This is a genomic window from Amorphoplanes friuliensis DSM 7358 (assembly GCF_000494755.1).
Taxonomy (GTDB): domain Bacteria; phylum Actinomycetota; class Actinomycetes; order Mycobacteriales; family Micromonosporaceae; genus Actinoplanes; species Actinoplanes friuliensis.
The window spans coordinates 7046820-7277505 of record NC_022657.1 but is presented as its reverse complement, the minus strand read 5'-3'; the positions used below and the strand labels follow the sequence as shown (position 1 = coordinate 7277505).

Here is a 230686-nt window from a genome sequence, read left to right as displayed (position 1 = left end):
GGCGAGCTCGTCGTTGCTGAGGGTCTCGATGGTCAGCGCCCGGGTCGTCGCGGAGAGACGGGGATCGGCCAGCTCCGCGACCGTGGCCCGGACGACGGCGACCAGATCGGCCCGGAGGTCCCCGCTGTCCGGCAACGGCTCGACGTTGTCGCCCGTCTCCATCAGCGCGTCGAGGATGATCGCGCCCTTGCCCCGCCACCAGCGGTAGATCGTCTGCTTGCCGACCCCGGCCCGGGCCGCGATCGCCTCGATCGTCAGCTCGGCGTAACCGGCCTCGGCCAGCAACTCCCGGGCGGCGGTGAGGATCGCCACCCGCGAACGTTCGCTGCGGCGGGCCTGATCTGGCATGCCCCAGACCCTATCGCGTCTTGACGGACGACGAGACGAGACGTAGCGTCTCGTTCATGAGTCACGTCGCAATGGTGAGCATCCCGGAGCACGGCCATGTCAACCCGAGCCTCGAAGTGATCCGCGAGCTGGTCCGCCGCGGCCACCGCGTGACCTACGCCAACGACCCCTCGTTCGCCGCCGCCGTGCGTGACACCGGTGCGGAGCTCCGTCCGTATGCCTCCACCCTCCCGTCGGTGACCTGGACGGACGACCCGATCGACGGACTCACGATCTTCCTCGACGACGGCATCGCCATGCTGCCGCAGCTCCGGGCCGCCTACGAGCACGACCGGCCGGACCTCTTCCTGTACGACATCGCGGGCGCACCGGCCCGGCTCCTGGGCGAGCAGTGGGGCATCCCCGCGGTGCAGCTCTCCCCGGCGATCGTCGCGTGGGACGGCTACGAGCAGGAGACCGCCCCGATGGTCGAGGCGCTCCGCAGCGACCCGCGCGGCGCCGACTACTACGCGCGCTTCACGGCCTGGCTGACCGAGAACGGCTCGTCCACGACCGACAGCGTCGCGTTCATGGGCCGCCCCGCCCGGTGCCTGGCGCTGATCCCCAGAGCCATGCAACCCCAGGCGGACCGTGTCGACCCGAAGGTATACAGCTTCGTCGGCCCGATCCTCGGCGACCGCGGCACCTGGACCCGCCCCGCCGGGGCCTCGCAGGTGCTCCTCGTCTCGCTGGGCTCGGAGTTCACCGACCACCCGGACTTCTACCGGCGCTGCATCGAGGCCTACGGCGACCTGCCCGGCTGGCACACCGTGCTCCAGATCGGCAAACACGTCGACCCCGCGGTCCTCGGCGCGGTGCCGGCGAGCGTCGAGGTGCACCCGTGGGTCCCGCAGCTGGCGGTGCTCGAGCAGGCGGACGCGTTCCTCACCCACGCCGGCATGGGTGGCAGCTCCGAGGGCCTCTTCACCGGTACGCCCATGCTGGCCGCACCCCAGGCGGCGGACCAGTTCGACAACGCGGACCGCCTCGTCGAGTTGGGCGTGGCCCGGAAGGTCGACACCACGACCAGCACGGCGGCGGAGTTGAGGGCTGCGCTGCTCGCGCTCATGGCCGACGGTGCCGTGCTGCGCCGGTCGGCCTCGTTGCGGGCGGAGCTGCGGGCACAGGCTGGCGCCGCACACGCTGCGGATCTGATCGAGGCAGAGCTGCCCGCGAGCATCGGTTCGTCCTCCGCGGGGTGATGCGGCGCTTTCTCTTTGGCCGGGCGCACAGTTTTCTTCTCGGCTGGGCCGCACACGCTGCGGATCTGATCGAGGCGGAGCTGTCCGCGGGCGTCGGTTCTTCCACGGCAGGGCGGTTCCTTTTCGCCTGGGGCCTTGGTGATTCGGCGGTGTCGTTTCGGCTGGGGCTGCGGTGGCGTGGCGGCTTCTCTTTCGGCTGCGGTCGCCGTGATTGGTGGTGGGTCTTGGGTCTGAGGCCGCGGTGATGGTGGAGGGCTTCAGGGCAGGGGGCGCAGGGTGACTCGGCGGTGGGCCAGGTTGATAGCGGTGATTTCGACCCGGAGCAGGTCGCCGGTCTCGGCGGGGTGGTCCCGCACCAGGCCGGCGATGCCCTCGGCAACGCGCACGAAGACGCCGAACGGCGCGACGCGGATCACCTCGCCGGTCATCGTGGTGCCCAGGGCCGTCCGAGCGAAGGCGGCGAGCGGATCCGGTTCGAGCGCCTTCAGGGAGAACGTTGCGCGTTCACGGTCCAGGTCGACGTCCACGACCATCACGGTCAGCGCGTCCCCGGTGCGCGCGACCTGATCGGGGTGGGTGATGTCGTGCGACCAGGTGAGGTGGGCGGCGTTCACCAGACCGGTGATGCCACCGACATCGACCAGGAGACCGAAGTTGTGCACTGACGACACGACACCGCGGAGGACCTGCCCGGATTCCAGATCTGCGTACCGCACAGAACCATCCTGGTATGGGAACCTGAGACATGCGAACTGGGGTGACCTGGGTGCGGGTCGCAGGCGTGGCGGCGGCGCTGATCACAGGCTGCCTGCTTTCCGCTGCGGCCGTACACGTCAGTGGTTTTCCCGGGCCGCCGGCCGAATCCGACGCGGTGACCGCAGCCACCACGGCGATGGGCCGCCCGCCGATCGACACGCCCGGCCCGGTTGTGGTCTGCGACTACTGGTGCCCGGAATACGCCGGCGACAACGTCGTCGCCTACGACTCGCCGCCAGACCGTACGGACGTGGTCGCCGTGACCTACTCGCTGCCGCAGGGGCGGGCGGCCGAAACCGAGGTCGCGGCGCGGGTGCGGCTGGAGGACGCAGGCTGGCAGTCCCGATCGGACGGGACCCTCACCCGCGACAACCTCGTGCTGGGCCTGCAGATCACCGACACACCGAGCGGTGTGCAGGCAACCGTCGTCGCCTCGAAAGCCGTTTCTCCGCTCGCGGTCACCCTGGCTGTGGCCGGCTTCCTGATCGGGGCTGCCCTCGGCTGGCTGGTCGCCGCCGGTGCGGCCCGCCGCTTCCGACGGCACGGCGACTCGGTGCGTGCGCCGGCCGGGACGCTCACAGTCGTCGTCATCGCAGTGACGTTCGGATATGCGACCACGGCTGTGCTGTTGCTCTACAACGGCGGTGCCTGGCCCGACGCGCAGTTCGCGGAGTTCCTGCTGACGGTCTTCCCCAGCATCTCGATCGCCGTGGTGACCGCCACGGTCGTGGTGCTCGCCCTGATCGCGCTGCCGCCGCGCCGGGAAGGGCTGCTTCGATTGGGTCCAACCGTCGGGCAGACTGGCAACCATGGTGCAGCCAGGTCCTGACCCGGACAACTACCCGCCGATCGACCCCACCGAGCCGATCCCCGACGACCCGGGCGAACTCTCCCCGGACACCCCCGAAACGCTGCCGCCGCCCCCGGTCGAACCCATGCCGGGCCCCGACGACCCCGGCAACGTCCCCGAACCCGCGTAGGCAGATTCGACCGGCGCGTTCGCGCGCAAAACGGCCGACCGGAGAGATCCGGTCGGCCGTAGTTCGTTGTGCAGTATCAGCCGGCGTCGTGGACGGTGGCGACGGCGGCGGGAGTCAGCCGATCAGGGAGCGGATGATCACAATGGCCAGGAACACCACGATGAACGACAGATCAATCGCCATGCCACCCAGCCGCAACGGCGGCAACACCCGGCGAACCGGCGCCAGCACCGGCTCCGTGACTGCGTGCGCACCGGCCAGCAGCCGCGACCGAACAGACCCGTAAGCGGTAGGTCCGGCCAGCGCCACGGTCCAGTCGAGCACCGCGCGGGCGATCAACAGCACCTGCATCAGCAGCAACACCAGGCTCACAATGGCGAGCACCAGACCCATGAAGACCTCCAGAGTCGAACGGGGGCACCCCCCACTATGCGCCCGTTTGATGTGAATCGGCTGAGCGCCGGTTGCAAGCCAGTTGACCACGTTCGAGCCACGGCTTCCCCGGAGTCATCCGAGGCGGTGGAAGCGGGCTGGGAGCCAGGCGGTGGATGCGGGCTGGGAGCCAGGCGGTAGAGCGGGCTGGGACGTCGGCGGCAGCGCCGCCGTGGGTTCAGCCAGCGTTCGAGCGGCTGGGCTTTGGAAGATCTGGCTCTGGCCCGCGGCCACCTTGAGGCACTCGGCGACGATCGCGGGCCGCGAAGCGCTACCAAGACCGTCCGGCTGCCGGTTGGTAAGTGCTTACTAACCCGGGCTGAGACTCCTGTCCGATTCGAGAGACCGGGATGCGTTCCGTTGGCGCGATGGCGTGGCCGCGGCGTTTGATGGGCGGCTGGCTGCGCGGTTGGTAAGTGTTTACTAACCCGGGCTGGGACTCCTGTCTGACGTTCGAGTGACCGAGGGGTGCGTGCCGTTGGCGCGATGGCGGCGCGGCGGCGTTTGATGGGCGGCTGGCTGCGCGGTTGGTAAATGTTTACTAACCCGGGCTGGGACTCGTGTCCGACATTCGAAGGACCGGGCGGCGCGTGCCGCTGGCGATGCGTTTGACGGGCGGCCGGCCGCGCGGTTGGTAAGTGCTTACTCACCTGGGTTCTCTGAGCACTGGTTAGTGAGTGCTTACTGCAGTGGGAGGAAGTGGTCGATTCAGGTCGCTTGGGCGGTGGTGGACGGGAGCGCCTGGGGTGGGTGGGGTCGGTAGGCTCCGGGGATGTTCGCGATCGATCTTGGTGGTGGGGCGGAGTTGCGGCCGCTCGAGCCGTGGCAGGCGACAGAATTCCTTGCTCATATGGATCGGGCGCGGGAAACCGTTGATCCGTGGATTCCTTGGGCGGGTGTGAGCACCGACCTGACCACCGCGACGGCCACCCTGCAGCGGTATGCCGACAAGCAGGCTCACGACACCGGGCGGCTTTTGGGGATCTGGCTCGACGGGACGTTGGTCGGCGGGACGATGTTTGTCGATTTCGACACGCGGTTCGGCACCTGTGAGGTCGGGTGCTGGCTCGAGCCGGCCGGTACCGGGCGGGGGCTGATCACCAAGGCGGTGGCGTTGCTGATCGACTGGGCGATTGTGCAGCGGGGGATTTATCGCGTGCAGTGGCATTGCCGGCCTGACAACACGGCGAGTTCCAACGTTGCTCGACGGTTGGGGATGAGCGTCGACGGGGTGCTGCGGGGCGACTTCATCCACAAGGGTGTTCGTTACGACACCGAGGTCTGGTCGCTCATCGCTCCGGACTGGACCCCGTTGTCCTGACCCGGTCACGGCTTGCGCATGCCGCCGCGGCGACCCGCCGGGCCGGCAGTGACTGGCGAGCCCGCACTGATCGCTGGGCCCGCACTGATCGCTGGGCCCGCACTGATCGCTGGGTTGGTAGTGACCTGCGGGGCCGGTACCCGGTGTTGCGGCCGGCGGCGGATGATCCATTCGGCTACGGCGAGGTTGAGGGTCCAGGCCGTGCCCATGAGTACCGCGCGGGTGACGACGTCGGTGTCGCCGAAGGCTGCGATCCAGGGAGCGATGATCACTGCCTGGGTGCCTGCGCCCTGGGCGATCGCGTAGCCGCGCATCATCCAGGCGCGGTGCCGGACGATGTTGCGTCGGCGGATCGCCAGGAAGCTGATGACGATCGCCGCTGCCATGAGTGTGCCGAAGAGGATCCGCTCGGTGCCGAGTAGTCCGAACCGGGCGCCGTCGTGGTGGGGCAGCGGGTAGAACAGGGTCATCCAGATGCCGGACAGTGCCGCGGCGAAACCACCGGCGGCGGCGAGTCTTCCCGCGATTCGGTGCCGGCCTGGGCGCCGCTGCCGGAAGCCGCGGTGGAACTGGAAGGCTCCGAGAACGCAGAACAGGGTGGCGCCGATGATGTGAACGACTACGGGCGCGGGATCCAGGGCCATGTAGGACTTGTCCGGCGTGACCTCCCCGGCGCCGGACAGGGTGGCGATGCGGAGAGCGCCGGCCAGTACGGGCACCGCGGTGAGCAGGAGCAGGCCGGCCACCACGAGCCGGGCGTTCCGGGTGTTCCGCGCGGAGGTTGTTGTCATGCCCCCGATCGTCCCGGCCACCACCGCCGGCCTCATCGGAAGTTGGGCTGCGGTCGTCTCGTACCCTGGTCGGGCCCGCAAGCCGTACTTTTGGCGGGATCAGCGGCGGACGCGGTAGGTCTCGTAAGCCCACACGGCGATCTCGACGCGGTTCCGTGCGCCGATCTTGGTCATCAGGCTGGTGATGTGGGTCTTCACCGTGCTGAGCGTGATGAACAGCTCCGCGGCGATCTCGCTGTTGGTGCGACCGCTCGCCACCGCGGTCAGGACCTGTTCCTCGCGGTGCGTCAAGGCATCAACAGGCTGCGCCGGTGCCGCCGGACCACTCGCCGCGAAGGTCTTCAGCAACCGTGCGGTGACACTCGGCTCGATCAGCGCGTCGCCGTTCGCCGCGGCGTGCATGGCCTGCGCCAGCATCGCCGTGCCGGCGTCCTTGAGGAGGAAACCGCGGGCGCCGGCGCGCAGTGCGGCGTACACGTGCTCGTCGAGGTCGAAGGTGGTGATGACGACCACCGCGAGAGGATCCGGGACCTCGGGGCCCGCCAAGGCGCGGGTGGCCTCGATGCCGTCGAGGCCGGGCATCCTGATGTCGAAGAGGCACACGTCCGGGCGCAGCTGCCGGGCCAGTTCGACGGCTCGGTGACCGTTTGCGGCCTCGCCGACAACCTGGATGTCCGGCTGAGAGTTGAGGATCATCGTGAGCCCGGTCCGGACGATTTCCTGATCATCGGCGACGACCACGCGGATGCTCACGGGGTGACTCCGGCGCGGGGGAGGACGGCGATCACGGTCCAGCCGCGGCCCGGTGCGGGACCGGCGTCGAAAGTGCCGCCGAGCAGGCCCGCGCGTTCACTCATACCGATCAGGCCGTAGCCGCCGGTCGTTTTGCCGGGCGGGGGTTCGCCGTCGTCGCTGACCTGGAGGCGTACCGAGGTGGGTCCTGCGGAAACGCGGACCTCGATGCGTGTCGCGTGGCGGGCGTGACGCCGGGCGTTGGTGACCGATTCCTGGGCGAGTCGGAAGATCGCGGAGTCGATCGACGGCGCGATGTGACCGAGATCGCCGGCGATTCCGACCTCGATGGCCGGGCCGGAGCGAGGCTTGCCTGCGAGCCTTTCCAGGTCGGTGATGGAGGGGCCCGGCGCGAGATCCGCGGGCTCGTCCAGGCGCAGGATCCGGACCATGCCGCGCATCTCGGCGAGTGCCCGGGACGCCTCGGCTTCGATCACCCGCAGCGCGTCGGTGGCTGCCTCCGGGTTCGACGGTGCGGTCGCGAGGCCGGCCTGGGCGCGGATGGCCATCGCGGAGACGTGGTGAGCGACGGTGTCGTGCAGGTCGCGGGCCAGGCGTTCGCGTTCGAGCAGCTTGACCTGCTGAAGCTCGCGCAGCCGGGCACCGGCCCGGAAACGCAGCGCGACGCCGAGGGCGACCGCCGACGACATCACCGCAAAACCGGCCACCACGTCACCGGCGCTCAGCTGCCCGAAGGCGGCGTTCAGCAGAATCTTCGCCAGCACGACGGCCATGCCGACAACCGCTGCCCGCCCGGAACCCCAGCGGATCAGGGCATAGGGCAGGATCAAGACGAAGGCCACTGTGTACGACCTGAGCACCGCACCGTGCAGCACCAGCGGCGCCACCCCGGTGACAGCAAAGGCCAGCGTGATCATCAGCAGTGGACGGGTGCGCCGCCAGAGCAGGGTCGGCACGGTGGCCACGACGATCACGACGGAAAGCACCCGCCAGGGCAGATCGGGCCGGACCGCACCTTCGAGCACCGCAAGGGGAACGAGCACGGCGACCAGCGCCCAGTCCCGCCAAACGCGGGCGGGGGGATGCGGCGCGGGGGGCTCGTGCCAGACGGAACGCAGAAAAGTGCGCACCTGCTGATCGTAGGAGAGTGCGGGCGTAGCCAGATCGTCCCAAAGTACGAGGCGAAATGTCTGTGCCCGTCGTGGCGGCAGCGTTTACCGACCAGGGGTGGGCGGCCTGATGATGGTGACGCCAGGCGGAACCGGGCCGTCCATCGCAGCCATCGCCGCCGGTGCATCCTCCAGCGTGATCTCGCCCGTGATCAGATCCGAGGGGCGGAGTTTGCCGGCTGCGATCAGCGGCAGCAGGTCGGCGTAGGCGTGCGCCTGCATCCCGTGGCTGCCCAGCAACTCCAGCTCGTGGGCAACCACCAGCTCCATCGGCACAGTCGGACGCCCGGAGACCGCTGGGAGCAGGCCGACCTGTACGTGCCGCCCCCGACGGCGGAGGCTTTCCACCGATGCCGTCAGTGTTGACTGGCTGCCCAGGGCGTCGATCGACAAGTGCGGGCCGCCCGAGGTTGCTGTGCGGATTGCGGCCACTGACGGCGCGAGCAAGGTTGTCGTGGCGCCGGATCGGGCGGCCAGGGCCAGTGCGGAATCTGAGACGTCGATCGCCACCACCTGGGCGCCGGCTGCGGCGGCGATCATGACGGCTGACAGCCCCACGCCGCCGCAACCATGCACGGCGACCCACTCGCCCGCGCGGACGCGGCCTTGGGCCACCACTGCGCGGAATGACGTGGCGAAGCGGCAGCCGAGGATGGCCGCAGTGGCAAAGTCCAGGTCGTCGGGTACGCGGACCAGGTTGGTCATGGCGTGAGGGACCGTCACGTACTCGGCGAACGAGCCCCAGTGCGTAAAACCGGGCTGGAGTTGGCGGTGGCAGACCTGCTGGTCTCCCGCCTGGCAGGCCGGGCAGGTGCCGCAGGCGAGGATGAACGGCGCGGTGACGCGGTCGCCGACCTGCCAGTCCGAGACGCCTGCGCCGACCCCGGCGATCACTCCGGCGAATTCGTGGCCCGGCACGTGGGGCAGCTGGATGTCCGGGTCGTGGCCGCGCCAGCCGTGCCAGTCGCTGCGGCAGAGGCCGGTGGCGTGGACGGCTACGACCACGCCGCCGGGTGGGGGTTCGGGGTCGGGGACTGTGCGGACCTCGGGGAGGTCACCGAACCGGTCGTAGATCACCGCGCGCATCAGGTGATGGTGCCAGGCGGCCGTACGAGGTGAGTGTGCGCACCGCCTCGACCGTGACGTGACCGCGCCATTCGAGGCGGGAGGCGGCGCTGGGCGGGTCCCAGGTGATCGTCCAGCCGCCGTCGGGCTCCTGGGAGCGTTCGAGGTGGTCGAGGTGGCCGTTGATGACGTCGTCGAACAGGGGGCGCCAGCGGGAGTCCGCGGTCGGGGCGATGATCAGGGGTGACAGACCGTAGCCTTCGGCGGCCGGGTCGAGGTGGAACATGTCCATGGCGGTGAGGTGGTCGACGACTGCGGGGGCGTGTTTGTCGGCGCGTTCGCGGTCGTCGACGTGTTCGAGGAAGACCAGGATTTCCGAGACCGCGTGGATCTCGTCGGGCAGCGGGGCGGATTCGAGGATCTGCCAGCAGTATGCGGTTGCGGCGTCACGCCACGGGTGGTCGAAGCCGATGCGGTGCAGCAGGCCGGCCAGTCCCGCGGTCGGGTTGGGGCCGGGCACGTACGTCCAGCCGGACCAGTGCTCGGCGCGGGGGTAGTCCTCGATGACCGGCGCGGCCAGCGACACCGCGCCGTCGTCGTTCGTCACGGTCTGTAAGAAGTCACAGGCCTGGCGTACCAAAGAAGGCTCGTCGGCGCCGGCCGCCGCGTACGTGCGCAGGGCCGTCTCGACGTCGATCGGGAGGCTCGCCGGGCACCGCTTGTCGGGCTCGAGTCCGTGTCCGAAGCCGCCGTCCTCGTTCTGGAATCCGCGCAGCGCGGCGACCACGCCGGAGGCCGGTGCGCCGAGGAACAGCGTGGCGAAGAGGCGCTGCTCCAGCACGCGCGCCTCGGACTGCACGAACCGCGCGGCGGCGGCGAAGGAATCCGTCATGGCATCAGGCTAGGGGCGATCTCCGGCCGCGTCTTGAACGAATCGGACGCGTCGCTCAGTGGTACTTGAGCTCACCGGCGCGCACGGGGACGGCCAGGCGGTTCTCCGGCGGTGCGAGGGGGCAGAGCCACTGGTCGTCGTACGCGCAGCTCGGGTTGTAGAGGTAGTTGAAGTCCAGGCGGACGCGGGTGGGTGACAGCATCTCCACGCCGCGACCATGGGTGCCCTTGACGGTGTCCGTCAGGTAGCGCCCGCCGCCGTAGGACTCCGGGCCGCAGGTCGTGTCGCGGACCGGCAGGAACAGACCTCCCCCGTACGCGGCCAGCCACCACAGCGACAGCTCGCCCCACGGGGTGTCGAGGATGCCGGCGCGGGTGTACCGGACCACGCCGTCGGGACCGTCCGTGTTGATCTCGATCTCGCCGGGCGCGTCGCGGAGGTCGACGTCGGCGATGAACTCGTCGGTGGGCGGGAAGTAGTTGATGCCCTCGAAGGCGGTGCCGCGGGGGATGGGGGACTGCGGGTGGTTCGCGAAGAGCTTGTCGCGCTGGGCGCGGAAGTCGGCGAGGTCGGTCGCGGTCAGGTAGATGCGGGCCACCGCAGCGCGGTAGTCGGCGAGTTCGAGTGCCTGCACACCGACCACCGTAGCCCGGAAGCCTTGAGTGGATCTTGCTGTTCGTCATACGCTCGTAACGTCGGGGCATTGAAACGTTTAAATGCTTTGATTGCTCGAGCCGGCACCTCCCCCCACCGAGGAGAACCGCATGGCCAAGTCCGTACCCCTCCCTGCCCGAAAACACGTCGCCCTGGCGGCCGCGGTTGTCACCGCGCTCGCCACGATCAGCCACCCGGCGAGCGCCGCTCCCGCGCCGCCGGCCCCGAAAGCCCTGGTCACCGCGCCGGTCAGCGTCACCGGAGCACATTGGATCTGGTACCCCGAAGGTGATCCGCTGCAGAGTGCCCCGGCCGCCACCCGCTATCTGCGCCGCACTTTCACCGCACCGGCCGGCCCGTACACCGATGCGCAGCTGGTCGTCACGGGTGACGACACGGTCGACGTCTGGCTCAACGGGACCTATCTGGCCGGTTCGCCCCGTGCCACGGACTCCTGGAAGAGGGCCCGGTACGTCGATCTGGCCTCCGCATTGAAATCGGGAACAAACACCCTGCAAGTGGCAGCGCGCAACACCAGCACCGGACCGGCCGGCGTCCTCGGCCGCCTCCGGGTCGCCACCGCCGCGAGCACCGTCGACCTCGTCACCGACGGATCGTGGCAGGCCGCAAATTCCGTCCCCGAGAGCTGGGTGGCCGCGAAGGACCTCGGCGCGTACGGCGCGGGGCCGTGGCGGCAGGACGTCGCCGGGCCCGACAACGCCGCCGGTTCACCGGTGACGCTCGCGGGTCTGACCACCGAACGCCGGGCCGACCCGGTCGGGATCGACGCGCGCAAGCCGCGCTTCGGCTGGCGGCTCGTCTCCGCCGACAAGGGGCAGATCCAGGGCCGGTACCAGGTCACCGTGGGCACCACCGCCGGCGGTTCGGACGTGTGGGACAGCGGCCAGATCGCCTCCGGGCAGAGCATCGACGTCGCGTACGCCGGACCCGCCCTGGCCAGCAACCGCACCTACCACTGGCGGGTCCGCGTCTGGGACGCCCAGGGACGGCCCAGTCCGTGGAGCCCGTCCGCCCGCTTCGACACCGGATACTTCGACCCGGGCGCCGAGTGGCAGGCCGCGTTCATCGGCGCACCCGGTGGCGCGAACCTCACCGGCGCCGAGTGGATCTGGTACCCCGAGGGTGATCCGGCCGGCGGCGCACCGGCCGCCGACCGCTTCTTCCGGCGTACGTTCGACCTGGCGAGCACCGGTAAGGCGACGCTGGTCGTGACCGGCGACGACACCGCCGACGTGTGGGTCAACGGCGCGAAGGTGAGCTCCTCGCGGCGCGTCGCCGATGCCTGGAAGCGGGCCACCACAGTGGACGTGACCGCGCAGGTGCGTACCGGCTCGAACACCATCGCGATCGCGGCCACGAACACGACCGCGAGCCCGGCGAGCATCGTCGCCAAGCTGACCGTCGGCGGAACCACCGTGTCCACCGGCAACGCGTGGAAGGCGTCGCAGTCCGGGCCGTCCGGGTGGGAACAGCCCGGCTTCAACGACAGCGCCTGGCCGGCCGCGCAGGTGACCGCCGCGTACGGCGCCGGCCCGTGGGGTGCGCAGGTCACGGTGCCCAATCCCACGCCGTACCTGAGCAAGGGTTTTGCGGTCGGGAAGCCTGTCGCCCGCGCCCGGCTCTTCGCGACGGCGCTCGGCCTGCACGACACCTACCTCAACGGCGCGAAGGTCGGCGCCGAACGGCTCGGCCCGGGCTGGACCGACTACAACAAGCGCCTGCAATACCGCGGATACGACGTCACGGCGAGCATCAAGCAGGGCAACAACACGCTCGGCGCGCTGGTCGGCAACGGCTGGTACTCCGGCAACATCGGCTTTGCCGGAAGCCAGCGCTACGGGACTTCTCCGTGGTACTCGGCGCAGCTGGCGATCGAGTACACCGACGGGACGCGGGCTGACATCCGTACCGATGGCTCGTGGTCCGCGGCACCCAGCGTGATCGTCGCTGACGACCTGTATCACGGCGAGGACCAGGACGCGCGGATCTCGTCGGCGGCCGGGACGGCCGTGACGGTCCGCAGCGGCGCCAAGCCGCCGCTGGTCGCCCAGGTCGACCCGGGGGTGACCGTGCAGCAGGAGCTGCGGCCGAAGTCGATCACGCAGCCGAAACCGGGTGTGTGGATCGCCGACCTCGGTCAGAACTTCGCCGGCTGGAACCGCCTGCGGGCGACCGGTCCGGCCGGTACGCGGATCACGATGCGGCACGGCGAGATCCTGAACGCCGACGGCACGCTCTACACGGCCAACCTGCGTGCCGCCCAGGCCACCGACACGTTCACGCTGGCCGGCACGGGTGCCGCGGAGGTTTTCGAGCCGCACTTCACCGTGCACGGCTACCGCTACGTCGAGCTGACCGGATTCCCCGGGACGCCGACCGCGGACAGCCTCACCGGGCTCGCGGCGTGGACCGACGGCGCCGAGACCGGCACCTTCACCACCAGCGACCCGCTCGTCAACCAGTTGCAGCACAACATCCTCTGGGGTGCGCGTTCCAACATGCTGTCGATCCCGACCGACTGCCCGCAGCGTGACGAACGGCTCGGCTGGACCGGTGACATCGCGTCCTTCGGGGCGACGTCGACCTACAACTTCGACACGCACGGGCTGCTCGACAAGTTCGCTGACGACCTGGTCGACGCCCAGCGGGCCGACGGCGCGTTCACGGACGTCGCACCGGCCGTCATCGACGGTGCGGGCAAGGCCGGCTGGGCCGACGCGGGTGTCATCGTGCCCTACACGATCTGGCAGCGCTACGGCGATCTGTCCGTCGCGGACCAGCACTTCGCGGCCATGGCCCGCTACGTCGACTACCTCCGGTCGACCTCAGGCGCGGACCTGATCCGCGACCACGAGACGTTCGGGGACTGGCTCAACGTCGACGACAACACCCCCAACGACGTCACCAGCACGGCGTTCTTCGGCTGGTCGGCCCGCCTGCTCTCCCGGATGGCCGCGGCCACCGGGCGTACGGCGGAGGCGAACTCCTACGGCACCCTCGCCGACCAGATCGGCGCGGCGTTCACCAACCGCTTCGTCGCGGCCGACGGGACCGTGGGCAACAACAGCCAGACCGGGTACGTGCTCGCGCTCGGGTTCGGGCTGGTGCCGTCGGGCCGTACGCAGGCGGTGGCGGACAAGCTCGCCGCCAAGGTGGCCGCACGCAACGGTCACCTGTCGGTCGGCTTCATGGGCGTGGAAAATCTGCTGCCCGTGCTCGCCGAGTACGGGCACGCGGCCACGGCGTACCAGATCCTCCAGCAGCCGGACTATCCCGGCTGGGGTTACATGAACTCGCGCGGCGCGACCACGATCTGGGAGCGCTGGGACGGGATCCGCACCGACGGGAGCCTCCAGGACGTGGGCATGAACTCCTTCAACCACTACGGCCTCGGCTCGGTCGGCGACTGGCTCTACCGCACGGTCGGCGGCGTCGGCCCGGCCGCACCCGGATACAAGCAGGTGCTGATCGCCCCCAAACCCGGCGGCACACTCACCTCCGCGACCGCCTCGCTCCTCACCGGGTACGGGCAGACGCGCTCGGAGTGGACCCGCAGCGGCTCCACGCTGACGCTGAAGGTGGTCGTCCCGCCTAACGCCACAGCAACGGTCAAGGTCCCGGCGTCTTCCGCGGCGGCCGTCACAGCTCCGGCTGAGGCTGTCGCCCAGGGATACGCGGGCGGCACGGCGTCCTACACGCTGCCCTCGGGCAGCTACACCTTCACCGCCAACTGAGGTAGGTGGCCGGCCGGGTGTGATCGACACCCGGCCGGCCGTGTGTGCGAAACTCCGGGCTGTTCGCATTTACTGCGACCGATCACGGGGGAATCGTCTTGCCTTTTAAATCAACCATGTCCACTGTGGTTTCTACCGTCCTGGCCACGGCGGGCGCGGTGTTCCTTGTGCCGCCGACGGCAGCCTTCGCCGACGCGCGCGGCGAGGCCGAGACCGGCCGGATCACACCGGCGGCCAACGGCGCATTCCCGGCCGACGTCACGGCCGGCGGCGGCCACGCCGCCGAGATCTGGGACCGCGCAAGCCTCGAGGTGCCCGTCACGACCACCGCCCCGGCGACGGCGGTCCGGGTCCGCGTCCGGCAGGAACTGTGCGGCGCCGAACCCCCGTGGATCCGTGTCCACGTGGACGGCGTTTTTGTGCAGACCGCCACGGTCGAGCCGACCAACTGGACGACCATCCCGTTCCGCGGCACCTGGGCCGCCGGCCCCCATACCGTGCGCATCGACTTCACCAACCCGTACTACAACGCCGCCACGTGCGGTGCGCGCGAACTGTTCGTCGACCACGTCAGCTTCGCGTCGGCGGTGCCCGGCCGCACGTACTACGTCGACGCTGCAGACGGTGACGACACCAACGCCGGCACGTCGGCCGACGCCGCGTGGCAGACCATCGGCCGGGTCAACGACGCCACGCTGGCACCCGGCGACTCGGTGCTGTTCAAGAGCGGGCAGACCTTCACCGGCGAGACGCTCACCGCGGGACAACCCGGCAACACCACCGCACGGGTGACCTACGGCGCCTACGGCACGGACACCGACCCGATCTTCGACGGCGAAGGTCAGCGCTACCCGGTGGTTGTCAACGCCCCGTTCGTGACCGTGCAGGACATCCAGGTCCGCAACGCCGGCGACGAATACAAGATCGGCATGCGCGTGTTCGGCGCGGATGCCCTGGTCCAGCGGATCACCGCCAGTGGCAACGCGATCGGCGTACAGGCCGAGGACGGCGCCGACCGGCTGCACCTGACCGCCAGCCGCCTGGTCGACAACAAGACCGTCATCAACCCGGACGGCCTGGGCAAGGCGCAAGGATCCACCGACGACTACGGCGCCAGCGGCGTGGTCGTCCTGAAAGCCCACGGCGTCGAGATCGACGAGAACACCATGAGCGGCAACATCGGCCCCTCCGCCGACTTCGACGAGGACGGCTCAGCCGTGGAAATCTACGGCGCGGTGGGCACCGTGGTGCACCACAACCGGTCGATCGACAACCAGACGTTCTCCGAGATCGGCCACGCGGAAACCCGCAACACGACCTTCCACAACAACCTGATCGCCGCGAACGCCGGGATCGACGAAGCAATCGGCTTCAACGCCCAGGGCAACGGCAAGTTCGGCCCGGTGCTGAACACGCGGATGTTCAACAACACCGTTGTACTGCTCGGCGCTGATTCCAAGGGTGTTGTCGTCGGGACCGGTGCTACCGCGTTCCTGCACAACAACATCGTGCAGGCGGACTATGCGGGCTGGAGCGGCGACCAGAAGATCGACGAAGGCCACAACGTCTACCGGCCCGGTGCCTGGGGAAACGACATCTGGTCGGACGCCAACACCGGCCAGGGGATCGCGCCGACGTCGGTGACAGCGGACCCGCTGTTTGTCGGCTCGGGTGATTATCACCTGCGGGCGGGCTCGCCGGCGAAGGACCGCGGGGTGTCGGCTTACGGCAGCACTTGGGACCTGGACCACGTCGCGCGCACTGCTGGGACGGGGACTGACGCTGGGGCTTACGAGCTGCCGGCTGCCTGACGTCACCTGGCCGGTCGCGGGGTGCTCGCTCCGCGGCCGGCCGGCGTGGGCAGCGAGTGAGCTGGACGCCTTCCCCGGTTAGCTGGACGCCTTCCCCGGTTAGTAAGTGTTTACCAACCGGGGTGGGCTGCTGGATTTCGGTGCCGGTGGCGGCGCGTGTTCGCCCGGGTGGGTGGCCACGGACCTGCGTGAGCTGGCGCCTCAGCGGGCTGACGGTGTTCCGGGTTAGTGAGTGTTTACTAGCTGGAGCTGGAGCTGGAGCTGGAGCTGGAGCTGGAGCTGGAGCTGGAGCTGGAGCTGGAGCTGGAGCTGGAGCTGGAGCTGGAGCTGGGTTTCGGTGCCGGTGGGCCGGCGCGCATTTGCCGGGCGGGCGAGTGCGGCCTTGAGTGGGCTGGTGTCTCGGCTGAAGAGAGCTGGACGTTGCTTCCGGTTGGTGAGTGTTTACTAACCGGGATGAGCCCGGCTTCGGCGCTGGTGAGTCGGTGCGCATTCGCCGGGTGAACGGGCGCGGCCCTGAGTGCGTCGGTGCCTCAGTTGAGTGAGTCGACTTTGCTCTCGGTTGGTGAGTGTTTACTAACCGGGGGAGGGCGGGCCGGCTCGGGTTTGCCGAGCGAGCGAGGCCCGGCCCCCGATAAGCCGGCGTGGCGCTGCGTGAACCAGCGTGGAACTAGATGAGCCGGCGCGGCGCTGCCCGCGGCAGCGCCGCCACCGAGTTGGTGAGCGTTTACTAACCACCGGGTGCAGCAGCACGCCTCAGGCCGGATAGCTCGTCGCCTCGGTGGCCTTGAGGCTCGCCCAGACCGTCCGCCCCAGCTCCAGTCCAAGATGGACAGCTGCAGCCGGTGTCACGTCGGCAGCCACCAGAATCGGACCGGTCAGCTCGACCCGCAACGCATCCCCGTGCCGGGACAAATTCAACACCGTCGCCTGCCACGTGTTGCGCGGGCTGCCATCCGGCCGGACGCCGTAAAGTGCCACAGCCGAAGGCGGGAAAGCCACAAAAACGTCCCCTTCATGCGCAGCAGCAGTGGTCAGCATGAAGTCCCCACCGACCCGAACCTGAACGCCCGAAGCGTGACCCCGGTAGAGGTTGAGGCCGACGAGCCGGGCCACGTAATCCGTGCGGGGCCGTGACGTGATGGCCGCGGCGTCACCGGTCTGGACCACCCGCCCGTCCTCAAGAATAACCAGCCGGTCGGCGAGCATCATCGCGTCCAACGGGTCGTGAGTGACGAGCACGGTCGGACCGCGATGCCCGCTCAAGTGCCCCCGCAGCTGAGCACGCGTCTCGAGACGGGTGCGTGCGTCGAGCGCAGCGAGCGGTTCGTCCAGCAGCAGCAACTGCGGCGAAGTGGCCAGCGCCCGGGCCAGAGCCACCCGCTGGGCCTGACCACCCGAGAGCTGGCGGGGCTTCTTTCGAACATGCTCAGCGAGGCCGACCCGGTCGAGCAATTCGTCGGCGAGCGCGCGGGCGTCGGCCCGGGCGACACCACGGCAGCGCGGCCCGAACGCGACGTTCTCCAGCGCTGACAGGTGCGGGAAGAGCAAGTAGTCCTGGAACACCACACCGATGCGGCGGTGCTCGGGCGTGACGAACCTGCGGCCGGCGGGGTCGTCCAGTTGCTCACCGTCGAGGACGATGTGGCCGTCGTCCAGGGCGATGAGCCCGGCCAGGGCGCGCAAGGCAGTGGTCTTGCCGGCGCCGTTCGGGCCGAGAAGTGCCACGACTTCGCCGGCCTCCGCGGCCAGGGCGGCGTCCAGCGTGAAGCCCGGCCGGCGGACGACCAGGTGCGCGTCGAGGCTCATGTCGCGCCCAGCCAGCGGTCGCGGAGTCCGGCCAGGATGAGGACCGAGACCACGAGCAGGACGAGGCTCAGCACGATCGCCGCGTCCAGATCCTGTTCCAGCGCCAGATAGACGGCGAGGGGCATTGTCTGCGTACGCCCGGGGAAGTTGCCCGCGAACGTGATCGTCGCACCGAACTCGCCCAGCGCCCGGGCCCAGCAGAGCACCGCACCGGCGGCGACACCTGGGCCGATCAGTGGCAGCGTGACCCGGCGGAAGGCTGTCCATCGGCTCGCGCCGAGTGTTGCTGCGGCTTCCTCGAAGCGGGCGTCCGCGCCGCGCAGGGCACCCTCGACGCTGATCACCAGGAACGGCATCGCGACGAAGGCCTCGGCCACGATGACGCCGGTTGTGGTGAACGGCAGGCTGAAGCCGAAGGTCGTGTCGAGCCACTCGCCGACCAGTCCGCGCCGGCCGAAGACCAGCAGCAACGCTACGCCGCCGACCACCGGAGGCAGGACCAAGGGGACGGTGACCAGCGCACGGATCAGCTTGCGGCCCGGGAAGGTGACCCGGGCCAGGAGCCAAGCCAAAGGTACGCCCAGCAGCAGGCACACCACGGTGGCCACAGTCGCGGTGAACAACGACAACCGCAGTGCCGCCAGGACGCCGGGCTCGGTGAGGCGTTGCGGCAACGTCGACCACGGCGCTCGGATCAACAGCCCGGCCAGGGGCAGGACGAGGAACGCCAGCCCGGCGATCGCGGGGATCGCCAGGGCCAGCGGTGCTCGTGAGCGGGTCCGGCGGCTCAGGGCTTCTGGAACCCTGCGTCGGTGAGGACCTGCTGTGCCTCGGGGGTCTGCACGAACGCGACAAACGCGGCCGCGCCCGCCGGGTTGGGTGCGTCCTTGAGGGCCACGATCGGGTAGTCGTTGGTGGCCTCGGCGGACTCCGGGAACTCCACACCGTCGACATCGGCCGTGGCCGACCTGGCGTCGGTGCGGTAGACCAGTGCAGCGTCGACCTCGCCGAGTTTCAGCTTGGCCAGCGCCGCCTTGACGTCCTGATCCTGGGTGACCGGCGTGAGCTTCACGCCCGCGGCGTCCAACGCCTTTTTGGCGGCCGCGCCGCACGGCACCTGCTCGGCGCAGAGCGCGACTTTGATGCCGGAGCCGGCCAGCTTTCCGAGTGAGGTCAGCCCCTTCGGGTTGCCCTTGGGGACCGCGATCACCAGTTGGTTCCGAGCGAACGTCGCCGGGGTGCCCGTCGTGTCACCGGCGTCCGTCACCGTTGCCATCGTGGCCGGGCTGGCCGCGGCGAACACGTCGGCGGGCGCACCCGAGGTGATCTGCGTGGCGAGTCCGGAGCTGCCGCCGTACGAGACGGTGATGTCGAGGTTGGGGTTGATCTGCTCGAAGAGGGTCCCGATCCGGTCGAACGACTCGGTCAGTGAGGCAGCCGCGAGCACGGTGATCGGGCCGGCGGCCGAACTGCCGGCGGGGCCCGAGGCGGAGGAGCCGCCACCGGCCGGGGAGTCGTCGTTCAGGGCGCTGCCGCCGCAACCGGTCATGGAGAGGGCCGCAGCGAGAGCGACCGCGGCGAGGAGTCGTGCCTTCATCTGTCGTCCCCTTTTTCCACGACCACCGTCGTGGACTTGATCACGGCGACCGCGGTCGAGCCGACCTCCAGGCCGAGGTCGTCGACGGCCTCGCGGCTCATCAGCGACACCACCCGGAACGGTCCGGCCTGGATGTCGACCTGGGCCATCACCGCGTCGCGGGTGATCGCCGTGACGATGCCGCGCAGCCGGTTGCGGGCCGAGGAGCGGCTGGATCCCGAGCCGGGGTCGTCGGCCAGGGACCGGGCGAACGCGGCCAGGTCGGCGCCGCCGACACTGCGGTGGCCGTGGTCGTCACGATCGGCGGCGAGCCGGCCGGCGTCGATCCAGCGCCGCACGGTGTCGACGCTGACCCCGAGCAGGTCGGCTGCCTCGCCGATCCGGTAGGTCGTCACCTGACCAGACTAGGGCCGCAACTGCCAGGCCGTCGACCCGATCAGCCTTGCATGTGCGTCACAGGTTGCGCAGTTCGTCCTCGAGCAGACCGGTGAGGCGGACGTGTCGCTCGCCGCCGGCCGGTATCCCGCGGCTCGGTCCCTCGGCCAGCATCAACGTGTGCAGGTGCACCCGGTAGAGCGCGAGACGGGTCCGCGCGGCGTCGTCGAGCACCAGCCCGGTCGCGGCGGTGTATCCCCGCAGGAACGGGTGCTCCGGCTCGTCCTCGATCCGGTGGTACAGGGCGGGGGAGACCAGGTCGAGCAGGGGATCGCCCCACAGGTACCGCTCGCCGTCGACCAGACCGGTCAGCCGCCCGTCGACGGCCAGCACGTTGCCGTCCCACAGATCGAAGTGCAGCAGCGCCGGCCGGGTGACCGTGGCCAGGTTCGCCGCGTGCCGCGTCGCCAGCTCACCGATCCCCGGAGGCAGCGGCACGTCCCAGTCGGCCGCGTCAGCCAGCAGAGCCTCGAGGATCCTCCCGTACGCCGTGGGCCAGTCGTCCGCCCGCGGCCGGTCGCCGGTGTAGCCGAAGTGCGGCCCGGTGATCCGGTGCAGCTGGGCGACTGCGGTGCCGAGCTGCTCGCGTACGCCGGTGGTGTCCGTGATCTCGGTCAGCGGTGTGCCGGGCAGCAGGGTCGTGGCGATCCAGTCCGCACCCACGTGCACCACCTCCGGCACGGGTACGCCCGGAGCGCCCGACCGGACCAGCCGGAAGTAGTCGCCCTCGGCCTCGACCAGGCCACGCTCGTAGCGGAGCAGCCGTGCCGACGCCGGCGGACCGACTTTCACGACGACGTCGCGGCCGTCGGTGAGCCTGACCCGCCACACCGCCGCGTACCCGCCACCGGACAACTCTGCTGCTTCGGCGACATTCGCCCCCAGGACAGGTGCGAGAAGGTCGTCGATCGTGCGATTGTCGAGGTCGCGTTGAGTCGGACTGCGCATGCCGCATTGTGCAGCCCGGCCCGCTCGGCACAACCTCGGGGTCCACGAAGGATCGAGCACCGATCGATGGTGGCTCGAGCGGCCGGAAGGGTACACAAGCTTGTATGACCGTCAGTGACGAACGGCCGGGGTTGGCGGACCCCGGCCGGGAACTCACCCCGCGTAACGGCACCGTCCCCCCGGACAGTCGCCCGGTGCCTCTGGCGCCGCCGGCCGGTGCAGACGACCTGCCGCGCTACCTCCATGCCCTCCGCCGGCTGGCGGACGCGGACGACCTGGCGGCGGCCCACTCCGGCTGCACCCTGGCGATCGACGTCGCCGGCCGTTTCGGCTCCGCGGCCGGTCTGGTGATGGCCTACTCGCAGCGCAGTTCCGTGGCGCGGCGGCAGGGCCGGCTGGCGGATGCCGTCCGCGACGCGGAGGCCGCCGCCGAGCTCCTCGCGGTTTCCGGCGCCGATCCTGCGGGTCCGGCCGCCGCGCTGCTGATGTCGCGTCGCATCGCCGTCCTCCTCGATCTCGGTCAGCTGGAGCTCGCGGACGGTCTGCTCGGGCCGGCGGGCTTCGGCGGCGAGCTGCCGGACCACCCCGAGTTCCTCCTTCTCCGGTACGTCCGCGGTCGCCTGCACACCGCGGTGGCGCGGCCCGGCGAGGGTTTGGCCGACCTCTACCGCTGCGGTGAACGTCTCGCGGTGCGGCGCTCGGACCATCCCGGTGTGCTGCCGTGGCGGTCGGCCGCCTCCGTGGTGCTGGCCGGTCTCGGCGCGGGCGAGGCGGCCGAGCGGCTGGCGGCCGAGGAGGTGACCCTGACCCGGCGGCACGGGCTGGCGTCGGCTCTCGGCCGGGCGTTGCGCATCCAGGGACAGATCCGGGGTGGCGCTGCCGGGCTCGCTTCCGCCGAGGAGGCGATCCGGGTGCTGCAGGGGACACCGCGGCGTTTTGAGCTGGCGACAGCGCTGGTCGACCACGGCGCCCTCCTGAACGCCGCGCGCCGCCGTCCTCAGGCGCGCCGGGTGCTGCGCGACGGCCTGGAGCTCGCGGAGGAGTGCGGGTCCCCGATGCTGGCGGACCGGGCGCGGACACTTTTTGCCGGGAGGGCATGGCACTGGAGCGGCGGGAATAGGTAAGGGTAGCCTTAGCTTTGTTGGCTTCCCCTCACCGAACGGACCGGTCATGACGACGACTGCCCCGGCGGCCGCCCGCACCACCCAGCCGTACCAGCCGTTTTCCCTCCGCGTGGCCGGCGTCAGGCGGCTGAGCAGCACCTTCGTCCGGGTGACCCTGTCCGGTGACTCACTGATCGACTTCGACCACCACGGTTACGACCAGCGGATGAGCCTGATCTTCATGCCCGAGGGCGCCGACTGCGACGCGTTCGCCCGCGAGGCGGACTGGATGGCCGCCTGGCGTTCCGGCCCCACGGACTCCTGGGCGCCACTGCGCGTCTACACGGTGCGGGCCTTCCGCCCGGAGTCGCTCGAGGTGGACGTCGACTTCGTCCTGCACGGCGACGCCAGCCCGGCGTCCCGCTGGGCGGGCCGGGCCTCGGTGGGCGATCGCATCGTGATGATCAGCGCCACGCCCGGCCACCCGGTCACCGACGTCGCCTGGCGCCCGCCCGCGGACGCGACCCGGCTGCTGCTGGCGGCGGACGAGACGGCCCTGCCGGCCGCCTCCTCGATCCTGGAGAGGCTGGACCGCCCGGCCCGGGCCTTCCTCGAGGTGCCCTTCCCCGACGACTGCCTGCCCATCGCCGGTCCCGCCGAGATCACCTGGCTCGTCCGCAGCCGGGGCGAGCGGCTCGAGCCCGTGCTCCGCGAGCAGCTGGACCGCGTCGCCCCGCCCGGCGCCCTCGACGACGTCGTCGAGCAGGAGGACGGCGACGTCTGGGACGTGCCCGAGAACCCCGCCGGCGGCTTCTACGCCTGGCTCGCCGGCGAGGCGGGCCCCGTGGTCTCGCTGCGCCGCCACCTGGTCACCGAACGCGGCGTCGACCGCCGCGCCGTCGCCTTCATGGGCTACTGGAAACGAGGCCGAGTCCAGCCCAACTGAGGTCGGCCCGCCCAGCTCCCGCTGCGCGGGCGAAACCTGGACCCTCGCCGCAGGCACGCAGACCCTAAATTGCCAGCGCTTCGCGCGGTGCGAAGGTGTTGTGCTCCGCGAAGGCGCGGTAGCGGTGGAGGGCGAGGAAGAGCCAGCCCAGGCTCAGGACCGCCAGGATGATGAACGGGATCACGCCGCCGAAGGTGTCCCAGGCGGTGTGCATCGCGACCGCGCCGATGAAGGTGCCGATGAACGCCAGCACCTTCTTGCCGGATGGGCTGGCGATCAGCGCCCAGAGCGCGCCGCAGGTCAGACCGGTCCACGCGGTGTGCCCGGCCGGTGCGGTGAGGCCGCGGACGAAGAGTGTCTCCTGGACCGTGGAGATGTTGCCCTGCGAGGACAGCAGTGCGGTGAAGCCGTAGCCCATCGTCTCCAGCGCGGCGAAGCCCATGCCGGACGCGACACCGATGACGAGCCCGTCGGAGGGCAGCCGTCGTCCGTGCCGGGCCAGCAGCAGGAAGAGCAGGATGACCGGCACGATCATCTTCGCGGTTTCCTCGATCAGCGCGACGAAGACCATCGGAAGGGCGCCGAGGCCGCGCAGCGCGTCGTACTCGAGGGTGCCCGCGACGACGACCCCGATGACCCCGCCGAAAAACGCCGCCGTGACCAGTGCGGACGCCGGCACCTGCCAGCGGCCGGTGCGGGCCTGCGCGAAGGTCAGGAAGGCCAGCGGAACCACGGTCGCGCCGAGCAGCAGCAGCGACGGGATGAAGTTCGGGTTCTGGGTCCGGACCAGCGTGCGCAGAACGATGACGTAGAGCACGAGGCCGATGACGAGCACACCGAGCCAGGCCCACCGGCGGGAGAGATCACGCATGGACGGATCCTTGCGTACACGACCGGGGTTCCGCCAGACCTGGCGAAACCCCGGTGCGTTACAGCCTTGTGTCAGTGGGCGACGGCCACGGCGGGCTCGCCGGCCTCGACCGGCAGCCGCCACGGGCGGACCACCACGAGGAGCACGACGTTGGCGGCAAGCATGCCGCCGGCGATGACAAACGCCATCCCGGTTGCGCCCGTGCCGAGGACGCCGACCAGCGGGGCCGCCAGGGCGCCGACGCCGAACTGCACGGCGCCGAGCAGGGCCGCGGCGGTGCCGGCCGCCTCGCCGTGGCGGGACAGGGCGAGGGCCGGGGCGTTCGGCAGGGCCAGGCCGGCCGAGGCGAGGACCACCCAGAGCGGCACGAGGACGCCGATCAGGCCGCCGAAGCCGGTTGCGGCGAAGAGCAGCAGGACCAGGCCGGCGACCGCGCCGCCGGCGAGGGCGGAGATCAGGATCTGCGACGGCGACCAGCGGCGCAGCAGCCGCACGTTGAGCTGCGTGGCCGTGATGAGGCCGACCGCGCCGGCGCCGAAGACGAAGCCGAACTGCTGCTGCGTCAGGCCGTACTGGTCCTGGAAGACGAACGACGAGCCCGACACGTACGCGAAGAGCGCCGCCATCGCGAGCCCCGCCACCAGGATCAGCCCGAGGTAGGTGCGGTCGGTGAAGAGCCGGCCGTAGTCGCGGAGCGTGCCCCCGACACCGCCGTTGCGGCGCCGCTCGACGGGCAGCGTCTCGGGCAGCGCCAGTGCGGTCACCGTGAGGATCGCGACGCCGAAGAGGGCGAGCACCACGAAGACGCCGCGCCAGGACGTCCAGTTGAGGGTGATGCCGCCGAGGGTGGGCGCGAGGATCGGCGCCGCGCCCATGACGAGCATCAGGCGGGAGAGGAGCTTCGCCGCGGCGAACCCGGTGAACAGGTCGCGGACGATGGCCATCGCGACGACCGCGGCCGCGGCGGCACCGAGGCCCTGCAGGACCCGGAGCGTGCCGAGGACGGCGAGGTTCGGGGCGATGACGCAGAGGACCGAGGCCAGGATGTGCACGGCGACACCGGCGAGCAGCGGCGCGCGGCGTCCGACCGCGTCGGAGACCGGGCCGATCAGCAGCTGGCCCAGCGCGAGACCGGCCAGCGTGCCGGTGAGCGTGAGCTGCACCGCCGCGGCCGTGGTCTGCAGGTCGTCCGTGATCGTCGGGAGCGACGGCAGGTACATGTCGATGGTGAGCGGGCCGAGGGCGATGAGGAAGCCGAGCACCAGCACGAGCTGCAGCCTCGCGCGAGAAGACATGAGCTCCCCGGGCGTCGGCGCCGCCGTCGGTGCTTCGAGGCGTTCGGGCGCCTGGGTCATGAAAGTGGGTCCCATCCGTCGTCTGGGTCGGGCGAGTACAGCGTCCGACACAGGTACGACAAGTTTCCGGGCCCAGCGGTGATTCCCCGAATTGGTCTTTGGTGCTCCCCGTCACAATATTCAGAATTGTTATATTGCGAGCAGGTAAAAAGCCCGGCACGTCGCACGGAATTGTGGAAATTCGGTTGACGTGCCGGGCCGGTTACGGACTATCGGTCAGATCAGAACGGCGTCATGATGATGCCGGCCTGGCGCGGGTCGCCGGAGTGCACGAGCGACTCCTGGTTCTGCACGTCGTCGAAGGCGAAGCCGTACGCCTTACCGTCCACCATCTGCTCGTGGATGATCCGCGAGTAGTGGTTGGTCAGGTTGCCCTTGTAGAAGTCGGCGGCCGTGCCGCTGGGCTGGGTGTCCAGCGTGCCGAGCGTGGTGCGGTGCATGGCGGCGCAGAGCGTCCGGGCGATCGGGCCGACGACCAGGTCGTTCGGTGCGCCCAGGGCCCCGTCGCAGCCCCACACGTTGGCGGTGGAGGGCTTGGTGAACGACGCCACCGTCTTGCCGGTGCTGTCGGTGAAGTTCATGACGTTGCCCGAGGTACGCCCGAAGAACTTGGTGTTCGGCTGGTCACCGAACGGCACCACGGTCAGGTTCTTGCCGGTGTACGCGTTCCACGCCGAGGTGATGTACGGGTCCAGGTACGTCGGGCTGAACTGTCCGCCGTCGGCCGCCTTGCCCGGTGCGAGCACCCGCAGCACGGTCCCGTCGGAGCGGGTGTAGACCGTCTTCTCGAAGCCCGCCTGCGCCTTGACCTGGTCGATGACCTTCTGGCGGCCGCCGGCCTTGACCTCACCGGTCTTCGTGGTGACGCCGTTGCCGCCCTGCACCGACACGACGTGCGGAACGGCGAACATGTCGACCTGCGAGCTGTTCAGCCACAGGCCCGAGTCGTTGAGCGTGAACTCGCTCCAGTCGAACAGGATGTCCTTGTTGGGGTCGGCGCCGGCCCACGGTGCGGGCTGCACGAGGCCGTCGGTGCTGAGCCGGAAGTCCAGCTTCTTGCCGAACGACATGTACAGGCGGCCGGACAGGTTCTTCGGCATCTTGATCGTGGTGCTGGAGCCGTTGGCCGGGCCGGGGATCGACACGTCGGGCGCCGGCACCGGTGTGGGCTGTCCGCCGGTCCAGTTGGTGAACGCGCCACCACTGTTCACGTACCCGAGCTTGCCGGTGGTGAGGTTGACGCCCAGCAGGTAGAGGAAGACGGCGTCGTTGCGGCCGGTGTTGTTCGTGATCTTGACCGGCAGCAGGCTCGAGGCCGGCGGGACGCTCGGGTCGGTCGTCGGCGGCGTGGTGGGCGACGTCGTCGGCGGCTTGGTGGTGGGTGCGGTGGTCGGGGGCTTTGTCGGCGCGACCGTGGTGGGCCGGGTCGTCGGCGCCGTCGTGGGCGCCGTCGGGCCGCCACCACCGCAGGGCTGACCGTTGAGCAGGCAGTTCAGCGGGGTTCCACCGGCACCGACCAGGCCGAACGAGACCTTGCCGCCGACCGGCACGTTGCCGTTCCAGGACCGGTTGGTGAAGGTCCGGTGGCTGCCGCTGGCGACCATCTCGGCCTCCCAGAAGCTGCCGATCGTGCCGCCGGCGGGGAGGTCGAACTCGACCTTCCAGGACGTCATGGCGGACGAGCCGCCGTTGGTGATCGTGACGTCGCCCTGCCAGCCGGTGCCCCAGTCGGAGGTTTTCGTGAAGGCGGCGGTGGCCGCGGCCGCGGATGCCGGGAGGGCGATCCAGGCGGTCCCCGCGGCTGCCACGACGGCGGCCACGGAGAGGATGAGTGTTCGCTTGCGGCGCATGGGGGAGTGCCTCCGGGGGGATCTCTAGGGGGTACTCCTAATTATTAGGACTCCTAACTGGGAACCGGTTAATTAAGACCATCATTAAAGTTCCGCTAACCGAAAATGCCCTGCTTGCGTACACTAAGAGTCGCCCGCCGATCGCAGAGAGCGCAATCGGCGGGCGATAACAGTTTTCCGGTGATTAAACGCGTCGCCACTTCTGGTTCAGGGTGCCACCGCAGTCCCACAACTGGATCCGGGCGCCGTCGTTGCCGTTCCAGTCCTTGATGTCGAGGCACTTGTTCGCCTGCGGGTTGACAAGATCACCCGCCGCCGAGAGCACGAACTGCTGAGCCGGGTTGCCGTTGCAGCCGACGATCTGGAGCTCCACTCCGCTCGCGGTCGAGCCCCAGGGGATGTCGAGGCACTTGTTGTTCGACGTCTGGAGCGTGCCGTTGACGGCGGCCCACTTCTGCGCGCCGCTGTTGTTGCAGTTCCACATCTGCACCAGGACGCCGTCGGAGAAGTTCGAGTTCGGCACGTCGAGGCACTTGTTGTTCCAGTTGCTCACGATCGACTGGCCGCTGCTGCCGCCGCCCGTGGTGGTCAGCGAGAGGCCGTAGACACCGAGGATCTCGTTGACGGGCTGGAACCACATGGTGCCGCCGGAGGAGCAGTTGCCCGAGCCGCCCGAGGTGACACCCTGCGCCTGGTTGCCGGAGATCCAGGAGCCGCCGGAGTCGCCCGGCTCGGCGCACGCGTTGCTGCGGGAGAGGCCGGAGACCGCCCCCTGGGAGTAGACGATGGTCTCGTTGCGGCCCAGGATCGTGCCGCAGCGCCAGCCGGAGGTCCGGCCGGAGCGGCAGACCGAGCTGCCGATCGCCGCGTCCTGCGAGCCCGCCACGGTGACGTTGCCACCCGCGTAGTTGTTCACCCACGGCTGCGGCGTCCAGTTGCCGTTGGTCCGCACCCAGGCGTAGTCGTTGCCCGGGAACGAGGAACCGGCGAAGGTGCCCTGCGAGACGTTGTTGTAACCGAGCGTCGGGCTGTTGACACCCCCGCAGTGGCCGGCGGTGACAAAACCGCCCGCGACCGAGAAGCCGACCGAGCAGAGCGTGTTGCCGTTGATCACGTACTGGTCACCGCCGCGGATGTCGTACAGGGGGCGGGGTGCCTCGGCGGCGTCGACGACGGTGACCGTGCCGGCGCCGCTGTCCTTCGCGAACTTGCGGGCCGCTGCCGCGGTGCCGGGCTTTGCCATGACGACGACCCGGTTGGTGGCGACGTCGACGTACCAGCCCCGGATCGCCGTGCCCTTCGCCTCGGCGGCGTTCTTGTCGAGGCGCTGACGGGCGGCCTCGAGGTCGCCGGCGCTCCGATCCACGATCTTGACCTCCGCACCCTCGGCGCGGACGGTGGCTGCCGCCTTCGGATCGGTGACGGCGACGGTGAGCCGCTCCGAACCGGACGGGATCCAGGCGCCGGCGAAGGTCTTGCCGAGCTGGGCGCGGAGCCGCTTCTCCACCACCGGTGCCGCCGCCTCGGTGGCGAGGCGGGAGGCGATCTGGTCGTCCGTGAGCTTCAGGTCGCGGCGCATCGCAGCTGCCATGCCCGGAGCCATGTCGAATGTCGAAGCCGCGGTGGGTGCGGCCGGCTCGGGTGTCTCGGCGGCAAAACTTGTGAACGGTGAGAGGCCGACGGCGGTGACGGCGACGGCGATGACGCCGAGCACCTTGACGGGACGGGACATGGGAATCCTTCCGCTGACCAGGGTGAACTTGCCGGGGAAGGAGAGCGCTCTCTCAATCGAAGTGTGTCGATTGTTGTTACAGCTGTCAAGAAACTTCAATGATCGTTGTCCATCGATGTCAATACGCGCCGTGACCGCGTTCGGGCTCCGAACGTGCTAGCTTTGAGGCGTTGCTGATTCCGATTTTTCATATTTGCCAGAGCCTGGTGGGTATTCGATCCCACCGGGCTTTTGTCGTATGAAGATCACGGACGGCGACGTGGCCCGCGAGGTGCGGGCTTCCTGTGGTTGCGAAAGGGCTTGACATGGCTGTCGGCACAGTGAAGTGGTTCAACGCGGACAAGGGCTTCGGCTTCATCACCCAGGACGGCGGTGCGCCGGACGTGTTCGCTCACTTCTCCGCCATCGCCTCTGACGGGTACCGCACCCTCGAAGAGAACCAGCGGGTCGAGTTCGACATCGAGCAGGGCCAGAAGGGCCTGCAGGCGGCGAACATCCGTCCCATCTGACGTACGTCTCGAGGGCCGTGCCTACCGCGTCGAGCGGGAGGTACGGCCCTCGGTCGTTGTCCCCCCATCTACGGAAACGAGTGGTGTGAAGACGTACTCCGGAGCCCCCTACGCTGTCGCGACACACAGTGCCCTGCAGCGACGTCTGCTGCGTAACGCCTCCTTCCCCGCCCGGGCGCCTCAGCAGGACGCCCTGCACATGACCCCCGTGCCGATGGTTCCGGAGGTGCACCTCTTCCTCGCCGAGGACTCCGTGCTGCTCTGGGCCCGGCTCGAGGCCGAGGCCGGCACACCGCTGCCGGCGCCGTACTGGGCGACCGCCTGGCCGGGCGGGCAGGCTCTCGCCCGCTACGTCCTGGACAACCCGGAGATCGTCGCCGGCCGCCGGGTCCTGGACCTCGCGTCCGGTTCCGGCCTGGTCGCCATCGCCGCCGCGCAGGCCGGTGCCGCCGAGGTGACCGCCGCCGACACCGACGCGTACGCCATCGCCGCCATCCAGGCGAACGCGAACGCCAACGGCGAGCAGATCGCCACCGTCGTCGAGGACCTCACCGGTGGTGACGGCAGCGACTTCGAGGTGATCCTCGCGGGCGACTGCCTCTACAACGCCGACGTCGCGGCCCTGATGCTGCCCTTCATCGGCCGCGCCATGAACCGCGGAGCCACGGTTCTGCTGGGTGACCCCGGTCGTGGTTACGCGCCTCCGGGACTGCTGCGGACCCTCACGACGTACCAGGAAGCGGTCCTGGGCGCCCAGGAGGACGGCCAGCGCAACGAGACCAGCGTGCTCACGCCGGTCGCGGTCGCCCTCACGAGCTGACCCACCCCTCGCCGGATCCCGGTCGGACGTGCAAGGCTGAACGCCGGCACGTGCGACCGGGGGTTGCTGGATGATCGTGGGGTATCCGTCATGGGGATGATCAAGGTGGTCGGGCTGGTCCTGCACCCGAGACGGGATTGCGGATCCGCCATCGATGCGATCGTCCGCTGGGCGACTTCGCGCGATGTGACCGTGCTCGGGCTGCACGACGAGATCAACCGGATCGACTGCGACGCCGTCGCGGTCTCCGCCGAGGAGATGGTCGACCGCGCCGGGCTGCTGGTCAGCCTGGGTGGCGACGGCACCATGCTCCGCACGATGCGCCTCGTCGAGGGGCGCAAGACGCCGGTTCTCGGGGTCAACGTGGGGCGTCTCGGCTTCCTCGCCGAGGTCGACCTGCCCGACCTGTCCGGGGCACTCTCGTCGATCGACGAGCACAAGTTCACCATCGAGTCGCGGACGGCGGTGCGCACCGTGCTGCCCGGCGGCGAGGAGGTGTCGGCCTTCAACGACATCGCTCTGGTCCGGGTTCCCGGCGACGGTCTGGCCCACGTCGGCATCACCGTCGAGGGCAGCAACTTCGTCCGGTACGCCGCGGACGCCGTGATCGTGGCCACACCGACCGGCTCCACGGCGTACAGCTTCTCGGCCGGTGGGCCGATCGTCTCGCCCAACGTCGAGGGTCTGCTCGTCAGCGCGGCGGCGGCGCACTCGTCCTTCAACCGGTCGCTGATGCTCTCCCCGGACGAGCAGCTCGAGCTGGAGGTGGCGGCGACCAGCGGCCGTCTCGCCGTCGAGGTCGACGGCATCATCCAGGGTTACGCGCAGCCCGGCGACAAGCTCAAGATCATCCCGGTGCCGGCCGCGGCCCAGGTCATCCGGTTCGGCCGGACCTCGTTCTACGAGCGGGCCCGCCGCAAGCTGAGGGTCGAGGGCAGCGCGCAGGTCGGCGGCGGTGACCCCGGTGATGCCACGGTCGTCGACAGCTTCGAGCAGTCGCGTTACGAGATCATCCTCGGCGGCGAGCTCGCCGGGGTGCTGCACTACCGCCGCCACGGCGGCCAGGTGGAGCTGGCGCACACCGAGATCGACCAGGCCTTCGAGGGCCAGGGCCTGGCCGGCCGGCTCGCCTCCGCCGCCCTCTCCGACGCCCGGGGCCGGGCCACACCCGTGGTGGTCTCCTGCCCCTTCGTCGCCGGCTACGTGGAGCGGCACCCCGAGTTCAACGACCTGATCGCCCCGGGAGGGACCCCAGCATGACCCAACCAGCCTGTACACACCTCGACCAGGCCAACGACGTCAAGCCGTCCGGCGACGGCTGTGTCGAGTGCCTGGCCACCGGTGGCCGCTGGGTGCACCTGCGGGTCTGCATGACCTGTGGTCACGTCGGCTGCTGCGACTCGTCGCCCGGCAAGCACGCGACCGCCCACTTCCACACCGTCGACCACCCGCTCGTGCAGTCGTACGAGCCGGGGGAGGACTGGTGGTGGTGCTACGCCGACAACGTCGCCTTCGAGGTTCCGGACGCTCCCTCGTTCACGCATCCCTGAGGACACAAGCATGGGTCATCCCGCCATCCTGACCGTCGACGACGACCCCTCCGTCTCCCGGGCCATCGCCCGTGACCTGCGCCGCCGGTACGGCGAGAACTACCGGATCATCCGTGCGGCCTCGGCCTCGGAGGCGCTCGAGGCGCTACGGGAGATCAAGCTGCGCGGCGGCCGGGTCGCGGTGATCCTGGCCGACTACCGGATGCCGCAGATGAACGGCATCGAGTTCCTGGAGCAGGCCATGGACCTGTTCCCGAACGCCCGCCGTGCGCTGCTGACCGCGTACGCCGACACGGACGCGGCCATCCAGGCGATCAACGTCGTCGACGTCGACCACTACCTGCTCAAGCCGTGGGACCCGCCGGAGGAGAAGCTCTACCCGGTCATCGACGCGCTGCTCGACGCGTGGCAGGCGACCGGTGACAAGGAGACCGAGGACATCCGGGTGGTCGGGCACCGGTGGAGCGAGCCGTCGTACCAGATCCGGGACTTCCTGGCGCGCAACCTCGTCCCGTACAAGTGGCTCGCCGCCGACGACCCGGAGGGCCGCCGTCTGCTGGAGGCGGCCGGGGTGGGCCCGGAGTCGATCCCGCTGGTCGTGACCGCGGACGGCCGGGCGATGGCGCAGCCCACCACGTCGGAGGTGGCCGAGGCGGCCGGGCTGTCGACGGCGCCCGAGCGTGACTTCTACGACCTGATCATCGTCGGTGGCGGCCCGGCCGGGCTCGGCGCTGCCGTCTACGGCGCCTCGGAGGGCCTCAAGACGCTGCTCGTGGAGCGGCAGGCCGTCGGCGGGCAGGCGGGCCAGAGCTCCCGCATCGAAAATTACCTGGGTTTCCCGGACGGCATCTCCGGCGCGCAGCTGACCGACCGGGCGCGGCGGCAGGCCGGCAAGTTCGAGGCCGAGGTGCTCAACACCCGCGAGGTGGTCGGCCTGCGGGCCGACGGGTCCGCCCGCACGCTGCACTTCGCCGACGGCGGCGAGGTGTCGGCCCACTCGATCGTCCTGGCCACGGGTGTCGCGTACAGGCCGCTGGTGGCCGACGGTGTCGCCGAGCTGACCGGCGCCGGTGTCTACTACGGCTCGGCCGCGACCGAGGGCCCGTCCTGCGCGGGCAGCGACGTCTACATCATCGGCGGTGCCAACTCCGCCGGTCAGGCCGCGCTCTTCTTCTCCCGGTACGCCCGCAGTGTCACCCTGCTGGTGCGCGGCGACTCGCTCGAGGCGTCGATGTCGTACTACCTCATCCAGCAGCTGAACAAGATCGAGAACATCAGCGTGCGGACGCGGTGCGAGGTGGTCGGCGCCCAGGGCAACGGTCACCTGCAGGCGATCACCATCTGCGACAGCAAGAACAACACCGTGACCAGCGTCGAGTGCGGTTACCTGTTCGTCTTCATCGGCGCCGAGCCCCGCACGGACTGGCTCGGCGACGCCGTCGCCCGGGACGAGAAGGGCTTCGTCTACACGGGCCCCGATCTGCTCTCAAATGGCACCCGTCCGACGGGATGGGATCGGGACCGGGATCCGTTCTACCTGGAGTGCAGTGTTCCCGGCATTTTCGCCGCCGGCGACGTCCGGGCCAACTCCGTCAAACGGGTGGCCTCGGCGGTCGGCGAGGGCGCGATGGCCGTCACGCTGGTCCATCGTTACCTGGAGGCACAGTAATGACCGACATCGACTCGGTGAAGGCGGTCGAGCTCGCACCTTGTGAACCCGGCAGGCTCACCATCGACGAGCTCCGCACGCTCTTCCTCTTCGAGAAGCTGACCGACGAGCAGCTGACCTGGATCGCCGACCACGGCTGCACGCAGCACGTCGACGCCGGCCAGATCGTCATCCAGGAGGGTGAGCCGGCCGAGCAGTTCTTCGTGCTGCTCAGCGGCACTATCGCGCTCAGCCGCCGGGTCGGTCAGGACGACGTGCAGACCACCCGCACCGAGCAGCGCGGCGTGTACATGGGCGCGACCCAGGCGTACATCCGCGACGACGGTGTTCCCCGCAAGTACATGGCGTCGATGCGGGCGCTCGACGACTCCGACTTCTTCGTGCTCAGCGCGGAGGACTTCGGCTGGCTCATGCGCGAGTGGTTCCCGATGGCGCTGCACCTGCTCGAGGGTCTGGCCCTGGGCATGCGCAGCACCCAGGCGGCGATCAGCGAACGGCAGCGGCTGGTCGCGCTGGGCGCTCTCTCCGCCGGTCTGATGCACGAGCTCAACAACCCCGCGGCGGCCGCCTCGCGGGCCACCGGCGCTCTGCGTCAACGGGTCGCCGGCATGCGCCACAAGCTGGGCATGCTCGCCGCGGGCAAGGTCGCCCCGGAACGCCTCGACGCGCTCGTCGAGCTCCAGGAGGACGTCATCGAGCGGGCCGCCAAGGCGCCGACGCTGACGGCCATGCAGGCCTCCGACCGGGAGGACGAGCTCGGCGACTGGATGGACGAGCACAACGTCACGGGTGGCTGGGACCTCGCACCGGTCTTCGCCCAGGGCGGCCTCGACCTCGAGTGCCTCGAGCTGATCAAGACCAAGGTCGTCGAGCCGGAGCTGCTCGACCAGGCCATCCACTGGATCGGGTACGCCCTCGAGACCGAGCAGCTGATGAGCGACATCGAGGACGCCACCGGCCGGGTCTCCTCGCTGGTCACCTCGGCCAAGCAGTATTCGCAGCTGGACCGGGCCGCCCACCAGTGGATCGACGTGCACACCGGGCTGGACAGCACCCTGGTGATGCTCAGCCACAAGATCGGCACCGGCGTCAAGGTGGTCAAGGACTACGACCGCGACCTGCCGCAGATCCCGGCGCACCCGGCCGAGCTCAACCAGGTCTGGACCAACATCATCGACAACGCGGTGCAGGCCATGCACGGCGCGGGCACGCTGACCATCAAGACGTACCGCAAGGAGGACCACCTCATCGTCTCGATCGGTGACAGCGGTCCGGGTGTCCCCGACGAGCTGCGCAAGCGGGTCTTCGAGCCGTTCTTCACCACGAAGGCGGTCGGCGAGGGCACGGGCCTCGGCCTCGACATCTCGTACCGCATCGTGGTCAACGGTCACGGCGGCGACATCGTCCTGGAGTCCAAGCCGGGCGACACGCGGTTCCTGGTGAGCCTCCCGCTCGTGGAGCCCTCCTCGCGCTGACCCTTATTCGGTGGAAGTGACCGCGGCGGCTTCGTATGCTCGTGATCAGCGGTGGGCGGCTCCCCGCGGTGCTTCCTTCTCAATCGACTGTTAATCGGAACACTAGCGTCGCGACTCTCCGCCCACCGCTTTCGCGTGTCTCGGGGGGAGGTCGGACCATGGATCCACTGGCTGTCGTACTGCTGCGCCGTACCGGAAAGGTCACGGTCTCCGCGACGGGCGCCGCGCCGGAGGACGGAGCGGCCTGGGTCGGTGCGCTGGAGGCAGACCTTGCCGCCCGGGGCCGCGTCCTCGACCGTGACCTGCGGGCCGCGGCCGGCCGGCTCCCTTCCCCGGTACGCGTCCAGTGGGCGGACTGGCTGCTCGCGACCGTCGACGAAATGGTCGGCGCGGACCGCACGATGCTGCCGCTGTACCGCTCGTTCCCCGACACGCCGCGCAACGCGGACGCTGTCTTCGTCAGCCGGCTGCTGAGCCACCTCTTCGCCGAGCCCGGCGCACCGTGCGTGCTGTGCGGCCGCGAGCAGGGCGGCGCGCCGCTGGACCCGTGCGGGCACCTCGTGTGCCCGTCATGCTTCCCGCCCGAGCAGTTCAGCGCGTGCCCGATCTGCGGGCGGCGCCTGTCCGCCGGGACGCCGTACCTGCCGGTGGTCGAGCCGTCCCGCAAGCGCCGGGGCAAGATCGAGACGCCGATCCCGGTGCGGGCCCTCGGCCTCGAGACCGATCCGCAGGGTGCTGCCCTCGCCTTGCGCTCCGAGCTGGTGCTGCGCGCGGGTGCGCTGGGTGACGCCGACCGCGCCGATCTGAAGGTGCTGGTGACCTCGACCGCGCCGGACACCCTCGACTGGCTGCCCGAGACCGTGCCTGCGCGCGAGACGCTGGCGCTGCTGATCGCCTGGGCACTGCACGCCTCGGCGCTGACCGACGCGTACCCGGCGGTGCTCGCGGAGGCTCGGCGGCGCTGGACCACGGCGACCGACGTCGCCCGCACGCTGTGGGCCTACTCGGGCGGAGACCCGGGCCTGATCCTTCCCGTACGCCACGACGAGTCCCACGCGCCCGGACAGGCGATGCGCCCCGTGGACGAGCCGGCCGAGACCGTGCCGATGCCGCGCGTCCGCGCGCTGCCCCGGGCCCTGCGCCGTGCCGTGCTCGCCCAGCTCGACGAGGGTGAGTCCGCCGAGGACCTGCTCCGCCACCCGGCGGTCTGGAAGCGTCTCGGCGAGCGGCTGCACCCCTTCGAGCGGGTGGCGGCACACCCGCGCGCGGCCGTGGCCTTCGCCGCGCTCCGCGGCACCCGCACCGCGCGGGAGTCCGCGCTGGGTGCGGCGATCCTGGCCGAGTGCGCCCGTCGCCCTCACCGTCTGGTCCCGGCCGACCACCCCGACGGTACGGTCTCCGTCCGCGTCCGCACCCACGCGTCCCTGGTGGAAGAGGCGTTCGCGACCGGTGACGTGCCGGGTGCCGCCCGCCTGCTGGCGGAGCGCCCCGGCGACCTGTGGCGGCGGCTGGACCACCTGCTGCGCGCCGCGGGCGACGACCCCGGCACGCTCGAGGCGATCACGGCGGCGGCCGGTGACACGGCCGGACGGGTGTCGCCCAATGTGCTCGCCGCGGCAGCCGCGGAACTGACCGGCCGTGACGCCACGGTCCGAGCCACCGAGGCGCAGCTCGCCGCGGTGGAGCAGGCCCGTGCGGCCGGGCTGGTGCGTGCCCGGGGACCCGTCGGCTACTCCACCAGCACGCCCGCGCCCGCAGCGTCGGCCGTCGGCGCCGCGCGCGAGAGCGGCCTGCGCCGAGCGCTGCGCTCCCTCGGCCTCACCGGCCCAACACCCGCACACACCGATCCCGCAAACGCTGATTCCGGGCGTCGTGGGAGTGCCGGCACGGATGCGGTCGTGGACGGCGCTCCGGCGGCGGGCGTCGGTGCAGTCGCTGATCCGGGCGAGGATGCCGCCGCGTCCGCGGGTGCAACCCGTGCTGAGTCGGCTGCGTCCGGCGCAGGGGACGGTGAGGTCGCCGGGATCGTGGGTGGACGGCCCGGGCCCGGTATGCCGCGGCGGGTGTTCTTCCCACGGGGCAGCACGGTCACGACCTGGACCGAGCCGGAGCGCCGCGGTCCCGTCGCCGCCGAGGCGATCGCCGGCGTGCGCATGCTGGTCGACGACGAGCTCGCCGGCCGGGCCGCGCGGCTGGACCGCTTCGATCTGGCCGTCATCGACGGTGCTCTGGCCACCGTGCCCGCGCCGATGCGGGAGCGCGCGGCCTCGGCCCAGCTCGCGGGGTGGCCGCGGGGCAGCATCCGGCCGGTGCCGCCCGTCGACGTGCTGCGGCTGTTCCTGCACTGGGAGGACACCGAGAAGTCGCGGGTGGACCTCGACCTGTCGTGTGCGTTCTTCGGCGCCGACTGGAAGCGGCTCGGGCACTGCGACTACACCGCGCTGCGGTTTGCGGACGAGGCCGCGGTCCACTCCGGCGACCTGACCTCCGCACCGGCGCCGCTGGGAGCGACGGAGTTCCTCGACCTGGACCTGTCCCGCCTGGCCGCCGAGGGGGTGCGGTACGCCGTGCCCGTGGTGCTCAGCTTCACCGCGGTGCCGTTCGAGGTGCTGACCGAGGCGTTCGCCGGGCTGATGCTGCCCGTGGCGGGTGGTGAGCAGTTCGACGCGGCCCGGGTCGAGCAGCGCTTCGACCTGCGCGGTGACGCCCGCATCCTGATGCCGATGGTGCTGGACCTGTGGGACTGCAAGCTGCTCTGGACGGACCTCACGCTGCCGGGCCGCGGGTACGGCCACAGTGTGGGCCGCCACGGCGATCAGCTCGCCCGCGCTGCCTCCGACCAGTGGGAGCACTTCGCGGGCGGCCACCGCGCGACGCTTCTGGACCTGGCGGCCTGGCAGGCGGTGGGGCGCGCGGACCGGATCGTGGTGGCGCACGCCGACGGCACCCGTACCGAGGTGCCGCCCTCAGCCGGGGCGATCCGGAGCGCGGCGCGTACCGAAACCGGTCCTTTGGCGACCGTGACCGTCCCGGAGGGGGCGGTGGTGCTGGTGGCGGCGACGGACGGCGCGGACGTGGAACGGCTCGTGCCGGGGCCGGTCGCGGCCGGATCGGTGGCCCTGACGGTGACCGGTCGGGCAGGCGAGCCGTGGACGGCGGTCAGCGCAGCCGAGGTGCTCGGTCAGCTGGCACCGGCACAGCGAGACTCGGCCGGCTGACACCGCGGCTGGTGAGACGAACGGCGCCCCCGCACCCGATGAGGGTGCGGGGGCGCCGTCGTGCCTGCCTCAGACGAGCAGCCCGCGGGCGTAGGCCGCCTGGCCCACGTGCTGGGTGTCGTCGTTCAGAACGCTGATCAGGCGGACTCCCAGGGTCACCGGGGGGTCCCAGGCGGGGTCGACGACCTTGTCCAGCTCGGCCGGCTCGACGCCGGCGAGGTAGGACGCGGTGCGTTCGTGGACCGCCTGGTAGTAGTCCACCAGGGTCTGTGCGCTTTCCGGGCGGACAGCCTGCACCTGTTCCGCCGTGTAGCCGTAACCGGTGTCGCCGGGATCCGGCTTCAGTCCGAAGCGCGGCGCCCAGTCGCCGGTGAGGTAGACCTGCTCCTCACCGGTCAGCTCCGCGAGGTGACTGTCCTGGACCCGGGTGAGGTGCCAGACCAGCCAGGCGACCGTGTTGGCGCCCTCGGCGGGCGGCCTGCTCAGCTGCTCCTTGCTCAGGTCCTCGACCGCGGCCTGCACCAGATCGGGCAGACGGCCGTGGGCCTCGGCGAGCAGTTCGGTGACGTTCACGGTGTCGCACTCCTTCGCGGTAGCCGGTCTACTGCGTGGTGTCGCTTCCCTGGTCGGGGTTCTGCTGCTGCAGGGGCTCCCCGTCCTGGTTCTGCGTGTCGGTCGGCGGCGTCTGCTGCGGGGCATCCGTCGTCGGCGCGGTGGTCGGCTCCGGCGGGGCTGCCGGGTCCGTGGTGGTCGGGGTCGCGGTCGGCTCGGCCGTGGACGTCGGTGCGCCACTGGCCGGGGCGTCCGGCGAATCCGTGGTGGTCTCCCCGGACGGGCCGGTCGACGGTGTCACCGCCGGTTTCTGCTTGTCTCCGGAATCATCACCGAAGATGCTGCTGACCGAGGTGCGACCCGACGAATCGGTGCCGACCGTGGAGGCCACGGACTTGCCCGAGAACAGCTCGAACAGGGTCAGGGACCCCATGGCGAGCACGAACAACGTCGTCGCGGCGAGAGCCACGTGCCCCCAGCGGATGTTCTTCTTCGGCGCGACCGTGTGCGACGGGCTTTCCTCCTCGGTGGCCGCGGCCACCGCAGGAGTGCCCACCGCGGCCGGCACCTTGACGAACGTGGGGGCGATCGACCCCAGGCGCTTGGCGCCCCTGTTGAGCGATCTCTGGTAGATCTCCGTCCCTACCGAGCCGACGACGCTGGCGACAGCGGCGCCGGCCAGCGTGCCGGCGACTCCGAGGAACGAGCCGATGACCGCTGCGGTGACCGCCGCGAGCGTGCCCGCGATGACCTTGGTGATTTCGATGCCGGACCAGATGCGGTCCGGTGCCTGCTCGCTCATGTCCTCCTCACATGGAACTGCCGTTACCGGGCAAAACCTCAACGTTTACCGATGCGCTCGCCGCTAAACCATCCCTTTTCGGCGAACACTTCCCGTAAGGGCCTGATGACCACACCGTCGTCGGCGGCCATCCGCGCTCTGGCCAGCTTGCGGGTGCGCAGGATACCGACCAGGCCGATGGCTCCGATCAGGTACTGCACCGACATGGCGACCTTGAAGTCCGCGATGCCGTACGTGGCCTGACCACCCGTGCGGGCGTCCAGGATCAGACCGATCAACAGGATCGACACGAGGGACGCCACGAAGCCTCCCACGTTCACGATGCCGGTCGCCGTGCCGAGGCGGTTGGGCGGGTTGAACGTGCGGGCGAACTCAAAGCCGATCATCGAGCCCGGCCCGCCCAGGCCCAGCGCCAGCACGAGGATGATCAGCACGGGGAGCGGTGCCCGTCCCGGCCAGGCGATGATCAGACCCCAGCCGGCGGCGTTCGCGCCGATCACGCCGAGCACCAACCACGAGCGGCGCAGCGGGTGCCGCTGGACCAGCACGCCGACCACCGGCCCGGCCGCCATGCCCGTGAGCACGAAGAGCGTGAGCAGCCCGCTCGCCTGGCCGCGCGACAGGCCCTCTCCCGCGAGCAGGAACGGGTATCCCCAGATCAGCGCGAAGACCGTACCGGGGAACTGGGTGGTGAAGTGGGTCCACAGCCCGAGCCGCGTGCCGGGATGCTGCCAGGCGCTGACCAGGTCGGCGCCGAGCTGGCGCGCGGTGATCGCCTCACCGGAGTTGACCCGGCGTTCCGGGGTGTCGTGCAGCGCCACCAGCGCGACGATCGCCACGAAGACCCCCGCGGCCGCCGCCGAGATGAAGGCGGTGGTCCAGCCGGGACCGGCCAGCAGCGCAGCCAGCGGTACGGCGCTGAGCACCTGCCCCAGCTGACCGACGAGCCCGGTGAGCTGCGTGACGACCGGGACCCGCCGCGACGGGAACCATTGCGGCACCAGCCGCAGCACGCTGATGAACGTCATCGCGTCGCCGGCACCGACCAGGACCCGGGCGAACACTGCCCCGGTGATCCCGTCGGAGAACGCCATGAGCGTCTGCCCCGCGGCCATGATCAGCGCACCGCCGACGATCAGCCGCAGCGAACCGAACCGGTCCAGCAGCAGACCGACGGGCACCTGGAGTCCGGCGTAGACCAGCAGCTGGAGCACCGCGAAGGAGGCGAGCGCCCCGGCTCCGATGTCGAACCTGGTCTGCGCGTCGAGCCCGGCCACGCCGAGCGACGTCCGGTGCAGCACCGCCACGATGTACGCGGAGAGCGCCACGGCCCATACCGCCCAGGCCCGGGCACTGCCTCGCATGAAAACATCTCCGTCCGCTCGCGTACCCCCACCCAACTCCGTGGATGGGGGCAGCGACAACGACGACGGTCACAAAAAGGACGTGTGACCCGTCACGGCGGGTGCGGGAAGCAGGTGACCGGTCAGCCACCCGACCGTCTCGCGGAGGAACTCGACCCGGGACGACCGGTGTTGCAACTCGTGGCCCTCACCGGGGAACAGCAGGTACTTGTGGGGGACACCGCGCTCGGCCAGCGCCGCGACGACCTGCTCGGCCTCGATGACCGGCACGTTGCTGTCGTTCTCGCCGTGGACGATCATCAGCGGCGCCCGGAGCCGGTCGATGCGGGTGATCGGGGACAGGTCGCGGAGCAGCTCGGCGTCGGCCACCGGGTCGCCGTACTTCGAGACCGCCGCGGACGCGATCCACGGCTCGGTGTGCTCGTAGAAGGTCGCGAAGTTCGACATGCCGCAGACGTCGATCCCCACGGCGAACAGCTCCGGGTACGCCGTCAGCGCCGCCAGCGTCAGGTAACCGCCGTACGACCGGCCCATGCACCCGACGCGGGCGGGGTCAGCAACGCCGGTCTCCACCAGGTGCGCGACGCAGGACGCCACGTCGGCGATCGCCGCGTACCGCAGGGCGCCGTTGTCGGCGTTGACGAAGGAGCGGCCGAAGCCGGACGAGCCGCGGACGTTCGCGGCGAAGACCGCGATGCCCCGGTCCACCAGCGACTGGAAGAGCGCGCCGTGCCCGGGCCGCTCCTGGGCCTCCGGCCCGCCGTGCAGCCAGACGACCGTCGGGTGCGGGCCGGAGGTCGACGGCTGGAAGAGCCAGCCACTGATCTCCAGGCCGTCGTGGGACGCGAAGCGCTCCAGCGTGGGACGGACGGCGTTCGGGGCCTTCTCCTCGACCGAGACCGGGTGCAGCTCGCCGTCCCAGGTCCAGACGCCGTGCGGCTGGCCCGGTCCCTCGGCGGTGAACGCCAGCGTGCTGCCGTCGAAGCACCAGGAAATACCCGAGACGACACTGCCGGGGAGCTCGATCGCGGTGGTGCCGGACGGGCTCAGCACCGTCAGCTCGGACTCGCCACCGCGGACGTTCCACAGCACCGCGATCGACCTGCCGTCCGTGGACAGCGCGAACGACTCGACCTCGGCGGTCTCCGACGAGGCCAGGACCTCGACGGTGCCCTCGGACGCGCGGACCAGCACCGGCAGCTCGCCGGCGTCGCTGCGGGCGTAGACGGAGCCGTCGGGGCCGAAGCAGGCCTGCTCGCCACTGGTCACGTACTCGTCGACCCCGGTCTCGAGGTCGCGGACGACGACGTAGCGGCCGCTGCGCGGGCCGTGCCGCAGCAGGGCCCGGCGACCGTCCGGGGAGACGTCGAAGAGCGAGATCAGCTCGCCGGTGGCGATGGGCTCGCGGGTGCCGTGCTCGGCGTTCACGAGCAGGGTGGTGGTGAGGTTTTCCGTCACCGCGAGCAGCGGGCGGCCCGGCAGCCAGCGGACGTTCTCCGCGCTGTCGGTGCCGAAACCGGCGACCTGGTGCAGCGCGGAGCCGTCCGGGCGGACCAGCCACACCTCGGTGCGGGGCGCGCCGCCGGGGGCCAGGACGCAGGCGAGCCACCCGCCGCCGGTGGACCAGTGCACCGAGACGACGGGGTGCTCGCCCGTGTCGACCAGGAAGGTCAGCTCGCTGCCGACCGGTTGCACCCACACCTTGGGGGAGCCGCTGCGGTCGGAGACGTACGCCGCGTGCCGGCCGTCGGGCGAGAGCGCCCCCGACCAGCTGCCGGAGACTTCCGTAGGAAGGGACCCGGACTTCCTGTTCAGCCACCCCACGGGCAGCACGGTGACGTCGACGCGGTTGAGCTGACCGGTCATACGGGTCCTCCTTCTGCTTGCTAGATCCCCTTGTCCTGCAGCCACATCTCGAGCAGTGCCAGTTGCCACAACTGGTTGGCCCCGAGAGTCGTACGGGCAGTGTTCGGGTCTGCCAGTAGCGCGTCAACGTACTCGGTCCGGAACAGCCCTCGCGCGCGGGCCGCCGGTGCGTGCAGCGCCTCCCGGACCATGTCCAGCATCGGCCCTTCGAGGTGCCTGATCCCGGGAACCGGGAAGTAACCCTTGGTACGGTCGATCACCTCGTCGGGCACGACCCCGCGGGCCGCGTCCTTGAGGACTCCCTTGCCACCCTGAGCCAGTTTGAGCTCGGGCGGGCAGGCCGCCGCGAGCTCCACCAGCTCGTGGTCCAGAAACGGTACGCGCGCCTCCAGGCCCCACGCCATGGTCATGTTGTCCACGCGCTTGACCGGATCGTCGACGAGCATCACCTGGGAGTCCAGCCGCAACGCCGCGTCGACGCTGGAGGTCGCCCCGGCCCGCGCGAAGCTCGCCGCCACGAACTCACGGCTGACGTCGGCGTCGAGCAGCCACTCGAGTGACAGCTGACGGGCCAGCTCGCTGTGGGGACGGTCGAAGAACTCCCGGGCGTACGCGTCCACGGCCTGGTCGCGCGGCACGTCCCGCAGCGGCGGGTACCAACTGTAACCGGCCAGGATCTCGTCGGCGCCCTGCCCGGACTGGACGACCTTGACGTGCTGTGACACGTCCTCGCTGAGCAGGTTGAACGCGATGCAGTCGTGGCTGACCATCGGCTCGCTCATCGCGGCGACCGTCCGCGCCACGGCCGGCAGGAAGCGGTCCTTGCCGATGCGGATCTGGTGGTGGGTCGTGTCGAACTGCTTGGCGATGATGTCGGAGTAGGCGAACTCGTCGCCGCTCTCACCGGCCGCGGACTCGAAGCCGATGCTGAACGTGGTCAGCCCGCGCTGCCCCTGCTCGGCGAGCAGCGCCACGATGTAGCTGGAGTCGAGACCACCGGAGAGCAGCACCCCGACCGGCACGTCGGCGACCATCCGGCGCTCGACCGCCGTACGCAGGGACTCGTGGATCGCCTCGGCCCACTCCTCCCGCGACTTGATCAGCGTGCGGGTGTGGTCGGCCTCCCAGTAGACGCGTTCTGTGCTCGTACCGTCGGACTTGATGATCCGGACCGTGGCGGGCGGCAGCTTGCGGACGCCCGCGACCAGCGTGCGCGGCGCCGGGACCACGGAGTGGAAGGTCATGTAGTGCTGCAGCGCGACCTTGTCGATCGAGGTGTCGACGTCGCCGGCCGCGAGCAGCGCAGGCAGGGTCGACGCGAAGCGCAGCCGCCCGGGGGTCTCGGCGAGGTACATCGGCTTGATGCCGAGCCGGTCGCGGGCCAGCATCACCGTGCCGGTGGCGTGCTCGGCGATCGCGAAGGCGAACATCCCCAGGAAGTGCTGGACGCAGTCGGCGCCCCAGCGGTGGTACGCCTTGATGATCACCTCGGTGTCGGAGGTGGAGGCGAAGGTGTATCCGTACCCGCGGAGCTCGTCGCGCAGCTGCTGATAGTTGTAGATGCAGCCGTTGAAGACCAGGGTCAGCCCGAGCTGCTCGTCGGTCATCGGCTGGCCGCCGGCCTCCGACAGGTCGATGATCTTGAGTCGGCGGTGGCCGAAGGCGATCGGTCCGCGCTGCCAGAGGCCCTCGCCGTCGGGCCCACGGGACTCCAGGCACGGCAACATCCGCCGGACGGCGTCACCGTCCGCTGCCTGGGCGTCGTACCGCAGTTCGCCGCCGATTCCACACATGGCCTGAACCTCCTTGGGGCAGTCGGAGGCGCACCCAAGATTCACCAGGGTGGAGGCCTCCTATTTCGGTCTTGTATCGCAGTCGTAACGCTCTTTATCCGAAGAGCCAGGTGTCCTTCGAGCCGCCGCCGCGCGACGAGTTGACGATCATGCTTCCCGCGGGGGCCACCCGGGTCAGGGCGGCGGGCGCCACCACCGACGTGGTGCCGGTGAAGACGAAGGCGCGCAGGTCGACGTGGCGCGGTGCCAGCTGGTGGCCGTCGAAGACCGGGTGCGTGGAGAGGTCGACGACCTCCTGCGCCACCCACCGGTGCGGGGCCGCGTTGATCTGCCGGCGGACCGCGGCCAGGTCGCTGGGCGACGCGTGCGGGCCGATGACGATCCGGTCGCCGCCGTACCCGTCGACCGGCTTGCAGACCAGCTCCTCCAGCCGCCCGAGCACCTCGGCCTTCTGCTCCGGGATGCCGCACAGGTACGTGGGCACGTCCGCGAGCTGCGGCTTCTCGCCGAGGTAGTACTCGATGAGCTTGGGCACGTACGCGTACACGGCCTTGTCGTCGCCGATGCCGTTGCCCAGCGCGTTCGCGAGCACGATCGTGTCGGCGTGCAGGGCGGTGACCAGGCTCGGGCCCAGCGGCATCCCGTCCGCACCGGGGGAGTGGACCAGGCTGTCCTCACCCATCCGCAGGTAGATCACGTCGACGCGGTGCTTCCGGCCGCTGACGATCCGGTGGACGATGCCGTCGTCGACCAGCAGATCGGTGCTGCGGACCAGCGGGACACCCATCTCCTCGGCGAGCATCCGGTGCTCGAACCAGGCCGAGTCGTCCGGTCCCTGGCTGAGCACGACCACGGCCGGGTCGTCGCCGGCGGCCGGGCCACCCGCGTCACGCAGGGCCTTGAACAGCAGCTTCGGGGTGTCCTCGATGCTGAGCAGCTCGTCCGGGCGGGGCAGCTCCGGCAGCACACTCTCGGTGAGCCGGCGGTTCTGCATCGCGTACCCGATGCCGGAGGGCACCCGCAGGTTGTCCTCGAGCACACACCAGTTGCCCTCGCCGTCACGGACCAGGTCGACCCCGGCCACCTGGGCGCGGATGCCCGGGCGGCTGACCAGGGCGCCGCTGGGCCGCAGCTCGGGTGAGCCGTCGATGACCCAGTCGGGCACCACGCCGTCCTTGACCACGGCCCGGTCGCCGTAGACGTCGTTGACAAACGCGTCCAGCGCGCGGACCCGCTGGATCAGGCCGGTCTGCAGCTCACGCCAGTCCGACCCCGGCACGATGCGCGGCACGAGATCGAACGGGAAGAGCCGGGTCGCTGCCTCGCCCGCCACGCTGAAGGTGATGCCGCGGGCGCGCTGCTCGTCGTCCTTCGCATCCTCCCGGCGGCGCAGCCCGGCCGGGCCGAGCGCGCTCAGGACATTGACAATTCCCTGGTAAGCGGGCACGACATCGCCGCCGGGGAACGCCTCGTCGCCGGTGGCCGCGTACGGGGTGAGCCCGGCTGCGACCGTCTGCCCGTCCGGGCCGATGCCGGTCGCCCCACCCCGGGTGTCGGCCACCACGAGGTCGACGACGTCGGAGATGCGGCCACGACGGGCCATCGCCCGGCGCTGGCGGGCGGCGGAGCTGCCCCGGCTGAGCGCCTGCACCGAGAGGTCGAAGACCTGCTCCCAGTCACCCAGCTCCTCGAGCTGCGGGCGCAGGTCGCCGACCAGGCGTTCCACGGCGACCGCGGCGGGTACGGGCACGGGCGAGCGCGGCAGGTCGAGCAGATCACCTTCGAGCCCGGACCGGGCGGCACGCCACATCGCGGCGCGGTGGATCGGCGGCCGGGTCGGGACGATCGGGCGGCCGGCGCGGTAGTCCTGCCGGGCGCGCAGCACGAGGCCGCGGAACAGCCCGGCCAGGAGCACCACGGTGTCGGCGTCGGGGCTGGAGTCGGTGACCCGCAGCTCGACCGTCGGCAGGTGCGCGGACGGCCGCACGTCGAAATAGACCATCTTGGGGTCGCTGATCGTCCCGGAGGCGATCAGGTCGGCCACCAGGGCGTCGTGGTCGGCGGCCGAGGTCACGGGCCCGCTGTCGCCGGCGGTGGGCCAGCGCAGCCAGACCAGCGATCGGACGCTCGCATAACCGCTGTCCTCACCCATCCAGTACGGGGAGCTGGCGGAGATGCCGAGCAGCACCGGGAGCGCGGGCGCGACACGCTGAGCGATCGACACCGCCTCGTCCCGGTCGGGGATGCCGACGTGCACCTGAGCGCCGCAGATGAGCTGCTCACGGGCCAGCATCTGATATTCGTCGACCATCCGCCGGTACCGGGAGGTCGGCGTGACCGGCAGCGAGTCCAGGTCGACCAGCGGCACGGTGCCCGCGGCGACCAGGCCCAGCCCGAGCGACTCGGCGACGCCGATGGCCTTGCGGCGCAGCGACACGATCCCGTCGCGCAGGTCGTCGAGCGTGGCCGCGACCGGGGTGTTCGTCTCCACGACCGAGCGGTGCAGCTCGGCGGAGTAGTTCGCCGCGTCGAGCTGATCGAGCACCTCGGGCGCCCGGGGAACCAGCTCCCGGGTCTTGAGGTCGATGACGTGCAACTCCTCCTCGACACCGAGCGTCAGGTCGGTGCCGATGGTGTCGCTCGCCTCCTTCGCTCCGTCGTCCTCCGAGACCTTGAGTGACTCCGTCATGCCAAAGACCGCCTATGTCGTCGTCCGTTGTCCGGAGCCTTGCCAGCCCATGTACCGAACCTGTGACGTGCCCATTTCCGGCGCCCACCAAGCATGACGATCCTGACACCCCTGCGCTCGTACGCCCAGCAGGTGGTGCTCGTTCGTGCTCGCGGCTGCTCGATGTCACGCTCTTTCGAGCCCATTCACGCCTTTGCTTGTGCAATTACTCACGAGGCCTAGGGTGCCGGGTTGCGCGGCCCCTATTCTCCGCAGAACCCTTGAAAGAGCGTTCAGGCAGGGCGACCGATGACGCATCACCTATGGGGAGGCAGTCGTGGAAAAGGCCGGCGAAAAATACGTCTACGATTTTTCCGAGGGTCACAAGGACCTGAAACAGTTGCTCGGTGGCAAGGGTGCGAACCTCGCCGAGATGACCCGCATGGGTCTCCCCGTGCCGGCCGGGTTCACGGTCACGACCAGTGCGTGCCAGGCCTACCTGGCGACCGGCAGCAACCCGCCCGGCCTCGCCGCGGAGATCGATGAGCATCTTGCCGCGCTGGAGTCGGCGATGGGCCGCCGACTGGGCGACGCGAGTGATCCGCTGCTGGTCTCGGTGCGTTCGGGCGCGGCCTTCTCGATGCCCGGCATGATGGAGACGGTGCTCAACGTCGGGCTCAACGACGAGAGTGTCGTCGGCCTCGCGGCACAGGCCGGTGGCAACGAACGGTTCGCCTGGGACTCCTACCGGCGGCTGATCCAGATGTTCGGCAAAACCGTCTGCGACGTCCCCGGTGACGAATTCTCGAATGCCTTGGACGAGGCGAAAGCCGCCCGCGGCGCGACCGACGATCTGCACCTGGAAGCGGCCGATCTCCAAGCCCTCACCGACCGCTACAAACGCATTTTTGCCAAGCACACCGGTCACGAATTCCCGCAGGATCCGCGCGAGCAGATGCGATTGGCGATGGAGGCCGTCTTCCGCTCCTGGAATGCGGAACGCGCCGTCCTCTACCGCCGTCAGGAACGCATTCCGGCCGACCTCGGCACCGCCGTGAACGTCGTCGCGATGGTCTTCGGCAACCTCGGTCCCGACTCCGGGACCGGCGTGGCGTTCACCCGCGACCCGGCGAGCGGCGCACAGGGCATTTACGGCGACTACCTCCAAAACGCCCAGGGTGAGGACGTGGTCGCCGGCATCCGCAACACCATCCCGCTCGACGACCTCCGCACCCTCGACCGCCGCTCGTACGACGAACTGCTGGAGATCATGGCCACGCTCGAGGGCCACTACCGCGACCTCTGCGACATCGAGTTCACCATCGAGCGCGGCAAGCTCTGGATGCTCCAGACGAGAGTCGGCAAGCGTACGGCCGGAGCGGCGTTCCGCATCGCCGCGCAGCTGGTCAACGAGGGCATGATCGACCTCGACGAGGCGCTGCGCCGCGTGTCCGGTGCCCAGCTCGCCCAGCTGATGTTCCCGCGCTTCGACCTCGCCGAGGAGCCCGTCGCGCTGACCAAGGGCATCGGGGCGTCCCCGGGTGCCGCGGTCGGCCGGGCCGTGTTCAGCGCCGAACGCGCCGTCGAGCTCGCGGCCGCCGGTGAACAGGTCATCCTGGTCCGCCGGGAGACCAACCCCGAGGACCTGGCCGGCATGATCGCGGCCCAGGGCATCCTGACCGCCCGTGGTGGCAAGACCAGCCACGCCGCGGTCGTCGCCCGGGGCATGGGCCGCACCTGCGTCTGCGGCGCCGACCAGGTCGAGATCGCGGCCGACCGCTTCACGACCGGCGGCCGGACCATCAACGAGGGCGACGTCATCTCGGTCGACGGCACCACCGGCTGCGTCTACCTCGGCGCGGTGCCGGTGCGCCCGTCCGAGGTCGTGCAGTACTTCGAGGGAGAGCAGACCGACTCCGTCCTGGTCGACGCGGTCCACAAGCTCATGTCGCACGCCGACACCACGCGGGCGCTGGCCGTACGCACCAACGCCGACACCGCCGCCGACGCGGCCCGGGCCCGGCGGTTCGGCGCCGAGGGCATCGGCCTGTGCCGCACCGAGCACATGTTCCTCGGCGACCGCCGCGAACTCGTCGAACGCCTCATCCTGGCGGCAACACCGACCGAACGCGCGGACGCCCTGGCCGCACTGCTCCCACTGCAGAGGGCGGACTTCGTCGACCTGTTCCGCGCCATGGACGGCCTCCCGGTGACGGTCCGGCTCATCGACCCGCCGCTGCACGAGTTCCTGCCCTCGCTGGAAGAACTGGCCGTCAACGTGGCGGTCGCCCGTGAACGCGGCGAGGACCACGCCGAGGACGCCCAGCTGCTCGACGCCGTTCGCCGGATGCACGAACAGAACCCGATGCTCGGCCTCCGCGGCGTACGCCTGGGCCTGGTCATCCCCGGCCTGTTCGCCATGCAGGTCCGGGCGATCACCGAGGCCGCCGTGCAGCTGGCCCGCGAAGGTCTCGACCCCCACCCGGAAATCATGGTCCCGCTGGTCGGCGCCGTGCAGGAGCTCGAAACGGTCCGCCGCGAATGCGAACAGATCGTCACCGAGGTCGTCGCGGACAGCGGCGTCCACGTCCTGATCGGCACGATGATCGAAGTGCCGCGGGCCGCGCTGACCGCCGGCCAGATCGCCGAGGCGGCCGACTTCTTCTCCTTCGGCACCAACGACCTGACCCAGATGGGCTGGGGCTTCTCCCGCGACGACGTCGAAGGCGCCTTCTTCTGGCGCTACCTGGAACTCGGCATCTTCGGCATCTCACCCTTCGAGTCGATCGACCGCGACGGTGTGGGCCGCCTCATCCGCATCGCCACCGAGGAAGGCCGCGCCGTCCGCCCCGGCCTCAAGCTCGGCGTCTGCGGCGAACACGGCGGCGACCCGGAGTCGGTGCACTTCTTCCACGAGGTCGGCCTGGACTACGTGTCCTGCTCACCGTTCCGGGTGCCGGTCGCCCGCCTGGAAGCCGGCCGCGCCGCGATCACCGCGGGCGAGAGCGACAGCCGCTGACCGCGCCCGGTGTGACGCCTGGCGAAGGCCCAACTTCAGCGAAGTTGGGTCAACGCAGGCTCTAGAATTCCGGGCCGTGCGACATGCGTGCGTCATCGGAAACACCGACGGCATCGGCCTGGCCCTGACCCGGCGACTGCTCGACGAGGGATGGGCGGTCACCGGTCTCTCCCGGCGACCGGCCGCCGTCGAACACGACCGCTACGTGCACGTCGCGGCCGACGTCACCGCGCCCGGGTATGCCGCCGAGCTGACCCGGGCGCTCGACGCCGCCGGTGGTGCCGACCTCTGTGTCTACGCCGCCGGGGTGGGCGAGTTCCTCGACCTCGACAACCTCGCGGCGCAGACCCGGATCATCGAGGTCAACCTGCTCGGCGCAACCCGCACGGCAGACGTGGTCGTGCCACGAATGCTGGCCGCCGGCAGCGGTCACTTCGTCGGACTGTCAAGCCTCGCCGACGCGATGATCACACCCATGGCGCCGGGATATGCCGCATCGAAGGCGGGACTGTCGACGTACCTGATCTCCCTGGGCGCGGCCGTACGGCCGCGCGGGGTGCAGGTGACCGCGGTCCGGTTCGGTTATGTCGACACGAAGCTGGCCCTGGGCCCGGTGAAACCCATGATGATCACCGTGGACCGGGCGGTCGACGTCCTGATGCGCTGCATCCGCACCCGGCCGGCGGTCGTCTCCTACCCGCGCCGGATGGCCGCCCTGATCAGGGCAGTCAGCCCGCTGGCCCGCACCCAAGCCCGCCTGAAACGACGCTGATCGGGTGAGCGGCGGGCACGGTGGGCGGCGGGCTTCCCCCGCCAGCGCAATGTCACTGATGTTGGGCCTTGGCCGGGTCACGAGGGCCCGACTTCGTTGATGTTGGGCCGTCGCCGGCCTTGCGAAGGCCCGACTTGGCTGATGTTGGGTCTTCGCCGGCGTCACGAGGGCCCGACTTGGCTGATGTTGGGTCTTGGCCGGGTCGCGAGGGCCCGACTTCGTTGATGTTGGGTCTTCGCCGGCGTCACGAGGGCCCGACTTGGCTGATGTTGGGCCTTGGCCGGGTCATGAAGGCCCGACTTCGTTGATGTTGGGTCTTCGCCGGCGTCACGAGGGCCCGACTTGGCTGATGTTGGGTCTTCGCCGGCGTCACGAGGGCCCGACTTGGCTGATGTTGGGCCTTGGCCGGGTCATGAAGGCCCGACTTCGTTGATGTTGGCCCCTCGCCGGCCTTGCGAAGGCCCAACTTCGTTGATGTTGGCCTTCGCCGGCGTCATGAAGGCCCAACTTCGTTGATGTTGGCCTTCGCCGGGGTTACGTAGGCCCGACTTCGTTGATGTTGGGCTTGTTGCGGACGACCCTCACCTTGCGCCCCCCCCGAAACGCTGAACACGCCGGCGGGGGCGCGACCCAAGATCCGACCTGGCCGGCCCTGGCGCCTGATTGCACCGAGCCCGCCGACCGGCGGCCATCACAAGCACTGAGCCCACGCAAAGACAAACCTGAACACCCCCACACGCGCTGGCGAAACTTTGGCCTGGGAAACGGCTGAGCGTCGAGCGGGAACGCCTGAGAAGGTGCTGAGAGTAAGGCTGGGATCGCGTTATGTAACAGACCGTTCATCGCGCTTGGTTATGGTGACCGAAATATCCCACTTGCGAGTTACGTCGGGAAGGATCGTCAAGCCGATGCGCACGTTGCTGCGTTACGACTTACCCGCTTCCGTTGTTGTTTTTCTCATTGCCATCCCGCTGTCCCTCGGCATCGCCGCGGCCTCAGGGGCACCACTTCTGGCGGGCCTGGTCGCGGCGGTTGTCGGTGGCGTCGTCGCGGGTGCGCTGAGCGGGGCTCCGCTGCAGGTCAGTGGGCCGGCGGCCGGGCTCACCGTCATCGTCGCCGGGGCGGTCACCGATTTCGGCTGGGCCCAGACCACCGCGCTGGTCGCCATGGCCGGCCTGGTGCAGATCGTGCTCGGTGTCTCGCGGGTCGGCCGGGCCGCGCTCGCTCTCTCGCCGGCCGTCGTCCACGGCATGCTGGCCGGGATCGGCATCGTCATCGCGCTCAGCCAGATCCACGTCGTGCTGGGTGGTGATCCGCAGAGCGAGGCGTGGAACAACATTCGCGACCTGCCCGCGCAGATCGTCGGGAATCACGGCGCGTCCATCCTCATCGGGGTGCTGACCATCACGATCCTGCTGGTCTGGCCCCGGATCGTGAAGATCTCGTTGCTGCCGGGTGCGCTGATCGCGGTGGCTGTCGCGACGGCGACCGCGGCGCTGGCGGGGTTCGACGTCGCGCGGGTCGCCCTGCCTGACAACCCGCTCGGCGAGCTGACCTTCCCGCGCTGGCCGGACGCCGCTGCGAGCGACATCATCATCGCCGTGGTGACCATCGCCCTGGTTGCCAGTGTGGAGTCGCTGCTGTCGGCGGTTGCCGTCGACAAGATGCACGACGGGCCGCGTGCCGACCTCAACCGGGAGTTGCTGGCGCAGGGTGCCGCGAACACCGTGTCGGGTGCGCTCGGCGGTCTGCCGGTCACCGGTGTGATCGTCCGGAGTTCGACGAACGTGGCGGCCGGGGCCAAGACCCGCGCCTCCGCGATCATGCACGGCGTGTGGATCGCCGTGTGCGTGCTGATCTTCGCGGCGCTGCTCGAGCAGATTCCGTTGTCAGCGCTGGCCGCGGTGCTGGTCGTTGTCGGTCTGCGGCTGGTCAGCCTGGCGCAGATCAAGGCTTACGTGCGGCATCGGGAACTGCCGACGTACCTGGTCACGGCCTTGGGGGTGATCTTCACGGATCTGCTGACCGGCGTGGCGCTGGGCATGGCCACCGCGGTGCTCCTGATGCTGGGCCGGCTGGCGCGGTGCGAGATCCACCGCTCGTCGCCCGCGCCCGGGAACTGGCTCGTGGTCATCACGGGCACGCTGGCGTTTGTCGGGTCCGGCCGGGTCGCCCGTGAGCTGGCCAAACTTCCGCCGCGGGAGACCGTCGAGCTGGAACTGCACCTCGACTACCTCGACCACGGCGCGTTCGAGACGATCCAGGACTGGCGGGACGCGTACGAGCGCGGTGGTGGCCAGGTGCACATCGAGGAGGTGCAGGACAGCTGGTTCCACCGGGCCACGTCCGGCCGCCTCGGGGTGAACCGGTCGCAGCCCGGCCGGGTGCCGCGGTTCCTCGGTTCGTGGTCACAGTGGATCTCCCTGAACGAGCAGCGCCGCGGTGCCATGGCCGCCGGCATCGACGAGTTCGAGCGCAGCGTCGCGCCGATCGTCCGCCCGCACCTGGCCGGTCTGGCCCGCGACGGGCAGAAGCCGGAACAGCTGTTCATCACCTGCGCCGACTCCCGCGTCGTCCCCAACATGATCACCACCAGTGGCCCGGGTGATCTCTTCTGTGTCCGCAACGTCGGCAACATCGTCCCGGCCCACGGCGCCGGCGACGACTCGGTCGGGGCCTCCGTCGAGTACGCCGTGGACGTGCTCGGCGTCGGCACGATCACCGTGTGCGGCCACTCCGGCTGCGGCGCGGTCGGGGCGATGATGGCGGGTGCGGCGGGAACACCGTCGGCGCTGGGCAGCTGGCTCGGGTCCGCCGGCATCGACCTCACCGGCCGCGACCACGAGGAGGAGTGCATCGCCGCGAACGTCGAGCAGCAACTCGCGAACCTGCGGACGTACCCGAGTGTGCGCAAGGCCGTGGACGAGGACCGCCTGACCTTGACCGGTCTGTACTTCGACCTGGCCGAAGCGCGCATGTACACGGTGACGGACGGCGTCCGGAGCCCGGTTTCTGCACTTTGAGTGGCGATTTTGTGCCGACATCTGCGCAGGGGATTGAGGTCGGGGCGGGAACGGAACAAGGTAGGGCGGGGCCGGAGAACAAAATCTTCCGTGCCGGCACCCGGCCGACGGCAACATCCACTCCGTACGGCCAGGAGAGGGGCGTCGCCCTACCGGAGGTGACAGACGTGGCGACTGTCGAACAGATGGTCAGTACGGGTGACGTGGTGCTCGTCGGCCGCGCCGCGAGCGTGCAGTTCGCCGGCCGCGCGGGCTTCGCGTTCCGGGTGGTGAGCGTCGACGCCCGGCCGACGTACGCCGGCTGGGTCTGGCTGGACGGCTACCAGCTCGACAGTCGCGGTCACGCGGTGACCCGCCGCCGCATCTTCGTCCGCCAGGCCGGCCTCGGCCGCGCGTAGACCCAGGTCTACGGCACCTCGCGACCTTGGTCGCTCCCGCACGCCCGGGTCACTTCCTAAAATCGGCGCATGGACCAGCGCGCGCACCCGGCACTCCGGTACGCGGCCGCCCTCGTGGTCATGGCGTTCTTCGGCGCCACGCTGATCACGGTGGTGAGCCGCGATCCGGGCCGGCTCGGTGAGGCCCTGCTGGATGCCGGCCTGGGCTTCGCCGGGCTCGGGCTGCTGCACTGGCGACACCGTCGCCCGTTTGCCGTCGCCCTCGTGATCGCCGTGTTCGCCGCGGCGTCCACGACGGCGTTCGGCCCGGCCTTCGTGGCCTTCGTGTCGCTGACCACCCATCGGCGTTTCCGGCAGATCGCGGTCGTCGGGGCGACGCTCTGGGTGGGCAACGCCGTCTCCGCGTTCTGGCGTGACGGTTTCTCCCAGGTGACGTCGGTCGGCATCGCCGCCATGACCCTGTCGCTGGTCACCCTGACGATCACCGGCCTGTACGTCGCCGGCCGCCGCGACCTGGCCGAGGCCGAGGCGCGGCGTGACGAGGAACGCCTCGAACAGGCCCGGCTCGGCGAACGGGTCCGCATCGCCCGCGAGATGCACGATGTCCTGGCGCACCGGCTGTCGCTGCTCTCGCTGCACGCCGGCGCCCTCGCCCACCGCACCGACCTCACCCCCGCCGAGGTCCGCGCGGCCGCCGCCGTGATCCAGGAGAACGCCCACCAGTCCCTGGACGAGCTGCGGGCGACCCTCGGCGTCTTGCGCGCGGAGACGGCACCGCAGCCGTCGTTCGACACGCTGGGCACCCTCTTCACCGAGGTCCGCGCGGCGGGTCAGCAGGTGACGGTCACCGACACCGTGCGGAGCCGCGAGGTGCTGCCCGTGCAGGCGGGGCGGCACGCCTACCGGATCGTCCAGGAGGGACTGACCAATGCCCGCAAGCATGCACCCGGAGCGCCGGTCACCGTGGCGCTCGACGGTGGTCCCGGCGCCGACCTGCGCGTCACGATCAGCAATCCGGCCCCGGCGAGCGCTGACACGGGCGAGGGCGTCGGTCTGGTCGGCCTGTCCGAGCGGATGGCGATGATCGGAGGCTCTCTGTCCCGGCGCCACGACGGCGGCCGGTTCGTGCTCGACGCGACGCTTCCGTGGGAGGTGCGGTCGTGATCCGGCTGCTCATCGTCGACGACGACGCCATGGTGCGTACCGGGCTGCGCCTCATCCTCGGCGGCGAGCACGACATCACGATCGTCGGCGAGGCCGCCGACGGCCGGGAGGCGGAAGCGCAGGTCCGCGAGCTGAGTCCGGACGTGATCCTGCTCGACATCCGCATGCCCGTCCAGGACGGCCTGGTCACCACCGAACGCCTCCGCGCATCCGGCCGGGCGCCCGCGATCATCGTGCTCACCACCTTCGACGCCGACGAGCACGTGCTGCGGGCGCTCGCGGCCGGTGCCGGCGGCTTCCTGCTCAAGGACACGCCGCCGGCCAAACTCATCGCGGCGATCCACGCGGTGGCGGCGGGCGAGCCGATGCTCTCGCCGTCGGTCACCCGCCAGCTCATCGCGGCGGCGACACACGCCCCCGGACCGGACAACGGCGCGGCGAGCGACCTGGCCCAGCTCACCGATCGTGAGCTCGAGGTGGCGGTGGAGATCGGCCGCGGCAGCTCCAACGCGGAGATCGCCACCAGGCTCTTCATGAGCGTCGCCACCGTGAAGGCCAACGTCACCCGCATCTTCCAGAAGTCCGGCTGCACCAACCGCGTCGCCCTGGCCATGAAGGTCCGCGACGCCGGCCTGCTCTGACAGGGTGAGGGGCCCGCACCGGAGGAATCGGTGCGGGCCCCTCGAGGGGTGGAGCGGCTGCGTCAGTTGCGGGTGATGGTGAAGGTGGACGTCGGGTTCTCGATGTCCTTGAAGTTGTTGCTCAGGGTCAGGTTGGTGAAGGTCGCCGAGCCGACCGCCGGGCCCTGGCCCGCCTCCGGCATCGGGTTGGCCCAGATGGCGTAACCCGACTTGGCGTCGAAGGCGTCACCGCTCTTGCGCGCCCCGGTGATCGAGACGTTGGTGAAGACGGTGTCCTTGACGGGGAACTGCGGCTGGCCGCCCACGTAGTTGGTCTGGAACATGATGCCCGAGTAGGTGGGGTCGACGATGTCGACGTTGCTCACCCGGATGCCCTGGAAGACCTTCGACGCGGAGAAGACCCAGATCGCCGGGAAGACCTGGGAGCCCCAGAAGTGGCCACCTGCCCGGACGATCGAGATGTTGTCGAACACGGTCGGCGGGTTGGCGCCGAAGCCGTTCATCGGGTAGCCGAAGTCCAGCGAGCTGATCGTGATGCCCGAGTAGACCAGGGTGTCCGCGATGTAGATGTTCTTGAAGGTGTTGGCGTACCCGCCGTAGACCGCGATGCCCGCGGCACGCCAGGTCAGCGTGGTGGACAGGTTGGAGTAGACGTTGTTGATCTCGTCGGAGCCGCCCGCGTCGATCGCGGAGAACAGCGCGAAGCTGTCGTCACCGGTGGCCCGGGCGTCGTTGTTGTCGACCAGGTTGTCGGTGCTGCCGTTGGTCATGTTGACACCGTCGGCGAACAGGTTGCGGATCCGGGAGTTCTTGATCGTCATGCGGTCGGTGTTGGCGCCCCAGTAGAGGCAGACCGTGTGCTCGGCCCAGATGTTGTCGATGGTCATGTTCGAGACGTTGGCCAGGTCGAAGACCTTGCCGGGGCCGTCGATGCGGTTGGTGTAGTTGCCGAAGAACGCGAAGTTCTTGAACGTGGTGCCGTTGGCGGTGGCGTCGGCCCGGAAGCCGGCGTCCGTCTCGGACTGGTTCTGCGGCGTGTAGAACCTCGTGTACCAGGGACCGGCGCCGACAACCTGCAGGGCCTTGCCGTACACCTGGAACTTCTGGGCGGTGGAGTAGTCACCGGCGGGCAGGTAGACGCCCACCTTGCTGCTGTCCTGCCGGGCCGCGTCGAACGCCGCCTGCACCGACTGCTGGTCGAAGCCGGTCGGCACGACGTAGGTGGCGGGGTTCGGGTTGGCGACCGGTGCGACCTGCTCGGTGTTGATGAAGTCGATCGCGATGTTGCCGCCGTTGCCGGAGTCCTTCTGCAGCTTGATGACGCTGCCCGCGGCCACCGTGCCGTTGAGCAGGATGTTCGCCTCGTCGTAGATGTGGCGCGGGTCGGAACCCGAGTTCTGCGGCGCCGTCTCGTTGCCGTAGAGCCACGCGAACTTCGAGGTCAGCGGCAGCGTCTTGTTCAGGGTGCCGTTGACGTAGACGTTGATCGAGCTGGTGGTGTTGTCCGGGATGGAGAAGCGGGCGACCACCGTGTTCGTGCTGGCCCGGGTCGTCCACTGGACGTAGGAGCCGGTCGAGTTCAGCGTGACGGCCTTACGGCCGGAAGCCTCACCCGCAAGATCGCCCACGGTACGGTTCGGGCCGACGACACTCGCGCCGCCACCGGTCTGGCCGTCCTCGGCCTCGTACATGTCGTACGGCATGTTCGCGCCGCGGCCGACGAAGAACGGCTTCTCGCTGGTGTTGTTGGTCCGCTTCACCGGCAGCTCGTTGGCGTCGTCGGCGAGCACGGTCCGCACCGTGTACTTGCCGTTGGCAGCGACCCAGGTGCCGAGGTTGATCGACGGCGAGGAGGCACCGGCGGCCAGCGTTCCGGAGTACGAGCCGGTCAGGGTCTTGATCGTGGCACCGGAGTCGCTGAGCACCGTGACCGTGACACCGTGCGCACCGCCGGCCGACGCCGCGGTGCCCTGGTTCTTGATGGTGACCGAGAAGGTGACCGTCTGACCCGCGGACGGGTTGCCGGGCGACCAGCTCACCACGGAGGCGACCAGGTCCGAGCTGCTGACCGGGGACACCACGAGGTTCGTCGGGTTGGTGTACGAGTTGTTCGCGTCGTTCTGCTCAACGACCGTGTTCGCCTCGTCGACCTTGGCGCTCAGCACGTACGTGCCGGCGTCGCGGGCGCCGATGCTCGCGGTGACCGTGGCGGAGGCCCCGGCCGCGAGGGCGCCGACGTTCGCGGTGCCGACCTTGGCCGTACCGAGGTAGAAGTTGACGTTGGAGGCCGGGCTGGCCGCGGTGCCGGCGTTGCGCACGGTGGCCGAGAGGGTCACCGTGTCGGTCTCGACCGGGGAGGCCGGGGAGAACGACAGGCCCGTGATCGTCAGGTCCGGGTTCGGCGCGGCGACACCGATGACCTGGAATTCCGCCACCTGGCCGCTGGGCGCGCCGGTGTTCGCGGTGAAGTTCAGCCGGACGTCGGCGGCGGTCGCGCTGACCGGAATGGTCACCGCGTTCCCGTTGGCCGGGTTGAAGGTGTACGTCGCGGACGGCACCAGCGTGGTGAAGCCGGACGCGCTCTGCTCACGGCCGAGGACCGAGAACGTCTGCGTCCGCGTACCCCAGTCGCTCGCCGGGTTGAGCTTGACCACGACGTTGCTGGTGGTGGCATTGGCGCCCAGCGAGACGGTCAGGGCCGCCGGATAGGCGCTGCCCTCCCAGTAGGTCGCGGTGTCGTTGTCGTTGGCGTTCGCGGCGACGAAGGTGAAGATGCTCGACGACGCGGTGATCGGCTTGCCGACGGCGAGGTTGCTGCCGCCGGTGACCGTTCCGGTACGCGTCACGGTGTTGCTCGCCGCCGACTCGTTGCCGGCCGCGTCCCGCGCCTTGACGTAGTACGCCACGGTGGCGCTCGCCGGCTGGCTGTCGGTGTAGGTGAGCGCGGTGACGGTCGTCTTCAGCGTGCCGTTGGCGTACACGTTGTACCCGGTGACGCCGACGTTGTCGGTCGACGCGCCCCAGGCGAGACGGATCTGCCCGGTGGCCGGCTGGGTGTACGACAGCGTCCCGGGTGTGGTCGGCGCGCTGTTGTCGCCGCTCTGACCCGTACGCGTGACGGTGTTGCTGTTGCCGGAGGTGTTGCCCGCGGCGTCCTTGGCCCGCACGTAGTACGCGACCGTGGCGCTGTCGGGCTGGTTGTCCAGGTAGGTCAGGACGTTGCCGGCGACCGTGGTCCGCAGAGTGCCGTTGGCGTAGACCTCGTAGCCCGTGACGCCGACGTTGTCGCTCGACGCGTTCCAGTTCAGCCGGATCTGGCCGCTCGCCGGCTGGGAGTACGCCAGCCCGCCCGGGGCCGACGGCGCCTGGGTGTCACCGGTCGCGGGGCCGTACACCTCGAGCTCGGAGATCTGACCGGCCGGCCAGCCGCTGTTGCCGGTGATGTTCAGCCGCACGTAACGGGTCGTGGTGGCGCCGAAGTCGATGGTGACGGTGTTGCCCGACGCCGGGTTGAACGTGTACCCCGCACTCGCCTTGAGATCGGTGAAGTTCGAGCCGGTGGTGCTGCCCTGCACGGCGAGGGTCTCCGTACGCGTCTGCCAGGCGGTGGCCGGTGGCAGCTTGAGGATGGCCTGGTTGACGCTGACGGCGGTGCCGAGGTCGACCTGCAGCCACTGCGGGAACGCGTTGTTCTGACTCTCCCAGTAGCTGCTCGGGTTGCCGTCGCCCGCGTTGCCGGCGCCGTACACGTCGGAGAAGCTGCTGGCGGAGAACGTCTTGCCGGCGGCCAGGTTGGGGCCGGCCGCGGCCGCGGGCGAGATCGGTGCGGTGACCTGGATCAGGGCGGTGACCAGGCCGGTGGCGACGACGGTGGCCAGTATCTTTTGTCTGAATCTGGACATGAGGGAGCGCGCCTTCTTCCGATGAGGGAGCGGGGAAACCGGGGAGGGCAAGATCGGTGGTTCCCGCCCTCCCCGGGCCAACTACGAGGTGTAGGCCTCGAACTCGGAGATCTGGCCCGCGGGCCAGCCGGTGTTGCCGGTGAACGTCAACCGCAGGTAACGCTGCGAGCTCGCGGTGAACGAGACGGTCGCGGTGTTACCGGAGGACGGGTTGAACGTGTAACCGGCTGACGCCTTGACGGTGCTGTAGGACGAGCCGTCGGCGGAGCCGAGGACCGACAGCGTCTGGGTCCGGGTGGCCCAGGCAGCCGCGGGCGGCAGCTTGAGCACGACCCGGGAGACGGACCGGGTCTGGCCCAGGTCCACCGTCAGCGACTGCGGGAAAGCGTTGCTGGTGCTCTCCCAGTAGGTGTTCGCGTTGCCGTCGGCCACGTTGGCCGGCGTGTAGACCTCGGCCTGGCTGGTCGCGCTGACCGGCCGTCCCGCGGCAAGATTTCCCGAAGGGGGAGGAGGCGTTGTCGTAGGCGGTGTTGTCGTTCCGCCGTCTCCGTAGGCCTCGAGCTCGGACAGCTGACCCGCCGGCCACCCCGTGTTGGCCGTGAAGGTCAGACGCAGATAACGACGGCTGCCGGAAGGCAGAGTGATCGTCGCCTGCGGGTTGAAGGCGTAACTCGTGGCGCCGACCAGGCTGCTGTAGGACGAGCCGTCCGCCGAGCCGCTGACTGCGATGGTCTGCGACCGGCTCTCCCAGCCCGGCGGCAGCTTCAGCACCAGCCGGCCGACGTTCTGGGAAGATCCCAGATCCACCGTGTACGTCTGGGGAAACGCGTTGTTGGTGCTCTCCCAGTACGTTGCCGCGTTGCCGTCGACCGCGTTCGCGCCCACGTACGGTCCCGAGGTGCTGGAGACGGTCACCGGCTTGCCCTGAGCCAGGTTGCCGCTGGCCGGGGGAGGCGTGGTGGGCGGCGTGGTCGGAGGTGTTGTCGGGGGAGTGGTGGTCGGCGGCGGTGTGGTGGTGTTACCCCACTGCGGTGCCGGCCATGGTCCGCAGTCCGGCGGGTCCACGAACCAGCCCGTGTTGGTGCCGGTCCGCGTGATCTGGAACGACGGGCCGACACAGTTGTGGATCGGCTTGGCCTGGGCGATGCCACTGGCACGGACGTTGTTGAAGCTGACCTGGCTCGGGGCCTGCACCTGCAGGGCGTACGTGCCGGCGCCCTGGATGTTGACGTTGCTCAGGTGGATGCCGTTCGTCTGGCCCTCGATCCACATCAGCGCCGAGTACGAGCTGTCCAGGATGTCGGTGTCGGTGATGTTGATCGTCGGGTTCTGGAACGCCTCGTTCAGCGCCGAGAACCAGATCGCGCCGACGCCGAACTGCCAGTTGTAATCGGAGTTGCCGGCCCGGATCAGCGTGTTGCGGGCGAGCGTCCAGGTGCCTTGCACGCCCGTTGCGCCGTTCACTCCGGGGTACCGGTTGGCGACGTGGATGCCGCCACCGTTGGTGACCGTGTCGGAGACGACGTTGTCCGTCATCACGATGTCCCGGCCGCCGTAACTGACCAGGTTGTTCGCCAGGATCGGCGCGACCACGGTGTTGCGGGTGAACGAGTTGCCGACGTTCGGGACACTCTCGGCCCACATGGCCAGGCCGTCGTCACCGGTGTTGCGGACGAACGTGTTGGTGACCGTGGAGTTGGTGACACCGATGTGGAAGTTCACACCGTCCGCGGTCTGGTCCAGGATCCGGCTGTTCTTGATGGTGAACCGGTCCATCGGCCCGTCCATCCACGCCCCGACCTTGGTGTGCTGCATCCACACGTTGTCGATCGTCGAGTTCGACATGGCCCCGCCGAACGCGTTGACCTGGTCGTCGTCGACCCGCTCGCGGATGTCACCGATGATGGCCAGGTCCTTGACGGTGACGTTCTGCGACGGTCCGCCCTGATTGTTGAACTTGCCGTAGAGACCCGCGGCCAGGTTGCGCTGGGTGGGATGCCGCCCGCCGAGCACGGTGTACCAGGGACCGGCGCCGACCAGCGTCACCCGGTCCACGATCACGTGGCTGTAGAGGGTGAAATTGCCCTGCGGGATGTAAACCGTGCGTCCCGCCGCGGAACCGGCGTTCACCGCGGACTGGATCTTCGCGGTGGAGTCCGTCGCACCGGTCGGGTCCGCGCCGTAATCGGCGACGACGTCGATCGCGTTGGCGGGCTTGCCGATCGGGCCGGGCACGTTCTCGAAGTCGGCCAGGTCGATGGTGAAGGTGGGCGACTGCGCGGTCGAGCTGACCTGCAGCCGTACCTTGGTGCCGGCCGCGTACGTGGTGCCGAACAGCGTGCGGGCCTCGTCGTAGAAGTGGTGCGGGTTCGAGTCGCCCGGGTTGTTGTTGAACGGGTACCCGCCGTAGAACCAGCTGTACTTCGACGTCACCGGCACCGACTTCACGACCGCGTTGTTGACGCGGACGTCGAGCGACGCGTCCCGGCCGGCGCCGTTGTTGCCGTCCGGCAGGCTGTACCGGAAGGTCACCGCGTTCGCCGGCTTGGTCAGCGTGAACTCGACGTACTCGCCGACGGCGTCGAGGGTGACGGCCTCACGACCGGACGCCTCCGACGACAACTGCCCGTAGTAGCGGCTGGTCCCGGTCTTCGTACCGTTGGTGGCAGCGGCCTCGGCCTCGGTCTCGACGAACGGGACGGTGGCGCCGCGGCCGACGATGTCGAACGGGGAGAGACCGGCGGCGCTGGCCGGGGACGCGGACCAGGTGATCACCGCCGTGACGGAAGCGGCCGCCACGGCGGCGGTGGATATCAGTGCGAGAGTTCGTCGTGCCATGGGGATCCTCTCTTGTTCTTTGTTACTCCTGGATGCGCAGCCACACGGCGGTGTCCTGGGGGAGGAGTGTGCCGTCGAGCGGACCGCTGGTGAGGAGAACGGAGTGGTGGTCCGGCAGTGCGACCGCGGCTCCGGACATGTTGAGCACGCAGGCAAAATCCCGCCCACGCGTGTACGCGAGCACACCCGGCCCGCTGTCCAGCCAGGTCATGCCGTCCTGGTGCAGACCCGCCTCGGTCTTGCGGGCGCGGATGGCCGACCGGTAGAGCTCCAGCATCGAGTTCGGGTCACCGGTCTGCGCCTCGACGGTCCGGTCCTTCCACTCGGCGGGCTGCGGCAGCCACGGCTCGCCGGTGGTGAAACCGAACGGCGCCTCGTCACCGGTCCACGGCAGCGGCACCCGGCAGCCGTCGCGGGTGTGACCGCGGCGGGCGTACATGGGGTCCTGCATCTGGTCGACCGGGATGTTCTCGTTTTCCCAGAGGCCGAGCTCCTCGCCCTGGTAGACGTAGGTCGAGCCGGGCAGCGAGAGCGAGAGCAGCGCGGCCGCACGGGCCCGGCGGGTGCCGAGCTCGAGGTCGACCGGGGTGCCGTCGAGGTTGTTCTCGAAGCTGAAGGTGGTCTCGGTGCGGCCGTACCGGGTGACGTGCCGGGTGACGTCGTGGTTGGACAGCACCCAGGTCGCCGGGGCTCCGATGGCCGCGTGCGCGTGCAGCGTGCGGTCGATGCACTCGCGCATCAACTGCGGATCCCAGGCACAGCCCAGGAAGTCGAAGTTGAACGCGGCGTGCAGCTCGTCGGGGCGCAGGTAGTTGGCGAACCGGTCCACCTCCGGCATCCACACCTCGCCGATCAGCGCGCGGCTCGGGTAACTGTCGGAGACGCGGCGCCAGGCGCGGTAGACGTCGTGCACCTCGTCGAGGTCGTGGAACGGGTGCCGCTGCCCGTCGACCACGGCCGGCAGGTCGCGGTCCTTGAAGAGCAACGCGGCCGAGTCGATCCGGATGCCGTCGACACCACGGTCGAACCAGAACCGCAGGATGTCCTCGAACTCCTCGCGGACCGCCGGGTGGTCCCAGTTGAGGTCGGGCTGCTCCGGGGTGAACAGGTGCAGGTACCAGTCGCCGGGAGTGCCGTCGGGATTTGTGGTGCGGGTCCAGGTCGTGCCGCCGAACTCGCCGACCCAGTCCGTGGGCATCTGATCGCCGTCCGGCCCCCGCCCCGGGCGGAACCAGAACAGCTCCCGCTCGGGCGCCTCCGGGTCGGCCAGGGCCTTCTTGAACCACAGGTGCTCGCTGGAGATGTGGTTCGGGACGATGTCGACGATCATCCGGATGCCCTGGGCGTGTGCCTCGGTGACCAGCGCCTCGGCGCCGGCCAGGGTGCCGAAGGCCGGGTCGATGTCGCGGAAGTCGGCCACGTCGTACCCCGCGTCGGCCATCGGCGACGGGTACCAGGGGCTCATCCAGATCGCGTCGACGCCGAGGTCCGACAGGTGGTCCAGGTGGGCGCGGATGCCGTCGATGTCCCCGATGCCGTCGCCGTCGCTGTCGGCGAAACTGCGCGGGTACACCTGGTAGATGACGGCGTCTCGCCACCAGGGATCCTGGTCGGAAATAGCCACGATGACCTGCTTTCTGATTGTCTCGACGTGGGGTTTCGGGCGCACGGGTCCCCACGGTCGTCGCTGACCGCTTGTGGGGAGCGGGCCGTGTCAGCCCTTCATCGAGCCCGCGGAGAGTCCGCCGATGATGCTGCGCTGGAAGATCAGGAAGACCACGATCATGGGAACGCTGGCGATGGCCAGCCCGGCCATGAAGTCGGTCGGTGGCACCTGGCTGGTGTTGGCGAGCCGGGCCAGCGCGACGCTGAGCGTCTGCGACTCCGGGTCCGGCAGCACCAGCAGCGGCCAGAGGAAGTCCTTCCAGAGGGCGATGATGATGAAGATCGACACCACTCCGAGGACCGGCCGGGACAGCGGCAGGATGATCGACCAGAGTTGCCGCAGCTTGCCGGCGCCGTCGATCGAGGCGGCGTCCAGCAGGTCGTCGGGGATCTGGTCGAAGAACCGCTTGAGCACGTACACGTTGAAGGCGTTGGCGACCGCCGGCAGCCACAGCGCCCACGGGGTGTTCAGCAGGTTGACGTGCACCAGCGGCACGTCGACCACGGTCAGGTAGGCCGGCACCAGCAGCGCCGAGGCGGGCAGCATCAGGCTGGCCAGGATCGACCCGAGCAGGATCTTGCCGAAGATCGGCTTCAGCTTGCTGAGCGCGTACGCGATGCCGACGTCGAGGACGAGCGAGACGAGCCAGCCGCCGGCCGCGTAGAACACCGTGTTGGTGAAGTACTTGGCGATCCGCATGCCGGACCACGCCGTCGCGTAGTTCTCCGGGTGCCACGAGTGCGGGATGAACGTCGGGGTGCTCAGGGCGTACTCGGCAGGTGACTTCACGGCGCTGGAGAACATCCAGTAGAGCGGCAGCAGGAACACCAGGACGAAGACGGTGATCGTGAGGCCGAGCACGGTGAAGTACAGGCCGCGGTGCCGCTGAAGATCGACGGTCGAGATCAGCGTACGGGTGGCCGGGCTCGTGCCGAGCAGTCCGCGCTTCCTGCGGGGCGGGACCACGGCGGGCTTGCCACCGTCGACGGGTGCCTGGGGCGGGGCGGTCAGGGTCATGGTTGTCTCCTCAGTCCCCGGTCCGGGTGAGCCGCAGGTAGAGCGCGGAGAAGGCGCCCAGCACCACGAAGAGCAGCACGCTCATCGCGGCGGCGAGGCCGAAGTCCTGGTTGACCGTGAAGGCGTACCGGTAGACCAGGATCAGCACCGTGATCGTGTCCGGATTGGACGTGCCGGTCAGCGCGAACGGCTCGATGAACACCTGCATGGTCGCGATGATCTGCAGCAGCAGCAGGACCAGCATGATGAAGCGCATCTGCGGGAGCGTGACGTGCCGCAGCCGCTGCCAGATGCTCGCGCCGTCCAGCTCGGCGGCCTCGTAGAGCTCACCCTGGATGCCCTGCAGCGCCGCCAGGTACATCAGCGTCGCGCCACCGAGGTTGGCCCAGGTCGACACCAGGACCAGCGAGATCATCGCCGTGCTCGACGACTGCGTCCACTGCGACTCGGGGAGACCGACACCGCGCAGCAACGTGTTGAAGAGGCCGTTGCCCGGGTCGTAGAAGTAGCGCCACAGCAGCACCGCCACGATCGGCGGCAGCATCACGGGCAGGTAGACCAGCACCCGGAAGAAGCCGCTGAAGTGGCGGAACTCGTTGAGCAGCACCGCGATGAAAAACGGCAGGACAAACCCGAAGACCAAGGCCAGCCCGGTGAACAGCAGCGTGTTCTTCCAGGCCGTGTAGAACAGCGGGTCGTCGAAGAGCGTCTGATAGTTCTCGAGCCCCACCCAGTACGGCGGGGTCACGAAGTTGTTCTGCTGGAAACTCAGGATCACGCCCCGGACGAGCGGATACCAGGAGAAGAAGGCGAAGCACACCAGGCCCGCCGCCATGAACGCGTACGCCAGAAGATTGTCCTGGATCTTCCGGCGCAGGCGGGCCGCACGCGAGTCGCGTGCCTGGGCCGCCGTGAGTACCGCCATCTTCGTTCCTTGTCGTCCAGGGCCGCCGGCGGGTGACCCCGCCGGCGGCTCAACGGGATTACTTGACGCTGGCCAGGATGCTGTTGGCCTGGGTCTCGGCATCGGCGAGGAGCTTGTCGATGTCGGCGTTCTTGTCGGTCAGGACCTTCTGCATGGCCACGTCGAGGGCCGCGTAGATCTGCTGCGCGTTCGGCGGCTCGAGCTTGACCGGGATGGTGCTCATGCCGGCCACGAACGGGGCGTAGTTCTCCTGCGGCACGTTGGCGTACTTCTTGTCGGCCGTGGCCTGGATCGCCGCCGCCTCACCGGTGAAGATGGCCGGCTCGGGCAGACCCACGGGCTGCTTGGTCTCGCTCGACCACTTGTTCTCGGCCTCGTAACGGTCCGCGGAGGTGAACCAGAAGGTCAGCCACTTGAGACCGGCGTTGATCTTCTCGGGGCTCAGGCCCGCCTTGAACATGTAGCCCTCGCCACCGCCCAGCGTGCCCTTGCCGTCCGGGATCGAGCCGAGGCCGTAGGTCTCGTACTTGCCCTTGTACTGGTTGACGATCGTCGGGATGTTGTCGGCGGTCGCCAGGTACATGCCGAGCTTGCCGGAGCCCATCTGCTGCAGCAGGTCGGCCCACTCGAGGAGCTGCTTCTGGCCCATCGAGTTGTCGGTCCAGCGCATGTCCTTCAGCTGCTGCAGGACCTGCTTGCCCTGCGCGCTGTTGAAGGCGGCCTTCCACGTGCCGCCGTTGTTGACGGCCATCTCGCCGCCGACGGAGTAGAGCTCGGTGGTGAAGTGCCAGCCGCCGGTGTTGCTCTTGCTGTAGTCGCCGTAGCCGACGTTGCCGCCACCCAGGTCGGCGATCTTCTTGGCGGCGGTCCGCACTTCCGCCCACGTCTTCGGCGGGGTGTTCGGGTCCAGGCCGGCCTTCTTGAACAGGTCCCGGTTGTAGAGCAGACCCATCGAGTAGTTCTTGTACGGCAGGCCGTACGTGCCGCCCTTGTCGTCCTGGAAGACGCGCTGCACCTCGGGCTTGATCTGCGAGGTGATCGGGTAGTCCTTGAGGTACTTGCTGATGTCCGACACCTGGCGCTTGGCGATCAGGCTGGCCGGGTCGGTGAAGTAGACGTAGAAGACGTCCTCGAGCTGACCACCGGCGAGCTTCGCGGGGAACGTCTGCGGGTCCATCTTGCCCTCACGGGCGTCGATCTTGATGTTGGGGTTCGCCTTCTCGAACTCGGCGACGTTCGCGAGGAAGCGGTCGTGCGTCGCCTTCTCGGTGGCGGGCGGAAGGCCGTTGATCACCAGCGTGACCTTGCCGTCCTTGGTCGTCGTCGTGTCGTCCCCGCTGTCGCCGCACGCGGCGGCGGACATGGCGACACCGGCGACGAGCAGGAGCCCTAGGGCACTGCGCAGCCTGCTTTTGAACATGGGGGATTACGCCCTTCCTGGGTGTGTGCGCGCCTATGGGTGAGTCAGAAATGTGACGTGGCTCTCGGTGCGATGTTTCGTGGCTGTGACGATACAAAGTCAAACGGTGTCCCGCAAGAAGTGAACCAACAACAGAAAAAACTCGACGGTTGTGCAACAGGGCACACAAAGAAGGGCGGGCCCGCAGGCCCGCCCTGGTGAAGTTGATGAATGTCCTGCTCAGCCGCCTGCGGCCACCCGATGCGGCACCGGGCCGGTCGACCCGCGCACCACCAGTTCCGGCTCGAAGAGCAACTCGTCCGTTGTCGCCGCAGCACCCTCGATCTGGTTCACGAGGACGTCCACAGCAGCCTGACCCATCAGCTCGATGGGCTGCCGCACGGTCGTCAACGGCGGGTCGGTGCACGTCATCAGCACGCTGTCGTCAAAACCGACCACGGACACGTCACGGGGCACGTCCAGCCCCAGCCGGCGGGCGGCACGGATCGAGCCCAGCGCAAGCACGTCACTGGCACAGATCAGCGCGGTGTTGCCGCGCTGGATCAGCCGCGTGGCCGCCAGCCGGGCACTCTCCATCGAGAAGTTGGTCCGCTCGACAGGCCAGTCCACCTCCGGACCGGACCAGGCCGCAACCTCCTTGACAGCAGCCAGCTTCCGGCGCGACGGCACATGGTCCTCCGGACCCATGACCATGCCGATCTTCTCGTGCCCGAGCGACCGCAAATGCCCGAAAGCCTGCTCCACAGCCACGGCGTCATCGGTCGAGATGTGCGGGAACCCCAGGTCGTCAACGCCACCGTTGACCATGACAACCGGCATCCGGCGGTCCAGCAACTGGCGGTAATGCCCGTGCTCGGCCTCGGCCAGCGCATAGGACCCACCAGCAAAGACCACACCGGACACCTGGTGGTCCAGCAGCATCTCGATGTAGTCACGCTCGGGCACACCACCGATCGTGCGCGCGCACAGCGCGGGGGTGAAACCGCGCTGCGCCAGCGACGCCGTCACCACCTCGGCCAAGGCCGGGAAGATCGGGTTCTGCAACTCCGGCAGCACCAGGCCGACCAGGCGCCCGCGCTCACCACGCAGCTTCGTCGGTCTCTCGTAGCCCAGCACGTCGAGAGCCGTCAGCACGGACGCCCGGGTCGCCTCGGAGACACCACTACGGCCGTTGAGCACCCGGCTGACGGTGGCCTCACTGACGCCGGCCTTCTTCGCCACTTCGGCGAGACGTTTGGTCACGAACGGAATCCTACGTCAGGCGCCTGCAAAACCTGTACAGCTGTTTGCAGCCCCTGACGAAACGATGACCACTCTTGCGAATACCGTCAGTTCAGCCCGGCAACAGCCCCATCGGTAGCGTCGGTGCGTCCGCGTCGGCGTGGTTGCGGGGAGATCCACCCGCTGGCGGTCAGGACCGCTACGTCGCCGGCTTCGTGCTGTCGACCCCTCGGCTCTTCGCGACCTGCTGGTGGCGAGAGCTGGCGTCAGCTTGTCGACGGCCTGCGAACCTGGTCGAGATAGAACTGCTCGTACTTGGCCAGCAAAGGCTCGATGTCGGTGACTGCGCACTCCAGAAACTCATCGAACACCCGTCGGTAAGCCCTCAAGTCAGCGCGGTTCTGGGAGGCGAGACCGGTGGTAAAGATGTCTACTACGATCAGCTCGTCATCGAACAGGACAAACCCGTGAAGTGGTGCGATCTCCACAGCCTTGCCATCGGGGACGATCCTGAGGGCAGCGTTGTGGTGACGATCGGCGACATTCCGTAGGTGACCCAGCTGAGACAGCATCTCCACCGGCGGGCAGATCTGATTCCTCAGTACGGATTCCGTGATGACAAAGCAGAAGGATCTTGTAGGGTCGGCGAGGATCTCCTGCCGCCGGATTCGCGCCGACACTGCAGACAGGACCGCAGCCTCGGCCAGCTCGTCGGTACCCAGCTCGGCTAGGCGTTGAAAGGACGTAAAGACGGATCGCGCGTAACCGCTGGTCTGGAGAAGGCCGGTAAGGATTGCGGGCTGAAAGTCGCGAACTGTCGTGATTGCGGATTCCCAGTCCGTCATGCGTTCTTGGCGACCGGCAAGGTTTTCGGCAGTCGGTCTCCAGTCGTTCACCTTGCCGGGCAGTCGCTCCACGCGCTCCATCAGAGCCGTTACTTGACGCTCGTCGGCGCCGAGTGCGCGGGCGATGGTGGCGACATCCTCGGGATCGGGTAGACCCCTGCCGCGCTCGATGCGCGAAATCTTGGGCTGACTCATGCCGATCATTCCGGCCAGTTGGGCTCCCGTGAGCCGGCGGGCGCGGCGCATGCGCGCCAGAGAGGCACCCACCGATTCGTCCGAGTCGGAGGGAGCTCCCTGATGATCTGCCATCGATTGCTCCCTCGCGTCACCGGGTCATCGTCAGGAAAGGTGGCTCGCGGCCTCGATCAGGAGCTCGCACGGAATTGCCACCAGGAACTCGCCCTCGGGGAGGTTGATGCCTGCTTGCTCCGCCGTCACTGGGAAGCCCTGGATGACAACCATGCCGGAGTCGCTCTTGTACACCGTCGGGCATGATCCCGCCGCACACCGGTTGGCGACCGCCTGAAGTAGGTAGATCTTTACTTGATCTGCATTGTCCGCTTGCTGGAAGGCGTTAGTCACCAGGGCACCTTATTCATTCACCCTGCATCGTCAAGCCGAATCGCCCGGTGGACTTCTTGAGAAGCATCCAAGGGATGAATCCATGTGCATGCTACCAATCAGCCACCTGTCTGATCCACTGCGTATTCAAGATCCTTTACCGCACTATGAATTTCTGTGGATTATTCACCCAGATTGCATAGATGCTCAACGGGTCCGTTGCCGTCGCCCGTGGAGGCAGTCATGATCAATAAAACAGAGGGATCTTGGTCGGGGGTGTCCGGTTCCTCGACTTCGCCGACACCTGCAAAAACATCCCGCAAGCGATGGGTGATCGTGATGGTGGTGACCGCCTGCGTTGTCGGTGTGGTGGCCGGGCTGCTGTCGCATGCGGCGGGCAACAACGTCCCGGCGGCGATCCTCACCGGAGGGGGAGCCTTTGCGGGGACCTTCGGGCTGCTGCTGACCACCGCTCACTACGCCAGCGCCGACTGAGAGATCGGGGGAATCTCCGCGGGCGACCGGCGCCGGGTGGGAATCTTGGGTATCCGAGGGAGGGCGAAGCGGGATGACCGACTGGGACGGGAACTACGAGGCGGGTCCGCACAGTTCGGTGCATCGGCTGGCGGATGTCAGTAGTGACATGGCGACGGCCACGCGGTCGGCGGTTCAGGCGGCGCAGACCGCTGTGGCCGTGATTCAGCGGCTCGAGGCCAGCAGCACCGAGATCGGCAAGGTTGTCGAGCTCATCGCCACGATCGCCAAGCAGACCAACCTGCTCGCGCTCAACGCCACCATCGAGGCCGCGCGGGCCGGGGAGGCTGGGCGGGGGTTCGCGGTCGTGGCCAGTGAGGTCAAGGATCTGGCGAACGAGACCGCCACCGCGACCAACGAGATCGGTGGGCAGGTCGGCGGCATTCGGAGTGACACGCAGAATGCCGTCTCCGCGATCGAGGAGATGCAGGGGCTGATCGAGGAACTCGACCGCTGCCAGCAGGTGATCAGCGGGATCGTGGTCGAGCAGCAGGCCGGCTGAGGGTCACGCCGCTTCGTCCAGGCGGGTGCGCTGGTCAGGGTCCAGGCCGAGGTCGAGGGCGTCCATGGCCTCGTCGAGGCGTTCGACCGTGGTGGCGCCGACGATCGGGTGGATCGGTGGGGTGCCGCCGAGGAGCCAGGCCAGGACGGTCTGGTGGCGGCCGGTGCCCAGTTCGGCAGCGACGGCGTCCAGCGCGGCGAGCCGGCGGGTGGTGCCCCGGTGCTCGTACGCCTCATCCAGCCGTGACGGCAGCACGTAGGCGCCGTTCATCAGCGCGGTGTACGCCCACAGTGCCACCCCGGTCGTCCGGCAGAAGTCCAGCACCTCGTCCGTGACCACCCGGTGCGCCGACGCCGGCAGCGGGGCCCCCGGTCGCGGCCGCAGGTACGAGTGCCGTAGTTGCAGCGCCGTCCAGCCCTCGACGCCGGTCGTGGCGGCGATCCCGCGGCCCTGTTCGACCCGCCACGCCGGATGGTTGGAGGCGCCGAGACGGGCGACGGCACCCTCGGTGACCAGGGCGCCGAACGCGCCGACGGTCTCTTCCAGGGGCACCGTGCGGTCCTCGACGTGCGCCCAGTAGAGATCGATCCGGTCGACGCCGAGCCGCTTACGGCTCAGCTCCGACGCCCGGCGGATCACCCCGGCGGACAGACCCTCGGCGGAGTCCAGGCCGCGGGCCGCGTCGGTGGGCTGGCCGCCCAGCTTCGTGCTGATCCGGACCCGCTCGCGGGCGCCGGGCCGCGCGGCGAGCCAGCGGCCGATCACTTCTTCGCTCTGCCCGCCGAAGCCGCTCGGATGGCCCCAGAACATGTAGTTGTTCGCGGTGTCGATCCATCGACCTCCGCGCTCGACGAAGCGGTCCAGCAGGGCGAACGACGCGCTCTCGTCGATCCGCGTCCCGAACAGCATGGCTCCCAGCACGATCTCGCTCATGGCGAGCACGGTGCCACCTGGAGTGCGCTCCAGATCAAGGGCAAAATCAACGGGATGCAGACCTATTCGCCGGGTGAGATCGCCGACCGGACCGGCTTCAGCCTCGACACGCTGCGGTACTACGAGCGCATCGGGCTGCTCGACGACATCGCTCGCACGCCGGGCGGGCAGCGAATCTTCAACGACGGCGACGTCGCCTGGCTGGAGATTCTGCGCTGCCTGCGCGACACCGGGATGCCCATCGCGCAGATGCGCCGGTACGCCGATCTGACGCGCGACGAGTGCACCATGCGGGAGCGTGTGGACCTGCTGGAGGAGCACGACCGGGAGATCGGCCGGCGGCTGGAGGAGCTCGCGGCGCAGCGTGAGCACATCCGCGGGAAGATCCGCTACTACCGGTCGCTCGACGTGCCGGCTGAGGGAGAATGACACCATGGCCCGACGTTCACCCCGCCTCACCACGTGTCCGTGCGGGCTCGGCCAGCCGTACGCCGAATGTTGCGGCCCGGCGCACGAGGGTAAGCCGGCGGCCACCGCCGAGGCCCTGATGCGTTCGCGTTATGCCGCTTTTGCGCTGGACGACGCCGCGTACGTGCTGAGGTCCTGGCACCCGGACACCCGGCCGGCCGATGTCGAGCCGGACCCGCAGATGCGCTGGACCGGTCTCGACGTGCTGGAGTCGACGGGTGGCGGGCTGTTCGACGCGGAGGGTGTCGTCGAGTTCACGGCGCACTACCGCGACGGCGGCCGGCCCGGTGAGATGCGTGAACGCAGCCGCTTCGTGCGGCACGACGGTCAGTGGGTGTACTGGGGTCCGGTCCTTACCAACACCTGACGGATGTGATCTCCTTCAGGTGAATCATCTGAGGAGGACAACGATGTCGTCGAACCAACGGCCACTGGAGGCCGGGATCGTCCGTGACTTCAAGGTCAACCTGTCGTACGGGCGATATCTGCAGCTCGATCAGGTCCTGTCGGCGCAGCATCCCGTCAGCGTGCCCGAGCACCACGACGAGCTGCTCTTCATCCTGCAGCACCAGACCTCGGAGCTCTGGCTCAAGCTGGTCCTGCACGAGCTGCGCGCCGTGCAGCGGCAGCTGGCCGCCGACGACCTGCGGCCGGCGCTCAAGGGGCTGGCCCGGGTCAAGCACATCCAGCGCTGCCTGACCGAGCAGTGGTCGGTGCTGGCCACCCTCACCCCGTCGGAGTACGCCGAGTTCCGCAGCTTCCTCGGCACGTCGTCGGGCTTCCAGTCGTACCAGTACCGTGCGGTCGAGTTCCTGCTCGGCAACAAGGACCGCCGCATGCTGTCGATCTTCGACGACGACCCGGCGGCGAAGGAGCTGCTGACCGCCGCGCTGGAGGCCCCGAGCGTCTACGACGAGTTCCTGCGCTACCTGGCGCGGGCCGGTCACGACGTGCCGGTCGAGCTGCTGAAGCGTGACGTGACCCAGCCGTACACGTTCCACGACGACCTGGTGCCGGTGTTCGTCAAGATCTACGAGAACGCCGACACCTACTGGGAGGCGTACGAGGCGTGCGAGGAGCTCGTCGACCTCGAGGAGAATTTCCAGCTGTGGCGGTTCCGGCACCTCAAGACCGTGGAGCGCACCATCGGCGTCAAACGGGGCACCGGTGGCTCCAGCGGTGTCGACTTCCTCCGTAAGGCCCTCGAGCTCACCTTCTTCCCGGAGCTCTACGCCGTCCGTACCGAGATCGGGGTGGCACACGCGTGACCGACGACCTGCTGAAGCGGGCCGAGGCGCTGGACGCCGCCGACCCGCTCGCCCACCTGCGCGAGCGCTTCCTCACCCCGGACGGCTTCGACGTCGTCTCCTACCTGGACGGCAATTCGCTGGGCCGGCCGCTGCAGGCCACCGCGCAGCTCCTCGACAGTTTTGTCCGCGAGCAGTGGGCCGGGCGCCTCATCCGCGGCTGGACCGACGGCTGGATGGAGTGGCCGCTGCAGCTCGGTGACCGCCTCGGCGCCGTCGCCCTCGGTGCCGCCGCCGGTCAGGTGGTGGTCGCGGACTCCACGACGGTGCTGCTCTACAAGCTCTCGCGTGCGGCCGTCGACGCCCGTCCCGGCCGCCGCAAGATCGTCCTGGACACCGACAACTTCCCCACCGACCGGTACGTGCTGGAGGGCATCGCCGCCGAACGGGGGCTGTCGCTGACGTGGATCGAGACGGATCCCGCCACCGGCATCAGGCCCGAGCAGGTCGCCGAGGTGGTCGACGAGGACACCGCGCTGGTGCTGTTCAGCCACGTCGCGTACAGGTCGGGATGGCTGGCGGACACGGCCGAGATCAACCGGATCGCCCACGCGGCCGGCGCCCTGACACTCTGGGACCTGAGCCATTCCGTGGGCTCGGTCGACGTGCACCTCGACGAGTGGGGTGCGGACCTGGCGGTGGGGTGCACGTACAAGTACCTGAACGGCGGCCCGGGTGCTCCCGCCTTCGCCTATCTGCGGCGGGAGCTGCAGGGTGAGCTGCGTCAGCCGATCCAGGGCTGGATGGGTCACCGGGCGTCGTTCGAGATGGGCCCGGGACACGAGCCCGCCGAGGGTGCGCGGGCGCTGCTCAGCGGCACCCCGCCGATCCTCGCGATGGTCCCCCTGCACGCCAACCTCGACCTGCTCGCCGAGGCCGGCATCGAGGCGGTACGCGCCAAGTCGGTCCTGCTCACCGGTTACGTCCTCGACCTGGCGGACGAGTGGCTGGCGCCGCTCGGCGTCGAGGTGGTCAGCCCGCGTGACGCCGCCCGCCGTGGCGGTCACGTGACGTTGCGGCGCCCCGGCTTCGAGCAGTTGCTGGAGAGCCTCTGGGACAACGGTGTCATCCCCGACTACCGCCGGCCGGACGGCATCCGGGTCGGTCCCGCCCCGCTGAGCACCAGCTTCGCGGAGGTGCACCGCGGCCTGTCCGTCCTGCGGGCACTGCTCGAGAAGCAGCCGTGACCTGGGTCGTCGCCGACACGATCTGGTGGGACGGGCGTGTCCACCGGGAGTCGGCGCTGTGCCTCACACCGGGTGCTCGGAAGGTCGTGCCGGTGGCAGAGGTCCCGGCCGGTGAGCCGCGGCGGCGGGTGCCCGGTGCGGTGCTGCCCGGCCTCTGCGACGCGCACGTGCACTCCGCGCTGATCGATCTGCCGACGCTGCGGGCGGGCGGGATCGCGTACGTGTGGGATCTGGGCGGTGTCCCGGCTGCCGTCGCCGCGTGGGCCGGCCGATTCCCCATGCGGTACGCCGGACCATTTTTGATCGCTCCGGGCGGTTATCCCAGCGACCGCTCGTGGGCGCCGGCCGGGAGCTGCCGGGAGGTGCTGTCGGCCGGCGACGCCGCCGCGGCGGTGGCCGAGGTGGTGGCCGTGGGTGCCACCCTGGTCAAGGTCACCGCCCACGCCGGCGGCCCGTTGCTCCCGCCCGCGACGCTGGAAGCGCTGGTGTCGGCCGCCCACACCGCCGGTCTCCCGGTGGTCGTGCACGCCGAGGGGCCGGGAACGGTGGTAGCCGCCTACCGTGCGGGCGCTGACCTGCTCGCCCACACGCCGTGGACGTCGGCGCTCGACGCCGGCCTCGTGCGGGACGCGGCCGCGCGCATGACCTGGATCAGCACCCTGGACATCCACGGCCGGGACACACCGACGCCGGCGTGGGAGACGGCGCTCGGCAATCTCCGGCTTTTCCTCGAGCACGGCGGAAAGGTCCGGTACGGCACCGATCTCGGCAACGGCCCGCTGCCGCCGGGGATCAACGTGCGGGAGCTCCGGGCGCTGCAGAGCGCGGGCCTGGACCCCGCTTCGGTGCTGGCCACGATGACCGAAGCTGATCACGCGGAACCGACCTGGCTCCCCGCCGGGCTCGATCTCGACCCGGAGACGTTCGCCGGCTCCCTGGCCACCGCCCGGGTCCTGACCCCGGAGGTCCGGCCCAGGGTGTAGAAAGACGGCATGATCGTGGTGACCGGGGCGAGCGGACAGCTGGGCGGCCGGGTGGCTGCCCGCCTGGCCGAGGCCGGAGAGCAGCAGCGACTGGTCGTGCGTGATCCGGCCCGGGCGCCGGCACTGGCCGGGGCCGAGGTCGCCGTGGCGGAGTTCGGCGACCCGGATGCCGTGCGCCGGGCCCTCGACGGCGCCGGAACCGTCCTGATGGTGTCGGCCTCCGAAACGCCCGACCGGGTCGACCGGCACAAGGCCTTCGTCGACGCCGCGGTGGCGGCCGGGGCCGGGCACCTCGTCTACACGTCGTTCTTCGGTGCCGCGCCCGACGCCGTGTTCACGCTGGCCCGGGACCACTGGGCGACCGAGGAGCACATCCGGGCGAGCGGCCTGCCGTTCACCTTCCTGCGCGACAACCTCTACGCCGACTTCCTGCCGTTCCTGGTCGGCGACGACGGTGTCATCCGCGGTCCCGGCGGTGACGGCCGGGCAGCGGTGGTGGCGCAGGACGACATCGCCGACGCCGCTGTCGCCGTGCTGCGGGATCCCGCAGCGCACACCGGTCGGACCTACGACCTGACAGGGCCCGAGGCGCTCAGCTTCGCGGACCTGGCGGCGATCCTCACGACCTCCACCGGACGCGCGGTCACCTACCACGACGAGACCCTGGCCGAGGCTTACGCGTCACGGGCGAAGTACGGCGCACCGGACTGGCAGGTCGACGCGTGGGTCAGCACCTACACCGCGGTGGCCGCCGGGCAGCTGGAGGCGGTCAGCACCGCGGTGGCCGACCTGACGGGCAGGCCGGCGACACCCTTCAGAGGCTGACGGACCGACCGGTGGTGGCGCTGGTGCGGGCGGCGTCGAGGACGTCCATGTTGCGGACCGAGTCCCACGGGTCGACCGGCAGCGGACCCTCGCCGCGGACCGCCGCGGCGAAGGCCGGGTAGAAGCTGTCCCACCGGCCGCGTTCGCTGCGGACCGGAGCGCCGGTCGCACCCCGGTAGAGCCGGCCCCAGGCGTGCTCGGGCTCGACACCCCAGCGCTCGCCGAGGTCGGCGGGGGAGCGGCCGGCCTTGAGCGCGGCCTCCTGGCCGTCGATGCCGTCGACGATGTAGGTGCCCGTCGTGCCGCTGACGCGGAAGCGCGGACCGGGTGCCGCCTGACGCCAGCTGCCCCACAGGTGCGACTCGACGCCGCTCTCGTGGTGCAGGGCCACGAAGACGTCGTCGTCACGGTCGCCGTCGCCGCGCATCTCGGCGTACACGCGGGTGGACGGGCCGAAGAGCAGGTGGGCCTGGTCGACCAGGTGGGCGCCGAAGTCGAGGAGGGTGCCGCCGCCCGCCGCGGGCGGCTCGCGGTCCGGGGACCAGCGCTCGAAGCGCGACTCGAAGCGGCGGATCTCACCGAGCGCGCCCTCGCCGATCAGGCGCTGCAGGGTCAGCAGATCGGAGTCCCAGCGCCGGTTCTGGTAGACGGTGAGCAGCACACCCGCCTCGCCGGCGAGGGTGGTCACCTCACGGGCCGCGGCGGCTTCGAGCGCGAACGGCTTGTCGACAACCACGGCCAGGCCGAGCTCGACGGCCTCCCGGGCCAGCGGGACGTGGGTCGCCGCGGGTGTCGAGATCGCGACGGCCTGCACACCGGCCGCGGCGAGATCCGCGAGGGAGTCGTACGCCGCGACACCGGGATGGGCCTTCGCCAGCTCGGCGCGGCGTTCCGGGGAACGGGTCACGACGCCCGCAAATTCGACGCCGTCAGCCGACGCGAGCAGGGGTGCGTGGAAGATGCGCCCACCCGAGCCGTAACCCACCAGACCGATCCGTGTTGCCGTCATGTTACGGATCTTACGGGCGTGGGGCCCGCCACAGCGCGGGGGAGGCCCCGGCGGCCAGCAGGCCGGCCAGCTCCGCGGCGTCCAGCCGGCCGGCGATCAGGTCGCCCTGCGCCGCCGTGGCCGTGCTCCGGCGCAACAGGTCGAGCTGCTCGGGCTGCTCGACACCCTGCACGACGGTCTCGGTGCCGAGCAGGCCGCCCACCGACAGGACCAGATCGAGCGCCGCCGGGTCACCGGTCAGGAACGAGCCGTCGACCTTCAGCTGGTGGATCGGGAACGAGCGCAGCGAGGCGAGCGACACGTACCCGGTGCCGAAATCGTCCAGCGCGATCCGGACACCGTGCCCGGCGAGCCGGTCGAGCTGGGTGCGTGCCCGCGGATCGTCGATGTGCTCCGACTCGACGATCTCCAGCGTCAACCGCCCCGCCGCGAGCCCGCACTCCGCGAGCGTCGCCAGGACCGTGTCGCCGAAGCGCGGATCGAGCAGCTGATGAGCGCTGAGATTGATGCCCAGGCGCAGCGTTCCGCCGCCGGGCAGTGCCGCGATCTCCTCCGCCACGGTACGCAGGAAGTAGCCCGTCACCCCGGCCAGATCCCCGGTGCGCTCCGCCAGGGCCAGCAACTCGCGGCAGGGCACACTGCCCATGCTCGGGTGCCGCCACTCGATCAGCGCCTCGACGCCGGCCCACTCACCCGTACGGAGATCGAGGTAGGGCTGGTACCAGACGGCGATCTCCCCGCGCCCGATCGCGTACGGGAGCTGGTCCTCGAGGGTCCGGTGCCGTGCCACCTCACCGTGCTCGCCGGAGGTGAACACCTCGACACGGCTCTTGCCGCGGGCCTTGGCGGCGTACATGGCGATGTCGGCGCGGCGGGTGAGTTCGGCGGCCGAGACGCCGGCCTCGGTCAGGGCGACACCGATGCTGGCGCCGACGGAGACGGTGACTTCCTTCAGGCGTACGGGCTCGACCAGCCGGGCGCAGAGTTCCGTGGCCACGCGCTCGGCCGTGGCCGGGGTGTCGAGGTCCTTGAGCAGCAGCACGAACTCGTCGCCGCCGAGGCGTCCCGCGACGGACCCGGGCCCGCCGGTGGTGGTGATGCGCCCGGCCACGGCGAGCAGCAACTCGTCGCCGGCCCCGTGCCCGTACACGTCGTTGACCTGCTTGAAGTCGTCCAGGTCGATGGTGAGCAGGGCGACCGCGCCGGGCTCACCCGCGTCGACGGCCGCGGCCAGCTCGCCGAAGAACTTCCCGCGGGTCGGCAGCTGGGTCAGGTTGTCGTGGTTGGCCCGGTGGTCCAGCTCGGCGTGCGAGACGCGGCTCGCCTCACCCAGGCTGATCTGCGTGGTCAGCGTGCGGAACGTGTCGACGACGTCCGGAGCCGGCTTCCGACGGCTGCCCAGCAGGCGGTACCGGCCCGGCGCCGCCTCCTCCACGTCCCAGAAGCGCAACTCCGGGCCGGTCAGGTGGTCCTGCGGTGCGATGAGCACCTCCTCCGGCAGGACGGTGCCGGCGGCGACCGGGTGGCCGAAGGCGATCAGCACGACCAGACCCCGGGGCTCACGCTGCACAGCGAGGTAGACGGTGTCCGGGCTCAGCCCGGTGAGAACCTCGGCGGTCTCGGCGCCGACCCGGTGGACCGTGGCGAGGTCCGGTGCGGCCAGGATCCGCCCGCCGGCACGGGCCAGGGCGGCCTCACGGGCGGAGGCGAGTTCCTGGCGGATCAGCGCGGTGTAGATGGCCCGGGTCATCGCCGTCATCAGCACCACCTGGGGTGTGGCCTGGAGGATCAGCGCCACCGTGACGCCGGTGCCGGTCCCGCCCACGGCAGGCGACAGCAGGATCGCGGCCGGGACAGCGCCCAGCCCGATCAGCGACCGGACCGCCCAGGACCGGAACGAGCCGTGCAGCGACTGGACCACCAGCAGCACGATGATCGGACCGATCGTGGCGATCGGGTCCACGAAGGCCGATCCGGCGAAGGTGATCAGCGCGGGCAGCACCACCGGATCCCAGACGAACGTGCGCCCGCGGACGTAGGTGGTGGCGATCGCGAGGGCCGACAGCAGGAGCGCGGCCCGGGCGCCGTTGTCCCACAGCGCCGATCCCGTGGCGCCACCGATGAGTCCCAGCTGCCCGACGAGGCTCAGACAGGCGACACCGGCCGCGCCGAGCCGGACCCGGCCCAGCATCGTCCCGGGGAGCCGCGCGAGCAAACGTTCCACCTTCGCCTGTTCGGTCGTGACCACGGCGATCTGAGGCATCCGTCAGGCGTGCTGCAGGGGTGCCGGAGTGCCGAAGAGTTCGACCCCGTTCTTGCCCTCGGCCTTGGCGGCGTACATCGCGAGGTCGGCCCGGCGGGTGAGCTCGCCGGTGCCCACGCCGGGCTCGGCGAGGGCGATGCCGATCGAGGCGCCGGCGCTCACGGTGGTCCCGGTCAGGCGGGCCGGGGCGACGATGCGGCCGCACAGCCCGCGGGCCAGGGCCAGCGCGTCGGACGGGCCCGTGATGCCGGTGAGCAGCAGGGCGAACTCGTCACCGCCGAACCGGGCCGCGGTGCTGCCGGGCCCACCGGCGGCCACGATCCGCCCGGCGATCTCGATCAGCAGTTCGTCACCCGTGGCGTGGCCGTGGGTGTCGTTGACCGCTTTGAAGTCGTCCAGGTCGATCAGGAGCAGGGCGACGCTGCCGGGCTCCCCGGCGGCTGTCGCGGCTTCCAGCTCACGGAAGAACTTCGCGCGGGTGGGCAGGCCGGTGAGGTGATCGTGGTGGGCGCGGTGGTCGAGCTCGGCGTAGGACCGGCAGGCGGTCTCACCCAGCACGACCTGGTTGGAGATCGTGCGGAACGCGGCGACCACGTCGTCGGGCACCGGGCCGACCCCGCCGATCAGCTGATGCAGGTCGGCCGAGAAGGTCTCGATCCGCCAGTACCGGTGACCGGGCACAAGAACGCCGAGAGCGTCCGGGTCCTCGACCACTGAGTCGGGTACGGCCCGGTGCCGCAGCGACTCGGGGAGACCGGCGAAGTTCGCCACGAAGAGCCCTTCGGCGCCGCGGCGCAGGATGACCATGACCGTGCCGGGAGTCAGCGCGATGATCTCCTCGGCCGCCACGACACCCAGCCGCCGGACCTCCGCGACCTCGGTGACGCCGATCATCCGGCTGCCCGCCCGGGCCAGCACGGCCTCCCGGGCGCTGTCGCGTTCCTGCCGCCGCAGCGCCAGGTAGATCCCGCGCATCATGACGCTCATGAGCAACAGCTGCGGCACCGCCGCGAGCACCGTGGTGGAGTGCCAGGACACCTCCCGGCCGAGCGAATCCGGTGAGATCGCGACGGCGGCGGGCACGGCCAGAAAACCTCCGACGGTACGCACGACCCACAGCCAGAGCGGGCCGTAGAGCGACAGCACCAGCGCGACGGCCGTGGCGAGCGCGATCGTGGCCAGCGGGTCCTCGAGCCCCGAGCCGCCCACCAGGACGAGGACGGGCAGGGTCAGCGAATCCCACCAGGGCGCCTTGCCCCGCGAGTGGGTCAGCACGACCGCCGCCATGATCAGCAGGATGGACAGGAACGCGGCGAGGTTCCAGCTCGGCGGCCGGCTCTCGTTGCCCACCTGGAACAGGTCGGTCACCAGCGCCAGGCAGCTGATGACCGTCGCCGCCAGGCGGGTACGCCCCAGGTTGCCGGCGGGCAGCAGCTGCCGGACGCGGATCATGCCTCCTCGTTCGGCGGGTACACCCGTTAGTGAAGGGTTCCGTGTCGGAAGGTTGACGGCGCGTCACGGCGTGGCCCGCACCGAGCCACTATCGGTGCCATGGAGCCCGCACAGCTGGACCGCACGCCCTTCGCGGACCTCGACTCGATGCCCCCGGCCATGCTGGCGATGCTGGTCGCCGCGCTCGAGGGGATGTCCCGTCATCCCGAGATCCGCCGTGTCCGCAACACGGCGTGGGAGGCGCTGCGCCCGGCGCCCGGGCAACGGCTGCTCGACGCGGGCTGCGGCGCGGGTGACGTGGCCCGCGCCCTGGCGGTCGCGGTGTCACCCGGTGGGGAGGTCGTGGCGCTCGATCATTCCGCGGCGACGCTGTCCGCGGCCCGCGACCGGCACGACGGCGGCGCGATCCGGTACGTGACCGGCGACGTCTCCTCCCTGGACCTCCCCGACGACAGCTTCGACGGCGTGTGGTGCGAGCGGGTGCTCCAGCACGTCGACGACGCCGACGTGGCGATCGGCGAGCTGATCCGGGTCACGCGCCCCGGCGGCCGGGTCTGCCTGATCGACACCGACTGGGGTTCGCTGGCCTTCGACGGTGTGGACGCCAACCTGGCCCGGACGATCGTCGCCCACATGCACGGCCGGCTCACCCCGCGCCAGGTCGACATGGGCCGCACCCTGCGCCGGCGCCTGGTCGGTTACGGCCTCCACGACCTCCAGGCGACCCCGGTGACCTGCTACTTCCCCGACCCGGCGTCGGCCGCCGTGGTGCTGCCGATGGTCAACCCGGACGTACCGCAGGAGGCCTGGATGACACCGGAGGGTCTGCGGGAGCGCTGGTTCGACCAGGTCGACCAGGCCGGCGACGACGGCGAGTTCCTGGCCGTCCTCACGATCTGGGTCGTCGCCGCCACGGTTTAGGGCCTGTCCTGCCAATCTTGACGGCCCGCGCCGGGCCCAGCTTCCGCCTCGCTGCGCGGGCCGGAAGGCCACATACAACACCGGTATGCGACCTCCCGGCCCACTGGCGACGCGAAACCTGGACCTCGCCGCGACCTCGCCAAGATCGGCAGGACAGACCCTAGCCCGTCGCGCGGAAGTGCTGGCGTTTTTTCTCGTCGCGGACGACAAAGCCGAGGCGGGCCAGCTCGGCGCGCAGGTCCTTGGCGTCGTCGCTGTCGCCGCGGTCCAGTGCCTGCTGCCGGGCGGCGAAGACGGCCTCCGCCTCGGCCGGCAGATCGGGCAGGTTCGGGACCCAGCGGCGGTAGGCATCTGCGTACGGGTCCTGGTCGGACCAGGCCGGGCCGAACACGCCTGCGAGCCGCCGCGGTGACACGTTGAACGGTTCGCGGGCGAGTTCACGGCCGGTACGCCCGAGCAGCACCAGCTGGTCGCGTTCGCGGTAGGCCACGGTCACGTCGGCGCGCGGCAGCGTGCGGGTGGTGCCGGGCCGGGTCAGGGTCACCTCCGTGCCGGACATGCGGACGGTCAGGGACTCCCGGTCGGCGAGGAACGCCAGCACCAGCCCGGCGATCGTGCCCAGGGCGAGGGCGCCGATCGTCGACTCGGGCTCGGGCAGGCGTTCGGCCAGCTTGAACGGGCCGCGCATCGGCAGGAACGGGATGCGCAGGATCCACTCCGGGAGCTGGTGCACCACCCAGCCCACGCCGGCGCCGGCGACGGGCAGCGCCACCCACATCGCCGCCCGCGCCCACATCGGTGTTCCCACCGCTCTCGTTTCGTCGATCACGTCAGCAGAGTCTTCGCGGGGCGGGCGCGCGCCGGATACGGGCAGCTGTCGCGTTCGCGTCGACCAAAGTCGACGGGGTGGTCGCCAACCGGCCACTGCGCGGGGCGGCAGCGGCACAGTACGGTCCTGGCATGAGGCACCGGCTGCTCGAAGGGGTCCTGGCAGTCGTCGCGATGCTGCTGGGGAGCTTCTTCCTGTGGACCTCGATCTCCGAGGGCGACGGCTGGCCGATCCTGGTGGAGGTCGTGGCGGGTGCCGTCGCGGTCACCGCCCTGCTCCTGCTCCGTCGCAGCCGGCCGGTCACTCTCGCGTTTCTCCTCATCCCGATGGGGCTGGTCTTCGGCCTGCCGATGGGTGCGACACCGATCGCTCTCTTCGCGGTCGCCCTGCACCGGCCGGCCCGGATCGCCGCCGGGATGACCGCCCTGCACTCGCTGTCGCTGACCGGCTTCTACCTGGCGGTGCTCGGCCCGACGCGCCTCTTCTACGAGTCGGTGACTTTCCTGGTGCTCCTGCACGTCATCCTGGTCGCCGTGGCGATGCTGGTCCGATCGCAGCGCCAGCTCGTGCACTCGTGGTCGGAGCGGGCCCGGCAGGCCGAGCAGGGCCAGCAGCTGCGGATCGAGCAGGCCCGCCTGGCCGAGCGTGAGCGGATCGCCCGGGAGATGCACGACGTGCTCGCCCACCGCATCTCCTTGCTGGCCGTCCATGCCGGCGCCCTGGAGGTACGCCGGGACGCGCCGGACACCGAACGGGAAGCCGCCGGGGTGATCCGGCAGAGTGCGTTCGAGGCCCTGGAGGAGTTGCGCGGGGTCATCGGCATGTTGCGCGAGCCCGTTGTGGACGATCGCCCGCAGCCGACCCTCGCCGACGTGCCGGCCCTGGTCGACCAGTCCCGCGACGCCGGGGAGCAGGTGGACCTGGACCTGGACGCCACCGGCCCGGTGCCCGCCGGAGTGGGGCGGCACGCCTACCGGATCGTGCAGGAGGCGCTGACCAACGCCCGCAAGCACGCGCCGGGCGCCCGCGTCCGGGTGGCGGTCACCGGCCACGCCGAGCAGGGCCTGGTCGTGGAGGTCGGCAACCCGCTGGTGGCCGGTGGCCCGGTGCTGCCGGGAGCGGGCGCCGGACTGGTCGGGATCGGCGAGCGGGTGCAGCTCGCCGGTGGCCGCCTGGAGCACGGCCCGACCACCACCGGCGAGTTCCACCTGCGCGCCTGGCTCCCGTGGACACCATGAGACCGCCCCAGGATCCGCGCGCCAGGCCCGGATCAGATCAGAGTCTGCGCGGCGCCGGGCCCGGGTCAGATCAGGGTCTGCGCGGCGCCGGGCCGGGGTCGGATCAGGACCTGCGCTGCGCCGGGTCCCGGCCGAATCGGGGTCTGCGCCGCCCCGGGCGGGGGTCAGATCAGGATTTGGGCTGCCCCGGGCGCCGGGAACGAGCCGGCGACCGCACCGGGCACACCGGTGGTGGTGTCGATCGGCAGCCAGGTGACCGTGCCGGAGCGCTGGTTGGCGACGTAGAGGCGTTCGCCCGCCGGGTCGAGGGCCAGGTGCCGCGGCCAGTCCCCGCCGCAGGACGGCGCGGCGACCCGGGTGAGGGTCGCACCCTCGTCGCTGGTCGCGAAGACGCCGACGGTGTTGGTGCCGCGGTTGCTGAGGTAGACGAAGCGCCCGTCGGCCGACACGACGATCTCGCCCGGATAGTTCGTGACACCGGTGTCCGGCGCGGCCTCGATGACCTGGCCGGGCTTGAGGACGCCGTCCTCCCACGCGCAGACGGTGACGGTCGAGTCGAGCTCGCCGGCCACGTAGGCGAAGGCGCCCCCGGGGTGGAAGGCCAGGTGCCGGGGTCCGCTGCCCGGTGCCAGCACGGTCCGCGCGACCTCGTCGAGCGTGCCCGCCGCGCTGTCCAGCGTGTAGGTGAAGACGGTGTCGACGCCCAGGTCGACCGCGAGGACGTACGCACCCGTGGGGTCGATCACGACCTGGTGGGCGTGGGACTGGCGGCCGTTGATGCCCTGCCGGCGGGTGTCGCTGGCCGCGGCCACGGTCCCGTCGGGGTTGATCGGGTGGGTGACGACCGCGCCGCCGCCGTAGAGCGACACGAAGAGGAAGCGGCCCTCGGGGTGGACGGCGAGGTGGGCCGGGCCGTTGCCGGTGGGGGTCGTGCCGAGCAGTTCGAGCCCGGGAGCAAGGGTGTTGACCGTGCCGGCGTTCTGCTCGCTGATGGCGTAGAGGATGTCGCTGACGGGGCCGGTTGCGAGCCAGGACGCCTCAGTGACCGCCGCGGTGCTCGCCTCGGCGACCGGTGTGCCCGTCTCCGCGTCGAGGTGGCCGGCCTGAATGCCCGGGCCGCCGGCGGAGGTGTAGGTCCCCAGGTGGAACGGCACCGCGTCGTCGGCGGAGGCCGGCAGAGCCGCCAGCGCGGTGCCACCGGCAGCCGCGGTGAACGCGGCAGCGCCGCTCAGCTTGAGAAGTCCCCGGCGTGTGGTCCTCGATCCATCCATGCACGTCAATCTAGCGAGAGAAGCCGATCTTGACGACAGCGGGTGCTGATCCCGGCGCGAAGGTCCGTGTGCTGCTCGTCGACGACGACGCACTCGTCCGCGCGGGGCTGACCATGATGCTGGGCGCGTTCGACGGCATCGAGGTGGCCGGTTCGGCCTCCGACGGCACCGAGGTCGCCGCGGCGGTCAACACCCACCGGCCGGACGTGGTGCTGATGGACATCCGGATGCCGGGGATGGACGGGCTGACCGCCACCGAGACGCTGCGGGCCCGCCGGGATCCCCCCGAGGTGATCGTGCTGACCACCTTCGACACCGACGCCCACGTGCTGCGGGCGATGCGGGCCGGTGCCAGCGGCTTCCTGCTCAAACACACGCCGCCCGTCGAGATCGCCCGGGCCGTACGCAGGGTGGCGGCGGGTGAGCCGATGATGTCGCCCGAGGTGCTGCGCCGGATGATGACCTTCGTCGCGGCGGCGGGGGCCGATCCCGGTCGTGAGCGGGCCCGTGCGGCCCTGAGCCGGCTCAGCCCCGGGGAACGTGAGGTCGCGCTGCTCGTGGCGCAGGGCCGCACCAATCAGGAGATCGGTACGGCCCTACGGATGAGCACGGCGACGGTCAAGGCGTACGTGTCCCGGATCCTCACCAAACTGGAGCTGACGAACCGCGTCCAGGTGGCGCTCCTCGTGCACGACGCTCGTTAGGCGACGGGCACCATCGCGTCGAGCAGTTTGTCCAGCGAGATGCTGGCGAAGCCGACCCGGACGTCACTCGCGCCGTACGGCAACCAGAAGCGCCCGGCGTGCACGACACCGCCGCAGGAGTAGACGACGTTGGGGACGTAGCCCTCGCGCTCGATCTCGTCGGGTTCCAGCAGGCCGTGGGGCAGGTCGGCCAGGACACGTTCCGGGTTGTCGAGGTCGAGGAGCATCGCGCCGATGGCGTACCGGCGCATCGGGCCGACGCCGTGGGTCAGGACGAGCCAGCCCGCGGTGGTCTCCACCGGTGAGCCGCAGTTGCCCACCTGGATCAGGTCCCAGCCGCGGTGCGGCATGAGCAGCGGCACCGCGTCCTGCCAGCGGTTCTGCTCGTCGCGAGTGCTCAGGCCGAGCGTCTCGCCGTCGGACCGGCACAGGGCGAGGTGCCGCCCGCCGACCGGTCGCGGGAAGAGCGCCATGCCCTTGTTGCGGGCCGCCGGTCCCCGCAGCGCGGTCACCTCGAAGTGCCGCAGGTCGCGGGTGTGCATCATCCGGCCACCGATGTGCCGTCCGTCGTACGCGGTGTAGGTGGCGTGGTAGGCCACGCGCCCGTCCGCCTCCTCGACCTGCACGAAGCGGGCGTCCTCCATGCCGTTGCTCTCGGCCGGTGTGGCCGGCCAGAGCACCCGCTCGTGCAGCGGCACCGTGGCCGGGAAGGTCACGGCGTAGTCGCTGGCCACGATGCGCCGGATGGCCTCGAGGGTCTCGTTCGCGGTCGGCCGGGCGAGCAGCTCGCCGGGCAGGTGACCGAGCACGTCCTCGAACTCGTCGTCGTCGTAGCGTTCGGGCAGCGAGGACAGCACGGTGGCGGTGATCTCGTTGTCCAGGTCCTCCTCGGCCAGACCGGCGGCGAGCAGGTCACGCTGGTGCTTGGCGCCGACCCGCTGGCCGATCATCAGGGGTCCGTCGCGGTCCTCGAGCCGGATCGTCTCGTCCGGACCGAGGATCGCCGAGCAGAAGCCGACCGAGGAGATGTGACCTTCGCCGATCTGGCGCAGGCTGATCGCGGTCCGCAGTTCCCCGGGGGCCAGCCCGCTCTGATCGGGGTGCGGAACCATCGACGGGTTGCACAGCGCCGCGGCCTCGACGGAGAACTCGTGGCTGAAGTACGCGCCGATCAGTGCCCGGGCGCTCGGCGACAGCTCGATGTCCGGCGGCACCCGGTGGTGCACCAGGTCGTAGTGGTGCTGGAAGGTCGCGCAGATGTCGTGGTGGCGCCCGGAGAAGCGTGCCAGCACGTCGTCGAGCAGCCGGGTGATCTCGTCCTCGTCGAGCTGCAGGATCCGCTCGATGATCGACGAGGCGCGGTTCTGGCCCAGCTGGGCGTCCTCGCCGGGCACGAACAGCTTGATGACGACCCGCCGGCCGTCGGGCTGCATCGTCAGCGCGTGCCGCAGAGCGAGTGAGGTCGTCCGGACGTCGGTGTGGGGGTCCAGCGTTGCGGTCATGGGAGTCCGCCTGACGGTCGGGTCGCGCTCCTGCTCGCCAGCGCGCGTGCGTGCTGCAACGTGGAGACGAGCGCGAGGGTGGATTCGGCGCCTTGATTCAGATTAGGTCCATCCGGGGTCAATCCGTCATATCCACCACCGGTCAGGGGGTCGTACATGACGGCGCCGGAGTCGTTGTCGCCCAGGAACCAGGCGATGGACTGGAACAGCGGGGCGTCCCAGCGGTCGTCCCCGGTGACCAGGGCCGCCGTCGCGCACGCGTCGGCGGTCGCTGCTGCCTCGATCGGCTGCTGGTCGTGGCGGTGCTTGGGGACGTCCGGCCGCCAGCCGCCGACCGGGACGGTGGAGAGGTGGCCGTGGTGCTCCTGCATGCGGCACAGCCAGGTGAGCATCCGCAGCCCGTCGGCCAGCAGCGGCTCGTCGCCGAGCAGGTCACCGGCGTGGATGAGCACCTCGGCCAGCGCCGGGTTCGCGTAGGTCAGCTCGCGTTCCGGCCAGGTCCACTCCGGATCGGTGCCGGGCAGGCCGATGACCGTGGCCGCGTCACCGAGCAGGGACGCCGCGGTGCCGGACCGGGGATCGGCGCGCAGCACCTCGGCCGCGCCCAGCCCGGCGAAGGCCATCGCCCGCGGCCAGGGTGACCGCTGCCGGGCCGCGAGGCCGAACGCCTCCCGGGCCTCGGCCCGGATCCACGCCACCGGGCAGCGGGCCGCCGCGGTGCCCAGACCCCAGACGGCCCGTCCCCACCAGTCGCCGAGGCTGGGCTCGTCGTGCCAGACCCGGTCGTAGCCCATGCGGTTGCGGCAGGTGCCGTCGGGTGCGAGGGCGTGAGTGAGGAAGGCCAGGTAACGCTCGGCCAGCCCGCAGACCAGCGCGGTCGGTTGCGGTTCCCGGGCGACGACGAGCAGGCCGCGGGACACGTCGTCCACGCAGTACCCGTGCTCGCGCCGCGGGATCGCGTTACGGGCGTGCTCGAGGAGCCCGGTGTCGTCGGAGAGCCGGGCGATCTGCGCCCAGTTGGGCTCGGGCGCGTCGACCAGACGGATCGGTGGCGGCACCAGCCGCAACGTGTGGCTCACGCGGGAACGGAGGTGGTGACGGGCGTGCGGTCCCGGACCAGCCGCGCGGCCAGCGACTGGTAGCGCGCGGCCACCGCGGGCCAGCGCAGGGTCGGTCCGCCGGCCAGGCCGGTCAGGTGGTTCGCCACGTCCGGCGCCGCGAGGAGGTGGCGGATGGCAGCGGCCATCGCCTCCGGGTCCTGATGCGGCACCAGCAGCCCTGGGCCGTCGGCCAGCAGCTCCACGGCGTGCGGGAACTCCGTCGCCACCACCGGTACGCCCGCACCGACCGCCTCGATCAGGACGCCGGACGTGACCTGCTCCGTCGAGTCGTACGGGAGGACCACCACGTCGGCCGAGCGGATCAGCCGGCTGAGTGTCGCCTGGTCGTGGTAGACGTCGTCCCACCGGATTTGGGCGGTGACGCCGAGCTCGGCCGCGAGATCCTGCAACGACTCCCGGTAGACGTCGCCGTGGTGCTCGAGCACCTTCGGGTGCGTCCGCCCGGCGACGGTGTAGGTCGGCATGGGCTGCAGGTCGGTCAGCAGGGCGAGGGACCGCAGCGCCCACTCGACACCCTTGCCGGGCCCGAGCAGACCCCACGTGAGCAGGTGCGGGATGTCGTGCGCCTCGCGCGGCGCGCTGGAGTGGCTGCCGGCGCCGTGCGGGATGACGGTGACCTTGCGGGCGTCGACGCGGTAGCCGTCGGTCAGGCGCTGCCGCGCGGTGTCGGTCATGGTCACGACCGCGTCGGCCGCGGCGACGATCTTCTCGAGGACGCGGCGCTGCATCGGCGAGGGTGTGCTCAGCACGGTGTGCAGCACCACGATCTTGGGCACCTTGACCGCCCGCAGCAGCGGCAGCACCTCGTCGCCGTCCGCGCCGGGGTAGATGCCGTACTCGTGCTGCACCACGGCGACGTCGAAGCGGTTGAGCGTGTTGGCCGCGGCCACCCAGCCACCGGAGTTGTCCGTGTGCCAGGTGTGCACGACCCGTGGCGCCGTCGGGTCGACCTCCAGGCCACCCCCGGCCGCGTCGGCGGAGAGCAGCCGGACCACACCGCTGCCGGGCGTACCGCCGGTCAGGTGGCTGGCGAGCGCCGCGTTGAACGTCGCCAGGCCGCATTGCGTGGGGGGATAGGTGCTCAGGAAGCCGTACGTGGCGGGCATGACAGGCCTTTCTGATCAGGCGGCTGCCTCCCCGCAGCACGGACCGGCGCGCGCGGGCATGGAGCGTGAGCGCACGCTTCAGCTATTCAGTGGCACATAAAATGCCGCAATTCGGTAATAGAACATTAACAAGAACGGCCTATTCACCTGACCAATTCGCGGTAAATCTGCAGGTAGTCGTCGACCATCCGGTCCGCGCCGAACCGTGATCGGGCGCGGGCCCGGCAGGCTGCCCGGTCCAGCGCGCCGATGCCCGCCACGGCCGCGACCGCCTGATCCACGTCCTCGGCCAGCCGCCCGGTCACCCCGTCGTCGACGACCTCGGCCATCGAGCCCTTCCGGTACGCGACCACGGGCGTCCCGCAGATCATCGACTCGACCACGGACAACCCGAACGGCTCGGCGAACAGGATCGGGTGCAGCAGGGCCGCGCTCCCGCCGAGGATCCGCGCCCGGTCGGCGGGCCCGACCGAGCCGAGGTAGACCACCCGGTCGCCGTCGATGTGCGGCTCGACCTGCTCGGCGAAGTAGCGCTGGTCCTGCACGATGCCGCACAGCGTCAGCCGGCGCCCGGCCCGGCGGGCGATCTCGATGGCGGTGTGTGTGCCCTTGTCCGGGTGGATGCGCCCGAAGCAGACCAGGTCGTCACCGCCGTCCGGATCGAACGGCAGCCCCTCGACGTCGACACCGTGGTAGACCGTGGCCAGGTAGTCCAGGTCGGGGGAGCGGTCGGCGTCCGAGATCGACACGAAGTGCGACCGCGCCCGCCGGTACGCGGGCAGGATGTTCTGCCCCGAGAAGCCGTGCACGGTCGTCAGCAGCGGCGCCTTGCAGTGCGCGGAGAACGCCAGCGGCAACCAGTCGATGTGGTTGTGCACGAGGTCGAAGTCGCCGGACCGCTCGAGCGCGTACGCGACGTGCAGCGCCTCCCACACCCGGCCGTCGATCTCGGGTGTGTCCTCGTAGCCGCTGGGGCAGACACCGTCGAGGGCCGCCTTGGTGACCGAGTCGAGGGTCGCGAAGAGTGTCACGTCGACACCGCGGGCGGTCAGGCCCTCGGCGAGCAGGCTGGTGATCAGCTCCCAGGGGCCGTAGTGGACCGGCGGTGTGCGCCAGGCGATCGGTCCGAGCAGGGCGACCTTCATGAGGCTCAGTATGAAAGTGGAACGGGGGTTTCGTGCGGGGTTCCCGTGTTAAAGAGTGACTATGGAGAACCCCTGGTGGCACAGCGCAGTCGTTTACCAGATCTACCCCCGCAGTTTCGCCGACGCCGATGGTGACGGCATGGGCGACCTTCGCGGCATCATCGATCACCTCGACCACATCGCGGGTCTCGGCGTCGACGTGATCTGGTTGTCGCCGGTCTATCCGTCCCCGCAGGACGACAACGGCTACGACATCAGCAACTACCAGGACATCGAGCCCGTCTTCGGTACGCTCGCCGATTTCGACGAGTTGCTCACCGGCGTCCACGAGCGGGGCATGAAGCTGGTGATGGACCTGGTGGTCAACCACAGCTCGGACGAGCATCCGTGGTTCGTGGAGAGCCGGACGGGCAAGGACAGCCCCAAGCGGGACTGGTACTGGTGGCGGCCGGCCCGCGAGGGCATGGAACCGGGCACCCCGGGCGCGGAGCCGACCAACTGGGGTTCGGTCTTCGGGGGCTCGGCCTGGGAGTACGACCCGGTCAGCCAGGAGTACTTCCTGCACATCTTCAGCCGCAAGCAGCCGGACCTCAACTGGGAGAATCCCGCGGTCCGCGAAGCGGTCTACGAGATGATGAACTGGTGGCTGGACCGGGGTGTGGACGGCTTCCGGATGGACGTCATCGACCACATCTCCAAGGACGTGTCCCTGCCCGACGGTGTGCTGCGGCCGGGCTCGATCTACGGCGACGGCGGCCCGTTCTGGCTGAACGGCCCGCGTAACCACGAGTTCCTGCACGAGATGTACCAGCGGGTCTTCGAGGGACGCGACGCGCTGCTGACGGTCGGGGAGACACCGGGCGCCACGGTCGAGGAGGCGCTGCTCTACACCGACCCGGCGCGGCAGGAAGTCAACATGATCTTCCAGTTCGACCACGTGTGGGCCGACCGCGGTGCCGACCCGTGGCTGCTCTACCCGTTGCAGCTGACCAAGCTCAAGGGCATCTTCGGGCGCTGGCAGGCCGGTCTGGCCGAGGTCGGCTGGAACAGCCTCTACTGGAACAACCACGACCAGCCGCGGGTCGTCTCGCGCTTCGGCGACGACAGCCCCGAATACCGCGAACGCTCAGCGAAGATGCTCGGCGCCGTCCTGCACCTGCACCGCGGTACGCCGTACGTCTACCAGGGTGAGGAGCTCGGCATGACCAACGCGCCGTTCGCCTCCATCGAGGACTTCCGCGACATCGAGGCACTCGGCCACTACGCGCAGGCCGTCAGCCAGGAAGGCCGCTCTCCCGAGGATGTGCTCACCGTGCTGCGGGCCCGCAGCCGGGACAACGCGCGGACGCCGATGCAGTGGGACACCTCGCCGCAGGCCGGCTTCACGACCGGCACACCGTGGCTGGCGGTCAACCCGAACTACCCGGAGATCAACGCGGCCGCGGCGGTGAAGGACCCGGACTCGGTCTACCACTTCTACCGCAAGCTGATCGCGCTGCGGCACGAGGAGCCGGCCGTCGTGCACGGCGACTTCACCATGCTGCTGCCGCACGACGAGCGGCTCTACGCCTTCACCCGCAGCCTCGGTGGCACGACGCTGCTGGTCATCGGCAACTTCTCCGGCGAGACGGTCCGGGCCGAGATCGACGATGCCGCGGCGTGGGCGGGAGCGGAACTGCTCCTCACCAACACCGCGGCACCGGAAGACCTGACGCTTGCACCGTGGCAGGCCGTCATCTATCGCCGGGTCAGCCCGTGATCGTGTCCCAGGAGAAGGCCAGCAGCGCGAAGGCCGCGCCGAGCAGCGCCAGCGAGATGCCGCGCGTACCGATCGGCAGGGCCGCGAGCACGAGCAGGATGACAGCGATCAGGTAAAGGATGCCCTGGATGCCCATCGGAGTTCCTCAATTCTGTGGGGGGTAGCGGCGACGCAGGTACCCCAAGATCGAGGAGCGTCAAACCACGGGAAGCACCACAGCCGAGGGACGTACCGAATCGTGATGCACCGTCGTGCGGGTGGCGACCATCCGCACGGCGGTGCCGAGCGGCTCACCCGTGCCGTAATTGCGGACGAACCGCGGGTGCGCACCCCCGCTGACCTGCAGGCGAATCCGGTGACCGGCGGCAAACCGGTGTCCTGCGGCGCCGAGCACCACCCGCACCGGATCGGCGTCGGCGTGGTCCGGGGTCAGCCGGACGAACCCGTCGCAGACGTTCACCGACCGGTCGGCCGGGTCCACGTCGCAGACCCGCACGAACAGGTCGAAGTGGCCGGTGCTGCCCGACGCGTAGAGCTCGGCGGTGGGCGTACCCATGATCTCCAGGGCCTCGGGCAACGGCCCGGTGGTGAAGGTCCGGACGTCGGCCCGCGCCTCCAGGGGCTTGTTGTCGCGGGCGCCCTGCGTGCGCGACTGCAGCTGGCCGGCGAACGACGGCGTGGGATTCTTCGGGTCGTAGTCGAAGCTCGTCGTGCCGCCGGCGAGCTCACCCAGCTCGCCGCCCGGACGCAGATGCAGCCGCAGATCGGTGCTCGGTGGCGGCCAGACGGGCAGCTCGCGCCACTCGTCACCGATGTGGACGCGGACGCGCGTGGTCCGCTCGCCCTCGCCGAGCAGGTGGACCCGCAGATGCTCCAGCGCGTCGGGGAAGAGCTCGGACCAGCCCCGGTCGAACGCCGACGTGTGTGTCCACGGGCCGATCATCAGCGTCGGTTCCTGCCCGGCGGCGCGCAGCCGGGCGTACTGGGTGAGGGTCTGTTCGAGGGTGAGGTCGTGCCAGCCGCTGACCAGGCTCACCGGCACGGTCATGCGGTCCGCCGCCGGGCCGGCGTCCGATCCGGACCAGAACAGATCGTCCTGGTACGGGTGACGCACCCAGTCCTCGAACTCCTGCCGCCGCCCCCCGAACGCGCGGCGGTAGGAGTCGAGGAGCGGCACGCCGCGGATCGCACGCCGCAGGTGCACGGCGAGCCGCAGCAGGGCCCGCAGGTAGGTCGCCTGCCCGGCGGCCTGGTTGAAGAACGCGACCCCGCTGACCAGGCTCAGCTCGAGTCGCAGGGCACCCGCTCCGTCGGGATAGAAGCCCTGGTAGAAGTCGTGCGCGGCGACCTGCACGATGGCGGCACGCCACTCCGGCGGCGGGTCGAGCCCGAGCGACCACTGGACGTAGCTGAGATAACTCATGCCGATCGTCCCGAAGGCGCCCGGGAACCAGTCCTGCTTGCGCAGCCAGTCGACCGTGGCCTGCCCGTCGGTCGCCTCGTTACGCCACAGGTGGAAGTCGCCGCCCGAACCGCCGGTGCCGCGGGTGCTCTGCAGGATCACGCGGAAGCCCTGCGCGGCGAAGCTGGAGCCGAAGAGCGAGTTGAAGGGGAACCCGCGGCCGTAGGCACTGCGCACCAGCAGCACCGGCCAGGGCCCGTCACCGACCGGCACGTAGTGGTCGGCGAGCAGGACGGTGCCGTCGTAGGCGGGCACCTCGACATCGTGGTCCCACCGGACGTCATAGGGTGCGGCTGCCGCGCGGCGACGCAGCAGCCGGAGGAAAAATGGCAGTCGTTCCATGAGCCGACCCCTTTCCCGTACGTTGTACTGAAAATAGCACCCCGGAGGTACCCGTGCCCAGAGGCCGTCCACCCGCGCGTACCCGGCCGCAGGTTGTTGCGGCCGCGATCACCGTCGCCGACGCGGAAGGACTCGACGCGCTCACGATGCGGCGACTGGCCGCCGAACTCGGTGCGGGCGTCATGTCGCTCTACACCTACGTGCGCGACAAGGAGGAGCTGCTCGACCTGATGATCGAGCAGGTCAGCGACCCGGGACACGAGCTGGACGACGCCGATCTGCTCGGCCTGACAACCTGGCAGCGCGCCCTGATGCTGCGGCACCCGTGGATCCCCGAGGCCCTGCCCAACCGGCAGCTCAGCGGACCCAACATGCTCGGCTTCCTCGAACGCGGGCTGGCCGCGCTGTCCGGCACCGGACTCCCCGGCCCGGCCAAGATGGAGATCCTCGCGCTGCTGACCGGCTTCGTCGCCAGCTACGTGACCAACGAGCTGGCCCAGGCCCGCATCGGCGTCACCGACTCCGAACGGGTGCGGGAACACGTCGACCGGCTGCGCACGGCCGCGACGAGCGGCGACTACCCCGAGCTGGCCAAGGTCCTGAGCCAGGGTGTCTCGGGACCACCACCGAGCTTCGAGGGCATCGCCGAACGGATGATCGCCGGTCTGGTCACCGGTCAGCCGAGCCCGTCCACATAGAGGTCCAGCCCGTCGAGCAGGCGGGCCAGACCGAAGCGGACCAGAAAATCCAGATCCAGGTCGAAGGTGTCGGCGTCGGCCAGCTCCCGTAGGTGCGGCAGCGTCAGCGTCTCGACCGGGGACTCCTGCGTCTCCAGCCACTCCCCGGCGCTCAGCCCGGTCTCGCGGACCGCTGCCGCCTCCGGCTCCAGGGCGCTCGCCACCCCGCGGACAAAGCTGACCAGCATGATGTGGACGTAGAGCCGCTCGTGCCGGCTCAGCCGGGTGCCGGACAGCGCATCGAGCACCCACTCGACAAACCGGAGACCGTTCGGCGCGGGCTGCGGCCGGGTCAGGATGAGTAGCTCGTCCTTGCCCGGCACGTGCCGGTAGACCGACATCGTCGCCACACCGAGATCGCTCGCCACCCTCCGCATCGACAGGCCGAGCTGGAGATCCTCCGTGGAGACCTGGCCGCGATCCTGCGCGGGAGCTCCGGTGCCGAGGAGCGCTTCGGTGACCGGATCGTCGCACTGGCCCAGGACGACCACGGCGTGGACGTGACCTTCGCGAGCGGCCCCACGGAACGCTTCGACGTGGTGGTCGGGGCCGACGGGGTGCACTCCGGTGTGCGGGCGCTGGCGTTCGGGCCGGAGCGGGACTTCGTCCGGCACCTGGGGGCGTACGGCGGCTACTTCACCGTGCCCGACCCCGGCGACCTGGACCACTGGTTCCTGATGCACAACGCCACCGGCGGGCGGGTGGCAGGGATCCGGCCCGGCCGGGACGGCACCGCGGTCGTGTCGCTGACGGTCACCTCGCCGCCCGCCCGGGTCGGCCGGGAGGAGCTCACCGCGAGGATGGCAGGGGCCGGCTGGCGGGTGCCCGAGCTGCTGACCGGTCTGGCCGGTGCGACCGACTTCTTCGTCGACTCGATCAGCCAGGTCCGCGTCGAGCGGTGGGCGCGCGGCCGGATCGTCCTGCTGGGCGATGCCGGCTGGTGCGGGTCGCCGCTGGCCGGGCAGGGGACCAGTCTTGCTCTTGTCGGTGCGTACGTGCTGGCCGGCGAACTGGCCGCGCGGCCGGACGACCCGGAGGCGGCGTTCGCGGCGTACCAGCGGGAGCTGAACGACCATGTGGCCGCAGGGGTCCGGATGCCGCCGGGCGGGGTGCGGATGTTCGCGCCGCGGTCCGCGGCGATGATCGCGGCCCGGGCCTGGTCGATGCGGATGATGACGCGGGCGCCGTTGCGCTCCGTCCTGGCCCGCCGGTTCGGCCGGGCGGACCGGCTCCGGCTGAAGGGCTACGTTAGGTCCGTTTCCGGTCCGGGTATTCCCCGGTCATGACCAGTCACGTACTGCCTCGGAGCCGCTCGTCCTGGTGGGGTCTGATCCCGTTCGCCGTTGCTGTCGCGGTGGCCGCCCTGATCGGCGGGCTCGGAGTCGCGGGTACGGCATCGGAGTACCAGAGCCTGGAGCAGCCGTCCTGGGCGCCGCCGTCGTGGCTGTTCGGACCCGTCTGGACCACCCTGTACGCGATGATCGCCGTCGCCGGCTGGCTGGTCTGGCGGCGTACCGGCTGGACCACCGCCCTGAACGTCTACGCCGTGCAGCTCGTCCTGAACGCCGTGTGGACGCCGATCTTCTTCGGCTTCGGGCGGTACGGGCTGGCACTCGTCGACATCGTGGTGCTGTGGTTGCTGATCGGCGTGACGATCTACCTCTTCCGCCCGATCTCACGCCCGGCGGCCTGGCTGCTCGTGCCGTACTGGGCGTGGGTCACCTTCGCCACAGCCCTGAACGCTGCCATCTGGCACCTCAACTGACGGCGGTCTTCTTCAGGAAGCGCCCCAGGTGGGGGTCGAAGCGGGCGGGATCGGCGGCCGCGATCTCGGCCCGGGTCCACCAGCGCACGCCGGCGAACTCGCCCTCGTCCACGGTGAGCGGCTCGTCGCGGCTGACGTCGGCGGGGAACCACAGGCTCACGTCGGTGTGCCCGGCGTCGAGGCCGACCGTCACGGTCACGGTGAGGAAGACCGGCGTCGCCGCCGCACCCGTGACGCCGAGCTCCTCCTCGAGCTCGCGCGCGGCGGTCACGGCCGGGTCCTCGCCGGGATCGACGTGACCACCCGGTGGCAGCCACAGCTGGGCGTTGCGGTGATCCACCAGCAGGACGGCGTCTCCGTCCATCGGCACGACGTAGGAGACCAGGTGTTTTGGCGGCGTCGCCGGCTTGACCCGGCGGTAGATGTCGTCGGTGGACTCCAGCCAGGCCAGGGTGTCGGCGACGTGCCGGGCCTCCAGGTCGTCGGACGGGGTCAGCGAGGCGATGAGGTCACGAGGCACTCGCCGATGGTCTCAGGTGCCCGCGGCAGCTTCCGCAGGACCAGCACCCCGGCCGCGGTGTAGGCGACACCCTGCACCACGATCACCGGCAGGATCCCGAGTCGTTCGGCCAGCGCGCCCGCGGCGATCGTGCCGATCAGCATCGCGAGCCCGTCGACGGCCACCGTGGCACCCCAGACCCGGCCTCGGTGATCGTCGCCGGTCGCCAGCTGGAAGGCGGTCATCGCCCCCGCGACCATGAACGCACAGGGCACCCCGACAACCGCGATGATCACCACGGCGGGCCACAGAGCGTCGGTCGCCAGGGGGTAGAGGAACAGCACGAGGTCGAGGAGCCCGAAGGTCGCCGCACCCCAGCCGAACATCAGCCGCGGTGGGAAGCGGTGGCCGACCGTCGTCACGAACAATCCGGCCCCGATGCCTCCGACGGCCTGGGCGGACATGATGATCCCGAACGCCCGGGCGTCGCCTCCGAGCACGTCGCGGACGAAGGGGGCCAGCAGCGTCCCGAGGATCGCCTCGCCGATGCCGGTGATCAGGGTGAAGGCGAGGAACACCCGCAGGGTGGTGCTGCCGGTGGCGATCCGCAGCCCGTCGGCCCACTCGCGCAGTACGTGCGGACGCTCGCCCGATCGCGGCGCCAGGCGGGCGCGGATCCGGAGGATCAGGGCCGCGGCCAGCAGGAACGTGACCCCGTCGACGATGCTCAGCAGGGCGATCCCGCCCGACGCGACGATCACGCCGCCCAGCGCCGCCCCGATCAGGCGGGCGACGTCGCGGATCTGAGCGTTGAGCGAGTTCACGGTGACCAGCTGGTCCTCGGGCACGACCGAGGGCACCAGCGCCGCCTCGGCTGACGCGAAGAACGGTGCCAGACAGCTCTGCACCGCGATCACCAAGTAGACGACCCAGGCCTGGCCGGTGTCCTGCACCACGAGCAGGGGCAGCAGTGCCGCGGCCATCAGCAGGTTGGTCACGGCCATGGTCCGCCGCCGGTCCCACCGGTCGACGTAGACACCCGCGACCGAACCCAGCAGGAGCTGGGGGACCAGTGACGCCAGGACCGCGGCCGCCGACGCGAGGGTGGACCCGGTCAGCACGTAGATCTGGTACGCGATCCCCGTCCGCAGGATCCAGTCCCCGATCAGTGAGATCAGGTTGGCGCCGAGCAGCAGTCGAAGGTCGCTGTTCCCGCTGACCACGGTCCACAGTCGCCGCACGTCAGCCGCCCGAGTCCGTGGGCCGCAGGGGCGCAGCGACCAGGGTGAAGTTGACGGGCTTGACCCCGGGGCCCCGCTTGGACGCGTCGCCGAGCGGACGCCGGGCGGCCAGCTCCGAGGTGAGGGCGTGCCAGGCCCGGGTGAGCTCGGCGAACTCCTCGACCGTCAGGTAGAGCAGGCTCTGCGCCACCCCGGAGTGCTCGGACCACTCCGGATCCTCGTCGGCGCGACGCTGCTGCCAGTCGGCGAGCTGCACCACCGCCTGCTCGGCCACGTACCGGTCGAGCAGTTCGGCGGACTCCTGGCCCTCCTGGGAGTTGTCACCCACGAAGTCGTTCGACGTCGCGGTGATCTGCCACGGCCGTTCGCGGTTGTCGCCGGCGCTGCCGCGCTCGACGTAGCCGTACTTGGCGAGCTGCCGCAGGTGGTGGGAGGCGAGTGCCTGGCTGACGCCGAGCTGGCGGGCGGCGTCAGCCGCGGTGAGCTGCCCCTCCCGCCCGACCAGGCCCCACAGCTTCAACCGGAGCGGATGGGCGAGGGCGCGCAGTGCCAGCGGATCGGTGACGACCCGCCGCGCCGGATTAGACTCCAAAGACATGCTTGGAGTCTGCGCCGCATCGCTCCACGATGTCAAGCAAGTGCTTGGAATGGACGAAGGGTCAGGAACGCAGGCAGATGTCGAACGGGTGGCCGGCCGGGTCGAGCAGCACCCGCCAGCGGTCCGGGGTCGGCTGCTCCGACGGCTTGGTGGCGCCCAGCGCCAGGGCCTGCTCCTCGGCCTTGTCCAGGTCGTCGACGTAGAAGTCCAGGTGGTAGCGCTTCGGGGTGGTTTCGCCGGGCCAGCCGGGTGCGGAGTAACCGGGGACCTGGCCGAAGCCGATGCTGGTCGAGCCGTCGCCGATCATGGCGTACTCGGCCGTGCTGTGCAGAACGTCCCAGCCCAGCACCTGTGAGTAGAACGTGGCCAGGGCGGCCGGGTCCTCGGCGTCGAGGTTGAGCATGGCCAGGGAAGCGAAGCCGGGCATGGTGGAGCCTTTCGGAGGTGGGCGGCGCCCTTCGCCGCCTGCACCCCTGATTCAAGCGCAGAAGACTGACATCTCCTGTCAGGTATCCCGCTGCGTTGCCAGCCAGCCGGCCACCTGAGCGCGAGAGGTGAACCCGAGCTTGCTCAGGATGTTCTCCACGTGGCCCTCCGCGGTGCGCTGGGCCACCACCAGCCGGGCCGCGATCTCGCGGTTGCTCAGGCCCGCCGCGATCAGCGTGACGACCTCCCGTTCGCGGCGGGTCAAGCCCAGGTCGACCAGCCGGGCCTCGGTGACCTCGGGGGCCGCGGCGGGCGGGGCGGCGGGCGGGGAGACACGCTGGCCGGGCACGGCGGCGCGGCCGGATCGTTCCAGGGCGAGCGCCACCGCCTCGGCCGTGGTCAGCTCGGCGCCGCGCCGGAACGCGGCGTCGAAGGCGCGGTCACCCAGGCGGGCGCGGATCTGCGACATCGACTCGTCGTGGAAGTCGTGCAGGCTGCGGAACGACGACAGAGACGCGTGCATCGCCCGCCACATGCGCTCCGACGCGCCGAGCAGCTGGGCCGCCCGCTGGTCGCGGTGCTCACTGCCGGCCACCCAGCCCAGCGACTCCAGCGACAGCCCGACACCGAACTGCTCGTCCTCGACGAGCTTGCCGACCTCCAGGCTCTCCTTGGCCGCCACCGCGGCGCCGGCCGTGTCACCGGCCCGCCAGCGCAGCACGCTCAGCGCCCACATCGCAAACGACCGCCACCAGACCTCACCGGAGGCCGCCGCCAGGTCGCGGCAGGCCATCAGATCCGGATAACCCCTGGTGGGATCGTCGGTGGCCAGACCGCGGGCCAGCCCGAGGACCGCGAGGGTCCACATCTCGCCGCTGAGCGAATGCAGCTCCCGGAAGCCGGTCAGCGCCTGCTCGAAGAGCGGCAGCGCCCGCGCCTGGTCACCGCCGAACATCGCGATGTTGCCCTCGACCACCGGAATGAACGCCCGCTCCGGGGACGGCGGCAGCGTCGCGGCCAGCGCCTTGGCGTCGGCCAGCAGCGCCTCGGCCCGGTCCCGGTCACCCTGCACGCAGGCGATCCACGAGGCCACCCGCAGCGCCTTCACCCGCGTCCAGTGCCGCGGAGGGGGCAGCGCGAGTGCCCGGTCCAGCCAGTGCCGGCCCTCGGAGAGGAACCCCCGGACGAACCAGTGGTTCTGCAGGTCGGCGGCGAACCGCAGCGCCCGCTCCGGCGGGCCCTCGCTCACGGCGTACTCCAGGGCGACCCGGAGATTGGCCTGCTCGTGGCGGAGCTTCAGCATCAGCGCGGCCTGGTCGGGACTCACCCAGTGCGCATCCCCGTACGCGGCCAGATCGGCGAACCAGTCGCAGTGCCTCCGCGCGATCGCGGGGTGTTCACCCGCACCACCGAGCCGTGCCGCGCCGTACTCGCGGACGACCTCGAGCATCTTGTAGCGCGCCCGGGCGCCGTCGCCGGTGCGGGAGATGACGGACTTGTCGACCAGCGACGCGATGAGGTCCAGGATCGCCTCCGCCGGGAGGGTGTCGTCGGCGCAGACCTGCTCCGCGGCGTCGAGCTCGAAGCCGCCCGAGAAGACCGACAGCCGTGACCACAGGACCCGTTCCTGCTCGGAGCAGAGGTCCCAGCTCCAGTCGATCAGCGCACGGAGGGTCTGCTGGCGGGCCGGTGCGTTGCGGGCGCCCGCGGTCAGCAGGCGATAACGGTCGGTCAGGCGTTCGAGGATCTGGTCCAGGGAGAGCACCCGGAGCCGGGCCACGGCCAGCTCGATCGCCAGCGGCATGCCCTCGAGCGCCTGGCACAGCGCGGTGATCGTGGAGCAGTTGGCGTCCGTGACCGTGAAGCCGGGCAGCACCGCGGTCGCGCGTTCGACGAGCAGGCTGGCCGACTCGTACCGGGACAGGTCCGCGGGGGTGCAGTCGACGTCGGGCTCCGGCACCGACAGCGGGTGCACGGTCAGCGTGGCCTCACCCGTGATCCGCAGCGCCTGCCTGCTCGTGACCAGGATCCGCAGGCGGGGACAGGCGCGGAGCAGGGTCTCGGTGAGATCGGCGCAGGCGCCGACGAGGTGCTCGCAGTTGTCGAGGATCAGCAGCGCCTGCTTGCCCGCCAGGAAGCCGGCCAGGCCCGGCGCGTCCGGGCTGACCGACTCCTCGCGGACACCGAGCGCCTCGGCCACGGTCACCGCGACCAGGTCGGGATCACGCAGCTCGGCCAGTTCGACGAGCCACACACCGTCGGGGAAGGCGCGGCGCAGCTCCAGTCCGGCCCGCTGCGCGAGCCGGGTCTTGCCGACACCGCCGGCGCCGGTCAGAGTGACCAGCCGGCTGGTGGAGAGCATGCGCCGGACGCCGGTCATCTCCTGCCGCCGGCCGACGAAGCTGGTCACCTCGGCGGGCAGGTTGCCGAGGGAACCGCGCGCGGTCGTGGCGGTGCTCATAGGAGCACGGTAGTGGTTGTGACCTCGGAAAGCGGGTTACCGGACGCCGGTGGCGGTCCTGGGCCGGCTCTTCAGAGCCACTCCGGCACCCGGCCGAGGGGCGACAGCGCGCCCGTCCGGCAACAGTTCACCGGTGTCGTCGAAGGTCACCACGCCGTTGCAGAGAAGGCTCCACCCCTGCTCAGGATGGGTAGCCACCACCCGGGCAGCGTCGTGGTCGGTCTGGGCCGCCCCGGGACAGGGCGGTACGTGCACGCACAACATCTGTTCCTCCTGCGACCAAGAGTTCGTCGCAGCCCGGACGGGGGACACGGGAGAACTACCCGACTCTTACCCGGGTACCCGATCGTGCGTACTTCTCCCGTGTCCGGGGGCGTCCGGGTGGATCACCATGGAGGCCGGGCAACGGAGAGGAGCACACATGGGCCGCCACGCGGCCGACCGGCCGGGAAACCTGCCGCTGCACGCCGACCTGTTCTCACCGACTCCGGGCAGTGCCGCCGAGCGGGCCGCGCAGTCCCGCGCCGCCGCGGCGTTCGAGACTCTGGTGGGACCACACCGGGAAGCGGTCGCCGACTACGTGCACCGGCTGACCGGCGGCGACGAGGCACTGGCCGGAAGTGTGCTCAAGGAGACCTTCTACCGCGCCGCTCAGGACCCGGCCCGCTACCCCCAGCGTGCGTCCGGGGTCCGTCCGTGGCTCGTGCTCACTGCCCGCACGGTGCTGCGCGACGGTGAGCGGTTCGCCCCGGCCGGGCACGACGATCGGCCCCCCGCCGTCGTGCCCGCCCGGGGCCCGCAGGCCGCGACGACGATCGCCGGCGCCATGGACGATCTCGCCTCGGCCCACCGGGACGTCCTGGTCGAGCTCTTCTACCGCGGTGTCTCGCTCGAGGAGGCCGCCGCCGTCCGCGGTGTGCCCGTCGAGGAACTCAAGTCGCGGCTCTACTTCGCCATGCGGTCCCTGCGGGTCGTGCTCGATCAGCACCTGGCCGACCGGCACGACCCGGGGACCGGTTACCGCAGGTAGACCAGGCCGTCGGCGATGATGCCGGGCCGGCCCGCGGTGCCCTCGACCTCGATCTTCACGGTGTGCCGGTCGCTGTCGTTCCACGAGCGGGTCCAGACCGCGCGCTTGTTCAGCGTCTGCGGCGAGCGCAGATCGATCATCCCGGCCGGCTCGCCGTCCACGAAGATCTGCACCCGGCCCGAGACCGCCGTGCGGCTCACCGCCAGCGACGCCGATCGGCCGGTGAAGGACCAGCTCAGCGACGAGTTCGCGGCCGTGCTCCGCAACGCTTCGCCGCCCAGGTAGGCGTCGCCGCTCAGCGTGCTCCAGGTCCCGCTCCGGTCGGCCAGGGCCTCCGAGGCGACCACCGGGGTACGCGTGACAGCAGTCGATCGCACGTTCCCCGCCCGGTCGGTGGCCTTCAGCGCGTACGTCGTGTCGGTGCTGGGCGGGACCGAACCGGCCCACGCCGTGGTCGCGGCGCCGAAGGTCGCGGTCACCGGGCTGGTCAGCGACACACCGCTGAGCCCGCCGGCGTCGGCCGCGGCCCAGCGCAGCCGCACGGGCACGATGCCGTTCAGGGAGCCGGTCCGCAGCAGCACACTGGGCCCGCTGGTGAACTCCGGCAGCGTCTTGTCCACGACCACCGGCACGCTCAGGTTGGCCATCCGCCCGTTCAGCGCAACCGCGCGCAGGCGCAGGATGTGCCGTCCCTCGGCAAGTCGCAGCAGCTCGTTGCGGTGCGCGCTGGGCGCCGAGGCCGTCAGTTCGCCGTCGACGAGGACGTCGAAGCGGTTGAGCAGCGAACTCGGTGTCGTCGTCCGCCAGAACGGCCGGAGGGTGCCCCGCGTGTAGAGGGTGTCACCGACCTTGGTCGCGCCGTTCACCTTGGCCAGCGTGAAGTCCGCCGGGCCCGCCGACGCGATGCTGCGGATCGAGCCGAGCTGGGCGTACAGGGTGGTGCCGGGGCACTCGGTCTGGCCCGTGTCGCGGTGGCCGGAGATCCGGTTCAACATCGCGCGGCTGCCCTTGGCGTACCGGTCACTGCCGCTCGAGATCAGCCCGACCCGGCCGGCCGGGGTGTTCCCGTACGCACCGAGCTTGTACGCCGCGACCTGCGCGATCACCCGCTTGACGGCCGCCGGGACCGCACGCCCGGAGTAGTTGCCGAGCACCGCGATCGCGCTGCTGCGCGCGTTGAAGCCCAGCGTGTGCGCGCCGAGCACCGGCCGCGTCACGCCGCCCTTGCGCCCCTCGAAGAGCGTGCCGCACTTGTCGACCAGGAAGTTGTACCCGATGTCGTCCCAGTGGTTGCTCTTCACGTGGTACGCCTCGATGCTGCGGATGATCGCGGCCGAGTCGGAGCAGCGGTAACTGTTGGTGCCGGCGGTGTGGTGCACGAAGACGACCTGCACGTCGGTCGTGTACTCCGGGGTGCCCTTGACGATCGCCTCGTTCGCACCCCAGCCCGCCCGGCTGACCAGCTCGGGGGTGGGCCGCGGCGGTGTGGCGACCCGCGGTGCCCGGGCCGGTGCCGCGTACGCCGCCGGGGTGGTCAGCGGTCCGGGCGTACCCGGGTTGATCAGGTCCAGGCGCAGGCCGGGGGGCAGCGGCCGGGTGCGGCCCGCGTCGGCCGCCATCCGGGCCTCGACACCGTCGGACTCGCCCACCCACAGCGGGTCGGTGCTGCCGCGGGCGTCGTCCGCGTCGCGGGAGCCGGGCTCGGCGGGGGAGGCCTCGTCGGACTCCAGCGCCTGCCAGCCGGTCCAGGCGCCGTCGGCGGCCCGCCGGGTCCGGATCTCGACCGTGCCGTCGAGCACCACGCGCGGATCGGCCCAGGTGGCGCCGACGAGGGCGAACCGCCCGGTGGTGCGCTGTGGCACCACCCGGGCGCCCGCGGCCGACTCGGCCCGCAGGCTGCCGGGTGCCGAGAACGACCGGCCGGTCGGCGACGATCCGGCCACCGGGGCCAGGTCGAGTGTCTGCAGGGTCGGCGCGGCCGGCGCGATCGGCTCTCCGGCCGCGGCGTCACCCTCGCTCGCCAGGACGGCGACCGCGCCGCTCAGGGCAACCGCGGTGCCGAGCACCGTGGCCATGACTCGTCTGTGCGTCTTCTCCACGCGTTTCCCCCCGCGAAAGCCACCGGACTGGGCCAGATCAGGATGAAACGTACGCGTCCCTGATGTGCCAGGTTGGGGTTTCCCGTGACGCCGGTCACGTAGCTCCGCTCGCTTCGCTCATGCCTCGGGGCGGGCTGCCGATGGAAAGACGTGACTTCTGTGCTGGCGCCTCCCCGGACGAGCGGGGATCTCGACGCGCCGCCGGTCGCGAGCACCGCCCTGCCCCGGGGCAGCAGAACGCTGGCCTGGTCGTTCATCGGCGCCTCCGCGGTCGCGGTCGGCGCCGCGGCGGCCGGCCCGGTGTGGCTTCAGCTGCCGCTGATGCTGCTCGCGGTCGTCAGCGGACTCTGGGCGATGGCCTACGCCGTCCGGCGGATGGCCCTCCCCGGCCACCGCGGGCCGTGGCGCATGTTGCTGACCGCCGCGTCACTGTTCTTCGTCGGCATGATCGTGCGGGCGGTCGTACCCGGCGCCGGCGCCTCACCGCCGACCTCGATGGCGCTGATCCCGGACGCGTTCGTGTTGCCCGGTTACATCCTGATCGGCTGTTCCTTCGCCCAGATGCTGCGCCGCCGCCGGGCGGCCGACGACGACCCGGCCCGGGTCGACGCGGTCCTGGTCGGCCTGGCCGCGGCCTTCATCAGCTGGACCTACCTGATCGTGCCGTCGATCGACCTGGTCGGCCTGTCACCGCTGCGCGTCGCCAACTCGTTCTTCCCGGTCCTCGACGTGGTGCTGCTCGTGCTGACGGCGCAACTCGCGCTCTCCGGCGGCGCGCGCCAGCCGTCCCTGTGGCTGCTCATCCTGGCGTCCGCCGGCATGTTCGTCGGCGACTTCCTCTTCATGCTGCGCGACGGCGGCGTCGCGCACGTCCCCCAGCACACGATCGACGTGCTCTTCATGGCGATCTTCCTGCTGGTCGGGGCAGCCGGGCTGCACCCGTCGATGCGGACCCTGACCGAGCCGCAGCAGATCATCGTCAAGGACCTCAGCAAGGTCCGGACGACGCTGATCGCGCTGCTGGTGGTCGTGCCGACGATCATCACGGCCCTGCGCCCGGCGGGGTCGACGATGAACAGCGTCGTCAGCGCCACCCTCTGCTCGCTGCTGATCCTGGCCGTCCTCGCCCGCGTGGTGCGCTCGAACAACTCGCGGGCGCGGGCCGAACGGGCCACCCGCCGCCGGGCCACCCACGACGCCCTCACCGACCTGCCCAACCGGGAGCTGCTCACCGAGACCATCACCCACTGGGCGGACCGGGCGGCCGCCGGTGAGCAGGAGATCAGCCTGCTCTTCATCGACCTCGACCGCTTCAAGATGGTCAACGACCACTGGGGTCACCAGGTCGGCGACGAGCTGCTCTGCGCCGTGGCCGGCCGCCTCAGCGCCCAGATCCGCGCCGAGGACCTGGTCTGCCGCATCGGCGGTGACGAGTTTGTCATCGCGCTGGCCAGCCCGTCGCACTCCGCGCTGGCCGAGTCGTTCGCCGACCGGGTGCTCGCGGAGTTCGCCCGCCCCTTCGAGCTCTCCGTCGGCAACGTCGTCATCTCCGCGTCCATCGGCGTGGCCAAGGCCCAGGGCAGTGCCCGCGCCCTCGAACTGATCCGTGACGCCGACACCGCGATGTACAAGGCCAAGGGCAGCGGCCGGAACGCGTACGCGCTGTTCGACACCTCCCTGCGCGACGAGGTCCGCGACCGGATGAACCTCGAGCAGGCGCTGCGCCGGGCCCTGCCCCGCGGCGAACTCTCGGTGCACTTCCAGCCGATCGTCGACCTCGCGACCGACGAGCTCGACGGCTTCGAGGCGCTCATGCGCTGGAACCACCCGACACTCGGCGCGGTCTCGCCCGTCGACTTCATCCCGGTGGCCGAGGAGACCGGCCTGATCGTGGAGAGCGGCGCCTGGCTCCTGCGCGAGTCCGCCACCCAGCTCGCGGTCTGGACCGCCGAACGCGGACCGGGCGCACGCCGCCTGCACGTCTCCGTCAACGTCTCGGTCCGGCAACTCCGCGACCGCACGATCGTGGACATCGTCCGCGGTGTGCTCACCGACACCGGTCTCGGCCCCGACCAGCTCTGGCTGGAGATCACCGAGTCCGGCGTCATGGAGGACATCGAGACCGCCCTGGCCACCCTCACCGAGCTCCGCGGCCTCGGCGTCACCCTGTGCATCGACGACTTCGGTACGGGCTACTCGTCCCTGAGCTACCTGAACCGCCTGCCCGTCGGCATCGTCAAGATCGACCGCTCGTTCGTGAACCGCGTCGGTCAGGACGGCGCCGACGAACCCATCGTCCGCGCCGTCCTGGCCATGACCCGGGCGATGAACCTCCGCGTGGTCGCCGAGGGCGTCGAGACCGAGGCCCAGCGCGACTGGCTCCGCGACCAGGGCTGCGACCTCGCCCAGGGCTGGCTCTACGGCAAGGCCGAGCTCCCGGAGAACCTCACCACCTGGATCCACCGCCCGGTCGCCGCCTGACCGGCCCTCACGGCTCGACGATCAGGACGACCTTGCCGCGGCCGTGGCCGTTCTCCACCGCCGCGTGCGCCTCGGCGGCTTCGGAGAGGGGATAGGCACGGACCGGCATGGTCACCACGCGGCGGGCGGCCAGACCGACGACCTCGGCCAGCCGGGCCGGGGAACGGCCCGCGCGGACGACCCGGGTGCCGAAGTCCGCGGCGGCCTTGTCGTCGACGATCGTGCCGATGCGGTCGCGGGGGACGCCCAGCTCCACCGAAGCGGCGATCGCACCCCGGCCGGCGGCGTCCAGAGCCACCGTCACCGGGCCCGGCGCGGCGGCGCGGACCGCGGCGACCAGACCCTCCCCGTACGCGACCGGAATCGCGCCGAGCTGCCGCAGGTAGTCGTGGTTGGCCGGGCTCGCCGTGCCGATCACCGTGGCGCCGGCGAGACGGGCGAGCTGGACGGCCACCGTGCCGACCGAGCCCGCCGCCGCGTGCACCAGCAGGACGTCACCGGCCGTGAGACCCAGCTCGAGCAGGGCACCCGAGGCGGTCTGGGCGGCCGCCACCAGCGCGGCCGCCGTCGGGAAGTCCACCTCCGCCGGCTTGGGCACGACGGTCCCCGCGTCGACGACCACGTGGGTCGCCTGGCCGTTCATCATCGTGGAACCGAGCACCGGGTCACCGGGGGAGAGGCCGGAGACACCCTCGCCGAGCAGATCGACCACCCCCGAATACTCCTGGCCGATCCCGTGCGGGAAGTGCTCCGGCCCCGGTCTCATCCACCCCCGGCGTACGCCCACGTCGAACGGCTGCACACCGGCCGCGCGGACCCGGACCCGTACCTGCCCGGGGCCGGGCACGGGGTCGGGCAACTCGACGATGTGCACCACCTCGGGCGGGCCGTACCGGTCGAACACCGCTGCTCTCATGGCCGTCACTCTGCAAGTTGAAGCCAGGTTGAGGTCAAGGGCCGCCCGTAACCGGCCGGACGACCGAGACCGCCCGGGGTTGTGCCGGACCTATCGTCAGGACGTGATCGGTTCTGGTGTCGTGGCGGGCGCGCGGGAGCAAACCGTGCCCGGCCGCCGGACGGGCGCGTAGCGGTCGTGGGGAGTGGTGAGGACATCCGGCTGCGGCAGGCCCGGGCTGTGGTGGAGGCGGCCGAGGAGCACGATCGTGCGTTGTGTGGACCGGACGAGGCGCGGGCCGTCGCGGAGCTGGACGCCTTGCTGCCGGACCTGCGGCGGGCTGTCGAAATCGCCCGGGACGATCCCGCGCTGATCGGGCGGCTGGCCGGTGCGGTCCACCGCTACGGCTACCACCGTCAGCTTCCCGAGGTTCTGGCCTGGGGGCTGTACGCCGCCGGGTCGGGCTGCGCCGCCGCGCTCGCCGCCGCGGCCACTTGTGCCTGGTACCGGGGAGACCTGGCCGGGGCCCGTGAGCTGCTGGCCTCGGCGCCGGCCGATCCCGCCGTGCACGAGGTGCTGGGTGCCCTCGCTCTGGTGGCCGGCGACACCGGGACCGCCCTCGCGAACTTCCGGGCCATGGCGGTGCTGGCCACCGACGATGCCGTGCGGGCGTCGGGCCTGGCCGCCCAGGCCCTCGTCCTGGCCCGGTCCGCCCACCCCGACGAGGCGGTCACGACCGGTGGATCAGCCTGGGAGATCGCCGAGGGGACGGGTAATCCGAGCGCCCGCGCCGCCGCCCGCCACGCACTCGGCGAGGCACTCGGCGACCGCGACCCGCTGCGGGCGCTCGCCCTGCTGGACGAGGCGGCCGACCTGGCGCGCAGCGTGAGCAACCGGCTGGTCCTGGACGCGGTGACGTCGGCCGCTGCGGCGATCCGCAGCGGCGCCGCCCGCGAGCAACGCCGCATCGGCCCCTCGGATGCATCCACCTGACCGGAGGTCACGATCCGACCCTCGTCCGGGACCCGTGGGCGGGGCATCGCTACCGTTGGCGGGTGTCTGAGATCCCGTGGTGGGGGCTACCCCTCGTCGCAACCGTGTTTGCCCTGGCCGGGGCCGGTGTGACGCTGCTCGTGTCGGCTCGTGACAACTATGCGCGCAGTCGCGCCAAGCGCACCAAGCGCTGGTACGCCGAGCGCAAGGAGGCGTACGTCGCCCTGATGACCGAGTTCGAGCGGGCGACCTACCGGCTGCGGGCCGCGTACGACGGTGATCAGCCGGCGCCGAGCCCGTTCGCCTATCTCGACGCCGTGGGGCCCGCCCTGATGCAGGTGCGGCTGCTCGCCTCCGGTCAGGTCCGCAGCGCCGCGCTCGCGGTGCACCTGCTGATCGAGAGCCTCTACGCCGAGCGCCCCACCCCGCCGCCGGGCGTGAACCCGGAGAAGTCCGTGCGCGAGATGCTCGGCCATGTGCCGCTGGTGATGCAGCAGTTCGAGGCTGCGGTCCGCGAGGAGCTGGAGATCAAGGCGACCCCGCCGGCGCCGCTCGTCGACGGGCCCCGGCGCGGGTGGCGCAGAAAGACCGAGGAGTCACGCGTCACTGGATGATCTTGGTCCTTTCGGGGGACACTGAAGGCGTTGGCGGGGACATCTGGGGAGGCGTCCATGTCGGATATTTCGGTCACTGAGGCCATTGTTCGCAGCGGTGTTGTCGCCGTCCTGCGCGCACCGACCGCGGATGCCTTCGCGGCCATCGGCGACGTGCTGGTCGAGGCGGGCATCACGGCGCTGGAGGTGACGCTCACCTCGCGCGGGTCTCTGGAGGCCCTCGCCGGCCTGCGCCGCCAGCTGCCCGCCAGTGTAGCGGTCGGGGCGGGCACAGTTCTTTCTCTCGACGACGCGAAGGCCAGTGTGGACGCCGGCGCCACCTACCTGGTGTCACCGGTCTACGTCCCGGCGCTGGACGGCTTCGAGGTGCCCGTCTACCCGGGCGCCTTCACCCCGACCGAGATCTTCAACGCTAGCCGCTCCGGCGCCCAGCTGGTCAAGCTCTTCCCGGCCGGTACGGTCGGCCCGCGGTACCTCAAGGATCTGCACGGCCCGCTGCCCGGCGTCCGCATCATGCCGACCGGGGGCATCGACATCGCCGACATCGCCACCTGGCTCACCGCCGGTGCCGCGGCCGTCGGTCTGGGCAGCCCGCTGATCGGCGACGCCGCCTCGGGCGGCAGCCTGGCGCAGCTCGCGGTGCGGGCGCGCCGCGCGGCCGACGCGGTCGCGTTCGCCCGCTCATGACCGGCCTGGTCACCCTGGGCGAGACCATGGGCCTGGTCGCCGCGGACAGCATCGGCCCCCTCGAGTACGCCCGGAGTTTCTCCCTCGGCATCGGCGGCGCCGAGAGCAACGTGGCGATCGGCGTCGCCCGTCTCGGCGGCACCGCCACCTGGCTCGGCCGCGTCGGCCCCGACTCCACGGGTGACCTCATCGAGCGCCGGTTGCGGGGTGAGGGTGTCCACGCGATGGTCATCCGCGACACCGCGTTCACCGGTCTGATGATGAAGCACCGCCGGACGAGTGGCCTGTTGCACGTCGATTACCACCGCACCGGCAGTGCCGGCTCCCGGCTCCTGCCGACGGATGTCCCCGTCGACCTGGTGCGTGAGGCCGGGATTTTGCACGTCACGGGTATCACCCCGGCGTTGAGCGACTCGGCCCGCGCGACGGTCTTCCACGCGGTCGAGACGGCCGCCGCAGCCGGTGTGACGGTGTCGGTGGACGTCAACTACCGCGGCAAGCTCTGGTCCCGGTACGACGCCGCGCCGGTCCTGCGCGACCTCGTGTCCCGCGCCGACATCGTCTTCGCGGGTCCGGACGAGGCCGAGCTCATCCTGGGCTCCGGCTCCTCGGTGGCCGACGGGCTGGCCGCGCTCGGCCCCTCGGAGGTCGTGATCAAGGACGGCGCCCGCGGCTGCACCGCGCTGATCTCGGGCGAGCGTCACGAGGTCAAAGCCCTCGAGGTGACACTGGTCGACCCGGTCGGTGCCGGGGACGCCTTCGTGGCCGGCTATCTCGCCGACCGGCTCGCGGGTGCAGGCCCGTCCGAACGCTTGAGCACAGCGATCGCCACCGGCGCGTTCGCGGTGACCGTCCCGGGTGACTGCGAAGGCCTGCCGACCCGCGCCGACCTCTCGTCCCTCCTGTCGGCGACGGACAACGTGGCCCGCTGAGTTTGGACACCGCCCGGTACGGTCGCCCCCGTGCTTGTCGGCTCACGCGTTCGGGCGTCCCTTTCGGTGTTGGTGTGTGTGCTGGTGACGGCCGCTGTCGGGCTGTGGTTGCTGACCGGTCACCGGAGCACCCGGCAGACCGTGGCCGACGGTGTTCCCCTGGTCGAGGTGCACCCGCGCCTCGCGCCCGGTGAGCGCCGGCCCGGTGTGGTGGTCGCCCACGGGTTTGCGGGTTCGGCGCGGCTGATGGCGCCGTTCGGTGATTCGCTGGCCGAGCGGGGTTACGTCGTGGTGCTGCTCGACTTCTCCGGGCACGGCGCCAATACCCGCCCGTTGCCGGACAGCGCCGCGAGCACTGCCGCCTCCACCGCCGCGCTGCAACACGACCTCGACGTGGCGACCCGGCATCTGCGCGGGCTGCCGGATGTTGATCCGTCCGCGATTGCGCTGGTCGGGCATTCGATGGGCGCCGGCGCGGTGACCCGGTACGCGGTGGCGCATCCGGAGATCACCGCGACGGTCGCTCTTTCGCTACCGGACGCCGCGCCCGTGCTGCCGGACCCGCCGGCCCGGCTGCTGGTACTCGTCGGTGCCCTGGAGTTCCCCGGCTTCCGGTCGGAGGCGGCCCGCGCGGTCGAGCCCGCCGGTCCGGACCGGTCGATGGTGGTCGTGCCCGGCGTCGAACACATCGGCATCCTCTACGCCCCCCGGACCCACCGCGAGGTCGCTGCCTGGCTGGACCAGAGTTTCGATACCACCGGCGACCCCATGCCCTCACCGATACGCCGTCTCGGTGGCGCAGCGCTGCTGGTGGTGGCCCTGCTCGCAGGCCTGTACCCGTTGGCGCGCCTGCTCTTCGGTGACGCCCGGGGCAGCTGGCCGAGCCCGCGAATCGCGGACCTCGGTCGTGGTGTGGCAGTGGCCGCCGGCGCTGCGGCGCTCGGAGCACTGGCCGCTCGTTTCCTGCCGACCAACCGTCTGCCGCTGGCCATCGGCGGCTACCTGCTCGGACTCACCGGGGCCGCCGGTGCCGCGATGCTCGCCTTCCGTCACCGCGCACCGGCGATCGCCCCCACGGGACGGTTGCGCCTGGCCCTCGCCACACCCGTTCTGATCGGGTACGCGGCGGTGACGATCGCTGTCCCGACACACCTGGGTCTCACCCACGCCGTACCGGTCGGGAAGCGGTGGTGGGTGCTCCTGCTGCTGTGGGCGGGCTTCGCGCTGCTGGCCTGGGCGGCCGGACGACTCACCGCCGGCAATGCCTTCGGTGGCCTCGCCGTCTCCGCCCTGGTGGTCATCGCCCTGACCGGCGCGGCGGTTGCCGGACTCACCAACGGCTTTGTGCTGCTGGTCGTTCCGCTGCTCGCCATCCTGATGCTGTGGCAGGCGGCGTGGAGCGCGGTGCTGCACCGGTTCGCCGCGCCGGCCTGGCTGATCGCTCTGGTCGGGTCGCTGCTCGTGGCGTGGCCGATGGCCACAGCGTTACCGCTGATCAGCTGACGGCGGTCAGGCGAGACCACCGCCGGCGTGCAGATTTTGACCGGTCATCCAGCGGCCGTCCGGGCCGGCCAGGAACGCCACCACGTCGGCGACGTCGGCGGGCCGGCCGAGACGACCGAGCGGTGTCATCTGCGCCGCGGCGGCCAGCGCTTCCTCCGTGTTGGTCGACCGCAGCAGGTCCGTGTCGGTCGCACCGGGGGAGACGACGTTGACCGTGATGCCCCGGGCGCCGAGCTCGCGGGCCGCGACCGCGCTGAACTGCTCGACCGCTCCTTTGCTGCCGACGTAGAGGCTGCAGCCGGGTGGGGGCATCGTGGTGTTCAGCGTGGAGATCGAGATGATGCGGCCGTTGTCCCGCAGGTGCCGGGCGGCGTACTGCAGCGCCTGGAACGTGCTCTTGGTGTTGACCGCGAAGACCCGGTCGTACTCGTCCTCGGTGATGTCGGCGAGCGCGGTCGGCGTGAAGGAGGCGGCCGCGTTGGTCACCAGGATGTCCAGCTCCCCGGCGCGCTGCAGCAGCTCGATGATCGCGCCGGGTGTGGCTAGATCGGCACGGAACCCACGGGCTCCGGGTGCCGCCTCCTCGACGGCTTTGGCCTCGTCGTCACGGCTGCGATAGCCGAAGATCACCGTTGCGCCGTCCCGGGTGAGACGTTCCACGATCGCGCGCCCGATGCCGCGCGACCCGCCCGTGACGACCGCTGTTTTGCCCACCAGAATCCCCGTCATGCCCTCCGACCCTACCGGCCCGATCCCGGCCCGGCGGTCCGCTGTCTGACCGGATCGTTCCGGTCCCGGTCACTTCGGTGCCTGGTGCCGGTACGCCCGCAGCCCCGACGATGGACGCATGACCAACGCTCTGATCGTCATCGACGTCCAGGAGTCCTTCCGGGCCCGCCCCCTGTGGCAGGCCGTGTCCAACCCCGGGATCGTGGCGCAGGTGCAGCGGCTCGTCGACGCCGCCCGCGCCGCCGGTGATCCGGTCGTGTGGGTGCTGCACGCCGAGCCCGGCACCGGCGGTGTCTTCGACCCGGCGAGCGGTTTCGTCCGGGTCGTCGACGAGCTGGTGCCCGCGGCCGGTGAGCCGATCATCACCAAGACCTCGCACAATGCGTTCACCACGACCAATCTCCAGCAGTTGCTGACCGCCGGTGGCGTGCGGGAGCTGACCGTCTGCGGGATCCGGACCGAGCAGTGTGTCGAGACCACCGCCCGGGTCGGCTCCGACCTCGGTTACGCGGTCACGTTTGTCACCGACGCCACGGCCACGTTCCCGATCCCGCACCGGGACGCCCCCGAGGACCTGACTGTGGCCGAGCTGCTCGCCGACCCGCGTACGCTGGCGGCGGAGGACGTCGTGACCCGCACCGAGTACGCACTCACGGGTCGTTTTGCCACCGTCCGTACCGTCGCCGAGCTGACCGGGAGTCTGACCGGATCGTGAGCCACGTGGTGTTCCTCCTCGTGCCGCAGCTGCACCTGCTGGACCTTGCCGGCGCCGCGCAGGTGTTCTCGACGGCTGCGGACCACGGCTACGGGCACCGCCTCACCTACGTCGCGGAGCAGCCGGACGTGCCCACCCACCAGGGCATCACCCTGCAGGCCGGCACGCAGTGGCCGGAGCTGACGGCGGACGACCTGATCGTCGTGCCGGGGTGGCGCTCACCGCAGCTGGCGGGCACCGGCCACCTCGAGGCCACGACCCTGCAGAGGCTGGCCGGCCACCACGCGGCGGGCGGCACGGTGGCCAGCGTCTGCGCGGGTGCGGACGCCCTGGGCCGGGCGGGTCTGCTCGACGGCCGCCGCTGCACGACCCACCACGACGTCCAGGACGACCTGGCCCGTCGTTACCCGCGGGCGAGTGTCGTCCGTGACGTCCTCTACGTCGAGGACGACCGGGTCATCACGTCGGCGGGCATCGCGAGCGGCATCGACCTGGCCCTGCACCTGATCGCGGTCCGGCACGGCCCGGCCGCCGCCGCGCAGGTCGCCCGGCAGATGGTCGTCTATGCCCGCCGCAACGGCGACGAGCAGCAGTTCAGCGCGATGCTGCGGCACCGGGCGCATCTCAGCGACGTGGTCCACCGGGTCCAGGACCGCATCGACGCCGGGTTCACCGAACCGCTGCCGCTGACCGAGCTGGCCCGCGCCGCCGGTGTCAGCGAACGCACCCTGACCAGACTGTTCGAGTCCGCGACGGGTCAGACCCCGCTGCGTTATCAGCAACTGCTGCGGGTGGAACGCGCCGAGCACCTGATCGGTCACGGGTCGACCATGGAGTCCGCGGCCCGCGCGGTCGGCTTCGGCGACGCCCGCATGCTCCGCCGCCTCCGCGCCCGCACGTCCTGAACGCCCGCGGTCAGATCGAGGGGTGGCCGAAGAGACCGGGCAGGCCGCCGCTGTGCAGGAAGACGACCTTGCCGTCCGGGGGGTTGGCGCGCAGCCCGGCCAGCGCCCGCCCGGTGTAGGTCGGATCGAGGAAGAGCCCTTCGGTACGCGCGGCCAGCTCGAGGGCGGACCGCACGGGGTCGGTGAGGGTCGCGTAACCGGCGCCCACGTGCATGCCGTCGATCTGCAGGTCGCCGGGCTCGACCGGCACGCCCATGCCGTCGAGCAGACCGGCGACGACCGACCGCGGATCGGGCAGCGCACCGGTGTCCACACCGAACACCCGGCCCGGTCCGAGAACGGCGACCAGCCCGGCCATCGTCCCGCCGGAACCGACCGCGACCACGACCGTGTCGAGGTCGGGCAGCTGGACGGCGAGCTCCCGGGCGCAGTCGACGTAACCCAGTGCGGAGAACGCGGACGTGCCGCCGAACGGGATGACAAACCCGTCCTGCGCTGCGGCCACGTCGGCGGTCGCCTCGTCGCCCGCCCAGACGACGCGGGCGCCGGCCAGCCGGTCGAGGATGAGGTTGCCGCGGGCCGTCTCCGGCGGGTGGCCGGCCAGGACGAGCACACACTCCAGCCCGAGGCGGGCCGCCGCGGCCGCGGTGAGCCGGGCGTGGTTCGACTGCGGGGCACCCGTGGTGACCAGCGTCGTCGCGCCCGCCGCCAGCGCCTGGGCGCAGGTGTACTGCAGCTTGCGCACCTTGTTGCCACCACCGCCGAGACCGGTCAGGTCGTCGCGTTTGATCCACAACTCGTCCAGGGCGAGGGCCGTGGCCAGCCGCGGCGCCGCCTCGAGCGGCGTCGGCCACGTGCCCAGAGAGATCGGCGTCACATCCACGACGGCAAGTCTAGGATCCTCGGGTGGAATTGCGGGGAGTGCTGCTGGACCTGGACGGCACGTTGATGGATCACGACCGGGCCGCCGATGCCGGGCTGCGGGCGTGGTTGCCGTCGCTGGGACTGGAGGCGACCGATGCCGAGGTCGCACGGTGGATCGCCCTGCAGGAGCCGCACCTGGCGGCCTGGCGCGCCGGCCGGATCAGCTTCGCCGAGCAGCGCCGCCGCCGGCTGCGGGACTTCCTCGGCACGGACGGCAGCGACGCCGAGCTCGACGCCGTCTTCGCCGGATACCTGGCGCACTACGAACGGGGCTGGCGGATCTACGACGACGTGGCCGATGCGCTCGCGGTGATCGCGGAGGCCGGGCTGCGGACCGCGGTCCTGACCAACGGTGCCCGGACCCAGCAGCTCAGGAAGCTCGCCGCCATCGGCCTGGGTCACCTGGATCCGGTCTTCACCGTCGACGATCTGGGCGTGGCGAAACCGCACCCGGACGCCTTCCGCCGGGCCTGCTCCCGCTGGGGTCTGGCGCCCGGCGAGGTTCTCAGCGTGGGTGACAACCATGAGCTGGACGTGCTGGGCGCCCGCGCGGCCGGCCTGCGGGCGGTGCACCTCGATCGGCTCGGCGGAAGTACGGAGACCGCGAGAGTCGCCTCACTCACCGAGCTGAAAGATCATTTGAGGTAGAACACCGGGCCCCGCGGCGTGAACGGCAGCCGCGCGTCCCGCGGCACCAGGTACGCGTGAGCGCGGCGGACGCGCAGCACGTCGCAGTCCGCGTCGGTGATGACCAGGATCGGCCCGGCCGGCGGGAAATCCACCGCGCGTTCCAGCAGGGTGATGCCCGGCTGCAGCACCGTGCCGCCGCGACCGCGGACCCGGACCCGCCCGGCGATGTCGTCGACGGGCAGGTAACCGGCGTCGTAGGCGGACGCGTCGCAGAACACCACACGGGCCGCCGGCACCTCGCGGGCCGTCGCGTACGAGGCGATCGCGCCCAGGGCCTTGCCCATCAGCTCGGGGCTCATCGACCCCGAGGTGTCCAGGACAACACCGAAGGTGCTGCGCCGGACCGCCTCCTCGGGCAGGTGCCAGCCGGGGCGCGGGATGTCGGGTGCGGCGGCCTGGCGGCGGGACGGCCGCGCGTAGGTGCGCCGCCGCTCGGGCGCGGGCACGTGCTCGTCGAACCAGCGCGCCAGCTGGACGTCCCAGGGCAGCGGCGGCTGCTCCAGCACGCGGATCTCCTCGACCAGACCGCTCGGGAGCAGGCCGCGGCCGTCGCGGTGGTGATATTCGTACCCGGTGAGCAAAGCCCGCCGGTAGTAGTCGTCGAGGTCGATGCCGCCGGACCGCGGGCCGTGCCAGGGCAGCGGCTCGCCCAGCATGTCACCGAGGCCACGGCCCCGCAGGGTGGCAAGTTTGCGCAGCTTGCGGAGGTCCTTGGCGATGCGGTCGTAGACCTCCTCGGCCGACGCACCCGCCAGCTCGGGGTCGTGGAGCAGCCCGTCGGGAACCTCGCCGACGCCCATCTCGACCAGCCAGCCGTTGATCACGTAGTCGCAGGCGACGTTCCACAGGTACGGGTCGCGGGGGCCGACCCGGTCGCCGTGACGCAGAGCGGCGTGCAGCATTTCGTGGGCCAGCACAAAACGCCACTGCGCCTCGGGCAGCGTCCGCAGCGGGTTGATGTAGATCTCACCGGCCTCCGCCGAGACCGCCGCCACCGAGATGTCCCAGGAGCGGGCCAGGTCGGCGTCGGCGACCACCGTGAAGCGGGCAGCCAGCGCACCGAGCAGCGGGTACGACCCCATGAACCAGCTCAGGGCCCGGTCCCACGGCATGCGGCTCCGCGCCGGATCGGTCAGCGAGGTGCGCGCACCACCGGCCACGTCCACGGCGGCTGCCGCGGCGGCGGACAGCCCGAGCGCAAACCGGTCGGGCCACAGGGGTTCGTAACCCTTCTCGTACTCGATCGCCTTCGGCAGCAGGTCGGGCCGTCCGGCGCCGCACCCGGTGAACTCCTCCGGTACGCCGTCCCGCCGCCACTGTCGCAACAGGACACTCTCGTCGCCGCCGGGCAGCTCGGCGGGCAGGCGTACCGGCTCGGTCCCGAGCTTGATCGCGCGCTGGAACCGCGTGACCACCAGGCAGGCGACGTCCTGGAACGCGCGGTCGGTGCCGTGCCGGGGGTCGAGGTGGCCGAAACCCAGGTGCAGCAGGCAGTGCGCCAGCACCCAGGTCCACTCGCCCGGGTCGAGGCGGTGGGCCTTGCTGGCGACGATCTGGCCGTCGCTCGTGACCTGGGCGTACCCGATTCCCGAGCCGTCGATCAGCCGGGCCTGGGCGCTCGGGCGCGGCCAATCGCCGTCGGTGATCGGGCGGAACATCGGATTGACCCAGAGCGAGCCCCACGCGGAGTTGAAGGCGGCGGTGTTCGGGTCGAGCTCGGGCGCCTGCTGCCGGCGGGTCATGTCAGGTCCGCGCCGCGACCAGGCGCGGCAGGTCACGGCTGACCTCGACCAGGAACCAGGCCGGCAGCGCGGGCGCACCGTCCGGCTCGGCGGCGATGACGAGCTGACCACACTCCAGCGAGATCTCCGACAGCTCGACGAGCAGGCCCTTGGCACGGTGCGCGAAGCGGCGTACCGAGGCGGGTGCCTTCTCCTTGTCGGCCGGGAGTTCCTTGACCAGGCGGACGCGGAACGTCTCGGCCAGGAAGTAGAGCAGGTCACGGTCGTTGGGAGCCTTGGGCCAGCCGGCGTCGCCGCGCAGGATCGCCTCCAGGCCGTACCGGTGCCGGACGATCTTGAGGTAGCCGCAGAAGGCGGCCGCGTGCGCCGGGCTGAGCGTGCCCCCGGCGAGCAGGCGCAGCGTCTCCTCGTCCGGGTCGTCACCGTAGGAGTGCAATGCGTCGGACAGCATGTGCCAGCTGCGCGGGGTGGAGAACGCCTCCTCGGTCTTCGGCGGCGCCGCCCACAGGTGGTCGGGACGCTCGTCGAGGTACCCGATGATCCACGGGTGGATGCCGGCGGTCATCGCCCAGTTCAGCCAGTCGGTGTGCGACGCCCGCAGGTGGACGTGGATCAGACGGTTGACCAGCGCCGACGCCATCGGCCGGGCCAGCGCGTTGTCGCTGGAGCGGTTGCCCGCGCCGATCACGATCGAGCCCGCCGGCAGCTCGTACGTGCCGATGCGGCGGTCGAGGATCAGCGAGTAGAACGCCTTCTGCACCTCCGGGCTCGACGAGTTGAGCTCGTCCAGGAAGAGGCAGTACGGCTCGTCGCGGGCGATCGACTCCGGCGGCGCGAAGCGGCTGCGGCCGTCCCGCAGCTCGGGCACGCCGATCAGGTCCTCGGCGGCGAGCTGGGTGCCGACGAGCGTGACGCAGTCCAGTCCGAGTGACGCGGCGAAGTCACGGACCAGCGAGCTCTTGCCGATCCCGGGCGCACCCCACACGAAGACGGGCCGCACGACGGCTACGTGGAGCAGCAGGCCGGGCAGCTGGGCAGGGGTGACGGTGATCGCGGAGTGCACGCCGGAAAGTGTGCGCTGCCGGCGCAAGCAGCCGCACCAGATTAATGATCAGCGTGGATCGGGCCCGAGGTGGCGGTCAGCCGTTCACCGCTGCCGCTCCAGCGCACCGCCACGATCTCCGCCGCGACGCTGACCGCCGTCTCCTCCGGTGTCCGCGCGCCCAGGTCGAGACCGATCGGCGACGACAGCCGGGCGATCTCCGCCGGCCCCAGACCGGTCTCGCGCAGCCGTTTGAGCCGGTCGTCGTGGGTGCGCCGGGAACCCATGGCCCCCACGTACGCGACCGGCAACGTCAGCGCCACCTCGAGCACCGGCACGTCGAACTTCGGGTCGTGGGTCAGCACGCACACCACCGTGCGGGCGTCGAGGCGTCCGGCCTCGGACTCCGCTCTCAGGTAACGGTGCGGCCAGTCGACGACCACCTCGTCGGCCTCCGGGAAGCGCCGCGCGGTGGCAAAAACGGGCCGGGCGTCGCAGACGGTGACGCGGTAACCGAGGAAGGCGCCGATCCGGGCGACCGCGGCGGCGTGGTCCGTGGCGCCGAAGACCAGCATCCGTGCGGCGGGTGCGAACGACGTGACCAGCACCGTCAGCCCGCTGCCGCGCCGCTGCCCGTCCGGGCCGTAGTGCAGCAGACCGGTACGCCCGGCCGCGAGCAGCCCCCGGCCGTCGTCGGTGGCCGCGTCGTCGATGCGGTCGCCGCCGAGCGAGCCGTGCCGCCCGTCCGGGGTGACGACCAGGTGCCCGCCGACCTGCCCGGGCGGACCCTCCACACAGGTCAGCAGGGCCACCGGGCGGCCCGCGGCGACCTCATCGGCGAGCAGCGGCAACTCCGGGAAGCCGGCCCGCTCGACGAACAACTCGATCGTGCCGCCGCAGGGGAGACCGACCTCGAACGCGTCGTCGTCGGTGATCCCGAACCGCGTCGTGCGCGGCTCACCGGACTCGGCGGCCTCGCGGCAGAGCTCGTAGACCGCGCCCTCGACACAACCGCCGGAGACGCTGCCCGTCGCGGTGCCGTCGGCGCCGACGAGCATGGCCGCGCCCGGCTGCCGGGGTGCGCTCGACCAGGTCGCGGTGACCGTGGCCAGACCGGCCTGCTCACCGGCGCGCCAGGTGCGCAGCAGTTCGTCGAGGACGTCACGCATGCGTCACTTCTTCCGGTACGTCGAGGTCGGTGTCGTCGGCGAGGTGGCCCACGGGCACGACCCGCACCCGATCGGCGTGGGCCCGCAGGTAGTCACGGGCGCCGTGGTCACCGGTCGCGCTCTCCGCGACACCGGCCCAGTGGTCACGTCCGAGCACCACCGGATGGGAGCGGCGGATGCCGTAGCCGCCCATGATCAGCGAATCGGGTGCGGCGGTGGCGATCGTTGCGCGTACCGAGGCGGAAGTGACGCCGGGCATGTCGACCAGCAGGACCACCGCGGCCTGCGCCGGTGTCGCGGCCAGCGCGGCCAGGCCGGCCCGCAGGGACGAGGCCATCCCGGTCGCCCAGTCCGGATTGTCGACGTAGGTCAAATCGGGCGCGGCGGCGCGGACCCGGCCGGCCTCCGCACCGATCACGACCAGGACGCGGGTGACACCGGCGCCACTCAGCACACCGGCTGCGCGTTGCACCAGCAGGCTTCCCCGGTACGTCACCAGGGCCTTCGGCATCCCGTACCGCCGGCCGGCGCCGGCGGCGAGCACCAGGCCGGCCATCTCCACACGGCGAGCGTAACCCGCGTGACGGGATCCCGACTGAGCGCGACCACGGCCCATGACGCCTTTTAGGCTCGCCGGATGAAGGTAGCCATCGTCGGTGCGGGACCCACCGGCCTCTACACGGCGATCGCCCTGGCCCGGCGCGGCCACCGGGTGACGGTCGTGGACCGCGATCCCGGCCCGGCGCCCGACGGCGGCTGGGAGCGGCGTGGTGTCATGCAGTTCCATCACCCCCACGGCCTCCGCCGGCAGATCATCACCGTCCTCGACGCCGAGATGCCCGACGTCCGCCAGGGGCTGCTGTCGGCGGGCGCCGAGCTGACGATCCTCCCCGCCGAGGGGCAACGGCCCCGGACGGTCATCGGCATGCAGTGCGGGCGGATGACCTTCGAGCGGGTGCTGCGCGAGGCCGCGGTGGCGCAGCCCGGCGTGACCTTCCTGGCCGGGCACGCCGACGACGTGCTGAGCACTGGCGGCCGCGCGACCGGTCTCCGCGTCGACGGCGCCGAGCTGCCCGCCGACCTGGTGCTCAACGCCTCCGGGCGCAACGGACGCCTGGCCGACGACCTGCGGGTGCCCGGGGACGGCAGCGACTGCGGTCTCTCCTACGTCTCCCGGCAGTACGCGCTGCTGCCCGGGGCCGAACCCGGTCCGACCAACGTGCCGATCGGCCTGATCTCCCGCTTCCCCGGATATCTGGCCGGGGTCTTCCTCCAGGACAACCGGACCGTCTCCCTGCTGATCGCCCGGCCCAGCACCGACCGGCAACTCGCCGACCTGCGCTTCGAGGCCGCCTTCGAGGCCGCGGTGCGGGCGATCCCGGGCCTGCGCGAGTGGACCGACCCCGACCGCACCACACCGATCACCGGCGTGCTGCCCGGCGGCCACCTCCGCAACACCTACCGCGGTCAGCTGGACCCCGGCGGCCGGGTGCCACTGCCCGGCCTGATCCACGTCGGCGACACCGTGTGCACCACCAACCCGACCGCCGGCCGCGGCATCACGACCTCACTGCTGCAGGCCCACCGTCTCGTGAACCTCCTCGACGGCTCCACCGACGTCGAGGCCGTCACCCTCGAGCTCGACACGTGGTGCACCGAGCAGATCAGGCCCTGGTACGACGATCACGTCAGCTGGGACGCCGACCAGGTGCGCCAGTGGTCCGGTGAGGACGTGGACCTCAACCGCCCGCTGACCTCCGGGCACATCGTCGAGGCCGCCGCGGCCGAACCGCCCCTGATGCGGGTGATCGGGCCGTACCTGACGATGGAGGCCCTGCCCGCGACGCTGGCCGAGGTCGAGCCGCAGGTCCGCGAGATCTACCATCGCGGCTGGCGCCCGGCCGTGCCCGCCGGGCCGACCCGCGACGAACTCGTGTCGCTGATCGCGCCTGTCCTCACCTGACCGCCGCGGGCAGACCGCGCACGGCCGCGAGACCCAGAGCCGTCCGCGGCTGGTAGGCCGTGCGCCACAGACCGCCGTGCGCCGCACCGACCGTCTCGTCGACCCAGGCGCTCGGTGCCGCCGGCCGCGGTTTCCGCAGCTGGTGGACCATCAGCGCCGCCATCAGCCGGTTGCTCGTCGCCGGTGCGAAGATCTCCACCCCGAAAAGATGGGCACCCGCGTACGCCGCGGCGAGCAGCCGGTTGCTCGTCACCGACCTGGTCCGGGTCGGCGGCGCGACGGAGAAGCTCACCGGCACGCCGTCCTGCCGGGACACCGACGCGCGCCACCGCTGGATGCGCTTGGCCAGCGCGTAGTTCGGGCCCTGCTGCGGGACGAGGCTGTCGGCGATGCCGGGATCCGCGCCCTCGGGGTAGTTCGGCTGCAGCAGCCGCCCGCCGGAGAGCGCACCCGTCGTCCGGGCTGCCGCTGACCGCTCCCGGAAGCGGGACGTCGCCTGCGCGACCGCGTCACCGGGCACGGCAAAAGCGTCGGTCGGCGTCGCGAGGAAAGCCAGGGCCGTCTCCGGTCGCTGCTCCCGCACATGTACGCCCAGAGCATCAACCGCCGCCGACAAACGTGCGTACGCGGCACCCGGGGCGTACACGTAGTTGCCGAGGACCAGGCGGCCCTCGCGTTCGAGCAACCAGCTCGCGGCCGCGGGCAGACCGGTGAGCAGATCGATGCCGGCGTCCTCGACACTGCTGCCGGGGGCGATCAGCGTGCCGGCGCTCTTACGGGCCGTCCCGGCGACGCGCGCCCACAGCTGCGGCCGGGGCAGGTCGAGGCCGACAACCGTGCCGCCCCACGCGAGCACCGCCGGCAGCGGACCCATCTCGGCGCCGGCGCCGAGCACGACGATCCGCTGGTCGGAGAGGTTCAGCCAGTCCGGCTCGGCGGCGACCTCCCGCACCATCTCCGCGCACGACGCCTCGATCACGCCGCGCTCCACCCATCGGTCGAGCTGACGGTGCAGAGTGTCACCGCGCAGCAGCTCACCGCGGTAGGGGATGGCCAGCTCACGCTCGCGGCTGCCCTCACCCGTGACCGTCACCGTCGGCGGCGCCTCCGCCTTGATGTCGAACGCCTCCGCGAGCGGAACGTCCTCACCGTCGCGGACCACCCGCATCCGCTCGTGGACCGAGTCCAGGCCGGCGCGGGCCAGGTCGTACCCGCTGTCGAGACCCGCCTCGACGAGTGCGCGGAAAGGTCGCAGGTAGCCCTTGCGCCAGTCCCGCTCACCCTCGGCCGCGGCGGCGGCCGCCGGATCCGCGACCCGCAGCGCATCGGCCACCACCGCCCGTCCCAGGGCTGAACTGCTGCGCCGACCGTCCGCCGTCCGGGGAAACACGACCTCGTTCACGCGGACAGTATGGCCACCTCCTCGCCGGGAGCCACCTCCTACCCAGGGAGGAGAAGGGCTCCGACCCGTGGCCGCAGGACCGGCCCGCGGACGGGCGAAACGGCACCCGCCGGCCGAAAGCATCATCGGTATGACAACCGTCCTGCGCTGGAACCGCCCGCTGCTGTTCTTCACGGCGGTGATGGCCGTTCTCGCGGTCGTCGCCGGCATTGGCGTCCTCGCCGACCCGCGGGTGCTGACCGGCGCGCCGATCTGGCTCAAACCGTTCAAGTTCGCGGTGTCGTTCGTCCTCTACACCTTCACCCTCGCGTGGATGCTCTCCCTGCTCCCGCGTCGTAGCCGCGTCGCCGAGATCGCGGTGACCGTCGTCCTGGCCACCTCGGTCGCCGAGATCGTCGTCATCGTCACCCAGGTCGTCCGCGGCACGACCAGCCACTACAACGAGACCACCCCGCTGAACTACGCGCTGTTCCAGGTCATGGGCCTCGCCGTCATGCTGCTGTTCCTCGCGCACTTCGTCCTCGGCATCGTCATCGCCCGGCAACGGCTCACCGACCGGGTGTCCGCCCACGCCGTCCGCTGGGGACTCGGCCTGTCACTGCTCGGCATGGCGGTCGCGATCCCGATGGTCCAGCCCGGTCAAGCCCCCGCCGGCGTCGACGGCATCAGCGGTGCGCACAGCGTCGGCGTGGCCGACGGCGGCCCCGGCCTGCCCCTGGTCGGGTGGAGCACGGTGGGCGGCGACCTGCGGATCGGCCACTTCGTGGGGCTGCACGCTTTGCAGGCGCTGCCACTGCTCGCGCTGCTGCTCGGCACCCGTCTCGACAGGCTGACACGGGCCCGGCTGGTGGCGGTCGCCGGTTGTGCGTACGGGATCCTGACCTTGATGTTGACCTGGCAGGCCCTGCGCGGTCAGCCCCTGCTCGAACCGGACGGCCTGACCCTCGCCGCCTGGGCATCCCTGGCCGTCACCACGGCCACAGCAACAGGGTTGGTCCTGGCTCGGCGCCGGACCCCGGAATTGGAGCTTGCGGCATGACCGACTGCACCGAAACGAGCTTGCGAGTGAAGGGCCAGAAGGGCATGCCTGAGGGAGGCACAGCATGACGGGTTTGCTGTTCAGTCTGACTTTCACCGTCGCCGCGCCGTTCTGGGCGCTGATGATCCTGTTGCCGCGCTGGTCGTGGACCCGGCGGATCATCGACTCGCCGCTGATCGTCCTGCCCGGCCTGGTGATCTACGGGCTGCTGGTCCTCCCGGCCATCGGCGAAGTGTTCCCGGCCGTCGCCTCACCGACGCTGGGCGGCGTCCGCGAGCTGCTCGGCACCGCCGACGGCGCGGCCGCCGGCTGGGCGCACATGATCGCCTTCGACCTGTTCGTCGGCCGGTGGTCATGGCTGGACAGCCGCGACCGCGGCATCCCGGCGCTGATCATGTCGCCGATCCTGCTCCTGACCATCCTCCTCGGCCCGCTCGGCCTGCTGGTCTACCTGCTGGTCCGCACGCGGTACCCCGTCACCGAGACCGCCTAGGGTGGTCGTCGTGGGATGGATGGGCCGGCTCTTCGACGCGCGCGACACCTTCGTGCGCATGATCCTGCTCGACCTCAGCGGTGTCAGCTACCTCCTCTTCGGCACGGAAGGCCACCCGCCGACCCGCAACCAGCTGATCCTCGCGGTGCTCGCGTTCGCCTCAGCGTTGATCTTCCACCGGCAGCGCGTCGTCAACCTCGTCGTCCAGACGGCCCTGCTGGTGGTGGCGTTCTGGCTCCTCGACGACACGATGATCAACCAGGTCGGCGCCAGCTGGGCCCTGCTCGAGCTGGCGATGTGGGCTCCCCGCGTGCGTTTCCTGGTCGCCGGGGCCGGCCTCGTCTCCGCGGTCTACCTGGCCTTCACCCTCGGCGACCAGCCGTTCCGCCTCACCACGCCGATCTACGGCCTCTTCGTGGTGGTCGGCGTGCCCGCGCTGATCGGCCAGGTCATCCGGACCACCCGCGAGCTGGGCCTCGAGGCCCAGCACCGAGCCCTCGAGGAACAGCGCCGCCGCGAGTCCGAAACCCGCGCCGCCCGCGCCGACGAACGCAGCGCCATCGCCCGCGAACTCCACGACGTCGTCGCCCACCACGTCGCCTCGATGGTCCTGCGTGTCGGTGTCGCCAAACACGTCCTGCCGGACACCGACCCCCGCGTCACCGAAGTCTTCGACGACGTCCACAGCACGGGCACGGCCGCCCTGGCGGACCTCCGCCGGCTGGTCGCCGTCCTGCGCGACCCTTCCGTACGCACGGACGCCGCCCTCACGGTCATCGACCCCGGCGCCCTCCCCGCAGCGCTCGACGCGGCAGTCGAAACCGCTCGCCGCGCGGGCCTGACGGTGGACGCGGCGATCTCCCCCGAGGTGGGCACCCTGGACGCCGTCCGCGGCCTGGCCATCCTCCGCCTCACCCAGGAAGGCCTCACCAACGTGGCCAAACACGCCGGAACCGCAGCCCACGCCCGCCTCCGCGTCGCGGTCCTCGACGGCGACGTCCTCTGGTCGATCGCCGACGACGGCGGCGGAACCTCTCCCGGCCTCCCCTCCGGCGGCGGCCACGGCCTGACCGGCATGCGCGAACGCGTCGAGGTCCTCGGCGGCCACCTCACCGTGGGCCCGGCCGCCGGCGGCTGGCGCGTCGAAACCGTCCTTCCCGCAACCCAACCGCCTCCCGACCTCGGCCCCAGCACAGGGCCGGCGAATTCCCTGCCCGCAGACCCACCCACATCCGTGCCTTCGGGGGACGAGCCTTTGGTTGATCGGGCTTCTGGTCCGGCGGCGGGGTCCGCGTGATCCGGATTCTGCTGGTCGACGACCAGCCGCTGATCCGTGCCGGGCTGCGGATGCTCTGTGACGCCGAGAGCGACCTGACCGTCGTCGGGGAGGCCGACAACGGCCGCGACGCCGTGACTCTCGCCGCACGCCTGACCCCCGACGTCACCGTCATGGACCTGCGAATGCCCGGCGTCGACGGCATCACCGCCACCGGGCGCATCCTCGCGGCCCGGCCGGCCGCACGCGTCCTGGTCCTCACGACCTTCGGCGACGACGACCATCTCTACCCGGCGCTGACTGCGGGGGCGTGCGGCTTTCTGCTCAAGGACGCACCACCGACCGAGCTGCTCGACGGGATCCGCCGGGCCGCTTCGGGTGACAGCCCGTTCAGCCAGGAGGTGCTGCAGCGGCTGGTGCGCCGGGCGGTCGCCGCCCGGGTCGAGCCACCCCGGCCGGTGTCCGGTCTGACCGCCCGCGAACGCGACGTGCTGAACCTCGTCGCCGAAGGCCTCTCCAACACCGAGATCGCCGACCGCCTCCACATCGGAGTCACCACGGTCAAGACCCACATCACCAGCCTGATGACCAAGACCGACAGCCCCAACCGCGTCCGCCTGGCCCTCTTCGCCCGCGGCTGACCCAGACCCGGCTTGGCCAGCCCGGCTTGGCCAGCCCGACTTGCCCGGCCCGGCTTCCGCCCGGCCCGGCTTGCGCTGCCCGGCTTGCCCGGCCCGGCCTGCCCTGCCCGGCCTGCCCTGCCCGGCTTGCTCGGCCGGGCTTCCGCCCGGCCCGGCCTCGGTCAGCCAGGCTTCACGCCCAGCCCATCTTTCGCGCAGCTCAGCCGCTCCAACCGACCGCGACCTCGGCGACCAGTCGGCCGCGAGCAGCGCCGGGTCGTTCCAGCCGTGCGGCCGGTGACGGCTCGGTGGGCTCAGAGTCCCTGGGTGGTGAGCCAGTCCTCGACGCCGGCGACCACTTTTTCCGGGGCGCGGCGGGCCCACAGGAAGTGGTCCGGGACGGCTTCGATGGTGGTGCGGCTGACCTGGGCGGGCAGGCGGCCGGCGAGGTGGTCGACCGCCGCGCGGGGGATCATGCGGTCGCCGGCGATGCCCACGAGGAGGGCCGGGACGGGCAGGGTGCTCAGCGCGGCTTCGTAGTCGGTGTAGTCGCCGCGGAGGCGGTAGCGGCCGGTGCGGGCCTCGTAGCCCCAGTCGTTCATGAGGGTGCGCGGCTGGCGGCCCGCGAAGCCGAGGCGGTGGCCCGGCCAGTAGCCGAGGGAGCAGGTGACCGCGCCGACGAAGCGGATGCCGGCGGCGCGGCTGGCCCGGCCGAGTCTGGTGCGGCGGGCGGCGGGTGAGCTCGTGCCGGTGGCGAGGGCGACGACGGCGTCCGCGCGTACCGTGCCGGCGGCTCCGGAGAGGAGCGCGAGCTGACCGCCCAGGCTGTGGCCGACGAGGACGATCCGGTCGGCGGCGGCGACGGCGGGGTCCGCGAAGATCGCGGGGAGGTCCTCGCGGAGGAGGTGGGCGTACCCGAACGAGTCGCGTCGCAGGTCGGAGACGGGGCTCTGGGGCATGCCGCGCAGTTCGACGCCGACGACGTGTCGGCCGCGGGCGACCCAGGCCTCGAACAGCGGGCGGTAGTAGGCCAGCGGGACCCCGAGTGCGGGCAGGAAGACGATCGTGGCGGATTGTCCGGGTGTGCCGTATTCCTCGACCGTGAGGGTCAGGCCGTCGGTCGACGCGACCGGATGCACGCGAGGGGTCATCGCGCCATTGTGCGACACCGGAAAGACCGTGCCAACAGTAAGAAAGGCAAGAACGAGAAAGACCGGGAACCCGTGGCGGCGGGTCCCCGGCCTTGCTGTCTTCTACGTTATCGCGCCGGCGTCAGCCCTGTCGGCCGTTCCAGCGGGGGTTCTTGCGATTGATGACGACCATCCGGCCCCGGCGGCGGGTGACCACCGAACCCGGCTTGCTCTTCAGCGACCGCAGCGAGTTACGCACCTTCATGATGACCTCCTGCTGCTCCTAACAGCGACCACCTCCGCCGCATTCCGGGAGGGTCAGACCTGGCTGGGCAGTACGTGGTCGGCGACCTTGTCGGTGCTCAGGCACAGCGAGCACACGTGCGCGTCGTGGGTCTGGCATGCCGCCATGTCGGGGCGTTCGTACTGCTGACGGCACACGTGGCAGGTCAGGACCTCGCCCGACGGGTTGCCGTGTTCGTCGTACATGGGGAGGTCGATGCCGTCGTCGGTGCGGCGCAGGTAGTACTTGCCTTTCGTGGCGATCGCGATGATCGGCGGGAGGATCAGGGCGAGGCCGATCGCGACCAGCGGGGAGTACGGCCGGATGGTCTCGCCCAGGCCGCCGAAGAAGACGACGATCGAGACGCCGGCCGCGATGATCATCGAGCCGAAGCCGACCGGGTTGATGTCGTAGAGCATGCCGCGGCGGAACTCCGGCTTCAGCGGGGACAGCTTCAGCAGGTACTTGTTGAAGACGATGTCGGACGCCACGACGACGACCCAGGCCATGCCGCAGTTGGCGTAGAAGCCGAGGATCGTGTTGAGGAAGTCGAACATGTTGGCTTCCATCAGGATCAGCGCGATCGCCAGGTTCACACCCAGGAAGACCAGCCGCCCCGGGTAGTGCTTGGTGATCCGGGTGTACGAGTTGGTCCAGGCCAGCGACCCCGAGTACGCGTTCGTGACGTTGATCTTGATCTGGCTGATGACCACCAGGATGACCGCGAGGGTCATGGCGATCCAGCCCGGCATGATGTCGCGGTAGATCTCCAGGAACTGGTGGACCGGCTGGTTCGCGACCGCGGCGCCGTCCGCGACCGTCGCGATGATGTAGACGGCCAGGAACAGGCCGATCGCCTGCTTGAGTGCGCCGAAGATGACCCAGCCCGGTCCGGCCAGGATCATCGCCGTCCACCACTTGCGGGAGTTCTCCGGCGTACGCGGAGGCATGAACCGCAGGTAGTCGATCTGCTCGGCGATCTGGGCGATGAGGGAGAGGCAGACGCCGGCCGCCAGCATGATCGAGCCGAGGTTGGTCGCGCCGTTGCCGTCCTCACCGCGGTAGGAGAAGAACGCGTCGATCGATTCGGGGTGGCTGACCAGCAGATAGGCGAACGGCAGCACCATCAGCACGAGCCACAGCGGGGTTGTCCACACCTGCAGAGTGGACAGGACCTTCATGCCGTAGATGACCAGCGGGAAGATGATCACTGTCGACAGGGCGTAGCCGAGCCACAGGGGTATGTGCAGGCCCAGATTCAGGCCCTGGGCCATGATCGAGCCTTCGAGGGCGAAGAAGATGAAGGTGAACGTCGCGAAGATGACGTTCGTGACGACCGAGCCGTAGTAGCCGAAGCCGCTGCCTCGCGTGATCAGGTCGAGGTCGATGTTGTAGCGCGCCGCGTAGTACGCCAGCGGGAAGCCGGTCAGGAAGACCACGACGGCAAAGACGCCGATGCCCCACAGCGCGTTGGTCGTGCCGTACGAGATGCCGATGTTGGCGCCGATGGCGAAGTCCGCGAGGTAGGCGATGCCACCCAGCGCCGAGACCGCCACCACGCCGGTCGACCATTTGCGGTAACTGCGCGGCGCGAACCGCAGCGTGTAGTCCTCGAGGGTCTCGTGTGTCGCCGCCCGTACGTCGGCGTCGGGCGACACGTGCTCCGGGGTCATTTCCTGCGTCATGGCCACCACCTGGCTCGCCGGGGTGCCGCCGCGCCCGGGGGAGCGGACGTGACGGCGGTGTGGATGCCGTCAACGTAGGAACGCCGTGTTACGTATCGATGACCGTTGGTGGTCTGATTCGGTCCGTGACCGCCGGGCCGGAGCGCCGGCGCAGCAGCAGGACCGCGATCGTGACGGCGAGCACGGCGCCGCCGGTCGCGAGGGCCATGTCCTTGTGGGCGTCCCACATGTCACCCTGCTGGCCGTTGTAGGCCTCGGCCGCGCCGGGCGCCAGCGTCATCGCGATCGCCCATTCGAAGAGCTCGTAGACGGCGCTCGTCGACAGGACCAGCTCAACCGCGGTCGGCGCCGCCCACCGGACGCGCAGGCCGGCGTCGAGCAGCCGGCGGAACAGCACCGGACCGAAACACAACCCGTAGCTCAGGTGGACCAGGCGGTCGAAGTGGTTGCGTTCCCAGCCGAGGACCTCGGAGAGCCGCATCCCGAAGAGCGCCTGCGTCCAGTCGTCGTAGGGCACGAACGAGTAGATCCACCGTGCCGCCACCGAATGCAGGGTCAAGAAAATCAAGATCAGCAGGAACGAGCTGTACGGGAGCAGCCGCCGTCGCTGCACGAGCACCAGCGCAATCACCCCGGCCACGGTCAACGAGTGGTGCAGTGCCTGCTCGACCGGATAGATGGGCCGCCACCACGTGGCCCCGAGCACCAGCACAAAAACACCGAGCGTCCACCGGTACGCAGCAGGAAACGTGGGCACGGGGCGCACTCTAGGCCCAACCGTCCACCCCGGAGTTCGAGGCTTCACAGCGAAAAGTGTCGCCCCGGGGTTGACAGTAACCCCCGGGGTGACACATCCTTGTCCCATGAGCAGTCAACCCGGGGGTGACACGAGCTGGGACCGGGTCCTGGCCCACCGCACGCCCGACACCAGAGATTCGATCCGTGAGCGGTTCGAGTCGGCCGGCGTCACTGCGGAGCAGGTGTGGTCGGCCCTCTCCAACGGTGGCGACGAGTTGTTCGCGGCGGCCACGAGTGGAGCCGGTGACTGGGCCGAGCCGTTCGGTGGCCCGCTTCCCGTCGCCCTGATCGCAGCCGAGGTCAGTGCCCTGACCGCACACCTGACCTCACGGGCCTCTGCCGTCCGGGCGCTGGCCGTCGAGGCGCTCCTCGACGAGTTCAGCGCGGTGACGGTCGCCGGCCGGCTCGGCGTCTCGCGCCAGAAGGTCTACGACATCGCCCGCCCCAACCCGACCAGTTCCTTTGTCGACCACGCGCCCTGGAGGCTGTCGTGAATCTCCTGGAAGAGGCCCCGAACGTCATGGAAGAGATCGTCGACCTCCCGGACCCCGAGAAGCAGTTCCTGGTCCACCCGCTCGACCTGCCCGAGGCCCGCGTCCAGTTCCGCAACGGCTGGCTCGTCGGCGCCGCGACCAGCATCCCCGTGGCCGCGCTGGCGGCCGCCATCATCGGCTACCTCGGGCAGACGGTCGTGGGCCCGCTCATCGCCTTCCTGGCTCTGAGCATCTTCGGCGCGATGGCGAGCCGCTGGGCGACGGACCGGGCCTGGGACTACGTGCCGCGCAAGCGGCAGGACCGCAACCGGCCGCTGCCCCGGTCCTGGGAGCTCGGGTCGTCCGCGATCCTGGCTCTGGTGCTCGGTGTCGCCCTGCTGCTGATCGTCTTCCGGCTCGACGACAGCGACGTGCCGCTGGACTTCCGGTCGTACACGTTCGGGATGTGCGCGGTGGCCGCGCTGCTGGTCGTGGCCGATGCCGTGGTCGGTCTGTTCCGGCCGGCCGGTCGCCGTCGGGCCCTGGCGAGCCTGCCGGGTGTGGCGGTCGTCGCGGTCGCGGCGGTCCTGGCCTACCTCGCCTGGTTCGACGGCAACGCGGACGGCGGCCTGCTCTTCTGGGGCGCGGTGACCATGGCCGGCGCCGCTGTCCTCGTCGGCGCCGCCAAGCTCTGGGACCGCCGCCGGGTGACAGTCAACGAGCAGGCCGAGTGACGATCACCGCGCGAGCCCGGCGAGCCGGATAGATCAATTCGAGGGCCGCCGGATCCGGCGGCCCTCGAAGCTCGCTCTTCAGCGCCCGTACCGCGCCGCGATCGCGTCGACGGCGTTCTTGGCCTCGAGCAGACTCGACCCGGTCTCGGTGCGGAAGACGCGGATCGCCTCGATGCGCTTGTCCTCCTGAACCAGCCGCACGACGTCCGGGAACTCGCGCTCCCGGACGGTGATGCCGTGGTGGGCGATGATCGAGTCCAGCTTGTGCTCGATCGCGGTCAGGCGGTTCGCCGTCCGCAGCTGTTCCCGGCGCGAGTTCGACGACGAGGCCAGGGCCAGCAGGAAGAGACCGACCAGCAGCACGGCGAGCGCCACGGTCACGAGGATGTCCATGCCGGTCATCGTGCCAAGCCGCCGCCAATCACCCGCCGTGCGCTGCGGCGTACTTCTCCGCTATCGCCGCCGACTCGGGCAGGTCGGCCTCCACGACCGGCAGCGCGGGCGCGACGTCGGCGCCGAGCTCACCGAGAAGCTGGGCCAGCAGGGCTGCCGCGGCGGCGGCCTGGGGTGCCACTCCGGCGGTGACCACCGGCACGGCACGCTTGCCCGCCAGGGCGTTGGCGGGCAGCTGGTCGAGCAGCACCTTGAGCACCCCGGTGTAGCTGCCCTTATAGGTGGGCGTGGCCACCACGAGCACGTCGGCCTCCCGGACAGCCGTCACCGCGGCGGCGGTTGCGGGGTCGTCCGGCGTCAGCAACCCGGTGCCCAGCGCCCCGACCTCGATGACCGTGGACGCGCCACCGAGCGCCGAACCGACGGCCGCCGCCAGCGTCGACGTCCGCGACCCGGCCCGCGGATTGCCCGATACGACAACGATTCCGCTCATGCAGCTGCTCCCAGTTTCAGTAGGGGAAGGACGCCCTCGCCGAAGCGGTAGGCCTCCTCCAGGTGCGGTTGTCCCGACAGGATGAAGTGGTCGATGCCGAGCGCGTGATATTCGGCGATGCGATCCGCGACCTCGGCGTGACTGCCGACCAGCGCCGTTCCGGCACCGGGCCTGACCAGCCCGAAACCGGCCCACAGGTTGGGCGAGACCTCCAGCGAGTCGCCGCCCGTCAGCTCGGCCATCCGTCGCTGTCCCTCCGATTCGGTACGCGCAAAGCGTTCCCTTGCCGCCTCGACAGCCTGCGGCGGCACCCGGTCGAGCAGCGCACGGGCCGCCGCCCACGCCTCGGCGGCGGTGTCCCGGGTGATCACGTGGAGTCTGATGCCGTACGTGAGGGGCCGGTCGGTGAGTGCGCGGACGGCAGCGAGCTTGGCCGAGACGGCATCGGGTGGTTCTCCCCACGTCAGGTACGTGTCCGCGTGTGCGGCCGCGACCCGCAGCGCCGGCGGTGACGAGCCGCCGAAGAAGATCGGGGGCACCGGGTCCGGTGTCAGCCGCGTGGTTGCGCCCTCGATCCGGTAGTGCTCGCCGGTGAAGTCGAACGGCTCGCCGGACCATGCACCCCGCAGCACCTGCAGGAACTCCGCGGTGCGGGCGTACCGCTGGTCGTGGTCGAGCCAGTCGCCGAAGCGGCGCTGCTCGGTGGACTCGCCGCCGGTGACGACGTTGAGGAGCAGCCGCCCGCCGGAGATCCGCTGGTAGGTCGACGCCATCTGCGCGGCGAGCGTCGGGCTGACCAGCCCGGGCCGGAACGCGACCAGGAACTTCAGCGTCGACGTCTCGGCGAGCAGCGCGGCCGTGGTGATCCACGCGTCCTCGCAGAACGTGCCCGTGGGCGTGAGCATGCCGGTGAAGCCGAGCCGTTCGGCCGCGCGGGCGAGGATCGCCAGGTACCCGAGGTCGGGTGGCCGCTCGGTGACCACGGTGGCGGCGGCCTGCCCGCCGCTGGTGATGCCGTGGCTGTCGCCGGCGGTGGGCAGGAACCAGTGGATCTGCATCTACGCCGACCGCTGGAGGTGGGCGTACGTGCCGTCGTGGTAGACGAGCGGTGTGACGGTGGTGTCCGCGTGATGCTCGCCGAGCTCCGGGGTCGCCAGCACGATGGTGTGGTCGCCGGCCTCGACGTGCTGGGCCACCTTGCACACGATGGTGGCAAGCACTCCCTCGAGCAGTGGCACACCGTCGGGGCCCGGCCGCCAGGCGCCGTGGGCGGCGAACCGGTCGATGCCGCGTGTCGCGAACGTCCGCGCCACGTGTTCCTGTTCCTGGGTCAGGACGTGCACGGCGATAGTGCTCGCGGCCTGCACCGCGGGCCAGGCCGACGCGGACTTGGCCAGGCAGAAGGAGACCAGCGGCGGGTCGAGCGACACCGAGGTGAACGAGGTGGCGGTGAAACCCGCGGGTGGCTCACCCGGGGCGGTGATCACGACGACTGCCGCGGCGTGGCGGCGCAGCAGCGCCCGGAAGAGGTCGGCGTCCACGGCACGGTCCTGGTGGAGAGGGGTGACGGTCATCGGTGATCCCCTAAGCGGCGACGAGGGAACGGTGGCTGAGCTCCTGCTTGACGAGAGGAAGAAGGTGGCGGCCGTAGTCGACGGCGTCGTCGACCGGGTCGTAACCGCGGATCAGGATCGTGGTCACGCCGATATCGACGTAATCGAGCAGGGCCTGCGCGACGGTCTCGGGCGAGCCGACCAGGGCGGTCGAGTTGCCCTGGGCGCCGCTGGCCTTGGCCGTGGCGGTCCACAGTGCCCGGTCGTGCCGGTCGCTCCTGGCCGCGGCGGCGAGGAGACGCTGTGAGCCGACGTTCTCCGGGCTGGGCCCGCCCAGCACGCGCGTCTTGTCACCGGTGAAGGAACCCTTGCCGCCCTTGCTCTCCTCGATCGTCGCGAGGATGCGTTCGGCGCGTTCCCAGGCCAGTGCGTCGGTCGCGGCGAGGATCGGCCGGAACGAGACGCTGATGCCGAGCGGGTCGCGCCCGGCCGCGGCGGCCGACGCCTGCACCTTCGCGATCTGCTCGGCGGTCTCCTTCAGCGGCTCACCCCAGAGCGCGTAGACGTCCGCGACGGCGCCGCCCGCCCGGTAGGCCGCTTCGGACGAGCCGCCGAAATACAGCGGGATGCGGTGCGCGGGCTGGGCCAGCAGCGAGAAGTCCTCGAACTTGTAGAACCGGCCGTCGTGCGAGAACGGTTCCGGTGACGTCCAGGCCCGGCGCAGGACCGACAGATATTCCTCGGTACGCGCATAGCGGTCGTCCTTGCCGAGGTAGTCCCCGTCGCGCCGCTGCTCGGCATCCGAACCACCGGTGATGGTGTGCACGGCCACCCGCCCGCCGGACAGCTGATCGAGCGTGGCGAAGGTGCGCGCGGCCGTGGTCGGCGCGACAAACCCCGGCCGGTGCGCGATCAGCAGACCCAGCTGTGACGTGTGCGCCGCGGCGTACGCCGCCACCTGCGTCCCGTCCGGGGTGGACGAGCCGTAACCGATCAGGACCCGGTCGAAGCCGGCCTCCTCGTGCACCCGGCTGAACCGCCGCACGTACTCGAGGTCGATGGGAGGCCCGGAGGGCGCTCGGGTCTCGGACACGTCGCGCGTGCCGATCATGCCGACGAACTCGACGGTCATCGGGGGTTCCTTTCCAGCAGGGTGCGTCCGGCGGAGGCGAGGACCACGTCGTCCTGGGGGGTGTGGATGCGCCCGCAGAGCACGTCACGCAGGTGACGTTCCAGCGGGTTGTGGCGGGTCAGCCCGGCGTTGCCGATGAGGGCGACGGCGCGTTGCACGCTGTCGATCGCGGCGTTGGTGGCCACGGACTTGGCGATGTTCGGCTGCGCAGGGTCGAGCACGGCACCCCGGTCGACGGCGAGCGCGGTGGTCTCGACCAGGCTCGTCGCGGCGAGCAGCTGCGCGGCGATGACACCGACCTCGTTCTGAAATCGGGGGAGCGAGGCGAGGGGCTTGCCCAGGTTGGTCGGCACACGGTCCTGCAGATAGCCGACGAGCCAGTCGCGGGCGGCCCGTGCGACGCCGAGGTAGATCGCGGCGATGCCGAGGGCGTTCCAGGCGCGCAGCCCGCCGGGGTCGGCGCCCGGTGGTCCCGGCGCGGCCAGGTCCAGCGTCGCCCCGGCCGGCACCTTCACGCGGTCGAAGGTCACGTCGTCGCTGCGGGAGGCCCGCAGTCCGAGGTGGTCCCAGGTGCGTTCGACCGTGATGCCGGGCGAGTCCGTCCGCACCAGGAACGCTCCGGTGCGTACGGGATCCTCGTCGGTCCGGGCCCAGACCTGCATCCAGCGCAGGCCGGTCGCGCCGGTCGAGAAGATCTTGTGGCCGGTGAGCTCCCAGCCGTCGGTGGTGCGCCGGGCCGTGGTGGCCGGCAGACCACCGCGGGCCGGCGTGCCGAGGTCGGGCTCGACCCGCAACGCGTTGATGAGGGTCGGCCGCCGCGCCGACTCGGCCAGCACCTCGGCGTAGACATCGGCGGGCCAGGAGGCCGCGGCGGCGTGGGCGAAGAGTGTCATCGCGCTGATCAGGGCGACCGACGGGTCACCCTGGCCGAGGGCCGTCAGCGTGCGGACCGTGTCGTGCAGACCACCGCCCGGACCGCCGTGCCGGGTGCCCACAGTGAGCGTGAGAAGACCCGCTGTGTGCACGATGGCCAGGCCCTTCTCCGGCAGGTCGGCGGTGCGGTCGTGCTCCTCGGCGTGCTCCGCAAGGGCCGCGGTCACGTCCACCAGTTGGGAAAGTTGTGGTTTCGGCAGAGCTGGGGCATCCGCAGCGGGGGTGGGCATGAGCCCTACCGTGCCTCTCTTGCTGGGCAGGTGTCAACGGCGATCCCATATCCTAGTAAACCTATGGGGTTCAGTTGACATGGAGAACTTCGGTCGACCAGAGTCACGGCCATGTCCACTCCCACCATCGCCGCCGCGGTCAGCCCTCCGGCGGCGGAAGCGAGCGCACCCGCGGCAGTCGTGCCGCACCGTCGAGGGCTGCCGTACAGGGTGATCTCCTGGGCTGTGCCGTTGCTCCTGCTCGTCACGTGGGAGCTGCTGGCTCGGGCCGGTGTCATCGCCCCCGACGTCCTGCCGGCGCCGAGCTCGGTCGGCGAGACCGCGTGGCGGCTGACGCAGACCGGCGAGCTGCCCACCCACCTCTGGGAGAGCCTCAAGCGCGCCGCGATCGGCCTGGCCATCGGCGGCAGCATCGGTCTGGTGCTGGGCACGCTGACCGGGTTCTCCCGGCTGGCCGAGGCCATCGTGGACCGCAACATCCAGATCGTCCGGGCGATCCCCTTCCTGGCGATCCTGCCCCTGGTCATGGTCTGGTTCGGCGTCGGTGAGAGCGGCCGCTACTTCCTCGTGGCGCTGGGCACGCTCTTCCCGATCTACCTCAACACCGTGCTCGGCATCCGCCAGGTCGACCCGAAACTGCTGGAGATGGGCCGCGTCATCGGCCTGCCGAAACTGCGGCTCGTCCGCACGGTGATCCTGCCCGGCGCGCTGCCGTCCGTGCTGCTCGGCGTGCGGCTCGCCCTGACCAACGCCTGGCTCGCCCTGGTCATCGCCGAGACCGTCGGAGCGCCCGCCGGCATCGGCTTCATGGCCACCAACGCCCGTGAGTTCCTGCAGACCGACGTGATCGTGCTGGTGATCGTCCTGTACGCGCTCATCGGTCTGAGCACCGACCTGATCGCCCGGGCCCTGGAGCGCCGTCTCCTGGCCTGGCACCCCAATTACACCGGAGGTACCAAGTGACCCTGTCCCGCCGTTCTCTGCTGGGAGCCGCACTCGCTCTACCCGTGCTCGCGGCTTGCGGCGACACCGCGGCGGAGGCGAACGGGCGCAAGAAGGTGCGCCTGACCTACGGCCCGATCTCCGTGCCGAAGACCCGGGGTGTTTTCGAGAAGACCCTCAACGACCAGGGCATCGACGTCGAGTGGGTGGGGCCGTTCCCGAACCACGCACCGACCCTGCAGGCCGTCGCCACCGACACGGCCGACTTCAGTTTCGGCGGCAGCTCCACCCCGGCCGACCAGGCCCTCCTGTCGGGCAACAGGCTGAAGTACGTCGCGTGGGCGACGGCCACACCGCGCCTCTCGTCGATCCTCGTGCTGCCGGACTCCGGCATCAATTCGGTCAAGGACCTGGCCGGCAAGAACGTCGCCGTCAACAAGGCCGGCCTGGGCGAGTTCCTGCTCGTCGCCGCGCTCGAGAAGTACGGCGTTCCGCGTGACTCGGTGACTTTCACCTATCTGAACCCGCCGGACGCCGCACCGGCCTTCGGCAGCGGCAAGGTGGACGCGTGGGGCATCTGGTCCGGCCCGATGGAGCTCGCCGAGGTCCAGTACGGCGCGAAGCGGCTCTTCACCGACGGCGACGAGCTCGACAAGCAGATCGACTTCAGCACGTACCTCGTCCGCGAGGACTACGCGAAGAAGGAGGCGGACACCATTCGTAAGGTCATCGCCGCGTACAAGGCCGAGGCCGACTGGGTCAACACCAACCAGGCCGAGGCCCAGAAGATCGGCAACGAGGTCTCGAAGTACCCACAGGCCGTGGTCGACAAGCTGGTGGCGCAGAACGTCCAGACCACCTGGAGCCTGATCACCGACGACGGCATCGCCCAGCTCCAGGCGGGCGCCGACTGGCTCAGCGACCGCAAGGTCCTCAGCGGCAAGATCAATATCGCCGACCACGCGGTGAAGCTGTGACCACGGCGGTCGAGGCGCCGGCCGTCCGCGCACGGACGATCACCCGCCGGTACGCCGACCGCACCGTCCTGCACGAGCTCGACCTCGAGATCCGGCGCGGCGAGTTCGTGGCGCTGATCGGCAAGAGCGGGTGCGGCAAGACGACGCTGCTGCGTACCCTCGCGGGGTTGGACCGGCTCGACGGCGGTGACCTGACCGTGCCGTCGTCGTCCACCGTGGTCTTCCAGGAGCACCGCCTCCTGCCCTGGGAGAAGGTGTGGCGCAACGTCGCCCTCAACCTGCCCCGCGCGACGGCCCGGTCGCGGGCGCAGTCAGCGCTGGAGGAGGTCGGCCTCGGTGACCACGCCGACGTCTGGCCGGTCACGCTCTCCGGCGGCGAGGCGCAACGGGTGGCGCTGGCCCGGGCGCTGGTCCGCGAGCCGGAGCTGCTGCTGCTCGACGAGCCGTTCGCCGCGCTGGACGCCCTCACCCGCATCCGGATGCACGGCCTGGTCCGGGACCTGATCGCCCGTCACCGGCCGGCCGTGCTGCTGGTCACCCACGACGTCGACGAGGCGATCCTGCTCGCCGACCGGGTGCTGACCATGCGCGACGGCCGGATCGCCGCCGACCACCCCGTGACGGGCCCGGCCCGGCACCGCGGCGACCCGGCGTTCGTGAGCCTGCGCGCCGAACTGCTCTCCGAGCTGGGTGTGGTCGAGCAGTGACCACGACCAGCAGCTCGCACTGGGGAGCCTTCCGGGTCTCCGGGACCGGCACGGCCTTGCAGGTCACGCCGCGTCCCGGTGATCCGGACCCGTCGCCGCTGCTGGGCAATCTGGCCGGCGCGCACCGGCACCGCTCCCGGGTCGCCCGCCCGGCGCTGCGGCGTCCCCGTGCCGGCCGTGGTTACGACTCGTTCGAGGAGGTCTCCTGGGACACCGCCCTCGATCATGTCGCGGCCGAGCTGTCCCGCGTCCGCGAGCAGCACGGCGACTCCGCCATCTTCGGCGGCTCGTACGGCTGGGCCAGCGCCGGGCGTTTCCACCACGCGCAGTCGCAGTTGCACCGCTTCCTCGCGCTCGGCGGCGGCTACACGGCCTCCCGCAACAGCTACAGCCTCGGCGCCTCCCTGGTCGCGTTGCCCCACCTCGTCGGCCGGCGCGGTGCGCACGCTGTCATCCGCGAAGGCACCGACTGGCCGGTGATCGCCGGGCACACCGACCTGATCGTGGCGTTCGGCGGGATCCGGACGGCCAACACGTACGTGACGCCGGGCGGCCGGGCCGTGCACGACTTCCGCGGGCACCTGCGGGCCGCCACTGCGCGCGGCCTGCGGGTCGCCTCGGTCTCACCGCTGCGGGACGACCTGTCCCCGGAGCTCGCCGGTGACTGGCTGGCGATCCGGCCCGGCACCGACGTCGCCGTGATGTTCGCGCTGGCCCACCAGCTCGCCGCCGACGGACACGCCGACCTGGCCTTCCTCGACCGGTTCACGGTCGGCGGCGACCGCTTCCTGGCCGACGTCAAGGACAGGACACCGGCCTGGGCGGCCGGCGTCTCGGGTCTGAGCGAACAGTCCATCGTCGATCTGGCCCGGCGGATGGCCGCCGGCCGCACGCTGGTCACCGTGAGCTGGTCACTGCAACGCACCCCGTACGGCGAGCAGCCGCTCTGGGCCGGTCTGGCGCTGGCGGCGGTGCTCGGTCAGATCGGGCTGCCCGGTGGCGGCTTCGGCCACGGGTACGGGTCGATGGGTGACGTCGGCGGTGGCGCCCTGCCGTACGGCCTGCCGACGTTTCCGCAGGTCCGCAACCCGGTCGCCGACTTCATCCCGTGTGCGCGGGTGGCCGACCTGCTGCTGCACCCCGGCACGGAGTTCGACTACGACGGCGAGCGGTACACCTATCCGGACACGCGGCTCGTCTACTGGGCCGGAGGCAATCCGTTCCACCACCACCAGGACCTGTCGCGGCTGCGGCGGGCGTTCGCGCGGCCGGAGACGGTGATCGTGCACGAGCCGTACTGGACGGCGACCGCGCGGCACGCCGACGTGGTGCTGCCCGTGACCACCACCCTCGAACGCGACGACCTCGGCGCCGGCCGGGGCGACACCCACCTCATCGCGATGCAGCGCGCCGACGAGCCGTACGCCCAGGCCCGCGACGAGTACGACATCTTCGCCGGCCTGGCCGCCCGTCTCGGATACCACGACGCCTTCACCGAAGGACGCACGTCGGGGGAGTGGGTGCGGCACCTCTACGAGGGCTGGCGGGTGGACCGCGGACTGCCCGGCTTCGACGACTTCTGGTCGGCCGGTGAGGTCGTGCTACCGGGCCGCCGGGAAAACACCGTGCTGTTCGAGGACTTCCGCGCCGGCCGCCCGCTGGACACCCCGAGCGGCCGGATCGAGCTGTCGTCGGCCACCGTGGCGGGCTTCGGCTACGAGGAGTGCCCCGGTCATCCGGTGTTCCACGAGCCGGCGCTGTCCGCGTACCCGCTGGTGTTGATCTGCAATCAACCCGGCACGCGCCTGCACTCCCAGCAGGACATGGGCGGGGTTTCCCGGGCGAGCAAGGTGCACGACCGCGAGCCGCTGCGCCTGCACCCGGCCGACGCGGCGGCGCGGGGGATAACCGACGGCGACGTGGCCCGGGTCTTCAACAACCTCGGCAGCCTGCTCGCCGGTGTACGCCTGACCGACGCGTGCGCGCCCGGCGTCGCGCAGCTGTCGACCGGCGCGTGGTTCGACCCGTCGGCGCCCGACGTCGCGACCTGCGTGCACGGCAACCCCAACGTGCTCACCGAGGACCTCGGCACCTCGCGTCTGGCGCAGGGCTGCACCGGGCAGCACGCCCGCGTGGAGATCACCCGTCACGACGGCCCGCTTCCCGCCATCCGCGCCTTCGACCCGCCCTTGGAGAACCAGTGACCGACGAGTTCCACCAGAAGCTGCACCACATCGCGCCGCTCGGGCTGTCCGGTGACACCGCGCAGACGAAGGGCATGACCCGCATCGAGGCGATCAGCGGCAAGACGGTCGGCAGCAAGGACCTGTGGATGGGCGAGACGCACGTCTCCGCGGCCACGGCCAGCGATAACCACCACCACGGCGAGTCTGAGACAGCCATCTACATCGTCCGCGGCAACCCGGTCTTCGTCTTCTACGACGCCGAGAAGGACGAGGAGACGCGGCTCGAGACCAAACCCGGCGACTACATCTTCGTCCCGCCGTGGGTGCCGCACCGCGAGGAGAACCCCGACCCCGACAACGAGGCGGTCGTTGTGATCGCCCGCACCACGCAGGAGGCCATCGTCGTCAACCTGCCGTCTCTCAAGTCCTGAAAGGGAAACGTCATGCCTGTCGACTTCATCGGTCTCATCGCCACCCAGGACGGCTCCGAGAGCACACCCGCCACGGGCCCGCTGGTCAACCGCGACTACACGGCGCGCATCGCCCGCGCGCACGAGGACTCCGGCTTCGACCAGGTGCTGATCGGGTACAGCTCGGCCTACCCGGACGGCGCGCAGGTCGCCGCGTACGCCGCCGCACACACCTCGTCGCTGAAATTCCTGGTCGCGCACCGCCCCGGCTTCGTGGCGCCGACCCTGGCCGCCCGCACGTTCGCCTCCCTGGACCACTTCACCGGCGGCCGGACAACCCTCAACATCATCACCGGCGGCCACGACACCGAGCAGCGCCGCGACGGCGACTACCTGAGCAAGGACGACAGGTACGCCCGCACCGACGAATACCTGACGATCCTGCGCCGGGCCTGGACGTCAACGGCACCGTTCTCGCACGAGGGCCGCTTCTACAAGTTCGACGACTTCGTCTCCCAGGTACGCCCGGTCGACGGAACCATCCCGCTGTACTTCTCAGGGTCGTCGCCGGCGGCGTACAGGACAGGTGTAAAGCACGCGGACGTCTACATGTTCTGGGGTGAGCCGCTCGCGCAGACCGCCGAACAGATCGCGTCGGTCCGTGCCGCCGCAGCCGCCGCCGGCCGCCCCGTCCCGCGTTTTTCGGTGTCGTTCCGCCCCATTCTCGGAGCGACCGACGACCTCGCCTGGGAACGCGCACACGCCATTCTCGGCCGGATCGGCTCGGTCACCGCCCCGCGCTTCTTCCGCAACCGCGACAAGGACAACCCGGCCAACGTCGGCTCCCAGCGCCTGCTCGCCGCCGCAGCCACCCAGGACCGCCACGACCGCGCACTGTGGACCGCCACCGCCAAGGCCAGCGGCGCCGCCGGCAACTCCACCGCCCTGGTCGGCACGCCCGAGACCGTCGCGCAGGCCCTGCTCGACTACCACGAGCTGGGGGTAACGACGTTCCTGATCCGCGGCTACGACCCGCTCGACGACACCATCGACTACGGCCGCGAGTTGATCCCCACCGTCCGCACCGAGATCGCCCGCCGCGACGCCGCCGACCTGGTGACCGCCTGAATTGATCGCCCAAATGTGCGCGCCGTCACCTTTCCCGGTGGCGGCGCGCTGTTATTTTATTTGTGCGGGAAAACACTCCCGCATCATGGATTTGTTTTGACCCGTGCGACCCGCACCGCAAGAATGGTGGACATGCAGTTGCGCGACGTACGCCTCACGTCCCGCCTCGCCATCGATCTCCTCCGATGCGCGAGCGCCCGCTGTCGTAGCTGCTGATCCATCGGTGCCCCGCGTGCGGTGACCGCGGTACCTTTCGGGCGCAGAAATGCGTCTATAAACCTATCCCACACATGGGAAAAGTATTGTTCAGGCGCCGACCGGGACCCGGCCGGTGGCCACACCCTCCGTAAGGGGAAATCATGTCCGTTCTCGCCGATCTTCTCGAGGCCCGCCCCGTCACCGCCCGGCCCGTGCCCCTCCGTCGCGGCCCCGGCCGCCCCCGCGGCACCCGCCTGCGCAGCATCACAACCCCCACCACCTCGGTCACCGTCACGATCACCCTCGGCGACCCCGGGTCGGAAGAGGGCGCGCGGGTGTTGGCCGCGCTGCGTGACCTGGTCGTGGCCGCCGGCCCGGACGCCAACATCGACCTGACACCCCTCGACCCGCGCCCGTCTCCCGGGCCTGGCGTGGCAGGCCTCCGCCTCGATCCGCGCCCGCGTACGGCTACTTTCGACGGACGCCCGCTGGACCTTAGTCGCCTCGAATACGAGTTGCTGCTGTTTCTCGCCCAGCACCCGCGGCAGGTGTTCAGCCGTAGTCAGCTGCTCGGTCACGTTTGGGGCCACACGCACACCACAGTGCGGACGGTTGACGTGCATGTGAGCCGGCTGCGGACCAAGCTCGGCAACCCCGACATCGTCACCACGGTCTACGGCGTCGGCTACCGCCTCGCCGACGACACAAGCATCACGGTCGCCGACGCCTGACCTTGCGGGGGATTTGCGGCTGATCCGTGTCGCGGCCCGCCCGGGTCCGCATGTGCATGGGGCTCAAGCGGTGACCGGGGACGGCCCGTTGGATGTCCTGGCCATCGGATCGCGCCGGCCCAACATCCGCGCGGCCGGGCCAACCCGGGCTCGCGCTAGACCGACTTACTTGATGTTGGGCGAGTGCGGGCTGGGGAAAGGCCCAACTTACTTGATGTCGGGTGAATCGGGGCTTGCGGTAGGCCGGACTTCCTTGATGTTGGGCGAGTGCGGGCTGGCGGTGGGCCCGACTTCCTTGATATCGGGCCCACCCAGGCCTCCAGTAGGCCCGACTTCCCTTGATGTTGGCGAGTGCGGCTGGTGGAAGGCCTGACATTCCTGGTGCTGGGCGGTAGGTCCGATTTCCTTGGTGTTGGGTGAGTGCGGGCTTGGGTGGGCCCGACTTCCTTGATGTCGGTCCTACGTGGGCCTTCGGTAGGCCCGACTTCCTTGGTGTTGGGTGAGTGCGGGCTTGGGTAGGCCCGACTTCCTTGATGTCGGTCCTACGTGGGCCTTCGGTAGGCCCGACTTCCTTGGTGTTGGGTGAGTGCGGGCTTGGGTAGGCCCGACTTCCTTGATGTCGGTCCTACGTGGGCCTTCGGTAGGCCCGACTTCCTTGGTGTTGGGTGAGTGCGGGCTTGGGTAGGCCCGACTTCCCTGATGTCGGTCCTACGTGGGCCTCTGGTAGGCCCGACATCCCTGGTGTTGAGCGAGCGCGGGCTTGCGGTAGGCCCGACTTCCTTGATGTTGGGGGAGCGGGATCACCTCGGCGTTACCGGGCAGGGCCCGGATCTGCGGGAGGGTGCGGCGCAGCTCGGTCGGCGAGTGCAGCCTGCGGTAGGCCCGACCTCCTTGGTGCCGGGCGAACCTGGGCTCACGGTAAGCCCGACATCCCTGATGTCGGGCCAACCCAGGCCGGCTGTGCCCGGGCCCGTGTCGGGTCCGCGACCGGTTCTGGTCCGCGCTGCCCCGCGCTTGGTCCTTGCTCGGGTTCGCGACAGGCTGCGTCTGGGCCCGCTCGCGCGCGGGGCTCCGCGAGGCGCGCGCCGGCTCCACCGGACACGCACCCCGCCCAGGTGCTCGCGGGCCCGCCTCTGGTCCCAGCCCGGTCCGCGCAGGGACTGTCGGTTCGCGCCCGACGCCGGCCTGCGCTGAGTCTGCGCTGGTCCCTGTTCGGGCCTGCGCCAAGTCCGCGCTGGTCTGTGCTCGGTCCTGCGCCGAGGCCGCTCTGGTCCCTGCTCAGGCTCGCCGCCAAGTCCACGTCGGTCTCTGCTTGGGCGTGCCCCAAGTCCGCGCTGGTCTGTGCTCGGTCCTGCGCCGAGGCCGCGCTGGTCCCTGCTCAGGCTCGCCACCAAGTCCACGTCGGTCTCTGCTTGGGCGTGCCCCAAGTCCGCGCTGGTCTGTGCTCGGTCCTGCGCCGAGGCCGCGCTGGTCTCTGCTTGGGCGTGCCCCCAAGTCCGCGCCGGTCTCCGCTCGGGCGTGCCCCCAAGTCCGCGCCGGTCTCCGCTCGGGCGTGCCCCCAAGTCCGCGCCGGTCCCCGCTCGGGCGTGCCCCAAGGCCACGCCGGTCACCGCTCGGGCCTGCCCCAAGCCCGCGCCGGTCCCCGCTCAGCTCTGCGTCGGCCCGGCGCCTGGTCTACCGATTTTCTGCGCGCGAGGACCCGATGCGCCGTCATCCTTGCGGGTATTCCGGCGGCAACCGCGTTTTGCTGCGGCGCGCCCCTGGTGCGTAAAACCTCTTTTGCCTATCGTGTTGATAGGAGATGAGGGGGCGTCATGGCGCGTGCGGTGGTAGTGGTCGGGGGAGGGTGCTCCGGGGTTCTGGTGGCTCGGGAGCTCTTGCGATGTAGTGACGACGATGTCGTGCTGGTCGAGCCGGGTGTGCCCGGTGGTGGTGTCGCCTACGGCACTGCACAACCCTGGCACCTGCTCAACTCCCGGGCCGGTGCGATGAGTGCCGATCCCGACGACCCGGATCACTTCGTCCGTTGGGCCGGCACGACACCGGCGGCGTTCCGTCCGCGCGAAGAATACGGCCGCTACCTGCGTGATGTCCTCGACGAGGCGGCACGGGAGCACCCCGGGCGGCTGCAGTTGCGCCGGGCACGAGCAGCAGCGATCACCCCGGACGGCACGGTTGCGCTGGACGACGGTTCGGCTGTCACAGCCGATCATGTTGTGCTGGCCACCGGGGGTCCGGCGTCCGCGCGGCAGGCCATTGTTCATCCGCACTACGTGAACGATCCCTGGCGGCCGGGTGTGCTCGAGGCGCTGCCCGCTGACCGGCCCGTGCTGCTCATCGGCACCGGCCTCACCGCTGTCGACGTGGCGCTGACCTTGGCGGCCGACGGCACCCGGACCGCCCCGATCGTCGCGGTCAGCCGGAGGGGACTGCTGCCGCTGACCCACACCACAACCGCGGCGCCGCCGGCCGTGCCGTCGCTCGACGACTGTGCCACCTTGCGGGATGTTGTGCGGGCTGTCCGCCACGCGGCCGGTGAGGCGGGGGACTGGAGGGCGATCGTTGACGGGCTCCGGCCGTACCTGGATGAGCTTTGGACTGCGCTGACCCCCGGTGAGCAGGATGCGTTTCTGCGGCATCTGGCCCGGCCGTGGGAGTGTCACCGGCACCGGATGGCGCCGCCGGTTGCCGCCCGGGTTGCGGAGTTGCGGGCCGACGGCCGGCTGGAGATCCGGGCGGGCGGAGTGGCGGCGTGGCCGGGGCTCGCGGACTACGCGGCCGTGATCAACTGCGCGGGGCCGGGGCGGCTTCCGGGTGCGGCCGGGCCGCTTGTCGGCGGGTTGCTCGCGGCCGGGCTGGCGCGGGTCGGGCCGCATGGTCTCGGTCTCGACATCGATCCGGCGGGCCGGCTGATCGGCGCGGGCGGGCAGGTGCAGGAGCGGCTCTGGCTGATCGGTCCGCTGCGCCGTGGGGCCCGCTGGGAGACGACCGCGGTGCCCGAGATCCGGGCTCAGGCGCGGCGCCTCGTCACCGATCTGAGCGCCGGCGTGCCCGTCGCGGCCGCGGCCTGACATCCCGAATCAGTGATAGCCCAATGCTATGACGACGGTATATCAGCAGCTCAGGAGCGGTTTGTGAGCGGCCGGCCGTCCTGAACGAGCCTTGAGTTTATATCGACTTCTCTCGATACTGGCGATGGCACCGGTACTCCGGACCCCCGGCGTACACCCCATCCCCCTGGGAGGAACCTGTGCGTAACCCCGGCTCGAAGCTCGGCCGACCGATCGTCGGTCTGGCCGCCGTCTTGCTTGTAGGCAGCGCGTTCGCGTCACCCGCCTCCGCCGCCCCGAGCGTCGCCTCCGACCCCTCGTTCGCCCCCTCGGCGCTCGCCACCAAGCTGGACTCGCAGTTCGGAACGGCCGCGGCCGGCTCCTACGTCGACTCCGCCGGCAAGCTTGTGGTCAACGTGACCGACGCCGCCACCGCCAAGTCGGTGACCGCGTCCGGCGCGACCCCCCGTTACGTCACCCACAGCGGTGCTGCGCTCGCCGCGGCGGACTCCACGCTGAAGGCGACCCTGAAGACGCCGGGCACGTCGTTCGGTCTCGACCCGGTCAGCAACAAGATCGTGGTCACGGCCGACGAGACGGTCACCGGTGCGAAGCTCTCCGCGGTCAAGGCGATCGTCGCCAAGCTCGGTGACAAGGCCACCTTCGAGTCGGTCTCCGGCACCCTGCGCACCACCATCTCCGGCGGCGACGCGATCTACGCCGGTGGTGGCCGCTGCTCCCTGGGCTTCAACGTCCGCAACAGCGCCGGTACCAACTACTTCCTGACCGCCGGTCACTGCACCAACATCGCCTCGACGTGGACCAACGGCTCCACGACGCTGGGCACCCGCTCCGGCACCAGCTTCCCGGGCAACGACTACGGCATCGTGCGCTACACCAACACGACCATCACCAAGTCGGGTGCGGTCGGCTCCCAGGACATCACCTCCGCCGGCACCCCGGCCGTCGGCGCCACGGTCTACCGCCGCGGCAGCACCACCGGCCTGCGCTCGGGCCGCGTCACCGCCCTCAACAGCACGGTCAACTACGCCGAGGGTTCGGTCTCCGGCCTGATCCGCACGTCGGTCTGCGCCGAGCCCGGCGACAGCGGCGGCTCGCTCTACGCCGGCACCACCGCGCTGGGCCTGACCTCCGGCGGCAGCGGCAACTGCTCCTCCGGCGGCACCACGTACTTCCAGCCGGTCACCGAGGCGCTGAACGTCTACGGCGTGTCGGTCTTCTGATCCATTTCTCCATCGAAGGAAAGGCCTCACCTCCTCGGAGGTGGGGCCTTTCCGCCGTCGAGATGACATGACGCCGTGAAAAGACGAGAATCAATGGATGCCCCCCGCAGAGACCCCCCTCGAATCGCAACGCAAGATCGCCCGCGGTGACCTTTCCCCGGGCTGCCCGGTCCACGCCGGCCCCGACGGCGTCTGGCACGTGCAGGACTTCAGCACCGCCCGCGCGATGCTGCGCAGCACGGAAACCCGCCAGGCCGGATTCGGTGTCGAGCACGCCGTCAAACTAGAGGGCCGCATGCGCATGCCCGTCCTCTACCGGGACGGCCCCGAACACCGGGAGCACCGCCGTCAGACGGCCAAATACTTCACCCCGAAACGGGTCGAAACGGCGTACCGGGCGCTCATGAACCGTCTCGCCGACGAGCAGTGCGCGGTCCTGAAAGCGAAAGGCACCGCCGACCTGTCGCAGTTGTCCTTCCGCCTCGCGGTGGCGGTCGCCGCCGAAGTCATCGGCCTCACGGAAAGTGGTCCCGGTATGGCCCGGCGGCTGGACCGCTTCTTCGAGGAAAAGGACGGCACCCGCCTGGTCCGCAAGTGGAAAGACCTCCGCTCCAACGCCAACATGGGCCTCTTCTACTGGCGGGACGTCCGCCCGGCGATCGCCGCCCGACGCGCCGCACCCAAGGACGACCTGATCAGCCACCTGCTGACCGAAGGCTGCAACAACGGCGAGATCCTCGGCGAATGTGTCACCTTCGCCGCCGCCGGCATGGTCACCACCCGCGAATTCATCACCCTCAGCGCGTGGCATCTCTTCACCGACGACAATCTCCGCCGGTCCTACACCACCGGCGACGACAAGGAGCGCGTGGCGATCCTCCACGAAATTCTGCGCCTCGAACCGGTCGTCGCCAATCTCGCCCGCTGGACCACCGCGGAGATCGAGGCGGGTGACGTCACCATTCCCGCCGGCGCCCGGCTCGACATCGGCGTCGCCGCCGCGAACATGGACCCGGACGCGGTCGGCGCCGACCCGGGCGCGGTCTGCCCCGCCCGCCCGAAAGCCGACGGGGTGGGCGACGCGGGCCTGTCGTTCGGCGACGGACCGCACCGATGCCCGGGCGCCTACATCGCCATTCAGGAGACGGACATCTTCCTGACCAAATTGTTCAGCCTGCCGGGCCTGCGAATGGTCGATCCGCCGAAGGTCGGGATCCGCGCGGAAATCGCCTCCTACGAAATCACCAATCTGAAGATCACCGTCAACTGAAAGATTCTTGACCACGGTGGGCGGGAGTACGGACCGCCGCTCCCGCGGGGACCGGGCGGGAACGACCAATCGCCTGGCGGCTCATGAGCGGCCGCTCCCGCCCTGCCAGGTCCGTGCTTCCCACCCTCACCCCTCCGCATGGAAGGGTTGGCCGGTTGGCAACCGGCGGCGGGGGAGTGGGATCGATGCGGGTGGAACGACATCGGGAGGCCGGTCGCCTGCTCGGTGAGCTGGCGGACGACGCGCTGGCCGAGCTGGTCGACGGGGCGGTGGTGCTCCGGTCCGGGATCGGTGGGCGGACCGCGTTGCTCGACCTCGACGGGATCAAGGTTTTTGTGAAGCGGATCCCGTTGACCGACCTCGAACGGCAACCCCGGCACGTCGGGTCCACCGCGAACCTCTTCGGGTTGCCGACGTTCTACCAGTACGGCGTCGGGTCCACCGGGTTCGGCGCCTGGCGGGAGCTCGCCACCCACGTCAAGACCACGGGGTGGGTGGTCGACGGGGTGTCGGAGCATTTCCCGCTGTTGCACCACTGGCGGGTGCTGCCTGCGACCCCCGTGGCCATGCCGGATTTCGGGGATTGGGACGGCGATCCGGCCGTGCGGCGGCGGGTTGCGGCCATCTCGGAAGCCACCAGCAGCATCGTGCTGTTCCTCGAATATCTGCCGTGGAGTCTGCACGAGTGGCTGCTGATCCGCTTCGACGCCGGCGACGGCGAGCGGGCTGTCACGCTGGCAGATCGGCAGCTGCACGCGGGGACGGAACTCCTGCGTGAGCGCGGCATCGTGCACTTCGACGCGCACCCCGGCAACGTGCTGACCGACGGCGAGCAGCTCTATTTCTCCGACTTCGGGCTGGCGCTCGACCAGGAGTTCGAGCGCACCCCCGCCGAGGCCGCCTTCCAGGAGCTGCACCGGGACTGGGACCGGTACGACGTCGAGCGCTACCTCGTCAACTGGCTGTGCGAGCGGCTCGCCCCCGATGTGGATCGCACCGAGGTGATCCGTAGTGGTGGGGCGGGACTGCCGGAGTTTGCCGCGGCGGTCGTCCGGCGGTACGGGCCGGCCGTGCTGGTGCTCAACGACTTCTACGGGCGGCTGGTGGCCGGACCCAAGACGACACCGTTCCCCCTGGAAGAACTGAAAAGCCCGCCCCGCCACGGGTAGTGGCAGGGCGGGCTATGTCAGCGGATCAGTTGCGGGCCCAGAGAGCCGGTACGTTCGGCGGCTCCCAGCCGGTCAGCGACGTGTGCGCCTGCAGGCAGCGGTAGCTCACGCCGTTGTAGGTGACGACCCGGCCCGCCGTGTACGCGGTGTTGATCGCCCACGCCGTCGCCGAGGGCGGAGTGGTGGCCGGGGGAGTCGTCGCGGGCGGTGTGGTGGTCGGCGGTGTGGTCACCGGCGGCGGCGGTGTGGTGCCGCAGGTGCTGCCGAACACCTTGAACTTGAACAGCGAGTAACCGTACGGCGTGCCACGCTCCGTGCCGTTCATGCGGACGTAGCGGGCCGTGCCGGACAGGGCGTGGCTGGTGTTGCCACCGGTTCCGGCGGTCACCGTCACCGCGTTGGCCCAGGTGGTGCCGTTGGTCGACGTCTGGATCTGGTACGCCTTCCCGAACGCCGCCTCCCAGCTGAGCTCGACACGGCCCAGCGGCTGCGCGGAGCCGAGGTCGACCTGCAGCCACTGCGGGTCGGCGAACGCGCTGGACCAGCGGGTGGTGGCGTTGCCGTCGACGGCGAGGTCAGCGGGGTAGCCGGCCTCCACAGAAGACGACGTGGCGGTCTTGCCCTGGGACAGCAGCGCGCCATTACAAGGCGGCGTGGTCGGGGGAGTAGTCGGTGGTGTGGTCGGCGGGGTGGTGGTGCCACCGCCGGTCGCGTTGCCGCCGCTCCAGTTCGTGGCGCCGTTGGCGACGGTCTTGCCGGCCGGCACGCTCAGTGTCTTGCCGTCGGAGTACGTCACCGTCAGTGCGGCGTTCGTGATGTTGGACGCGACGTAGGTCTTCGCGCCGTTCTTCGAGAACACCTTGGCCAGCGGGTGGTTCGCGGTCACGCCGGTGTCGACCTGGCCGAGGGCCGCGAGGTTACGGATCCAGTGGAACGTGTGCGCCTTGCTCTCGCCCTCCTCGGACGTGTACGAGCTGTTGGCCCGGAACTTCGCGAGGGCCGCGTCCGGATCGCCGAGCGCGAGGTACTGCCAGAGCATGTCGCGCCAGACGGTCGGTTCACCGCCGTTGTTCCTGACCAGTTCGGCGTAGGTGCTGCGTACCGAGGCGGGGTAGTCGCCCAGGTAGAGCTGGCCGCCGGTCATCGGGAGCATGTTGATGCCGACGATCATGGCGTGCTCGCCGGAGAACCACGTCGCGTACGCGCCGCCCGAGCCCCAGACGATGGCCGAGTAGTTGTGGCCCCAGTTCGCCGGGAAGTTCTCGTTGCGGACGTCGAACCAGTACTCGTTGATCGCCGCGGCCTGCGTCGTGTGCAGCCAGATGCCGGCGTCGCGGACGGTGGTGTTGCCGGTCGCCTGACCCCACTGGATCAGGGCGTTGGCGAAGTTCTGGCCCTCGGACGAGGACTCCTGGTTGTTGCCCGCGCCGAACGCGCCGTGGCCGGACGCCCAGTCGTGACCCGCGTAGATGTCGAAGTCACGCAGGTACGGGAACCGGGTGTCGTTGCGGTCGTAGTTGTTGGCGTCACGGATGAGCAGGTCGACCATGCCGCCGTACTGGCCGGGTGCGGCCCACGCCGGGTCGAACTTGGCCAGGGTCGCGGCGGCGGCCACGTAGTAGCCGTAGTGGAAGTGGTGGTCGTTCAGGTCCTCGTCGGACGCGTACGACGCGGGGTAGCCGATGAGCGTGCCCCAGTTGCGGTCGTAGTAGAAGACCCGCGACGACTTGCCGGCGGACGCGGTGAACCAGTCCGTGAGGCGCGTACGGATGACGTTGAGCGCGTTGTCGCGTACCGAGGTCAGGTTGAGCTGGTCGGCGATCTCCGCGATGCGGGCGGCGCGGCCCAGGCCCTTGCCCGTCCAGTACGTGTCGTCGCCCTTGAAGTCGGCCGGGTTGTTGAGCTCGTTGTTCAGGTACGTGGTGATGGTGCTGAGGTCGGCGCCGCTGGAGTCACCGACGGCGGGGATCTCGGGCAGCACACCCGTGTACTTCATGGAGGTCGTGAAGTTGGTGCCCAGCACGATCTTCATGGCACCGCGCGGCGAGACGTACGTGCGCGACAGCGGGGTCGAGCCCGTCAGATAACGCCACTGGTGCGGGTAGAGCGCGATGACCGTGCCCGAAGCGCTGCCCTCGCGGGCGGTCGTGGTGAACGCGTACGTCGTGTTGACCGTGCCCGCGCCCTGGTTGTACGTGTACGACATCTTGGTGCCGGTCACGTGGTTGTGGGCGTACTGGCCGTACTGGTCGGCGAGCGCGATCTTGTCGGCCGTGGCCGCACTGGCCAGCGTCGGGAGCACGGCAACCGAGAAGTAGCCCTTGCCGGCGAGGTTCGAGCGGATCGTGCTGCCGCTCAGCGTCCACGTCGAGCCGGCCGGCCCGTACGCGACGTAGTCGTGACCGCCGATCGAGAAGCCGATGCGGTTGCCGGTGTTCTGCCAGGCCGTCGGCGGGCCGGTGATGGTCAGCAGCGCGTCGCCACCGGTCACCTGGTAGTACGAGAGCGGCAGCCCGTGACCGATCGTGGCCTTCAGGGTGCGGCTGCCGTCGCTCCACGAGGGAGTGACCGTCCAGTCGCTCCAGCCGTCGACCAGTGCCTGTCCGGCGTTGAGGCCGGCGACACCCGCGACGACGTGCTGGGCGTACGGGTAGTGGTATTCACCGAGGCCGGTCGCACTGCCGCTGATGGCCGCGTCGGTCTGGTAGGAGATCCCGAGCCCGCCCGCCACCGGCTTGTACGCGGCCGGCCCGGCGAACAGCGGCTGGGAGAAGTTGCACTCGTCGCCCTTCTTGAACAGCAGCGACGACCACCAGTCGTTGGTCGGCACCGGTCCGGCGGGGGCGTTCGGAGTCAGGTACTGGCGCGGGTTCGTCGAGATGTTGCCGCAGCCGGAGGGGAGTTTGGCGCCGGCGGGGAGGGTTTCGGTGTAGCTGCCGGCGCCGATGGTCGCAGCCTCGGCGTTGCCGACCACTGCCACGGCGAGCGCGCCGGAGCCGAGGGCGACGACAACCGCCGCCGCGAAGCCGGCGAGCCGGCCGCGCCGGGGTCGCCGGTGAGTGCCCGGGGAACGGGACGGGGGGAGGGGGGACTTCATGCCAGGTGCCTCCGATTGGGGATACGGGGGTCGCCAAGGCCGCGGCGGTGGACCGCGGGCAGGGGATGTGAGAGCGCTCTCACGGTCCCGCGAGATTAACCGTCACGCAGTGTTTCGTCAATGTTTACAAGCGTGAATAGGGCCAGCTCAGGACGGATTTGCCGCCATTTGCTCGACGGCGGGAAGGGTGCATCCGACCGCCGTCCCGGCACTCTCGATCACCAGGCGAACGCGTTCAGGGCCGACCTCCGGGTCCAGCCCGATCGAGATGCGCGGCTCCTCACCGTCCGGGGTGCGCCGCACGGCGTCGGTCACCATCGTGCCGACGAGGTGCCGCAGCAGCACCACGTCTGCCCGGACCGCGGCCAGCTCGCCGATGGTGATCTCCGGCGTGGTGTCCTCCGGCAGCACGGTCGCCACGGCGTCGTCGACCACCACCCGCAGATCAACCTCGGAGACCTGGCCGGCCTCCAGCAGCCCGCCGACCAGCTCCTCCAGCCGGGTCCGGTCCGAGCCCTTCTCGTACGCCTCCACGCGCTCGGCCACCTCGAGGCTGATCTCCTCCTCGGTACGCTTCGCCGCGGACATCTGCAGGTACATCAGCGAGCCGAACATGACCGCCAGCACCGAACCGGCGATGACGACCGCCATGTCCGTACGCCCCGCGTTCGGCAGCAGCGTCGTGTACGCCGCACTCGTCCGCAGGGTCCACTGCCGCTGCCCGGCCTCGAAGTTCTGCGTACGCCGGAAGGTGGAGCGGGTGACGCTCTGCTGGACCACCGCCGCGACCTCGGCCAGGGAGCCACCGCCGCTGCGGGTCAGCAACTGGGCGTCGAGCAGGTCACCGGCCGCGCGGAAGAGGGTCGTGCTGACGAACTCGTTGCCGCCGACGTTGAGCACCAGATATCCGGCCACGGCCTGCTTGTCACCGAACACCGGGGCGACCACGTCGAACGAGAGCCGCTGCTGGGCCTTCGGCAGCTTGGTGTCGGCGAGCCGCACGTACGCGTCGGAGATCGCCACGTCCTTGCCGGTCCGCGCCAGCTTGGTCACGTCGACCTCGGCCTGCGCGGCGCCCTGGTCGACGCCGATCGGCGGCCGCTCGAAGTCGCCGAGCCCCCGCGAGAAGACCGTGAAGAGGTGCTCCTGGAGACCCTCGACCGGCTGGGGGTCCAGACCCTCGGCGCCGCGGGCCCGCCAGTACGGGCGCACCTCGCCCACCGTGGTCGGCGTCGCGCGGACGACAAAGGTGATCGACCGGACCGCCGTGAGGTCCTGGGCCGCGACCGCCGTGGTGATCTTGTCGAAGCCCCCGCGGGTCGGCGTCGACTGGGCGCTGAGTGCGGCGGCGGCCAGGCGTACGGAGTCGGAGTAGCGGCCCAGCTCGTTGGTGACCGACCCCTGCAGGCTCTGGCTGGTGGTCGCGATGCGCTTCTCCGCGCTGCGCTCGAGGGCGCCCCGCAGGCGTACGCCGAAGCCCAGCGAGACCGCCACCCCACCCAGAACGATGACGAGCGCGAAGAAGGCCGCCCAGGGGCGCGACCAACCGCTGTTGCTGTTCCTCGCCACCCCTAAAATTTAGTCCGTAATGCCGGTTATCGAGGCCTAACGGTCGTTCGCAGCCTCTTCCTCGGCCGCCCGCTCCTCACCACGGCGGCGCAGACGCTTGAGCCCGGGCAGCCCGATGATCGCCAGGTGCAGGTCGTTGGTGACCTCCAGCAGCTTGTGCAGATCGGGCCCGACCTGGTCCAGCTTGCCCAGCAGCGGCATGACGTCCTCGCTGAGGTGCTGCCGGAGCCGGGGCAGCTCGTCGACCATCCGGATCGCCGCGGTGACCTCCTCCGGCGTCAGCTCCTCGACGAACCGCTGGGCCAGCGGCGCGGCGCTCCGCAGCGTCGGCGCGTAACCGTCGAGCAGCGCGCCGGCCTCGTCCGCGGTCGCCTTGGCCTGGACGACAACTCCACCGGCGTCGTCCGCCGTTTTGCCGGCCTTGGTGACGACCGTGCCGGCCTCGGTGACGATTGCCGACGCCCCGGTCACCGCGGATGCGGCTCCGTCGACCACCTGGGCCGCCCGGAGCGCAACGGCGCTCGCCTCGTCGACGGTCAGCGCGGCTGCCGCCATGATCACCTTGGTCTCGCGCAGCGTGGTGTCCACGCCGTCGATGACACCCTCGACACGCCCGATGAGCCCTTCGGCGCGTTCGGCCAGCAGGGAGATGCGGCTGACCAGCAGCTCGGTCTGCCCCAGCAGCCCGAGCACACGCACCGGGACGGTGGCGACGGAGGCGGCCGTCTCGACCACCTGGCCGATCGCGTAGCGGCTGAGCTCGACAAACGCGCCAGGTGACGGAAGTAAGGCCATGACATCATTGTGCCCCCGGAGTCACGTGACTAACCGTGATGGCGATCAAGCGTCGGGTAGTACATTTGGGATCCCGCGCGAGGCACGGCAGTATGCATGGGTGCGACGAACCCAGCTCTGGATCTTCGCGGTGGCGGCACTGGTGATCGTGGGCGGTGTGTCCCTGGTCGGCCTCGGTATGCAGGACGGCGGGAGCGCCGGTGGTGGTGGCGGTGTGCTGCCCCGCTCGCTGACCTTCGGTGACGACAGCTCGCCCACCCCGAAGGCCTCACCCACGCCGACCGGGCCCAGTCCCGAAGAGCTGGCCGCCCGCGAGCGCGCCAAGCGGGTCAAGGCCCTCGACGCGGCGCTGAAGAAGTACGCGAAGTCGTCCCCGGAGTTCTCGGTGGCCGTGCTCGACAAGAAGACCGGCGAGCGCTACTCGTACCGTGGCTCGGAGAAGTACGACACCGCCAGCATCGTCAAGGTGCAGGTGCTCGCGTGCATGCTGCTGCAGGCCCAGGACGACGACCGTGACCTGTCGTCGAGCCAGCTGGCGCTGGCCAAGCGCATGATCCGGCTCAGCGACAACAACGCGACCACCTCGCTCTTCGTCCAGCTGGGCAAGGTCTCCGCGGTGAGCAAGTGCAACAAGCGCCTCGGGCTCAAGCAGACCGTGGTCAGCAGCTCCTGGGGTCTGACCCGGACGACCGTCGACGACCAGGTCCGCCTGCTGTCCGAGCTGGTCGACACCAAGGGCCCGCTGGACAAGGACTCCCGCAAGCTCGCCTTCACGCTGATGAACACCGTCGACGACACCCAGGACTGGGGCGTCCCGAGCGTGGCGAAGTCCGGCGAGACCACGACGGTGAAGAACGGCTGGGACACCCGCAGCGCCGACGGCGGCCTCTGGGCGGTCAACACGGTCGGCCGGATCACCGCCGACGACGACGTGGACATCTCCGTCGCGGTGCTCTCCCACAACAACCAGAGCATGGACGGCGGCATCACCCTGGTCCAGAAGGTCGCCAAGATGACCCGCCAGTACCTGAAGTACTAAGCAGCTTCGGCTTCGGCCTGCTGGCGGGCCGCGCGGCGTTTGCTGATCAGGTTGACGATCTGGCCGATGATCAGCACCAGGATGATGGCGGCGACCACACCCTCCCAGGGCTCCGGGAAGATCGAGCCGCCGGCCACGCCGATGCCGGCGTAGACCACGGACCAGAGTGCGCAGGCCGGTGCGTTGGCCACGACGAAGGTGCGCCAGCTCAGGCCCAGGAAGGCCGCCGCCAGGAGCACCGGCACCCGGCCGCCGGGCAGCAGGCGCGACACCAGCAGGACCGGGATCTGGCTCTTGTGCAGGCGTTCCTTGACCGCGGCCAGGTGCTCCTCGTCGCGTAGCCAGCGCAAGCGGCGGGCCAGTTGCTCGCCGCCGGCGCGGCACATGGCGTACATGACGAGATCACCGACGTAGGCGCCGGCCGCGCCCGCGGCGATGACCAGGACGATCAGCAGCGGGTGGTCGTGGAAGGCCAGGGCGGCGGCGCCGCTGACGGCCGCGCCGGTGGGGATGATCGGCACGATCGCGCCGAAGGCCACCACGAGCGCCAGCCACCCCATGGTCCCGAGTTCGGAGATCACGTGGCGGGCTCGAAGCTGAGCGTCTCACCGTGGGCGAGGACCCGGACGTGGGTGTCCGGCGAGGTGCGGGCGGCGTGCCGGGCGAACTCGGTGCCCGGGTCGTGGAACATGTGCGGCCGCACCCGGCCCAGGCCGGCCGGCCAGAACGTGCCGTAGTGCACCGGGACCGCCCAGGCCGCCTTCACCCGGCGCAGCGCCTCGGCGCCGTCGGCCGGGTCGAGGTGGCCGTGCGCGGCGAGTGTGGGACCCCAGCCGCCGACCGGCACCAGGGCGAGGTCGAGCGGGCCGAGGGAGGACATGCCGTCGAAGAGGCCCGTGTCGCCGCCGTACCAGGTGCGGGCCTCACCCTCGACGACAAAACCCATGGCGGCCGAGCGCAGCCGGGACCACGGGCCGCGGCCGCCGTCGTGGGCCGCCTCGACCGCCCGCACCTTGATGGCGCCGACCGTCGTCTCCTCGCCCGGTGCCAGCTCGACGCAGCGCCGGGCGTACGCGGAGCCCAGGCCCTTGGCCACCAGCGGCACCGAGCCGCGCGGCACGATGAGCAACGGCTCACCGGGGATCGCGCGCAGCGACGGGAGGTGGAAGTGGTCGGCGTGCAGGTGGGAGAGCAGGACCGCGTCCGGTGCGCCGTCGAGGACGGGTGTGGGCCCGGCCATCCGGCGCAGGTGGATCAGCCGGTCGGTGAGCAGCGGGTCGGTGAGCAGCGAGACACCCGAGTCGGCCAGCCACATCGTGCTGTGCCCCCACCAGGTGACGCTCGTGCCGCTCACGGTCCAACCGTACGGGACCGGGCGCACAGCTGTCGGAGGGCACGGCCGCAGCGGTGCGCGTACAGGCGCTGGGCGAACACCGCGGCCGGACCGCCGAGCCGCATCGGCCACCGGGCCGGCAGGCTGAAGGCGGTCACCCGGAACCACACCCGGCCCTGCGCGTCGCGGCTGACCGTGAACGACTCCTCGCCGCGCGCCTGGTGCCCGGGCAGCGTGCCGTAGCCGAACCCGGCCAGCTCGTCACCGTCCTCCGTCCAGACCACCTCGCACGGCACGGTCAACGGCCCCAGACCGACCGTCAGCCGTACGCCCGGAGCGGCGCGGTCGGCCGACGAGCGGATCCGGGCGCCGGTCGCACGGTGCATCGCGAACGTCAGGATCGCGTCGGCCGCCGTCCGGAAGTCGTCCCGCCCCAGCTCGGTGCGGTAGTGCAGCCGGTTGTAGCCCGGGGGCAGTGGCTCGTGCCGGGTCGCGCCGACCTCGGCATAGGTGAATCCAGTCATCGCACGTTCCTCCCTGGTGCCAGATATGCCCCGGCGCGGCGCCACCCCACCATTCCGCACACCGCAAATCCGAGGGCGTTCGCCACTCCGTGTGTCGCCGCCATCCAGGCGAGCGACGGGTGGGGCAGTCCGGTCGCCTCGCCCAGCGCCCAGCTCACCGCCAGCACCATCGACACCGCGAGCACGGCCGCCGAGACACCCAGCAGGGTTGCGGTCAGCCGGTCCGGCACGCTGGTGCGGGAGTACCGCCAGATCAGCCAGCCGACCGTCCACATGCCCGCGGTCAGGACCAGCGCCCCGGCGAGCTCGACCGCCTCGGCCGTGAAGTAGCCGACGAACACCAGCAACGTCCCGGCCGGCACGGTGAGCGCGGCGGCGTCGGCGGCACGACCGGGCGCGATCCGGGTCTGCAGCCCGGCGATCAGGGCCGCCGCGAACCCCGCGAAGTGGAAGTGCGCCACGGTCAGCACCAGCACCCCGAGTTCAAAACCGAACAGGTGGTAACCGGCCCGCTCGGCGATCAGCGCACTCGCCGCGATGGCCGGGCTGATCAGGGCCGTGAGCACAGCGGCCTCCGCGGGCCACTCGCGGCGGGGCCGGATCGGACGGCTCACCGCGTACGCACAGAGCAGCGCCGCCCCGATCGCGTAGATCGTCGCCAGCGCGGTCGCCACCGGCCCGCGGGGCAGCCAGAGGCTCACGGCGCCGGCGATCGCGCCTACCGGCCAGAAGCGGCGGGCCACCTCGGCGGCCGGATCGGCGAGCAGTCGCAGGCCGGCCGGGACGACAACGAGCATGCCGACGGCGACCAGCAGGTTGACCAGCACTCTCATGACGCTCACCCACTTCTTTGAACGCGTTCAAGTATGTCGTCACTGTAACCCGTTCGGGCCCGAGTCGCCGATGTGATCTGCCTCCTGCACACTGGCGCCGTGACAGGACCCCGCTCTGCCGTTGTTGTGAACCCCGTCAAGGTCACCGACCTCGACCTGCTGCGCCGCACCATCGTCGAAGGGCTCGCCACCGCCGGCTGGCCCGAGCCGATGTGGTTCGAGACCACCCCCGAGGACTCCGGACGGGGTCAGGCCACCAAGGCCGTCGAGGAGGGTGCCGAGCTCGTCTTCGTCAGTGGCGGGGACGGCACCGTGATGGCCGTGGTGACGGCGCTGGCCGGCACCGACGTGGCGCTGGCCGTCCTGCCCGCGGGCACGGGCAATCTGCTCGCCACCAACCTCGGTCTCACCAGCGACGCCGCCACGGGTGTCGAGGTCGCGCTCGAGGGCGGGCGCCGCCGCATCGACGTCGGCACCGTGGGCGACCAGTGTTTTGCCGTGATGGCCGGGATGGGCTTCGACGCCGAGATGCTCGAGGGCACCAACGAGACGGCCAAGAAGCACCTCGGCTGGATCGCCTACATCGGCGGTGCGGCCAAGGCCCTGCGCCGCCCGTCCATGGGTGTGGTCATCTCGCTCGACGGCAAGCCGGCCCTGCGCCGGCGGCCCCGCTCGGTGATCGTCGGCAACGTGGGCCGGCTTCAGGGCGGTGTCCGCCTGCTCAGCGAGGCCGACCCCGCCGACGGCAAGCTCGACGTGGCCATCCTCAGCCCGCGCAGCCTGGCCAACTGGGCCTCGCTGGGCTGGGCGGTGGTGCGCCGCAAGGAGCGGGTCCCGCGGATGGAGACCTACACCGCGGAACGTGTCGAGATCCGCGCCGCCCGGCCGCAGCCGCGGCAGCTCGACGGTGACCTCATCGACCCGGGCAAGAGCATGTCGATCGGCGTGCGCCACAAGGCGCTGCTGCTCTGCGTGCCGCAGCCCGACAGCGACCCCGATCTGGCTTACGACAGCAGCGCCGCCGAAAAGGCTGCCGAGGGGGTGCGCGCCGCGGCGAACGACGCCGAGTGAGCTCGACCGAGCCGGTTCCCGAGACCCGGATGATGCCGGGGGACGAGCTCTCGGCGGACGACGCCTTCCTGGCGCTGCGGCACTACGGGCGCTGGCACCTCGTGCGCGACGCCTTCGTCCGCTTCCGGTACGGCGACGGCTTCAGCCACTCGCGGGCCTTCGCGCTGCAGCTGTGCCTGGCCATCGTGCCGTTCCTGATCGCCCTGTCCGGCCTCGCCACCGACCTCGGTGTCGAGGAGGGCGGTCAGGTCGTCGCGGACACCGTCATCGCGCTCACCCCCGGCGCCAGCGAGCCGCTGGTGACCGAGCTGCTCGACGACGACGACCGCACCGAGGACGCCGGTGAGCTGGCCCTCGCCCTGGGTTTTGTCACCGGGCTGTTCGCCCTGACCACGGCCATGGCGCAGATCGAGCGTGGTGCCAACCGCATCTACGGCGTCGAGCGCGACCGCAAGGCCTTCGGGAAGTACGTCCGGGCTGCGATCCTCGCGGTGGTGGCCGGTCTGCCCGCGCTGTTCGGCTTCCTGCTGCTGGTCGCCGGGCATTCCGCCGGCAAGTCGATGGCCAAGCATTACGCGTGGGGTGACAGCGCGCTGACGATGTTCGACTGGGTGCGCTGGCCGCTGAGCCTGCTCCTGATCATCTTCGCGGTGGGGCTGCTCTTCCGGCACTCACCCCGGCGCAGGCAGCCGGCACTGAGCTGGTTGCTCTTCGGTGCCGCGCTGGCCACGGTCCTCTGGTGGGGCGCCAGCCTGCTGCTGGCCGGCTACGTCAACCTCTCCGACGGCTTCGGCGCCACGTACGGCCCGCTGACGGCGATCATGGCGCTGCTGCTCTGGGCCAACCTCACCGGTGTTGCGCTGTTCTTCGGCCTCTCCTTCGCCGCCCAGCTGGAAGCCCAGCGCGTGGGAGTCGTCCGCCCAGCTCAGGACGACCGCTGGGAGCCCGGTGCGGACCAGGAACTCCAGGACTTCCCGGACGGTGAGGTGCCCCGTCAGCGCGACACCGGTGTGAGCGCGGACCCCAGGGGGTAGAGGAGCGCGCAACCCCCGATCGAGCAGGAGTCCCCACATGTCGACCGACGACGGCAGAGTCCACCGGAAGGTCGGCTGGGCGCCGGTCCGCCACTTCACCGAACGCAGCCTGCTGGGACTGCTGGTGGTCGTCGCGGTCGGACTGGGCTTCGGCCTGCTCCTGCTGCTCGTCCGCTTCCGCTGGTCGCCGCTGCAGGGCCTGGACCGGTCCGTGGCGGACGGCCTGAACGGCCTGGTCGCCCCGCACGAGCCGCTGGTCAAGGTGCTGGAGAGCATCTCCCAGCTCGGTGGCCGCCCGGTGATGATCTGGCTGGTCGCCGTCGCGGTCGTGCTGCTGCTCATCCGGCGCCGCACCCGTCTCGCGGTGTACCTCGTGATCACCGGGGTCGGCGCGCTGCTGCTGGACCCCTCGCTCAAGACGCTCGTCGGGCGGCTGCGCCCGGTCGTCGACGTGCCGGTCGCCACCGCACCCGGCAACAGCTTCCCCAGCGGGCACGCGCTCGGCTCGATGGTCGTCTACGGCGGCCTGCTGCTGGTCTTCCTGCCCGCGATCGCGCCCAAGTGGCGCAAGCCGGCGATCGGGCTCATCGCCGTGATCATCGCCGCGGTGGGGTTCACCCGCATCTCGCTGGGCGTGCACTTCCTCTCGGACGTGCTCGCCGGGTGGCTGCTCGGCGCCGCCTGGCTGGGCGTCACCGCGTACGCGTTCCGGGTCTGGCGCCGTGAGGTGGGCCGGCCGGTCGGACCGATCCAGGAAGGTCTGGAACCGGAGGCCGCCCACGACGTGACACCGGCGCCGGACGAGGAGAAGGTCCTCCCGCACCCGTGGACCGGCGCGGCCGAGCTGATCGTCGGCTGGGTCCTCACCTTCGGTGTGCTCTACGTGATCGGCTGGGCCGTCACCAACCACACCAACGGCACCTGGTTCGGCAACGCCGACGTCGGCGTCAACCGCTGGCTGCAGACCTTCCGCACACCGGCGCTGGACGACCTGAGCTACGGGTGGAGCAAGGCCGGCGACACCCACATGATCCTGCTCGTCTCGCTGGTCTTCTGCCCGCTGGTGCTGGCCCTGTGGCGGCGCTGGCGCCCGGTCCTCTTCGTGGTGCTGGCGATGTTCGGCGAGCTCAGCCTCTTCCTCTCCACGGCCGCCGCCGTCGGCCGTCCCCGGCCCCCGGTCGACCAGCTCGACGGTCAGATGCCGACCTCGTCGTTCCCCTCCGGCCACATCGCCGCGACCATGTGCCTGTACGTGTCCATCGCCGTCCTGACCGTGCCCCGGGTCCGCGCGTGGTGGCGCTGGGTCTTCGTGGCGCTCGCGGTGATCATGCCGGCCGGGGTGGCGCTCTCGCGGATGTACCGCGGCATGCACCACCCGACCGACGTGTTCGGCGCCGGTGTCCTCACGGCCTGCTGGATCACGCTGCTCTGGTTCGTGCTCAAGCCCAACGCCGACGTCGAGCAGGGCAACCGGGCCGACGCCGGTGAGCTGACCGAGAACGACGCGGACCGGGACCTGACCGAGGCGCCGGTGTCGTGACGCTGCGGTTCATCACCTGGAACATCAAGACCGGCGGCAGCGGCGGGCGTCTGGACGCCGTCGTGGAGCTGCTGCGCCGGGAACGCCCCGACGTCCTCGCCCTGCAGGAGCTGCGCGGCTTCCGCGGGCAGAAGATGAGGGAGGTGGCCGCGGCGGTCGGCATGACACCGTTCCTGGCGCCGTCGTTCTTCGGCCAGCCGGTCGCGGTGCTGGTCCGGCCACCGCTGCGGATCGTGGCGTGGTCGGCCGTCCGGTGGCGGCTGCACCACGCCGCCGCGGCCGTCGTCGTGCCGACCGCGGCCGGGCAGGTCACCTTCGTCAGCACACACCTGAACCCGTTCTCACCCGGGCGCCGGCTCCGGGAGGCGCGGTGGCTCGCCGCGCGGCACCGGCCCGCGAAGGGCCTGACACTGATCGCGGGCGACCTCAACTCCCTCGACCCGGGTACGGACCACACCGGACGGCTGTCCCGGCTGCCCGAGCCCTACCGGCGCCGCCACCTGGCCAAGGACGGCGCGGCCGACACGCGGGCGATCGCGGCGTTCGAGGCGGCCGGGTTCACCGACCTGTGGCGGACGACAGGGGAGGGCGACGGGCTCACCGTGCCCACCACCGAGGGCGGCGGACACGAATTCTCGGAGGCCGGGATGCGCCTCGACTACGCGCTGGCGACCGACACCGTCGCGGCCGCGGCGACCAAGGCCCGGGTCCTGCACGGTGACGAGGCGGAGTACGCCTCCGACCACTACCCGCTCGCCGTCGACCTCGACCTATAGGTCCGCGATCACCCTGTCCCGGCCCTCGCGCTTGGCGACGTAGAGATTGCGGTCGGCCAGCGACAGCAGCGTCGACGGCGTAGCCCGGCCCTCCGGCGCGGTGGTCACGCCGATGCTGGTCGTCACCGTCAGCGCACCGGTGACGGGCTCCCAGGCGTGCGCCCGGATCCGCAGCCGCAGCCGCTCACAGCGCTCGGTCGCCTCCTCGATCCCCAGCCCGGGCATGACCAGCAGGAACTCCTCACCGCCCATGCGTGCCGCGATCATCGGCCCGCTCGCGGCCTCCAGCAGCAGCTGGGCGATCTCCTGCAGCACGGTGTCACCGGTGCTGTGCGACAAGGTGTCGTTGACCCGCTTGAAGTGGTCCAGGTCGAGGATCGCCACCGAGACCGGAGTCCGCCGTGCGACCGCCTCACCGAGCAGCGCGGGCAGGCGCTCGTTGACGTACCGCCGGTTGTAGAGCCCGGTCAGCGCGTCACGGTGCGCCATCTCGCGGAAGTGCTCACTCGCGCGCCGCGCCTCGGTCGCCTCGAAGACCGCCTGCAACGCCCGCGCCTGCGCCTCCCGCTGGGTCGAGTGCAGGGCGGTGGCGGCGGCGTAGAACGCCTTGTGCTCCTCGTACGCCTCGTGGAAACGGCCCGTGGCGGCGTAGAGGGCCGCCTGCTCCTCGCGGGCCTGGGCGCGTACACGATCGAGACCGCGGTCCTCCGCGAGCCGCACCGAGGCGTCCAGGGCCTCCTGCGCGGCCGTGTAACGCCGGTCCAGCCGTCGTGCCTCCGCCAGGGTGAGCAGGCAGACGGCCGAGGCGTCACCCTCGTGGCTCTCGACCGTCGACTGCCCGTCGACCAGGAAGCCCAGCGTCTGCTCGACGTCGGCGTACCGCCCGCCCATCATCTCGATACGGGCGATGGTGTCGAGCTCGAGCGCACCGAAGTCACGGCCGGCGCGGAGCTGCACTGCCCGCATGTGCTCGACCAGATCCAGCGCGCCGGGCTCGTTGTCGTTCTCGAACGCCGTGTAGGCCATGTTGTTCAAAATGTTCAGGGTCAGCTCGAGGTCACCCTCGGCGGTCGCCAGCGCCAGCGCCTCACGGAAACGGCGGTCACCCTCCTCGATCGAGCCGCTCTCGTCGAGGGCGACCGCAAGGGTCATCAGATGCCGGGCGCGGATCGTGTCTGGCTCGTCGTCGGTCAGATTGGCGAAGCAGTGCACCGCGTGGGCGAGACCCTCCGACAGGTCACCGATCTGGCGGTAGAAGATGGACAGCACCCGGTGCGCCCGCGACAGCAGGAACGGGTTGTCGTGCTGCTGCGACCAGTCCAGCACCTGATGCGCCCAGCGGCCACCCTGCTCCGACTTGCCCTCCCGGACCAGAGCCGTCGCGCGCAGCAACCGGGCCCGCATGGCCAGGGCCTCGTCACCGAGATCGGTGGCCCGGCGCTCGACGGTGGCAGCCGGACCGGCGACAGCGCGGAACTGGGACTGCGGACGGCCCTCGAGCTCCACCAGGGTCGCCTCGAGCTCCGCGCGCTCGTCCACGACCACGGCGCCGGCCGTTGCTGCCGCCTCCGTCGTCACTAGCGTCCCTGCTTTCCCCGTTGGGTCCTGGCAACCGCTCCCGATCGGATTCCCGTGGTGATTGCTGAGGTTCTGCCCGGTTGCAAGTTGGTTACTTACGGCTCGTACAGACCGCCTTCGAAGCTGCCACCTGGTCGACGGTATAGACCACCGCCACCGTGAAGCAGTAGTTGTTGGCCTTGTTGAGCCCGTACACGACGTAATCCGTGGTGCCCGCGGGCAACTGCTGGAACGCCCGCTGCTCCTGCCCGACCCGGCCACCCGAGATCAGCACCGGCCCCTCGGACCCCTTCGGATAACGCCACGTGAGCGACACGCTGTCCCTGTTGTCCCGCAACGTCACCCCTGCCGGTGCCACCGCGGTCCCGGTCGGTGACGGCGCGGCGCTCGCCGCGGCTGAGGGTGCGGGCGCCGACGTCACGGACGGTGGGGCCGCGGCCTGCTCACCCCGGGGCAACGTCGCGGCGACCACCGCCGCCGCCACGGCGATCCCCGCCACGACCGCCGCGGCCAGGATCAGCGGCTGCCGGGAGGTGTGCGGGTCACGCTTCTCCACGGGTACGGGCAGATGGCGGCCCGTCGCCGGCAACGGCAGCTCGGGCCCGGGTGGATAACCATCACCCGGATAGGCCACCGGAGGCGTCGAGTCGGGAGGCCACGGACCGGGCGGCTGCACCGACCACGACTGCGGCGAAACCTGTTCCCCGGGCGCGACCCGCGGCCCGGGCACAGTCGGCTCCCCAACCGCCGGGCCGTACACGGCCTGCTCCTGAACCGCCGGGCTGTACACGGCATGCTCCTGGACCGCCGCGCTGTGCTCCTCGACCGCCGGGCCGTAGGCGGCGTCCGGCTCTGTGACCGCCGGGCTGTAGGTCGCAGCGTGCCCTCCCGCCGCCGGGCTGTAGGCCGTAGCGGGCTCACCGACCGCTGGGCTATAGGCGGCAGCGTGCTCTTCGGCCGCTGGGCTGTACACGGCTGCCGGGGAGTGGGCAGCGGTCGTTTGTTCGGCCGGGGGCTGAGTCACCGGTCCCTGGGCTGTCGTGCTGTAGGCCGGCCAGATCGGCGCCGGCCGTTCCGGCGACCGCTGCTCCGGGGACTGTTGCTCCGGGATTTGGTGCCGCCGGAGTTGCTGCTCCGGGACGGCCCGGGCCGGTCCCGGCTCGGCTTGCTCGGCCCGCTCAGCTTGCTCGGCCCATGCGGCTCGGGGTCCCGGGTCGGCCCGTTCGGCCGACTCGGCTTGTTCAGCCCACGCGGCTCGAGGTGCTGGGTCGGTCCGTTCGGCTGGCTGGGCTTGCTCGAGCCGCGCGCCTTGGTCGACCAGCTCGGCGGGGGCGGCGGGCGAGGTGAGGGGGAGGGCGACGGGGGGTTCGGGGCGGGCGTGGCGGCCGGTCAGGTCGCCCGGTGGGCGGTCCTCGCGGCGGACGGGGTGCACACCCGGGGTGGTCGCCGGCATCCGCGTGACGCCGGAGGCCGGGCCGCCCGAGACCGGGCCGTCCGAGGTCTGCACGCGGCCACACACGTGGCGGCCCGAGGGCGGGGCCCCGGCGAGGCGGGCGACCTGCTGGGCGAGCGGGTGGTCCGGGGGCAGGTAGCGGGCGCACAGCTCCTGGGCCTGGGCGAAGTGTGCCTGGGAGTCCTGGGTACGGCCGCACTCGCGCTCCATCGCGCCGAGCCGGGCGAGCATCTTGATGCCGGCGGGGGCCTCGTCGCCGTACGCCTCGTGGTGGCGGGACCAGGCGTCGGCGAGCCGGTGGCGGGCCGCGGTGCACTGGCCCGCGGCGTGCTCGGCGGTGGCGAGGTCGGCCTCGGCCGCCAGGACGCGCGGGGACAGCGGGCCGTCCACTGCGGTCAGTTGGCCGACGAGGTCGTGGTAGAGCTGGGCGGCCCGGCCGTGGTTGCCCACCCGGTGCAGGACGGCGGCGTGGGTGGCCGCCGCGGCGACCGTGCGCTCGTCGTGCGGGCCGTGCAGGCGTTCCTCGGCGGCGTGGGCAAAACCGGCCCAGGTGCGGGCGCCGTGCGGGTCGCCGAGCGCGATCAGGATGCGTGCCTGCAGGGCCGCGGCGAGCGCGAGGTCGGGGGAGGCCTGGCGCGGGTCGGCGTCGGCCGGGTCGAGCACGTCGGCCAGCACCGCCCGGGCGCCGTCGAGGTCGCCGGCGGACGTCAGTGTCTGCGCCTGGGCGGTCAGTTCGGCGAGCGGAGGTGCCACGTGCCTCATAGTGTCTGTTCGGACACCCTCGGTACAAGACCCCTCGCGCGACGACCCGGGCTGACCTGCGGCGGCCCGAGGCCGTATAACTCCGTTATGACCGCCGACAGCGTCGCCGACGTCAAGCGTGAGATCCTCGTCCGCCACCTCGAGGCCTGGACGCCCGCCGCCCTGCACAGGGCCCGCCGCGCCACCTACGCCCACGGGTACGCCGATGCCGCCCCTGAGCTGGCCGAGGCCGCGCTGCGGGTCTTCACCGAGCAGTCCGACCTGGTCAGGGGGCGTGAGCTGACGATGGTGGCGGTCGGACAGGAGACCGCCGACGTCGCCCGGCGGCTCGCGGCGATCCAGCAGGGTGCCGAAGCGGCGGCGGGGCTGACCGTCCACACGGTCGGTGGTGGCACCGACGGCGCGCTCGCGATCGCGTTGAAGGCGGCCGGCTCTGCCCGCGTACCGTTGCTGGGTTTTCTGGATGCGACGGCCGCCGGTGGGCCGCCGGCAGTGACGGCCGTCTCAGCCCTGGCCGCCGGGAAGCCGGCGGAGGCGATCATCGTGCTGCCGGCGGAGGGGTTCGCCGCGGACGATTATCGGGCCGAGCTGCGGGCGGCAGGGTTTCCGTTGGTGGCGGCGGTGGAGCTGGCCGTGGACGAGGAGCCGGGCGAGGTGCTGGTGTTCGCGACGGCGTCGGGCAAGAGCCTGGAAGGCTTCAAGGACACGCTGTGGGCGGTCGACGAATATGCGGGGGTCCGTTACCGCGATCCGGGTGACCCGGAGCGGCACCTGATCGACATCTCGCTCAACCCGCACCCCGGGCCGCTGCGCCGTGAGCTGCTCGGTCACCTGGCCGAGGTGGGGGAGTCGACGGTCACGGAGCTGCGGACGTTCGCGCTCACCGAGACGGTCTACCGGGCGGAGGACGCCACCCGGGTGCTGCACGCACTGCTGACCGCCGGGTCGGTGACCCGGCGGCCGGAGCAGGGCAGGCTGGGCGGTGACGTGGTGATCACCGCAGCATGACCAGGATCAGGACTTGTCCTGCTTCCACGACAGCGGACCGGGCAGGTCGACGCGGTGGGCGCGGGCCTTGGAGTTCCAGGACCAGCGACCGATCTTGATGGACCAGGACGAGAATCCCCGCTGCGTGAAGTTCAGGATCAGCGGCCCGAACTTCTTGCGACTGCGGTACATGATGCCCATCGGGGTAGTCCTTCCGTGGAGAGCCAGATGGCCGGAAGGTTCCCGATCGTCGATATCCGCAAACCCCTCAGCGGGGTTGCCAGGCATCCGGGCGCGTCGTGAGCTTGCGGACGTGGGCGGGCATGCGCCCACTGATCAACTCGGCCAGGCTGACCTCGTCGACCACCTCACGCACCGCGGACCGTACGGCCACCCACAGGTTCGGCAGGTTTTCCGCCGCTCCCGAGTATTGGGTTTCCTCGGGTCGCAGCCCGCGGACTCCCGCGAGTGGACCGTCGACGGCCCGCAGGATCTGACCGATCGTGATGTCCCGTGGGGACTGTGACAATGTGTAGCCGCCCTCGGCACCGCGCTGAGCTCTGACCACCCCGGCGCGGCGCAGGTCGGCGAGAACCGCCTCGAGGAACTTTCGAGGCATGTTCTGGTCCTGGGCAATGGCCTGGGCGGACATCAGGGCCGGGTAGGCGTGGGCCAAGCTCAGCGCCGCCCGTACCGCGTAGTCGCCGCGCGCGGAGATCTGCACCCCACCATCATGCCGCGTCAAAGCCCGACATCCTCGCGCACCCCAGGAATTATGGGAATTCGGGCATCACACTGAGTCAGCAGTCGGTTGCTGGGGTCGCCGGACTTCAGTCGGCGGCGAGTCGTTGGGCCGGGACGCGGGCGCCGATGTCGGCGACGTCGGCGGCCACCTGCGCGGGCATCTGGACCCCGGCGCCGATCCGGAACGCACCCGGGCTGAGCCCGACCTCGCGGTGGAAAAAACGGCCGAAGTTGGTGGGCTCACCGAACCCGAGCCGCCGCCCGATCTCGGCGACGGACAGATCCGTGCAGGCCAGCAGCCGTTGCGCCTCGAGTGCGACCCGGTCGTCGACGACCTGCTTGGCGCTGCGGCCGGTGACCGCCAGACAGGCCCGCGTGAGCGTCCGGACCGAGCAGCCGATCCGCGCCGCGTAGTCCTCCACCCGCCGGCTGTGCGGATGACCGTCCTCCAGGTCGCGGCGGAACCGCGCGAAGGTCCGGCTCTCCGAGGTGGTGCCGCCGCCGTCCCCGGCACGGGTCAGCAACGCGATCCGCAGCAACAGGACGGCAAGCTGATGACGCAGCAGCGCACCGGCGACCGCCCCGGACGAATGCCGCGCGCTGTCGACACCGAGCTGCGCCACCTCGGTGATCACGGCGTCCTCGTCCTCGCCGGCCAGCTGCCACCGTGTCGGCCCGGGAAGATCATCCACCGGTACGCCGGCCACCTCGGCCGCCGAGAGCAGCTCGCGATCCCACGAGACCAGCGAAGCATCCAGCCCCGGCTCGATCCCGAAGCGCACCGCCTGACCCGGCCGGATCCACAACAGGGTGCCCGGGCGGCACCGATGAACCACAAAATCGATCTCGACGGTGCCGTGTCCCGCGGTCGTCAGCGCCAGCAGGTGGTAGGGCAACCGCCGCGGCACCGGATGCGGATCGGCCAGATCGGTGTCCGGCAACGCGCAGGTTCCGACGCCCGCCCAGTTGGGGGCGGGTGCGAGCCGGGTGCGGCGGGTACCGGAAGTGACCATCGAGGCCGACCGTATCCGGCCGTGACCAGCGATGCACGTGTTGGCCCGTTGGGCGGGCCATATCGGCCCGGCCACCCTCTTAACAAGGGCCAAATCAGACATAAAGGTGTGGTCGGTGATGCTATTCGCTTTCTGCACCGGAATCCGCTTCGAATCCGATTCCGGCGACTCCGGCCTTGCTGTCGTGTTCGCCCGGTTCGGTCGGCGTACCCGGGCATAAAAAGAGCGACCCGCACGGACCGGCAGTGTCCGTGCGGGTCGCCCCGTAAAGCTCTGACTATCGACCGGCCAGCAGCCGGTTGACCGCGGCGTCCACATCCAGGTGATCGGACTCCCGGCCCCGCGGCACCACCACATAGGTGCGCCGAAGGAACCGGACCAGGACACTGCGTGGCACTTCGAACAGCGCGTTGCCGTCAGGCGACGACAGCGCAAGGGCAACAAAATCGCCCCGCGGTGTGGCCCACGGCCACACCCGGACGTCCCCGATGCCCGCAGGCTCATCGAGCCCGGTCACGAGCAGTTCGCGCGCAAAGGACCAGCTAACGGCTTCCCCACCGGCTGATTCTGCGTGGAACAACACGTGGACCGCGTACGGGTCGGCTGGGTCGTACCGCAGACTGGCGCGCACGGGCAGAGCCGTGGCATCTGGCGCTACGAGCCGCAGCGAGGTTTCGACCTCGACGGTCGTTGGACGAATGGTACTCATGGACGAACTCCCCCCGGCACCGCTGCGAGGCTGGTGAACCCCGCGTTTCCCATACTCAGGTGATCCCTGTCATTACGCTCCGCCATACGCTGATCTCACCCAGTAGTGGGAAGACGGTTCCGATAAGCTCACCGAACGAGCCGATAAACGGTATCTTGCCCGTTCTGCCCGGCTGCTCGGTTCCGCCCGGCGTCGGGTGGTTCAGCAGTTGACTCACTCCGGTAACGTCCATTCCTCCCGGGTAGTGACGGGGGCGGGGAACACTAGGGGATGAAATGACCGGGAGCACGCGATCTTTGCCGCGAAAGTGAACGAGATGTCCCAATCCGACCCCGTGATCGAAACCCCGCCCAAGGAAGACTCACCTCCAGGCGTCCTCGACCGCATCCGCGCCAACCCCACCGGGCGCCTCGCGCTCAAGATCGGCATCGGCATCCTCGGCGGCATCGTCGTGGCCGTCGGCATCGTGCTGATCCCGTTCCCCGGACCGGGCTGGGCCATCGTGATCCTCGGCCTCGCCATCTGGGCGGTCGAATTCCACTGGGCCAAACGCCTGCTCCACTTCACCAAGGGCCACGTCCAGTCCTGGACCCACTGGGTACTGAAACAACCCCTGCCCCTGCGCGCGCTGATCGGCCTCGCCGGCTTCGTCTTCATCTGCGCGGTGGTCTGGACCTCCGTCAAGCTCACCATGGGCATCGACCTGGCGTCGGTGATCTGGAAGTTCATCACCGGAGGTTGACCCGCCGGACCCTGGCTCGCGCCCGGCGCACCAAGTCCGGTACAGTCTGACTCCGTTGAGGGCGATTAGCTCAGCGGGAGAGCGCTCCGCTCACACCGGAGAGGTCACTGGTTCGATCCCAGTATCGCCCACCAAGGTTTGTGCAGGTCAACGGCTCGTTACCGAGGTTTGGGTAACGAGCCGTTTGCTTTTGGCGCCTTACGCTGGGAGCAAAATGGGAGCACAAGATCATCTTTGCTTGTCGGCCCTGCCGGGCGACGTGGTCAGGTGACGTGAGACCTTTCAGCCACATCCAGGCCGCAAATGCTCCCGTCGCGACCAAGCCCGCGACCACCGCACGCCGCGTCGACCACCGGCATGCACCCACGATCTCGGCTGCCTCGGGAGCGTTGTTCGCCGACAGGCATCACAGCCGCGCGAGTTCGCCGCTTTCCAAGCCATCAGGTACTGCATCCAGCAGGACGCCGGCTTCGAGGAGTCTGGCGTCAAGCTGATGAAGCAGACCTTCGGCGCTGGCCCGAAGATCGATGTCGCCCGACATGCCGGGCGCAACGCCGCCGATGAACGCCAAGAATTCCGCATTCTGCTCGCTGCGCGATGCAGGCCATCCGCAACACCGGGCCAAGGCGTCGATCTACCGACACCGCCGAGGAAGCCCTCGAATACCTTGCTCTGGCCAGCCTATTCATGCGCCCGTCTCGACCAGGTCGGCACCTGACCGCCTCAACCGGAAGGAGCGGCATAATGCAGAACTGGACGCTCGAGGGCGACGAGGTCCGCGCCCTTCCCTCGACGATCTTGCCCTGCAGGTACTGATCTCTGCGCAGCACTCCTGGAACTGGCGCAGTTGGTTGCTGGAGGTCCGCCAGGATCACCACCCCGCAGGAACCGGAGGTGGTCCAGATCCTCTCTGACGCGTGGGGCTGGCTGCAGGCCAAGCGCCTGATTACCTGGACGTTCGACCAGAGTTCCACCGAAGCGTTCACCATCACCCGCCGCGGCCGTGAGTTCCTGCGCCGGGGCACCCGCTGGCTGCGCGCTGCCGAGCGGCTCGACATCGATCTCGTCCCCGATCTCGAGTTCACGACCCGCCCTCAGCTCCTGCGCGGGGATTACGAGACCGCGGCGTTCACCGCAATGAACGAAGTGGAGGTCCAGTCCGCCGCCGAGCCGTACTCTCCGACAGTCTCGTTGGCACCAAGCTCGTCCAGGAGGCGTTCCGCCCACCCAGGAACCCAGGGGCGAGGCCGGGCCACTCCGGCGCGAGGAACTCGAACCCGGCGAGTCGGTCGCCTAGATGGACCTGTTCAAGGGCGCGATCGGGCTGTTCAAGAACATCGCCGACAGCCCCGACGTCGCCGACCCGGCCCGGGCCGCCCACAAACGCGCCGTTCCGACCGGGTACGGGCTGCTTGTCCACGGCGCCGCCCACGCCGCGCACAGCCGCTGGACCGCCCCGCCCGGCACCCCGCCGATCCTCGCCCACGTCGCCGACCTGCTCGAGGAATCCCGCGCGGAAGGCAGACAACGCCAGCGGCGCCGCGCCGACCGGCGCTGGCTACGCCACACCGTCACCGCCCTGCTCGACCCCGGCACCGCCCCGGTCGACGACCCTTGGCACGTCGGAACCCTCGCCGCGTTGTTCTTGGCACGCGTCGACGCCCGCATCGTCACCAGCAAAGACGTCCGCACCGTGCGGGCCGCGGTCACCGCCGTACTCGGCCGCCGGCGGCTACGCGAACTCCGCGAGGTCTGGCAACACGCTCACCTGGTCGACGACACCGACGCAACCACGATGATCCAACTCGCGCGCCGCTGGTGCCAGATCCTCGGCATCGACCCCGACCAGCAGCGCACCGTCCCGGCCGCCGATCCGGGCGAGTTCCCTGGCCGGCTCGCCCAGGCCCTGACCGACTTCTTGGCCGTCACCGCCGGTCACCCCAGCTTAGTACGCCGCCCACACCCTCGCCCGGCGGCACACACCGCCGACCGGCTGGAAGCGCAGCAACCCCACCGAGCAGCAACGCCGCGCCGCCGGCGACCTCGCCGCCCGAATCCAACACGCCCGCACCCGGAACCCGGTGTCAAACCGTCACTGATCCCACCCGGGCGGCTCCGCACCAGGCAGGCCATCACCGCCGACGCGCAAACGGCCGCCGGGCAGGTACCCACCGCCGCGCCTTGGCAACAGCGCCGGCAGCTTCCGCCGCTCAAGCCGACTCTGCACCTGGCGATCCTGGTCGACCTGTCCGGCTCCATGCAGTCTTACGCCGACGAAATGTCCTCCGCCGCCTGGATCTTCGCCCACGCCGCCCGCCGGGCCCAAGCCGTCACCACCACCGTCGGCTTCGGCAGCTACACCACCGTGCTCGTCGCTCCCGGCGAGCGGCCACCACGGGTGCTGCACATGGTCGCCAACCAAAGCACCGTCACCTTCCCGGAAGCCGCCCGAGTCGCTGACCAGCTCCTGGATCTGCGCCACGGCCGCACCCTGCGCATGCTTGCCGTGGTATCCGACGGGCACCTCAACGACATCGCCGCCGGGCAGAAAATAGTCACCACGTTGCATCGAGCGGGGTGCGGCGTTCTCTGGCTGCGTCCCGATGGCCTGCCCGGCCACACCTTCATGCACGCCACCACGGTGACGGTGGCCGACCCTACCGACGCCGTTGCGCACATCGCCAGCGCCATGGTCACCACCCTCGAACGAGCCTGACCATGCCCCGTTGTCGGAAAATCCACGACCGGTGATGCAGACCGCTTCTGCCTGTTAGACCCGATGTACGTCTCGCGTTGCGATCGTCATGCCTCACACATCCGAAAGAACCGCCACCATTGCGCCCTCGTCGTGCGCGGCGCGGCCGTGATGGCGGATCGGTTCGGTCCTCGGCCTCCGCCCGCGGAAGGCAGGCCGCGAATACCGAGAACCTGACCGGGTGCTGTCTCCAGCCAGTACACCCACGGACGCTTGACGTCCTGGGGCCGCTGCGTCCGTCTCGGTAGGTTAGTAGATCTACCGTCGCGCCATCACCCGGTCAGCCCGTTGTAAGCATCTCCCTCGGAGATGTACTGGTCGGTTCCCAAAATGTACCGTCCACGCGCTTCAATGAGCCCACGCGCTAACTCGGTAAATGAGCGAGCCAGGACAGCGCTGCCTTTCCTGCCGCGTATTCGGATTTGTTCAACGTGTGACTCACGCTTGCTATTCAAGCTTAGCGTCATCGAAGGCCGCGATCGTCGCCTATGCGATCCCGTAGACGCCGAATATTGTCTACCGGGAACGGAATTCCTCCCCAAGCAACACGATAAGATGCCGCGTCTTGATATTCGGCCAAGACATCTTCAGCCATGGTTGCTGCCTGACGGACAAAGCGGTCGACGCTCACATGGCCATTCCATCGAAGACGACCACCGCCCCACCGTCCATCTTCCGAAGACATGTCTTGAAAATCAACAATCTGCAGGTACACGCGCGAGCTGGCACCGCCGAAGAACAGACAGGAGCCTCCCGGTTCTGCCGGCAGAAATGCTATCGCCGAGCTAGAACCGCCCTGCAGGTCCAGGGCCGCTTGCAGAACAGAACCTAAACCGTCACCGACGTAGGTCGTATGGATTTCGACCGTTTCCTCTCGGAGATCCAGGCAGAACGTTGCTGAGCCAGAACCTGTAATACGCCAGCGCAGGGAAAATTCATCCATACGATCACCTCGGGTATGCGGTACGGATTGATCCATCAGTGTTCAAGATTACTTCTACTGACGTCTCGCCGCGGGATCCGACAGGGTATTCAAAGTCCACTGTATGCTTCGTCCCATCTCGGGAAATCCCCGTCAATGGATCAGGAGTATTCGGAACTCCGCGAGTTCTGACAGTGTCCTCAATCAAGCCTCCGATGTCATCCAAATTCAAATAGTTCGAGAATGTGGTGTTTCCTGGGGCAACCCCTGGGCTTCCGTCTACATGTTCATTTAGCACGTGCTGCCAACCGTCACCCTTGAAGAGGTTTCCACAATTCGTATTGTGAACGAGGATCGGGGTGTTGTCGGCGAGCACATAGTACGTGTGGATGTCGGCGACAGTGAGGTTGTACATGAAGCGGCGGCCAACGTAGGACTTGGCTGAAGCAACCAGGGTGCGGGATTTGTCCGCCGTGAGGAGGGGTGTTCCGGCTGCGAGGTCCTCGGCGTGACGCCAAGCCTTCTGTTCAGCGTCCCAGAAGGGGTGTTCCTGTGTTGTCTCGATCGTCGAATGCGCACCGGAGGCGCTGCGGATCGTTAGATCGGTGAGCTCGGTGTCATCGTTGACGTGTGTAGCGACGACCGGTCGGGCCTCGGTGCGGCCCGTGTCCGGATCGGTGGCCAGGACGAGGTCGTTCTCTTTGATTTCTCCGATGGGCTTCTTCGAACCGTCACCCATCATGACCAGCGTGCTCGGTGCGAAGCTGTTAAGGCAGCCTTCGGGCTTGCCTCGCCGGGCTGCGCTTCCCTCTACGCCGTCGGCGAGCGCAGTTTTGGGGGTCTTCGGGGCCCCTTTTGCTCCTTTGCCGCCGGCGAACATGAGTGCGATGGTGGAGACGAGATAGGTGCCGTGATACGTAGCGTCGGTGACGTTGTCGGCGGTTACTGCGGCTTCGCCATGGGCGTAGAGGCCCTTGAGCATGTTCCAGGTGCTGCCGCCCATGCCAGGAGCGGAGTTCCAGGTGCGCTTGGTTTGGCCCCAGAGGGCTTGCCAGACGGTCATGTCGCCGTTGCCGATGGCGGTGCCGTCAGCGACGCCCTGATGGTAGGCGCTCTCGAAGAGGGAGTAGATGCCTTGGGCGGCGCCGAGGGTCGCGTCGAATCCGGCGTCGAGCTGGGCTTTGAGGCCGGCTCCGATCACCGATCCGACCGAGGATTTCCCGCCGTTCCCGCTGCTGGTACCACTGTTGCCGGTTCCGCCGCCGTCGCCTCCGTTATTGCCTCCGCCGTCGCCATTACCTCCGCCGTCGCCATTACCTCCGCCGTCGCCGTCGCCGTTGTCGGAGGAGCCGTCCGGGTTCTCCTTGAAGCCGGCGCCGATTTCGCCGTAGAAGAGGTCGTCGTCGCGCAGCCCTGTGGGGTCGCTGTGCCCGATCGGGTCGTTGCCGGAGTAGGAGTAGGCGTTCCACTGTTGTGGGTCGGACAGGTCCTGGATCGGGTCTACCGAGATGAACCGGCCCAGTGTGGGGTCGTATTCGCGGGCGCCGAGGTGGGTCAAGCCGGTGGGGTCGTTGTCACCGCCCACGAAGCCTTTGTTGTTGGGCCAGGCGGGCGCGGTGCCGCGAGGGTTGCCGTAGGGCTGCTGTCGGCGGGTCGTTACCTGTTGGTTGTAGGCGTTGACGGCGATCTGCTGGGTGCCTTGGTGGTCGTTGAACAGCCAAGTGAGGCTTTGCTGGCCGGTGGTGCGTGACGCGACGGTCGCGCCGTTGAAGGTGTAGTAACGGGTGCCCGTTTGGACGGCGGTGCTGCCGGAGACGGTGCGGCGGATCTCCATGCCGGGCAGGTAGAGGGTGGTCCCGCCGGCGTCTCGGCGGATCAGACGGGCACCGTTGGCGTCGTAAAGGTTGGTGGTCGTCTGACTGCCTTCGACGATCTTGGCGGCTTTGCCCTCGCTGTTCCAGGTCAGGGTTTGCGTGGCCGTTGCGCCGGGCCGGGTAATCATGTTCCCGGTGTTGTCGTAGCCGTAGGCGGCGGTGCTGCCGACGGTCTGCCCGGGAGGTGTGGTGGTCATCGAGGTGACCGCATGTGGTCGCACGACGTTCGGGCCGGGCGTGGGGACGCCGTAGGCGCGAGTGGTGTCTCCGCTCGCGGTGTGCGAGATCTCTTCGGTGCGGTTACCGAGTTTGTCGATTTTCCAGGCCAGCCAGTACGGGGCCGGACCGCTGAGGTTGTCCACCGACGGTGCGGACCCGCAGCTCACCTCGGTCTTCGGTGTCCATGCTGAGGTCAGCCGTTGGAGCTGGTCGTAGTCGAAGCATTGCTTGTCGGCTTGGCCGTTGGCCGGTGTGTCCGTGATCGACAGCGGGCTGCCGGCCTCCTGGTAGGTGTACACGCGATCAGAGACGGCGCTTGAGGCTGTCTCCGGCTTGACCGTGATCCGGTGCGGACGGCGGGTATCGAGCTCGTAGGACACACTTTGCTCGGTGTGAACACCGCTTCCGGTCTCCATAGTGGTGATCGTCGGTTCACCATAGGCGGAGTACTGCTGGCCCGTGACATACGTGTTGACCTGGGGAAGATTTGTTTCGAGGCCGTAGGGCAGCCCGGTGCGGGCATCGTACTTGGTGGTGACGGTCTCGGTGACCTGGTCGCCGCCGGGCGGGTAGGTGAGGGTGGTAGGCGCTCCGGTGTAGGTGGAGTAGCCGTGACCGTAGGCATAGGTCTTGCCCAGACCGGTCTCCGCGGCGGGGATGACCCATTGTTCGCCGGCGATTTGGTATCGCTGGTTGAAACCGACGGCCTGCCATTTGTAGGCGTTGCCGTTGTCGTAGCGGATAGCCTCGGTCAGCTGGCCCTTGATGGGCGAACCGGTGTAGAGCTTGTCGTACTTCCATTCGATGCGTTTGTTGGCGTCGGCGACGGTGTCGTCGTAGAGGCCGGTCTTGCGGCCGAGGGTGTCGTAGGCGTAGGCGAGGACTTCACCGCGTGCGTCGGTGGTGCTGGTGAGGTCGCCGGCGTCGTTGTAGGTGGATGTGGTTCTGCCCTTGTCGGGGTCGACGCTCTCGATCTGGCGTCCACGCACGTCGAACTTGTAAGTCCAGCGGTTGTCGGCGGTATCCGCGACAGTTACGAGCTGGTCTTTGCTGTTGTGAGTGTATTTGGTGGCTTCGTAGGCCCCGGCCGGTCCAGCGTCGGTCGTGTACTGGCGCAGTTCGACGGTCCGGCCGACGGCATCGGTGAGGGTGGTGGTCGGTGTGGCGCCGTCGGGCGGGACGACGGTGCTCCGGTCGCCCTCGTAGGTCGTGGTGGTACGCCACTTGGACAGAACGTTGGCTACGCCGTCGCCAGACCGGAAGACCGACGCCGTCGCTCGTCCAGCCCTGTCGTACAGCATCAAACTCTGCGTCGGGACAGACCATTCCGGTTCCGCCCAAAGAGTTCCTGTCGGCGCGCCCGGTTCGGAGTGCGCGGCATAAGTCATTTCGACACGACCGTATCGGTCATAGAGGGTGTCGGTGACGACGCGTAGCCCGTCGACAGCTGACGCCGTCTGGGTTTGCCGAGGTCGTAGGAGGCCGTCGTAGATGTCGTAGGCGACGTTGGTGCCGCCACCGGCATTCAGTGACTCGGTCTTGATGTAGGGGTAGTTCTTGCGTTCCGGGTCGAAGCTGTAGGTGTACTTGACCGATGGCCGGTCAGGGCTCTGAGCGCGAGGCCAGCCTTGATCCCAGACCTGTGAGGTGCGTCCGAGCGCGTCGTAGGTTGCTTCGGTGACACGATTGTTCTGGTCGGTGATCTTCGTCGGTGAGGCCCACGCCGGGTGGAAGTCGGTCGTGGTCGTCCATCCGGCCTGAGTGGTGTCGGCGCGCTTGGTGCCGAGGCTGTTGTCCGGCGTGTACACCGACGTTGTGGTGTTACCGCGGAGCGGGTCGGTGGCGGTGAGGCGCCGTCCGTAGGAGTCGAAGGTCGCGGTGGCGGTGGTCAGCCACGTGGTTCCGGCCGCTGCGGTCCAGTTCCTGAGGACGTCGGTGCGGGTGAGGTCGCCGCGGGTCGGGGCGGTGGCGTCGCTGCCGGCGGTGTCGTAGAACGACCGTGTGTCGGAGATGATGTGGTCGGTGGTGGTCGGTGCGGTGCCGCACGGCAGCGTCGTGACGGTGACTCGTCTGGGTAGCGTGACGATGTTCTTGTCCGTGTTTCGGTTGTACGTGGTGCTGGTGCACTTCTCGTCACCGGTTTTCGCGACGTCGCCGTTCTCCTGGACCGAGGTCGCCACGCCGTAGGTGTCGTCGAAGGTGCTCTGCGAGCTGGTGACTCGCCACCCGCGGGATCCGTCGACGCCGAGTGCTGTTCCTTTGTAGGTCACTCTCGTTCCGGTGTAGCGGGCGGTCACGGTGTCGCCGTTGATGGTGCGTGATGCGGTTGGGTCGGAGCGCCACGGGACGTTGACGATCTTATTGACCGGTTTGTCGTCGGTGCCGTTGTAGACGATCTGCTCGCGGACCATGCCGGCGAACTGGTCCTCGTCATACACCGTTTCTGTGCCGAGTGATGCCGGGACGGTGACGGAGGTGGTTCCGCCTGCTGGGGCTTCGCGGTCGCCGTGCATGCCCCGCATGTACTTCGTTGTGGTCAGCGTCTGGTTCGTGTCGCCGACTTTGGTCGTGACGCTCGCGTAGCCGCGGAACTGGTTCCAGGTCTTGCGTTTGGGCTTGCTCAGTCCGTCGTCGTCGGCGTAGTGCCAGGCCGGTTTTCCACCGTAGGTGTAGTAGGTGTTCTTGGGCGGTACCTGGTGTCCGCCCACGTACTGGCCGTCGGTCTCAGAGACGTGCTCGACGACGTACTTGTGCCACCATTCGGTGATGTCCGGCCCGTCGGGGTCAAGCGGATTCGGTCCGATCACGGGGTAGCAGAGCCGGTCGTTGTTCTGCGGTGAGGACGGCAGGTCGTCCGTGGTGCAGTCGGCCTTGGAGTAGGTGACTTGGATCCGGGCGCCGGTCTCGGTGTAAATGTTGCTCAGGCGCTGCCAGTTGTCGGTGGTACTGGTCGGGGTCTGGACCCGGTTCTGTTTCGGGTCCGGTTCGAAGGTGATCGCCGGGAAGGTGGCGGTGCCGCCGACGTGCCCGGTGTGCACGATCGAGTCCAGCCACAGCCCGCCCTTCTCGCCGTCACCCGGCGACGGGAAGCTGTGCTTGAGCGCGTAGGAGTCGACGTCCTGCCAGGCTGGGGTGGTTTTGGTGGTGTCCCAGATGCGGGTGCGGACCTCGGCGAGCCGTTTCGTCGACCAGAACGTCGGTGAGAAGTCCTCGCACGTGGTGGCCCCGGCTTTGCACTCCTGGTCCCACGGGGTGTCTTTCCACTTGTCGTGGTCGGAGCAGTCCGAGGTGCACCGGTCCGCGGTGCTGAAGTTGACCTGGGCCAGGGCCTTGACCGAACGGTCGCTGCTGCCGCGGTCCCAGGTTCCGTAGTCGATGCGGGTGAGGGTGCCGCCGCGGACGTACGACACGTTCTTGCTCTCGGTGGCCTCGGCCGCGTACTGGTTGGTTTCCTTGTCGTACCAGAACGAGGTTGTCTCGCCGTGAGCGTCGATGGCGTAGTCGAGGTTCCAGCGCCAGGCCTGTGTCAGCCGGGAGTCCGAGAACTTCGTGTCGTGACCGGGCTCGCCGGCGTGGTTGCCGTAAACCGGAACGGTCCAGGCAGAGTCAGTCGCTGCGCTTTGCCCAGGTAGCTTGTTCAGTCCGAAGAAGTACTGGGTGCCGTCAGTGGTGGTGACTTTCCAGTGCTCGCCGTTGTCGTCGGCATTGTCGGCGCCGGTCAGCCGCTCGATCTTCGAGCCGTCCTCGGTCCGGGCGTGCCAGCCCTTACCTTCCTGGAAGACGAGTTCGGTGCTGCTTCCTGCCAGGGAGAGGGTGGCGTTGTTCGACCGCCAGCACAGGTCACCGGTGTAGGTCGGGTTGTTGTCCTCGCCTTTCTCGTCCTCTGCGCAGGGAACGTAGCGGCGCTCGATGAATCCCGGGCTGTACTCGAACCCTTCACCGATCCAGGACGGCTGGTTGTTCGTCGCCGACGAACGCCCGTCGACACTCGCCGAGGAGTACGACAGCGACACGCCGGGTGAGCCGCCGCCGATCGACGGTGGGGTACGCATCGGGTACGACCAGCTGAATCCGCCGGTGGAACTGCCTGCGGACCAGCTCGACGACGCCGACAGGGGCGTCGCTGCGAAGTCACCGGAGGCACCGGACGGGCCGGCGGCCAACGCCACCATCGTGGGAGTGGCTTCCGCCGCATTCGTCGCAGGTACCGCGACGTCGGCCGTCACCGTCATAGCAGAGGAATCATTGGCCGACGACAACGGCTTCGCGCTGCAGGCGGCCTTGTCAGGGGTCGTCAGCGCACACGCCGGGAGCTGCCACAGGCGCAGTCGAGAGGACCAGTCGCCACCGTAGGCGTTGGCGAAGGCCGAGTAGTTCATCACGATCGGGGTGGTGCCGGCGGTCCGGGCCGACAGTTCAGCGACGACACCAGCCTTCCAACGCTCTGGCAGGGTGTTGCGGTCGATGACCTTGGCCGTGACGTCGGCCGGCCGGGCGGCCTGCGCGGCGGCCGCCCGGCGTCCTGACGGGGCTGCTGTCACAAGTTCGGTTCCTGCGGCCGGCCAGAGCGGTGCAGGGGGATCGAACTCTGGATGGGCCTTCGGTTTCCATCCGACCCCGGCGATCTCACCGCCGTCCTTGTCCACCTTTTCTACCTGGGCTTTCAGATGGCTAGGTTTGACGGGCTCGGCCAGGGCCGGCGTCACCGACAAGGTCGAAGCAACCAGGGCGCCGGACAATGCGGCTGCACACACGAGCCGGATCCGCGTCGCGCGAGCGAGGCGGCCGATGACATACGGACGAGGGACACGGCTCATGTAGATGTCTCCTGGGAAGCGTGAGTCGCAGGGGAGGAGTTCGAGGGGAGCTGACACGACGTGCTACGGGGCATCGACACTCTGGCTCGCATACAGCTCGGCTACCTGGGCGGCAGTCATGGCACCCTGATAGACGCGGACGTCATCGAGTCCGCCGAACCAGGCGTCGGTCCAGCCACCTGAGGTGTTGTCGGCACTCCACCAGGAGTTCCCGACGATCAGCGGACCACCGGCATTCCACAGACCCGGCACCGAACCGGACTGGGCGAGTTTGCCGTTGACGTACAACTGCAGCTTCTTGGTCCCGGCGACGTAGGTGACCGTCAACTGGGTCCAGGAACCGGCATCGTCGATGTCGATCGGCGTCGGAGCGACGATGTGGGTGTAACTCTCACCGAGGTCCTGGTCCAACGAGGGCACCATCACCTCGAACCGCTGAGCGGAGACCGAACCGACCGTAGACTTGCGACTGCCGAGATAAAAGGCCGACTGTTTGCCGCCCTTGGGCGCGATGGCCGTCATCGTCGTGTCGATCGAGTCGACGTGCGTCATAACCGACACCGTGAACGACTGATCGGTACGTACCACCGGACTGTCCTGCCATTGCGGCTCATCCTCCGGCCCCGCGGTGTTCTGTTGCGAGAAGCCGTACTCCCGGGTCGCGGTGCCATAGACCGGGTCATCCGGCCCCACCCACCAAAGGTGCTGATTGTCGAAGGCCGCGAACCCCCCGCCACTACCGTCACCGATCTCGGTACCCGGGGTCAGGCGAAGGCGCCGTCCCCACGGTGCCGCGTCTGCTGCCGCGCAGGTGTCCGGGATCGCAGCGTCGTAACACTCCGAGGCGACGGCGAAATCCCAGCGACCGACCTCGATCGGCGTGAGGATGCCCGGCTCGTCCAGCATCTGTGAGCCAGGCTCGGCGATCCTGCCCGTGAAGTCGTCCTGCACCAGCACCCGATCAAAGACCTGAACGTCGGCGACGCTGCCGAAGAACTGATCGGTCCACTGCGTCGGAGTCAGTTTCCGGTCACCGATCCGCAGCGGTCCGGCGGCACTCCACATCTGCGGAGCGTCGGCTTCGCCCTTCATGACCCCGTCGATCCATACCCGGATCTTCTTCTCGGCCGCGTCGTACCCACCGGCAACGTGCGTCCACCGGCCGGCCACCGCCGTGTTGACCCCACACACCGTCGTCAGCGCGGCAGTCGCAGCCACGTCCTCGTTGCGCAAGGTAAAGCAGAACGACTTGTCGGCGATGCCGTCACCGTTGCGATCGTCGCTGCGGTACTGCAACTGGAAGTTGGCCGTCTGATTGCCGTCCTGCGACACGATGTTCTGGCCACCGGTCATTTGATCTAGCTTGACCCAAGCAGCGACCCCGTAGTTTCTCGCGGTGTCGAGTACCGGTGTCGTGGTGGTGAGCACACCGGTCCCGGTGAAGGTGGCAGTCGATGTACCGACCATCCGCTGCCGATCTGACCAGGAGAACCCGGACGTGGATGCGCTGAGCGGTGTGTCTCCCGCCAGCTCTCCCTGCTGATCCGAGAGCGCGTCGTCCGTACTGACGCCCGGGTAGCTTTCGAGACCCCACCGCGCCACCGGTGGAGACGGGCGCTGCACGATGATGGACAAGGAGCCGTCACCGACGTTCTTCGTGCTGTCGACAGCCTGGAGATACAACACGTTCTCGCCATACTTCGGCGCGCTCAGGGTCACGATCACCGACTTGCCGGGCCTGTTCGGGACCGTTTTCGCTGCGATTTCGTTGCCCGCCGCATTCCACCCGTAGCGGAACTTGGTGACGTCGGCTGCGGTCGAGCTGATTTCGAACTGCCCAGGCTTGCCGGGTCCCTGCGGCATCGACAGGACGGTTCCGACCACCGGCGGGTCGGTGGTATCGATATGGAAGTAACACCAGTCGGACCATGGGCTGGTGATCTCGTACGGCGCAGGATCCTTGCCCTGTACCCGGAAGGCGTACGTCTGGTTGTTCACCGCGCCGGAGGCCCGAACGCTGGCATCGCGGCTGTTGGCCGGAGTCTGACTGACCGCCGGCGAGGTCATCTTCGTCGAGATGGCACCGTTGACGACTTTGTACCACTCCCACGTGCTCCGCAGCGTCTGGCTGGTATCAGAGTCAGGCATGAAGGCACCGAAGTACGGGTTGGTCAGCCCGACGCCCACACTGGCTGACTGACAAGCCACGCCGTTGACCTGCAACGAATATGGCTTCCCGGGTTTCGCATCGACATCGGCGATCAGCTTGGCGCTGCCCAGGAAGAACTTCTTCCAGCGGTCCTTGGCGTTCTCGTACTCCTGGTTGTCGTTGCCGGCGGAGAACGCCATCGTCACCGTGTCGGCGCTGCGTCCCGCAAGGGTGTTGACCAGCGACCCGATCGCACCACCGGTGAAGGTGACAGGACTGTCCGGCTGCGGCGAGTCCTCACACCCGACTCCCTCGTTCGCATGCGACTCAGCGGCCGACAGGTGCTTCAGGAACGGGTTCGACGACTTCCACGCCGTCCGCGGCGTCGACGAGATCGGATTCGCGCTGTACATGTGCGTCCACGTGGGAGTGCAGGCCCAGGAGTGGTCGACCTCCATCTTCACCTTCGCGGACTCGACGTGCTTGCCCTTGAGTGCGGCCAGGGAGAACTCGAAGTAGGACCGGTAGATCCGGCCATCGGGATCCATACCGACCCGTGCCCGCGACACGTCGCCGTTGCTGGTGTTGTTGTTCGTCGCGTACGCCCACCGCTTTTTGCCGGTGCTCCACTCCGGGTCGATGAACAGCGGGAAGGTCGCAGGCCCGGCCAGCATGTCCGCGTCCGGCTTGAGCACCAGGTCCCCTGCCGAGTTCACCTCGGTCTCGACCGACACCACGCGGGCGGCATCACCGGGCGCCGCAGCAGTCGAGATGTCAGGGCCGGCGCCTTGGACGGCGGCAGCACTCTCCGCCGAGGTTTTCGCGGTGGCGCCGGTGGAGCGGGAATCCCACATGGCCGGCGCGGGCGCTGAGGCCAGCAGGCTCGAGCCCGCTGCTGCCTGCAACGAACCATCAGGCAGACGGGATACTTCCGCCGCACCACCGAGGTCGAAGGTGATCTCTCGCAGCGCCGAGTTCTTCGCTGCGTCCGCTGTCTTGACCGTCAGCACATGCGAGAAGCCCAACGACGTCGCGCGCACCACCAGGTCGACACCCGGCAGTATTTCGGCGTAAGTCGCCGTGTCGGCTGTCACCGTCGGGGCCGGAAGGTCACGGCCCGGCCAGGTCATGGTGAACGACTTGCCGTGATCAACCAAGGTGACCAGCGGCCCTTCACCACCGGAGGAGAACCGCACATCGGCGACCGAAGACTGCGGACGCAACGTTCCCTCCGCGGACTGCTGCAAGGTCAGGTCGACATCCGCCCAGGACCCGTCAGATCGATGAACGCGCTGAGGCAGGACCGTCGACTCGTACGTCAGGTTTCCACCGGGTTCGGCGAAGAACTGGCTGTACTCCGTCCGCTCGGACATGATCTCGACTCGGGTATCGGACTCCCGGGCAAGTCTCATCGCCGCGGCCTGGTCCTGACCGGTGGTTGCTGCAGGCAACCGGGTCGGCATCGCCGTCTGCGTGCCGGCCGCCGAGGCTTCGGAGGGCACGGCTGTAAGGGCGGCGGAAAGCAGCAACGACGTGGTGGTCCAAGCGATCGAACGCCGGAACACCCGAAAATGGGCGCGCGAATCTACAGCAACCAAAACAGTCATCCCCCGTACCTGTGAAGCGGCAACGGAACTTTAGGGGGATCGATGATGGTATGTAAATCAAGATCACAAGCTGCAAGCACAAAACAGACACCGCAGCGCATGTGTGTCGGAGCGAACACGGAGCGCTACAGCTGTCCGCCCGGCGCGGGCACCAAGGACTCCTGCCGGGTGTCTAATCCCAACCATGGCTTGTCGTTTCCGGGCCTAGGTACTGGCCCGATGGCTGATCCAGGTCTCCGTGGCGACCTTGCGGAGTCGTGTCTCAAGTCCAGAGGTCTCGGCCGTCGCGGCCGGATGGGTCAAGGGCGAGCAGGGTCACTGCGGTTCGAGGGAGTCCTCACGATCGCGCTGGTGAGGCGCGGAAACGAACCGTCGGGACGGCGACAGATGGCCCCTAACCAGCGAAAACGCGGTTCTTATTCTGCCACGTATGGTCCACCAAGGTTTGTGCAGGTCAACGGCCCGTTGCCGAGGTTTCGGTAACGGGCCGTTCGCATTTTTAATCCTTACGTGGGGCACAAGATCATCTTCGACCGGTCCGGTTCGACAGCGCCGACGCTTGTGCTGCATCGACAGTTAGCAATGTTTACGTAATACTTGTGTCACACCTCGTAGTAGAGCGAACCACTCCGTACGAGAGGACGTTCTCCGTGACACTGACCCCAGGTTTTCAAGGCCGAACGCTGTCACGCAGCCGCCGGCGCCTCTCGGTCCTCCTCATCGCGGTCGTCACTGCACTCGTCGGTAGCGCGGTCATCCAGCAGCAGCCCGCGCAGGCCGCGTGGAACCTCGTGTGGGCCGACGAGTTCAACGGGTCCGGCGCGCCCAGCAGCGCCAACTGGAACTACAACGTCGGCAACGGACTCAACCCCGGCCTCAACTCCTTCGACGGCTGGGGCAACGGCGAGTGGGAGTGGTACCGCCCCGAGAACTGCACGCAGTCCGGCGGCAACCTCGTGATGCGCGCCAACTGGCTCACGACGCCCATCACGGTCAACGGCCGCAACTTCTACCAGACGTCGTGCCGCATGACGACGGACACGAAGAGGTCCTTCCAGTACGGCCGCATCGAGGCGCGCATGGCGCTGCCGACCGCGACCGGCTCGTGGCCGGCTTTCTGGATGCTCGGTGACTCGTGCGACGAGTCGTCCACGAGCGCCTACAACCCGGCACAGACCTACCACGACCGCCTGCCCACCAACTGGGCCAGTTGCGGCGAGGTCGACATCATGGAACACGCGAACGCGAACGCGACCGTCACGAACAACATCTTCTGGGATCTCCGGACCGGCGTGTTCCCGTGGACAGCGGGTCAGAACGCCAACTACGTTGCGAACCCCGCCGTCAACAACGCCGCTGCCTTCCACATCTATGCGATCGAGTGGACGGCCGCACAGATCCGCTGGTACGTCGACGGTGTGCAGACGCACGTGATCGACACGACTCCGGCCACCCTGGAGGAGTTCCGCAAGCCGTTCCACATCATCTTCAACCTGGCGCTGGGCGGCACGTACCCCGGACAGAACCCCGTGCAGAGCCAGTTCCCGCTCACCGCATCGATCGACTACGTGCGCTACTACCAGGACGGTGGGGGCACGACGCCGCCACCTCCCACGGGCGGATCCGCGACGCAGATCAACGGCCCGAGTGGCAAGTGCGTCGACGTGGCCGGTGACAACACGGGTGGCAACGGCGCGGCTGTGCAGCTGTGGGACTGCCAGGGCACGGCGGCGACCGACCAGCAGTGGACGTGGAACGGGCAGACGCTCCGCACCCTCGGTCGCTGCCTCGACGTCCAGTCCGGCAGCACAGCCAATGGCGCCAAGCTTCAACTCTGGGACTGCAACGGTGGCGGCGCTCAGAACTGGGTCCAGGAAGGCAACCGGCTGCGCAATCCGCAGAGCAACAGGTGCATCGACTCACCATCGGGCGCCACAGCGAACGGGACCCGATTGCAGATCTGGGACTGCAACGGAACGGCCGCACAGTCCTTCGTGAAGGCCGCGTGACGGCCGGCCGAGGGGCACGCTGACAGTCAGGGCGCGGGAGTGGACAGGCTCCCGCGCCCTTGCGCACGTCCGGGGAATGGCCGCCGAGTCGATCCTGTGATGGTGGCGGCCGGAAGTCCGGTCACACTCGTCGAGCCTCGATGGTAGGAGCGGCGTTACCAGGCTGATCGCTGCCGGCGCGGCGATCATGAAGGGTATGTCGACGACGGAGAATGACCTGGGCGATTTGCTGCGGGCCTGGCGTGAGCAGTGAGGCGTTCGAGCGGCCCGATCATCAGCGTATGTGCGGCGTCTGCGGGTCCGGCAGACAGCCGACGAGGTCCATGACGTTCCAGTATCGAGACTGTTCGTCGTCGCCGATGTCTCGACCCGATCGACCACGCCGCTGGTACGCCCTTGCGACCAGAGCAGTTCGAGCGCGGCACGCACCGTACTCACTTGTTGTTGATCTCGATGCGGCGGAGTGAGGGGACGAGGGCTGTCAACAGCATCGCCGCGGCTCCGATGCCGCCGCCGGCGTAGGCGACCGTCGTGCTGCCGACCGCCTCCGTGAGGGCGGAAGCGGAGATCTGGCCGACGGGCAGGGACAGGAACGACCAGAACTCGTCGTGGGCGCCCACCCGGGAGAGCAGGCGTTCCGGGATGTGAGTGTTGGTCACTGTCACCCAGACGAACGTGAAGAACTCGGCGACGATGCCGGCGATGAAGGTGGCCGTCATGAGCCAGGCAAGGTTCGAGCTCGCGCCGAGCAGAATGAGCGGGAGGGCCGCCAGGGCCATGGCGGTCAAGGCCGGCGTCATCGGTCGCCGCATGATCGGTATTTTCACCAGGATCAGGCCGGCCAGCAGCGCCCCGACGCCGCGGGCGCTCAGTGCGAGGCCCCAGCCGCCGGGGCCGATGGTGTCGTTCGTGATCACCGGGCCGAGGACCTGCCAGAACCCCATGGTCGTCGCGTTGAAGATCGCGAAGGCGAGTGTCACCGACCAGATCCACGTCCGGGTCCGGAAGTATTTCCATCCTTCGGCCAAGGCGCTCAGCATCGAGGGGTCGTCCGCGGCTCGTGGTGGTCGGCCGGGCAGGGAGATGCGGGCGAAGCAGGCGGCCGCAGCGAGGAACGTGGCAGCGTCCGCGGCGATTGCCCAGCCGCCGCCGGCCGAGGCGGTCAGGAAGCCGGCGGCGCTCGGCCCGAGAATGCGGGCGGTATTGCCGGCGGAGGCCAGCTGCGAGCTCGCCTGTTGCAGAGCACGGCCGGACACCAGGTTCGCGAGGATGCCCCGCAGCGTTGGTGTGGTCAGTCCCTGAAAGACGCCGTTGAGAGCGGCCAGCGGGAGCAGCAGCGCGGGGCGTTGGTGGGTGAGCAGGACAACGGCGACGCCGGCCTGAGTGATGCCGGCCCCGAGGCTGGTCAGGCGAAGCACGGAATCCCGGCGGTAGCGATCGGCGATGCCGCCGCCGATCAGCATGGTCGCGACCATCGGGATCACCGCGGCGGCGAGGACCGCGGACAGCCAGGCCCCGCTGCCGGTGATCTCCAGGACGCCGAACGAGAGGGCGACCGGCGACATGAAACTGCCGGCCAGGGAGACCGACCGGCCGATGAAGAACCAACGAAACGGCGGCGAGGACAGCGGCCGATCTGTCGGAAGATGTCGTGGCTCGGAATCGTCACCGTCCGGCGTTTCGACTTCAGCCACGAGGGCCCACGCTGCCAGCGCAGGCCCGGGGCATCAAGCCGATTTCGGGTCAGCCTGCAATGGCAAGAAGACCGGCCACGCCGCTACGTTCCAGCCCCATTGTGTGTGCGGTGATCACGACGGCCGGACTGCGCTGAAGATGCCGGGCCAGTTAGCCGGTAGGACGCTGAAGGTGTGGTGCTGGTATCGGGTCATGAGTAGGTTGCCGGGCGCGCTCGTGGTGGCATCCTCTGACCGGGCGGCTGCGAAGCAGTGGGTCAGGCAGTCCCAGTCACGATCTTCTTCCGGTACGCCGTTGGTGGCGAGGGCGTCCGTGACGACCGGGTCCTTGAAGAACGTGTCGTTCCAGGCTGTTGCTGCGCAAAGGAGATATCTGAGCTGGACGGTCGCAGGCACCGCCATCTGTTCCGCGGCGCGGGAGCCTGTTCACGGGCGGTGGTGGGGGTGGGGGCTCGACTAAGATTTTGGGCATGGTTGAGCTTGGTGGGGACGTTGTCGCTCTGACGCAGGTGCTGTGTGACATTCCGTCGGTCAGTGGGGACGAGAAGGTCATCGCCGATGCGGTCGAGGCGGCGCTGCGGCCGCTGGCGCATCTCGAGGTGCTGCGGGACGGCGACGCGGTGGTGGCGCGGACCCGGCTGGGGCGGGGCACGCGGGTGATCCTCGCCGGGCACCTCGACACCGTTCCGATCGCTGACAACCTGCCGACCGTGCTGAGCGGGTCGGGTGACGACGAGGTGCTGCGGGGGCGGGGCACCGTCGACATGAAGGGCGGGGTCGCGGTCATGCTGACGCTGGCCGCGCAGCTGACCGAGCCGCGGTACGACATCACCTACGTCTTCTACGACCACGAGGAAGTCGCCGCGAAGCTCAACGGGCTCGGGCGGCTCGTGCGTAATCACCCCGACTGGCTGGTCGGTGACTTCGCGGTGCTGGGTGAGCCCTCGGACGCGACCGTGGAGGCCGGCTGCCAGGGGACCATGCGCGTCAAGATCACCGTGCCCGGCGTTGCGGCGCACGCGGCGCGGCCGTGGCGGGGCGTCAATGCCATTCACGGTGCCGGGGCGGTCCTGGACCGGCTGCGGGCGTACGAGCCGCGGCAGCCGATCGTGGAGGGTCTGCAATATCGGGAGGCGCTCAACGCGGTGCGCATCGAGGGTGGTGTCGCCGGCAACGTGATCCCGGACGAGTGTGTCCTCTACGTCAACCACCGTTTTGCGCCCGACCGGGATGTCGCCGAGGCCGAGCAGTTCCTCCGGGAGTACTTCGCCGGGTTCGAGCTCGAGGTCACCGACGCGGCTGCCGGGGCGCGGCCGGGGCTGGACAATCCGGCGGCCAAGGAGCTCCTCGCGCTTGTCGGGCGTACCCCGGCTCCGAAGCTGGGATGGACGGACCTGGCGCGGTTCAGCGGTCTCGGGGTTCCTGGGGTCAACTTCGGGCCCGGTGACCCGCTGCAGGCGCACACCGCGGAGGAGCACTGCCCGACACCGGCGATCCGCGAGGCGTTGCGGGTGCTCACCGACTGGCTGAGCTGACCGCAACCGGATCCGGGGGGACCGTGCGACTGCCGCTGTCGCAAGCACAGCTCGGTGTCTGGCATGCGCTGCGGCTGGACCCGGCGAGCCCGGCGTTCGACATCGGCGGTCATGCCGAACTCCCCGGGCCCATCGAGGCGGACCTGCTCGAGCGGGCCGTCGGCGCGATGGTGGCCGAGGTGGCGGCATTCCGGGTGCGGTTCGACGACACCACCGAGCCGGTCACCCAGGTCATCGCGCCCGAGGTGCGGATGCCGCTCGCCCGGCTCGACCTCACCGGTCCCGAGGCGGCCCGGGCCTGGATGCGGGCCGAGCTGGGTGTCCCGCGTGACCCGACCCGCGACCCGCTTCTCGAGGTGGCGCTGCTGCGGGTCGGCGACGAGCGGCACTGGTGGTTCGTGCGCAGCCATCACCTCGTGCTCGACGGTTACAGCGTGCCACTGGTCTGCGGGCGGGTGGCCCACATTTACACCGCCCTGCTGCAGGGTGCGGATCCGGGGCCGAGCCCGTTCGCCCCGTACCGGGGGCTGCTCGATGCGGAGACCGCCTACCGTGAGTCACCGGATTTCGGCGCGGACCGGGAGTTCTGGCTCGGGCGGATGGCGGGCGCGCACGACGTTCCGACGCTGGGAGGTCGCATCGGCCCGCCGCTCGGGCCGTTCCACCGCAGCGCGGCCGAGCTGCCGGCCGCGGTCGCCGAGACACTGCGGGGACGCACCTGGGTGCCCGCGGTCATGGCGGCCTTCGCCGGCTATCTCGCGCGGCTGACCGGCGCCGGTGAGCTGCGGCTCGGTGTGCCGCTGGCCGGCCGCTCCGGCCCGCTGCTGCGGACGCCGGGAAACGCCGCCAACCTGCTGCCGTTGCGCGTCGCCGTCCGGCCCGGTCGTGATCCGGCCGACCTGATGGCCGCGGTCGCCGCCGAACTGCGCCAGGTCGTCCGGCACCAGCGTTACCGCGGCGAGGACCTGGCCCGGGACCTCGGCGCGGTCGGTGCCGGGCCCGCCCTCTTCGGCCCGAGCGTCAACATCCGTGACTTCGACCACGGTCTCACCTTCGGCGCGGGCGAGACCATGCTGCACGACGTCACGGCCGGGCCGGTCGAGGATCTGACCCTTTCGGTACGCCGTGAAGGCAGCCGTTTCGGCCTGTACCTCGACGGCAACGCCGGCGCCTACAGCCGCTCGGACGTCGAGGCCCACCTGCCCCGCTTCGTGGATTACCTCACCGCCTTCACCGGCCGCCGCGTTGTCCCCCGGCAGCGGTCGGGGGAGTACGAGTCGGCTGATCAGGCCCGGGCGCGGCGTACCGGCGGGCACCGCCACGGCCCGGCGCCCGCTGTCCGTCCGCCCGGACTCGCGGAGGCGTTCGCGCAGCAGGTTCGGGCCACTCCGGACGCCCTCGCGCTCCACGACGGTGACCGCCGCTGGACCTTCGCCGCGCTCACCGGCCGGGTGGACCGGCTGGCGGCGGCCCTGCGCGTTGCGGGTGCCGGGCCGGAGAAGGTGGTGGCGCTGATGCTGCCGAGAGGAGCGGAATACGTGATCGGTCTCCTCGCGGTCGCCCGGACCGGCGCCGCCTGGACGCCCGTCGACCCGGCCCGCGTCGCGCACATACCCCGACCCGACTTCATCCTGGCCGGCGATGCCCTGGCCGGGGAGGCGCGGGTCGGGGAGGTCCTGGCCGGCAATGCCTGGGGCGGTGAGGTCCTGGCCGGCGAGGGTGCAGTGGTCGCGGCTCCTCCGGTCAGCTCGACAGGTGGTGTGCCGTTGGCGCTCGCTGCCGTGCCGGTCGTCTCGGTCGCTTCCGAGGCCGAACCGCCGTCCACGTGGCCCGTGCCGGACCCGCGGAACCTTGCTTCCGTGATCGCGACGTCCGGCTCGACCGGCAGCCCTCGGGCGGTCGCGGTCACCCACGGTGCAATCGCGAACCTCCTGAGCAGCCACCGCACCGGCATCATGACCGCGACGCGGCTGCGCGTCGGCCACACCGCGCCCTTCACCGTCGACGCGGCGCTCGACCCTCTGCTCTGGATGGTCGCCGGTCACGAGCTCGTCCTGCTGCCCGAGGAGACCTACCGTGACCCTTACGCCCTGGTCAGCGCGGTGCGGGAGGCGCGGGTCGACCTGATCGACGTGCCGCCGTCGTACCTGCGGGTGCTGCTGGATGCCGGCCTGCTCGACGGTGAGCACCGCCCCGGTGTGGTGGTGTTTGGCGGGGAGGCGGCGCCGGCGGAGTTGTGGAGACGGTTGCGGGTGGCTGCCGGTCGTGGGCTCAACGCTTACGGGCCGACGGAGTTCACCGTGGACGCGCTGGTCGCGCGGGTGAGCGACACCGAGGCGCCGGTGCTGGGTGTGCCGGTGGCGGGCGCGCGGGCTCTGGTGCTCGACGGTGCGCTCCGGCCCGTACCGGAAGGGGGTGTCGGTGAGCTGTATCTGGGCGGTCCGGGGCTTGCGCGCGGTTATGCCGGGCAGCCGGGGCTGACCGCCGGGCGGTTCGTCGCGGATCCGGTGGGACCGCCCGGCGAGCGGCTGTTCCGGACCGGCGACCTGGTGCGGCTGATGGTCGGCGGTGATCTGGTGTTCCTGGGCCGGACCGACGATCAGCTGAAGATCCGCGGTTTCCGGGTCGAGCCGGGTGAGACAGAGGCCGTGCTGGCCGCCGACCCCGGGGTGCTGGCCTGCGCGGTGGTGCCAAAACCGGGCCCCGGCGGCACGGTCCTGGTCGCCTATGTCGTCCCCGCACCGGTCGCGCCCGGACCAATCCCCGGGCAAGCACCCGGGCCAGCCGCGCCCGGACCAATGCCCGGACCGGCCGCGCCCGGACCAATGCCCGGGCAAACACCCAGGCCAGTCGCGGCCGGAGCAGTGCCCGGGCCGGTCTCGCCCGATTTGGCGGCCGGGCCGGTGGAGCTCGAATTGGTGTCCGGGCCGACCGCGCCCGGGGCAGCCGGGAGTCGTTCCGGCGGGGATGAGCTGGCCGGTTTGCTCATGGTTCGGGTGAGGTCGGTGTTGCCGGAGCACCTGGTGCCTGCCGCGATCATGGTCGTGCCGGAGTTGCCGCTTGCTGCCGACGGGACCCTCGACCGCCGGGCCCTGCCCGCCCCTGAACTGCGGGGTGACCGGCCCTACCGGGCGCCGGGCACGGTGACCGAGTCCGCGCTCTGTGACTGTTTCGCCGAGGTGCTGGAGGTCGGCCGGGTCGGTGCCGACGACGACTTTTTCGCGCTCGGCGGCCATTCGCTGCTGGCCGGTCGTCTGCAGGGGGTGATCCGGGAGCGGCTCGACGCTGGGGTCAGTCTGCGGGCGATCTTCACGCATCGCACGGCGCGTGCTCTGGCCGGGTTGCTCGACCGCACCTGACGTCATGGTCTTTTTGCTCGTGGACGGGAGAGGACAGCGGGCTCCCGGCCAATTTTGAGAAAACGCTCCTACAGTCGGGTGATGGTCAGTCAGGTGGTCGTGCGGGGTGACCCGCCCGCTGAGCCTCCCCAGCGCCCCATGAGCTGGTGGCGCAGGGCACTGATCGGGGCCGTGGTCCTCTGGGCCGTGGGGATCACCGCGGTGGTGCTGCTGCGTGACGGCGGTTCCGAGGCGCCTGCTGCCGCCCGCCCGGTGCCCAGTGCGTCGGCGTCGCCGGGACCGCTGACCCCGGCCGAGGTCTACCAGGCGTTGCTGCCCTCGGTGGTCCGCATCGAGACGACCGGCGCGACCAGGGCCGACTCGGCGACGGGCACCGGGGTGATCGCCAACGGGGACGGGACCATCCTCACCGCGCTGCACGTGGTCGACGGCGCCCGATCCGTCAAGGTCAGCTACGCGGACGGGACGGAGTCGGCCGCCACCGTGGCCAGTAAGGCTCCCAAACAGGACATTGCCACTCTCACGCCGGCGAAGCTGCCCGAGACGCTCGTGCCTGCGGTGCTCGGCGGCGGGCTGGCGGTCGGCGACGACGTGGTGGCGATGGGCAACCCGCTCGGACTGACCGCGACCACCACCTCCGGTGTTGTCTCCGGCCTCGACCGGGCGCTGTCCGAAGGCCGGTCCGGTGCCATCTCCGGGCTCATCCAGTTCGACGCGGCGGTCAATCCGGGAAGTTCGGGCGGGCCGCTCATCAACAACCGCGGGCAGGTGGCGGGCATCGTCATCGCGCTCGCGAACCCGACGGACGCCGGCACGTTCATCGGCATCGGCTTTGCCGTACCGATCGGTGCTGCGCTCGGAGCCGGTGAGGGTGACGGGCAGGTGCCACCGCTGTGACCCGGCAGGACCAACTGACGAGGACGGACAGATGAACTGGAGCGACACCTCCACGCCCGCCGCGGCCGGCCCGGTCGAGAAGGTCCTCTACGAGGTCAAGAAGACCATCGTGGGCCAGGACGTGCTGCTCGAACGGATGCTCGTGGCGCTGCTCGCCCGCGGGCACATCCTGGTCGAGGGTGTTCCGGGGCTGGCCAAGACGCTCGCGGTGAAGTCGCTGGCCGAGGCGATCGGCGGTGACTTCCACCGGGTGCAGTTCACGCCCGACCTGGTGCCCGCGGACATCATCGGCACCCGGGTCTACCACCAGCCGACCGGCGAGTTCCAGGTGTCGCTCGGTCCGGTCTTCACCAACCTGCTGCTCGCCGACGAGATCAACCGCGCGCCGGCCAAGGTGCAGAGCGCGCTGCTCGAGGTGATGCAGGAACGCCAGGTCACCATCGGCCGCGAGACGCACCGGGTGCCGAACCCGTTCCTGGTGATGGCCACCCAGAACCCGATCGAGTCCGAGGGCACCTATCCGCTGCCCGAGGCGCAGATCGACCGTTTCATGATGAAGGTCGTCATCGGCTATCCGAGCCTGACCGAGGAGTTCGTCGTCGTCGAGCGGGCGCTCACCCCGGCGGCCGTCATCCAGCGGATCATCGACCCGGAGGCGCTCGTCGGGCTGCAGCAGGAGGCCGACCGGGTCTACGTCGACCCGTCGCTGATCGACTACGCGGTGCAGCTCGCCCACGCCAGCCGCGATCCCGGCCGCGTCGGCCTCACCGACCTGGCCCGGTACGTGACGTTCGGCGCCAGCCCGCGGTCGTCGATCAGCCTGGTGCTGGCCGCGCGGGCGCTCGCGTACATCCGCGGGCGGGACTACGCCGTACCCGAGGACCTCACCGACCTGGCACTGGACGTCCTGCGGCACCGGCTGGTGCTGTCGTACGAGGCGCTCTCCGACGACGTGACCGCCGACCTGATCCTGTCGAAGATCGTGGCGAACCTGGTGGTCCCGGAGCCCGCCGGACGGGGTCGCTGAGGCATGACGACGGCCCCCGACCGGTTGTTGCGGAGCTTGGAGTGGCGGCTCGGCCGGCGTCTCGACGGGCGTCTCCAGGGTGCCTACCGCACGGTGTGGCACGGCACCGGCATCGACTTCACGGATCTGCGGGCGTACACGCCGGAGGACGACGTCCGGCACATCGACTGGAACGTCACGGCCCGCCTCGACGAGCCGTTCGTCCGCCAGTACGCCGAGGACCGCGAGCTCACCGCCTGGCTGATCATCGACCGGTCCGCCTCGATGCGTTTCGGGCGTGCGGTGGACGGCAGGCAGGGCAAGGAGTCGGTCGCGACCGAGCTGGCCGTCAGTCTCGGGCGGCTCTTCGCGCAGGGTGGCAACCGTGTCGGCGCGATCCTCTACGACAACGGCAGCAACAAGATCATCCCGCCGCGGTCCGGCCGCGACCAGATCCTGCGGATCGCCCGGGAGCTGATGCGCGCACCGGCAGCGACCGGGGCCGGGGCGACCACCGACCTGGCGGCCATGCTGCGGCTGGCCGCCTCCACCACCTCACGCCGGCGCAGCCTGGTCTTCGTGATGTCGGACTTCATCGGTGACCCCGGCTGGGACCGTCCCCTGGCGATGCTCACCCATCGCCACGAGGTGGTCGTGGTCCGGGTGGTCGATCCGGCCGAGCTGGAGCTGCCCGACCTCGGCGTGATCCTGGTCGAGGACGCGGAGACCGGCGAGCAGCTGCTCGTCGACACCAGCGACCCGTTGCTGCGCGGCCGGCTCGCCGCGCAGGTCGGCGCCCGCGAGGAGGAACTCGCCGAGGGCATGCGCCGGGCCGGTGTCGACGCCCACCGCATGACCACCGACCAGGACCTTCTGGCCACCCTCGTCGACATGGTCCGGCACTCCGGGCGGGGACGCCGATGACCTTCCTGTACCCCCTGGTCCTCGTGGCCGCGGCGCTGGTCACCGCGGCGGTGATCGCCGGTTACGTGGTGCTGCAGCGGCGCCGCACGGCCGCTCTGACCGCGGCCGGCTTCGGTGTGCTGACCGCCGGTGGATCACGCCGGGCGGGGCTGCGCCGCCACCTGCCGTACGTGCTGTTGCTCGCCGCCCTGCCGATCCTGCTGGTGGGTCTGGCCCGCCCGCAGGCGGAGATCGCCGTGCCGCGGGTCTCCGGGACGGTGGTCCTGGCCTTCGACGTCTCCAACAGCATGTCCGCGAACGACGTGACGCCGACCCGCCTGGCCGCCGCCCAGAGCGCCGCGACCGGCTTTGTCGAGGAGCAGCCGGACACCGTCGACGTCGGCGTGCTGGTCTTCGGTGAGCAGGCGCTGCTGACGCAGGCGCCGACCGACGACCACGCGGCTGCCCTCGCCGCCATCGGCCGGCTCTCCGCCAGCGGCGGCACCTCGCTCGGGCAGGGCATCCTCGTTGCGCTCGGCACCATCACCGGTAAGCCCGTCAGCCTGCCAGCCGAGGGTGCAGCGCCGCCCGACCTCGGCTACTGGCCTTCGGCGACGATCGTGGTCTTCTCCGACGGGCAGGAGACCGGTGGACCGGACGTGGAGGCCGCCGCCGAGCTCGCCGCCGCGGCCGGGGTCCGCATCCAGACCGTCGGCATCGGCACCGCCCAGGGTGCCACGGTCGAGGTCGACGGGTACCAGCTCGGCACCGCGCTGGACGAGACCCTGCTGACCGCGGTCGCGCAGACGACCGGGGGTGCGTACCACCCGGCCGGTGACGCCGCCGCGCTGGCCGACACCACCAGGTCGATCGACCTGCGGCTGACGACCGAGAAGGAGCCGGTCGAGCTGACCGCGCCGTTCGCCGGTGCCGCGCTGCTGCTGCTCCTGGCCGGTGCGCTGCTGAGCCTCCGCTGGCACGGAAGGATCGTCTGATGTCGTTCGACTGGCCGTGGGCCCTGGCGGCGTTGCTCGCCGTGCCGCTGCTCCTGGCCGCCCGCTGGTGGCTGAACAAGCGCCGCAAGCGGGCCGCGATCACCGTCTCCAGCGTCGCGCTGATCCGCGCGGCCCTGCCCGGGCGCAGCTCCTGGAAGCGCCGCATCCCGGTCTACCTCTTCCTGCTGGGCCTGCTCGCCCTGGCCGGCGGCCTCGCCCGTCCGCAGGCGTCCCTGGCGGTGCCCGCGAACAACACCTCGATCCTGCTCGCGATCGACGTGTCCGGCTCGATGTGCACCACCGACATCGCCCCGAACCGGCTCGCCGTCGCCACCGACGCGGCCCGCGAGTTCATCCGCGAGACCGACGACGGCACCCGCATCGGCCTGGTCGCCTTCTCCGGCATCGCGGGCCTGCTGGTCCCGCCGACCACCGACAAGAAAGCGTTGCTCGACGCCATCGACACCCTCAAGACGGCCCGCGGCACGGCGATCGGCCAGGCCATCCTGACCTCCATCGACGCCATCGCCGAAAGCAACCCGCAGGTCGCGGCCACCGGCGTCGACCTCGGCGACGGCCTCCCGGAAGCGACCGCCGACTACCAGCCCGACACCATCGTGGTCCTCACCGACGGCTCCAACACGACCGGCGTCGACCCGGCGACCGCCGCCGAACAGGCCGCCGCCCGCAAGATCCGCGTCTTCACGATCGGCTTCGGCACCACCCAGCCCGCCCAGATGATCTGCACCGCCGACCAGGTCAGCAGCGACTCCTTCTTCGGACAGGGCCCCCGCGGCGGTGGCGGCTTCGGCGGCGGCCGCAACCAGGAGATCGACGAGGAAGCCCTGACCAACGTCGCGGACGTCACCGGCGGGCGCTACTTCCGCGCCGAGGCCGCCGACGAGCTGAGCGACGTCCTCGCCGACCTGCCCCGCGAGATCGGCCTCCACAAGGAAGACGTGGAAGTCACCGTCTGGTTCGTCCTGGCCGGCGCCCTCCTGGCCTTCACCGGCGTCGGCCTCGCCCTCTGGTGGAACCGCGCACCGACGGTCATCGGTCAGAAGGCTCCGCCAGCGGGATCCCGTCCCGGAAGCTGAGGGACAGGGGAAACTCCACTGCCAGTTGGCGTTCGGCCACCTGGCGGCCGGCGATCGTCAGCGTGCCGGTCGCCTCGCAAGAGCCGGTGCGCACGAGCAGGAGCCGTCCGCCGCGGACGACGGCCACCAGCCCCTGCACCAGGATCGTCAGCTGGATGTGCAGGGTGATCGGCAGGGGCGGCAGGTCACCGATGTGGACGTCGACACCGGGCTGGTGGTCGAACGACAGCGTGTGGCTCGCCAGCTCGACGATCTGCTCACTGCCAGGGTCGGCGGCGGTCGCGACCGCAGCCTGCCGCAACGCGGTGTACTTGCCCCAGGCCTGGCCGAAGATGTCCTGCATACCCAGCTCCAGGATGCCCGCCGCCGCGCTGCCCACTTCCGACAGCACAGCCTTCTTGCCGGCGTCCGGCATGCGGCCCAGCGCGTCGACGACACCGTCCCCGGCCGCTCCGGACCGCACGGCCGTCGCCAGGGCGGACACGGCGTCGGCGGGACTGTCGAAGAAGATCGACCGGACGGTGGTGGCTTCTTCGGTCATGGTCACTCCCCGGAGATGCGGATGTCGGGTCGGCGGTCCCGCAGGGTCAGCCGGATCAGGCGGCGTGGGGCGGCATCCGGTTCGCTGATGGTCGCGGCCGGCCACGTCGCGGGCAGCACGGGAACAACCCGGACCCCGTCCGGCAGCTCGGGTTCGCCGCCGGCAGCGGGCCGTCGGCGTCGATCGATGAGCCGGCGGCCGCCGAGACGCGCGCCGGCGAACACGACCAGCAGCGCCGCGCCGAGGGCGACCCGCCAGCCGATCCCGCGAGCTGTCGTCCAGAAGCCGGCGGCTTCCTGCTTCGGCGCGGCGAGCACGTCGAGCGAGAGCAGTCCGTCGGTCGAGCCCTCCCCGCCGGTGCGGGTGTAGGCGACCTTCCACAGCACGGTTCCGGCACCGGGTGGCGCGGCGTCGGGCACCGCCACGTCGGCGACCCAGCCCCGCTCGGTCTCGTGGCAGGCCGCCATCGTGGTCTCGGTGAAGCCGGCACTGCACCCGGTGATGGTCACGTCCTGCGTCAGGGGCCGGTGCGCAACGGCCACCCGTCCGCCCGGTTCGGCGGCCGGCGGCTCGGGCCGCACCGAGAACGCCGGAACATCAACAGCGTCACCGGCCAGGATCCGGTAGGTGACCGTCCCGGCGTCGGTGACGGCGGTTCCCGCGTCCGTCCGAGCCGTCGCACTCCACCGCAAGGACTGCCGTCCGGGCCGCGCATCCTCCGGTACGACCACAGTGGACGACCGTCGGCCCCCGGACTTCCCGCAGGCGCTGCCGGCCTGCCCCGCAAATCCCGCCGTGCAGCCGGTGACGGTGACGCCGGGATCGAGGGCGGAAACGGTGACCGTCACGTCCTCGCCCGGGCCCGCCGACTCCGGATCGGTGACCACCACCAGGACCGGCACCCGGGCAGTCGTGTCGGGCGCCGCCGGGACGTCCGGCGTCGACGGCGTGTCCGGGGGATCGGTACGCGGCGTGCCGGTCGTGCGTGACGGCGTCGGCGGGGCCAGCACCCGGTAGGCGACAACGCCGGAGTCCGCGCCGGGTGTGCCGTCCGCGGTGAGTGACGCGACTCCCCACCTGAGCAGGGACGCACCGGGCTCGGCGTCCGCAGGCACACTGGTGCGGGCGAGCCACCGTTCCGGGGAGCGCTGGCACCGGCCACCCGGATCGCGCGGGAAGAAGCCGATGCAGTCCACGATGTCGACGCCCTCGACGAGCGACTCGAAGGCGAGCGTGACCTCGCCACCGGGGACGGCAGCGCGGGGCTGCACGGTCACCGCGAACCGCCGCTCGATCACGGTGATGTCCACCTCGACCACGCCGTCCGCCGTGCGGCCCTGCTCGCCGGGGCGCGTGCTGGAGTACACCAGATCCCATGGCAGTCGGAGTTCGGCGCCTGGTTGCGTACCCGGAGGAATGATGACCACCGCGACGCCGGAGGCGCTGCAGGGAGCGCGACCGTCGAGGGCCACGGCGCAGGTTTCGACGGTGACGCCGGGTGTCAGGCTGAGGAAGGTGACGCTGAGCGGCTGTCCGGGGCTCGCGGTGGTCGAGCTGGGCACGACGCTGAACTCGGGTGGAGGCGGCGGTGGCGCACGGACCGGCAGTTTGATCGTTCCGTCTGCCTCACCGAGCACTTGTTCCCGGAACGTGTAGGTGAGTTTCCACCCGAGGGTGACCTGACCGTCCTTGAGGTCGCGCGGGATCGGCACCTGCCCGAACTGCTTCGGCCGGGAGACACCGTCGCAGGCGGCGTCGCGCCCCGGCGCCGAGATCCCGCAATCGATGATCTCCAGTCCGGGCGTCACGGCGACGAAGGTGAGGCCGACCGTGCCTCCCGGCTCGGCCTCCGGGCGATCCGGCTCCACATCGAACCGGAGGATGGTGAAGTCCCTGGACCCGGGGAGCTCGCCCGGCTCCGGGACCAGATTGATGATCGGAGGTTTCTCCTCCTCGGCCTCAATCAGCAACAACCGCCAGTGCAGGGCGGCGGTGCGACCGGACGGGTCGGGCTCGGGCACGGTGACGGTCGCCTCCCAGAGCGGCCCGGCCGGGCACCGTGACACCGGTCCGGATGGTTGCTCGAACCAGACCTCGCAGCCCCGGATGGTCCAGCGGTCCTCGAGGTCCTTGTCCTTGAAGCCGACCGAGATCTGATCGCCGGGCACGCCGTACAGGCGTGAGGGGTCGACGGCGAAGGCACCCTCGGGCGGCGGAGCTTCCTCGCCGAGGGCAACGGGGGTGAGGCCGAGCACCAGCGTGACAGCAGCGCGCGGCAGCAGCGGAACCATGGCGCCTCCTCTCCGGAGGGCGGTTGCTCCGTCACCATCGACCCGGGGAAGCGCGAGGGCTGCCGGATCTCGGACAGCCGGCGAGATGCGGCACGTTCAGAAGAAGGTCCACAGGGCGGCCGACGAGATAACGATGAGGGCCAGGCCGGCCAGGACGAAGATGCGGGTCATCCAGCGGGCGGTGGCGATGCTGTCGCGCCGGGCGGCGAGCACTTGCTCGCGGGTGTCGGTGGTGAAGACGGTGAGGCCCTGGGGATTGGGCATCAGGAGCAGGGGCTCACCGGCGGGCAGGGCCAGGGCATAAACCTCACGGGCGTACGGGATGCGGGTCTCGGTGAGGGTGAGTTTTTCCCCGCGCCGGAGGTCGTCGATCTGGGGGCGCGGGACGAACGGGGGCAGGTCGGCCGGTGCGGCGGAGCGGTGGACCACGGTGGTCGTCTCGGTGACCCGGGGCTCCGGGCCGGACGTGTCCTCGAACAGCCGGGGGTCCAGGACCACGCGGCCGGAGTGGTCGCTGAAGGTGGGCGGTGCCGGTGAGGAGAAGTCGAGCAGCACGTCCTCGTGGACCTCGTCCGACCAGCTGCGGCTCGGCTCCCGCACCAGTCGTACGCGGTACCAGCTGCAGCGTGCGGCGCTGAGCGGGCCGGACTGGGGGCCCGCCGGGCCGTCGTCGACGATGCCCTCGGCCGCGATCCGGCCGGTGCCGGCGCGCCAGGAGGCGGCCGGGGACGGTGTGGTCCGGCGGATCGTCCGGACGGCGTGGAGGTCGCCCAGCATCAGCAGCTGCACGAGGCCGGCGACGACCAGCAGGCAGATCCCGAGACCCAGGACGAGGGCGGCGAACGTGGCCACGTCCTCAAAGTAGAGCTCCCTGTCACGCCGGGGTGGGGCGCCAGCCGAGGGCGGGGCCGAGGTGGCCGGCGATGTCGGTGAGGATCTGCACGTAGTCGTCGTGGTCGAAGGTGAACGGCAGGGCGAACGCAACCTCGTCGATCTCCCGGAAGGCCGCGTGGGCGTAGAGCTGCTCGGCGATCTGCTCGGACGTGCCGACCAGATCGGCCGCGAACATCATGCGGGCCGGTCCCTGTGGTGTTGCGGTGCGAGGGGTGCGCTTCTGGGCGTACGCCTCGTATTTGGCCTTCTGCTCGGCGGTTGCACTGTCGGTGGGGATGACGACCAGGCCCTGGGAGACGCGGGCCCGGTCACCGTCCGGGTGGTGGGCGCGGAACGCCCGGACGTGGGAGAGCTGGATGTCCGCGAAGTTCTCGGACTCCTCGGCCTTCACGACGCTGCTGGTCAGGAAGTTCATGCCGTTCTCGCCGGCCCACTGCGCCGAGCGCAGGCTCGCCCCGCCGTACCAGAGGCGGCGGCCCAGGCCGGGGGAGTGCGGCTGCACCCGGTCGGAAAAGACCTCAAAGCCCTCGATGCCGCTGAAGTCCGTGACCGGCTCACCGCGGACGGCCGTCAGCAGACGGGTCACGCGGTCGTAACTGAAGTTCTCGGCGTCGGCGGTGTCGGGGTACAGGGCGCTCTTGACCTGCTCGTAGTGCATCGGCGGGCCGACGCTGACACCCGGATTGAGCCGGCCGCCGGAGAGGATGTCGACGGTGGCCAGATCCTCGGCCAGGCGCAGCGGATTTTCCCAGCCGAGCGGGATCACCGCGGTGCCCAGCTCGATCCGGCTGGTGCGCTGCGTGGCGGCGGCGAGGACAGCAACCGGCGACGAGATGCCGTGCTGCAGGTGGCGGTGCCGGACCCAGGCGCTGTCGAAACCGAGCCGCTCACCCAGCTGGATGATCTCCAGCGTGGACTCGTGCCCGGCCCGGGGATCGTCGGGATCGAACAGGCCGATCGTGAGAAAGCCCAGCTTGCGCAGCGGTGACGACGGTACGGGCACAGCGGTTCTCCTCGTCGGTTCCAGCCGGCGCCGGGACGCGGGCGTTGATCCGATCCTCCGTCCCCGCGCCGCCGTCCGCCAGGCTGATCTTGTTCACAGCTTTGATGAAGTTGTTGCCGAAGTCGTTGACAGGACATTGACGGGGATGTAATTGTTCAGCGTCTTACCTATTACGGTCTGCCCCCACCGGCGCCTCCGTCCGAGCAGTGGAAGGTCCCCGTATGAAGCGCCGTTCCCGACTCCTCGCTGTCCTCACCACCAGTGTTGTCGTGGGCACCCTGGGTGTCCTCGGTATCACCAACGCTCTTGCTGCCACGTCCGGGCCGATCACCGGTCTCGGTGGCAAGTGTGTCGACGTCGCCTCGGCCAGCTCGGCCAACGGCACGGCCGTGCAGCTCTACGACTGCAACGGTTCCGGCGCCCAGAGCTGGACGGTCGGCAACACCGACAACACCGTTCAGGCTCTGGGCAAGTGCCTGGACGTCGCCGCGGCGTCCACCGCCAACGGTGCGAAGGTTCAGCTGTACGACTGCAACGGCTCGGCCGCCCAGAAGTGGACGGCGTCGGCCGGCACGCTGGTCAACACCGGGTCGGGCAAGTGTCTCGACGCCACCGGGCAGAGCTCGGCCAACGGCACCCAGCTGCAGATCTGGTCCTGCACCGGCACCGCCAACCAGGCCTGGTCGCTGCCGGGTGGCGGAAGCACCCCGCCGCCGTCCTCGGGCCTGAACCCGGCGGTCGCGCCGGGCGGCAACTTCAACCTCGGCATCTGGCAGCTGCAGTTGCCGGTCGGATCGCCGGGCTCGCCCACCACGATTCCGTCCTCGCAGCTCAAGGGGGCCAACGGATACGTCAACCCGACGTACTTCTTCACCGACAAGACCGACGGCTCGATGACGTTCTGGGCGCCCGAGAAGGGTGTCACCACGCCGAACTCGAAGTACGCGCGGTCCGAGCTGCGGGAGATGAACGCCAACGGCAGCGCCGCGGACTGGAAGCTCGCCGGCTCGCACAAGCTCAACGCCACCCTGCGGATCCCGAACGTCACCAAGAACGTCTGCGTCGGGCAGATCCACCTGGGCTCCGGCGGTCCGTCGACCAAGCCGCTGGTCGAGCTCTACTACCGGCCCAACGGCGACATCTACCTCGGTACGGAGAACTCGCCCGACGGTGGCCAGACCCTGCACAAGGTGGGCAACGTGCCGCTGGGCACCAAGTGGAGCTACACCATCGCGGTCTCCGGCGGTAACAAGATCAACCTGACCGTGAACGGGAGCACGACCAGCTACTCGATCCCGTCCTCGTTCAACCCGTACGGCATGTACTTCAAGGCCGGTTCGTACAACCAGTCCTCGTCCGACAGCACCACGAACGGCGCGAAGGTCAAGTTCTACGTCCTGAACGTCACCCACGGCTGACACGGCCGGGGCGGCCAGGGGCATAGTGATCTGTTGTGACGGACACTTCTGCCCCTGGCTGCCCCACCATGACGCGCCTCTACGAGGGTGGCGCCGTGGTGGCCGAAGGTTTCGGCGCACACGAGATCTCCGACCAGCTCGCCGAGCATCCCAAGGCGGTGCTGTGGCTCGACCTCTTCGACCCGGAGGAGAGTGACCTCCGGTCGGTCGCGGCGGAGTTCAACCTGCACCCGCTGGCCGTCGAGGACGCCGTGCACGACCACCAGCGTCCCAAGCTCGACCGCTATCCGGGTCACCTCTTCATGAACGTCTACTCGGTGCACGTGCAGACCGAGGGTGACGTCCCGGTGCTGCACAAGGGTGAGATCAGTGCGTTCATCACCGAACGCGCGCTGATCACCGTCCGCAAGTCGGAGGTCGACCTGACCAGGCTGATCCGGCGCTGGGATGCCGACGCCGCGCTCAGCGCGACCGGCGGGGTCGGCTTCCTGGTCTACGGCCTGCTCGACGTCGTGGTGGACGGGCAGTTCGCCGCCGCACGAGAGCTCGACGTGGCGATGGACAAGACCGAGGACACCATCCTGGAGGAGGGCGGCGCACCCCGCAGCGTGCGGATGTACGGCTTCGCCCTGCGCAAGACGATCGCCGCGCTGCGTCGGCCGGTCGCCCCGATGGCCGACCTCATCGCCGACGTGATGCGCGCCGACACCAGGCTCGTCGACGAGAACCTCGAGCCGTACTACCGCGACGTCGACGACCATGCCCGGCGGGCCACGGAGACCATCGACAGTGCCCGCGAACGCATCAACGGGCTGCTCGAGGCCGATCTCAACGAGCAGAGCAACGCCCTCAACGACGTCACCCGCAAACTGGCCGCCTGGGCTGCGATCATCGCCGTGCCGACCGCGCTGACCGGGTACTTCGGGCAGAACGTGCCGTACTGGGGGTACGAGAAGTTCTGGGGTTTCCTGTTGAGCACCGGCCTCATCGTGTTCTCGGCCTCGGGGCTCTACCTCTATCTGAAGCGGCGCGGCTGGCTGTGAGATCGCGTACCCTGCCCGAGGATCTTCAACGGGGGAGGGATCGATGCTCGCGCTCGTGCTCGGCGCCGTGCGCGCCCGGCTGGCCCAGGCGCTGACCCTCCTGGTCCTGACCGGGTTGATCGCCGCCGTCGCCGCGGCGGGTCCCTGGTACGCCCTGGCCGCCGGATCGCGTGCGGCCGACGGCGACGTGGCCTCGGCACCCGCCTCGCAGCGCACCCTCTCGGTCCGCAAGATCGCGTCGACCAACGGTCTGCCGGAGCCGGCCGTCGAGACGTTCGCCGGCGCCGTCCGCGGGCTGCTGCCGCTCACCGGGCTCCAGCCGGTGCTGGGCATGACCGTGGGTCTCGCGGTCGACCGGGGTGACGCGCGGCCGTCGATGTCGGTGTCCTACCGGGAGAACTTCTGCGACCACGTCCGGCTCACCGGGGGATCCTGCCCGGCCGCCGCGTACGAGGGGGCCATCAGCCAGGACGCCGCCGAGCAGCTGGGACTGCGGCTCGGTGACAGCCTGAAGGTGCAGGCCTCGCAGAACACCCTGCCGGTGACGTTGAAGGTCGTCGCCACCTACGTGGTCGTCGATCCCGCCGGTTCCTACTGGAGCAACAAGCTGTACCGGGCCAACGGGGGCATCGAGCCGGCCTTCACCGTTCTCGACACCTTCACCGACGACCAGCTCACCGGGCCGACCATCACCTACGACGTCGAGGTGCCGGCCGAGCTGATCCGGGGCGACGACGGCTTCGACCTGGGCACCCGGCTGTCGGCCGCCGACAGCGCGTTCACGCAGGCGGACCTGCGGCTGGTCAACCCGACCTGGATGCTGCTCGCCACCATCGCCCGGGACAGGGACACCATCCGCGACGGCGTGGTCGTCGCCCTGGGCCAGGTGCTCGTCCTCGGCCTCTTCGCGATCGGGCTGGCCGGGCGGTACACCGGCCGGGAGCGCCGCGGAGATGCCGCCCTGCTCAAGCTGCGCGGCAGCACACGCCGGGGTCTGCTCGGGCTGGCGCTGGGCCAGCACCTCGTGCCGATGCTCGCGGGTGCGCTGCTCGGTGCACCCCTCGGCTTCCTGCTGGCCCGGCTGCTCGCCGGTCCCGTACGCGGCGACGACGACCGCCTCCTCGCACTCGGGCTCGCCGCCGCCGCGGTCGGCGCCACCCTGCTCGGCGGTCTGCTCGTCCTCACCGTGCTCGAGGCGGCCGTGCTGCGTATCCCGGTCGCCGGACTGATCGGCCGGGCGGCGTCCGGGCGCCGCGACTGGCGGGCCGACGTCATCGACCTGGTCCTGCTGGCGGTGGCGGTCGGTGCCACCTACCAGGTCCGGGCGGGGCAGAGCACCGGTGGCCTGGCGTTGGTCGCACCGGCCCTCGTCGCCCTCGCCGTGGCCCTGCTGTTCGCCCGCCTGCTCGGCCGTCTCGCCGACCGGGTGGGTGGTGCCGCCCTGCACGCCGGCCGGTTGCGGCTCGGTCTCACCGCGGCACAGGCGTCGCGGCGGCCCGGCATCGACCGCGTCTTCGCCCTGGTCGCGGTGGCGGTCGCGATCTTCGTCAGCACCGCCGGTGTCTGGTCCGCCGGACGGGAGGCCCGCGTCCAGCGCAGTGAGGTCGAGCTCGGCGCCACCCGGGTCCTGAGCGTGCAGGCTTCCAACCGCACCGCGCTGGAGGCCGCGGTTCGCCGGGCCGACCCGGGCGGGAAGAACGCCATGGCCGCGGTCATCGACCGCGAGAGCGTGCCCCCGGTGGTCGCCGTGGACACCTCGCGGCTCGCCGCGATCACCCGCTGGCGTCCCGAGTACGGTTCGCTGACCACACTGGCTCAGGCGGGTGACGCCCAGCCGTTGCCCCCGCCGGCGATGGTGACCGGCACCGGGCTGACCCTGCGGATGACCAACGACGCCAAGGGTCCGATCCGGGTCTCGGTCGTCCTCCAGCACGAGGGCACCGGCATCGCCCACGTTGTCACCTTCGGACCGCTGAAGCGCGGTGAGCACACGGTCCGCAGACCGGTGGAGGGCTGCACCGAGGCGCCCGGCTGCCGGCTCGTGCGCTGGCAGCTCGTCGGCACGGACAGTGAGAGCGCGCTTCCGCCGGTCTCCGCCGCCGTCACCCTGACCGGGCTGAGCCAGCAGGGGCCGGACGGGACGGTCCTCGACGGAGCGGCCCTCGGCGACTCCCGCCGGTGGCGGCCCGACTTCCGCGGCGCCGGCGTGGACGTCTTCGCCGCGGACGGCCGCCTGAAGCTCGTGATGGACCGCAACGAGGCGGGCGTCCCGCTGGTCGGCAACAAGGTGTACGCCGTGGACGCCGCCCTGCCGCTGCCGATCGTGCTGGCCGGTGAGTCGCCGCCCGCCTGGCAGTTCAGCGACCCGATCCTCTACTCCTTCGGTGGCGCCGCTGTCCGCGTCCGGGTCGCCGGGACCGCCTCGGTGCTGCCCGTCGTCGGCCGGGACGGCGTACTCGTCGATCTGGAGACGGCCCGGCGGGTGGCGGCCGAGGGTGACCTCGGCGGAACTTTCCAGGTCTGGCTGGCCGCGGACGCACCTGATTCCGTGGTGGACGCCCTGCGTGCCAACGGCCTGACCATCCTCGGCTCGGACGACGTGCCGGAGCGGGCCGCCCTCCTCGGTGACCAGGGCACCGCCGTCGCCGCGACGTTCGCGCTGCTCGCGGCGTCGGTGGGCCTGCTGCTCGCCGCCGCAGCCATGGCGGTCGCGGCGGCCGTCGAACGCGGCCGCCAGGCCGAGCAGCTGCTCGCGCTGCGGGTGCAGGGCATGTCGCTGAAGAACGCGGTCGCCATCGGGTACGCCGGGAGCGGCGCGCTGGTCGTCGCCGGGCTGCTGACCGGTCTCGTGGCCGCGGCGATCGCCCGTCCCGCCGTCGGCGTCCAGGTCCGGCCGTTCACCGACGGCTGGAACCTCGTGCCCCCTCCCGGCGCCCTCGGTGCCGCGGCCTTGCTCCTGGCCGGCCTGGTGGCCCTGCTCGTGCTCGGTGTGACCGGCTGGCTGTCGGTCCGTCCCCTCGTCCGTACCCTGCGCCGGAGCGGCCGATGATCTCCCTGGTGCTGGCGATGATGTGGAGCCGCCGCGGTCAGGCGGTGACCCTCGTGCTGCTGGCGATGGTGAGCGTGGCGGCCGCCGTCGCCGCGCCCGCCTACGTCGAGGCGGCCGACCGCGCCGTCGCGGCCGGTCAGGTGGCCACCGCCCTGCCGCGCGAGCGCAGCCTGGTGGTGAGCAAGCTCGAGGACGCCCGCAAAACCGAGGAGGGCGCCACACTCAGCTTCTCCAACCTCGGTCCGGCCATCGTCGCCTTCCCCGGCTTCACCAACGTGTACGCGGCCGAGTACGCGACTTTGGGCATCGAGCCGGACCCGAAACTGCGGTCACGCTTCGTCTATCGCCAGGACGTCTGCCCGCACCTGACGATGGTCACCGGTCGCTGCCTGATCGGCGAGGGTGAGGTGGTCATCGGCGAGGCGACGGCGAAGCGGCGCTCCCTGGCCGCCGGTGACCGCATCGAGCTCACCTTCGCGAAGTTCAGCGACGACCCGCGGACCCCCCAGTTCATCCCGTCGGGTGAGCCGAGGCGGGTCACCGTCGCGGGTGTCTACCGGGTGCCCCGGCCGGACGAGATCTACTGGGGAACACACGGCTACTTCGCCGCCGACCCCGGTCCGCGTCCGGGTGAGCCGGTCTTCACGGACTTCGAGACGCTCAACCTGATGGACCACGGCGCCACCACACTGTCCATCGACAGCGCCGCCCGGCCGGGTGCCCTCGACGTCGACAAGCTGGACGATGTCCAGGCGGCCCTGGACGGCGTCCGGAAAGTCACGATCGACATCGGCGCCGGTGTTCAGACCGACACCGGCATCCCCGACCTGCTGGCCCGCATCGACAGCGGCCGTGCCGCCGCCCGCACGATCGTGCCGGTCATCGCCGTGCCGCTCGTGCTGCTCTCGTGTTTTGTCATCTTCCTGGCGGTCGGTTACGGCGCCGACGGCCGCCGCCCGGAGCTCGCCGTCGTGGCCCTGCGCGGCACCCGCTGGTGGGAACGCTGGTGGCTGGCCACCGGCGAGAGCCTGCTCGCCATCCTGCTGGGCTCCCTGCTCGGCTGTCTCGCCGGGCAGTTGCTCGTCAACCTGATCGCCGCCGCCGTCTTCCCCGGCTCCGGGTCGGCGGCCGCCTGGTCGTCACTCCAATACGCCCCGATCGCCGCGGTCGCCGCCGTGCTGGCCGCGCTGCTCGCCCTGCGCCGGCAGCTGCTCAGCCCGGTCGCGGTGCTGCTGCGCCGGCTGCCGACGGCCGGCCGCCGCCCGCCCGTCCTCGACCTGGTCGCCGGTCTGCTGGCGATCGTCACCGGCGTCCAGCTCCAGCTCTCGGGTGACCCGACCGGCGCCGGACTCTTCGCCCCGGCGCTGATCCTGTTTGCGCTGGCCCTGATCGTCGCCCGGGCCCTCCTGCCGATCGTCACACGTGCGGCCGTCCGGTGGCTGCGCCGCGGTCACCTCGGTGTGGCGCTGGCCGGCCTCCAGCTGTCCCGCCGGACCGGCGCCCGGACGCTCTTCGCCATGCTGGTCGCCTCCGTCGCCGTCGCGGCCTACGCGGCCAGCGCCGCCGATGTCGCCGCTCGGGACCGGACCGTGCAGGCGGATCTCGGCACGGGCGCGGCCCGCATCCTCACGGTCGCCGACACCACGCCCCAGCAGCTGATCACCGCGGTCCGCGCCGCCGATCGGGACGGCACCTTCGCGATGGCGGTCGCCCGCACGCCCGGCAGCGGCACGAACGAGCTGCCCGGACTCGCCGTCGACGCCACGCGCCTGGCCGCCGTCGCCGCCTGGGCCCCCGGACAGGAGCCGGCGGCCGAGGTCGGGAAGGCACTGCACCCCGACGCCCCGGCACCGGTGGTCATCCGCGGCCGGGACGTCGACGTCGAGGTCACCACGACCGGCCTGTCGGACACCGCACCGCTACGGCTGAGCGTGACCGTCACGTCGGTCACCGGTCTGGGCTCCAGCGTGGTCGCGCTCGGTCAGCTCCAGCCGGGCCCCTACCGGTACGGGCTGCGCGTACCGGTGTGCGCCCAGCGCTGCCGCGTCGACGGGCTGCAGATCACCACCATCGACGGCACGAACAGCATCCGCGGCAGCATGACGGTGACCTCGATCGGCAGCATCAATCCGGTGGCCGGAGCCGTCAGCGCCACCGAGCTCGCCGACCCGGCCCGCTGGCGCATGACCGAGCACGGCAAGCTCTCCGCCGCGCCGGACGGCCTCCGGGTCGACCTCGACGCCCCGAACGGGCTCGGTGACGGCGCCTGGATCCAGCCGGTGGACACGCCGTACCCGCTGCCCGTGGCGGCCACCGGCGGTGCGGACCCGGAATCGGTGACCGGCCTGGACGGTGAGGTGCTGCCCGTGACCCGGATCGCGCAGCTCGACGCGGTGCCGCGGCTCGGCGTCCGCGCCGTGCTGAGCGACCTGGAATACGTCGACCGGGCGGCGACCGCAGCGACCCGGGCCACGCAGCCCGAGGTGTGGCTGGCGCCGGACGCACCGGCCGATGCCGTGGACCGCCTCGCCGCGCAGGGCCTCGTCATCACCGGCGACACCCGTGCCTCGGACATCAACGACCAGTTGCGGGAGCAGGGCCCAGCGCTGGCGCTCTGGTTCTACGTGCTCGCCGGTGTCCTGTCGACGCTGCTCGCGGCCGGTGCCCTGATCCTGGCCGCGACCGTGGACCGGTCGCGGCGGATCGAGGACCTGTCCGCGTTGCGGGCGCAGGGCCTGAGCAAGCAGGCCGCCGGGCGGGCGACGCTGTGGACGTACCCGATCCTGGCGCTCTTCGCCGTGGTCACCGGCGTGGGCATCGCCCTCGCCGGCTGGGGAATCACCGGCTGGACGCTGCCGCTGGCCGGGCTCGACCCGCCGCCGCTGCCGTTCCCCGGCTGGCCGCGGCCGCTGGTGCTGGCCGGCGTCGCGCTGCTGATGCTCGTCGTGCTCGCCGGGGTGGCTCTGCTGACCGGCCGGGATCTGCGGCGCCGGGTGCGCGCCGCGGGCGTCAACGGAGGAGAAGGCCGATGAGGACGCTGGAAGTCGTGGCGGCGGACGTCGCGTACGGCGACGGGGTGCCGGTGCTGCGCGACGTGACGGTGACGGTCCGCCCGGGTGAACTGCTCGCGGTGACCGGCCCGTCCGGCGCGGGCAAGACGACGCTGCTCGCCGCCATGGCCGGGCTGCTGCGCCCGGCGGCCGGCCGGGTGCTGGTCGACGGCGAGGAGCTGCGCGACCGCGACCAGGGTGTGGGGCTCGGGGTGGTGCTGATCCCGCAGGAGAACGGCCTGGCGGCGATCCTCACCGCGGCGGAGAACGTCGCGGTGGCGATGATCGCCACCGGCGGGTCCACGGCCGACGCCCGACGTGGGACCAGCGAGTCCCTGGAGAAGGTGGGCCTGGCGGCGCAGGCCGACCAGCTCATCGACGAGCTCTCCGGTGGCCAGCAGCAGCGTGCGGCGATCGCCCGCGGGCTGGCGCTGCACGGCGACGTGCTCCTCGCCGACGAGGTGACCAGTGAGCTCGACGCCGCCAACCGGCAGAAGGTCATCGAGCTGCTGCGGGCCGAGGCCGCCCGCGGGGCCGCGGTCGTCTTCGCCACCCACGACCCGGAGGCGGCGGCAGCGTGCGATCACGAGCTGCACCTCGCCGACGGCGACGCGACTCTGCTGCGCTAGACGGGTGTCAAGCTGAACGGATGGAACGACTGACGCACCAAGCCCGGCTGGAGTGGGACGGCTCGACGGGGGAGGGCTACCGCTTCTATCCCCGCGCGCACTCGGCGACGGCACCACCCGCGGATGTCGAGCTGCGGCTCAGCGCCGACCCGCACTTCCGGGGTGACGCCGGTCTGCTCAACCCCGAACAGCTGGTCGTGCTGGCGGCGAGCTCGTGCCAGCTGCTGTCGTTCCTGTCGCTGGCCGCGCGGCGGCACCTGGACGTCGTCCGATACACCGACGATGCGACCGGGCACCTCAGCGAGGACCTGCGCCGGGCCCGGATCGAGCTGATCGAGCTGGCCCCGGTCATCCACGTCGCCGCGGGCACCGACGAGGCGCTGGTGCTCGAGCTGGTCGAGCAGGCGCACACCGAGTGTTACATCGCCAACTCGCTCAACTCCACGGTGACGATCAGGGCAACCGTGCTCAGCCGCCCGGAACCAGCGTGACCGTGCCGTCCTCGTGCTCGACGGTGAAGAGCGTGCCGGGCGGGTAGTTGCCCAGCACCTCCGGTGGCAGCTGCACCGTGCCGTCACCGGCGACCACCGCGAAGTCCTGCCCGTCGCGGCCCTCGGCACCGACCCGGCCGTCACGGATCGTCACCGCGCGGCCCAGGCGCGCGCCGACCTCGTTGTCGTGGGTGACCACGACGATCGTGGTCTGCCGCTCGGCGTTGACCGTCTCCATGGCCTCGAGGACCTCGTTGCGACCGGCCGTGTCCAGGCGGCTCGTCGGCTCGTCCACCAGCAGCAGCCCCGGACCCGCGGCGATGCCGACGGCGAGGGCCGCCCGCTGGCGACCGCCCGGGGTCAGCTCGGCCAGCCGGGCCCGGCCGCGCCCCGGCAGGCCCACGAGGTCGAGGATGCGGTCCGGGTCGTCGAGCTTGATGCCGCGCGTGTTCGCGGCGCGGCGCTGGGCCAGCCAGATGTTGCGGTGCAGCGACGCGTACGGCAGGAGGTTGCGTGCAGCGCCCTGGAGCACCACGCCGACCTCGGTGCCGCGCAGCCGGGACACCTCACCGTCGGACAGCTTGCCCATGTCGTACGTACCGATGTTGATCCGGCCGGCCGACGGGCGCATCAGCCCCGCGAGCAGGGCGATCAGCGTCGACTTGCCCGACCCCGACGGCCCGACCAGGGCGAGCGTCTCACCCGGCGCGATCGAGAGGTCGACACCGGCCAGCGCGACCACGTCACCGGCCTCGGCCCGATAGATGTGCACCACGCGGCGGCAGGCGACGGCAAGTCCGTTCATGGCCTCACGCTAGCGAAGATCCGTTCACCACAGGTACCCACGGACACACCTCAACCTCGGGCAGGCCCCGCAGGTCGCTCGCCGGTGTCCGGCCCTGAGCCCTTAGGGTGGTGGCGTGCGTGACATCGCGGTGTTCTCCGGGAGTGCCCACCCGGAACTGGCGGCCGAGATCTGCGAGCACCTCGGTGTGCCGCTGCTCCCCACCAAAACCTCCCGTTTTGCCAATGACTGCATCGAGGTCCAACTCCAAGGCAACTGCCGCGAACGAGACGTCTTCCTGATCCAGCCGCTCGTCCCACCCGTCCAGGAACATCTGGTCGAACTGCTCTTCATGCTCGACGCCGCGCGAGGTGCGTCGGCCGGGCGGATCACCGTGGTGCTGCCGCACTACGCGTACGCGCGCAGCGACAAGAAGGACGCGCCGCGCATCTCCATCGGTGGCCGTCTGGTCGCCGACCTGCTCCAGACCGCGGGAGCCCACCGGATCCTGGCGATGACCCTGCACTCACCGCAGGTCCACGGGTTCTTCAGCGTGCCGGTCGACCACCTGCACGCCCTGCGCGAGCTGGCCCACCACTTCCGGGGGTACGACCTCAGCAACACCGTCGTCGTCTCCCCGGACCTCGGCAACGCCAAGGAGGCCGCGGCCTTCGCGCGGATGCTCGACATCGAGGTCGCGGCCGGCGCCAAGCAGCGTTTTGCCGACGACAAGGTCGTGATCAGCTCGGTCATCGGTGAAGTCGCCGACCGCGACGTCATCGTCCTGGACGACGAGATCGCCAAGGGCAGCACCGTCTTCGAGCTCCTCGACCGCCTCCGTGAGCGCAATGTCCGCAGCGTGCGCGTGGCGTGCACCCACGGGCTCTTCACCGCCGGCGCGGTCGCGCGGCTGTCGGCGGAGAAGGACATCGAGGAGATCGTCTCCACCAACACGGTGCCGATCCCGGCCGCCAGCCGTACGGACAAGCTGACCGTGCTGTCGGTCGCACCGGCGCTGGCTGAAGCCATGCGGCGCATCCACAACGGCGAGTCGGTCAGCGCGCTCTTCGCATGACCTCCCCGGAGGCCGTCCTCACGGCACTGCTGGCGATGCAACGGCAGTCGTGGGAGCAGGGTGTGGCCGCGCAGGCCGCCCTCGACCTCGGCCGCCACGACCTGGCGCTGCTGCTCGCGGAGGCGGCGGTCACCCGTCAGGCGGCGGACGGGCGGCTCGGCGACGTCGACGGTGAGGCCGGTGCGGTCAACGGGGCGGCGTGCGGGGAGGCGGTGCTCGCTGCTTCCCGGCGTACCGGGGGAGAGATTTTTGCGGCGGCGGCCCGGCGGCAACTCGCCTGGCTGACCGGCGACGCACCCCGGGCCGCCGACGGCACGCTGTTCCACCTGCTCGGCGGCCGGGAGGTGTGGGCGGACACGGTTTACATGGTCGTGCCGTTCCTGGCGCTCTCCGGCCGGGCCGACCTCGCGGTCGCCCAGGTCGAGGGGCATCGCCGGCGACTGTGCCGGGACGGCCTCTACGCCGCGGTGTGGTCCGAGGAGACCGGCTCGCTGCGCCGCGCCGACCGCTGGGGCGGCGGCAACGGCTGGGTGGTCGCCGCGATCGCCCGGACCCTGCGCCTGGTCCCGGCCCTGCCGCAGCGGGACGTTCTGGCTGCCCACGCCCGTGAGGTGCTCGACGCCTGCCTGGCCCTGCGCCGCCCCGACGGGCTCTTCCACGACGTGCTGGACGACCCGTCGACGTTCCGCGAGACGAACGCGGCCCAGATGTTCTCCTACGCCGCGTCGGCCGGCGCCGCGGACGGCTGGCTCCCCGCGAGCTATGCGGACACAGGGCGGGATCTGCTCGCCGCGGCGTCCCGTGAAGTCGACGGCCACGGTGTCGTCCGCGGCGCCTGCGGATCGCCGACCTTCGATGCCTCGGGCACGTCTGCCGAGGCCCAGGCGTTCCACCTGCTCGCCAGAGCCGCCGCCGGGCTGCGTCGATTCGGCCCCTCGGACTGATCCTGTGTCCATCCCCCGGTCGGGGGACGGGCCCACCCATGTTCAGTTCGATCTCCAGGCGCATGCGGGCAGCGCGGTTTCTCACGATGAAAACGTGTGCCAGGCTGGCCAGCGCAAGATCCGGACTGCTCCGGCCCGAACACCCTGCGCAAACGGCGGGCCGGGGTCTCGAGCACCGCGGAGGACACGTGGCAAACATCGAAACGTCCCTCAAGGAAGCGATGACGATCGAAGGCGCCATCGGTGTCGCGCTCGTCGACTACACCAGTGGCCTGACCCTCGGCGTGCTGGGCGGCGGCCCCAACATGGACATGACCATCGCGGCGGCCGGTAACACCGACGTCGTCCGGGCCAAGGTCCGCACCCTCGAGATGCTCGGCCTGTCCGACTCGATCGAGGACATGCTGATCACACTGGACAGCCAGTACCACCTGATCCGCCTGCTGGAGAAGTCCCGCGGCGGCGACGCCCTCTTCCTCTACCTCGCGCTGAGCAAGAGCCGCGCCAACCTCGGCCTCGCGCGGCACCAGCTCCGCAAGATCGAAGCCGACCTCGACGTATGACGGCCCCGCCCCGCAGCATGTCGGAGATCGTCACCACCGCGGTGGCGGACTTCCGCGCGCTGGTCCCCGACTGTGTCGCGGCGGGCCTGGTCGACATGTCGACCGGGATGCTCCTCGCCGTCGACACCCTCGACGACCACCCCGGCGAAGTTCTCGACTTGCTGGCCGCGGCCACGTTCGACCTCTTCCAGGGGCGCAACGTGGTCATGATCGAGGACATCTTCAAGGCCCGCCGCGGCGTCACGAGCGACCGGCACTACTTCCAGGAAATCGTCGTCAACAGCGACCACCTGGTCCATCTCTTCCTGCGCAGCGCGAAGAACCAGGACATCGTCGCCGTCCTGGTCTGCCGCCGCGACACGAAGGTCGGCATGCTCTTCGCCCAGGCCCGCATCGTGATGAAACAACTGGAAGACGGCTTCGGCGCCTGACATGTCCCTGGAGAACGCGGTCCGCATCCCGGGCGCCTACGGTGTGGCCCTCATCGCGGCCGGCACTCCGGCGCTGACCTGGTGGACCGGCGGCAACCCCCCGGCCCCCGCGGAGGTCAAGGCGGCGGCGGGTGTCGCGCTTTCCGCCCTGGCCCTGGTACGCCTGAACGCCACCGACACACTCGACGACATCCTCATCACCAGCACAACGGCGTTCCACGTCCTCCGCCTCGTCCGGGGCGAGGACGGCTCCGACCAGGTCGCCCACCTGATGCTCCGCCGGGCCGGCGCCAACCTCGCCATGGCCCGCCGCGAGTTCCGCGCCCTGACCGAGGGACCGCTCCCGGCGAACCGTCCCGGCCGCCACGCCAAACCCCCGGAGCCCGAGCCGGCGGCCGGCTCTGTGCAGCCGGCACGGACCGTCTCGGGTCTGGGCTGGCCCGACGACCGGGCGACGGCGGACCACCGGACGGCCGCACCGACCCTGCCCGGCCGGCACGGCCCACCTTCGAAGGCTCCGGCTCCGGCTCCGGCTCCGGCTTCAACTTCAACTTCGATCCCGGCTCCGGGACCGGAATCGTCGGCCTCTGCCGAGTCGGCCACGGCCTCTGTCGGGCCGGCCCCGGGCCTGGCCCCGGTCCCGGCTGAGCCGGCCACGACCCCGGCCCCGGCCCCGGCCCCGGCCCCGGCTGGGCCGGCCTCGGCCTCTGCCGAGCCGACCACGGCCTCTGCTGAGCCGGCGTCGGATCCTGCCGAGCTGGTGGGCGACGCCGAGGGTGAAGCCGGAGACGAACGGCCACGCCTGCCGCGGAGGCGGCCGGGCAACCGCAACGGCCTGCCCGCCGCGGCCACCGCGGGTGAGCCGGGCACCCCCGCGGCCTGGCTGGGGATGTTCGGGCAGCCGTTCGGCAACGACGAGGCCGTCCTCGAACGGGTCCTGGGCAGCCTGAAGCACCTCTGAAGCAGCGAAAGAAGAGAGACGAGACGTGCACAGCGCGACCACCGACCAGCAGTACAAGGCCATTCGCGGGGAGCTCTCCGCGCTGCGGCATCAGGTGACCGGCGTGCAGGGGTGTGTCATCGCCGGCGTCGACGGTCTGCTGATCCTGCACGACACGATGCCCGGCACCGAGCCGCACGATCTCGCCGCGCTGGCCGCGGGTGCGCATGGCATCAGCCGGACCTGCGGCAGCGCCCTGAACCAGGGTGGTTTCCACGAGTGCACGATCCGCAACCACCAGGGTTACCTGGCCGTCTACGCGGTCGGCGACCTCGCCCTGCTGGCCGTGCTCGGTGACAGCGGCCTCAACATCGCCCGCCTCCATCTGGAGGCCCGGCAGGTCACCGGACGGTTGGCGAAGCTGCTCGAGCTCAAGCCCCTCCAGGACTCCCACCCGCTGGACGGGCGCACCGAGCCCATAGGCTGACCCCGACATCGGGGAGGGTGAATGCGGAGAACCGTGGGTGCCCTGACGCTCGGACTGGGCGCGGGCCTGGGCATCGGCATGCTGGGCGGCCGCGCCCTCGGCTGGCCGGCACTGGTCCTGCTCGGAATCGGCGCGGCTCTGCTGATCATGAGCATCGGTGACGCTCCCCGTCCCGCGGAGGCGCAGCCCGCGCGGCCCGCGCGGCCCGCGCTGGCCGGGCTGGGTGAGCGAACCGAGCAGATCCTGAAACTGGCCGAGGAACAGGCCGAGGACCACGTCCGCCAGGCCCGCGAGGAAGCCCGCCGCATCGTGGCCGAGGCCCGCGCCGGTCACCTCCCGGACTGACCGACCGGCTTCGCCCGGCGACGGATGCGGACTGACCGGCCCCGCCCGGCGACGGATGCGGACTGATGGGGACCGGGCGGCTGCGCTGCGAACGGATCGGGACCGGGCGGCGGTGCCTTACTGGCCGGTCGAGCCGGGGAGCGGCTGCGGGCCGCAGAGCGACCGGATCGCCCCGAGCAGCGTCGATCGTGTGAACGGCTTCTCGACCAGCATGCTGTTCGCGTCCAGATGCAGCTGCGGGCCGAGCGAGGCCGCGGTGTACCCAGACATGTACAACACGGGCAGGTCCGGGTGGTGGGTGCGCAGCGCCGAGGCCAGCTCGGGTCCGGTCATCGCCGGCATGACGACGTCGGTGATGAGCAGGTCCGGGTGCGCACCGGAGGCCACCTGGGTGACCGCCATCAGCGCATCGGTCGCCACCGTGATCTCGTACCCGGCCGGTGCGATGAGGCGCTGCACCAGCTGGGCCACCTCGGGCTGGTCCTCGACGATCAGGACGCGGCCGATCACGGACGTGCGGCGGTCGACGGCCGAGGCCGGGCGTTCCTCGGCGGCGGGCAGGTAGAGGTGGACCGTGGTGCCCATCCGCGGCTGCGACTCCAGCGCGATGTGCCCGCCGATTCCCTGGACGATGCCGGCCGCGGTGGCCAGGCCGAGACCCGCGGCTGTCGGGCGGGTGGTGAAGAACGGTTCGAGGGCACGCCTGCGGGTCTCGTCGGTCATGCCGACGCCGGTGTCCTGGATGACCATGTGGACGAGGCGGCCGGTCGGGGCGCCCTCGGCGAGCTGCCCCGGTTCGACGACCTCGTTGGTCGCGGCGACGCGGAGCATGCCGCCGTGCAGCATGGCGTCGCGGGCGTTGGCGGCCAGGTTGACCAGTGCCTGCTCCAGCGGGCCGCGTTCGGCTCGCACGGGCCAGACGTCGGGGCCGAACGCCAGGTCGAGACCGATGCGCTCGCCGAGCGTACGGCTGAACAGGCTCTGGACGTCGGTGAGCAGGTCGGGGATCGGGATGATCTCCGGCCGGTTGCCCTCGGTCCGGCCGAAGGCCAGGAGCTGGTGGGTCAGGGTCCGCCCGGTGTTGACCGCCTCCATGATGTCCTTGGCCATCTGGTGCTGCGGTGAGCCCTCGGCGGTCGTCGTCGCGATCATGTCGGCGGAGCCCTGGACGACCGTCATCAGGTTGTTGAAGTCGTGCGAGATGCCGCCGATGAGCTGGCCCATGCTGTCGAGCCGGCGCAGGTGGTCGAGCTGGCGCTTGAGACCGCGGGCGTCGATGTGGTCGGTCGTGTCGGTGACCATGCAGAGAACACCGCCGTGCTGGCCGTGTTCGTCGGCCAGGGGCATCATGCTCATCCGGACACTGCGCTGGGAGCCGTCGGCGCGCATGAGACGGGTCGCGCCGACCGTGTACCGGCCTGCGCGGCACTCGGCGAGGCGGCGCATCAGCTCCCGCTGGCCGTGTTCGTCGAGGAAGCCGCGCAGGGAGACCCCGACCAGCTGGGCGCGGGGCAGGCCCAGGACCACACCGATCGGTTCGTTCGCGTACGTGGCCACGCCCTCCGCGTCGAGCTGGAGGACTCCCTCGGGGATGGTCTCGAGCACCCGCCGGTAGCGTTCCTCGCTGGCCCGGAGGCGTTCCATGGCCCGTGCGGACGACAGCGCCAGGGACAGTTCACCGGCGATGTCGCGTGCCAGTTCGACCTCGGCCTCGGTGTAGATCGAGCCGGGGCTGGTCCGCACCAGCACCAGGTAACCGGCGTAGGTGTTGTCGACGATGACCGGGCACAGCACGGCCGAGTGCACGGCCGGCGGGTGGCCACCCGGGTCCACGTACGCCTGGTGGCGCGGCCGGGGCAGTTCCGTGAGCGGTTCGCTGCCTTCGCCGGCGAGCACCACGGGGCGGCGGCTGGCGGCGAGACCGGTGGAGAAGTCGTCGTCGGGCAGTTCACCTTCGCGGTCGAGCAGCCGGGCGTACGGCACGGTGAGCTCGTCGTCGGCGTGGTGGAACGTGATCGCGTCGTACCGGCCGTCGTCGCGCAGCAGCTGGATCCCCGCGCCGTCGCCGAGCATGTCGGCCGCGGCCTGGGCTGCGGTGGCACGAACCTTGGTGGCGTCCTGGGAGGCCCGGCTGAGCGCCAGCGCCAGGTCGGCCAATGCGTACCGGAGCGGATAAGCCATGACACCCATGTCGTTCACTATCTGCAATAGCGCGGGGCGGCGCGGGCATTTCCCACCAAAGCAACCGTCCGGCCGAGGTTGTTCACTTCTGTCACAGCTTCCCGAACCAGCGGTCGGCCAGCGAGGCGAACGTCGGCTCGGCCGGTGGCGGCAGCCGCTCCAGGTACGCCCCCAGGTTGCTGTAGTAGTGCAGCAACGTCCAGGCCATCAGTCGTTGCCGCAGCTCACGGTCCGGTCCGGCCCCGTACGCCCGCAGCATCCGGTCGTAGAACCGCGCGTCGCCGTCGGCGAGGAACACGGCCGGCCCGACGAAGTCGTACTCGGGGGCGCCCCGCATCGCCGGCTCGAAGTCGATGAGCCCGCTGAGCCGCCCGTCCTCCACGAGCAGGTGCTCGCCGAGGATCTCGGTGTGCAGCAGCACCGGCTCGGGTTCACCGAGGGGCACCCCGGCCAGGAACGACGGGATCTGTGCGACCCAGGCCGGGTCGAGGCCGAGTGCCCGCTGCCGCCCGGCGCACCCGGTGACCTGGTCCTCGACGAACTCGGGCCAGTCCTCCGGCCACCAGTCCTCGATCTCCGGGACCGGCACGGCGTGCAGCGAGGCGATCGCCTCACCCAGCTGGACGGCCAGGCTGTCACGGTCGGCGGGGGAGAGGTCCGGCCAGACCGAGGCGAGCGGCACCCCGGGCATCCGGTCCATCAGGACGTACCCCCACCGCTCGAACGTGCCGGAGGCGTGCACCGCGGGCGTCGGCACGGTCAGCCGGCCCTGGACCGCCGACAGGACGCCCGCCTCGACCGGCAGCTCCTCGACGTGCACCGGCGGGAAGAGCTTGAGGACGGCGTCGCCCACGGCGTACACGGGAAGTGATCCGGCCGGGTAGCGGGACGGCGCGCCGGTGACGCCGAGCGACGCGCAGAGGGCGCGGACGCCGGGACCGAGGGCCTCCTCGTCGCGGGCGACGAAGTCAAAATCTTCCTCGTCGTCGGCCGCGGGCCACACCGAATCGACGTTTTCCCTGGTCAAGCGCTATCCACCTCGATGAACGACGGGCTGGTGCATCGGTGACGGGTCGTGCCCCACAACTACCTCAGCTGCGAACTCCGACGCTGCAGCTTGCCAGTTGATCCGGACAAACAGCATCATTCCGGTCGGTTTGCGAAGGTTGGCAGGCATCGGCCGGAAGGACACGACCACGGTGGACCAGGATCCCACGGGCAGCGGCGCACGCCCGGATTCCGACGGCGCGTCGACCCTCGATCTCAGCGGGAGGTGTGTCGGCAGCTCGTACATTCTCATCCGGCCCATCGGGCAGGGGGCGACCGGCACGGTGTGGCGCGGCGTCGACCGCGCGTCCGGCGAACCCGTCGCGGTCAAGCTCCTGCACGAGAGCCTGCTGCGCCAGCCGAAGCTGGTCACGCGGTTCGTGCAGGAGCGCACGATTCTGCTGATGCTGCGCCACCGCAACGTGGTGCGGGTCCGCGATCTGTTCAGCGTCGGGGAGTCCCTCGGCCTGGTCATGGACCTGGTGCCCGGCGGCAGCCTGCGCGACCATCTGCGGGAGCACCACACCCTGGCGCCGGGGGAGGCCGCCCGGCTCGCGGCCGAGGTGGCGGCGGCCCTCGCCGAGGCGCACGACCTCGGCATCGTGCACCGCGACCTCAAGCCGGACAACATCCTGCTGCACCGCGAGGACGGGCGGCTGGAGATCCGGCTGACCGACTTCGGCATCGCCCGGGTGCTGAACACTCCGCGCCTCACCACGACCCACGCCGTCGTCGGCACCCCGCACTACATGGCCCCCGAGGCGTTCCAGAGCTCGGCGACCAGCCCGGCCGCCGACGTCTACGCCCTCGGGGTGCTCCTTTACGAGATGGTCTGCGGGCGTCCCCCGTACGACAGCGACACCGTCCACGACCTGATGCGGCTGCACCTGGAGGGCCGGCCCGAACGGCTCGACGGCATCCCGGACGCGCTGTGGGAGATCATCAACAGCTGCCTCGAGCAGAAACCGCGCCTGCGCCCGACCACCGGCGAGCTGATCGCGGACCTCAGCGACGTCGCCCGCGCGACCGGCGACGCGCCCGCCCTCCCGAAGCCGGACAAGTCTCCTCGGGAGCCCGCGCCGGTCAGCCCGCCGCCGGTCTCGCTGTCGCCGCCGCCCGAACCTTTGCCGGCGCGGCCCGTTCATCCGTCGCTGGCCGGCATGCGCAAGCTGCCCCCGCCGCAGCCCCGCAACCAGGCCGCGAGCTGGCGCTGGGGCCGCCCGTGGGCGATGACCGCGCTGGTCGTGGCCGCCGTGGTCGCCTCCGGTGTGACCACGACGGCCTGGCACCTCGGCCGCGCCGACGGTGATCCGGGCCGCGCCGCCGAGGTCGTCCAGCCGACGCTGCGCCCCACGCTCCCACCCGCGGCCTCCCGGTCACCCTCGCCCCGGGCCACCACCAAGACCCACACCGCCCGGCGCCCGCCGATCGCCGCCCAGGCCCTCACTCCGGTACGCCCGCAGAAGACGCCCCGCACCACCAAGGCCACCACCCCGGCACCCCGCACCCCCGTACGGGAGGCCAAGAAGTACGGCCCCGACAACTGCAACCGGGGTTTCACGGTCGCCAACTTCAGCACGCCGGTCGTCTTCAGTCCCTGTCACTCGCTCGGCGCCAAGGTGCAGTTCCACGGCCTGCTCGCCGTGCCCAGCACCGGCGACGGGCGGATCGTGCTGTCGGTGCGGGACGTCGGCTCCGGGCGTACCGTCGGCTCCCCGAAGGTCTGTGGCGGGCTCCGCTTCAGCAAGGATTCGGCGACCCACGACTGCGGCACCGGGACCGTCGCGCCGCCGCGCGGGCATCGCTACCAGGTGATCCTCGAGTGGCTTTTCCAAGGCGCCGGCCGGCAGCCCGCCGGGGGCATCGCAAGGGGCAACGAATTCGACTGGTGACCGGTAGTCTCCCGGGACTATGCGAAGGAAGCTCGCGGCCGGTCTGGTCATCGGTGCTGTGGTGCTCGGCCTCGGCGTGGTCCGTGCGATGTCGGCCGACGCCGCGGCGGTCCCGGCCTACCACCCGACCCGCCTCAAGAACGTCGCCGACGCCCAGCAGCTCATCGTCGTCACGGGTGCCTCCCGCAGCTCGAGCTACGCCACCGCCTACACCTATCAGCTGGGTGCCGACGGCAAGACGTGGACGGCGAAGTACGGCGCGATGAAGGCCCGCGTCGGCTACAACGGCTGGGCGTGGGCCTCCGAGCGTGTCCAGGACACCGGCACCACCCCGATGGGCACCTTCCGCATCACCATGGCGTTCGGGCTCAAGGCCAACCCGGGCACCAAGGTGAAATACACCCGGGCCGACGGCAACGACTACTGGACCGGCGACAACAAGGACGCCAAGACGTACAACATGTTCCAGCCGACGCTGTCGAGCAAGCGCACCTGGCGCAAGGGTGAGGCGGAGCGCCTGGCGTCGTACCCCACGCAGTACGAGTACGCCGCCGTGGTCGACTTCAACCGCCCGGCCGCGTCGAGCGTCAAGTGGGACGCCGCCCGCTCGCAGTTCGTCACCAGCAAGCCCGCCAACACCAAGCGGGGCTCGGCGATCTTCCTGCACATCAACGGCAAGGGCTCGACCGGCGGCTGCGTCTCCCTGGCCCGCGCCGACCTCCTCAAGGTGCTGAAGTGGCTCGACCCGGCCCGCAAACCGCGCATCGTCATGGCCACCGCGGCCGACATCGGCAAGGCATGAAATAAGGTCGCACCCCCCGGCGTTACCGCCTATCGTGATCGCCATGTTCGCACCCGGTCTGCAGCTGCCCGCAGGGTTCTCCCTGCTGGTCGCTCCCGCGTGCGATACGCGAATCTGACCCTTCCCCAAGCCGCAGCAGAACCCGGGGAAGGGTAGTTGCGCGGTTCTGGCGCGCGTCCCTGGGCAAGGCTCGCGTTCTCTTCCCGTCCCACCCGTTTCTCGCATCCAGTGAGGACATTTCCATGGCCAAGAGCCAGTTCGTCCGGACCAAGCCCCACCTGAACATCGGCACGATGGGTCACGTCGACCACGGCAAGACCACCCTGACCGCCGCCATCACGAAGGTCCTCGCCGACCTCGACCCGGCCGCCAACCGGTTCGTCGCGTTCGAGGGCATCGACAAGGCGCCGGAGGAGGCGCTGCGGGGCATCACCATCAACATCTCCCACGTCGAGTACGAGACCGCCAACCGCCACTACGCCCACGTCGACATGCCGGGGCACGCCGACTACGTGAAGAACATGATCACGGGTGCGGCGCAGGTGGACGGCGCGATCCTCGTCGTCTCGGCGCAGGACGGCTCCATGCCGCAGACCCGCGAGCACGTGCTGCTCGCCCAGCGGGTCGGCGTCCCGTACCTGGTCGTGGCGCTCAACAAGAGCGACGCGGTCGAGGACGAGGAGCTGCTCGACCTGGTCGAGCTGGAGGTGCGTGAGCTCCTCAGCGAGTACGGCTTCCCCGGCGACGAGGTCCCGGTGGTGCGCGTGAGCGCGCTCAAGGCCCTCGAGGGCGACCCGCGGTGGACACAGTCCATCGTGGACCTCCTCGACGCCGTCGACGCCTACGTCCCGGTCCCGGAGCGTGAGCTCGGTGAGCCGTTCCTGATGCCCATCGAGAACGTCCTCACCATCAGCGGCCGCGGCACCGTCGTCACCGGCAAGATCGAGCGCGGCACCCTCCGCGTCGGCGAGCCGGTCGAGGTCGTCGGCCTCGGCCCGACGGTGACCACGGTCGCCACCGGCCTGGAGACGTTCGGCAAGTCGCTGCCCGTCGCCGAGGCCGGCGACAACGCGGCGATCCTGCTCCGCGGCATCAAGCGCGACCAGGTCGAGCGCGGCCAGGTCGTGGCGCTGCCCGGCAGCGTCACCCCGCACAAGTCCTTCAAGGCCACGATGTACGCCCTGACCAAGGAAGAGGGAGGCCGGCACACGCCGTTCGTGGCGAACTACCGCCCGCAGTTCTTCTTCCGCACGACGGACGTCTCGGGCGCCATCGACCTCGGCGACCTGCCGATGGTCATGCCCGGCGACACGGTCGACCTGACCGTGCACCTGGGCAAGGAGGTCGCGATGGACGTCGGCCTCGGCTTCGCGGTCCGGGAGGGTGGCCACACGGTCGCCGCCGGAACGGTCAAGGAACTGCTGGACTAGCACGGAAATGGGGTCGCCCTCGGGCGGCCCCATTTTTCTATCCCTCGTCGCGCTTGCGCAGCTCGTCCTCGCGCCGCCGCAGGTCAGCCTCCCAGCGCTTCATCATCGACTCGTCGTCCTTGAGCGAAGACGCCAGATCGGCCAGAAACTCCGGGTCGTCATCGGGCGCTTGGGGCCGGTCCCCCCGCGAAGTGCCGGGCCGCTGCACCTCCGGGAATCCGTTGCCGGGCCGCCATTTGGTGCCGTTGCTCAGCCGAACGGCCCGAGCCGGACGCCCGGCCACGAACCAGACGATCGCCCCGATCGGCGAGAAGAGCAGGATGAGAAAAACCCAGGCGATGCGCGGAAGCGCCCGGATGTCACCCTCCTCGGCCGAAAGACAGTCGATGAGCGCCACCACGAGCAGCGCCAGATCAATGAGCACCAGCAACGAATAAACCCGGACCATGGCGAGATCCTGGCAGGTGTCCCGTCTTTGGGTCGCCCCCCAAAAGGACCGAAACGGACGACTTCCAAGCCAAGATCAGGATCAGGATCAGGTCGTGCGTGGTTGCAGGGTTCTGACCGTCGCTCACGCCGAGACCGGGCGCGGGCACCCAATCGCCTGGCGGCTCATGAACGGGCACCCGCACCCTGCCATGTCCGTGCGTTGGCCAGTCCGGGTGCGTGAGTCGGTTGGGGTGGGGTTCGTTAGGTTGTCGGCGTGGATGTTCGGGTGGTGGAGGGTTCGTTCGTCGAGGTGGCCGATTCGGCGGCGAGCGGGATGGATCGGCGGGCGTTCGGGGAGTTCGTCGGGCCGCAGGGTGAGCTGGCGTCGTACGCCTTCGGCTGGGTCACCGGCACGGAACCGCGGGTTGCGGAGTTCTCGGTCGGGATCGGGGCGGGCAATCCGGGTGGCGGGACGTTCCATGCCGTGGTGTTCGAGCGCGAGGGCCACTACGCCTTCTCTCTCACCGACGAGCCGTTCGAGCGGGTCCCGCAGGGCGGGCCGCACCTGACGGCCGACCAGGCTCGCGCTCACCGGGATCTGCCGTTCGTGTGGTGGGTGGCGGACCACGTGATGGAGCGCGACCGGCGGGCCCGGTGGATGCAGCACTGGGTGCAGGGCACCCTGTGTTTCCGGACCCCGCAGGTCTCCGGAGGTCACGAGCCGATCCTGCTGGTCACCCACGACGCCGACGACGGCGTGTGGGAGCTTGTCGGACGGGCCCCGGCCGACGACAGCGGC

At 70.4% G+C, this 230686-nt stretch carries 195 protein-coding genes and 1 tRNA gene (2 of these 196 only partly in view); 98 read left to right on the top strand and 98 right to left on the bottom strand.

The window, feature by feature from the left end; translation table 11 throughout:
- Positions 1-348 carry the 5' portion of a TetR/AcrR family transcriptional regulator gene (locus AFR_RS33520; RefSeq protein ID WP_041841341.1) on the bottom strand. Its footprint begins 213 nt before the window's first position, so the window shows 348 of its 561 coding nt (coding positions 1-348); the start codon lies at positions 346-348; its stop codon lies beyond the left edge, outside the window.
- A 56-nt stretch (positions 349-404) separates the two neighbouring features.
- Between AFR_RS33520 and AFR_RS33515 the strand changes: the two genes are divergently transcribed.
- The gene (locus tag AFR_RS33515) at positions 405-1589 is read left to right on the top strand and encodes a macrolide family glycosyltransferase (RefSeq protein WP_041841340.1); all 1185 of its coding nucleotides are present in this window, start codon (positions 405-407) and stop codon (positions 1587-1589) included.
- Between the two features lie 257 nt (positions 1590-1846).
- On the opposite strand, the gene AFR_RS33510 is transcribed toward AFR_RS33515, so the two are convergent.
- The gene (locus AFR_RS33510) at positions 1847-2305 is read right to left on the bottom strand and encodes a S1 RNA-binding domain-containing protein (protein WP_023561268.1); all 459 of its coding nucleotides are present in this window, start codon (positions 2303-2305) and stop codon (positions 1847-1849) included.
- A gap of 29 nt (positions 2306-2334) precedes the next feature.
- Here AFR_RS33510 and AFR_RS33505 point away from each other — a divergent pair, with 29 nt between their 5' ends.
- Both AFR_RS33505 and AFR_RS47185 read left to right on the top strand, forming a co-directional pair.
- Positions 2335-3174 (top strand): hypothetical protein, encoded by an 840-nt coding sequence (locus tag AFR_RS33505; protein ID WP_148308140.1) that lies wholly within the window; start codon positions 2335-2337, stop codon positions 3172-3174.
- The gene (locus AFR_RS47185) at positions 3155-3325 is read left to right on the top strand and encodes a hypothetical protein (protein WP_023561266.1); all 171 of its coding nucleotides are present in this window, start codon (positions 3155-3157) and stop codon (positions 3323-3325) included. Before AFR_RS33505 ends, AFR_RS47185 begins: the two co-directional genes overlap by 20 nt.
- Positions 3326-3439: 114 nt before the next feature.
- Here AFR_RS47185 and AFR_RS33500 read toward each other — a convergent pair whose 3' ends face one another.
- Complete coding sequence (locus AFR_RS33500) at positions 3440-3718, bottom strand: YggT family protein (protein WP_023561265.1); 279 nt, start codon at positions 3716-3718, stop codon at positions 3440-3442.
- An 811-nt stretch (positions 3719-4529) separates the two neighbouring features.
- On the opposite strand from AFR_RS33500, the gene AFR_RS33495 reads away from it, so the two are divergent.
- Positions 4530-5078 (top strand): GNAT family N-acetyltransferase, encoded by a 549-nt coding sequence (locus AFR_RS33495; RefSeq protein ID WP_023561264.1) that lies wholly within the window; start codon positions 4530-4532, stop codon positions 5076-5078.
- 5 nt (positions 5079-5083) lie between these two features.
- Here the strand turns inward: AFR_RS33495 and AFR_RS33490 are convergent, their stop codons facing one another.
- The 6 genes from AFR_RS33490 to AFR_RS33465 all read right to left on the bottom strand — a co-directional run bounded on the left by AFR_RS33490 (position 5084) and on the right by AFR_RS33465 (position 10382).
- Positions 5084-5869: a DUF2306 domain-containing protein gene (locus tag AFR_RS33490; protein WP_084298483.1), complete on the bottom strand. Its 786-nt coding sequence runs from the start codon at positions 5867-5869 to the stop codon at positions 5084-5086.
- Between the two features lie 99 nt (positions 5870-5968).
- Positions 5969-6622, bottom strand: coding sequence for a response regulator (locus AFR_RS33485; protein WP_023561262.1), 654 nt, complete (start codon positions 6620-6622; stop codon positions 5969-5971).
- Entirely contained in the window at positions 6619-7752 is a 1134-nt protein-coding gene (locus AFR_RS33480) for a sensor histidine kinase (RefSeq protein WP_023561261.1), read from the bottom strand. Before AFR_RS33480 ends, AFR_RS33485 begins: the two co-directional genes overlap by 4 nt.
- 84 nt (positions 7753-7836) lie before the next feature.
- The gene (locus AFR_RS33475; RefSeq protein WP_023561260.1) at positions 7837-8877 is read right to left on the bottom strand and encodes a zinc-dependent alcohol dehydrogenase family protein; all 1041 of its coding nucleotides are present in this window, start codon (positions 8875-8877) and stop codon (positions 7837-7839) included.
- Complete coding sequence (locus AFR_RS33470) at positions 8846-9748, bottom strand: hypothetical protein (RefSeq protein ID WP_023561259.1); 903 nt, start codon at positions 9746-9748, stop codon at positions 8846-8848. Before AFR_RS33470 ends, AFR_RS33475 begins: the two co-directional genes overlap by 32 nt.
- A 55-nt stretch (positions 9749-9803) precedes the next feature.
- Positions 9804-10382, bottom strand: a complete 579-nt coding sequence (locus AFR_RS33465) for a DUF1684 domain-containing protein (RefSeq protein WP_041843069.1) — start codon at positions 10380-10382, stop codon at positions 9804-9806.
- A 130-nt stretch (positions 10383-10512) separates the two neighbouring features.
- On the opposite strand from AFR_RS33465, the gene AFR_RS33460 reads away from it, so the two are divergent.
- Positions 10513-14157, top strand: a complete 3645-nt coding sequence (locus tag AFR_RS33460; protein ID WP_023561257.1) for an alpha-L-rhamnosidase — start codon at positions 10513-10515, stop codon at positions 14155-14157.
- Between the two features lie 44 nt (positions 14158-14201).
- Positions 14202-15968: a carbohydrate-binding domain-containing protein gene (locus tag AFR_RS33455; protein WP_148308139.1), complete on the top strand. Its 1767-nt coding sequence runs from the start codon at positions 14202-14204 to the stop codon at positions 15966-15968.
- Between the two features lie 753 nt (positions 15969-16721).
- Here the strand turns inward: AFR_RS33455 and AFR_RS33450 are convergent.
- Genes AFR_RS33450 through AFR_RS33430 form a run of 5 tightly spaced genes read right to left on the bottom strand, consistent with a single transcriptional unit; the run spans position 16722 to position 20754 of the window.
- Complete coding sequence (locus tag AFR_RS33450) at positions 16722-17774, bottom strand: ABC transporter ATP-binding protein (RefSeq protein WP_023561255.1); 1053 nt, start codon at positions 17772-17774, stop codon at positions 16722-16724.
- Positions 17771-18565, bottom strand: a complete 795-nt coding sequence (locus AFR_RS33445) for an ABC transporter permease (RefSeq protein ID WP_041843068.1) — start codon at positions 18563-18565, stop codon at positions 17771-17773. The genes AFR_RS33450 and AFR_RS33445 overlap by 4 nt, the downstream gene beginning before the upstream one ends.
- Positions 18562-19371 carry a molybdate ABC transporter substrate-binding protein gene (gene modA / locus AFR_RS33440; protein ID WP_023561253.1) on the bottom strand — a complete coding sequence of 270 codons (810 nt, stop codon included), beginning with the start codon at positions 19369-19371 and terminating at the stop codon, positions 18562-18564. Before modA ends, AFR_RS33445 begins: the two co-directional genes overlap by 4 nt.
- Entirely contained in the window at positions 19368-19766 is a 399-nt protein-coding gene (locus AFR_RS33435; protein ID WP_023561252.1) for a TOBE domain-containing protein, read from the bottom strand. Before AFR_RS33435 ends, modA begins: the two co-directional genes overlap by 4 nt.
- A 58-nt stretch (positions 19767-19824) precedes the next feature.
- Positions 19825-20754 (bottom strand): phosphotransferase, encoded by a 930-nt coding sequence (locus tag AFR_RS33430; protein ID WP_041841337.1) that lies wholly within the window; start codon positions 20752-20754, stop codon positions 19825-19827.
- Positions 20755-20948: 194 nt separating this feature from the next.
- On the opposite strand from AFR_RS33430, the gene AFR_RS33425 reads away from it, so the two are divergent.
- Together AFR_RS33425 and AFR_RS33420 are read left to right on the top strand one after the other, a co-directional pair.
- Positions 20949-21878, top strand: a complete 930-nt coding sequence (locus AFR_RS33425; protein WP_148308138.1) for a hypothetical protein — start codon at positions 20949-20951, stop codon at positions 21876-21878.
- 46 nt (positions 21879-21924) lie between these two features.
- Positions 21925-22803 carry a siderophore-interacting protein gene (locus AFR_RS33420; protein WP_023561249.1) on the top strand — a complete coding sequence of 293 codons (879 nt, stop codon included), beginning with the start codon at positions 21925-21927 and terminating at the stop codon, positions 22801-22803.
- 64 nt (positions 22804-22867) lie between these two features.
- On the opposite strand, the gene AFR_RS33415 is transcribed toward AFR_RS33420, so the two are convergent.
- The 4 genes from AFR_RS33415 to AFR_RS33400 form a co-directional block, all read right to left on the bottom strand.
- Positions 22868-23674, bottom strand: a complete 807-nt coding sequence (locus AFR_RS33415) for a PrsW family intramembrane metalloprotease (RefSeq protein ID WP_023561248.1) — start codon at positions 23672-23674, stop codon at positions 22868-22870.
- Positions 23675-23745: 71 nt separating this feature from the next.
- Complete coding sequence (locus tag AFR_RS33410) at positions 23746-25029, bottom strand: multidrug effflux MFS transporter (RefSeq protein WP_023561247.1); 1284 nt, start codon at positions 25027-25029, stop codon at positions 23746-23748.
- 221 nt (positions 25030-25250) lie between these two features.
- On the bottom strand, positions 25251-26879 hold the full coding sequence (locus AFR_RS33405; RefSeq protein ID WP_023561246.1) for a beta-1,3-glucanase family protein: 1629 nt from the start codon (positions 26877-26879) through the stop codon (positions 25251-25253).
- Positions 26880-27063: 184 nt separating this feature from the next.
- Positions 27064-28611 carry a ricin-type beta-trefoil lectin domain protein gene (locus tag AFR_RS33400; RefSeq protein WP_023561245.1) on the bottom strand — a complete coding sequence of 516 codons (1548 nt, stop codon included), beginning with the start codon at positions 28609-28611 and terminating at the stop codon, positions 27064-27066.
- Positions 28612-28916: 305 nt separating this feature from the next.
- On the opposite strand from AFR_RS33400, the gene AFR_RS33395 reads away from it, so the two are divergent.
- From AFR_RS33395 to AFR_RS44195, 7 genes are all read left to right on the top strand, one after another.
- Positions 28917-29120 (top strand): cold-shock protein, encoded by a 204-nt coding sequence (locus AFR_RS33395; RefSeq protein WP_023561244.1) that lies wholly within the window; start codon positions 28917-28919, stop codon positions 29118-29120.
- Positions 29121-29205: 85 nt separating this feature from the next.
- Positions 29206-29940: a class I SAM-dependent methyltransferase gene (locus AFR_RS33390; RefSeq protein ID WP_023561243.1), complete on the top strand. Its 735-nt coding sequence runs from the start codon at positions 29206-29208 to the stop codon at positions 29938-29940.
- A 90-nt stretch (positions 29941-30030) separates the two neighbouring features.
- Entirely contained in the window at positions 30031-31200 is a 1170-nt protein-coding gene (locus AFR_RS33385; protein WP_041841336.1) for an NAD(+)/NADH kinase, read from the top strand.
- Complete coding sequence (locus tag AFR_RS33380; protein ID WP_023561241.1) at positions 31197-31490, top strand: UBP-type zinc finger domain-containing protein; 294 nt, start codon at positions 31197-31199, stop codon at positions 31488-31490. The genes AFR_RS33385 and AFR_RS33380 overlap by 4 nt, the downstream gene beginning before the upstream one ends.
- Before the next feature lie 10 nt (positions 31491-31500).
- The gene (locus AFR_RS33375; RefSeq protein WP_023561240.1) at positions 31501-33159 is read left to right on the top strand and encodes an NAD(P)/FAD-dependent oxidoreductase; all 1659 of its coding nucleotides are present in this window, start codon (positions 31501-31503) and stop codon (positions 33157-33159) included.
- Entirely contained in the window at positions 33159-34634 is a 1476-nt protein-coding gene (locus AFR_RS33370) for an ATP-binding protein (protein ID WP_023561239.1), read from the top strand. Before AFR_RS33375 ends, AFR_RS33370 begins: the two co-directional genes overlap by 1 nt.
- A gap of 158 nt (positions 34635-34792) precedes the next feature.
- Complete coding sequence (locus AFR_RS44195) at positions 34793-37852, top strand: MXAN_6230/SCO0854 family RING domain-containing protein (protein WP_023561238.1); 3060 nt, start codon at positions 34793-34795, stop codon at positions 37850-37852.
- A gap of 69 nt (positions 37853-37921) precedes the next feature.
- Here AFR_RS44195 and AFR_RS33355 read toward each other — a convergent pair whose 3' ends face one another.
- From AFR_RS33355 to AFR_RS33330, 6 genes are all read right to left on the bottom strand, one after another.
- On the bottom strand, positions 37922-38425 hold the full coding sequence (locus tag AFR_RS33355) for a mycothiol transferase (RefSeq protein ID WP_023561237.1): 504 nt from the start codon (positions 38423-38425) through the stop codon (positions 37922-37924).
- A gap of 28 nt (positions 38426-38453) precedes the next feature.
- The gene (locus AFR_RS33350; protein WP_023561236.1) at positions 38454-39206 is read right to left on the bottom strand and encodes a hypothetical protein; all 753 of its coding nucleotides are present in this window, start codon (positions 39204-39206) and stop codon (positions 38454-38456) included.
- Positions 39207-39244: 38 nt separating this feature from the next.
- Positions 39245-40570: an MFS transporter gene (locus AFR_RS33345; protein WP_041841335.1), complete on the bottom strand. Its 1326-nt coding sequence runs from the start codon at positions 40568-40570 to the stop codon at positions 39245-39247.
- A gap of 69 nt (positions 40571-40639) precedes the next feature.
- Positions 40640-42436, bottom strand: a complete 1797-nt coding sequence (locus AFR_RS33340; RefSeq protein ID WP_023561234.1) for a S9 family peptidase — start codon at positions 42434-42436, stop codon at positions 40640-40642.
- A 20-nt stretch (positions 42437-42456) separates the two neighbouring features.
- Positions 42457-44229, bottom strand: a complete 1773-nt coding sequence (locus AFR_RS33335) for an N-acetylglutaminylglutamine amidotransferase (protein WP_023561233.1) — start codon at positions 44227-44229, stop codon at positions 42457-42459.
- Between the two features lie 94 nt (positions 44230-44323).
- Complete coding sequence (locus tag AFR_RS33330; RefSeq protein ID WP_023561232.1) at positions 44324-46918, bottom strand: carboxylate--amine ligase/circularly permuted type 2 ATP-grasp protein; 2595 nt, start codon at positions 46916-46918, stop codon at positions 44324-44326.
- A 295-nt stretch (positions 46919-47213) separates the two neighbouring features.
- Here AFR_RS33330 and ppdK point away from each other — a divergent pair, with 295 nt between their 5' ends.
- The 6 genes from ppdK to AFR_RS33300 all read left to right on the top strand — a co-directional run bounded on the left by ppdK (position 47214) and on the right by AFR_RS33300 (position 55914).
- Complete coding sequence (gene ppdK / locus AFR_RS33325) at positions 47214-49916, top strand: pyruvate, phosphate dikinase (protein ID WP_438829950.1); 2703 nt, start codon at positions 47214-47216, stop codon at positions 49914-49916.
- A 76-nt stretch (positions 49917-49992) separates the two neighbouring features.
- A complete protein-coding gene (locus AFR_RS33320) occupies positions 49993-50688 on the top strand; it encodes an SDR family NAD(P)-dependent oxidoreductase (protein ID WP_023561230.1) in 696 nt (231 codons plus the stop codon).
- Positions 50689-51596: 908 nt separating this feature from the next.
- Positions 51597-53711, top strand: a complete 2115-nt coding sequence (locus AFR_RS33315; protein ID WP_023561229.1) for a SulP family inorganic anion transporter — start codon at positions 51597-51599, stop codon at positions 53709-53711.
- 185 nt (positions 53712-53896) lie between these two features.
- Positions 53897-54109 carry a hypothetical protein gene (locus AFR_RS33310; protein ID WP_041843060.1) on the top strand — a complete coding sequence of 71 codons (213 nt, stop codon included), beginning with the start codon at positions 53897-53899 and terminating at the stop codon, positions 54107-54109.
- A 69-nt stretch (positions 54110-54178) separates the two neighbouring features.
- Complete coding sequence (locus AFR_RS33305) at positions 54179-55273, top strand: sensor histidine kinase (RefSeq protein ID WP_023561227.1); 1095 nt, start codon at positions 54179-54181, stop codon at positions 55271-55273.
- A gap of 29 nt (positions 55274-55302) precedes the next feature.
- On the top strand, positions 55303-55914 hold the full coding sequence (locus tag AFR_RS33300; protein ID WP_052359862.1) for a response regulator: 612 nt from the start codon (positions 55303-55305) through the stop codon (positions 55912-55914).
- A 62-nt stretch (positions 55915-55976) separates the two neighbouring features.
- On the opposite strand, the gene AFR_RS33295 is transcribed toward AFR_RS33300, so the two are convergent.
- The 9 genes from AFR_RS33295 to AFR_RS44655 all read right to left on the bottom strand — a co-directional run bounded on the left by AFR_RS33295 (position 55977) and on the right by AFR_RS44655 (position 70330).
- A complete protein-coding gene (locus tag AFR_RS33295) occupies positions 55977-59816 on the bottom strand; it encodes a discoidin domain-containing protein (RefSeq protein WP_023561225.1) in 3840 nt (1279 codons plus the stop codon).
- 81 nt (positions 59817-59897) lie between these two features.
- Positions 59898-62654, bottom strand: coding sequence for a galactose-binding domain-containing protein (locus AFR_RS33290; RefSeq protein WP_041841334.1), 2757 nt, complete (start codon positions 62652-62654; stop codon positions 59898-59900).
- Between the two features lie 22 nt (positions 62655-62676).
- Positions 62677-64272 carry a glycoside hydrolase family 13 protein gene (locus AFR_RS33285; protein ID WP_041843057.1) on the bottom strand — a complete coding sequence of 532 codons (1596 nt, stop codon included), beginning with the start codon at positions 64270-64272 and terminating at the stop codon, positions 62677-62679.
- Positions 64273-64368: 96 nt separating this feature from the next.
- Positions 64369-65337, bottom strand: coding sequence for a carbohydrate ABC transporter permease (locus AFR_RS33280; protein WP_023561222.1), 969 nt, complete (start codon positions 65335-65337; stop codon positions 64369-64371).
- Between the two features lie 10 nt (positions 65338-65347).
- The gene (locus AFR_RS33275; protein WP_023561221.1) at positions 65348-66262 is read right to left on the bottom strand and encodes a carbohydrate ABC transporter permease; all 915 of its coding nucleotides are present in this window, start codon (positions 66260-66262) and stop codon (positions 65348-65350) included.
- A gap of 58 nt (positions 66263-66320) precedes the next feature.
- Entirely contained in the window at positions 66321-67682 is a 1362-nt protein-coding gene (locus tag AFR_RS33270) for an ABC transporter substrate-binding protein (RefSeq protein ID WP_023561220.1), read from the bottom strand.
- 219 nt (positions 67683-67901) lie between these two features.
- Positions 67902-68924, bottom strand: coding sequence for a LacI family DNA-binding transcriptional regulator (locus AFR_RS33265; RefSeq protein ID WP_023561219.1), 1023 nt, complete (start codon positions 68922-68924; stop codon positions 67902-67904).
- A gap of 245 nt (positions 68925-69169) precedes the next feature.
- Positions 69170-70057 (bottom strand): helix-turn-helix domain-containing protein, encoded by an 888-nt coding sequence (locus AFR_RS33260; RefSeq protein WP_084298221.1) that lies wholly within the window; start codon positions 70055-70057, stop codon positions 69170-69172.
- A gap of 30 nt (positions 70058-70087) precedes the next feature.
- Positions 70088-70330 (bottom strand): hypothetical protein, encoded by a 243-nt coding sequence (locus tag AFR_RS44655; RefSeq protein ID WP_202964125.1) that lies wholly within the window; start codon positions 70328-70330, stop codon positions 70088-70090.
- A 324-nt stretch (positions 70331-70654) separates the two neighbouring features.
- Between AFR_RS44655 and AFR_RS47030 the strand changes: the two genes are divergently transcribed.
- Together AFR_RS47030 and AFR_RS48520 are read left to right on the top strand one after the other, a co-directional pair.
- A complete protein-coding gene (locus AFR_RS47030) occupies positions 70655-70804 on the top strand; it encodes a hypothetical protein (protein ID WP_162181499.1) in 150 nt (49 codons plus the stop codon).
- 73 nt (positions 70805-70877) lie between these two features.
- Positions 70878-71345 (top strand): methyl-accepting chemotaxis protein, encoded by a 468-nt coding sequence (locus tag AFR_RS48520; protein ID WP_023561216.1) that lies wholly within the window; start codon positions 70878-70880, stop codon positions 71343-71345.
- Between the two features lie 3 nt (positions 71346-71348).
- Here the strand turns inward: AFR_RS48520 and AFR_RS33250 are convergent, their stop codons facing one another.
- Positions 71349-72278, bottom strand: a complete 930-nt coding sequence (locus tag AFR_RS33250) for an aldo/keto reductase (protein ID WP_023561215.1) — start codon at positions 72276-72278, stop codon at positions 71349-71351.
- Positions 72279-72332: 54 nt separating this feature from the next.
- Between AFR_RS33250 and AFR_RS33245 the strand changes: the two genes are divergently transcribed.
- From AFR_RS33245 to AFR_RS33220, 6 genes are read left to right on the top strand one after another with little or no spacing between them, the layout of a single operon-like run.
- Positions 72333-72707: a MerR family transcriptional regulator gene (locus tag AFR_RS33245; RefSeq protein ID WP_023561214.1), complete on the top strand. Its 375-nt coding sequence runs from the start codon at positions 72333-72335 to the stop codon at positions 72705-72707.
- Between the two features lie 4 nt (positions 72708-72711).
- Positions 72712-73113 (top strand): YchJ family protein, encoded by a 402-nt coding sequence (locus tag AFR_RS33240; protein WP_023561213.1) that lies wholly within the window; start codon positions 72712-72714, stop codon positions 73111-73113.
- A gap of 43 nt (positions 73114-73156) precedes the next feature.
- Positions 73157-74014: a tryptophan 2,3-dioxygenase gene (gene kynA, locus AFR_RS33235; protein ID WP_023561212.1), complete on the top strand. Its 858-nt coding sequence runs from the start codon at positions 73157-73159 to the stop codon at positions 74012-74014.
- Positions 74011-75240, top strand: a complete 1230-nt coding sequence (gene kynU / locus AFR_RS33230; RefSeq protein ID WP_023561211.1) for a kynureninase — start codon at positions 74011-74013, stop codon at positions 75238-75240. Before kynA ends, kynU begins: the two co-directional genes overlap by 4 nt.
- Positions 75237-76223 (top strand): amidohydrolase family protein, encoded by a 987-nt coding sequence (locus AFR_RS33225; protein WP_023561210.1) that lies wholly within the window; start codon positions 75237-75239, stop codon positions 76221-76223. The genes kynU and AFR_RS33225 overlap by 4 nt, the downstream gene beginning before the upstream one ends.
- A 9-nt stretch (positions 76224-76232) precedes the next feature.
- The gene (locus AFR_RS33220; protein WP_023561209.1) at positions 76233-77048 is read left to right on the top strand and encodes an SDR family oxidoreductase; all 816 of its coding nucleotides are present in this window, start codon (positions 76233-76235) and stop codon (positions 77046-77048) included.
- Here the strand turns inward: AFR_RS33220 and AFR_RS33215 are convergent.
- From AFR_RS33215 to AFR_RS33205, 3 genes are read right to left on the bottom strand one after another with little or no spacing between them, the layout of a single operon-like run.
- A complete protein-coding gene (locus AFR_RS33215; protein WP_023561208.1) occupies positions 77038-78057 on the bottom strand; it encodes a Gfo/Idh/MocA family protein in 1020 nt (339 codons plus the stop codon). The genes AFR_RS33220 and AFR_RS33215 overlap by 11 nt on opposite strands.
- Positions 78058-78067: 10 nt before the next feature.
- Positions 78068-80320: a putative bifunctional diguanylate cyclase/phosphodiesterase gene (locus tag AFR_RS44190; RefSeq protein ID WP_023561207.1), complete on the bottom strand. Its 2253-nt coding sequence runs from the start codon at positions 80318-80320 to the stop codon at positions 78068-78070.
- A gap of 3 nt (positions 80321-80323) precedes the next feature.
- Positions 80324-81772, bottom strand: a complete 1449-nt coding sequence (locus AFR_RS33205; protein ID WP_023561206.1) for a GGDEF domain-containing protein — start codon at positions 81770-81772, stop codon at positions 80324-80326.
- A 99-nt stretch (positions 81773-81871) separates the two neighbouring features.
- Here AFR_RS33205 and AFR_RS44185 point away from each other — a divergent pair, with 99 nt between their 5' ends.
- Positions 81872-82693, top strand: coding sequence for a methyltransferase domain-containing protein (locus AFR_RS44185; protein ID WP_023561205.1), 822 nt, complete (start codon positions 81872-81874; stop codon positions 82691-82693).
- Between the two features lie 160 nt (positions 82694-82853).
- Here the strand turns inward: AFR_RS44185 and AFR_RS33195 are convergent, their stop codons facing one another.
- On the bottom strand, positions 82854-83522 hold the full coding sequence (locus AFR_RS33195; RefSeq protein ID WP_041841332.1) for a YqeB family protein: 669 nt from the start codon (positions 83520-83522) through the stop codon (positions 82854-82856).
- A gap of 131 nt (positions 83523-83653) precedes the next feature.
- Here AFR_RS33195 and AFR_RS33190 point away from each other — a divergent pair, with 131 nt between their 5' ends.
- Entirely contained in the window at positions 83654-84760 is a 1107-nt protein-coding gene (locus AFR_RS33190) for a sensor histidine kinase (protein ID WP_023561203.1), read from the top strand.
- 164 nt (positions 84761-84924) lie between these two features.
- On the opposite strand, the gene AFR_RS33185 is transcribed toward AFR_RS33190, so the two are convergent.
- Positions 84925-86031, bottom strand: coding sequence for a lactonase family protein (locus AFR_RS33185; RefSeq protein WP_023561202.1), 1107 nt, complete (start codon positions 86029-86031; stop codon positions 84925-84927).
- A gap of 113 nt (positions 86032-86144) precedes the next feature.
- Here AFR_RS33185 and AFR_RS33180 point away from each other — a divergent pair, with 113 nt between their 5' ends.
- A complete protein-coding gene (locus AFR_RS33180; protein WP_084298482.1) occupies positions 86145-86735 on the top strand; it encodes a response regulator in 591 nt (196 codons plus the stop codon).
- Here the strand turns inward: AFR_RS33180 and AFR_RS33175 are convergent.
- The 4 genes from AFR_RS33175 to AFR_RS33160 form a co-directional block, all read right to left on the bottom strand.
- On the bottom strand, positions 86732-88237 hold the full coding sequence (locus AFR_RS33175) for a glycoside hydrolase family 130 protein (RefSeq protein WP_023561200.1): 1506 nt from the start codon (positions 88235-88237) through the stop codon (positions 86732-86734). The genes AFR_RS33180 and AFR_RS33175 overlap by 4 nt on opposite strands.
- Positions 88234-89316 carry a glycosyltransferase gene (locus tag AFR_RS33170; RefSeq protein ID WP_084298220.1) on the bottom strand — a complete coding sequence of 361 codons (1083 nt, stop codon included), beginning with the start codon at positions 89314-89316 and terminating at the stop codon, positions 88234-88236. Before AFR_RS33170 ends, AFR_RS33175 begins: the two co-directional genes overlap by 4 nt.
- Positions 89313-90464 carry a glycosyltransferase gene (locus tag AFR_RS33165; RefSeq protein ID WP_023561198.1) on the bottom strand — a complete coding sequence of 384 codons (1152 nt, stop codon included), beginning with the start codon at positions 90462-90464 and terminating at the stop codon, positions 89313-89315. Before AFR_RS33165 ends, AFR_RS33170 begins: the two co-directional genes overlap by 4 nt.
- A gap of 143 nt (positions 90465-90607) precedes the next feature.
- Entirely contained in the window at positions 90608-91609 is a 1002-nt protein-coding gene (locus tag AFR_RS33160; protein WP_023561197.1) for a glycosyltransferase family 4 protein, read from the bottom strand.
- A 61-nt stretch (positions 91610-91670) separates the two neighbouring features.
- Here AFR_RS33160 and AFR_RS33155 point away from each other — a divergent pair, with 61 nt between their 5' ends.
- Positions 91671-93368: an alpha-glucosidase gene (locus AFR_RS33155; RefSeq protein ID WP_023561196.1), complete on the top strand. Its 1698-nt coding sequence runs from the start codon at positions 91671-91673 to the stop codon at positions 93366-93368.
- Here AFR_RS33155 and AFR_RS47180 read toward each other — a convergent pair.
- Both AFR_RS47180 and AFR_RS33150 read right to left on the bottom strand, forming a co-directional pair.
- Positions 93358-93504, bottom strand: coding sequence for a hypothetical protein (locus AFR_RS47180; protein WP_023561195.1), 147 nt, complete (start codon positions 93502-93504; stop codon positions 93358-93360). The genes AFR_RS33155 and AFR_RS47180 overlap by 11 nt on opposite strands.
- Positions 93505-93564: 60 nt before the next feature.
- Positions 93565-95172, bottom strand: coding sequence for a CocE/NonD family hydrolase (locus AFR_RS33150; RefSeq protein ID WP_023561194.1), 1608 nt, complete (start codon positions 95170-95172; stop codon positions 93565-93567).
- Between the two features lie 53 nt (positions 95173-95225).
- Between AFR_RS33150 and AFR_RS33145 the strand changes: the two genes are divergently transcribed.
- Positions 95226-95870 carry a TetR/AcrR family transcriptional regulator gene (locus AFR_RS33145; RefSeq protein WP_052359527.1) on the top strand — a complete coding sequence of 215 codons (645 nt, stop codon included), beginning with the start codon at positions 95226-95228 and terminating at the stop codon, positions 95868-95870.
- On the opposite strand, the gene AFR_RS33140 is transcribed toward AFR_RS33145, so the two are convergent.
- On the bottom strand, positions 95849-96400 hold the full coding sequence (locus AFR_RS33140; RefSeq protein ID WP_023561192.1) for a TetR/AcrR family transcriptional regulator C-terminal domain-containing protein: 552 nt from the start codon (positions 96398-96400) through the stop codon (positions 95849-95851). The genes AFR_RS33145 and AFR_RS33140 overlap by 22 nt on opposite strands.
- On the opposite strand from AFR_RS33140, the gene AFR_RS33135 reads away from it, so the two are divergent.
- Together AFR_RS33135 and AFR_RS33130 are read left to right on the top strand one after the other, a co-directional pair.
- Positions 96299-97195 (top strand): FAD-dependent monooxygenase, encoded by an 897-nt coding sequence (locus AFR_RS33135; RefSeq protein WP_238547409.1) that lies wholly within the window; start codon positions 96299-96301, stop codon positions 97193-97195. The two genes, AFR_RS33140 and AFR_RS33135, sit on opposite strands and share 102 nt — an antisense overlap.
- Positions 97192-97674, top strand: coding sequence for a TspO/MBR family protein (locus tag AFR_RS33130; protein WP_023561190.1), 483 nt, complete (start codon positions 97192-97194; stop codon positions 97672-97674). The genes AFR_RS33135 and AFR_RS33130 overlap by 4 nt, the downstream gene beginning before the upstream one ends.
- On the opposite strand, the gene AFR_RS33125 is transcribed toward AFR_RS33130, so the two are convergent.
- The 6 genes from AFR_RS33125 to AFR_RS47530 form a co-directional block, all read right to left on the bottom strand.
- Positions 97667-98194 (bottom strand): NUDIX domain-containing protein, encoded by a 528-nt coding sequence (locus AFR_RS33125; RefSeq protein ID WP_041843045.1) that lies wholly within the window; start codon positions 98192-98194, stop codon positions 97667-97669. The two genes, AFR_RS33130 and AFR_RS33125, sit on opposite strands and share 8 nt — an antisense overlap.
- Complete coding sequence (locus AFR_RS33120) at positions 98167-99414, bottom strand: MFS transporter (protein WP_023561188.1); 1248 nt, start codon at positions 99412-99414, stop codon at positions 98167-98169. The genes AFR_RS33125 and AFR_RS33120 overlap by 28 nt, the downstream gene beginning before the upstream one ends.
- Before the next feature lies 1 nt (position 99415).
- Positions 99416-100012 (bottom strand): helix-turn-helix domain-containing protein, encoded by a 597-nt coding sequence (locus AFR_RS33115; RefSeq protein WP_041841329.1) that lies wholly within the window; start codon positions 100010-100012, stop codon positions 99416-99418.
- Between the two features lie 61 nt (positions 100013-100073).
- Positions 100074-100439, bottom strand: a complete 366-nt coding sequence (locus tag AFR_RS33110) for a VOC family protein (protein WP_023561186.1) — start codon at positions 100437-100439, stop codon at positions 100074-100076.
- A 78-nt stretch (positions 100440-100517) separates the two neighbouring features.
- Positions 100518-102899 (bottom strand): ATP-binding protein, encoded by a 2382-nt coding sequence (locus tag AFR_RS33105; protein WP_023561185.1) that lies wholly within the window; start codon positions 102897-102899, stop codon positions 100518-100520.
- Between the two features lie 36 nt (positions 102900-102935).
- Positions 102936-103160, bottom strand: coding sequence for a DUF5999 family protein (locus AFR_RS47530; protein WP_041843043.1), 225 nt, complete (start codon positions 103158-103160; stop codon positions 102936-102938).
- A gap of 160 nt (positions 103161-103320) precedes the next feature.
- On the opposite strand from AFR_RS47530, the gene AFR_RS33095 reads away from it, so the two are divergent.
- Positions 103321-103929 (top strand): sigma factor-like helix-turn-helix DNA-binding protein, encoded by a 609-nt coding sequence (locus tag AFR_RS33095; protein ID WP_023561183.1) that lies wholly within the window; start codon positions 103321-103323, stop codon positions 103927-103929.
- Here the strand turns inward: AFR_RS33095 and AFR_RS33090 are convergent.
- Entirely contained in the window at positions 103917-106004 is a 2088-nt protein-coding gene (locus tag AFR_RS33090; protein ID WP_023561182.1) for an N-acetylmuramoyl-L-alanine amidase, read from the bottom strand. The two genes, AFR_RS33095 and AFR_RS33090, sit on opposite strands and share 13 nt — an antisense overlap.
- A gap of 174 nt (positions 106005-106178) precedes the next feature.
- On the opposite strand from AFR_RS33090, the gene AFR_RS33085 reads away from it, so the two are divergent.
- The gene (locus AFR_RS33085) at positions 106179-108509 is read left to right on the top strand and encodes a putative bifunctional diguanylate cyclase/phosphodiesterase (RefSeq protein WP_238547168.1); all 2331 of its coding nucleotides are present in this window, start codon (positions 106179-106181) and stop codon (positions 108507-108509) included.
- Between the two features lie 7 nt (positions 108510-108516).
- On the opposite strand, the gene AFR_RS33080 is transcribed toward AFR_RS33085, so the two are convergent.
- Positions 108517-109425, bottom strand: coding sequence for an NADP-dependent oxidoreductase (locus tag AFR_RS33080; protein WP_041841328.1), 909 nt, complete (start codon positions 109423-109425; stop codon positions 108517-108519).
- A gap of 177 nt (positions 109426-109602) precedes the next feature.
- Here AFR_RS33080 and AFR_RS33075 point away from each other — a divergent pair, with 177 nt between their 5' ends.
- The 5 genes from AFR_RS33075 to AFR_RS33055 all read left to right on the top strand — a co-directional run bounded on the left by AFR_RS33075 (position 109603) and on the right by AFR_RS33055 (position 114133).
- Positions 109603-110397: a hypothetical protein gene (locus tag AFR_RS33075; protein WP_023561179.1), complete on the top strand. Its 795-nt coding sequence runs from the start codon at positions 109603-109605 to the stop codon at positions 110395-110397.
- Positions 110398-110459: 62 nt separating this feature from the next.
- Positions 110460-111011 carry a hypothetical protein gene (locus tag AFR_RS33070; protein ID WP_148308136.1) on the top strand — a complete coding sequence of 184 codons (552 nt, stop codon included), beginning with the start codon at positions 110460-110462 and terminating at the stop codon, positions 111009-111011.
- 57 nt (positions 111012-111068) lie between these two features.
- Positions 111069-111698, top strand: coding sequence for a bifunctional 4-hydroxy-2-oxoglutarate aldolase/2-dehydro-3-deoxy-phosphogluconate aldolase (locus AFR_RS33065; RefSeq protein ID WP_023561177.1), 630 nt, complete (start codon positions 111069-111071; stop codon positions 111696-111698).
- Positions 111695-112630 (top strand): sugar kinase, encoded by a 936-nt coding sequence (locus tag AFR_RS33060; RefSeq protein WP_023561176.1) that lies wholly within the window; start codon positions 111695-111697, stop codon positions 112628-112630. Before AFR_RS33065 ends, AFR_RS33060 begins: the two co-directional genes overlap by 4 nt.
- 84 nt (positions 112631-112714) lie before the next feature.
- A complete protein-coding gene (locus tag AFR_RS33055) occupies positions 112715-114133 on the top strand; it encodes a dienelactone hydrolase family protein (protein ID WP_238547167.1) in 1419 nt (472 codons plus the stop codon).
- A gap of 6 nt (positions 114134-114139) precedes the next feature.
- On the opposite strand, the gene AFR_RS33050 is transcribed toward AFR_RS33055, so the two are convergent.
- Entirely contained in the window at positions 114140-114862 is a 723-nt protein-coding gene (locus AFR_RS33050) for an SDR family oxidoreductase (RefSeq protein ID WP_041841326.1), read from the bottom strand.
- A 118-nt stretch (positions 114863-114980) separates the two neighbouring features.
- Between AFR_RS33050 and AFR_RS33045 the strand changes: the two genes are divergently transcribed.
- Positions 114981-115577, top strand: a complete 597-nt coding sequence (locus tag AFR_RS33045; RefSeq protein WP_023561173.1) for a cysteine hydrolase family protein — start codon at positions 114981-114983, stop codon at positions 115575-115577.
- Positions 115574-116482: a GlxA family transcriptional regulator gene (locus tag AFR_RS33040; RefSeq protein ID WP_023561172.1), complete on the top strand. Its 909-nt coding sequence runs from the start codon at positions 115574-115576 to the stop codon at positions 116480-116482. Before AFR_RS33045 ends, AFR_RS33040 begins: the two co-directional genes overlap by 4 nt.
- Before the next feature lie 10 nt (positions 116483-116492).
- On the opposite strand, the gene AFR_RS33035 is transcribed toward AFR_RS33040, so the two are convergent.
- Positions 116493-117365 carry a pyridoxal-phosphate dependent enzyme gene (locus AFR_RS33035; RefSeq protein WP_041841325.1) on the bottom strand — a complete coding sequence of 291 codons (873 nt, stop codon included), beginning with the start codon at positions 117363-117365 and terminating at the stop codon, positions 116493-116495.
- 23 nt (positions 117366-117388) lie between these two features.
- On the opposite strand from AFR_RS33035, the gene AFR_RS33030 reads away from it, so the two are divergent.
- Positions 117389-118054, top strand: coding sequence for an HAD family hydrolase (locus AFR_RS33030; RefSeq protein WP_238547166.1), 666 nt, complete (start codon positions 117389-117391; stop codon positions 118052-118054).
- Here AFR_RS33030 and AFR_RS33025 read toward each other — a convergent pair.
- Genes AFR_RS33025 through AFR_RS33010 form a run of 4 tightly spaced genes read right to left on the bottom strand, consistent with a single transcriptional unit; the run spans position 118042 to position 122605 of the window.
- The gene (locus AFR_RS33025) at positions 118042-119838 is read right to left on the bottom strand and encodes a vWA domain-containing protein (protein WP_041841324.1); all 1797 of its coding nucleotides are present in this window, start codon (positions 119836-119838) and stop codon (positions 118042-118044) included. The two genes, AFR_RS33030 and AFR_RS33025, sit on opposite strands and share 13 nt — an antisense overlap.
- Before the next feature lies 1 nt (position 119839).
- Entirely contained in the window at positions 119840-120901 is a 1062-nt protein-coding gene (locus tag AFR_RS33020) for an ATP-binding protein (RefSeq protein ID WP_023561168.1), read from the bottom strand.
- 41 nt (positions 120902-120942) lie between these two features.
- Entirely contained in the window at positions 120943-122049 is a 1107-nt protein-coding gene (locus AFR_RS33015) for an XdhC family protein (RefSeq protein ID WP_023561167.1), read from the bottom strand.
- Complete coding sequence (locus AFR_RS33010) at positions 122042-122605, bottom strand: nucleotidyltransferase family protein (protein WP_041843039.1); 564 nt, start codon at positions 122603-122605, stop codon at positions 122042-122044. Before AFR_RS33010 ends, AFR_RS33015 begins: the two co-directional genes overlap by 8 nt.
- A gap of 81 nt (positions 122606-122686) precedes the next feature.
- Here AFR_RS33010 and AFR_RS33005 point away from each other — a divergent pair, with 81 nt between their 5' ends.
- Positions 122687-124012, top strand: a complete 1326-nt coding sequence (locus tag AFR_RS33005; protein ID WP_023561165.1) for an FAD-dependent oxidoreductase — start codon at positions 122687-122689, stop codon at positions 124010-124012.
- Here AFR_RS33005 and AFR_RS33000 read toward each other — a convergent pair.
- Entirely contained in the window at positions 124005-125414 is a 1410-nt protein-coding gene (locus AFR_RS33000) for a hypothetical protein (protein ID WP_023561164.1), read from the bottom strand. The two genes, AFR_RS33005 and AFR_RS33000, sit on opposite strands and share 8 nt — an antisense overlap.
- Positions 125415-125544: 130 nt before the next feature.
- Here AFR_RS33000 and AFR_RS32995 point away from each other — a divergent pair, with 130 nt between their 5' ends.
- From AFR_RS32995 to AFR_RS32980, 4 genes are all read left to right on the top strand, one after another.
- Positions 125545-126453, top strand: a complete 909-nt coding sequence (locus tag AFR_RS32995) for a hypothetical protein (RefSeq protein ID WP_041841323.1) — start codon at positions 125545-125547, stop codon at positions 126451-126453.
- 64 nt (positions 126454-126517) lie between these two features.
- Entirely contained in the window at positions 126518-126946 is a 429-nt protein-coding gene (locus AFR_RS32990) for an ABA4-like family protein (protein WP_023561162.1), read from the top strand.
- A gap of 10 nt (positions 126947-126956) precedes the next feature.
- Complete coding sequence (locus AFR_RS32985) at positions 126957-128243, top strand: sensor histidine kinase (RefSeq protein WP_084298478.1); 1287 nt, start codon at positions 126957-126959, stop codon at positions 128241-128243.
- Positions 128240-128863: a response regulator gene (locus AFR_RS32980; RefSeq protein ID WP_023561160.1), complete on the top strand. Its 624-nt coding sequence runs from the start codon at positions 128240-128242 to the stop codon at positions 128861-128863. The genes AFR_RS32985 and AFR_RS32980 overlap by 4 nt, the downstream gene beginning before the upstream one ends.
- 293 nt (positions 128864-129156) lie before the next feature.
- Here the strand turns inward: AFR_RS32980 and AFR_RS32975 are convergent, their stop codons facing one another.
- The 4 genes from AFR_RS32975 to AFR_RS32960 all read right to left on the bottom strand — a co-directional run bounded on the left by AFR_RS32975 (position 129157) and on the right by AFR_RS32960 (position 132697).
- Entirely contained in the window at positions 129157-129993 is an 837-nt protein-coding gene (locus tag AFR_RS32975; RefSeq protein ID WP_084298217.1) for an alpha/beta fold hydrolase, read from the bottom strand.
- A gap of 121 nt (positions 129994-130114) precedes the next feature.
- Entirely contained in the window at positions 130115-130237 is a 123-nt protein-coding gene (locus tag AFR_RS32970; RefSeq protein ID WP_015624451.1) for a ribosomal protein bL36, read from the bottom strand.
- 53 nt (positions 130238-130290) lie between these two features.
- Positions 130291-131940, bottom strand: coding sequence for a purine-cytosine permease family protein (locus AFR_RS32965; protein WP_041843036.1), 1650 nt, complete (start codon positions 131938-131940; stop codon positions 130291-130293).
- A gap of 88 nt (positions 131941-132028) precedes the next feature.
- Positions 132029-132697 carry a DUF2238 domain-containing protein gene (locus AFR_RS32960; RefSeq protein WP_238547165.1) on the bottom strand — a complete coding sequence of 223 codons (669 nt, stop codon included), beginning with the start codon at positions 132695-132697 and terminating at the stop codon, positions 132029-132031.
- Positions 132698-132803: 106 nt separating this feature from the next.
- On the opposite strand from AFR_RS32960, the gene AFR_RS32955 reads away from it, so the two are divergent.
- The gene (locus AFR_RS32955) at positions 132804-133232 is read left to right on the top strand and encodes a hypothetical protein (RefSeq protein WP_023561156.1); all 429 of its coding nucleotides are present in this window, start codon (positions 132804-132806) and stop codon (positions 133230-133232) included.
- On the top strand, positions 133229-133945 hold the full coding sequence (locus AFR_RS32950) for a hypothetical protein (protein ID WP_023561155.1): 717 nt from the start codon (positions 133229-133231) through the stop codon (positions 133943-133945). The genes AFR_RS32955 and AFR_RS32950 overlap by 4 nt, the downstream gene beginning before the upstream one ends.
- Before the next feature lie 78 nt (positions 133946-134023).
- On the opposite strand, the gene AFR_RS32945 is transcribed toward AFR_RS32950, so the two are convergent.
- Genes AFR_RS32945 through AFR_RS32920 form a run of 6 tightly spaced genes read right to left on the bottom strand, consistent with a single transcriptional unit; the run spans position 134024 to position 138679 of the window.
- Positions 134024-134338, bottom strand: a complete 315-nt coding sequence (locus AFR_RS32945) for a hypothetical protein (RefSeq protein ID WP_023561154.1) — start codon at positions 134336-134338, stop codon at positions 134024-134026.
- 28 nt (positions 134339-134366) lie between these two features.
- On the bottom strand, positions 134367-134831 hold the full coding sequence (locus AFR_RS32940; RefSeq protein ID WP_023561153.1) for an NADPH-dependent FMN reductase: 465 nt from the start codon (positions 134829-134831) through the stop codon (positions 134367-134369).
- Positions 134828-135889, bottom strand: a complete 1062-nt coding sequence (locus AFR_RS32935) for an LLM class flavin-dependent oxidoreductase (protein ID WP_023561152.1) — start codon at positions 135887-135889, stop codon at positions 134828-134830. The genes AFR_RS32940 and AFR_RS32935 overlap by 4 nt, the downstream gene beginning before the upstream one ends.
- Positions 135890-136405, bottom strand: coding sequence for a flavin reductase family protein (locus AFR_RS32930; protein WP_023561151.1), 516 nt, complete (start codon positions 136403-136405; stop codon positions 135890-135892).
- A gap of 10 nt (positions 136406-136415) precedes the next feature.
- Positions 136416-137516 carry an LLM class flavin-dependent oxidoreductase gene (locus AFR_RS32925; RefSeq protein ID WP_023561150.1) on the bottom strand — a complete coding sequence of 367 codons (1101 nt, stop codon included), beginning with the start codon at positions 137514-137516 and terminating at the stop codon, positions 136416-136418.
- Positions 137513-138679 (bottom strand): acyl-CoA dehydrogenase family protein, encoded by a 1167-nt coding sequence (locus tag AFR_RS32920; RefSeq protein WP_041841322.1) that lies wholly within the window; start codon positions 138677-138679, stop codon positions 137513-137515. Before AFR_RS32920 ends, AFR_RS32925 begins: the two co-directional genes overlap by 4 nt.
- Positions 138680-138790: 111 nt before the next feature.
- On the opposite strand from AFR_RS32920, the gene AFR_RS32915 reads away from it, so the two are divergent.
- From AFR_RS32915 to AFR_RS32865, 11 genes are all read left to right on the top strand, one after another.
- Entirely contained in the window at positions 138791-139642 is an 852-nt protein-coding gene (locus AFR_RS32915; protein WP_084298215.1) for an ABC transporter permease subunit, read from the top strand.
- Complete coding sequence (locus AFR_RS32910; RefSeq protein ID WP_041841321.1) at positions 139639-140598, top strand: aliphatic sulfonate ABC transporter substrate-binding protein; 960 nt, start codon at positions 139639-139641, stop codon at positions 140596-140598. The genes AFR_RS32915 and AFR_RS32910 overlap by 4 nt, the downstream gene beginning before the upstream one ends.
- Positions 140595-141305 carry an ABC transporter ATP-binding protein gene (locus tag AFR_RS32905; protein ID WP_023561146.1) on the top strand — a complete coding sequence of 237 codons (711 nt, stop codon included), beginning with the start codon at positions 140595-140597 and terminating at the stop codon, positions 141303-141305. Before AFR_RS32910 ends, AFR_RS32905 begins: the two co-directional genes overlap by 4 nt.
- The gene (locus AFR_RS32900; RefSeq protein WP_023561145.1) at positions 141302-143509 is read left to right on the top strand and encodes a molybdopterin-dependent oxidoreductase; all 2208 of its coding nucleotides are present in this window, start codon (positions 141302-141304) and stop codon (positions 143507-143509) included. The genes AFR_RS32905 and AFR_RS32900 overlap by 4 nt, the downstream gene beginning before the upstream one ends.
- Positions 143506-143922: a cupin domain-containing protein gene (locus tag AFR_RS32895; protein ID WP_023561144.1), complete on the top strand. Its 417-nt coding sequence runs from the start codon at positions 143506-143508 to the stop codon at positions 143920-143922. Before AFR_RS32900 ends, AFR_RS32895 begins: the two co-directional genes overlap by 4 nt.
- Before the next feature lie 12 nt (positions 143923-143934).
- The gene (locus tag AFR_RS32890; protein ID WP_023561143.1) at positions 143935-145029 is read left to right on the top strand and encodes an LLM class flavin-dependent oxidoreductase; all 1095 of its coding nucleotides are present in this window, start codon (positions 143935-143937) and stop codon (positions 145027-145029) included.
- A gap of 359 nt (positions 145030-145388) precedes the next feature.
- Positions 145389-145958, top strand: a complete 570-nt coding sequence (locus AFR_RS32885) for a winged helix-turn-helix domain-containing protein (RefSeq protein WP_023561142.1) — start codon at positions 145389-145391, stop codon at positions 145956-145958.
- Positions 145959-147772: 1814 nt separating this feature from the next.
- A complete protein-coding gene (locus tag AFR_RS32880; RefSeq protein WP_041841320.1) occupies positions 147773-149029 on the top strand; it encodes an FAD/NAD(P)-binding protein in 1257 nt (418 codons plus the stop codon).
- Between the two features lie 179 nt (positions 149030-149208).
- On the top strand, positions 149209-150252 hold the full coding sequence (locus tag AFR_RS32875) for a S1 family peptidase (protein WP_023561140.1): 1044 nt from the start codon (positions 149209-149211) through the stop codon (positions 150250-150252).
- A 97-nt stretch (positions 150253-150349) separates the two neighbouring features.
- Positions 150350-151522, top strand: coding sequence for a cytochrome P450 (locus AFR_RS32870; RefSeq protein ID WP_023561139.1), 1173 nt, complete (start codon positions 150350-150352; stop codon positions 151520-151522).
- A gap of 185 nt (positions 151523-151707) precedes the next feature.
- Positions 151708-152691 carry a protein kinase family protein gene (locus tag AFR_RS32865; protein ID WP_023561138.1) on the top strand — a complete coding sequence of 328 codons (984 nt, stop codon included), beginning with the start codon at positions 151708-151710 and terminating at the stop codon, positions 152689-152691.
- A 25-nt stretch (positions 152692-152716) separates the two neighbouring features.
- Here the strand turns inward: AFR_RS32865 and AFR_RS32860 are convergent, their stop codons facing one another.
- From AFR_RS32860 to AFR_RS32850, 3 genes are all read right to left on the bottom strand, one after another.
- Entirely contained in the window at positions 152717-155788 is a 3072-nt protein-coding gene (locus AFR_RS32860) for a glycosyl hydrolase (RefSeq protein WP_023561137.1), read from the bottom strand.
- Positions 155789-155935: 147 nt separating this feature from the next.
- Entirely contained in the window at positions 155936-157357 is a 1422-nt protein-coding gene (locus AFR_RS32855; RefSeq protein ID WP_023561136.1) for a hypothetical protein, read from the bottom strand.
- Positions 157358-157393: 36 nt separating this feature from the next.
- The gene (locus tag AFR_RS32850; RefSeq protein WP_023561135.1) at positions 157394-158152 is read right to left on the bottom strand and encodes a hypothetical protein; all 759 of its coding nucleotides are present in this window, start codon (positions 158150-158152) and stop codon (positions 157394-157396) included.
- Between the two features lie 100 nt (positions 158153-158252).
- Here AFR_RS32850 and AFR_RS32845 point away from each other — a divergent pair, with 100 nt between their 5' ends.
- The gene (locus tag AFR_RS32845) at positions 158253-159191 is read left to right on the top strand and encodes a serine hydrolase (protein ID WP_023561134.1); all 939 of its coding nucleotides are present in this window, start codon (positions 158253-158255) and stop codon (positions 159189-159191) included.
- Here AFR_RS32845 and AFR_RS32840 read toward each other — a convergent pair.
- Genes AFR_RS32840 through AFR_RS32825 form a run of 4 tightly spaced genes read right to left on the bottom strand, consistent with a single transcriptional unit; the run spans position 159188 to position 161881 of the window.
- On the bottom strand, positions 159188-159772 hold the full coding sequence (locus AFR_RS32840; protein ID WP_023561133.1) for a DedA family protein: 585 nt from the start codon (positions 159770-159772) through the stop codon (positions 159188-159190). The two genes, AFR_RS32845 and AFR_RS32840, sit on opposite strands and share 4 nt — an antisense overlap.
- Positions 159769-160545, bottom strand: coding sequence for an MBL fold metallo-hydrolase (locus AFR_RS32835; protein ID WP_023561132.1), 777 nt, complete (start codon positions 160543-160545; stop codon positions 159769-159771). Before AFR_RS32835 ends, AFR_RS32840 begins: the two co-directional genes overlap by 4 nt.
- Positions 160542-161048 carry a DUF1990 domain-containing protein gene (locus AFR_RS32830; protein ID WP_023561131.1) on the bottom strand — a complete coding sequence of 169 codons (507 nt, stop codon included), beginning with the start codon at positions 161046-161048 and terminating at the stop codon, positions 160542-160544. The genes AFR_RS32835 and AFR_RS32830 overlap by 4 nt, the downstream gene beginning before the upstream one ends.
- Positions 161045-161881 carry a YndJ family protein gene (locus AFR_RS32825; RefSeq protein ID WP_041841319.1) on the bottom strand — a complete coding sequence of 279 codons (837 nt, stop codon included), beginning with the start codon at positions 161879-161881 and terminating at the stop codon, positions 161045-161047. Before AFR_RS32825 ends, AFR_RS32830 begins: the two co-directional genes overlap by 4 nt.
- 99 nt (positions 161882-161980) lie before the next feature.
- On the opposite strand from AFR_RS32825, the gene AFR_RS32820 reads away from it, so the two are divergent.
- From AFR_RS32820 to AFR_RS32805, 4 genes are read left to right on the top strand one after another with little or no spacing between them, the layout of a single operon-like run.
- Entirely contained in the window at positions 161981-162952 is a 972-nt protein-coding gene (locus AFR_RS32820; protein ID WP_148308134.1) for a diacylglycerol/lipid kinase family protein, read from the top strand.
- A complete protein-coding gene (locus tag AFR_RS32815; protein WP_023561128.1) occupies positions 162949-163986 on the top strand; it encodes a YihY/virulence factor BrkB family protein in 1038 nt (345 codons plus the stop codon). Before AFR_RS32820 ends, AFR_RS32815 begins: the two co-directional genes overlap by 4 nt.
- A gap of 37 nt (positions 163987-164023) precedes the next feature.
- On the top strand, positions 164024-165526 hold the full coding sequence (locus AFR_RS32810; protein WP_023561127.1) for a phosphatase PAP2 family protein: 1503 nt from the start codon (positions 164024-164026) through the stop codon (positions 165524-165526).
- On the top strand, positions 165523-166302 hold the full coding sequence (locus AFR_RS32805) for an endonuclease/exonuclease/phosphatase family protein (RefSeq protein ID WP_023561126.1): 780 nt from the start codon (positions 165523-165525) through the stop codon (positions 166300-166302). Before AFR_RS32810 ends, AFR_RS32805 begins: the two co-directional genes overlap by 4 nt.
- Here AFR_RS32805 and AFR_RS32800 read toward each other — a convergent pair.
- Positions 166297-167880 (bottom strand): GGDEF domain-containing protein, encoded by a 1584-nt coding sequence (locus AFR_RS32800; RefSeq protein ID WP_023561125.1) that lies wholly within the window; start codon positions 167878-167880, stop codon positions 166297-166299. The genes AFR_RS32805 and AFR_RS32800 overlap by 6 nt on opposite strands.
- Before the next feature lie 91 nt (positions 167881-167971).
- Positions 167972-170086, bottom strand: coding sequence for a tetratricopeptide repeat-containing protein (locus AFR_RS48140; protein WP_023561124.1), 2115 nt, complete (start codon positions 170084-170086; stop codon positions 167972-167974).
- Positions 170087-170182: 96 nt separating this feature from the next.
- Here AFR_RS48140 and AFR_RS32785 point away from each other — a divergent pair, with 96 nt between their 5' ends.
- Positions 170183-171103, top strand: coding sequence for a hypothetical protein (locus AFR_RS32785; RefSeq protein ID WP_023561123.1), 921 nt, complete (start codon positions 170183-170185; stop codon positions 171101-171103).
- A 6-nt stretch (positions 171104-171109) separates the two neighbouring features.
- Here AFR_RS32785 and AFR_RS45515 read toward each other — a convergent pair whose 3' ends face one another.
- The 4 genes from AFR_RS45515 to AFR_RS32770 all read right to left on the bottom strand — a co-directional run bounded on the left by AFR_RS45515 (position 171110) and on the right by AFR_RS32770 (position 173548).
- On the bottom strand, positions 171110-171283 hold the full coding sequence (locus tag AFR_RS45515) for a hypothetical protein (RefSeq protein ID WP_023561122.1): 174 nt from the start codon (positions 171281-171283) through the stop codon (positions 171110-171112).
- 67 nt (positions 171284-171350) lie between these two features.
- Complete coding sequence (locus AFR_RS32780) at positions 171351-171806, bottom strand: RrF2 family transcriptional regulator (RefSeq protein WP_023561121.1); 456 nt, start codon at positions 171804-171806, stop codon at positions 171351-171353.
- Positions 171807-171912: 106 nt separating this feature from the next.
- Positions 171913-172839, bottom strand: a complete 927-nt coding sequence (locus AFR_RS32775) for a helix-turn-helix transcriptional regulator (protein WP_023561120.1) — start codon at positions 172837-172839, stop codon at positions 171913-171915.
- Between the two features lie 277 nt (positions 172840-173116).
- Entirely contained in the window at positions 173117-173548 is a 432-nt protein-coding gene (locus AFR_RS32770; protein WP_014446635.1) for an SsgA family sporulation/cell division regulator, read from the bottom strand.
- 316 nt (positions 173549-173864) lie between these two features.
- On the opposite strand from AFR_RS32770, the gene AFR_RS32765 reads away from it, so the two are divergent.
- A complete protein-coding gene (locus AFR_RS32765) occupies positions 173865-174290 on the top strand; it encodes a TIGR02611 family protein (protein WP_052359857.1) in 426 nt (141 codons plus the stop codon).
- A gap of 59 nt (positions 174291-174349) precedes the next feature.
- Positions 174350-174424, top strand: a tRNA-Val gene (locus AFR_RS32760).
- Positions 174425-174696: 272 nt separating this feature from the next.
- Here AFR_RS32760 and AFR_RS46920 read toward each other — a convergent pair.
- A complete protein-coding gene (locus AFR_RS46920) occupies positions 174697-174861 on the bottom strand; it encodes a hypothetical protein (protein ID WP_158510587.1) in 165 nt (54 codons plus the stop codon).
- Between the two features lie 726 nt (positions 174862-175587).
- Here AFR_RS46920 and AFR_RS32755 point away from each other — a divergent pair.
- A complete protein-coding gene (locus AFR_RS32755; protein WP_023561118.1) occupies positions 175588-177006 on the top strand; it encodes a vWA domain-containing protein in 1419 nt (472 codons plus the stop codon).
- Positions 177007-177508: 502 nt separating this feature from the next.
- Here AFR_RS32755 and AFR_RS46395 read toward each other — a convergent pair.
- The 3 genes from AFR_RS46395 to AFR_RS32745 all read right to left on the bottom strand — a co-directional run bounded on the left by AFR_RS46395 (position 177509) and on the right by AFR_RS32745 (position 188633).
- Entirely contained in the window at positions 177509-177988 is a 480-nt protein-coding gene (locus AFR_RS46395; protein ID WP_148308133.1) for a hypothetical protein, read from the bottom strand.
- A 4-nt stretch (positions 177989-177992) separates the two neighbouring features.
- Positions 177993-184877 carry a polymorphic toxin-type HINT domain-containing protein gene (locus tag AFR_RS32750; protein ID WP_148308132.1) on the bottom strand — a complete coding sequence of 2295 codons (6885 nt, stop codon included), beginning with the start codon at positions 184875-184877 and terminating at the stop codon, positions 177993-177995.
- Between the two features lie 63 nt (positions 184878-184940).
- On the bottom strand, positions 184941-188633 hold the full coding sequence (locus tag AFR_RS32745) for a LamG-like jellyroll fold domain-containing protein (RefSeq protein ID WP_084298213.1): 3693 nt from the start codon (positions 188631-188633) through the stop codon (positions 184941-184943).
- 650 nt (positions 188634-189283) lie between these two features.
- Between AFR_RS32745 and AFR_RS48135 the strand changes: the two genes are divergently transcribed.
- Positions 189284-190642 (top strand): ricin-type beta-trefoil lectin domain protein, encoded by a 1359-nt coding sequence (locus AFR_RS48135; RefSeq protein ID WP_023561115.1) that lies wholly within the window; start codon positions 189284-189286, stop codon positions 190640-190642.
- A gap of 434 nt (positions 190643-191076) precedes the next feature.
- Here the strand turns inward: AFR_RS48135 and AFR_RS32735 are convergent, their stop codons facing one another.
- Entirely contained in the window at positions 191077-192336 is a 1260-nt protein-coding gene (locus AFR_RS32735; protein ID WP_023561114.1) for an MFS transporter, read from the bottom strand.
- 114 nt (positions 192337-192450) lie between these two features.
- Positions 192451-192732, bottom strand: coding sequence for a hypothetical protein (locus AFR_RS32730; protein WP_148308131.1), 282 nt, complete (start codon positions 192730-192732; stop codon positions 192451-192453).
- 74 nt (positions 192733-192806) lie between these two features.
- Between AFR_RS32730 and dapE the strand changes: the two genes are divergently transcribed.
- The 7 genes from dapE to AFR_RS32695 all read left to right on the top strand — a co-directional run bounded on the left by dapE (position 192807) and on the right by AFR_RS32695 (position 202128).
- The gene (gene dapE, locus AFR_RS32725; RefSeq protein WP_023561112.1) at positions 192807-193871 is read left to right on the top strand and encodes a succinyl-diaminopimelate desuccinylase; all 1065 of its coding nucleotides are present in this window, start codon (positions 192807-192809) and stop codon (positions 193869-193871) included.
- 23 nt (positions 193872-193894) lie between these two features.
- Entirely contained in the window at positions 193895-197230 is a 3336-nt protein-coding gene (locus AFR_RS32720; RefSeq protein WP_023561111.1) for an AMP-binding protein, read from the top strand.
- A gap of 81 nt (positions 197231-197311) precedes the next feature.
- Positions 197312-198127, top strand: coding sequence for a S1C family serine protease (locus AFR_RS32715; RefSeq protein WP_023561110.1), 816 nt, complete (start codon positions 197312-197314; stop codon positions 198125-198127).
- A gap of 31 nt (positions 198128-198158) precedes the next feature.
- Positions 198159-199154 carry an AAA family ATPase gene (locus AFR_RS32710; protein WP_023561109.1) on the top strand — a complete coding sequence of 332 codons (996 nt, stop codon included), beginning with the start codon at positions 198159-198161 and terminating at the stop codon, positions 199152-199154.
- A 3-nt stretch (positions 199155-199157) separates the two neighbouring features.
- Positions 199158-200057 (top strand): DUF58 domain-containing protein, encoded by a 900-nt coding sequence (locus AFR_RS32705; RefSeq protein ID WP_041841318.1) that lies wholly within the window; start codon positions 199158-199160, stop codon positions 200055-200057.
- Complete coding sequence (locus AFR_RS32700; RefSeq protein WP_023561107.1) at positions 200054-201031, top strand: VWA domain-containing protein; 978 nt, start codon at positions 200054-200056, stop codon at positions 201029-201031. Before AFR_RS32705 ends, AFR_RS32700 begins: the two co-directional genes overlap by 4 nt.
- Positions 201031-202128: a VWA domain-containing protein gene (locus tag AFR_RS32695; RefSeq protein WP_023561106.1), complete on the top strand. Its 1098-nt coding sequence runs from the start codon at positions 201031-201033 to the stop codon at positions 202126-202128. The genes AFR_RS32700 and AFR_RS32695 overlap by 1 nt, the downstream gene beginning before the upstream one ends.
- Here AFR_RS32695 and AFR_RS32690 read toward each other — a convergent pair.
- From AFR_RS32690 to AFR_RS32675, 4 genes are all read right to left on the bottom strand, one after another.
- A complete protein-coding gene (locus AFR_RS32690; protein WP_023561105.1) occupies positions 202082-202669 on the bottom strand; it encodes a hypothetical protein in 588 nt (195 codons plus the stop codon). The two genes, AFR_RS32695 and AFR_RS32690, sit on opposite strands and share 47 nt — an antisense overlap.
- A 2-nt stretch (positions 202670-202671) precedes the next feature.
- Entirely contained in the window at positions 202672-204960 is a 2289-nt protein-coding gene (locus tag AFR_RS46390) for a hypothetical protein (RefSeq protein ID WP_023561104.1), read from the bottom strand.
- Between the two features lie 96 nt (positions 204961-205056).
- Positions 205057-205812, bottom strand: coding sequence for a hypothetical protein (locus tag AFR_RS32680; RefSeq protein WP_023561103.1), 756 nt, complete (start codon positions 205810-205812; stop codon positions 205057-205059).
- Between the two features lie 22 nt (positions 205813-205834).
- The gene (locus AFR_RS32675) at positions 205835-206857 is read right to left on the bottom strand and encodes an LLM class flavin-dependent oxidoreductase (RefSeq protein ID WP_023561102.1); all 1023 of its coding nucleotides are present in this window, start codon (positions 206855-206857) and stop codon (positions 205835-205837) included.
- Between the two features lie 221 nt (positions 206858-207078).
- Between AFR_RS32675 and AFR_RS45505 the strand changes: the two genes are divergently transcribed.
- The 6 genes from AFR_RS45505 (at position 207079) to AFR_RS32645 (ending at position 216537) form a co-directional block, all read left to right on the top strand.
- On the top strand, positions 207079-208275 hold the full coding sequence (locus AFR_RS45505; protein ID WP_023561101.1) for a polysaccharide lyase family 7 protein: 1197 nt from the start codon (positions 207079-207081) through the stop codon (positions 208273-208275).
- A gap of 68 nt (positions 208276-208343) precedes the next feature.
- Positions 208344-209318 carry a magnesium transporter CorA family protein gene (locus AFR_RS32665; protein ID WP_023561100.1) on the top strand — a complete coding sequence of 325 codons (975 nt, stop codon included), beginning with the start codon at positions 208344-208346 and terminating at the stop codon, positions 209316-209318.
- Between the two features lie 43 nt (positions 209319-209361).
- Positions 209362-212367, top strand: a complete 3006-nt coding sequence (locus tag AFR_RS32660) for an FtsX-like permease family protein (RefSeq protein WP_023561099.1) — start codon at positions 209362-209364, stop codon at positions 212365-212367.
- A complete protein-coding gene (locus AFR_RS32655) occupies positions 212364-215399 on the top strand; it encodes an FtsX-like permease family protein (RefSeq protein ID WP_023561098.1) in 3036 nt (1011 codons plus the stop codon). Before AFR_RS32660 ends, AFR_RS32655 begins: the two co-directional genes overlap by 4 nt.
- Positions 215396-216046: an ABC transporter ATP-binding protein gene (locus tag AFR_RS32650; RefSeq protein ID WP_023561097.1), complete on the top strand. Its 651-nt coding sequence runs from the start codon at positions 215396-215398 to the stop codon at positions 216044-216046. Before AFR_RS32655 ends, AFR_RS32650 begins: the two co-directional genes overlap by 4 nt.
- Positions 216047-216066: 20 nt before the next feature.
- On the top strand, positions 216067-216537 hold the full coding sequence (locus AFR_RS32645) for an OsmC family protein (RefSeq protein WP_023561096.1): 471 nt from the start codon (positions 216067-216069) through the stop codon (positions 216535-216537).
- On the opposite strand, the gene AFR_RS32640 is transcribed toward AFR_RS32645, so the two are convergent.
- Positions 216515-217342, bottom strand: a complete 828-nt coding sequence (locus tag AFR_RS32640) for an ABC transporter ATP-binding protein (protein WP_023561095.1) — start codon at positions 217340-217342, stop codon at positions 216515-216517. The genes AFR_RS32645 and AFR_RS32640 overlap by 23 nt on opposite strands.
- 115 nt (positions 217343-217457) lie before the next feature.
- On the opposite strand from AFR_RS32640, the gene AFR_RS32635 reads away from it, so the two are divergent.
- The 7 genes from AFR_RS32635 (at position 217458) to AFR_RS32605 (ending at position 222106) form a co-directional block, all read left to right on the top strand.
- Positions 217458-218396, top strand: a complete 939-nt coding sequence (locus AFR_RS32635) for a ribose-phosphate diphosphokinase (RefSeq protein ID WP_023561094.1) — start codon at positions 217458-217460, stop codon at positions 218394-218396.
- Positions 218393-219340 carry a glycoside hydrolase family 88 protein gene (locus AFR_RS32630; RefSeq protein ID WP_023561093.1) on the top strand — a complete coding sequence of 316 codons (948 nt, stop codon included), beginning with the start codon at positions 218393-218395 and terminating at the stop codon, positions 219338-219340. The genes AFR_RS32635 and AFR_RS32630 overlap by 4 nt, the downstream gene beginning before the upstream one ends.
- Before the next feature lie 188 nt (positions 219341-219528).
- Positions 219529-219903: a hypothetical protein gene (locus AFR_RS32625; protein ID WP_023561092.1), complete on the top strand. Its 375-nt coding sequence runs from the start codon at positions 219529-219531 to the stop codon at positions 219901-219903.
- Positions 219900-220334, top strand: coding sequence for a hypothetical protein (locus tag AFR_RS32620; RefSeq protein WP_041841317.1), 435 nt, complete (start codon positions 219900-219902; stop codon positions 220332-220334). Before AFR_RS32625 ends, AFR_RS32620 begins: the two co-directional genes overlap by 4 nt.
- 1 nt (position 220335) lies before the next feature.
- On the top strand, positions 220336-221295 hold the full coding sequence (locus AFR_RS46915; RefSeq protein ID WP_023561090.1) for a hypothetical protein: 960 nt from the start codon (positions 220336-220338) through the stop codon (positions 221293-221295).
- 25 nt (positions 221296-221320) lie between these two features.
- Complete coding sequence (locus tag AFR_RS32610; protein ID WP_023561088.1) at positions 221321-221761, top strand: roadblock/LC7 domain-containing protein; 441 nt, start codon at positions 221321-221323, stop codon at positions 221759-221761.
- 21 nt (positions 221762-221782) lie between these two features.
- On the top strand, positions 221783-222106 hold the full coding sequence (locus AFR_RS32605) for a hypothetical protein (protein ID WP_148308130.1): 324 nt from the start codon (positions 221783-221785) through the stop codon (positions 222104-222106).
- Between the two features lie 117 nt (positions 222107-222223).
- Here the strand turns inward: AFR_RS32605 and AFR_RS32600 are convergent, their stop codons facing one another.
- Both AFR_RS32600 and AFR_RS32595 read right to left on the bottom strand, forming a co-directional pair.
- Positions 222224-224296, bottom strand: coding sequence for a response regulator (locus AFR_RS32600; protein ID WP_023561086.1), 2073 nt, complete (start codon positions 224294-224296; stop codon positions 222224-222226).
- 82 nt (positions 224297-224378) lie between these two features.
- Positions 224379-225314, bottom strand: coding sequence for a phosphotransferase family protein (locus tag AFR_RS32595; RefSeq protein ID WP_023561084.1), 936 nt, complete (start codon positions 225312-225314; stop codon positions 224379-224381).
- Positions 225315-225486: 172 nt separating this feature from the next.
- Here AFR_RS32595 and AFR_RS48515 point away from each other — a divergent pair, with 172 nt between their 5' ends.
- From AFR_RS48515 to tuf, 3 genes are all read left to right on the top strand, one after another.
- Positions 225487-227226 (top strand): serine/threonine-protein kinase, encoded by a 1740-nt coding sequence (locus AFR_RS48515; RefSeq protein WP_052359856.1) that lies wholly within the window; start codon positions 225487-225489, stop codon positions 227224-227226.
- A gap of 19 nt (positions 227227-227245) precedes the next feature.
- The gene (locus AFR_RS32585) at positions 227246-228028 is read left to right on the top strand and encodes a L,D-transpeptidase family protein (protein WP_023561082.1); all 783 of its coding nucleotides are present in this window, start codon (positions 227246-227248) and stop codon (positions 228026-228028) included.
- A gap of 242 nt (positions 228029-228270) precedes the next feature.
- Positions 228271-229458 (top strand): elongation factor Tu, encoded by a 1188-nt coding sequence (gene tuf, locus AFR_RS32580; protein WP_023561080.1) that lies wholly within the window; start codon positions 228271-228273, stop codon positions 229456-229458.
- A 37-nt stretch (positions 229459-229495) separates the two neighbouring features.
- Here the strand turns inward: tuf and AFR_RS32575 are convergent, their stop codons facing one another.
- The gene (locus tag AFR_RS32575) at positions 229496-229906 is read right to left on the bottom strand and encodes a PLD nuclease N-terminal domain-containing protein (RefSeq protein ID WP_023561079.1); all 411 of its coding nucleotides are present in this window, start codon (positions 229904-229906) and stop codon (positions 229496-229498) included.
- A 255-nt stretch (positions 229907-230161) separates the two neighbouring features.
- Here AFR_RS32575 and AFR_RS32570 point away from each other — a divergent pair, with 255 nt between their 5' ends.
- On the top strand, positions 230162-230686 hold the 5' portion of the coding sequence (locus tag AFR_RS32570; protein ID WP_041841315.1) for a hypothetical protein. 126 nt of this gene lie beyond the right edge of the window; the window shows 525 of its 651 coding nt (coding positions 1-525); the start codon lies at positions 230162-230164; the stop codon falls past the right edge of the window.

What these genes read in the sequence shown, in the direction of transcription:
- AFR_RS33385 (WP_041841336.1), top strand. Translation starts at nt 30,031, where the DNA reads ATGGGGATGATCAAGGTGGTCGGGCTGGTCCTGCACCCGAGACGGGAT.
- AFR_RS32765 (WP_052359857.1), top strand. Translation starts at nt 173,865, where the DNA reads ATGTCCCAATCCGACCCCGTGATCGAAACCCCGCCCAAGGAAGACTCA.
- AFR_RS33280 (WP_023561222.1), bottom strand. Translation starts at nt 65,337, where the DNA reads ATGACCCTGACCGCCCCGCCCCAGGCACCCGTCGACGGTGGCAAGCCC.
- AFR_RS32925 (WP_023561150.1), bottom strand. Translation starts at nt 137,516, where the DNA reads ATGACCGTCGAGTTCGTCGGCATGATCGGCACGCGCGACGTGTCCGAG.
- AFR_RS32655 (WP_023561098.1), top strand. Translation starts at nt 212,364, where the DNA reads ATGATCTCCCTGGTGCTGGCGATGATGTGGAGCCGCCGCGGTCAGGCG.
- AFR_RS32605 (WP_148308130.1), top strand. Translation starts at nt 221,783, where the DNA reads ATGCGGAGAACCGTGGGTGCCCTGACGCTCGGACTGGGCGCGGGCCTG.
- AFR_RS33270 (WP_023561220.1), bottom strand. Translation starts at nt 67,682, where the DNA reads ATGTTCAAAAGCAGGCTGCGCAGTGCCCTAGGGCTCCTGCTCGTCGCC.
- AFR_RS32585 (WP_023561082.1), top strand. Translation starts at nt 227,246, where the DNA reads ATGCGAAGGAAGCTCGCGGCCGGTCTGGTCATCGGTGCTGTGGTGCTC.
- AFR_RS33105 (WP_023561185.1), bottom strand. Translation starts at nt 102,899, where the DNA reads ATGAGCACCGCCACGACCGCGCGCGGTTCCCTCGGCAACCTGCCCGCC.
- AFR_RS33245 (WP_023561214.1), top strand. Translation starts at nt 72,333, where the DNA reads ATGCAGACCTATTCGCCGGGTGAGATCGCCGACCGGACCGGCTTCAGC.
- AFR_RS33260 (WP_084298221.1), bottom strand. Translation starts at nt 70,057, where the DNA reads ATGGCAGATCATCAGGGAGCTCCCTCCGACTCGGACGAATCGGTGGGT.
- AFR_RS33430 (WP_041841337.1), bottom strand. Translation starts at nt 20,754, where the DNA reads ATGCGCAGTCCGACTCAACGCGACCTCGACAATCGCACGATCGACGAC.
- AFR_RS33450 (WP_023561255.1), bottom strand. Translation starts at nt 17,774, where the DNA reads ATGAGCCTCGACGCGCACCTGGTCGTCCGCCGGCCGGGCTTCACGCTG.
- AFR_RS32620 (WP_041841317.1), top strand. Translation starts at nt 219,900, where the DNA reads ATGACGGCCCCGCCCCGCAGCATGTCGGAGATCGTCACCACCGCGGTG.
- AFR_RS32660 (WP_023561099.1), top strand. Translation starts at nt 209,362, where the DNA reads ATGCTCGCGCTCGTGCTCGGCGCCGTGCGCGCCCGGCTGGCCCAGGCG.
- kynA (WP_023561212.1), top strand. Translation starts at nt 73,157, where the DNA reads ATGTCGTCGAACCAACGGCCACTGGAGGCCGGGATCGTCCGTGACTTC.
- AFR_RS32695 (WP_023561106.1), top strand. Translation starts at nt 201,031, where the DNA reads ATGTCGTTCGACTGGCCGTGGGCCCTGGCGGCGTTGCTCGCCGTGCCG.
- AFR_RS33340 (WP_023561234.1), bottom strand. Translation starts at nt 42,436, where the DNA reads ATGACCGGTCAGCTCAACCGCGTCGACGTCACCGTGCTGCCCGTGGGG.
- AFR_RS33490 (WP_084298483.1), bottom strand. Translation starts at nt 5,869, where the DNA reads ATGACAACAACCTCCGCGCGGAACACCCGGAACGCCCGGCTCGTGGTG.
- AFR_RS32860 (WP_023561137.1), bottom strand. Translation starts at nt 155,788, where the DNA reads ATGAAGTCCCCCCTCCCCCCGTCCCGTTCCCCGGGCACTCACCGGCGA.
- AFR_RS32810 (WP_023561127.1), top strand. Translation starts at nt 164,024, where the DNA reads ATGTCGACCGACGACGGCAGAGTCCACCGGAAGGTCGGCTGGGCGCCG.
- AFR_RS32715 (WP_023561110.1), top strand. Translation starts at nt 197,312, where the DNA reads ATGGTCAGTCAGGTGGTCGTGCGGGGTGACCCGCCCGCTGAGCCTCCC.
- AFR_RS33345 (WP_041841335.1), bottom strand. Translation starts at nt 40,570, where the DNA reads ATGCGAGGCAGTGCCCGGGCCTGGGCGGTATGGGCCGTGGCGCTCTCC.
- AFR_RS32830 (WP_023561131.1), bottom strand. Translation starts at nt 161,048, where the DNA reads ATGACTGGATTCACCTATGCCGAGGTCGGCGCGACCCGGCACGAGCCA.
- AFR_RS33190 (WP_023561203.1), top strand. Translation starts at nt 83,654, where the DNA reads ATGAGGCACCGGCTGCTCGAAGGGGTCCTGGCAGTCGTCGCGATGCTG.
- AFR_RS33515 (WP_041841340.1), top strand. Translation starts at nt 405, where the DNA reads ATGAGTCACGTCGCAATGGTGAGCATCCCGGAGCACGGCCATGTCAAC.
- AFR_RS32710 (WP_023561109.1), top strand. Translation starts at nt 198,159, where the DNA reads ATGAACTGGAGCGACACCTCCACGCCCGCCGCGGCCGGCCCGGTCGAG.
- AFR_RS33005 (WP_023561165.1), top strand. Translation starts at nt 122,687, where the DNA reads ATGAAGGTAGCCATCGTCGGTGCGGGACCCACCGGCCTCTACACGGCG.
- AFR_RS32705 (WP_041841318.1), top strand. Translation starts at nt 199,158, where the DNA reads ATGACGACGGCCCCCGACCGGTTGTTGCGGAGCTTGGAGTGGCGGCTC.
- AFR_RS32755 (WP_023561118.1), top strand. Translation starts at nt 175,588, where the DNA reads ATGGACCTGTTCAAGGGCGCGATCGGGCTGTTCAAGAACATCGCCGAC.
- AFR_RS32575 (WP_023561079.1), bottom strand. Translation starts at nt 229,906, where the DNA reads ATGGTCCGGGTTTATTCGTTGCTGGTGCTCATTGATCTGGCGCTGCTC.
- AFR_RS33300 (WP_052359862.1), top strand. Translation starts at nt 55,303, where the DNA reads ATGGTGCGTACCGGGCTGCGCCTCATCCTCGGCGGCGAGCACGACATC.
- AFR_RS32890 (WP_023561143.1), top strand. Translation starts at nt 143,935, where the DNA reads ATGCCTGTCGACTTCATCGGTCTCATCGCCACCCAGGACGGCTCCGAG.
- AFR_RS33165 (WP_023561198.1), bottom strand. Translation starts at nt 90,464, where the DNA reads ATGCCCGCCACGTACGGCTTCCTGAGCACCTATCCCCCCACGCAATGC.
- AFR_RS33150 (WP_023561194.1), bottom strand. Translation starts at nt 95,172, where the DNA reads ATGGAACGACTGCCATTTTTCCTCCGGCTGCTGCGTCGCCGCGCGGCA.
- AFR_RS32880 (WP_041841320.1), top strand. Translation starts at nt 147,773, where the DNA reads ATGGCGCGTGCGGTGGTAGTGGTCGGGGGAGGGTGCTCCGGGGTTCTG.
- AFR_RS32970 (WP_015624451.1), bottom strand. Translation starts at nt 130,237, where the DNA reads ATGAAGGTGCGTAACTCGCTGCGGTCGCTGAAGAGCAAGCCGGGTTCG.
- AFR_RS32940 (WP_023561153.1), bottom strand. Translation starts at nt 134,831, where the DNA reads ATGAGCGGAATCGTTGTCGTATCGGGCAATCCGCGGGCCGGGTCGCGG.
- AFR_RS33090 (WP_023561182.1), bottom strand. Translation starts at nt 106,004, where the DNA reads ATGGCCACGGTGCTCGGCACCGCGGTTGCCCTGAGCGGCGCGGTCGCC.
- AFR_RS33420 (WP_023561249.1), top strand. Translation starts at nt 21,925, where the DNA reads ATGACGACGACTGCCCCGGCGGCCGCCCGCACCACCCAGCCGTACCAG.
- AFR_RS33080 (WP_041841328.1), bottom strand. Translation starts at nt 109,425, where the DNA reads ATGAGAGCAGCGGTGTTCGACCGGTACGGCCCGCCCGAGGTGGTGCAC.
- AFR_RS32865 (WP_023561138.1), top strand. Translation starts at nt 151,708, where the DNA reads ATGCGGGTGGAACGACATCGGGAGGCCGGTCGCCTGCTCGGTGAGCTG.
- AFR_RS45505 (WP_023561101.1), top strand. Translation starts at nt 207,079, where the DNA reads ATGAAGCGCCGTTCCCGACTCCTCGCTGTCCTCACCACCAGTGTTGTC.
- AFR_RS33330 (WP_023561232.1), bottom strand. Translation starts at nt 46,918, where the DNA reads ATGACGGAGTCACTCAAGGTCTCGGAGGACGACGGAGCGAAGGAGGCG.
- AFR_RS33175 (WP_023561200.1), bottom strand. Translation starts at nt 88,237, where the DNA reads ATGACCGCAACGCTGGACCCCCACACCGACGTCCGGACGACCTCACTC.
- modA (WP_023561253.1), bottom strand. Translation starts at nt 19,371, where the DNA reads ATGAAGGCACGACTCCTCGCCGCGGTCGCTCTCGCTGCGGCCCTCTCC.
- tuf (WP_023561080.1), top strand. Translation starts at nt 228,271, where the DNA reads ATGGCCAAGAGCCAGTTCGTCCGGACCAAGCCCCACCTGAACATCGGC.
- AFR_RS33240 (WP_023561213.1), top strand. Translation starts at nt 72,712, where the DNA reads ATGGCCCGACGTTCACCCCGCCTCACCACGTGTCCGTGCGGGCTCGGC.
- AFR_RS33065 (WP_023561177.1), top strand. Translation starts at nt 111,069, where the DNA reads ATGTCGGATATTTCGGTCACTGAGGCCATTGTTCGCAGCGGTGTTGTC.
- AFR_RS33495 (WP_023561264.1), top strand. Translation starts at nt 4,530, where the DNA reads ATGTTCGCGATCGATCTTGGTGGTGGGGCGGAGTTGCGGCCGCTCGAG.
- AFR_RS32630 (WP_023561093.1), top strand. Translation starts at nt 218,393, where the DNA reads ATGACCTCCCCGGAGGCCGTCCTCACGGCACTGCTGGCGATGCAACGG.
- AFR_RS33305 (WP_023561227.1), top strand. Translation starts at nt 54,179, where the DNA reads ATGGACCAGCGCGCGCACCCGGCACTCCGGTACGCGGCCGCCCTCGTG.
- AFR_RS33310 (WP_041843060.1), top strand. Translation starts at nt 53,897, where the DNA reads ATGGTCAGTACGGGTGACGTGGTGCTCGTCGGCCGCGCCGCGAGCGTG.
- AFR_RS32915 (WP_084298215.1), top strand. Translation starts at nt 138,791, where the DNA reads ATGTCCACTCCCACCATCGCCGCCGCGGTCAGCCCTCCGGCGGCGGAA.
- AFR_RS32955 (WP_023561156.1), top strand. Translation starts at nt 132,804, where the DNA reads ATGAGCAGTCAACCCGGGGGTGACACGAGCTGGGACCGGGTCCTGGCC.
- AFR_RS33400 (WP_023561245.1), bottom strand. Translation starts at nt 28,611, where the DNA reads ATGTCCCGTCCCGTCAAGGTGCTCGGCGTCATCGCCGTCGCCGTCACC.
- AFR_RS32995 (WP_041841323.1), top strand. Translation starts at nt 125,545, where the DNA reads ATGACAACCGTCCTGCGCTGGAACCGCCCGCTGCTGTTCTTCACGGCG.
- AFR_RS32770 (WP_014446635.1), bottom strand. Translation starts at nt 173,548, where the DNA reads ATGAGTACCATTCGTCCAACGACCGTCGAGGTCGAAACCTCGCTGCGG.
- AFR_RS45515 (WP_023561122.1), bottom strand. Translation starts at nt 171,283, where the DNA reads ATGGGCATCATGTACCGCAGTCGCAAGAAGTTCGGGCCGCTGATCCTG.
- AFR_RS32600 (WP_023561086.1), bottom strand. Translation starts at nt 224,296, where the DNA reads ATGGGTGTCATGGCTTATCCGCTCCGGTACGCATTGGCCGACCTGGCG.
- AFR_RS32785 (WP_023561123.1), top strand. Translation starts at nt 170,183, where the DNA reads ATGACCGCCGACAGCGTCGCCGACGTCAAGCGTGAGATCCTCGTCCGC.
- AFR_RS32775 (WP_023561120.1), bottom strand. Translation starts at nt 172,839, where the DNA reads ATGGTCACTTCCGGTACCCGCCGCACCCGGCTCGCACCCGCCCCCAAC.
- AFR_RS33050 (WP_041841326.1), bottom strand. Translation starts at nt 114,862, where the DNA reads ATGACGGGGATTCTGGTGGGCAAAACAGCGGTCGTCACGGGCGGGTCG.
- AFR_RS32645 (WP_023561096.1), top strand. Translation starts at nt 216,067, where the DNA reads ATGGAACGACTGACGCACCAAGCCCGGCTGGAGTGGGACGGCTCGACG.
- AFR_RS33215 (WP_023561208.1), bottom strand. Translation starts at nt 78,057, where the DNA reads ATGACGGCAACACGGATCGGTCTGGTGGGTTACGGCTCGGGTGGGCGC.
- AFR_RS33155 (WP_023561196.1), top strand. Translation starts at nt 91,671, where the DNA reads ATGGAGAACCCCTGGTGGCACAGCGCAGTCGTTTACCAGATCTACCCC.
- AFR_RS32640 (WP_023561095.1), bottom strand. Translation starts at nt 217,342, where the DNA reads ATGAACGGACTTGCCGTCGCCTGCCGCCGCGTGGTGCACATCTATCGG.
- AFR_RS32825 (WP_041841319.1), bottom strand. Translation starts at nt 161,881, where the DNA reads ATGAGAGTGCTGGTCAACCTGCTGGTCGCCGTCGGCATGCTCGTTGTC.
- AFR_RS33295 (WP_023561225.1), bottom strand. Translation starts at nt 59,816, where the DNA reads ATGTCCAGATTCAGACAAAAGATACTGGCCACCGTCGTCGCCACCGGC.
- AFR_RS32700 (WP_023561107.1), top strand. Translation starts at nt 200,054, where the DNA reads ATGACCTTCCTGTACCCCCTGGTCCTCGTGGCCGCGGCGCTGGTCACC.
- AFR_RS33160 (WP_023561197.1), bottom strand. Translation starts at nt 91,609, where the DNA reads ATGAAGGTCGCCCTGCTCGGACCGATCGCCTGGCGCACACCGCCGGTC.
- AFR_RS33505 (WP_148308140.1), top strand. Translation starts at nt 2,335, where the DNA reads ATGCGAACTGGGGTGACCTGGGTGCGGGTCGCAGGCGTGGCGGCGGCG.
- AFR_RS46915 (WP_023561090.1), top strand. Translation starts at nt 220,336, where the DNA reads ATGTCCCTGGAGAACGCGGTCCGCATCCCGGGCGCCTACGGTGTGGCC.
- AFR_RS32690 (WP_023561105.1), bottom strand. Translation starts at nt 202,669, where the DNA reads ATGACCGAAGAAGCCACCACCGTCCGGTCGATCTTCTTCGACAGTCCC.
- AFR_RS33275 (WP_023561221.1), bottom strand. Translation starts at nt 66,262, where the DNA reads ATGGCGGTACTCACGGCGGCCCAGGCACGCGACTCGCGTGCGGCCCGC.
- AFR_RS47185 (WP_023561266.1), top strand. Translation starts at nt 3,155, where the DNA reads ATGGTGCAGCCAGGTCCTGACCCGGACAACTACCCGCCGATCGACCCC.
- AFR_RS32870 (WP_023561139.1), top strand. Translation starts at nt 150,350, where the DNA reads ATGCCCCCCGCAGAGACCCCCCTCGAATCGCAACGCAAGATCGCCCGC.
- AFR_RS46390 (WP_023561104.1), bottom strand. Translation starts at nt 204,960, where the DNA reads ATGGTTCCGCTGCTGCCGCGCGCTGCTGTCACGCTGGTGCTCGGCCTC.
- AFR_RS33475 (WP_023561260.1), bottom strand. Translation starts at nt 8,877, where the DNA reads ATGCGCGCGGTGATCTACGACCGGTTCGGTGACCTCCCCGAGGTCCGC.
- AFR_RS32750 (WP_148308132.1), bottom strand. Translation starts at nt 184,877, where the DNA reads ATGAGCCGTGTCCCTCGTCCGTATGTCATCGGCCGCCTCGCTCGCGCG.
- AFR_RS32665 (WP_023561100.1), top strand. Translation starts at nt 208,344, where the DNA reads ATGACGCGCCTCTACGAGGGTGGCGCCGTGGTGGCCGAAGGTTTCGGC.
- AFR_RS44195 (WP_023561238.1), top strand. Translation starts at nt 34,793, where the DNA reads ATGGATCCACTGGCTGTCGTACTGCTGCGCCGTACCGGAAAGGTCACG.
- dapE (WP_023561112.1), top strand. Translation starts at nt 192,807, where the DNA reads ATGGTTGAGCTTGGTGGGGACGTTGTCGCTCTGACGCAGGTGCTGTGT.
- AFR_RS33415 (WP_023561248.1), bottom strand. Translation starts at nt 23,674, where the DNA reads ATGCGTGATCTCTCCCGCCGGTGGGCCTGGCTCGGTGTGCTCGTCATC.
- AFR_RS33395 (WP_023561244.1), top strand. Translation starts at nt 28,917, where the DNA reads ATGGCTGTCGGCACAGTGAAGTGGTTCAACGCGGACAAGGGCTTCGGC.
- AFR_RS32920 (WP_041841322.1), bottom strand. Translation starts at nt 138,679, where the DNA reads ATGCCCACCCCCGCTGCGGATGCCCCAGCTCTGCCGAAACCACAACTT.
- AFR_RS33060 (WP_023561176.1), top strand. Translation starts at nt 111,695, where the DNA reads ATGACCGGCCTGGTCACCCTGGGCGAGACCATGGGCCTGGTCGCCGCG.
- AFR_RS33370 (WP_023561239.1), top strand. Translation starts at nt 33,159, where the DNA reads ATGACCGACATCGACTCGGTGAAGGCGGTCGAGCTCGCACCTTGTGAA.
- AFR_RS33010 (WP_041843039.1), bottom strand. Translation starts at nt 122,605, where the DNA reads ATGGCCGGCCTGGTGCTCGCCGCCGGCGCCGGCCGGCGGTACGGGATG.
- AFR_RS33185 (WP_023561202.1), bottom strand. Translation starts at nt 86,031, where the DNA reads ATGGATGGATCGAGGACCACACGCCGGGGACTTCTCAAGCTGAGCGGC.
- AFR_RS32650 (WP_023561097.1), top strand. Translation starts at nt 215,396, where the DNA reads ATGAGGACGCTGGAAGTCGTGGCGGCGGACGTCGCGTACGGCGACGGG.
- AFR_RS44185 (WP_023561205.1), top strand. Translation starts at nt 81,872, where the DNA reads ATGGAGCCCGCACAGCTGGACCGCACGCCCTTCGCGGACCTCGACTCG.
- AFR_RS32975 (WP_084298217.1), bottom strand. Translation starts at nt 129,993, where the DNA reads ATGACCCCTCGCGTGCATCCGGTCGCGTCGACCGACGGCCTGACCCTC.
- AFR_RS32935 (WP_023561152.1), bottom strand. Translation starts at nt 135,889, where the DNA reads ATGCAGATCCACTGGTTCCTGCCCACCGCCGGCGACAGCCACGGCATC.
- AFR_RS33460 (WP_023561257.1), top strand. Translation starts at nt 10,513, where the DNA reads ATGGCCAAGTCCGTACCCCTCCCTGCCCGAAAACACGTCGCCCTGGCG.
- AFR_RS33500 (WP_023561265.1), bottom strand. Translation starts at nt 3,718, where the DNA reads ATGGGTCTGGTGCTCGCCATTGTGAGCCTGGTGTTGCTGCTGATGCAG.
- AFR_RS33380 (WP_023561241.1), top strand. Translation starts at nt 31,197, where the DNA reads ATGACCCAACCAGCCTGTACACACCTCGACCAGGCCAACGACGTCAAG.
- AFR_RS33025 (WP_041841324.1), bottom strand. Translation starts at nt 119,838, where the DNA reads ATGACCCGCCGGCAGCAGGCGCCCGAGCTCGACCCGAACACCGCCGCC.
- AFR_RS32990 (WP_023561162.1), top strand. Translation starts at nt 126,518, where the DNA reads ATGACGGGTTTGCTGTTCAGTCTGACTTTCACCGTCGCCGCGCCGTTC.
- AFR_RS33410 (WP_023561247.1), bottom strand. Translation starts at nt 25,029, where the DNA reads ATGACCCAGGCGCCCGAACGCCTCGAAGCACCGACGGCGGCGCCGACG.
- AFR_RS32850 (WP_023561135.1), bottom strand. Translation starts at nt 158,152, where the DNA reads ATGGCCTTACTTCCGTCACCTGGCGCGTTTGTCGAGCTCAGCCGCTAC.
- AFR_RS32745 (WP_084298213.1), bottom strand. Translation starts at nt 188,633, where the DNA reads ATGACTGTTTTGGTTGCTGTAGATTCGCGCGCCCATTTTCGGGTGTTC.
- AFR_RS33375 (WP_023561240.1), top strand. Translation starts at nt 31,501, where the DNA reads ATGGGTCATCCCGCCATCCTGACCGTCGACGACGACCCCTCCGTCTCC.
- AFR_RS33205 (WP_023561206.1), bottom strand. Translation starts at nt 81,772, where the DNA reads ATGATCCGCGTCCGGCAGCTGCTGCCCGCCGGCAACCTGGGGCGTACC.
- AFR_RS32945 (WP_023561154.1), bottom strand. Translation starts at nt 134,338, where the DNA reads ATGGACATCCTCGTGACCGTGGCGCTCGCCGTGCTGCTGGTCGGTCTC.
- AFR_RS33335 (WP_023561233.1), bottom strand. Translation starts at nt 44,229, where the DNA reads ATGTGTGGAATCGGCGGCGAACTGCGGTACGACGCCCAGGCAGCGGAC.
- AFR_RS33220 (WP_023561209.1), top strand. Translation starts at nt 76,233, where the DNA reads ATGATCGTGGTGACCGGGGCGAGCGGACAGCTGGGCGGCCGGGTGGCT.
- AFR_RS48520 (WP_023561216.1), top strand. Translation starts at nt 70,878, where the DNA reads ATGACCGACTGGGACGGGAACTACGAGGCGGGTCCGCACAGTTCGGTG.
- AFR_RS32930 (WP_023561151.1), bottom strand. Translation starts at nt 136,405, where the DNA reads ATGACCGTCACCCCTCTCCACCAGGACCGTGCCGTGGACGCCGACCTC.
- AFR_RS33290 (WP_041841334.1), bottom strand. Translation starts at nt 62,654, where the DNA reads ATGGCACGACGAACTCTCGCACTGATATCCACCGCCGCCGTGGCGGCC.
- AFR_RS33015 (WP_023561167.1), bottom strand. Translation starts at nt 122,049, where the DNA reads ATGCGTGACGTCCTCGACGAACTGCTGCGCACCTGGCGCGCCGGTGAG.
- AFR_RS33110 (WP_023561186.1), bottom strand. Translation starts at nt 100,439, where the DNA reads ATGCCCGGCTTCGCTTCCCTGGCCATGCTCAACCTCGACGCCGAGGAC.
- AFR_RS33130 (WP_023561190.1), top strand. Translation starts at nt 97,192, where the DNA reads ATGACCAGTCACGTACTGCCTCGGAGCCGCTCGTCCTGGTGGGGTCTG.
- AFR_RS33115 (WP_041841329.1), bottom strand. Translation starts at nt 100,012, where the DNA reads ATGTCTTTGGAGTCTAATCCGGCGCGGCGGGTCGTCACCGATCCGCTG.
- AFR_RS33315 (WP_023561229.1), top strand. Translation starts at nt 51,597, where the DNA reads ATGCGCACGTTGCTGCGTTACGACTTACCCGCTTCCGTTGTTGTTTTT.
- AFR_RS33405 (WP_023561246.1), bottom strand. Translation starts at nt 26,879, where the DNA reads ATGCGCCGCAAGCGAACACTCATCCTCTCCGTGGCCGCCGTCGTGGCA.
- AFR_RS32885 (WP_023561142.1), top strand. Translation starts at nt 145,389, where the DNA reads ATGTCCGTTCTCGCCGATCTTCTCGAGGCCCGCCCCGTCACCGCCCGG.
- AFR_RS33470 (WP_023561259.1), bottom strand. Translation starts at nt 9,748, where the DNA reads ATGACGGATTCCTTCGCCGCCGCCGCGCGGTTCGTGCAGTCCGAGGCG.
- AFR_RS33180 (WP_084298482.1), top strand. Translation starts at nt 86,145, where the DNA reads ATGATGCTGGGCGCGTTCGACGGCATCGAGGTGGCCGGTTCGGCCTCC.
- AFR_RS33350 (WP_023561236.1), bottom strand. Translation starts at nt 39,206, where the DNA reads ATGAGCGAGCAGGCACCGGACCGCATCTGGTCCGGCATCGAAATCACC.
- AFR_RS33250 (WP_023561215.1), bottom strand. Translation starts at nt 72,278, where the DNA reads ATGAGCGAGATCGTGCTGGGAGCCATGCTGTTCGGGACGCGGATCGAC.
- AFR_RS32965 (WP_041843036.1), bottom strand. Translation starts at nt 131,940, where the DNA reads ATGACGCAGGAAATGACCCCGGAGCACGTGTCGCCCGACGCCGACGTA.
- AFR_RS47180 (WP_023561195.1), bottom strand. Translation starts at nt 93,504, where the DNA reads ATGGGCATCCAGGGCATCCTTTACCTGATCGCTGTCATCCTGCTCGTG.
- AFR_RS44190 (WP_023561207.1), bottom strand. Translation starts at nt 80,320, where the DNA reads ATGCCTCAGATCGCCGTGGTCACGACCGAACAGGCGAAGGTGGAACGT.
- AFR_RS33045 (WP_023561173.1), top strand. Translation starts at nt 114,981, where the DNA reads ATGACCAACGCTCTGATCGTCATCGACGTCCAGGAGTCCTTCCGGGCC.
- AFR_RS46395 (WP_148308133.1), bottom strand. Translation starts at nt 177,988, where the DNA reads ATGGATGAATTTTCCCTGCGCTGGCGTATTACAGGTTCTGGCTCAGCA.
- AFR_RS33095 (WP_023561183.1), top strand. Translation starts at nt 103,321, where the DNA reads ATGGGCCGCCACGCGGCCGACCGGCCGGGAAACCTGCCGCTGCACGCC.